This is a genomic window from Mesorhizobium sp. M0340 (genome assembly GCF_040321535.1).
GTDB lineage: Bacteria > Pseudomonadota > Alphaproteobacteria > Rhizobiales > Rhizobiaceae > Mesorhizobium.
This window is the reverse complement of record NZ_JAMYRR010000015.1, coordinates 1-190066: the sequence shown is the minus strand read 5'-3', so window position 1 is coordinate 190066 and position 190066 is coordinate 1. Positions and strand designations below refer to the sequence as shown.

Here is a 190066-nt window from a genome sequence, read left to right as displayed (position 1 = left end):
ACCGTTCGTCTCCGCCGCGCATGCCTCGCTCTCCGAATCTCTCCGAAGACACTGAATCACGCTCACAGCCTCGCTGCGAGCCACTTTTTCAACAGCCTGCTAGTGCCCCTCGATCGCCTTGGGAGACACAAGGTATGGTATCTTGCCGATGCTGCGCTTCGTCGCGCCAATGGAATAGGCCATCGGTATCTTGGGAGAGTTCTCTGGCAAGCCGTACATATCCTTGCCGGCCCGCACGGCAAATGAAAAGTGCTGCCACGAAACAGTGTCATGCTCATTGAGAAAATCGAGCGTCAGACCAGCTGAAATCAGCGCATTCACCACGTCACTGATCGGGTGGATCCATTCATAATAGCGAGGATGCTTCAGGATGCGGTCATCGCCGGTGTAGGTCAGTTCCTCGTTCCAGGCGAGCGGCCGAGCTATCGGCGTTCGCCAGTCGTGCTTCAATTCCAGGGCCGCGGCCTTTCGATCGCACTGAAACATCAATGGATGGCCCTCGGCCATGTAGAGACGGCCGCCGGGTCTCAGGAGGTCGGCAACCACCCGCGCCCAACGGAACACGTCGTCCAGCCAGTTTACCGAGCCCCATGTAACGTAAGCGATGTCAAAGGTCCGACCGAGCGCTTCCACCGCTTCGAACAGTGGCGCTTCCACGAAGCGCACGTCGGTGCCTGCCTTCGCAGCAAAATCCCGCGCCGCCGCGATCGCCGCCGGTGAAAAGTCGAGCCCCGTCACACTGCCTGCGCCGAGATTCTTCAGGCTGATCGTGTCGAGGCCGATGTGACACTGCAGGTGGACGATATCCTTGCCGGCAATATCGCCGACCTCGCGCGTTTCCAGCTCATAAAGATTGGATCCGCCGGCCAGCACATTCTCGATGTGGTAGCTGCCCGTTGTGTCGGTCGAGTGCAGTTCGGCCCGATCATCCCAATTAAGGCGGTTCGCACCCAAAAACCGTTCCAAATTCCCCCACCCCTGACTGACGCATGGTAAACAAGTCGTTAAAGTACCTTTGCAGCGAAAGTATCGCGCGTCAATCCGGACCGGGCGGCGGCAGTGTGCCACCGCTCGCGAAAGCCATAGCCTCGGGAAAGCTTGCTGCTGATCAAAAGCTTCTGGCGCAGTCGCCGTGCCCGGCGACAAGACCTCGCAGGTGCCCCCCTGACGTCACCGTCGTTGTCTGCATGTGGATTAGTCGGTTCCTCAGCCCCCCGCGGCCACCATCGCGATGTTTCTGGAGAGCTCGTTTGTGGGGTCAACTGCGTCTGCCATGCCGCTCGTAAGTGCTCGGTAGAGTGCCACATAATCGCTGCACATGCGCTCGACCGTGAACCGCTTCTCGAACGTCTGCCGCACTCGTGCGCGATCGAGGCTGTCTATGCGCCGGAGCGCGCCCACAGCTTCCTCCACCGTATCCACGATCCATCCGGACACACCGTCATCGATGATCTCCGGGACGGCGCCACGCCGGAACGCAATCACCGGCGTACCGCAGGCCATTGCTTCGATCGTCACGAGCCCGAAGGGTTCCGGCCAGTCGATCGGGAACAAAAGCGCTTTCGCATTGCCCAGAAAATCCGCCTTTTGCCGCTCATCGATTTCGCCAATGAACTCCACGTTCGAATGCCGCAGCACTTGCGGCTCGACCCTTTCCTTCCAGAACGACTGGTCCACCTTGTCGATCTTGGCGGCGATCTTCAGGGGAAACCCCGCCCGCACTGCTATTTCAATGGCCGCTTCCGGCCCCTTTTCCGGCGAGATGCGACCGAGAAACGCAAGATAGCCAGAGGTGTTCGGGTGGAATGGCAGAAGATCGCGGGGCAGGCCATGATGCACGGTTCCAATCCAATTGACGGGCGGCATGGGCCGGCGCTGGTCGAAGGAGATCGAGACCAGGGGAACGTCGTCGAACATAGCATAAAGTTGCGCCAGATCGGGCAGGTCGAGCCTGCCGTGAAGCGTGGTAACCGTTCGTCTGGCAAAATCCCGAATGATGGGGAAGTGCAGAACATCGACGTGGAAATGCAAAACGTCGAATTCATCGGCTCGCCGGCGCACCCGTTCAAGCATCATAACGTGGTGCGGACCACCGTCCTGGACCCTGGGATTCAGGCGCAGCGCGACGTCGCAACACGGCACCAGCTCGGCTGAGGTACGAGAATCGGCGCTGGCGAACAACGTCACCTCGTGGCCCTGTCGGACAAGTTCTTCGGTCAGATACGAAACAATTCGCTCGGTTCCACCGTAGGTTCGGGGCGGCACGGATTCGGTTAGCGGCGCGATCTGGGCTATTTTCATTTAGAAAATCTTTTCGGCGGCGACCGCCGTCTTTCAAACAAGCTTCGGCGTCAACCAAGACAAGCGAGAGCTTCTCGCTGCGAAGTATTCTATGCAGAGCGTATTTATAGTTGTGCCGTCCGTGCTCCTCCCGTGCAAGCAGGTTGCCCTTATTCAACTCCTCTGGATCCAAGAACTGCGATCCATAAGAAATGTTTCACCGGCTCGATAAAAAGACAGAATGAGCTACGCGCCGCCGCCCCGCCGCCCCCTGACAGGCAGCTTTGGATCGCTCGATCACCACCAAGTGATCCAGGCGTGCCGGTGCCGAATGGAACATAAAGCCCGGAATTCAGTTAGATAGCCGGATTTGGCTGGAGTACCGCCAGATGCGGAATTCCAGCTGGGCAGGGCACTACCGTGACACGGAGTGAGCGGCTTCGGGCGCATCTCGCCGAACTCAGGCACCACCTTGCCGAACTCGGGAGCCATAAACGCTCCCTATGGAGGATGCCATGAACCAGTGGACAAACGCCAGGCTCTGTGACGTAGCCAACCTGATCCTTGGGGCAATTCTGTTCTTCTCTCCCTGGATCTTCACGTTTGCGGCAGGCCCGCAGACGCAGAACGCCCTCGGCAGCGGAATCTTGATCGTCGTGCTGTCGGTTGCCGCCCTCGCAGCATTTGCCGTGTGGGAAGAGTGGGTAAACCTGGTCGTCGGACTGTGGGTTCTCGTATCGCCCTGGGTGCTTGGATTCCAGGCGACCACGGCAATGACCGTGCATGTCGTGATCGGCATTCTGGTCGCCGTGCTTGCGGCTATCGAGCTCTGGATGATGTACCAGAACCCGCCGACCCAGTCGGCCGCCTAGCAGGCGCAGCCAGCCAGCGCCCTTTTTGGGCCTGACAAATCGATCGGTCGTCTGCCGGCCTCTCGGCAACAGCCGCCGGAGGCCGGGTAGGCGGTTGTCTGGACGAGAACCAAGAAGGATGGCGCATCATGGTCGGTGACAATCCGCGTTCGACGGCCAGGATTGCAGGACATCCTATTCATCCGATGCTGGTGCCGTTTCCGATCGCCTGCTTCGTCGGCACCCTGCTGACGGATCTGGCCTACTGGCGAACAGCGGAGATGATGTGGGCTGACTTCTCCGCTTGGCTGGTTACCGTCGGCGTGATCATGGGCTGCCTTGCAGCGATCGCGGGGCTGATCGATTTCCTGGCCAATCCGCTGGTAAGGGCACAGCCCCCCGCCTGGCCGCACGTGCTCGGCAATCTGCTGGCGCTGGCGTTGTCCATCATCAACATGCTCGTGCACACTCGCGATGCATGGACCTCCATCGTTCCCACCGGCTTGATCCTCTCGGCGGTTGTCGTGCTCATCCTCATCTTCACCGGTTGGCTGGGCTGGTCCATGGTGTACCGGCATCACGTCGGCGTGGCGGATTGATGCGCGTAGCAAGCTCCATCAGACAAGCCGGGCGCATCGCGGCGTCCCTCTTTACTTGGACTGCGGCGATCACTCTTGCAGCGTGCAGCGGCAACGACCCGGATCCCGGCAGTCAGATAGGGCCGAATCCAAAACTGCCGGAGCCGATCCAATATTTCTTCCCGCCCATGCATCTCGCTTCCGTGGTCGGGTGGAAGAACGACGAAAAGCCGACCGTCGCGCAGGGGCTCCAGATCCAGGCCTTTGCCAACGGCTTGCAGCATCCGCGGTCGCTTTATGTGCTGCCCAACGGCGATGTCCTGGTGGTCGAGTCCAAGGCGCCGGGCGGCGAACCGATCAAACGGCCCAAGGATTTGGTGATGGGCTGGATCGAGTCCTGGGTCACCTCGGGCGGCGACAGCGGCCCGAGCAACCGCATTACGCTGCTGCGCGACACCGACGGCGATGGCAAGCCGGAGCTGACCAGCGTCTTCCTCGACCACCTCAACTCGCCCTTCGGCGTGGCGCTGGTGGGAAGCGATCTCTACGTCGCCAATACCGATTCCATCGTCCGCTATCCCTACAACACCGGTGACACAAAGATCACCGCGCCCGGAACGCCGCTAACCGCCCTGCCCGGCGGCCCGATCGACCACCATTGGACGAAGAGCCTGGTGGCAAGCCCCGACGGCTCGCTGCTCTATGTCGGCATCGGCTCGAACAGCAACGTCGCCGAAAACGGCATCGAGGCCGAGAAGAACCGCGCCGCCATCTGGCAGGTGGACAGGGCCACCGGCCAGTCGCGCATTTTCGCCAGCGGTTTGCGCAATCCAAACGGCCTGAGCTGGGAGCCGCAGACCGGGGCGCTCTGGGCAGTGATCAATGAGCGCGACGAGCTCGGCCCCAATCTCGTGCCGGATTATCTGACGTCGGTAAAGGATGGCGGCTTCTACGGATGGCCATACAGCTATTATGGCCAGCATCTCGATCCCCGCGTCATGCCCCAGCGTCCGGACCTGGTCGCGAAAGCGATCGTTCCGGACTATGCGCTGAGTTCCCACGTCGCCCCTCTGGGACTGGCCTTCTATACGGCAAACAGCCTCCCCGAGGCATATCGCGGCGGCGCTTTCGTTGGCGAACACGGCAGCTGGAACCGCACGCGCTTCAATGGCTACAAGGTGGTGTTCGTACCATTCAGCGGCGGCCATCCTAGCGGCGTCGCTACCGACGTGGTGACCGACTTCCTGGACAAGGACAACAAGGCGCGCGGCCGGCCTGTCGGCCTGGCTGTCGACAAGACCGGGGCCCTGCTCATAGCCGACGATGTCGGCAACACAGTTTGGCGGATGACATCTGCCGGCCAATAAAGTGGCCCGCTCCCTTCGTCGAGCTGTCGGTCGAGCAGGTGGAAGGGATCCCCGACGATCGCCGTTCCGGTGGTTCTGCCAGGCGCATTCGGTGTGCTCGCCATTGCCTGCCGCTGTCACCGCCGAACCGAAGGACCGCCAGCGCCGCGAAATGGTATTTTTGCCCTTCCCACAGCCGGCTCTAGAATTTTCATCGCAAATCAAGTTATGATGCACTTGGTATTTCCCGGGACGGCTTGCGCCGCTTGGAATACCGGGAGGAACCGGGACATGGCCGTTGCGCTTGTACTCGTTCTGATAGTCGTGGGCTCGGTGTTGTTCCACTTCCTGAGCCCATGGTGGTGGACGCCGATTGCCTCGAACTGGGACTATATCGACAACACCATCATCATAACTTTCTGGATCACCGGCGTCGTCTTCGCCGCCGTGGTTCTTTTCATGGCCTATTGCGTCTTCCGCTTCCGTCATCGGGAAGGCAATCAGGCGGCATATGAACCTGAGAACAGGCGGCTCGAATCCTGGCTGACGGTCGTCACCGCGGTTGGCGTCACGGCATTGCTCGTTCCTGGCCTGTTCGTCTGGAGCCGGTTCGTTAACGTTCCAAGCGACGCAACAGAGGTCGAAGTCGTCGGCCAGCAGTGGCAATGGAGTTTCCGCCTGCCCGGCAAGGACGGCAAGCTCGGCACATCCGACACTCGCGACGTCAACGCTGAAAATCCACTCGGCGTCATCGCCACCGATGCCAACGGCCAGGACGATGTCGTAGTGGAAGCGGCCGACCTGCACCTCCCGGTTGGCAAACCGGTCAAGATGCTGCTCCGCTCGATCGATGTGCTGCACGATTTCTACGTGCCGGAATTCCGCGCCAAGATGGACATGATCCCGGGCTCGGTCACCTATTTCTGGTTCACTCCGACCAAGACCGGAACCTTCCAGGTCCTGTGTGCCGAACTCTGCGGCCAGGGACATCCGATGATGCATGGCGTGGTCATGGTCGATACGCAGGAAGACTATCTGGCGTGGCTTGGCCAGCAGCAGACTTTTGCGCAGCTGTCCGCACCCCAACAGATGGGCTCGGCAGAGTAGGAAACCGGAACGACGGTGCGCCGTCGGGATTGAAAATAGTGCGGCAGGCCCGAACTGTCGGGCTGGCCGAAAAGGGCACGGAGGTGTTCCTATGGTCGATATCACACCTGCAGATGCGGTACCGCCGGCCGAAGTCGCGGAAATGGAACTCTACCATCCGCACAGCTGGTGGACGAAATACGTTTTCTCGCAGGACGCCAAGGTCATCGCCATCCAGTACTCGGCGACGGCGACAGCGATCGGCATGGTCGCGCTGGTGCTATCCTGGCTGATGCGGCTGCAGCTCGGTTTCCCCGGCACATTCGACTTCATCACCCCGGAAGCCTACTACCAGTTCATCACCATGCACGGCATGATCATGGTGATCTACCTGCTCACCGCACTCTTCCTGGGCGGCTTCGGCAACTACCTGATCCCGCTGATGGTCGGCGCTCGCGACATGGTCTTTCCCTATGTCAACATGCTGAGCTACTGGATCTATCTGCTGGCCGTGCTGGTTCTGGTGTCGAGCTTTTTCGCGCCCGGCGGACCGACGGGTGCCGGCTGGACGCTCTATCCGCCGCAGGCGATCATGACCGGTACGCCAGGCGGCCAAGACTGGGGCATCATCCTGATGCTCGTCTCGCTGATCCTGTTCATCATCGGCTTTACCATGGGCGGCCTGAACTATGTCGTGACGGTGCTGCAGGGCCGCACGCGCGGCATGACGCTGATGCGCCTTCCGCTCACTGTCTGGGGTATTTTCACCGCCACCGTCATGGCGCTACTCGCCTTCCCGGCGCTGTTCGTCGCCTGCGTGATGATGCTTCTCGACCGGGCGCTCGGCACCAGCTTCTTCATGCCGGCGATCGTTGAGATGGGCGAACAGTTGCAGCACGGCGGCGGCAGCCCGATCCTGTTCCAGCATCTGTTCTGGTTCTTCGGCCACCCGGAGGTCTACATCGTTGCGCTTCCGGCCTTCGGCATCGTGTCCGACCTGATCAGCACCCATGCGCGCAAGAACATCTTCGGCTACCGCATGATGGTCTGGGCCATCGTCGGCATCGGCGCGTTGAGCTTCGTAGTCTGGGCGCACCATATGTATGTCAGCGGCATGCATCCCTATTTCGGCTTCTTCTTCGCCACCACGACACTGATCATCGCCGTTCCGACCGCCATCAAGGTCTACAATTGGGTGCTGACGCTGTGGCGCGGCGATATCCACCTCACCATTCCAATGCTTTTCGCCCTCGCCTTCATCGTCACCTTCGTCAATGGCGGGTTGACCGGCTTGTTTCTCGGCAATGTCGTTGTCGACGTTCCGCTGTCGGACACCATGTTTGTCGTTGCCCATTTCCATATGGTCATGGGGGTCGCGCCGATCCTCGTGATTTTCGGGGCGATCTACCACTGGTACCCGAAGGTCACCGGCCGGATGCTGAACGAGACACTGGGCCGGTTCCACTTCTGGATCACCTTCCTCGGCGCCTATCTGATTTTCTTTCCCATGCACTATCTCGGCTTGATGGGCGTGCCGCGGCGCTACAACGAATTGACCGACATGACGATCATGACGGAATCGGCCCACCACCTGAACTCGTTTATCAGCATCATGGCTTTTATGGTCGGTTTTGCCCAGATTGTGTTTCTGTTCAATCTCATCTGGAGCATCCGCCATGGCCGTGAGGCTGGCGGCAATCCGTGGCGGGCAACGACGCTCGAGTGGCAGACGCCGCAAACACCGCCCGCCCACGGCAATTTCGGCAAGGATCTGCCGATCGTCTATCGCTGGGCCTATGACTACAGCGTACCGGGAGCCAAGGAGGACTTCATACCACAAAACGTTCCGGGCTCCTTCGCGCCCTCCAGGGAGCCGGCATGAGCGTAATCCTGGTCTTCCTGCTCGTGATCGCCGGTATTGCTGGGTGGTGGCTTTCCAATCAGCGGCTAATGACGAAGCCGTGGCTCGAGCAAGGTATGGCCGGGGATTTTGTCGCTCTGGACCGATCGGCGCTGCCGACCGCAAAGATCGGTCTCGGCGTCTTCCTTGCCGTCGTCGGCTGCCTGTTCGCGCTGTTCACCAGTGCTTACTTCATGCGCATGACGCTGTCGGATTGGCGGCCGCTGCCCATCCCGCCCCTGCTCTGGCTTAACACCGGCGTACTGGTCTTGAGCAGCATTGCGATACAGTGCGCTTCGCTCGCGGCGCGCAAGGGTCAAGTGGACATGGTCAGGCTCGGCCTCCCCACAGCTGGACTCACGGCGCTCGTCTTCCTGATTGGACAGCTTGTGGCATGGCGGGAACTGAGTGCGGACGGCTATTTTCTGGCATCCAATCCGGCCAACAGCTTCTTCTACCTGCTAACGGGAATGCATGGCCTGCATATACTGGGAGGACTGGTCGGGCTGGGCAGAACGAGCGTCGGCGCCTGGAACGGAGCGCAGCCGCAGCGGCTTCGCCTCAGTGTCGAGCTGTGCGCGATGTACTGGCATTTCCTGCTTTTCGTCTGGCTCGCCATCTTTGCGCTTCTGGCCGGCTGGGCTTCGACTTTAATCGACATTTGCCGAGGGTTGCTGACCTAGGAGGAACGGGCGGATGGCAGAGACGACACTGGTCCACATCGGCCGAACAGAGCCGCGGCCCGCAGGCTGGCAAGGCATCGCCGCCGACTGGTCCTCGGATCAGCGGGCGTTCAAAAACGTGTCCTGGGGCAAGGCCATGATGTGGATCTTCCTGCTCAGCGACACGTTCATCTTCGGCTGCTTCCTGCTCTCCTACATGACCGCGCGTATCTCAACACGCGTGCCGTGGCCCAATCCGAGCGAGGTCTTCGCCCTGCGCATCGGCGGCTCCGATATTCCACTGATCCTTATCGCCATCATGACCTTCGTGCTGATCTCGAGCAGCGGAACGATGGCCATGGCGGTCAATTTCGGCTACCGCCGCGACCGCCGCAAGACGGCAGTCCTGATGCTCTTGACCGCAGCACTCGGCGCGACCTTCGTCGGCATGCAGGCCTTCGAATGGACCAAGCTGATCACCGAGGGCGTGCGGCCTTGGGGCAATCCCTGGGGCGCTGCACAGTTCGGCGCATCCTTTTTCATGATTACCGGCTTCCACGGCACGCATGTGACGATCGGGGTGATCTTTCTGATCATCGTGGCGCGAAAGGTCTGGCGCGGGGATTTCGATGTCGGACGGCCCGGCTTCTTCACCAGCCGGAGGGGGCGCTACGAGAACGTCGAAATCATGGGGCTCTACTGGCATTTCGTCGACCTGGTCTGGGTGTTCATTTTCGCATTTTTCTATCTTTGGTGAGAGGCAGGACATGGCTGAAGCAACCGCAAACGGCCTGGGACAACACGCACTGGACAGCGCCCATAGGCATGATGCGACGACGACCGGCGTTACCCCGGCAGAGGTTCATCAGGAGCACCCGATCAAGCTCTATCTGGTGGTGTGGGCATGGCTGTTCATCCTCAGCACCTGCTCCTATCTGGTCGACTATTTCGGTCTCCATGGCTATCTCAGATGGTCGCTGATCCTGATCTTCATGATGCTCAAGGCCGGACTGATCGTCGCCATCTTCATGCACATGGCCTGGGAACGGCTGGCGCTGACATATGCGATCATCCTGCCGCCCGTGCTGGTGCTGGTGTTCGTGACGATGATGGTCTTCGAAGCGGACTACACGCTGCTCACCCGAATGGCGTTTTTCGGGGCCGGGCCCTGACATGCAATCCGGATCCACGCGGTCCGGTCCTTGAGGCTTAGCCTTGAAACAATCCACGGCTGGTCCATTTCTGTTGATATCGGAAACGACAGGCGATGCCGGCGTTTCCACATGCGTCGCGAACACGAGCAAGGGGCGCCCAAGATGACCATCGCAAACAGACTGAAGGACTTCATCGATAGGAAAGGAATTTCCTACGATACCGTCGAGCATCACCGCACCGCGACAAGCAGACAATCCGCCATTGCGGCACATGTGCCCGGCAGCATAATGGCCAAATCGGTGGTCGTTCACCACGACCGAGGCTACGCGCTGGCCGTGGTTCCAAGCACGCACAGGATAGAACTCGCGACATTGCAGGATGTCATGGAGAAGCCTCTTGGGCTGGCGTCCGAAGACGAGGTGGTCTCGTTGTTCGGCGATTGCGACGTCGGCGCTGTGCCGCCGATCGGCGCGGCCTATGATGTGCCAGTGGTTCTCGATGAAAGCCTTGGCGACGCTCCCGAAATCTATTTCGAGGGCGGCGACCACAAGACGCTTGTGCATGTGAGCGGCAAAGATTTCCGCGACCTGACAAAGGACGCGCGCCAGGCCCGTTTCAGCCACCCCGCCTATTGAAAGCTCTGCCTCACCCTGCCCGCACCGGCACTTTCGCCGGTGCGGGCAGAGTGCATTTTTTCAACTCACGGTCTGGTGGCCGGCGGCGATTCCACAACTTTCCGGTAAACATGCCAGGTGGCATGACCAAGGATCGGCAGCACGACTGCCAACCCGGCGAACACTGGCAGCGATCCGATGATCAGGGCGACGGCGACAATAAGGCCCCACACCGCCATCACGATCGGGTTGGCCAGGACAACGCGCACCGAGGTGTGGATGGCTTCGTAGGCGCCGACATCGCGGTCGAGCAACAACGGGAATGCGACGACCGTGGTGCACAACACAACCGCGGCGAACACGAAGCCGATGGCGTGACCCAGGATGATGAGCGTCCAGCCGCGTCCCGTGGCGAATATTTCACTGATGAAGCTGGACAGCGATTGCGGCGGCGCCGGGCCGAACAGGGTCTGGTAAAATATCTGGGCCGTCAAAAGCCAGGCGATGAAGATCGCAAGCAGCATGACGCCGACCGCTGCAATAGCCGGCAGCGCTGGAGAACTCCTGACCTCAAAGGCGTGTCTCCACGAGGCGTCGAGCCCGGCTTCCCGCCGCCGGCTGATCTCATACAGGCCGATCGCCGCGAACGGACCAATCAGCGCAAAGCCGGACACAAGCGGAAACAGCAACGGCAGCGTGTTGTTGCCTGATGTCCAGACAGCAAGCACGACTCCGGCAATCGGATAGATCAGGCAGAGAAATACGATGTGCGACGGCTTGACCATGAAATCATCGACGCCACGCCTGAGCGCATCAAAAAGATCGGAGACACCGATTTTTCGAATTCTGGTGTGTTCCAGCGTCTCGCTGGCGCCTGCTATCACGTGAAAGCTTGCCATGACCATTCCTCCAGACCAGGTCCGGTAAGGTCGCGTTTTACGGTGCTGCCGTTCTGCATGATTGGCCCACGCAAACCGCGACCTGCACCATGATCAATATACTCTCATGCGGGGGACTTGTCGCGCTTTGTAGGAAGGCCCGGGAGTAGGAGGTCCCGGGTAGCCCGACTAGCTACGGACATGGTTCTTCGATATGCTCTTCTAGTCGAAGGTGAAGGTCATGGACGGAAGGACAGTTCTCATACTCGGCCTTGGCGTCGTTATTCTGCTGTTGCTGGGATTTTGTGCTCTGCCAACGTGATGTTTTGAGCCGGGGTCAATAGCCGGCTGAAGCGATCACTCGCATTACAATGGTGTCGGCAAGCAACGCCGCAAATATTGCGAAAAGATAGACAATCGAATACGCAAACAGCGCCTTTGCCGGCTTCATCTCCTTGTCGGCGACGAGAACCTTCCAGGCCTGCCAAATGAAACCTGCACCCAACGCGGCTGAAGCAGTGCCGTAATATCCGCTCGCGAAGCCGAAGCCCCAAGGGAGCACGCCGATTGGCGCCAAAAGCAGCGAATAGGCGAAGATTTGTTTTCTAGTCGAGTGCTGGCCGGCCACATTCGGCATCATCGGGATGCCAGCCGCGGCATAGTCGCCGACCTTGAAAAGGGCCAGCGCCCAGAAATGAGGCGGCGTCCAGAGGAAAATAATCAGAAACAGAATGAGACTTTCAATGCCGATTGCGCCTGTTGCGGCCGCCCACCCGATTACCGGAGGAAGGGCGCCTGCCGCGCCGCCTATGACGATATTCTGTGGCGTCGAGCGCTTCAGCCACATTGTGTAGATAACGACATAGAAAAAGATGGTGAACGCCAACAACGATGCGGCGAGCCATCCCACCAACACGCCGAGCGTCATGACCGACAGCGCGGAAAGCACCAGACCGAAGCCGAGAGCTTCGCCAGGCGTGACGCGACCGGACGGAATTGGTCGCTTGGACGTGCGAGACATCAAGGCGTCTATGTCTGCGTCGTACCACATATTGAGCGCGCCGGCGGCTCCCGCTCCAACCGCGATTGCGCCGATGGCGATTACGGCGATAACTGGATTCATCACGCCGGGCGCCATCATCAGGCCGACGAAGGCAGTAAACACGGCAAGTGCCATGACGCGTGGTTTCAAGAGCGCAATGAAATCACCCGCCGTCGCCTCCGAGAGGCGGATGCCGGTATCCTTGAGACGGCTTTCTTCAGTCGACATTCAGACGACCACCGATGGGAACGGCAGCCTAGCCGGCCAATGTCTTTTTTGCAACGAGCCGCCCTCCCCACCGACACTGCCGGCAGATTGCGGCCGAGGCTATGCCTCGACCTGTTTGCGATACCAAGATCCGGCGGAAGAGCCGCGCTATTTGGAGAATTGTTTCAGGTAGGCAATGACATTGGCGATGTCCTCGTCTTTCTTGAGGCCGGGAAACGCCATCTTCGTTCCTTTGACCATCGCCTTGGGATCGCGAAGATAGGTCGTCAGCGTGGCTTCGTCCCATTTGACGCCCGACTTGCCGGCCTCGGTCATCGCCTTGGAATAGCTGAACCCTGGATGCGTGCCGGCCGTTCGGCCGATGACGCCGTTCAGCGACGGACCGACCTTGTTCTGGTCCTTGTCTGCGACGTGGCAGACCTTGCATTTGGCGAAGACCTTCTCACCCGCCGCCGCATCCTGTGCCCGCGAGGGGCCGGCAATGACGGTGGCGACGGACATTACGATAAAAAACACAATGGCACGCATGGCATTTCCTCCCTGATCGCCGATTTGCCTGGCTGACCTGCGCAGGCCCACCTTTAGTCCGCTGGCATGCGCTCTTGAATGGCAGAACGGATATCCACTGCCTGGAGTTGCGGCACCTACATACCACGGAACCGGGCCGGCAGGTAGAGTTCGATCATGCAATGGATCAATGCGGACAATCCGCTCAAGGCAATTTGGTGTTGCAGGTGGTGGCGATCCGGCCGACCGCCTCTTCAACTCCGGCGAGGTCAAACTCGGCTTTGCCGCGCCCCGACAGCAGCCCGAACCGCCAGGACAGCAGCAACCGGTCCGCGGAAATCAGTCGCCTGATGCCATCGGCACCGTCGCGGACCAGCATCCTGCTGTGCGGCCCGACCGACCAGCTTTCGTTGAGCTTGGCGGATTGGTCGACAGTCACCGACATGGCGATGGTTCGGCTGGCGGACACTGTATCGCTCAGCTGCAGCCATTCGCTCCAACGCGGTTCGCCGGCGGTCCGGCAGGCGATCGTCAACACCGGGCTGTAGCTCAATGCGCCGCCACCGGTGATGAGCTTGTTGGTCGCGTAAAGCGAGGCGGTGACAAGGCCATCGCTGCTCTTGTCGAACCGCCAGTTGTCGAGAACCGTATCAGCCTGGGCAATGCCGAAGACCGACGCAAGCAGGAACGCCGCCGCCACGCTTCCGATACCGAAGAACTGTCTCAACGATGCCTCCAACAACCGCTGCGATTTCGCAACCCAACGCAGATAATCATCAAAGCTTCGTATCGCTACCTCGACCGCCAGATACGTGAAATCCGTTGCGTCTGCGCCACAACGAAAAAGGCCGCCTCGAGAAGGCGGCCTTTCGGAATTCAGCAGGAACGTTATTCAGCGTCCTTGGCGGCCTTCTTCTTCGGCGCGGCCTTTTTCTTCGGCTCTTCGGCGTCGTCGTCGGCCTTCTTTGCGTCCGCTTTTTTCGCAGCCGCCTTCTTCGCCGGCTTGGCCTTGGTTGTCTCCGTATCCTCGTCGTCGGCCAGCAGTTCTTCCTTGCTGACCTTGACATCGGTGACCGAAATCTGGCCGAGCAGATGGTCGACCACCTTCTCTTCGAACATCGGCGCGCGCAACGTGTTCAGCGCTTCGGGATTGTTGCGGTAGAATTCGAAGGCTTCCTGCTGCTGGTTTGCCGGATAGCGGCGCACCTGCTCGAATAGGCCGCGCTGCAGTTCCTCGTCCGTCACCGTGACGCCGGCCTTCTCGCCGATTTCGGCGAGAACCAGGCCGAGACGCACGCGGCGCTCGGCAAGCCGCATATATTCAGCACGCGCTTCTTCTTCCGTCGTCTCTTCGTCGGCAAAGGTGCGCCCGGCAGCTTCGAGATCGCGATTGACCTGGTTCCAGATGTTGTTGAACTCGGCCTCGACGAGCTTGGACGGCGCCTCGAACGAGTAGGCAGCGTCGAGCTGGTCGAGCAACTGCCGCTTGACTTTCTGGCGCGTTATCGAGCCGAACTGGTTCTCGATCTGACCGCGCACCACCTCGCGGAGGCGCTCCAGCGATTCCAGGCCGAGATTTTTGGCCATCTCGTCGTTGATCTCAAGTTCGCCGGGCTTCGACACTTCCTTGACGGTCACGTCGAAAGTGGCTTCCTTGCCGGCCAGATGCGCCGCCTGGTAGTTTTCCGGGAAGGTAACCGTGACCTGCTTCTCGTCGCCGGCCTTGCTGCCGACCAGCTGGTCCTCGAAGCCGGGGATGAATTCCTTCGAGCCGAGCACCAGCGGCTGATCGGTGCCGGCGCCGCCGTTGAAGGCTTCGCCGTCGATCTTGCCGACGTAATCGATGGTCACGCGGTCGCCCTCGGCGGCCTTGCCGGTCTTCGGCTCGTAAGTGCGGGCAGATTCAGCGACACGCTTGACCTGCTCGTCGATCTCTTCATCCGGCACGTCGAACACCTGGCGCGTCACCTTTATGTCGGAGAAATCCTTGATCTCGATCGGCGGAATGACCTCATAGTTCAGGCGGAACTCGAAGTCGGCACCGCCTGCCAGGATCTTCTCGGCTTCCTTCTCGTCCTCGGTCATGATCACTTCGGGCTGCATGGCAGCCTTTTCGCCGCGCCCGGTGATGATCGAACGGGTCGAGTCATTGAGGATCTCGTTGACCACTTCGGCCATGAACGATTTGCCGTAGACCTTGCGCAGATGCTGCACCGGCACCTTGCCGGGGCGGAAGCCGTTGATGCGGACCTTGTTCCTGGCATCGGAGAGCCGCGCCATCAGCTTGGCTTCCATGTCACCAGCCGGCACGGTGATCTTGATCTCGCGCTTGAGACCGGAGTTGAGCGTTTCGGTGACCTGCATCATAAAACCTTTGTTTCCACCAATGAGGCCGTCAAACGGCCCCTGCCGCTTACAGCCTGCCGGTATGATCTTGCCGGGAATGGCTTTTGGTGCGGGACTTGGCGATCTGTCCGCTCAAGGCGGCACAAATCCTCCAGAAATACGCTCCAAAATGTGAATAAGTCTTTGTTTTTCCTACTTCTTATCACATTCTGCAGAAGCGGATCGTCGCGTCCCGTCACATTCGACACGCCTTTTGTCACAGGCGACGCTGATTTTCAACCATCTTTGCATTCCGGCCAAGGATACCGATGTGAGCTCTGACATTGACAGAATGATGGCTACATGGTGCCTACCCAGATATCAGGGGACCGTTCCAACATATGAAGGGCTCGGACGGCAAGGCACGTCACCTCCGAGACCTGTGGGACGAGATGCAGAAGACCCTCGGGTGGGACGATGTTGTGGTCCATACGCTGCGGCACACCTGTGCGAGCTGGCCGGTCCAGAACGGCGTCGACCTCAAGCGCATCCAGACGTGGCTCGGCCACAAGCACATAGAGACCACCCCCAAAATACGCCAAGCTGGCTACCGGTGATCTGGACCTTGCCGGCGACATTCTCGGTGACATCCTCGATGACAACAAGCCGAAGCTGGAGGTTGTGAAGAATGGGTAGACGCTCAAAGACTGCCCGACCAGAAAAGGGTCGTCCCCGCCAAGTCACACAAATGTGATCGGCCCGTTTCGAGTAAGTTCGTTCCGATCTATGTCCGTTGGTTCCACTCTATTCCTGTTGGTGCCGATTGCTGTTTGTTTGTTTCCCCAAGGCGTCTCGGGACAACTGCACTTAAGCCATTGACATCGCGCCACGGCTCACCGCTTATCTTAGCAGTTCCTTTTTAGAACTTTTCTCAATGGCGAGATCTGTCTTGAAAGGAACGCTCCCATGATAATCACTCTCGACCTCGGGCAGGTGCTCACCCTGACCGCAAGCGTGTTCGGCGTCGTGGCCGGACTAATCGCGATTGCGCGCTTCTTGAAATGGTGGTGGCACAAGCCCTAGTCGGGCCGACTGCGGCCAGAATCCACTATTCCTCTCCCCGATCCACGATGATGATGGAAGGATCATCAGCGGCACCATAAGCGAAGGTTTCTGGATTTGAGGTAATCGGAACGCGTCCAATGCGAATATTACCGCCACTCGTCACGATCGTGAGCCGTTCGCCCGACCATTGCAGCTCCTCCACGACGACCGGATCAATACCGAAACTGATAGCGACATCCACTGGGGTCCAAGCAGTAATAGCGCCATCTTCAAAAACGACGGAAAAATCGTCGGGTGAATGGTTTAGCTGTCGTATGGCCTTTCCAAGTATGCGATCCCCGAGCAAATCCATCCGTCGCTCCTCCGCGTCGCCCGTCTTCTAGCGCCAATCACCACCTCTGGAAGACGCTTGCAGCCCCGCGCTCAGTGCCAAGAGCTTAATTGGCATTGATACCCGTACAGAGGAACTATACGACCAATGTGTGAGGAGCACATCGCTTACGCCCCAGGAACCGGGTGAATGACCCCGACCCCGCTACCAAAACCGCCGCGTTGACTTGTGACAATGCCCGTGACAAACGGTGACGAAGTGACAAACTTTCGCGGGTATGGCGGAACTGGTAGACGCACTTGGTTTAGGTCCAAGCGTTGAGAAACATGGGGGTTCGAGTCCCTCTACCCGCACCAGCTCCCTTAGCGGAACAGATTTAGGTTCCAGTGCCGAAAGGCGTGGGGTGCGAGTCCCTTCATCCGCACCATCCCTTCGCTCTTCGAGCTTCGGGTGGCAGGCCACTCGAAGGTCCTCCGAAGCCCTGGCGAAGGAGGGTCATTGACAAGGCAGTAGCGCGATCTAATAAAGCGGCTCCTCGAACAGTGTCTTGTCGCCGTCCACCAGCGCCTTGATCTGCGCCGTGCCGTTGGCGGCGATCGCCACGCGGATGCCGAACGGCCGCACCCGCATGTCGTTCTGGATCGCTATCCCCTCGCCTTCCGGCAGATAGAAGCGCTCGATGCCATACTCCGGCGCGATCGTCGTTGCTCCCTGGCTGATATCCCAGCCCTCGGAGACGTGTCCGACGATATCGGCTTCGCCGGATGCTGCCGGCGCCGGCGCTTGCCCGAACCAAGCCGCGGTCGGCCCCCAATAGCCATCAGCGCCCTGCTTCAGCCTGACCACGATCGACGTTTCCTCGCTGGAAAGCTTGCCGGCCGGAATGTTGCCGATCAGTTTCACCGGTATGCGCGAAATATCGTAGCCGAGCAGAATGTAGTCACCGCGCAAGAGATCGCGCGGATCGATCGGCTCGATCCTGAGCAGGACCTGCTTGCCATCGCGCAGGATCGCCGCGCGTCCGGCGATGATCCAGCTCAGAAAGCCGATCTGGACGAGCGCCAGGACCAGCGCCGAGATGATCAGTCTTTTGCCAGTCATCATGCCGCCGCTCCGGTCATGTTCGAGGCGTTCATACGCTTTTCTATGCGGATGATAATGAAAGCAAGAACGGCGAGAAGCACCGCCGCCGCAAGGAAGAAGCCTGCCGTGTCGAGCATTGATTGCAGCATCACCACATAGATGATGGCGAGTTCGAAGGCGAAGCCCGCATAGGCAACCCAGCGCAGTCCCCGGCTCTCGCGGCCGCCCAGCACGATCGCCGCGACGATGCCGGCCAGCGCAACAGCCGAGGCAATGGCGAAGCCGCCATTGTAGCTGCTTTCATCCGCCAGTTCGAATTGGATCATCGCCAGGCCGGCGAGAAAGCCGATCAGCGCGTGCAAGGGTAACCTGCCGCCGAGTTGCAAAACCCTCTCGACCGGCCCGGCAGCAAAGATCGCAGCGGTAAAAAGCAGCACCGACGCGGCAACGAGCGGGATGGCGACTTGCAGCGTGTCATATTCCATGGCCAACAGCACGAGGTAGAAAAGCACCGACAGGATGATCAGGTGGCGCGCCGCCTGGCTGCGCGTCCAGAACGAAACGGCAAACAGAATTAGCGCCATGACCACGAAGAGATGCGGAAATTCCGTGCGCCGGAAGTAGTCGAACCCTCTCAGGAACAGCCAGGCATCGGCGATGCCGACGGCAGCGACGGTCAGCGGGTTTGAGCGCAGCGCCACCGCCGCCAGCGCCGTGCCGGCGCCCCAGGTGATCAAGGCCGAGGCCTCGTCGCCCGACAAATGATACATCTGGCCGATCAGCGCGATCGATCCGCCGAACGCTGCTGCCGCGACGATCCACAGCGCCTCGCCGATCGCCGCATGGTCGCGCATCTTCAGCACCGCCCCGCCGACATAGCCGGCAAGGATAACGGCAAAAAGTGCCGCGACCCGCACCAACCGCGGGATGACTTCCCAGTTGGCGGCGATGAAGATCAGGATAGCGGCGCCGAACAGCAGCGCCGCCATCATCGCCAGGATCGAGCCGAAACTCAGCGATTTGCGTTCGTTTGCCTCGACGTCGCGCGTCAGCGCAACGGCTGTCGGCGCGTCGATCAGGCCGGCCTGTTGCCATCGTGCGATATCCGACCTGACCCGTGACGAATAGCTCGCCATGCCCCTCCCCCTCTCCTTGGTCCTTTTAGCTTGTCCAGCCAAGCGTTTGACCTAACGGCATTTTCCGATCTGGGCGGAAAACCGGACGCGCGTTAATGTTGCATTGCACAAATTGCATTGCTGCCATGCACCAATAGCGCTTTTAAATCGATATGACCCCACCTATTTTCACGGTGCAGACAAAGACGGAATGATCCGAAAGAAAGACGAAACGAGACTACCATGAACCTGATCCGCAACTATCGCAACTGGCGCCGCTATAGGGACACCGTGTCCGAGCTGAGCCGCCTGAGCACCCGTGAACTGACCGATCTCGGCATCAGCCGCAGCGACATTCACTACGTCGCCCGCAAGTCGGTCTAATCCTTCGGGCCGCAAATGGTCCGAACCAGTTTTGAAAAGAGAACGACAATGAACCTGATCCGCAACTACCGTAACTGGCGCGTCTACCGCGAGACGGTTACCGAGCTGGGTCGCCTGTCGAACCGCCAGCTCAACGATCTCGGCATCGTCCGCGACGAAATCAAGATGATCGCTCGCAAGGCGATCTAACCACAAGAATTTCGCCAGGGTCGACCTCCTCCCCGACCCTGACGGATACGGTCAGCCTTCACCTCCTCCCGAGGGTTGACCACAAAAACGGCGCCCGCCGGACCTCCTCCCCCGGCGGGCGCTGTTTCCAGGTTGTTTCTAAAAGGGTTTCGCGCCCTTCAAATGGCGAAAAGAATTTCGTCAAAGCCGACCTCCTCCCCGGCAATGACGAATACGGTCGATCTTCACCTCCTCCCGAGGATCGACCAACAAAACGACACCCGCCGGACCTCCTCCCCCGGCGGGTGTTGTTGTTTTGAGGCGGCTTCCCCCGTCAGCCATTCTCCCGTGTGGCAATTGCAATCCTTGCGCCAAGCGACTATTTCGGCGCTCATGGACAAGAACCCCATTCACGTTATCGGCGGCGGACTTGCCGGCTCCGAAGCCGCCTGGCAGGCGGCCGAGGCCGGCGTTCCAGTTGTCCTGCATGAAATGCGTCCCGTCCGCGGTACCGACGCGCACAAGACCGACGGGCTGGCCGAGCTCGTCTGTTCGAATTCCTTCCGCTCCGACGATGCGCAAACCAATGCCGTCGGCCTGCTGCACGCCGAAATGCGGCTGGCCGGTTCACTGATCATGAGCGCCGGCGATGCTCACCAGGTGCCGGCCGGCGGTGCGCTTGCCGTTGACCGCGACGGGTTTTCCGACGCGGTGACCAGAACGCTCGAAGCCCACCCGCTCATCACCATCCAGCGTGAGGAAGTGCCCGGCCTGCCGCCGGCGGATTGGGACCAGGCGATCGTTGCCACCGGCCCGCTGACCGCGCCTTCGCTCGCCCAGTCGATCGCGGAAGCAACCGGCGCCGACGCGCTCGCCTTCTTCGACGCCATCGCGCCGATCGTCCATTTCGACACAATCGACATGGACATCTGCTGGTTCCAGTCGCGCTACGACAAGGTCGGCCCCGGCGGCACCGGCAAGGATTACATCAACTGCCCGATGGATAAGGAGCAGTACCTTGCCTTCGTGCAGGCGCTGGTCCACGGCCAGAAAACCGAATTCAAGCAATGGGAAGGCACGCTCTATTTCGACGGCTGCCTGCCGATCGAGGTGATGGCCGAGCGCGGCGTCGAGACATTGCGCTACGGGCCGATGAAGCCGATGGGACTGACCAATGCGCATAATCCGTCTGTAAAGGCGTATGCCGTCGTTCAGCTCCGCCAGGACAATGCGCTGGGCACGCTCTATAACATGGTCGGCTTCCAGACCAAGCTGAAGCACGCCGAGCAGGTGCGCATATTCCGCACCATCCCCGGGCTGGAAAAGGCCGAATTTGCCCGCCTAGGCGGCCTGCACCGCAACACCTACATCAATTCGCCGACGCTGCTCGACGCTTCGCTGCAGTTGAAGTCGCGGCCCGGCCTGCGTTTTGCCGGCCAGATCACCGGCTGCGAGGGCTATGTCGAGAGTGCCGCCATCGGCTTGCTCGCCGGGCGTTTCGCCGCCGCCGAAAGGCTTGGCCATGCGCCGTCGCTGCCGCCTTTGACCACCGCCTTCGGCGCATTGCTCAATCACATCGCCGGTGGCCATATTGTCTCCGACGACGAGCCGGGAAAGCGATCCTTCCAGCCGATGAACGTCAATTTCGGCCTGTTCCCGCCGGTGGACGCGCCGAAGATCGAAGGCAAGCGGCTGCGCGGCAAGGACAAGACGGTCGCCAAGCGGCACGCGGTGACATCGCGTGCGCTGGCCGACTGCCGCGAATGGCTGGGGCTGCCTGCAACAGCGCAAGCTGCGGAATAACGGTCGGGTTGGCTACGCGGCAGCCAACTATGCGACCGGCCAGCCCCGTGTCGCGCGCCGGAACAAGAGCCAATGCCGGCGCAAGGCCGAAAGCCGCACCGCGCTATCAAGCGGTGAATGGCGGGAGCCGTCCATCTTGTCGAGATAGGCGCGCGTCAGAGCCAGTGGCAGAAAGGCCGGGCGCAGTGAAACCGGCAGAGCGAATGCCCCCTGCTCGAAAGCGGAAAGATGCTCGCGTGCCAGCGCGATCATCGCGGCGACCGCGCGTTCCGCGCCCGGCCCGCCGTCACCTGTAACGAACTCTTGCGGCGACGATCCCGCCGCAGCCAAAATATCGGCCGGGACAAAGCACTGTCCCCGCTTGCGATGCAGCGGCAGCAGAAGCAGGAGACCGGTCATCGCTTGCGCACAACCTGCCCTGCCGGCAAGTTCGGCAAAGCGTGGTGCTTGGACCGGATCGAGCACCATCGCCGCAAGCTGGATGAGTGCTGCGGCAGTCTCGCCGCAATAGCCTTCGAGATCGGTGCGCGACGGCATCGGATCGTCATAGAGATCGAAGATGCGCGCTTCGAGCATATTGTCGAAAGCGGCCTTAGGCAGGCGGTGGGCGGAAATCGCCGCCCTCAGCGCGTCCGCCACGGGATGGCCGATCTGAGTCCGATCCTCTTCGGCGGCGATCACGTCTCGCCACCATTGCAGCCGCACCTCGCCCGGCAGCGCCTCGTGGATGCGATCGCGTATGCCGGCGACTTCGGCATTGAAGGCATAGAGCGAAAACAGCGCGTCGCGCTTGTTCTCGGGCGCATAGAGCACACTGAGATAGCGGTCATGGTCGGCGGCACGCACCGTGTCCATGACGACTTTGGTGTTTTCGGCCACGTCAGTCGACGGCGATGAGCGCTGCGGCCACGGCGCGATCTTCCGCCAGCAGCACATTATAGGTCCGCACCGCCGCCCCCGTCGACATCGGATCGGCGGAAATGCCCGCTTCTTTCAGCGCCGTACGCAGCGCGGCAGGCAATGGCCTCAGATCCTTGCCGCTGCCGACCAACAGGATCTCAACCTTGGCGGCCTCGTTGAACAGCTTGGCGAAATCCGCTGCCGTCAGCGCCAACGGATCGGCCGGCTCCCAGCCATATATGCCCGAAGGCAGGCACAGCAGCGAGCCGCGATGCGACATGTCGGCAAAGCGGAAACCGCCATTGCCGTAAGCCTCGATCGGTGCGCGGCCTGGGAAATGCGCCTCGCGGATGACGATGCCCTTGGCCACTTTTGAGGCAAGCCGTCAGGTGGTTATGGCTTTGCCGCCGCCCACCGGCTTTTCCTCATCGGACGCTGTGGCCTGCGGCCGCAGCTTGAACAGGATAAGCAGTGGCGCGGCGATAAAGATCGACGAATAAGTGCCGAACACGACGCCGAACAGCATCGCCATTGTGAACGAGCGGATCACCTCGCCGCCGAACAGCACCAGCGCCAGCAGCGCCAGGATCGTCGTCACCGAGGTCAGCGTCGTCCTCGACAGCGTCTCGTTGATGGCGTTGTTCAGCAGTTGCGGCAGCGGCATTCGCTTATATTTTCGCAGATCCTCGCGAACGCGGTCATAGACGACGATCGTGTCGTTGAGCGAATAACCGATGATGGTGAGGATCGCCGCCAGCGACGACTGGTTGAATTCCAGGCCGGTGATAACGAAGAAGCCGATCGTCATGACCACGTCGTGCACGGTCGCAACGATTGCGCCGACCGCGAACTGCCATTCGAAGCGGAACCAGACATAGATCAGGATGCCGAGCAGCGCGATAAGCATGGCGATGGTGCCTTGCTTGGCAAGCTCGCCCGAGACCGTCGGCCCCACCACTTCGACGCGGCGGAAATCATACTGATCCTGCAGCTCGCCGCGCACCTTGTCGATGACGGTCTGCTCAGCGTTCTCGCCGCCCGCCTGCGTGCCGACGCGGATCAGCACGTCGTTCGGTTCGCCGAACTGCTGAACCTGCACCTCGCCGATATTAAGTTCCGTCAGTCTGCCGCGGATGTCGGCCAGATCGGCATTGCCGGCCTTGGACTGCACCTCGATCAGTGAGCCGCCCTTGAAATCGATGCCGTAATTTATGTCGATGGTCATGAAGCCGATGACCGACAGCACCGAAAGCACGCTGGACAGTGTGAACGTCCAGCGGCGGATACCCATGAACGGAATTTTCGTGCCTGGTGGAATGAACGTCACAGGCGCCCGCGGCAACTCCTTCGGACGGGCGCGGCGAAGCCAGATCGACACGAGCAGGCGTGTGAAGGTGAAGGCGGTGAAGACCGTAGTCAGGATGCCGATGGCATAGGTGACGGCAAAGCCCTTCACCGGCCCGGTTCCGAGCCAGAACAGCACCACGGTCGCGATCAGTGAGGTCACGTTGGAATCGACGATGGTCGCCAGCGCCTTGCTGAAACCGGTATCGATCGCCTGAATGACCGAGCGGCCGGCACGTCGCTCCTCGCGGATGCGTTCATAGATGAGAACGTTCGAATCGACCGCCATGCCGATGGTCAGCACGATACCGGCGATACCGGGTAGGGTCAGTGTCGCTCCAAGCAGCGACAGCAGCCCGACGATCATCGCCACATGCACCGCCAGCGCGATGTTGGCGAGGAAGCCGAGGAAACCGTAGGCGACGAACATGAACGCCACCACCAGGATCGACCCGATGATGCCGGCGACCTTGCCGGCATGGATGGAGTCCTGGCCAAGTCCCGGCCCCACCGTCCGCTCTTCGATTACCGTCAGCGTCGCTGGCAAGGCGCCGGCGCGCAGCAGCACGGCGAGGTCGTTGGCGCTCTCGGCGGTGAAATTTCCCGATATCTGGCCGGTACCGCCCGGGATCGGTTCACGGATCTGCGGCGCCGAAATCACCTGATTGTCGAGGATGATGGCAAACAGCTTGCCGACGTTCTGTGCCGTCGCCTGGCCGAACCGCTGCGCCCCTTTCGAATCGAACCGGAACGAAACAACCGGCTCGTTGGTCTGGGAGTTGAAGGTCGCCTGGGCATCGACGAGGTTTTCGCCGGAAACGATGACGCGGTTCTCGATCAGGTACGGAACCGGCGGGTCGTCCTGCGAATACAGCACCGAGGATCCCGGCGGCGGACGGCCGTTCAGAGCGTCCTGCACCGGCATCGATTGGTCGACCATCTGGAAGGTCAGCTTGGCAGTCTGGCCAAGAATTTCCTTCAGCCGTTGCGGATCCTGCAGACCAGGCACCTGCACCAGGATACGGTCGTCGCCTTGGCGCTGCACGATCGGCTCGGTGGTGCCGAGTTCGTTGACACGACGCTCGACAACCTGGATCGCCTGCGTCAGCGCCGTCGAGGTGCGATATTTGATCCCCGCATCGGTGACGGAGAATTTGAGCAGGCCGGGCTCGGAATCATCCAGCGTCATCTCCTGGATGGAGCCGCCGCTGAACAGGCCTGCGGCCACCGGATTGGTCAATGGTTTCAAGGCTGTCTTGGCAGCGTCGATCTGTGCGGGATCGGTGATGCGGACCTGCACCGTGCGGCCCGTTCCGGAAAGGCCGGTATAGCCGATCTTGGCATCGCGCAGCAGCGTCCTGATTTCGTCGCGCGTCGTCTCCAGCCGATCCTTGATCAGATCGTTCGGATCCATCCTGAGCAGGATGTGCGAGCCGCCCTGCAAGTCGAGGCCGAGCGTCATCTGCCGCTTCGGCACCCAGTCGGGCAGCTTAGCCAGCGTGCTGGCGGAAAAAAGGTTGGGCGCAGCGAGGACCACTGTGGCGGCCACGGCCAGCCAGATCAGGATCATCTTGAAGCGCGAAAAATAAAGCATATGGCGTCGTCCGTCAGGGCGTACTGGCGGATCGTTCCGCCGACAATTCGGTTATTTCTTGGCGTTCTGGTTCGCCACCGGCTCGCCCTTGACGCGCACGTCGGCGATCGTCGAGCGCAGCGCCGTCACCTTGGTACCGCCGCCAAGGTCGATCTCGAGCTCGTTATCGTCGATCACCTTGGTTACCTTGCCGACCAAGCCGCCACCGGTGACAACGGTGTCGCCGCGGCGAACCGCCGCCAGCATCTCGCCGCGCTTCTTCAGCTGCGTGCGCTGCGGCCGGATGATCAGAAAATACATGATCACGAAAATCAGAGCAAACGGCACGATCTGGATAAACATTGCGGACGAGTCCCCGCCGATGCCTTGGGCGTATGCCGGTGTCACGAACATCGAGGTACTCCTGAATTTTAAAAACAGCCGTTCTGGGAATTTGACGGCCCCGCCAAATTTGGCCGGAATATAATCGGTAACGTTGCCAATGCAACTGCGCGGCCGGGCAAATCGGCTGCTTTTCCGGCCTGGTGAGCCGTGTTAGAGGGTGATCCCGAAAAGCGACGCTCGGTTTTCGCAAAAGATGATGCCCGAACAAATGCTTGGGACGAGTTTCGAAACCGCTGAAATCAGGTAGGTTGGCCTGCCGCACCGTCCCGAATGCGAACAAAAAGACAAGAGATGACCGACAGCACCATCGATATCCTGAGCCAGAAGCTCGACCGTCTGATCGAGGCGATCGCCCGCCTCGCGCCACCGCCGGTGCCGCAAACCGACCTCGGCGACGCCGATTGCTTCGTCTGGCAGGCCGATCCCGGCTATCTGGAGCCGGTGCTCAAGGTCAACCGCGTCGACATCGGCCTGATCCGCGGGGTCGACCGCGTCCGCGACATATTGGTCGACAACACCGAGCGCTTCGCCTCCGGCTATGCCGCCAACAACGTGCTGTTGTGGGGCGCGCGCGGCATGGGCAAATCGTCGCTGGTCAAGGCCGTGCACGCCGCGGTCAACGCTTCGACCAAGCTCGACCTGCCGCTCAAGCTCATCGAGATCCATCGCGAAGACATCGACACGCTTCCGAAGCTGATGAGCCTGCTGAAGGCAGCGCCCTTCCGCTTCATCCTGTTTTGCGACGACCTGTCATTCGACCATGACGACACGTCCTATAAATCGCTGAAGGCAGCACTTGAAGGCGGCGTCGAGGGCCGCCCGGCCAACGTCATCTTCTACGCCACCTCGAACCGGCGGCATTTGTTGCCGCGCGACATGATCGACAATGAGCGCTCGACGGCGATCAATCCGTCCGAAGCGGTCGAGGAGAAGGTTTCGCTGTCGGACCGCTTCGGCCTGTGGCTTGGCTTCCACAAATGTTCGCAGGACGAATATCTCGACATGATCGACGGCTATGTCCGCCATCACGATCTCGCCATCGATCCCGAGACGCTGCGCGCCGAGGCGCTGGAATGGGCGACGACGCGCGGCAGCCGTTCGGGCCGCGTCGCCTGGCAGTTCACCCAGGACCTGGCTGGCAGGCTCGGCAAGCCGCTGAAGGATTAGCCGCTCAAGGACTAACAGCAGAAGAAGCCCGCACCTTGCGGAGCGGACTTCCTCGGCGGGCTGAAGGTCAGGTGGCCCGCAAATCGCTTTTCGTCGTCTATTCGAGATAGGTCGAAGGATCGACCGGCGCCGAGTTCTTGCGCACTTCGAAATGCAGTTTCGGCGAGTCGGTGGTGCCGCTCATGCCGGACAGGGCGATTTCCTGGCCGCGCTTGACCTTCTGGCCGCGCTGCACCTCGATCGAGCTGGCGTGGCCGTAGACAGTGACCAGACCGTTTTCGTGCCGCACCAGCACCGTGTTGCCGAATTCCTTGAGGCCGTCACCGGCATAGATGACGACACCGTTTTCAGCCGCCTTGACCGGCGTCCCCTCGGGCACGGCAATGTCGACGCCGTCCTTGCCGCCGCCGAAGCTTGAGATCACGCGGCCGCGCACCGGCCAGCGCATCTTGCCGATGCCGGTCGCGTCCGGCGCCACCGCATCGTCGTCCTCGGCCTGCTGGATGACTTTCGCATCCTTCTTCGGCGGCGTGTAGGAGGCGAGCGTCTGCGTCGGCGTAGCCTTGGCCGGCGGCTCGGTGGTAGCCGTCGTCACCGGATCGACCTTAGCCGGCTTCACGCCGGCGACGACAGCGGTTCCGCCTGCCGGCACTTTGAGGGTCTGGCCGATCTTGAGCAGTCCATCCTGCATGCCGTTCGCCTGCTTCAGTGCAACGACGCCGACGCCGGTCTTTCTGGCAATGGCGGACAGCGTATCGCCTTGCTGAACCGTGTAAGTGCCGCCGGCACCGGCCGGTTTGGCCGTCGCCGAAGCCACCTTCGCCGCAGTCTTTCCATCCTTCGGCTGGCTCGCGGCAGCCGAGGCGTCCACCTGCGCGGCAGACTTGCCTTCCCTGAGTTTCGGCTGCTGCGGCAGCACGGCCACCTTCTCCGGCGCGTCGGCCGGCTGGTCGTGCCTGGTGCCGTTCGCGGGCTTGGCATCGGCGACTTTTGGCGCGGCGCCGTTGCTCGAATACGCATAGGCCGGGATGACGAGCTTCTGGCCGGTCTTCAGCCCCTTGGTCGCGCTCAGCCCGTTGACTTTCATGATGGCATCGGCCGGCACGCCGTAGCGCCGTGACAGGCCGGAAATGGTCTCGCCGTCCTTGACGACGATCTCGGTTGCATGCGGTGCGCCGGCGGCCGTCGCCAGGCGCGGCGCGTCGGGCTCGGCGTTCTTGAACGGCCTTGCCGCCGGAGCGACGGTGCCGGTTGCCGTCCTGTCGACACGAGGAGCGGCAGGCGCCAGGGCCGGCGCGGCAGCGGTACGCACCGGACGGGCGGCAGGCGCCAGCGCGGGAGCCGGCGGTGGCAACTGCTGTGCCGTGACCGGTTCGAGGCTTGAGCGGCTGACCGACTGGGTGTGGCTGCCGTCGATCGGCGCGGCCGCAACATCGCCCGGATAGGGCTGGGTAGCATCCTGCTTGTCGATGATGGCGCGCTGGTTGTTGGTCGAGGCGGTGAACACGTCGTCGACGCTGTTGAACCGCGCCACCTGGGAACTACACCCCGTCGCAGCGCCTGCGATCATGAGGACGGCGCAGCCACGCGCCAGATTGCGTCCGTTTGCCTTCAAAACACTGAATTGCATCGCACTAACCCGCACAGACCCGGTACAACTGAGTGTGATTAAAGCGCGTTAATGTTACCGGTCGGTTAAACCTGTAGAATCAGGCGCAAATTTTCTTAAAATATTCGAGGATCCGGGCGCCGGGTGTGCCGAGATTCAGGTCAGGCCGAGCCGAAAATGGTGGGTTCCGAGAACCGGAGCGGAGCGTACTTTTGGGTACGTGAGCACCGGAAGCGGAGGAAGCCGCCATTTGCAGGCCGACCTCACCTGAATATCACAGCCTAGATCACTGCGGCGACACCGTGCAGGATCGGCTGCAGGCGCACCAGGCCGATATCCTCGCGTTCGAAGCGGCTGCCGACCTTGGTAAGCTTGGCCAGCACCTGCTCGCCCTCGTCGGGTCCGATCGGCGCAATGACGATGCCGCCGCTCGACAATTGATCGAGGAGAAAGCGCGGCAGGCTGTCGAAGGCCGCCCAGGCAACGATGCGGTCGAACGGCGCTTCGTTGGCCAGCCCGCTGGAACCGTCCGCCTGACGCACGATGACATTGCCGATGGCGAGTGCTTCAAGGCGCTGCCGGGCCTGTTCGGCCAGCGTCTTGTAACGGTCGATGGTGACGATCCGCGCGGCAAGCCGCGACATCACCGCCGCCGTGTAGCCGGACCCGGTGCCGATCTCGAGCACCCGGTTGCCCGGCTCGATGGCAAGTGCCGCGATCACCGCCGCCTGCAGGTCGGCGCCTTCGATGGCCTCGCCGCATTCGATCGGCAGCATACGGTCCGACCAGGCTATGGAGTGAAAATGCGGAGATAGAAAGCCGCGCCGCGGCGTCGCCTCAAAGGCGGCGATCAGCGCCTTCGGCACCGTGCCCCTGCCGCGCAGGCGAAGCAGGAAGGCAGCGAAACCTTCGCGCTCGTCGACCGTTGCAGCGTGGTTCGAGTTCATGCGAGCGCCTTGGCCAGTTGATCGCGGATTTCATGTGCGGTGAGATCGAGCTGCAGCGGCGTCACCGACACCAGCCGATTGCGCAAGGCATGGAGGTCGGTGCCTTGCTTGCCTTCGACGGGCTCGCGGCCGAAGCGCAGCCAATAGTATGGCAGGCCGCGCCCGTCGCGCCGCTCGTCGACCCACAGGCTGTGGACCAGCTTGCCCTGCGAAGTAACCACAGTTCCGGCGATCTCTTGCGGCTCGCAATTCGGAAAATTGACGTTGAGCAGCACGCCGTCCGGCAACGGCATGGCGACGAGCTTTTCGAGCAGCGCCGGCGCCAGCGCTTCCGCGGTCTCGTAGGGAACGACGCGGTCCTCGCCGACATAGGAATAGGCCTGGCTGATGGCGATTGAGCGCACGCCGAGCAGCGCGCCTTCCATGGCGCCGGCGACCGTGCCCGAATAGGTGACGTCGTCGGCGATGTTGGCGCCGGAATTGACGCCGGACAGGATCAGGTCAGGCGCTTCGGGCAGGATTTTCTTCACGCCCATGATGACGCAGTCGGTCGGCGTGCCGCGCACCGCAAAGTGCTTTTCGCCGATTTTCCTGAGCCGCAGCGGCTCCGAGATCGAGAGCGAATGCGCATAGCCGGACTGATCCTGTTCCGGTGCCACCACCCAGACGTCGTCCGACAGCGTGCGCGCGATGCGTTCGAGTGATGCAAGGCCCTCGGCATGGATGCCGTCGTCGTTGGTCAGAAGGATGCGCATTATTTCGATTCGATCTTTTCCAGACCGCCCATGTAAGGCCGAAGCGCTTCAGGAATGGTTACGCTGCCGTCCTCGTTCTGGTAATTTTCGATGACGGCAATGAGAGCGCGGCCGACGGCGGTGCCCGAACCGTTCAGCGTGTGGACGAAGCGGTTGCCCTTGCCGTCCTTGTCCTTGTAGCGGGCGTCCATGCGCCGCGCCTGGAAATCGCCGCATACCGAGCACGACGATATCTCGCGATAGGCATTCTGGCCGGGCAGCCAGACCTCGATGTCGTAGGTCTTGCGCGCGCCAAAGCCCATGTCGCCGGTGCACAGCGTCACGGTGCGGAACGGCAGGCCGAGCCGCTTCAGCACCTTCTCGGCGCATTCGGTCATGCGCTCATGCTCGGCAACCGAAGTCTCCTGGTCGGTGATCGACACCAGTTCGACCTTGTAGAACTGGTGCTGGCGCAGCATGCCGCGCGTGTCGCGCCCGGCCGAGCCCGCCTCGGAGCGGAAGCACGGCGTCAGCGCCGTATAGCGCAGCGGCAGTTTTTCGTGCGGCGTGATCTCGTCGCGAACGAGATTGGTTAGCGGCACTTCGGCGGTTGGGATCAGGCCAAGCCTGCCGTCCCCGTGCCGAACGAAGAATAAATCCTCCTCGAATTTCGGCAGTTGCCCGGTTCCGAAAAGCACCTCGTCGCGCACCATCAACGGCGGCTGGATCTCTACATAGCCGTGCTCGGTGGTGTGCAGATCCAGCATGAACTGGCCGAGCGCGCGTTCCATCCGCGCCAGGCCGCTTTTGAGCACGGTGAAGCGCGAGCCGGAAAGCCGTGCTGCCCGCTCGAAATCCATCATGCCGAGCGCTTCGCCGATCTCGAAATGCTCCTTCACCCAGTTCGGCCGCGTCGGCACCTCGCCAACGACGCGCTTGACGACGTTGTCGTGCTCATCCTTGCCGACCGGCACGTCGTCGAACGGCACGTTTGGCAGCACTGCCAACACATCGTTCAGCGCCTTGTCGAGCTCGCGCTCGCGCGCCTCGCCATTCTGGATGAAGGCCTTGATCTCGCCGACCTCGGCCTTCAGCCTTTCGGCAAGAGCGGCGTCGCCCGAGCGCATGGCATTGCCGATCTCCTTCGAGGCGGCGTTGCGGCGTTCTTGTCTGGCCTGCAGCTCGGTCAGATGCTCGCGCCGCGCCTCATCCGCCGCGATCAAGTCGTCGACCGTGGACCGCGCATCCTCAGCCGACCACGAGCGCTTCTGGAGCGCTTCGACAAGGGCCTTCGGGTTGTCGCGAATCCATTTGATGTCAAGCATGGTCTGTTCGTCCTTGAGTAGGCCAGAGGGGGTAAACCGCATCGATGCAAGGCGTCAAGGCAGAGTTCCTTCGCGCCCCCCTCTGTCCTGCCGGACATTTCCCCACGGGTGGGGAGATCGGCCGTCACTGCGGCTTTCGCCAATCTCCGGCGCTGAAAAAGCAAGCCATCGGCGAAGTTGCCAAATCTCCCCCCAAGTGGGGGAGATGTCCGGCAGGACAGAGGGGGGCGCTGTCCCGCCGACCTCAGGCGGCAACACCGGAACTTCAAAAGGAAGAAACAAAAAACCCGCCCTGAGTGGGCGGGTTTTTGGAGCCAATTGGCACCATAGCCAAATTAGTAGCATAGCTGCCGGCACAAAGCAAGAACAAAGTTGCAGCGGCTGGAAGAAAGATGCTGTCCGCTTCAACCGAACCTACGTCGATGACGCGTCCGCCGGCTTGTCGGCCACCTCTTCCGTGGCGTCCTGTTTTTCGCGAGCCACACGGTCGCGCTCCTTGCTGCGTTCGATCAGCCGGGCCGACCAGATCGAGACCTCGTAGAGCAGGATCGTCGGAATGGCGAGGCCGATCTGGCTCATCGGGTCGGGCGGCGTCAGCACCGCCGCCACGACGAAGGCGATGACGATCGCCCATTTGCGCTTCTCGGCAAGGGCCGTGGACGACAGCATGCCGACCCGCGTCATCAGGCTTGTCACTACCGGCAGCTGGAACACCAGGCCGAAGGAGAAGATCAGCGTCATGATCAGACTGAGGTATTCGGACACTTTCGGCAGCAGCGAAATCTGCACCTGGTCATTGGTGCCGGTCTGCTGCATTGCGAGGAAAAACCACATCACCATCGGCGTGAAGAAGAAATAGACCAGCGACGCGCCCATCAGGAACAGGATCGGCGAGGCGATCAGGAACGGCAGGAAGGCATTGCGTTCGTTCTTGTAGAGGCCGGGCGCGATGAATTTGTAGATCTGCGTGGCGATCAGCGGAAAGGCTATGACCATGCCGCCGAACATGGCGAGCTTGACCTGGGTAAAGAAGAATTCCTGTGGCGCCGTATAGATCAGCTCGACCTTGTGCGGGTCGAGCCCGGCCCATTGCGTGGCCCATTTGAACGGAATGACCAGAAGGTTGAACAGCCGCTTGGCGAAAAAGAAGCAGACCAGGAAGGCAACAAAAAAACCGCCGATCGACCAGATCAGGCGCCGGCGCAGCTCGATCAGGTGCTCCATCAGCGGAGCCGACGATTTTTCGATCTCGTCCTTTTCCTTGTCCGAAACACTCACTTGGCGGCTCCCGCCGTTTTCCTGGCGGCCGGCTTCTTCGCTGCTGACGCCGGCTTCTTCGCTGCTGGCGACTGCGGTTTCGGCTCAGCTTTTGCGGCGGCCTTTGGCGCAGCGGTCTTTGCCGGCTTGGCCGGCGCGGCGGCCGCGGCTTTCGCGGGCGCCGGCTTCTTCCTTGCCGCAGATGCTTTTTGCGGCACTGCCGCCGCAGCCGTTTGCGCCTGCATGGCCGGCGCCACGACGGACTCGTCCGTCATCGCCGGAAAGATCGGCGTGGCCGGCGTCGGCTCCGGCGGGCTGACGCCCGGCATCGTCGTTGCGCCGTTGTTCAGCGGCTCGGCTGCCTGCTCCGTCGAAGCGGCGGCATCGACGGCCGGCTTGGGTTTCATCACGGCATCGACGCCGGAACGGACGTCGGCGGCGGCCTGTTCGAATGGATTGAGCTGCTTCCTGATCTCGGCTGCCGGATTGAGACTTCTCAGCGAATCGACCGACTTCTTGACGTCGTCGAGTTCGGCTTCCTTCAACGCGTCGTTGAACTGCCGCTGGAAATCGGAAGCCATGGCGCGCAGCTTCGCCGTCGTGCGACCGAAGGTGCGCAGCATGTTGGGCAAATCCTTGGGCCCGACGACCACGATCATGACGATCGCGATCACCAGCATCTCGGTCCAGCCGACTTCGAACATGGCTATACGTTCCGACTAAAGTTTGGGCTCAGCCTTTGCTGGCCTTTTCCTTCGGTACCGAAACGGTTTCGTCGGCACGGTGTTCGACGGTGCGCTTGTCGTCGGCAGTCTCGTCGTCCGCCATGCCCTTCTTGAAGCTCTTGATGCCCTTGGCCATGTCGCCCATCAGCTCGGGGATCTTGCCGCGGCCGAAGACCAGCAGCACGATCACCAGAACGATCATCCAGTGCCAAATCGAAAATGAACCCATAGCAAATCTCTCTCGAACGGTTTCCCAGACGCTGATCTATGCGCTTTCGGGTTCGGATTCAAACAGAACTGCGACAGAGTTCATGAATGAGTCGCCGAAGTCACGCACTTTCGGCACGGCGGCCCGCTACCAATCGGCGCAGTTCCATCCTGCCTGTGGCTTTAAGATGGCGCTCGGCTCAATCTTCCGTGACGCGCGGCGTCAAAAGGCCGAGTTCCTCGAGGTCGATATCGGTCAGCGGATCCTCGTCGTCGGTGAGCGCATCGGGGTCGGCCGGCGGCAGCGGCACCGAGAAATTCGACGGCATACGGCCGGACAGCAGCCCCGCACCCTTCAATTCCTCCATGCCGGGGAGATCGCGTATCTCCTCCAGTGCGAAATGGTCGAGGAAAATATCGGTCGTGCCATAGGTGACGGGACGGCCGGGCGTGCGGCGCCGGCCGCGCATCCTCACCCATTCGGTCTCCATCAGCGTGTCGAGCGTCCCCTTTGACGTCTCGACGCCGCGGATGTCCTCGATCTCGGCGCGCGTTACCGGCTGGTGGTAGGCGATGATCGCCAGCACTTCGAGGGCAGCGCGGGACAGTTTGCGCTGCTGCACCGTGTCACGGCTCATCAGGAAGGCGAGGTCGCCGGCGGTGCGAAACGCCCAGGCATCGCCGACGCGCACCAGATTGACGCCGCGCCGCGCATAGACCTGCTGCAGTTCGGCCATTGCCGCGGCAATGTTGATGCCGTCGGGCAGTCGCGAAGTGAGCTGTTTTTCGCTGACCGGCTCGGCGCTGGCGAATACGATCGCCTCGGCCATCCGTACGGCCTCCGCCATATGCAGCCGCTCGCCAGGATTCCGCGACAAATTTTGCCCCTGATTTTGTGCCGGATTCTCGGCGACCGCGCCTTGCTCGGCGTCGTCCTCGACCTTGAACGGAATGATCGAAGCGTTGGCGCGTTCGCTCATGATGTCACCTCGACTATCTTGATGGCCTGGGCGCGGCCGCGCAGATAAAGCGGCGCGAACACCTGGTCCTGCCGCATTTCCATCTTGCCTTCGCGCACCAGTTCCAGTGTCGCGGCAAACGAGCTGGCAACCGCGGTGCGCCGGTCTTCCGGGCCGGCCAGATATTCGACCAGGAAACTATCGAGCGCCGTCCAGTCGCGCAGCGACCCGATCAGCCTGGTCAGCACGTCGCGCGCATCCTTGAGCGACCACACGCCGCGCCTGGCAATCGTCACATTGGTGATCGCCTGCTTCTGGCGCTGCTGGGCATAGGCGGTCAACAGGTCATAGAGCGAGGCCGAATAGGCATTGCGCTTCTCGACGATCACCATCTCCGGCATGCCGCGTGCAAACACGTCGCGTCCGAGCCGGTTGCGGTTGACCAGCCGTGCCGCCGCGTCGCGCATGGCCTCCAGCCGCTTCAGCCGGAACTGCAGCACCGCCGCCAGTTCCTCGCCGCTTTCGCCTTCGTCGCCGGGCTGCTTGGGGATCAGGAGCTTCGACTTGAGAAACGCCAGCCACGCTGCCATCACCAGATAGTCGGCGGCAAGCTCCAGCCTCAGCGCCCTCACCTTCTCGACGAACGCCAGATACTGTTCGGCCAGCGCCAGGATCGAGATGCGCGACAGGTCGACCTTCTGATTGCGGGCAAGATGCAGCAGAAGATCGAGCGGACCTTCGAAACCGGCCACATCGACGACCAACGCCGGATCGCCGGTCAGCCGGGAATCGTCGTTCTCGGCCCACAAGCGGTCCATCGGTGCGGCCTTGCCGGCCTTCAGGTCCAATGCTTCCGCCACTTCGCTTCCTTCGATGCTAGGCTACCGCGTCGAAATAACTGGCAAATTCGGCCCGAATCTCGGTCTCGTCCGCAACGTCACGGTTCCTGATATAGGTCAGCGCCCGCTCCGCGCGCTCAAACGACTTGCCTTCAAGCCCGGTCGTTCGCGATGCAATGCCGGCCATCTCCTCGAACACGCCGTTGCAGTGAAGGACCAGATCGCAGCCCGCCGCAAGGATAGCGGCCGCCTTTGACGGGAAATCCCCAGAAAGTGCCTTCATCGAAGTGTCGTCGCTCATCAACAGACCGTCGAAGCCGATTTCGCCGCGGATGATCTTTTCGATGACCTTGCCGGATGTGGTGGCCGGGTTCTTCGGGTCGATCGCGCTATAGACGACATGCGCCGTCATCGCCATCGGCAAATGGTTGAGCTCCCTGAATGGCGCAAAATCATGCCGCTGCAGGTCGCCGATCGAGGCGTCGACGGTCGGCAGTTCGAAATGCGTATCGGCGAAGGCCCTTCCATGACCGGGAATATGCTTCATCACCGGCAGCACGCCGCCCGCCATCAGGCCTTCCGCCGCGGCGCGACCCAATTCGATGACGGCGCGCGGCTCCTTGCCATAGGCGCGCGCGCCGATGACGTCGCTGGCGCCCTCGATCGGCACGTCGAGCACCGGCAGGCAATCCGCCGTGATGCCGTAGCGCAGCAGGTCGAAGGCATGCAGCCGCGCCATCAGCCATGCGGCACGGGTGCCGGCGTCATGGTCGTCGCGCCACAAGGCGCCGAGTGCACCGGCAGCCGGATAGTTTGGCGCCAGCGGCGGCCGCAGGCGCTGCACGCGGCCGCCCTCCTGGTCGATGAATACCGGCGCGTCCGCACGCCCGACGCAGTCGCGCATGGCGGCGACCAGATCGCGGATCTGCTCGGTCTCGCCGATATTGCGCGCAAACAGGATGAAGCCCCACGGGCATTCGTTGCGGTAGAAACGGATCTCGTCGCGGCTCAGTGATTTCCCGGCGCAGCCGAGGATCATGGATTTTGATTCGGTCATGCGGAACAGTTTAGAGCTTCGCGACGACAAAGGGAATCGCCCGCAATTCCCACCAAAGGTTTCCGTTCACGCAAAAAAGCCGGCGCGGGCGCCGGCTTTTCGAGGCGCTTTGGTGCCGCTAGTGGGACACGAAGCAATTGCCGCCGGCGGCCTTGTAGCTGGTGCACAGTTTGATCGCCTCGTTGCGAGACTGCGCCGGAACGCGGACGCGGTAGAAGGTCCCCTTGCCGGCGATCTCGGCCTTGACGATGTTGGCGGTGCGGCCGGAAAGCACGCTGCCGTAGCGGCGCTGCAGATCCTGGTAAGTCGCCTGGGCGCTTTCGACTGTCGGCTGCGAAGCGATCTGTATCGACCATGAACCAGCGCCGGCCGCGGCCGGATCGATGGAAGCAACCTGATCGGGCTTGACCTCGCCGACCACGTCGATCGGCTGGTCGGACGGGCGCTGCGGCGCCACCGGAACCGTGGCCGGGGTGGTGGCCGACTGCTTGCTGGCTGACGCCTGGGCCTTGGCTTCAGCCTTTGTGTCGGGCTTGGGCGCCGGCTGCAGCTTGGGGGTTTCGGCCTGATCGCCGCTCGCCTGATCGCCACTCGGCTGGTCGCCAATCTTCGGGTCGCCAATCTTTGGGTCGCTTGTCATTTGGTCGATCAGGGGCACGGTGCCGGTCTGCGCGGCGGCGTCCGCCTGGGCGGCCGGAGCCACGTGCTGCGGCGCCGGATCGGCCGGCTCGGCAGCGGCCATCTGCGGGGCGGCTGGCGCCGGATCCTCGCGCGCCACCAGCGAGCCGTCAGGTTTCACGACCATGGTCCGTACCTTGCGCGGCGCAACGGCGACGGTCTCGGCACCCTTGTCGACCTCCTGCAGAACCTGCGCGATGCGATCCTCGGACTTGGGCGCCGGTGCGGCGGCGGTTTCGGTAGCGCCAGCCGCATTGGCGCCAAGTGCATTGGCGTCAGGCGCGTTGGTGCCAGACGCATTGCTATCGGACGCCACGGTACCGGGCGCGTCGATATCGTCCGCGGCATCGGGGTCATTGGGCGAAAGATCGACGACGCGGCTCTCCGGTTCGTTGGCCTTCAGGTCCACAGGCTCTTCGGTGTTGGTGACCAGCTTCTGCTGAACCGGCTCGGCGGGCTTGGCGCCCTTGGCCACAGCGTCATAAACCTTGTTGTCCTGGTTCGGCACGACAGTGCCGCCTGGATTTTCTGGCTTGATCTTGATCGGCCTGTTGTCGGCTTTGACGATGACCGGCGCATCGCCGCCGCTCTTGCCGCCGAGGGTCAACGCAAAGGCGCCAAGGCCGCCGGCGATCGCAACGGCGCCGACCACCGCACCTATCAGCAGCCCGCGCCTGCGCGGCTGCCTTTCGGCCTCGCGTTCGGCGAGGCCGGGAACCGACATCTCCTCGTCCAGTTCGGGATCGTAGTCGAGCTCATCGAAGGTGAAATCGTCGGCTTGCGAAACCGGCTGGCCGCCGGGCAACGAGCCCAGATCGAAACCGTCCGCTGCATCCGCATAGGAAGCGGCTGCCGGGCTGACAGGGGCTTCCGCAGGCTTGGTGCCATAGGCGCGCGTCTCGCCGCGATCTTGCTTGTAGCCAGACGCGAAGCCGGCATCGTATTCATCGTCATAGCCAGCACTGCGCACCGGGGCCGGCGCTATATCCGTGGCATTCATTTCGGTGAGAAGGCTGGCAAAATCGGCATCGAGATCGTCGTAGGCGGGCGCCACCGGCTCGTCATCGTCGAAGTTGAGCTCCGGAATGTCGAGATCGTCCGCCAGCGCCACGACGCGCTCGGGCACGTCGACCGTCTCGACATCGGGCATCTCGTCATAGGCGGAAGGCTGTTGATGCGAGCTTGGCGCAGCTTCCATGTAGGCGGGCCGATCTTCATAGGATGACCTATCTTCACGGGATACCTGGCCTTCATAGGACGGCCTCTCTTCGACCGGTGCGGCCCGATAGGACGGCGTTGCAGCCGGCTGCGGCGGTGGTGCCGGACGCGCCGAAGCCACCGGCTGGCTTGCAAAAGCGGGTTGAGGCTGTGCGACCGGCGTCACGCGGCTCCACGAGCGGGCCGGCTCGGGCGGCGTGGCGCGTGTCGTCAGCCAGTTCAGCGCATCGAGCGGGTCTTCTTCGGCAGCAGCTGCCGCACTCTTGTCGGCCGAGTCATGATCCAGGCCGATGTTCCTGGCGAAGTCGGCGTCGAGCGCATCGTTGTCTAAATCACCCGCAGGTCCGGTAGCGGCTTCAACACCGAAATCCTCGCCTTCAAGCTCATCGAGGAGGACACTGCCAAGATCGGCGTCATCGGCGGCACTGGACTGCTGCGGCTCAGCGGGCTCGTGCTCGTCGAGTTCCCAATCCAGCTCGTCGACAGCATGCACCGGGTCGTTGGCGACGTCTTTGACCGCCGCCATTGGCTGTTCAGCAGCCACTGCCGGCTTCTGAATTACCGGCGCGATGGGCTGCTGAACAGCCATCACGGGCTTCTGGGCAGGCTGCTGGGCAGGCTGCTGGCTTGTCTGAGGTTCGTTGACCGCTGGTGCCGGCCGTGTGCTCATCGCACCCAACAGCGCGTTCAGTTCGTCCTCCAGGCTGCGTTCCTCGGCCACTGGGGCCGTTGGGACGACGGCGGCGGCCTGGGCCGCTGGTTCGGCTGCAACGACCTGCGCTACGGGCTGTTCGGCGTGCTCGGCAGGCGCATCGTCGAAGCTCAGATCGAAATCGTCGTCGAGCGCCGCTTCAGCGGCCGTGCCGGAAAGCCGGGCGGCCTCTGGCTCTTCGATCGACAGCTCTTCGATAAACTCTGGTTCTTCGATTTCGGCAGGCTCGTTCGCGCGAACGTCGAAGTCCATGTCGACATCGGCCATGGCATCATCGGCATGGCCGGCAAAATTCTCATCGGCCGCCTCAACCGGCGATGCCGGGGCGGCGTTATCAGCCGGCTCCTGCTCGTCGAACATCGGCTCGTCTTCGAGCGAGCTTGCAACCGCGTCGTCGAATGCGTCATCGAACGCAGGCGCGGCCGCTTGCGCCGCCGTTTCAACGGCGACCGCCTGCTCCATCGGCTCATGCTCTTCGAGCATCAGCTCGTCTTCGAGCGAGCTTGCCACGGCGTCGTCGAACTCAGGGTCCAAGGCGGGCTCGTCGACCGGCTCGATCGCCTCGGCCGCGGCCCTGGGTTCGTCCTCGCCGGTCACATCGTCGTCGAGCCGAAAATCCTGGTCGAGCGAGGCGGCAAGTTCGTCGTCACTCGAAAGGTCGTCCTCGAACGGCGACACGTCTTCGAGCGAGCCGGCGACGGCGTTATCGAACTCTTCATCGAACTCCGGCTCGACAGCGGGAGCGAACGCCCTTTCGGGGCCGGAGGCAATTTCGTCGGCGGCAACAGGAGCGGCCGCAACAGGAGCAACATCATCCACCGCACTGTCGTCGAACGCGAAATCCTGTTCGAATGAGGCAGCAAGCGCGTCCTCCATTTCGTCGGCGGCGGTCGGTTCGGGTGTCGGCTCGCGAAGCTTGGCAGGGGAAGCATTATCATTGGCGTCGGCGCCGAATTCGCCCATCAACTCCTTCTCGAGATCGATCTCGAAATCGCCCTCGTCCACCGACGGTTCGGCGGCAGCGGTTTTCGGCTGGGCCGGCGTTTGCGGTTTGACCGGCTGGCGCGGGTCGAACCCCATGATCCTGGTCAGTTCCGCGAACGGATCATCGCTGGCGATGTCGTTGTGGTCGGCTGCTCTCAGCTGGGTTCTGTCTGCCATTATTGTTCCCGAACTCGCACTCATTCGGACGCCATGGACGTCGCGTAGGGTTGGCCCTTACCAGCGCAATGTGGGCAAAAGGTGACAGGTTTTTTACTCAAACCTAACGCATTTCGGTGGGCGCATTGGCTCCGATCAGCGTCAGGCCGGACGTCAAAACGTCCGAAACAGCCTGCACCAGCCCTAGTCTGGCATGCGTCAATTGTCGGTCGTTAACCTTAACAAAACGTAAGTCGGGATTGTCGGTGCCGCGGTTCCAGTGTCCGTGGAAGCTGGAAGCGAGTTCGTAGAGGTAAAATGCCAGCCGGTGGGGCTCGAGCGCGAGGGCCGCGGCTTCGATCAGCCGAGGATATTCGGCGAGCTTCCTGATCAGGCCGATCTCACCCTCGTCGGTCAGCAAAGCCACTTCGGCGGCCAGCTGGTTGCGGTCGAACATGGCCTCGCCCAATTGCTCGCTCGCCTGCCGGAACACCGAATGGCAGCGCGCCGAGGCATACTGCACGTAGAATACCGGATTATCCTTCGACTGCTCGGTCACCTTGGCGAAGTCGAAGTCGAGCGGCGCGTCGTTCTTGCGATAGAGCATCATGAAGCGGATCGGGTCGCGGCCGACCTCCTCGACCACTTCGCGCAAGGTCACGAACTCGCCCGACCGCTTCGACATGCGCACCGGCTCGCCGGCGCGAAACAGCCTCACCAGCTGGCAAAGCAGCACGGTAAGCTTGACCTCGTCGCCGGCAATCGCCCGGGCAAGCGCTTCCAGCCGTTTCACATAGCCGCCATGATCGGCGCCAAGCACATAAATCAGATCGACGAAACCGCGATCGACCTTGTCCTTGAGGTAAGCGACATCGGCGGCGAAATAGGTGAAGGTGCCGTCCGACTTGACCAGCGCCCGATCCATGTCGTCTCCGACTGCGGTCGAGCGGAACAGCGTCTGCTCGCGGTCCTCCCAGTCGTCCGGCTTCTCGCCTTTGGGCGGCGGCAGCTTGCCCTTGTAGATGTGCCCCTTCAGCGTCAGGTCGTTGATCGCCGAGCGGATCTTCTTCGCATTGTTGGCATGCAGCGTCCGCTCGGAGAAGAAGACGTCGTGATGCACGTTGAGCAGCGCCAGATCCTCGCGGATCATCGTCATCATCGCATCGATCGTCCTGTCCTTGACGATGGCAAGCGCCTCCTCGTCCGGCATCTGCAGCAGGGAGCGGCCGAATTCGCTGGCCAGCGCTTGACCAACGGGGATCAGATAGTCGCCTGGATAAAGCCCGGCCGGAATGTCGCCGATCTCATCGCCAAGCGCCTCGCGGTAGCGCAGCATGACCGAGCGTCCGAGCACGTCGATCTGCGAACCGGCATCGTTGATGACATATTCCTTGGTCACGTCGTAACCGGCGAAGGCCATCAGATTGGCGAGCGCGTCGCCGACCACGGCACCCCGGCAATGGCCGACATGCATCGGCCCGGTCGGGTTGGCCGAGACATATTCGACATTGGTTTTCTTGCCGCCGCCGACAGTCGAGCGGCCGTAATTGCGGCCTTCGCCGAGCAGCGTCGTCAGATGCGCCTGCCAGAAACCGTCCTTGAGCCTGAGATTGACGAAGCCCGGGCCGGCGATCTCGGCGGCCGCGATATCCTCGTCGGCGCGCAGCGCCTCAGCCAGCCTTTCTGCCAGCGCGCGCGGATTCTGGCCGGTCGGCTTGGCCAACACCATGGCAGCGTTGGTCGCGAGGTCGCCATGGCTGGCATCGCGCGGCGGCTCGACAGCGATGCGCGACAGGTCCGGCGACGCGCCATCCTTGTCTTTCAAATCAAGCGCTTCGACGGCCTTTATGATTCGCGCGTTGAAATCGGCGAAGATGTTCATTGCTGTGGCTCTGACGGTTTTGCAGGGGGCCGGCTCGCTGGCCGGCAAAATCGAGCCCGCCCTAGCTCAAATCCGGCGTATGGTCAAACAAACGCCTGTGTTCCTTGAGCGCATAAGTGTCCGTCATGCCGGCCAGGAAATCGGCAACACTGCGCGCCTTGACGCGGTCCTCTGCCCGGTCGAGCCCTTCGCGCCAGCCATCCGGCATGGCGCGCGGATCGGCGAAATAGACGTCGAACAGGTCCCTGACGATCTGGTCGGCCTCGGCGCGCACCCGCATGACGTCCGCGTGCCGGTAGAGATGCTTGTAAAGAAAGGCCTTCAGCTCCTTTTCCCATACGGCCGTCTCGGCGGAGAAGCTCACCATCGTCTCGCCGGCCGCCCTTACCGCTTCGGCGCTGTCAGGCTTGATGCGCGCCAGATTGGCCGTCGTCGAGACGATCACGTCCTCGACCATGATGGTGATCTGCCGGCGCATCAGCTCGTGGCCGGTGCGTACGTCATCGAGCGCCGGATAGCGCTGACGCACGCCCTTGAGGATCGACCCCGGCAGCGAAACGCCCTCCAGCATATCGAGCGTCAACAGCCCTGCCCTCAGCCCGTCATCGATGTCGTGGGTGTTGTAGGCGATGTCGTCGGCAATCGCCGCGCACTGCGCCTCGATACCGGCGAAGCGGTCGAGCTCGAGGTCGTGCAGTTCGGAATAGTCGCGGATTGCCTGCGGCACCCGCCCCTTCAGCCCTTTGCCCTTGGCATCGGTCAGTGGGCCATTGTGCTTGACCAGCCCCTCCAGCGTTTCCCAGGTGAGGTTCAGCCCATCGAACTCGGCATAGCGCCGCTCCAGCCGCGTCACCACACGCAGCGACTGCGCATTGTGGTCGAATCCGCCCCAGGCGGCCATCTTCTCATTCAGCGCGTCCTCGCCGGTATGGCCGAAGGGCGTGTGGCCGAAGTCGTGCACCAGGGCCACCGCCTCGGCCAGGTCCTCGTCGCCGCGCAGCGCCCGCGCCAGAGCGCGTGCGATTTGCGCGACCTCGATCGAATGCGTCAGCCTCGTGCGGTAATGGTCGCCTTCGTGCGCGACGAACACTTGCGTCTTGTGCTTCAGCCGGCGGAACGCCGTCGAATGGATGATGCGGTCGCGGTCGCGCTGGAACGGCGTGCGCGTCGGGCTTTCCACCTCGTCGAACAACCGCCCGCGCGACTTTGCCGGGTCGCTGGCATAGGCCGCGCGCGGCCGATAGCCGAATCCGATGTCGCCCAACTCGTTGGTCATAGCGTATGCCGCAGTTGACTTGCCCCGTCGCGCTTCATACCTATCATACGAAACCGAATGCAAGGTGACGCCCATGGGCGCTGATGCCAAGACTGCCATGAAAGTCGAGATGACCGACGCCGCCGCCAGGCGGATCGCCAAGATTGTGGCGAGCGAAGCCGGTAAGACGGCGCTGCGCGTTTCGGTCGAGGGCGGCGGCTGTTCCGGCTTTTCCTACAAGTTCGATCTGGTCGACAGGCGCAATGACGACGACGTCGCCATCGAAAAGGACGGCGCCACCGTACTTATCGACGACCTGTCGCTGGTCTACATGGGCGGCTCGGTAATCGATTTCGTCGACGATCTGATGGGCCAGTCGTTCCAGATCAGAAACCCGAATGCGGTCGCCTCCTGCGGCTGCGGCACCAGCTTCTCGATCTAGAAATGCCTCACATCGGCGCGGTCCGTCAGGTCGCGCTTTCCGCCGGGCGCGACCTCGATGCGACGCTGGCGTTTTGGCGCGAAGTGCTCGGCATGAGCCTGCACGCGCGTTTCGACCCGCCGGGCATCGCCTTCATCCTGGCCGGTGACGTGCGCCTGCTTTTCACTGACGGCCTGCCGGCCGGCACCGTCTATCTCGATATATCGGGCCTCGACGAGTTCCACGCTTCGGCAAAGGCCGCCGGCATCCCCTTCACCGCGCCGCCAGCGCTCGTTCATCGCGACACCGAAGGCCTGTTCGGCCAAGCCGGGGAAAGCGAATGGATGGCCTTCCTAAAGGACCCGGCAGGCAATACGATCGGCCTTGTCGAACGTCATCCACCGGATCGCTAGTCTCCGGACCACCAGCCTATCGAGGCCGCCATGAAAATCGTCACCTGGAACATCAACGGCGTTCGCGCCCGCATCGGCAATTTGACCCACTGGCTGACGGAAAGCGCGCCCGACATCGCCTGCCTGCAGGAGATCAAGACGGTCGACGACCAGTTTCCTCGCGCCGAGATCGAGGCGCTCGGTTACAATGTCGAGACTTACGGCCAAAAAGGCTTCAACGGCGTCGCCATCCTGTCGAAGCTGCGTTTCGATGAGGTCAATCGCGGCTTGCCGGGCGACGATGCCGACGAACAGGCGCGTTTCATCGAGGGCGTGTTCTCGACCGACAAGGGCGCCTTGCGCGTTGCCTCGATCTATCTGCCGAACGGCAACCCGATCGACGACGAGAAGAAGTTCTCCTACAAGCTTTCCTGGATGTCGCGACTTGAGCGCTGGGCTGAGGAGCGGCTTGCTCTGGAAGAGCCGCTGGTCCTGGCCGGCGACTACAATGTCATCCCCGAGCCGATCGACGCGAAATATCCGGAAAACTGGCTAAGCGATGCACTGTTCCAGCCCGCGACGCGGCAGGCGTTCCGGCGGCTGAAGAATCTCGGCTTCACCGAAGCCGTGCGTGCCGTCACCGACTCCGCAGACGTCTTTACGTTCTGGGACTATCAGGCCGGCGCCTGGCAGAAGAACAACGGCATCCGCATCGACCATTTGCTTCTGTCGCCCGAAGCCGCCAACTGGTTTTCCTCGGCTTCGATCGAGAAGCAGGTGCGCGCCTGGGAAAAACCCTCCGACCACGTGCCGGTGGCGATCGATCTGGCGCTGCGGCCAGCCTGACCGGACCTGCTGTCCGGCGGCACATTGATAAGTTGACCTCTTATCGCCACAAATCGCGCGCTTGATGGGAAATCATCATGGTGGCTGGGGTTCCCATGACTACTCGATTTGCACTCTGCCCGATTGGCTGCGCGCTTGCGATGGCGGTGGCGACGCCGGCTTTTGCCGATGCAGAGTGCCTGGCTAACGGCAAATCATTCCAGATCGGCCGGGTCGCCTGCCTGACGCCTGCCGGCCAAAGTTACCTCGCCCGTTGCGAGATGGTGCTCAACAACACGTCCTGGACAAAGCAGCGGGACGGCTGCCCGGAGAACACGCTGGCCCCGCATTTGCAAGGCACACCGATCTCAACGCCGGCGCCCAGCGGCATGCCGGCGGAACCGAACGAGAATTGATCTCAAAACGGAATTTCTGCCGGCCTACTGGTCGCCGCCACCCTTGGTGAGGATGTCGTCGGCCAGCGAGATCGCGGTGCGGCGGTCGGCTTCGCCGGCGGCGGCAAACGCTTCTTCCTGCATGCCACGGATCCATGGCTGGTCGGCAGGTGAGGCTCGTTCGAGCGCCGCGGTCATCATCGCCAGCCCCCGCACGATCTTGCCGCTTTGGAAAAGCAGGTTGCCGAGCGTCGCCTGCGCGCCCGCATGGCCCTTTTCGGCCGCCAGCTGGAACCAGCGTCCGGCCTGCTTGACGCTGGCCTTGACGCCGCCCTCACCCTTGAGGAACATCTGGCCCATCTCGAACTGGGCGTTCGGATTGCGGTAGTTGGCGGCGGCACGCATGTAATATTCCTGAGCTGCCACCTCGTTCTCCTCGACGGGGCTGCCGGGAATGCCCTTCCTCAGATAGTCGCCAAGCGCCACCAGTGCGTCCGAAACATAGCTCTCCTCGGGCGAACCGGGCTCGACATCCTGGTCGACGATCTCTGAGAAGAACTTGAACGCCGCGTAATCGTCTCGCGCCACCCCGTCGCCTTCGGCATACATGCGTGCAAGCTTCCAGGTGGCGCCGATCTGGCCGTTCTCCGCGGCATATTTATAGGCTTCCGCGGCCTGCTCCTTATGGCCGTTCTTGTAGGCGGAAAAGCCGAACTGGAACACCGCCCACGGGCTCGACTGCGGCTTCACGCCGGTCTTGTCGTCGAACACCTTGTCGTCGAAGGCCATGGCCTGGCCGACGGCGCCCAAGGTCGCGCCAAACGTGGCGAGCGCAACCAGTGCCGAAAGGACAGACGACCTCAACAACTCAGATGTCCGCATAGCAGTGTGTTTCTTTGGCACCGCCGGGATGGGTGACCGCGCCGTCGCGGGCAGATCCGACCGTCTGTGCGTATTTCCAGATCGCGCCCGACTGATAGTCGGTCGTGCGCGCCTTCCATGCCTTTGCCCTCGCCGCCAGTTCGGCTTTGGACAATGCAACCTCGATCGTGCCGTTCACGGCATCGATCGAGATCAAGTCGCCATCCCTAAGCAGCCCGATCGGGCCGCCCACTGCCGCTTCCGGCCCGACATGGCCGATGCAGAAACCGCGCGTCGCGCCCGAAAAACGCCCGTCGGTGATGAGCGCCACCTTGCCGCCCATGCCCTGGCCGTAGAGAGCCGCCGTCGTCGACAGCATTTCGCGCATGCCCGGGCCGCCGCGCGGCCCCTCATAGCGGATGACGAGAACCTCGCCTTCCCTATAGTTGCGATGCGTAACCGCTTCGAAACATTCTTCTTCCGAATCGAAGCAGCGCGCCGGACCCGAGAATTTCAGCTCCGTCATGCCGGCGACCTTCACGATCGCGCCTTCGGGGGCAAGGTTACCCTTCAAGCCCACGACCCCGCCGGTCTGGGTAATCGGCCTGTTGGCGGGACGGACCACATCCTGGCTGTCATTCCAGGAAACATGTTCCATATTTTCGGCCAAAGTGCGGCCAGTCACCGTCAGGCAATCGCCATGAAGGTAGCCATGGTCGAGCAGCGTCTTCATCAAGAGCGGAATGCCGCCGGCCTCGAACATGTCCTTGGCGACGTATTTGCCGCCCGGCTTGAGGTCGGCGATGTAGGGTGTCTTCTCAAATATCCTGGCCACGTCGAAAAGATCGAACTTTATCCCGGCCTCGTGCGCGATCGCCGGCAGATGCAGCGCCGCGTTGGTCGAGCCGCCGGTGGCCGAGACCACGGTCGCGGCATTTTCCAACGCTTCCATGGTAACGATGTCGCGCGGGCGGATGTTCCTTGCGATCAGCTCCATGATCTTTTCGCCGGAAGCGAAATTGAAGCGGTCACGCATCTCGTAGGGTGCAGGCGCGCCGCAGGAATAGGGCAGCGCCAGGCCGATGGCCTCAGCGACGGTGGCCATGGTGTTGGCGGTGAACTGGGCGCCGCAGGAGCCGGCTGAAGGACATGCGGCTTGCTCGATCTCGAGCAGCTCGGCGTCGCCGATGGTGCCGACCGAGTGCTGGCCCACCGCCTCGAACACGTCCTGCACGGTGATCTGCCGGCCACGGTAGCTGCCGGGCAGTATCGAGCCGCCATAGATGAAGATCGACGGTACGTTGAGGCGCACCATGGCCATCATCATGCCGGGCAGCGACTTGTCGCAACCGGCCAATCCAACCAGCGCATCGTAGCAATGGCCGCGCATGGTGAGCTCGACCGAGTCGGCGATGACCTCGCGTGACACCAGCGACGACTTCATGCCCTGATGACCCATGGCGATGCCGTCGGTGACGGTGATGGTGCAGAATTCGCGTGGCGTGCCGTTGGCCGCCGCCACGCCCTTCTTGACCACTTGCGCCTGGCGCATCAGCGAAATGTTGCAGGGTGCGGCTTCGTTCCAGCAGCTGGCGACACCGACCAGCGGCTGCCCGATCTCGGCCGCCGACAGCCCCATAGCATAGAGGTAGGAGCGATGCGGCGCCCGCTCGGGACCAACGGTCACGTGGCGGCTCGGCAGCTTGGCCTTGGAGATCGCTCTGGTGTCCATACTCGTCCTTGCCGCGGGCGGTGCGGCCTGCCTCTTCGCCTAGCCTTTTGGCGCGTGTCCCGAGACAAATTCGAGGTGCGCCGCGTTTATGGCGGGAAATGGGCAATGTTCCCGGGCGGCCGGGTGGCGCGAGGGTTGTTCAGAAACTGTTGCCAAAACGTCACAATTACAGGAGCGAACATCTTTGGGGGCAATTGTTGCGCCGCCGAATGCCGGACGAGCGCCGAACGAACCGACCGGGCAGTGCCCGGCCGTTTTGTCGTTTAAAATCAGTGGTTAGAACTTGATCTTGACGGAAGCCGAACCGGCGAGAAGCAGGTCGTTGTCGTAGCTATAGGTGACGGCATTTGCCTCGTCGCCGACACCGCTGAAAGTCGATGACCCGCTCGTCAGCACACCAATCGAGCCGCCGAGCCTGACCTCGATCTGGTCGTTCGGCGAATAGGAGACGCCGCTGGCCACGGCCCAGGTATCCGACTGATAGCCGGAGGTCGTCGAGGTGCCGCGATCCCAGGTCAGCGAAACCACGCCCGACAATTGATCGGTGAACTTGTGACCGATACCGCCGGTGACCGTCCAGCCGTCGCGATAAAGCAGATCGAATGAAACGGGCGAGGGAGCACCGGTTACCGGACTGCGCACGCCATTGATGGCAATGACGCCAAGCTTGCTCCACTCCTGCCAGCGGACGGAACCAAAGGCCAGCCAGCCAGGAGCTATGCCGCTCTGCAGCTTGAATTCCAGAGCTTGAGGTATCTCAGCCGACGCCGAGACTGGGTACACGCCGGTAGAGCCGGGAATCAGATCCGCTGGAAAGGCGCCCCTGAAGCCGGTCGTGTCGACGGTTCCCGACAGCCCGTCATATTTGTAGCTCGAAGAGTACATCAGGCTGGCGCGCAGAGCGATCTCGGGGATCTCATAGGCTGCGCCCGCACGCCAACCCCATGCCTCGTCGGATAGCTTGAAGACGCCGAGGCCGGTATTGCCGAAGGCGAGCAGTGTCTGACGGGAAAGAAACGCGTCTACCTGCTGGTAGGAGACACCGCCGATGAATCGTATGGCGCCCTTGCCGACGTTCACCTTATAGGAGCAGGTGAGACCGAAATCGTCTGTGTCGACGGCGTATTTGACCGCTGTCGGCGAATAGGCGTTGTTCATGCCGAAATTTGCGTCCGCACCATACGGTCTCGTATAGGTGGCAAGACAGTCTACGGGCTCAAAGATGTTGGCCTTGATGCCGACATGCGGCACCGCATAGTCGCCACCAACATCCACCGCCGACGTCGACAATCCCGAGCCATCCAGGCGCTGCACGTTCTTCAGCTTGCGCTGTGGCGAAACATAGGTGACGCCCGCATCGAGCGAATATGGCGCCGCGTCGAACAGCTGGTCGATGTTGACGCCGCCCCGATCAAAGCCCCCGGCTTGCACCGTCCCGGCAAAAGCCAGCGAAAAAGCCCCCGCGCCCAGCAGCACGTTCAGACGCGAACAACACATGAATCTCCTCCCCAAAATGTCCTTGCATCAAGCTAGAACCAATTCAGGTTAACGGCGCAACAACGAATTCGCCGTGCGTACATGTATACCTTGGCGGAACGCATTTCCGACAAGGTGTCGGCCTTCTTACCGAGGCGGGAAAATGGCCGCCTCAATACAAATCGACGAGAAAACTCGGGAAAACCGCCTAAATCACTAGGGAACAGGGAATTTTGCCTGCCCAGCCGGCCATTGTTACATTATGGCAACAATGGGGCAAAAACATTCAGTTTGCCTCAAGATTTACGCTGCGGAATGCCTGTTTTCGTGGCAGGCGGCCTAGCCGGAAAGCAGATTCGTGACCGGCGAATCTATTGCGGCCAGCCGGCCCAGTTTGTTTGATCAGCCCGCATCGCGAACCCGCGCCAATGCGACCGAAAGCTTCTCTTGCGCCTCGCGATATTCGGCGAGTTTTTCACGCTCGGCCTCCACTACCTCTTCCGGCGCGTTGGCGACGAATTTCTCGTTGGACAGCTTCTTGTAGAGCCGCGCTATTTCCTCGGTCACCTTGGCAAGCTCCTTGTGCAGGCGCGCTGCCTCGGCGGCAAGGTCGATCAGGCTGCCGAGCGGCAGGCAGATGGTCGCCTCGTTGACGACGATTTGAGCGGATCCCCTGGGTGGCGCCTCCGCGAGCGAGATGTCGCCGACCCGCGCCAGACGCTTGATGGCCGAGCCCTGACGCTCGAGCCTTTCGCGCGTCGTTTCGTTGGCGCCGATCACCACGAGCGGTGCGATAGCCGCCGGCGGCACGTTCATCTCCGAACGCACCGAGCGGATGCCGGAGACGAGATCGACCAGCCAGTTGATGTCGGCGGCGGCCGCCTCGTCCTCGAAGTCGGGTGACGGCCATGCCGCATGACAAAGCAGCGATGGCCGTTGCCTGCCCTCGCCGGCGGTTTCGGCCCACAGTTCCTCGGTCATGAACGGCATCATCGGATGCAGCAGCTTATAGATCTCGTCCAGCACGAAGGCGACGCATGCCCTGCTCTCGGCCTTGGCGGTCTCGTCGGTGCCCATGAACACCGGCTTCAGCAGTTCCAGGTACCAGTCGCAGAACTGGTTCCAGACGAACCGGTAGGCGGCACCCGCCGCATCGTTGAAGCGGTATGAGGTGATGCCGTCGGTTATGTCCCGCGCGGCTCGCGTCAGCTCCGTCAGGATCCAGCGGTTGACCGCCAGCTTGGCGTCCTGCAGCCAGAAATCGTCGTCGCGCGCCACTTCGTTCATCTCGGCGAAGCGCGTCGCGTTCCACAGCTTGGTGCCGAAATTGCGATAACCTGCAATGCGGGCCGGATCGAGCTTAACGTCGCGCCCTTGCGCTGCCATCACCGTCAAGGTGAAGCGCAGCGCATCGGCGCCGTATTCGTCGATGAGCTCGAGCGGATCGATGACGTTGCCTTTCGACTTCGACATCTTCTGCCCGTTCTTGTCGCGAACCAGCGCATGGACATAGACGGTATGAAACGGCTCCTGATCCATGAAATGCAGGCCCATCATCATCATGCGGGCGACCCAGAAGAAGATGATGTCGAAACCGGTCACCAGCACGTCGGTCGGGTAATAGGTCTTCAGTTCCGGCGTTTGGTCCGGCCAGCCAAGCGTCGAGAACGGCCACAGCGCCGACGAGAACCATGTATCGAGCACGTCCTCGTCGCGGGTCAGGATCTCGCCAGGCTGGAAATTCTCGAGCTTGTCCTCGACCCAGGCCTTCCACGGCCCTTCCAGCGCCAGATAATATTCGACGGCGGCACCGAGTGCCTCTTCCTCGGTCTTTTCGACAAAGACATGCCCGTCCGGCCCATACCAGGCAGGGATCTGGTGGCCCCACCAGAGCTGGCGCGAAATGCACCAGGGCTGTATGTTCTCCATCCAGTCGAAATAGGTCTTTTCCCAGTTTTTGGGCACGAAATTGGTACGGCTCTCGCGCACCGAGGCGATCGCCGGCTTGGCCAGTTCCGCCGCATTGACATACCATTGGTCGGTCAGAAACGGCTCGATCGGCACGCCGCCGCGGTCGCCGTGCGGCACCGTGTGGCGATGCGGCTCGACCTTCTCGAGAAAGCCGCCCGCCTCCATCAACTCGACGATCTTCTTGCGCGCGTCGAAACGGTCCAGGCCGTCGAGGCTGTCCCATACGGCCTGGTGCTCCGGCGTCACTTCCAGTCCGGCGAGAAAGTCCTCATTGTCCTTGAGGCTCACCGCCGCATTGACGGTGAGGACGTTGACCGCCGGCAGCCGGTGGCGCTTGCCGACCTCGAAATCGTTGAAGTCATGCGCCGGCGTGATCTTGACCGCACCGCTGCCTTTTTCGGGATCGGAATACTCGTCCGCGACCACCGGGATCCTGCGGCCGACGATCGGCAGGATGAGTTTCTTGCCGACAAGATGCCGGAAACGCTCGTCGTCGGGGTGGACTGCGACAGCCGTATCGCCCAGCATCGTCTCCGGCCGGGTCGTCGCAACGGTGATGAAGGTCTTCGGATTTTCCGGATCGAAGGTCATGCCTTCGATCGGATAGCGGAAGTGCCAGAGGTTGCCGTTGACTTCCTGCTGCTCGACCTCGAGATCCGAGATGGCGGTCAACAGCTTCGGGTCCCAGTTCACAAGGCGCTTGTCCTTATAGATCAGCCCTTCCTTGTAGAGCGTCACGAACACTTCGAGCACGGCCTTGGACAGGCCCTCGTCCATGGTGAAGCGCTCCCGGCTCCAGTCGGCCGAGGCCCCGAGCCGCTTCAGCTGGTTGAGGATGGCGCCGCCGGATTCTGCCTTCCACTCCCACACCTTGTCGATGAACTCATCGCGCGTCAGGTCGCGGCGGTGGATCTGCTTTTCCATCAGCTGGCGCTCGACCACCATCTGCGTGGCGATGCCGGCATGATCCATCCCCGGCTGCCACAGCACGTTTTTGCCGCGCATGCGCTCGAAGCGCACCAGAATGTCCTGCAGCGTGTTGTTGAGCGCGTGGCCCATATGCAGCGAGCCGGTGACGTTCGGCGGCGGGATGACGATGGTGAAGGCTTCAGCCCCCTCCTCGGCCCCGGCGCCGGCCCGAAACGCGTCGGCCTCGTCCCAGATCCTGGCAATCTTCGGCTCGACGGCTTTGGCGTCGTAGGTCTTTTCGAGCATGGGAAAACGGTCCGCGCTGTCCGGAATTTTGTGGTCCGGTGTAAATCGGAAGGTTGTCGCCAAGTCAACCGCAAGGGCGGCATGGCCAATAGATAGCGCCGGGATGGTTCGGTGCAACTTGCGCAACTGAATGTTGCAAGGCAATCGCTTCAGGTTTGCGCCGCCCTCATTGCCCTGCCGGGCATTTCTCCCGGTATAGTGACGGGGCGAAAGACGCCTGTACCGAAGCTTTCGCCAATCACAAACGTTGCGGAAAAAGGGGCCGCGGTTACGGTCAGATCCTTCTCCCCCTCGCTATGCGGGGAGAAGGTGCCGGCAAGGCGGATGAGGGGCAGCGCCGACTTCGACAATCCGGCGGTCGAGCCGCCTATCGGCGGCGTCTCCTCCGAACTGCTACTGTGCGCCGCGCGCGACGCGCTCGATTTCCTCGCGCACCAGCCGCTCGACCAGCGTCGGCAGGTTGTTGTCCAGCCAGTCCTGCAGCATGGGCCGCAGCATCTCCTCGGCCATCTCGTCGAAGGTCTTCTTGCTGCGGCTGGCAAACGCGTCGGAAAGCTCGCCGAAGGCGGCGGCAACCTGCCGGCCCGTATGCTCCGAAAGGATCGCCGGACGTGCGGGCGGCGGCTCGCTGGCCGCCGTACGCGCCCATCCGACTATCGAAGATTCCGGGCAGATTTTCGAAGATTCCGGGCCGAGTTCCGAAGAATCCGGGCCGCTTTCCGAAAGCTCCGGCCCAATTTCCGAAGGCTCCGGCGCAGGTCCAGCAGTCGCCTCGTTCTCGAAAACCTCGGCTTTCGGCTCGGCGTCCGGCCTGGGTCGCTCGGCGCGCTCCGGCTTGGCCATCGCGTCGCCGACCGCAGCGATCTCGCGCCGCCAATCGGCAATGATGGTGTCGGTCGTCTCGGCAGCCTTGGCCATCGCAGGCCAATCCGGCTTTGCGGCCGGTGCGGGAGCGGCGTTCACCTCAGCCAGCGTCACCGGTGCTTTTACCGGGCCGGGGCGCAGCGGCGTTTCCAGGCGCTCAATAACCGGTGCGGCCGTTGGCTGCACCTCGGCCCGCGTGGCCGGTTTGGCGATCTCCAGTCCGCCGCGCAGTTCGGAGCGGAACGCATCCGCCTCCGCTGTGGGTCCGGCTGCCGGTGCCGGTTGCAGATCCTGGCGCAGCTCGTCCGCTTCGCCCGGCTGCTTGCGGCCGGTATCGCTGTCCTCGATGATCCTTCTGATGGAAGCCAGTATCTCCTCCATGGAAGGTTCGCGCTGTACACTGCTCGCCGTCGCCATCGTCACATCCGCCGCCCTTGTGACTCGTTCTCAGATTTCCTGTCCGGCAAACGCCGGATTCGAATCATGGCAACAGCGTAACCGACGGAACGCCTTGCGAGAATCCCCAATCTGGCGACATCTCGGATTTCAACAGATTAGGGTCGGGAGTTGAAGCCCGCGCGTCGTTCGAGCGCGGGCTGAAGACACGGCCTGGCGATCAGCGGCCGTCCGGCGTGCGCAGGCCGATCCACTTGTCCTTGACGGCGTTGTAATGCTCTTCCGGCCTGTACTTCGTCACGTTAAGCGCAAGCCGGTCTGCCGACAAATGGCCAACCGCCGAGAGGATGGCATAGCTCGCCACCACAACGTCGCGTTCGGCGCTGACAAGATTGATCTTGGCGGTGATGAGCGTCGCCTGCGCGTTGAGCACGTCGAGCGTGGTGCGCTGGCCGACATTGCGCTCTTCGATGACGCCGTTCAGGGCAAGCTGCGCCGCGGCGACTACCTGCCGGTTGGCCGTGACGCTTTGCTGCGCGGCGGTGTATTGCGACCATGCCGATGTCACGGCCTGACGCACCTGGTCGCGACTAACGTCGACTTCGATCCGCGCCTGGCTGAGCGATTCCTTAGACTGGCGCACAGTCGCCGAGGTCCGTCCGCCCGAATAGATCGGCACGGTCAGTGTCGCGCCGATGTTCGCCGACGTCCTGGTGCCATCCTGCGTTGCCCCAAGGACGCCCGGAACCGTGTTGCGATAGTCGCTGGAGACGCCGGCGCTGGCCGAAAGCTGCGGCAGCAACGCGCCTTCGGCCGATTTCACCGAAAACGCCGCCGCGTCGACCAGATGCGCGGTGGCGAGGATGGCCGGATGCTCGGCCGACGCGATCGCGATCGCCGCATCGAGGCTCGACGGCAACAGCTTCGAAAGCGGCGAAGCCGGCCTGAGCCTGCCCGGCTCGTCGCCGACGATCTGGCGATAGGTCGCAGCACTTGCCAGTGCCGTGGCGCGGGCGGCACTCAACTGCGCCACCGCGGAGGCACGCTGGGCGTCGGCTTGCGCGACGTCGGTGCGGGTACCCTCGCCGACCTCGAAGCGCGAACGCGCCGCACGCGCCTGCTCGGTCAGGAATTGCAGGTTCTGTTCGGTCAGCACCGCAATCTGGCGGTCACGGATCACATCCATATAGGCGCTCGCTGCGTTGAACAGCGTGTTCTCTTCGGTGTTGCGCAGGCTTTCGAACGAAGCGCGGACCCGCGCTTCAGCGGCAGCGACGTTGTTCTTGGTCTGGAAGCCGTCGAACAGGGTTTGGTTGATCTGGACGCCAAAGTTGCCCGTGGTTATGCGCGCGGTTCGACTAGTACCATTGACGTGGGTGCTGGTGTAGTCGATGTCCGCGGAACCCGTTACGGTCGGGCGCCAGCCGGACTTGGCGATTGCAACGCCCTCGTCGGTGACGCGAACGCCGGCGCGTGAAGAATTAAGCGAGGAATTGTTCTGATAGGCCTTTGAAAGGGCCCCGAGAATGGTTTCGGCCGAGGCGGCCAGTGGAGACAGCGCGGTCGCCGAAACGAGGACGGCGGTAAAAAGTAACTTGCGTACAGACGGCACGTTATATTCCCTCATTCGTTTTGCACGGGAACTGCGCCACGCAGGCTTCTCCTTCTGATCAGCCGGCGCCGCGTTTTTTATCGTTCCCCCGCTGAAAGCCCCCAGAAACGCCCGGTTATGCAGATCAGCAACGATTGTTCAAACGCAAGCGATCATGACAGCGCCTTCGCTGCAAGGCAAAATCACTCAGAATTCGAAGGCGGGAATGCGTTCGAACCCCGGTAGTGGCTTAATTGCCGCATTAAATGCGCGTCTTCCCGTTACAACCCCCCCAGTCTTAAAAAAAAGCCGGGCTACGCCCGAATTGCCCTGCCCTTCCACGGCGACGAGTCGGCCGCCTTCGGCAAGCTGGTCGAACAGCGCCGCCGGCACCTCGCCGACGCTGCCACCGATCAGGATGACGTCGTAAGGCCCATTGGCGGCATGGCCTTGCGGCAGCGGTCCCTGGACCACGGTGACATTGCCGCACCCCAGCGCCGCAAGCGTCGAAGTGGCGGTCTCGGCCAGCGCCGGATCGCTTTCCAGCGCCACCACCGACCTTGCCAGCCGCGACAGGATAGCCGCCGCATAGCCGGTGCCGCAGCCGACATCGAGTGCCGAATCGCTTGGGGCGATATCGGCCAGCTGCATCAGCTTGGCCAATGGCGACGGTTCCATCAGATAGCGCGGACCATCGGCCGTATCGGCGATGCGGATGTCCTCGTCGATATAGGCAAGGTCACGCTGGCCGGGGGCAACAAAGGCCTCGCGCGGCACGACAAGCATAGCCTCGAGCAGCGGTGCGCTGGTCACGTCGGTGGTGCGGATCTGGCCGTCGACCATCTTCACCCGGCGTTCGGCAAAATCAGCGCTCATGTTCCAACCATCCGCTTGCCGCGCAAAGGCCGCGGCTGTTTCGACCGGAACTGAAGCCCCCTGGCGCTGACGCGCGGGAGCTCGGGCATTGGAGGCCTCGCCCGGAATCGAACCGGGGTGCAAGGATTTGCAGTCCTCTGCGTAACCACTCCGCCACGAGGCCTCATTGCTCCCGGCGTTCCACCCGGCTCCAATAGGTTGCGGCGAAAATGCCGTCAAGCGGCCACCATGCATTCCCAACGGTTCTTCCGACATCGAGGCACTGCTTATCAATGCAATGCCATGCTAGCAATAACATATTAGCTTATCGTTAAGGATGATCCTCGGCGACAGGAACCCGAAACCGGCGGCCACGTTGGGCAGAAAGGAGGGTTCCGCCATGGGTCGAACAGCTACGAAAGACGGCACACCGCGCGGATTGTCGCAGTCTGCAGAGCTTGTGCGCTATGCCATCGATCGCCTCAGCATAGAAGGCGCAAACAGCCTGCCGCCGCGCGACCGGGCGCGGCTGGCATCGGCTACCGCCGTTCTCAAGGAGCTCTGCGAACGCCTGGAAAGCTGTTTTGACCAGCCTCGGTGATGACCACGCCGCTCTCAAACAATTGCCCTGTTTCCCGCCTGTCAGCAGGGCAACCTCAATCCGGCCGGCGGCGTCGCTCCCACCAGACGACGAAGCGGCGCCGGTGACGGCGCACCAACGCGAATTCGTAGGAGAGCACCAGCAATCCGATCGGCACCATCCAGAAACCCAGGATCGGCAGGAAGCCGAGAATGCCGCCGATGATCAGCACGACGCCGATCGCAATCCGGAGGCCGCGCGAGCGCGGCATGGTGAACTGGCGGCCGAAGACCGAGATTTTCCGGGCCGGTGGCTGGTCGTCGCTCATTGCCGTCATGTGAAATATCGATCCGTTTGCATCAGTAGGCCATCACCCGAAGAAAGCCGCAACGGCCTTTTCCGTTCCGTGACAGGCGAGAGACAGCTCATATGAGGGCGCTTGCCGGCGACTGCCAGGAAGCCTCGCGCCAAAAAGCGTCGAAAAAATGCGAAATGCTTCTTTGCAAAGCCGAAACGGGTTTGCTATAGGCTGCCCCACTCACGCAAGAGCCTCTGTTCCCCGGTAGCTCAGTGGTAGAGCAACCGGCTGTTAACCGGTTGGTCGCTGGTTCGAATCCGGCCCGGGGAGCCAACAATTTCAAATACTTAGCAAGGTGCCAAAGCCGAAGATTTTCCGGTTATGTACGGCATATGTACGCGGAACGCTGTTGCTTGCTTGGAATCGCTCCGGCGGCGAGGCGACCCTGATTCAGTGCTCTTCCCGTAAAACATTTTCTTTGAACGCCCCACGAAACGCAAAAAACCGTTCCCGGCCGGAACGGTTTTAGATGGTGCTGAAATTCCGCACCGGCACCGCCGAGGATCATTCTTACCGCTGGGAAGAATGATGATCTGGACTGCGGAAATTTCCGCAGTTGCTCAGCGGTGGCGAAATTAGCCACCTTCTCAGCGGGTTACACCGCTGGTTTCCCGTGTGACGCTTTGTCGGTCATCGCCTTGATGTCGTCGACTAGGCTTTTCAGAATTTCAATCTCCAGGTCCTTGGCGTCGGTGTAATCGCGCTCTCTCGCTCTCACCTTCACGGCCAGACCCTCCAGGCTTCTTGCTCGGGTATTTATGATACGATCGCGCGCGCGGACGAAAGCCTCGGCTCTCTTCTCCTCTTTCTTTTCCGCTTTCGCACGGCGGGACCTGATACGAAGCTCCTCGTCCTCGAGCTCTGCCGTCCTGGCCGTGGCCTCGTTCCATCGATCGCTTGCGGCGTTGAATTTGACCTCGAGCCGGAGGAGCTTGGCGTCGGGCTTGGTGGTCTTGCTCATCTAGGCCACCTCTCCCCTGCAAGGCGCCTGATGTCCGCGGCGATCGACACGAACGCATCGTTTCCTGCGAAGCTCTTCAAATCCAGCCTGTCGGCCGTCCGGATCTTGATCACCATCCCCTCCAACGTGTTGGCCGGCGTTGCGAAGATGCGATCGCCGACCTTAAACATCTCGTCGACGAGGTCGTCGAACGCCTTTTCGAGGGCATTAATTTTGAATTTTCGGCTCAGTTCCTTTCGCTCGGTCTCATATTTGTCTCGGGCGGCGCGGCGTATGGCGATCTCTTTTTCTTTGGCCCATTCATAGGACTGATAGACGGCAGGGACGCGCCCAGCCCGATAATCGCCCATCGTCATGCCATCCCACGCAGCCGATACCTCATCTGACCACTTCACGCTCTCGTCATATTTATTCGGGTCCGGTGGTGGCGGCGGCAGCGCTGCCTCATACTTCTTGCCGGCTCGGCTGCAGGCCTTTGACGCCCACTCCGTTCGGGCGTGAACTTCCTCCAGTTCCTGATAAAGCCAGAACAGATCCGCGTCGGGATGCTCGGCTGGCTCGGCCAAAGCCGGCAACACGACAGGCAGCGCTGCGAGAGCGCCAAGCACGGTACGGCGCGAGAAACCGCTCTTGGCCGGAACGGTTTCTCCAAAATTATTCTCGGCTTGGAAGATTTTCGGCAAGCCTTCGGCGCCGGCGGTCATGACAGCATTCCCTTCCGCCTGGCCGCCAGCCGGTCCCGCCGTCGCTCTCGCTCATGCTCCCTATGAATTTCCGCCCACGCCTGATCGATCATCGCATTGAACTTGATGCGAAGACGCTTGGCCACGTCCGGCGGCAAGAGCGCCAGGCGCTCGTCGATGCTGACTGGCAAGGCAACCGAAAAGTGTTCCACATCAGGAACACTTTTCGGCGCAGACGCCACCGCCAGTGCGGGGATCGCCATCGCCGCCGGAATCGCAGCGAAATAGCCGAGCAAAGCCCGGCGGTTTAGTGTGGGCAAACCTTCGGCGGCTGCCCGAACAGAGGGGTTCGGCATCAGATAAAACTCCTTGTTGAATTTAAGTGCCAACGTGATACGATTAGATCAGTTTAATGCAATCGTCAATACGTTTGGACAAAGTTGATACGAATGGACAAGCCAACAGGCCGACAAATAGCCGCCGCGCGCGCCCTCGTTGGCATGACTCAGCCGGAGCTAGCCGACCGCTCAAAAGTCTCGGTGCCTACCGTTAAACGAATGGAGGGCAGTGCTGGCCCGGCGGTAGGCATGGCCAACAATGTGGATGCGGTCTGCCGCGCCCTCGAGGCGGCCGGCGTGATCTTTGTAGACGAGAATGGCGAAGGGCCGGGTGTTCGGCTCCGAAAGAGCGCGGCCGGGGGAATCGTCGGAAACGGCTAGGAGCGACGTATTCCCGCCGGAGGAGCTAGAGCTTGTTGCTATGTCGCGCAATATCGGCGAGCATCCCCGTTCGGGGGGGGCTATCTCAAATGAAACGTTCGATGCTTTGCGCTCTGGCAATGTGCCTTGCTGGTTGCGGCACCGTCGCACCAAACACCGATGTTCCGAACGGTATTTACACCGGCCTCACGCCGCGCCCCACAATCGCGGACGACGCTTCAGTGAGCATCGTCTCGACCGGGCCGGCAGGTGTCTCCGTTTCGGGCACGTCCTGTAAGAACAAGCTGTGGCAGCCCGCCCCCTCCGAAGACAATGCCATCGCCCTGATGAAGCAGGACGCGAAAGCTCACGGAATGAACATTGTTCACTCAATGAAGGTCGAAAACGATGGTTCGGCCCTGCTGAAAAATTGCTGGGCGGCAATTACCGCGAGTGGCATCGCGTTCAAGAAATCGGCGGGAGCGATCGGACTCAATTGACAGGGATGGCAGGAAAAAGGCGCGCCATTCGGTCCAGAAATCGCTGCCGATATTGACCGGCTCCATGAAGCGCGGCCAGCGCCTCGATGCGGTCGGCAACCCGCATGGGTGGAGAAATTAGCTTGCCAGATCGGTGGCGCGAGCCTGCATGTGCATCTTGAGTGGCAGAAGCTCGCCCCTGGTCGGCGCGTAGGGCAGGTGGAAATAGTCGGCCAGATGTCCATTGAACCAACTATCCTCGGTGTTCACGTAGTACCCAAGGCGATAGGCGCTGATGTCACTCGGCGCAGCCCCGGACGTTCCCAATATCGCGGCCGACACAGACTCCGTTCCAAGCAGATCGTGGATCGTCACCAGATTGTTGGTCCAGTCAAAGACGCCGGCAGCAGCACACCATCCGTCTATGCGAACGGGCGAGAATATAGACACAATCGTAACCGTGCCACCTGTGGCGCGTAGAGCACGGGCCTGCATGGCTCCGCTTGCGTCTTCCCGTAATGCAGCCCGATTGGACGTGGTCCCAAGGCTGGCTTGCGCAATATACTCGCGTTGCTTTGCCGGGAGAAAACCGTCCGTCACCTTCCATAGGGCCGCGAAGGTGTACTGACCTGTGTTAAGGCCACCAAAGCCGAAGGCCGTTCCCATGGTGTAGCCGGTGGGCGCAACAACAAGGGTCTTGTCGAACGTGGCAACGTTGACGCCATTAACGTTCTCGACAACCGCGTAGTCCTGATTGCTGTTCGCGCCGTATAGCTGACCGTTGATCACGTTCACGAACTCGTTGACCCTGCCGGCCGCTATGGTCACATGGTCGGCATCCAACCGAATGCCTCCGGTCGGTATGAGCCGGAAGCGTTCGCTGGTCGGCAAGCCCGCCGGAGCGGCGGCGTCCTTGTTCAGATGAAGAATGCGAGTGGTCATGCGAATGTGCTCCTGACATGTTTCGGGCGCATCTCCTCGATCCAAGGCGCATCGATCAGGCCGGGGTTGGCCGGCGGCGCCTTGGCATGCATGGCTTCGGAAAGCGCTTCCTCGAGCTGTGTTTGAAATCGAAACGGCAGTTTGCCCATCAGTTCAGTCCTTTCGCCCGGGGAGCGACACCCGTGCGGCGGCGCTGGAACTCGTCGGCGAGGATCAGACATGTGCGGCGCCATAGATATTCCGCCAACATTGACCGGCGCACCAGCAACGCTTGCGTCTCGGTCTCAATCTCATCTTGGATCGCATCGATCGCGATCGCCTTCACCTCGTCGCATGTGCGCCGGGCATCGAGTGCAACGGTCATCAGATCGTCGAGACTGAGGTAGGTCACGCGGTTCGGCATCTCCTCGATGTCGTCGAGTTGCTTCGGTGTTGCCATAGCGCGCGCTAAACGGTCGTATTCAGCGTGTGGATCGGGGCCGCGAGAGCGGTCGTGAAGTTCAGGAATTTCCATGTCCGGCGGGTCCTTCTGGTGGTGGTAAAAGGCGGGCCAATTTCAAGGCCCGCCACTTGGCATCCCTATCAGGAGGCCGATACTTTCAGCAGCTTGATCGCCTCGCTGTTGCTTAGGCCGCCGCCGACGCGCTTGTAAGTGTAGAACAAAACGTGCGGCTTGGCGGTGTAGGGATCGCGGAGCGGACGCAGCCCGAGACGGTCGATGATGGTGTAACCGACCTTGAAGTCGCCGAAAGCGATCGGGAACAACCCGGCGCCGATCGCCGGCATATTTTCGTCAAACGCTACGGGCGCATTGAGGAGCGACGGCGGCGAGCCGGCAGTCATTCCGGAGCGCCACAGATAGTCGCCGTTGCCATCCTTCAACTTGTCGAGGGCGTTCGCGGTCGACGATGCCATCACCCAACTGGCGTTGGTGCGGTAGCCGGCTTTCAGGGACCAATAGACATCCCGTAGGCTATCCGCGGTCACCGTCGTCGCCGCGCCAGAGATGACATACTGCAGGACGTTCCAGTCGCGCGTCTCGTCACCCGTGGCTACGCTGTCGGCCGCATAGCTCATGAAACCGCGCGGCTTCTTGACGCCGTCACCTGACACGAAAGCCAGGCCTTCCGAGCGCGCGAATTTGTCGGCGATCTTCCCATCGATCCACTGGCCAATGTTCAGATAGCTGGTGTCCAGTAGCTTTTGGGTCACCTTCTGAAGCGCGTAGATCTCATTCAACGGGATCGTCAGAAGGCCGAGCGAGCCGGAATCGGTTTCCGGACGAGGCTCGGTTTCGCCCACCCACGTCCCGCCTATGTCGGACGGGTCGACCGGCTCTTCCCAGCTGTCGGCCGCGTCGAGCGTGATGACGCGGGAGAGACGGCGCATCGGGGTTGCATCGAAGAGGCGCTTCATCATCGTTTCGGAGCGCTGCGGCATGACCACATACCCGCCCTGGGGATCGGTGCCGACGGAATAATCCTTCAGCTCATTCTCGAGGCCGGCCTTGATGTAGGCGCCGATCGCCTTGTGCTCGGTCTGAAGATCCTTTTCGTCGCCGAGACCGATCTGGCCGCCGCCGCCGAGCCGCGAACGATTGAACTTTCTCTCCAGCTCGGTCGCCCAGCCATCGAACTTTTTCATCTCTGCAGCGAGCTTTTTGACTTCGTCGTGATGACCGGTGAACAGTGTCTTCAGCTCGACTAGCGGGTCAGGTGCTTCCTTGGTTTCCAGCCGCAGTCCGGCCAGCTTGAGGGCATGCATCATTTCGAGGATCCTTTCAGGTCCAGAATTGCAGATTTGACCGCCGCGGCGAGGTCCGCCACGGACTGTTGGTTTTCGTCGGAGAGTGCCGGCCAGCCGCCGCCGGCGAGCTTGCGCGCCGCCGCCTTGGCAAAGCCGATTTCATGCAGGAAGGTTTCGAAGTCGCGCCGGCTGGTGACATCGTCGGCGGATTTCACATCGGTGATCCTGGCCTTGCCGTTGGACGGGATCGCCACCAGGGAAACCTCCCAGAGGTCGAGGTCCTTCAGATGGCGGACGCCGTCACGGCCGACCGACGCGCCGCCCGGGTTGACGAGGAAGCCGATCGACAAGCCCGAAATCGCATCCTGCTTCACCAAGCTGAGCGCTTCGCGCCCGGCTTGGGTATCAAGGTTTAGCCGGCCGGACATTTTCAACCCGTAGTCGTCTTCCGAAACCCGGTCCCAGACGCCGATCGGCTTGTCCATGCGGTGCGAGAACAGCATGACGGGGCGGGTTCCATCCGCCTGGTGCCTTGCCAGAGTGGCCGTGAAGGCTCCGCGATCGACGATGTCACCGTGGAGATCACGGACGCCGAATACGCTCCCGTAGCCGTCGATCGCGCCTCGATCGGACGCAAACTTGACCTCGACGGGTGCGGCAATGAACCGTTCCGTCGATTCCTTCAGGTAAAGTTGGAAGTCGCGCATCAGGCGCACCTCAAGCGGGGGTTGAAACAAGGGGTTTCGACCTGTTGCCCGGCATAGCACCGGCGCTTTGAGGTGCGTGCCTTGGCGGTTTCGCCAACAGCGCGCAGATCGGAAACTACGCATCGTCCGTCTCCCCGTCAACGGCAGGTGTGGATAACTCTGCCGGCGGCGCAGCCTTCGGCAAGGGTCGCCCGTCGCGGCCGACGCCGAATCGCTCGAGCTCGCCTGCGGCGGCCCGTGCCCTCAGCTCGTCGAGTTCCTGCCGGGCTGCGGCGTTGTAGCTGTTCGAGTAGCGGCGCCGGCCCTCCGCTCGGCATGCCTGGCTGCATCGCGTCGAAGGCTTCCGCCGCCCAACCTGAACCGCTTGGAAGTCATTGCCGCAGACGGCGCAAGTGATCAAAACAAGCCGTCGAGGGACGGTGGGAATTAAATGATCAGTTGAGCCTGGCTGTGTCATGTGTGACTGCCTTTTAATCAACCTTTTCAATAGCTTGTCGATACCCATGTTCGGCTCCTTGGCCACACTCATCCAAAAACGCGCCATTCGAAGGAAAAAACCTCTGAATGACCCCCAAGCGGTTACGGGCCCCTCGGCGCTGTAGAGATTTGACCCGCCCCCCCCTTCAGGTGCGGTCCGGAATGGCGGCGAGCGCGCCCGGATCGTATTTCTTCCGAATCTCCTCGATCTCCTCGGCCTCGGACATCGGCTTCAGGCTCTCGTGGAATGCGCGATGCAGAGCAGCCACGCGGGCGCGTTGCTCTGGCGAGTGCACGACGTCGGGGAGCCGTTGTTCCCGTTCGCGTTGCCGCTGTGCCGCCCTGGCCATCTCGGTTGCCCGAACGTCCAAAGCAGCGTTGCATTGGCGACGGAGCTCTGGCGGTGCCGGGAAGAACGCGTGCCCAAGTGCGTCCTTCAGGATCGCCTTAACGGCCATCGCCAAATCATCGAACATCACGCCTTCTATGGCGGTTTCGTAGGCGGCGAACTCAATCTCGGGGTTGCTCGACAGCCTCTTGGGCAGGCAGGACAGGGCCACTAGTGCCCCGGCGAGATCCTGCTTTGTCACGGCGCGCTGACCATCAATGTTCGATGACATGGCCGTCTCCAGCGATGGTCGGGGAAAGTTCGCCCTGGCACAGGGCAAACAGGCCGTCTGGCGCGCGGGGTGCTGGCAGGGCTCGGCGCTGCGGTGCCTGGTGCCGATCGAGGGCGTTGCGCACCCAATTGCGCCAGGTGGCTTGCCAGTCGCGCTTAACGCCACGCTGCCCAGGCGCCGCCCTCCAATGATCGAAGAACCGTTCTCGCTCTCGGCTCACGTCGGCAGGGGACATGCCCTGTGCCGTGGCCCATGAGACGTCGGGAGCGAAGTTGTCGGGCAAGCGGCAAGCCCGCACCGGCAGGCACGCCTGTTTCTCTATATCCTCGCTAGAGGATCGTTCTAAGTAAGGGTCGTTCTTATGTCCCCACGTGGGAGTGGGGTGCCTCCCCACGTGGGAGTGGGGTACCACCCCATCTGGGAGTGGGGTGGGGGTGGCGGTTTCCGCTGCCTCGTCAACCATTTCGGCCGGCGGGTCGCGATCCATCGCGACTTGGTACTGGCTCGCCAATTTCGCCCCGTTCGGAGCGAAACGGTTCCGCTTCCGAAGGTACCCCCACTTCGCCAGCTGCCGAACGGCGTTTTGAACACTGCCCGGCGTCGAGCCAATTTCGTTCGCCAGCGTGTTCTGCTTAACGATGCACCAGCCATTGCTATCGGAATGGGTTCCAAGTGCCGTCAACACATGCAGTGCCAAGCGCGACAGTCGGTTATCGAAAACCGCATCAGCCGGGATGATCGAATAGCGCGGACCTGATGACATCGAGCCGGTCTTACGCAGCTACCTGGTCGCGTTCGGCGACCGCCTTCTCAATCACAGCAACAAGTTCATCACGACGCCAGCGGTTCGTGCTAGCGTTCATCTTCAGCGGGCGCGGATACCGGCCTGCATTGATGCCCCGCCACAACGTCGAGCGGTGAATGGGACTATTCTCGCCGCCGATGATCCGGCACGCGGTCTGTTCGTCAACCAGGTCAATCATCTCATCTTCCTCACATCACAACGATGCGCGGAAGTTCAGACGGTCGCCGCGTGTGGCGTAGGGGAGAATGCAAATATATTTCGAGCGCGAATTATGTTCGCATTATCCCCTTGCCAGGCGCCATGCGAAGTCAGGCAAGGCTTTTGACCAGTTGAGCGGCTGCAGTTTCGTCGAGCAGTCCCCGGCTGTTTAGGGTTATCCCCAACTCTTTATCTGCGAAAATCAATAGCGGATTTGTGGCATCGCGCACGAACCTAGCCGCTGGCCCGCCTTCGGTTCCCTTTCCCGACTTTTGCCCGGTCCAAACGGTCCAGAAGCACATCACCTGCGACACAAAGGCCGAAAGAGCGACGTGCTTGGGCTTCCGCAGATGATCGTTTGCCTGCCAGGCCTGCATGCACTCACGGACGAAATCCTCATCGGCGACAATCTCGCCAAGCAGCTCGTCAAGGACAGCGTGCTTGTAGATTGCATCGCCCGAGACGAGGCGCGTGCCGAGTAATTCGCGGCCGAAGTAAGCAGTGGCAAAGTCCTGTCGATAGCTGTTGGGCGACCGGAGCAACCTCTGCAGCCGCCGAGCCAAGTTCGCGATCTGGGCAACGTCGCTCAACTCGGCGGACGGGGCGACTGCCCTCGCCACCTGTTCTTTCAGAGCTTCACTAGCCGCCCATTCTATCATGCTCGCGATGTAGCCTTCCTTGTCGGCTCGAAACCGATCGGCATCGGGAAACCAGATGGGGCGCGCCCAATCGCTAGGAAGCGCGTCCAACCAAGTCGGCTCGGGCACCGCGTTTGCGATCGCCGCTCGCTCGGTGGGTGAAAGGCGGAATTCCGGCATCATCGCCGCCCGCCACGAATAGCGACCACCCGGGCCGGCGCTGGCGCGAGTATTCCGGCAAGGCGCGCGGCCCAAAGTTCCAGCGCCTCACGCTTTTCGCGGGCATAATCATACCGGGCATAGACGCGACTGGTGATGGATGCTTTTGTCGCGGAAATGTGATTGAGCACGTGGCCGATGACAAAAGGGGAAATGCCGATCTCTTCCATGTGGGTCGCAGCGGTGCGACGCAGATCGTGCGGCGTCCAGGACGCAACGCCCATGATGGTGGTCGCGTTGCGCTTCGTCGTCTCTTCGCGCTTCACAGCCTTTGCAATTGCGGCGCCGGTCACGGCAGCTCGGGCGCCTGGTCCGGGGAAGACGAAGCGTGAAACTTCCCTGCCCTTGCGGTCGGCGAGCGCCTCTGCGTCCGCGAGTTGCTCATTGATGATGTCGATCGCCCAGTTCGAGAGCGGAACTAAGTGGTCGCGTTTGTTTTTGGAGCGGGCCGCCGGGATCTTCCAAACCTTTTCGTCAAGGTCGATCTCATCGCGGGTCATGCCGGAAACCTCGCCAACGCGCTGCGCCGTAACTAAACACAGACGAATAATGCGCCGCGTCGATTCGCGCGCGTCGGCCTTGGCCAGAGCTGCCCACATGGTTCGGATTTCATCGTCAGACAGCACGCGGTCGCGCTCTGTCGTTTCGGTCGGCCGGCGCATACCTTCGACAAGGTTGCTATCGAGGTCGCCACGTCCCCTCGCCCACCGCACCATTGCGCGTACGTCTTCAAACAGACGGTTTGCCTCGATATGCGCGCCGCGGTCCTTGACCGTGTCGATGCACTTTGTGACGTCGCGACGGTGCAGTTCGGACAGTTTAATTTCGCCGATCACGTCCTTGACATTCTTACGCAGTCGACGGGCTATCTCGTCGCCGCTGCGCTTCGTCGAGGCATGGCGGGCGATATAGTTGTCCACCATGTCGGCAACGGTCTGCGAAGCCGCCAAAGCACGTTTCTCGACAAGCGGGTCCTGACCCTCGCCGATACCGCCGCGCCCGGCTCTGGCCTTCTCCCGCGCTTTGCCAAGCTTCATTTCGGGATAGCGGCCGATCTTCATACGAGCCCGCTTTCCGTCCGTCGGCCTCGTATAATTGAGATAGAAGGTCTTAGCGCCACCTGCTGATGCCAGGAGCGAAAGACCCTTTACCACAGTATCGAAAAACTCCACCTGCAAGCCGCTCGTTGGCTTCGCCGTCTGACAGAAACGGTCAGAGAGTTCAATTTTTGGCATACTCACCCCCGACCAACCGGTTTTCCATTATGTACGGCTTTATGTACGCCAGTACGCGCGCTTTGTCGATACACGTTGCGACAACTCGCAACGATAAGCACGCCTCTATCCCATATGGATCAAGGGTTTCAGGCGTTTCATGCTGTCGCAACGTATTGCAGCAAGATGCGAGTGAAAGCCTCTGTTAACCGGTTGGTCGCTGGTTCGAATCCGGCCCGGGGAGCCACCGCCTCTTCTAAGCTAGGGCGCGATATTGCGCGCCAGCGCGCGATTTTTCCCTGCGCTACGATCCGCTCCACTTGTGCTAGAATGGCGGCAAACAGCGGAGAGGCCGATCGAAGTCAGCGGTAAGCTAGCGTAGCGCCCTACCCTCGCCCAGGCTTGCAAGGCCCTCATCCTAGATTCGGCGGCGACATTGTGAAAAGACTTGCACCGGCGCGATTGCGCCGGAACAAGCCGTTACATAGATTCGGCTGACGAAACCGTCCAGCTCAAGAACCGGAAGAATTGACCAAGCGACCACTGTCAGGCTGCCGCTGGACGACTGCTTCGCGCCTAATATCGGACCTTCGGGTATCTGTTCTCCGTTCCCAAAAGCAGACGCCGGTGGCGCGAGTGCGTTTGAGTTTGAACTCGTATTGTTGGGGTACTTGCAACTGCTTTGCATGCTACTTCCCGAACCGCGCGCCAGAAGTTGGCTAGTCTCGAGGAAGTAGTTCCAGGCAGCTTGTAATCGCATCAGCTTCAACTGGTTTTTCCAGAAACGCACGGGCGCCTGCAGCCATCACCTTGTTTCGCGTCGCCTCGTTTGGGAAAGCCGTCATGAAGATCATCGGAAAAATCCGGCCTCTTGCTATCAGCTCCGCCTGAAGTTCGTCGCCCGACATTCCGGGCATCTGGATGTCAGTGATCATGCAGCCAGGGTCGTCGGCAATTTTATCGTCAAGAAATTCGAGCGCCGACGCATAGCCACACACTTCATAGCCGAGAGATCTGAGCAGGCTGGCGAGCGAGCTTCGCACTCCGTCATCGTCATCCACGATCGCAATCTTGGGAATCTTGATCATAATCAAAGGCGTTCATGCCGCTCGATTGCAGCAGGTCATCTCCACAGAGCCACCCGTCATCCATGAGGCACATTGGCCCGAAAGGAAATCATACGGAGGTTTGCACCACGCCGGTCAGCGACCTGAAATACCCAGCGCCTCTGCCTTGCGAACAAGGTCCGCGAGCGTGCGGACGCCCATCTTGCGCATGACATTGCCGCGATGGATCTTCACCGTGATTTCCGAAAGCCCGATCACGCCCGCCACCTGCTTGTTCATCAGGCCAGCGACGACATGACCCATCACCTCGCGCTCGCGCGGCGTCAACGTTTCATATTCCGCTCGCAGGCGATCGCTCTCCGTGCGCTCGACCCTCCTGACCCGATCCCGCTCGATCGCGCCTGTTACCGCGTCCAGCATGTCCTGGTCGCGAAACGGCTTTGACAGGAAATCGACGGCGCCGGCTTTCATGGCGCGGACCGTCATCGGAATATCGCCGTGACCGGTCATGAAGACCACCGGCAGTTCGATTCCCTGTTTCGTCATCTGCGACTGGAAGTCCAGGCCGCTGACGCCCGGCAGACGGACATCGAGGATGATGCAGCCCGGCGACTGGGGAAGGCTGGCTTGAATCATCTCGGCCGGACTGCCGAACAAGTAGGTCGACATCCCGACCGAGCGGAACAGGCTGTCGAGTGCGTCGCGCACGCCCGGGTCGTCGTCGACGACGACAACAAAGGGAGATGGTCCTGTCGGAGACGAAGCAACTTTCATGGAAGTAGCCCTGTTCATGCGGTCGCGCTTGCATCGACGGAGGGTAGGGTCACGCGGAACGTCGCGCCCTGCCGCGGCAGGCTCTCAACTGTCATTCGCCCGCCATGCGCCTCAATCGTTGTCTTGCATATGGCAAGGCCCATTCCCATGCCGTCCTGCTTGGTTGTGAAAAACGGTTCGAACAATCGCTGAAGATGCTCATTCGGTATTCCCGGCCCGGTGTCCTGCACGATGATCTCGATGTCGTCCACCTCGGTTTTGGCGGCGGTTATGAACTGCATGCGCGCGCCGTCCTGCCCGGCCATGGCGTGCGCCGCATTGATCATGAGGTTGACCAGGACTTGCTGCAGCTGAACGCGGTCACCGCGTATGTTGGGAAGGTGAGGCTGCAGGTCGATCTTGAGTTGTATGTTGGCCTTCGCAATCTCGCGCTGGACGAGCGCCACGGCGTCTTCCACCAATGCGGACAAGGCCAGTTCGTCTCGATGTGACGGCGCCTTCTTCAGGAAAGCCCTGATGCGCTTTACGATGTCGCTTGCCCTTCGCCCCTCGGCGACAGCGCGCCCGAGCGCGAACTCCACCTCGTTGAGCTCGGGCGGATCGCGGCGGAGCCAGCGCATCCCTGCCTCGCCGTTCGTCACCACCGCCATGAGCGGCTGGCTGACCTCGTGCGCAATCGACGCCGTCAGCTCACCGAGGGTGGCGACGCGCGCGGCGTGGGCAAGTTCCGCCTGTGCCTGCTGGATAGCGTCCTGGGCGCGCTTACGGTCCGTGATGTCCACTACGTATACCAGAGCCTTGTCGCCGTCGTCAGGTGAAGAGGGAAAGGTGATGGTGAACAGCACAGGGACGGCCTTCCCGTCGCTCGAGACCATCTCCGTCTCCCCCTCATAGAAGGCGTCACCGCGCGCAAACGCAACGAGCGCGCCCGGGAAAGTCGTATCGGCCGCACCCAGGACATCGTCCAGCGTGTTCAGGAACTGCGTGCGATCATCCACTGAAAGCATGGACAGGAGCGCTGCATTGACGTCCACGATTCTGATGAGCCGTCTGGCGCGCGTGTAGAAGTCCGGGTTGGCGGCGAGATGGTCGGCAATCGAGGTCCCTTCCTCCGCTACGTTGGCAAGCTCGGCTTGGACTGCGCTCCAGTCTTCTTCGATGACGCCGATCCGGCTTGTATCGAACATGCGCCTGTAGCGCCGCTCACTCCTGACCAGTGCTGCATGAGCTGCCTGGCGCTCCGTTATGTCGGTGTGCGTTTCCAGGACGCCAACGCCGTTTCCGTGGCGGTCCCGCTGTATCGCCCAGCGGCTGTCCAGCACGAGCCGCGCACCGGTTCGCGTCTGATGCTCCAAGATCCCCTCCCATCGCCCGCTTTTGAGCAATGCAGCTTCAACCACCGCCCGGTCGGCAGGGTATTTCGTACCGAGCAGTTCGTCCGCCACCCGACCGATCGCCTCGGCTGCGGTCCAGCCATAGACCTCCGCGGCAGCGTCGTTCCAAAAGGTGATGACACCGCGGATGTCGCGAACGAAGATCATGTCGTGCGAGAGGTTCAGCAAGCGAGCCTGCGCAGCCAGGGTTCCCGTGGCGGCCTGGCTCTGGAGCGCCAGCGCGGTGGCGATGGCGATGGCCGCAAGGCTTACGGCCGCGCGTAAGGCGGGAGATCCGAAGCTCTCCATGCCGTGGGAAATGACATAGGCCAGCACCGTCAGTACGATGGCGCCAGCAGCGGCGACCAACACGTCCGCTCGCCGCGAGGTGCGGGCCGCAATGAGTACGACGAGCACGTAGAGTACCGCGATCGCTCCCTCGAGCGGCGACAGCACGTCGAACAGGAAGATGCCAAGCGCAAGGAGGACTGCCGCCAAGCGGTAGACGCTGTTGCTCATGCTATGTCTCGGTTTAGTGAACCGAAGTCGCTTGGCAAACCTGGGGAGCCGAGCGCCGAGATGGCCCGGCGTACTGCAGATGAGCAAAACAGCCGACCATCCGGCCACGGGCGTTCACCGGCTCGGCCGGCTGGAAGGTCTTATCGCAAAGGGGCCGCATTCCTCGAAATCCCTCCAGGTCATATCACCGCCTTCTGACAGCCCATTTTCGGGCAGGTAGAATGGCAATTCAACCGAAAAGACCGAGCCATCGTTCTCGACCGACTGGCCACAGATCGGATGGGGGGAGCAGGTCGGCGGCCTGACGCACGATTGTCAGACCGAGACCCAGCCAGTCGATCGGCCGTCTGGCCGCCCCACCCGACGGCGACGCTACCCGCTTCCGGTGATCGGCCTCATGAAGCTCGGCTTCACGGCGCTGTCTCGCCTGCGGCTTGCTCGATCAACTCCGCCACAGCCGCAGGGTGCGACACCATCACGACATGGGACGCGCCCTTGACGGAGACGGTTTTGCGCGCATGAGCCCGTTCAGCCATGAACTCGGAGACCCGTGGCGGAATGTTCTTGTCGGCATCGCCGTAGATGAACCAGCTGGGTATGGCTTTCCAGGCCGCATTGGCCTGGCGTTCGTTGAGAGCGGCTTCGGTGATCGGGCGTTGCGTTGCCGCCATCAGCTTCGCTTCGCCGACCGGGACGTCGGCTGCAAACTGGTCGTGAAACTTGTCCTGCTGGATGTACAGATCCGAGCCGCCTTCGGACAATGCGACTGGCTTGGCGAGCGTCGGGCCAAGCGAACTGCCGGGAAACTTGCCGGAAAGCTCCACGGCCGTTTCGCCGACCTCCGGTGCGAAGGCAGCGACGTAGACCAGCGCCTTCACATTCGCCTGGCCCGCGGCGGCTTCGCTGATCACTGAACCCCCATACGAATGGCCGACGAGTACGACAGGAGCCTCGATGCTGGAAGCAAGAGAGGCTATATAGCCGCCGTCTTTCTTGACGCCACGCAAAGGGTTGGCCGCGGCCACGACGGAGTAGCCGTCCTTCTCGAGGATAGCGACAACGCCGTTCCAACTCGACGCATCCGCAAACGCGCCATGCACCAGAACGACAGTCGGCTTTCCGGATTGCGCCTGTGCGCTGCCCAAAGTGGCGGCAATGATGGCCAACCCTGCCAGTAAGGTTTTCATTGTGTGGTCCTTTCGTGTTGGAGATAATTAGACAGCGGAGTTCAGAGCGAGGAAAGGCGGCGACGCAGGCCGAGAGCCCGACCGGTCGTCCGTTTCGTCGCGAGGGAAGTCGGTCGACTGGCTTAGTTCCCGCCACCGTTCCAGCTCTTCCAGCCTTCTGAGATCCGCCTGCACGAGAATCTTCAGGGCATCGCTTCCCACTGGCAGTCGGAATGGAGGATCATCCATTGCCGCTATCTTCAGGATGGCCTGGGCCACGCGAGCCGGGTCGCCCGGTTGCCGACCGTCATAATTGCGCTGCATGCGGGCCGTCTCGCCCACCACTCGATCATATTCGGGGCGGCCCTCCTTGAGGGTGGTCGATACACCGGAGAAATCGGTTCGCATGCCGCCGGGCTCGATCACGGTGACTTTCACCCCGACAAGTCCCATTTCGCGGGCGAGGCATTCCGAGAACCCCTCTATGGCCCACTTCGCCGACGAATAGGGTGCGCGTCCAGGAGCCCCGATACGCCCTCCCACGGACGAAAACTGGATGATGTGCCCGCTGCGCTGCTCGCGCATGATGGGGATAGCGGCCTTGGTCACGATGATGGTGCCGAACAGGTTTGTCTCGATCTGCCTCCGAAAATCCTCCAGTGCAGTGTCCTCTACCGAATTGACGTTTCCATACCCGGCGTTGTTGACCAGCACGTCGAGCCCTCCGAACGTGTCGACGGCAAGCCTCACCGCAGCCTCGGCGGCGTTCGGATCAGTTACATCCAAGGGGAAGGTCCTGACCGATTCACCGAAGCGTGCGCCCAGGTCGGATATATGTTCGGGATTGCGGGCCGTTGCGATAACCTTATGCCCGGCCTCGAGGACTGCTTGGGCAAGCGCGCGGCCCGTTCCTCTCGAAGTCCCAGTGATAAGCCATCTCTGCGTCATATGTTGTCCCTTTCCATTTTCGCCGCTAAGCGCGCTGCACCAAACGCGAGTGGCTATGGTGCGTAGCGCGTGAAGACGTAGTCGTGGTTTTGGACGCGGGCCTCGTGGCAGGCGAAACATGTCTCGTGCTGCGCTAGGTCGACCGGCTTGCCATCAATGAAACGGCCGAAACCCCAGCCGCCACTCGCCGCGTATTTCTTCGAATCCTTGACCATCACCTGCACGGTCGTTGGCGCTCCCGGCACGGATGCCGATTCGAACTCCGCCGACTGAGTTCGCTTCCAGGCCAGCTTCACGAGAACGCTGCCATCGGGGAACGGCAGCGTGCCTTTCCTGTAGGCGTCCAGTGCGACCGCGTTTCCGACGACCGCACGGAGTTCGTTCAGCGGGTCGCCTTCCAGCGCGGGCGCGACCAGCTCCCATTTTCGGTATCCATCCGGAATTGTCACCCCGTAGATCGGGGATGCCTGCGAAGGCTCTTGGGCGCCGGCCCTGTCAATCGCCACGCATGTGATCGCAAGTGCCGCGGACAAGGCTGCGACGGCTGCAATGGCCAGATATCGTTTCATCACGCTTCTCCCCTCAGAAGCCGTCTACGTCGACGATGGCCTTGGCGAACGCCTCTGGCGCTTCCTGCGGCAGGTCGTGGCCAATGCCGCCCGACACAAGCCGATGCTCGTACTTGCCCGAGAACTTGCCGGCATAATTGGCCGGATCGGGATGCGGCGCGCCGTTGGCGTCACCTTCCATGGTGATGGTTGGAACGCCGATCACGGGCGCCTTGGCGAGCTTTTCCTCCATCTCGTCATAGCGACGCTCGCCGTCGGCAAGGCCGAGCCGCCAGCGGTAATTATGGATGACGATGTCGACGTGATCGGGATTGCGGAAGGCCGCGGCGCTCCTGGCGAAGGTCGCGTCATCGAAGTTCCAGTGCGGCGACGCGAGTCGCCATATCAGCTTGGCGAAATCGTCGGTGTTCTTCGCGTAGCCCGCGCGGCCCCGATCCGTGGCAAAGTAGAACTGGTACCACCATTGCAGTTCAGCCTGAGGCGGAAGCGGCGCCTTGTTGGCCGCCTGGCTGCCGATCAGATAGCCACTGACCGAAACCATCGCCTTGCAACGCTGCGGCCAGAGAGCCGCAACCACATTTGCGGTGCGCGCTCCCCAGTCATAGCCGCCCAGGATCGCCTTCTCGATACCGAGCGCGTCCATGAAGTCGACGAGATCGACGCCGAGCGCGGCTTGCTGCCCGTTGCGAAAAGTAGCGTCCGAACGGAAGCGGGTCGTCCCGTATCCGCGAAGATGCGGGACGAGGACACGGTAGCCAGCGCCGGCAAGAAGAGATGCTACGTCGACATAGCTATGGATGTCGTAGGGCCAGCCGTGCAGCAGAATGACGGCGGGGCCGTCCGCAGGACCTTGTTCCGCATAGCCGACAGAGAGCAGGCCGGCATCGACCTGCTTCAGGGCGGCGAACGCGGCCTTTGGCGATGTAGCTTGCGACATTGCCGGTCGCACCGCCACCAGCTGCGCCATGGCCACGGCTGCGGCCCCGACCGCCAGGAGGCGACGGCGATCGAGGTCGATAAATTCAGGGTTGGTTCCGGTCTGCATTGGTGGCTCCAGTCGAGTCGGATGAAGGGATTGGCGGCGGTGCGCGTTAGGCCAGAGTGATGGCCACTTTGATGTTGCCGCGCGTAGCTTTCGAATAGGGACAAGTCCGATGCGCGGCATCGACAATCGCCCGCGCTACGTCAGGATCCAGGCCGGGAAGGCTCACATTGAGACGCGCACTGAGGAAGAAGCCGTCCTCGCCGGAATTCAGGTCGACCTCCGCATCGATCGCCGTTTCAGCGGGCAAAACCCCCTGCATCTTGCGCGCGGCGATCGCCATGGCGCCTTCAAAGCAGGCCGACCAGCCAGCCGCGAAAAGCTGTTCCGGATTGGTGCCTTCACCGGCGCCGCCAGGCGTGGAAAGCCTGACATCAAGCCTGCCGTCGGAGCTGCGCGAGGAGCCATCGCGGCCACCGGTGGTATGGATCCGGCCGGTGTAGAGCCGCTTCGGTTGTGTGATCATCGTTTGAATCCCTTCCATGAGAACCATTCAATCAACGCAGCGATCTGAAGGCCGCTCGTATTTCGCGTGTGAAGATTTCCGGCTGTTCCCAAGCGGCGAAGTGGCCGCCGTCCGCCGCCTCGTTGAAGTAGATGAGGTTGTGGTAGCAGCGCTCAGCCCAGCCGCGCGGCGCACAATAGATTTCACCGGGGAACACGGTCACGGCGACCGGAAGCGCCTGAATGTCGACCGCGTTGAAGTTGTTGGAATGGTCTTCCCAGTATATCCGCGCGGCCGATGCACCCGTTGCGGTCAACCAATAGAGCGAGATGTCGTCGAGCATCTCGTCCCTTGTCAGCACACGCTCCGGCTGTCCGCCGCTGTCGGTCCACTGAGCAAACTTTTCGTAGATCCACGCGGCAAGCCCAAGTGGTGAATCGACCAGCGAATAGCCAATGGTCTGGGGCCGTGTGACCATCATCGCCGCATAGCCGGAACTGTCCCTGTAAAATTTGTCGAGCGCGTCGAACGCCTTCCTTTCATCGTCGGGAAGGTCTTTCGGCGCTGGCCCGCCGGCCGCCAGAATAGCCGCGATCTCGCTTGGAACCGTACCCGGCATATTGACGTGAATGCCGATAAGCCCCGGCACGTTCTGCAACGCCATTCGATGCGATATCACCGAGCCGCAATCGCCGCCCTGCGAGACATAGCGATCATAGCCCAGCCGCTGCATCAGAAGCGCCCATGCTCTGCCGATACGATCGGAACCCCACCCCGTCTTGGTCGGCTTTGCGGAGAAGCCGAAGCCGGGGATCGAGGGCACGACGAGGTGAAAGGCGTCCTCAGCATCGCCGCCGAAGGCTGTTGGATCTGTGAGCGGCCCCAGGACTTTGAGAAACTCCAGAATCGAGCCGGGCCAGCCATGCGTCATGATCATCGGCAAGGCGTCGGCATGTGGCGAACGAATATGGATGAAGTGGATCTCGAGCCCGTCGATTTCGGTGACGAACATCGGCAGCCGGTTGAGGTGAGCCTCGATCGTTCGCCAGTCGTAGTCGGTCGTCCAGTATTCGATGAGGTCGCGAAGCCGTTCAAGCTGGACGCCCTGCGACTGAGCTGTGACGGTCTCTTTGTCCGGCCAACGCGTCGCCGCCAGGCGCTGACGAAGATTAGCGACGGCTGCTTCCTGAATGTCGACGCGGAAGGGTCTTATAGCTGTGCTTTCAGCCGCAGCGGCCGTGCTTGACGGCAACAGGCCAACGGCGCCGGCAGCCGCAGAGATGGCGAGCAAGTGGCGTCTTGTAAGGATAGGCGACATCGTGGACATCGATCATTCTCTCGGGACAGGAAGTCTTCTTGCCTCAAGGTAGAGGCGACTGAACCGAGTGGCTGCTATACATAGATATGGATCGCTAGAACTTGTGGGTCGCAGAGCGTCGCCATCCAGCCTCGATCGGCCGATCGCATGTCATGGAATCAGCAGCAGCTTGCCCGTCGTCCCACGGCTTTCCATGTCGCCATGGGCGGTTGCTGCGTCCGCCAGTCCGTATTCGCCACCGATCCGGACCCTGAGCCTGCCCTCAATGATCCAGTCGAAAAGCTGCGCCGAATGCGATCGCAGCAGTTCAGGCGTGTGGATGTGGTCGGAACAGACCGCATAACCGATCTTGATGCTTTTCGGTAATTGCATGATGTCGAACGGTCCGGGACCGCCGAGCACGGGCCCGTACCAGCAAAGGTCCCAGAATGGCGGAGCGCGTCGAGCGATCCCTGGAATGTCTTAGGACCCGACGACAACCCCGAGGGAACACCCATGGAGGTCTTCGACGGCTTTCGGACGGCACTGGCCAGCAACCGCGCGCAGTTCTTCCTCGAATGAGCTGCAGCTGTCCCTGCCCGTGTCATCAGCCATGCGAGCGCGTCGCACCCCATTGGGTTCGCATACCCTCGGGATAGACTCATGATTTTATCTGAATTCCTCTATTTTACACCTGCATACTTGGTCGGCGCCATGGCGCGGGCTAAGCTGCCCGATCTGGTCGACGTGATCTTCGACACGTCAGGGCAAGCCGATTTCAAAGGCTTCAATGAGGAAGGTCAGGTGGCGCGGCCTGTTCTATTCGGATTCGATGCGCGACATGGTATCCGGACCCTCTTCCTCCCGGCTCCGTATTTGTCGCCCTGGCCATTTCGCTTGTCGTGGGTTTCGTCGTGGCGATAGGTTTAACATGAACGCCAACACGCCCCCAAGCGAGGCTATTCGTGAAGGTCGAAAGCGACTGCCATTCCAAAGGCCGGGGCCGCACTGACTATAAGATAGACCAGCTCATCGTCAGTAACCAGCAGATGCGGAACGTCTCGGCGAATCGCTGCGATGGTCCCCTTTACCGATATGATTTCACCGCGAGAGGCTTGCAGGATCACTTTCTGCACAAGGTCCTTCGTGGTAGCTGCGGCGGGTGGAGAGTTCGGTCGATCGCCCATCCTGGGCGCCCCCTCAAGGCTAGAACCCAAGCGATCATTGAGGATCCTACTTGGGAAAAAATCAACATACGATTTCGTGTGAAGGCGGGGTCGGGAATGTTTGGTAGAAATTTCTGAGCGGGGGATTGGATAACTGGCTCGCGCGAAGACCCCGTACCCCTTCGGTTTCCACATAGCCCATGGGCATAGCCTTGCTATGTACCCTTGGCAGCGTCCTCGATCAGTTCGGCTATTAAGGTGCGGACCCGTAGGTCGGACCTATCCCCTATGTTTCCCACATCTTTGGTCACCATCCCCGGCGAAGATACGGACACCGCCCCGCTCACCTTAACGTTGACCGTAAAGGTTCTTCTAGGCGTCTTCTCCAATTCTCGCCTCCTGTAGATCTGGAAACGAATCGACGCGGTTAAAGCTTTGACCTGCCGGCGTGGCGCGGTGTCTATGTCGATAGCCACCTCGCCTGCCACGTCAGCCTTGGCCGCCTCCAGCGATGCAATCACGACGTCGTTTAGCCAAGCCTTTGCTTGCTCGCTGAAGTCCGCAATGGGGGCATCTCGCTTCCCCATCTCCGCGCCACCGACGGGCTCCTCCTGCTGACGGCGAGCTTTCTTCCCGCGCTCAAGGGCTTCTTTAAACTTTGCCATCCCTGTTGCTCCGACTTGTCATCAGACCACCCCCGTCAGATCGGCTATGGCGCCCTCCCATTTCACTAGAACGCGCACAGTCGGGGTACGTTGCGTTGGGGAGCCTTTGGGTTCGCCGCTATTCAGCGTTTGGTCAGTCACAACGAACGTTGACGTTAGACAATGCTTCGGCCACCACCTTGTCAGGCACAACGCTTGAACTGGACAAAGCCGTGAAGCAGTACCTCATCTACACCCGCGTTTTGACGGACCGGCTTTGCGTTTCGTCCGTGCTTATGAAGCAGCTCGCTCACCAGCTGGTTGCAATTGCCGTTGGCGCAACTTTCTGATGTGAATGACCCGACCACTAGCTATGAAGGCGATTTCCGCGCCTTCGCGCGGACCGGTCGCCTGGAAAAAGGTGACCTTGCTTTCCGGCTCGATCGTGATGATTTCGCGCAGATCAGCACCGGCGATCGTAGCTTCGCGCAGGAAGTGGGTCGCGCGCTCCTCCACGACGTCGCAACGGGTGCAGAGGGCCTGCGTGCAGGAACAGGCGGGCGTCGCGCGCCTTGAGTTCGAGGCCCTGCCATATCTGCGCACGGGTCAGCTTGGTCTCGCCTCCGGGATCACCGGATCGGCAGCGGTCGAGTAGATCACGATGTGTCTCCTGGGACAGAAGGTTATCAGTGCTGGAGCTCAGCCGGCAATTGCGGCCGCATAGTCGCGATACGAGCGCAACGGCCGGCCAAGCAGCGCGGTCAGCCGGTCGACATCGCCGGCGTCGGGGACCATGCCGTCCGTGAGGAAGCGCTCGGCCATCAGGCGCATGTCGAGCGCCATCCAGCTCGGCATGAACTGCCGCAGGTTCTGCTCGAAGCCGGCGGTGTCGTCGCCGGGATACGCGATATGTCGACCGAGGACGTCCGTCCAGATCGCTGCGACGTCCGTGCCAGTCAGCGTGTCGGGGCCGACCAGGTTGATGCGGTCGAACGGCAGCGGCGCGGCGGCCTGCTCACGGCGGAGGAGTTCGATCGCGGCGATCTCGCCCAGGTCCCGCGCGTCGATCATGGCGATGCCCTTGGCTCCGATCGGCATCGGATAGATGCCGTAGCCGATCACCACGTCCTTGATCGTGATGTCGTTGTCCATGAAGTAGGCGGGCCGCAGGATGGTGGCGTTGAGCTCCATCTGTTCGATCATCCGCTCGACGCCGAACTTGCCCGCGAAATGCGGCACATTGACGTAGATGTCGCTGTGGATCACCGACAGATAGACGATCCGCTCGATGCCGGCCTCACGGGCAACGGCCAGCGCTACCAGCGCCTGGGTGTATTCGTCGGCCACCACCGCGTTCAGCAGGAAAAGGGTGGAGACGCCGGAGAACGCCTTGCGCAGGGAATCGACATCGAGCAGGTCGCCCTGCACGACATCTACGCCAGTGGGGAAATTGGCCTTCGAGGGATCGCGAACCAAAGCGCGCACATCGGCGCCACGCTTCACGAGCTGTTCGACTACGTTGCGGCCGACATTGCCGGTCGCGCCGGTAACGAGAATGGTCATGGGATTACTCCTGAGTTGAGCCGGATGGCGTCCCAGAAAATTAGTGATCCACATTTGTGTCGGTAGGCATTATATCTGAACACGCCGTCCCACAGGTGGAACACATGGATCTACTTGCCCTTGCTGATTTCAACCTGGTCGCCCGCCACGGGGGCTTCGGTAAGGCCGCCCGCGCTGCCGGGCGCCCGAAGGCCACCTTGTCCCGATGCGTGGCGGAACTGGAGGCGAGTCTGGATCTACGGCTGTTCGAGCGTGGCGCGCGCGCGCTAAAGCTGACGGAAGAAGGACGCGCGCTTTTCGAGCGCGCGGGCCGGTTGCTTTCCGAGCTCGAAGAGACGACGGCGGCGATCGCCTCAGGCGGCGAAAGGCCGCGCGGCCGGCTGCGGATCAGCGCCCCATTGCTGTTCGCACAGACCGCGATGGGGAAGATCGCCGCCGGCTTCGCCCTGAAATACCCGGAGGTCAGGCTCGAGGTCACGACCGAAGACCGCGTCGTCGACATGATCGAAGAGGGATTTGACCTAGTGATCCGGGTCAATCCGGATCCGGATGAGAGCCTCGTTGGGCGAGCCTTTCTGCGTGATCGGCTGGTGGTCGTGGCAAGTCCTGACCTCGCCCAGCCGGCCGAAGGCCTGGCAACCCCGGCCGTCATGCGTTCGACAGACCGCAGGGCTTGGGACGTGAAGACGCCCACTGGCCGGTTAACAATCGCGATCGAGCCCGTCCTTGCGCTGTCGTCGCTCATCATGGTCCGGGATGCAGTGCGAGCGGGCGTCGGCGCAGGACGCCTTCCAGTGTCGCTAGTGAGCCATGATCTGGCGGCCGGAACGCTGGTACTTTGGGGGGATGTCGAGGGACCCGACATCGCCCTGTGGACACTCTATCCCTCTCGGCGGCTGCTGAGCGCGCGCGTCTCCGCATTCCTCGACCATCTGAAACGCGCCTTTCCCATGGGGACACCTGACGAGCTGGCCGCCTATATCGGCAAATGACTCCGACGAAACTGGCTAACCAAGCTGATACGTTACTCCATAAATCTTTCACACCCGAATTAGGGTGACAGTGCACGTTTTGCGGCGGCATTCAGTGCCTTTCCGCCGCAAATCTCGAATGCGCGTTTTTTAGCCTTGCCTGACCGGCAGCGCCTTTTCCCCGGAATCGACCGCCCTATTTCGCCTCGACAGGTGGGTGGCTGCTTGCTGGACGAGTCCTTGCGGCGAGTACGGCATGTGCTTCGAGGTACCCCACATGAACTTCCACGATCGGCACCTATTGAAGTTGCGGGTGAACGGAGAGGATCACAGCCTTTCCGATCTCGATCCCCGCGTCACGCTGCTCGACCTGCTGCGCGAGCGGCTTCATCTGACCGGAACGAAAAAGGGATGCAATTTCGGCGAGTGCGGCGCCTGCACCGTGCATCTCGACGGGCGGCGTGTGAATGCCTGCATGATACTTGCCGTGTCCTGCGAGGGACGCGAGGTTACCACGATCGAAGGGCTGGCAGACGGCGATGCGCTTCATCCCGTGCAGCAGGCGTTCATCGATCATGATGGTTTTCAGTGCGGATTCTGCACGCCCGGCCAGGTGATGTCAGCGGCGGCGCTGATCGAGGAGGGACATACCGGCTCCGATGCCGAGATCCGCGAATGGATGAGCGGGAATCTGTGCCGCTGCTCGGCCTATCCGCAAATCGTCGAGGCGGTGCGCGCAGCGGCCGGGAGGGCGAGCCAATGACCCCATTCGTCTATGCACGCGCCGACAGCCTGGGTGACACGATCGCAGCCGGTGCCGCGCCGGACAGCGCCTTTCTCGCCGGCGGCACCGAATTGCTCAACTGGCTGCGCCTTGGCATTGCCGAGCCGACCCGGATCATCGACATCTCCCGCCTCGACGGGCTGGATCAGGTCGAAACACTGCCCGGCGGCGGCTTGACGATCGGCGCGCTGACGCATCTCAACGATGTCGCGCAGCATGCGTTGGTCGTGCGCGACTATCCGGTGTTGAGCCAGGCGATCCTCAACGCCGCATCGCCGCAGCTGAGAAACCTGGCAACGATAGGCGGCAATCTTCTGCAGAAGACGCGCTGTGCCTATTTCCGTGCCGAAGAGCAGTTGCCATGCAACAAGCGTCAGCTCGGCTCCGGCTGCTCGGCATTGCATGGCATCAACGACAATCACGCGATATTCGGCTGGACCGAGGATTGCGTCGCCACCCAGCCATCCGACCCGGCCGTGGCGCTGGCAGCACTTGATGCGGTCATCGTCACCGCGCACCGCAGCGGCGGCCGGCGCATTCCGGCAGCGGAATTCCACCTGCTTCCCGACACGCGCCCCGAGGCAGACAATGTGTTGCAGCAAGGCGAACTGATCACGGCAATCGAGCTGCCGGCGCCGGCGCCGCGATCGGCTTACCTTAAGGTGCGCGAGCGCGAATCCTACGAATACGCCATCGTCTCTGCCGCCGCTGTGCTGGAGATGGACGGCCAAACCATCCGTCGGGCGGCCCTGGCGCTGGGGTCCGTCGCGCTGCGACCGTGGCGGCTGAGCGCCGCCGAGGAGCAGCTCGCCGGTGCCGAAATCGGCGATCGCGAGGCGTTGAGCACCGCTATCGAGCAATCCTTCGCCGAAGCGCGTCCCTTGTCGCAGAACGCCTACAAGATCGAACTGGCCAAGACCGCCGCTTTGCGGGCGATCGAAAGAGCAGCGAGGATGTCGTCATGATGATCAGCCAGCCTGTTGCCCGCCCTGACGGCGGCGTCAAGGTCACCGGCCGCGCCCGCTATGCGGCCGACTATTTCGCCCCCGACCTGCTCTATGCGGTACTCGTGACCGCGCCCGTTCCGGCCGGCCGCGTGACGTCGATCATGGTCGACGACGCGCTGGCCGAGAAGGGCGCCGTGCGTGTGCTCACGCATGAGGACATGCCCAAATTCGGCCGGTTCGCATCGCCGAGGGCCGAGCCCGATACGCAGATGCAGCAGGCCGAAGGCCCACCGGCAGCGCAGAGCTTCATGCCGATGCAGGGCGACGAGATACGTCACGAGGGTCAGCCGCTTGCCATTGTGCTGGGCGAGACGCTGGAGGCGGCGGAGGCCGGTGCCCGCCACGTCGCATTGCGCTTCGAGTTCGCCGAGCCGGAATTGCCGGCACCGCCGGAGTGGACCGCCATCGACAAGGCTGCGGTCGTGCCGAGGGAGAGCGGCTTCCTGTTCCTGGAGCCGACATTTACCAAGGGCGACGTCGACCGCGGGCTTAGCGACGCAGCCGCCATGGTCGAAGCCGTCTACCTGCAGCCGTCGCGCCACCACAACGCCATGGAGCCCTCGGCGACGCTCGCTGAGTGGAACGACGGAGAGCTGACGCTGCACGACGCCACGCAGCACGTCTATGGTGTCCGCCAGGTGCTTGCCGCCCGTTTGAATGTCCCCGCCGGAAAGGTCCGCGTGATTTCCCGCCATACCGGCGGCGGCTTCGGCGGCAAGGGTTGGATCTGGCCGCATCAGGTGCTGGCCGCCGCCGCGGCGCGCATCATGCAGCGCCCGGTCAGGCTGGCGCTCAGCCGCGCCAATGCCTATTCCTGCCTCGGCTACCAGCCGCGCATGGCACAGAAGATCGTGCTGGCTGCGGACAGGTCGGGCAAGCTGACCGCCGTGCAACAGGACGTGGTCAACCTGACCACCGTGAGCGACGATTTCGTCGAGTTCGCCACCGAAGCCTCGAAGGGTCTCTACGCCACGCCGGCCATGCGTCTCAGCCAGCGCGTCGAGCGCGCGAACGTCGCCATGCCGACGGCGCTGCGCGCGCCGGTCGAGGGTCCCGGCACCTGGGCCCTCGAAAGCGCGATGGACGAGCTCGCACACCGCCTCGGCATCGATCCGCTCGACCTGCGTCTGATCAACCATGCGGACACGGATCCGGCCACCGGCCAGCCCTGGTCATCGAAGAAGCTGCGCGAGGCTTATGAGGAAGGCGCCCGCCTGTTCGGCTGGCGCGAGCGCCCGCGCAAGCCGCAACGCGATGGCGATTGGCTGATCGGCTACGGCATGGCGACCTGCAGCATGGGCTGTTTCCGCCACCCGACGCCTGCAGCCGAGGTCAGGCTGCACAGGGACGGCAGAGTGCTCATCCGCACCGGCACCCAGGACATAGGGACCGGAACACTCACCATCTTTCCGCAGATCGCGGCCGACGTGCTGGGCCTGCCGATGGAGAAGATCGAGTTGGAAATGGGCGATACGCAGCTGCCGGAGGCGGGACCGACCTATGGCTCGTCATCGACCATGGGGGTGGGCGCGGCGGTGCTTGCCGCCGCCGAAGATGCGCGTTCGCAGCTTGCCCGTCTTGCCAATCTGCTGCCGGACGAGGTGGAGATGCAGGACGGCAAGATTCGCCGCAAAGGCGCTGCCGGCGGTCAGACGATCGCCGACGTTATGAGCCATACCAACATCGGCGAGATCATCGGCTCCGGGTCGTTCGATCCGGCGCAGCATGGCAAAGGCCTCGCCATGCGCACTTTCGGCGCGATCTTCATGGAGGTCGGCGTCGATCCGGGGCTCGGCCTGCTCAGGCTTCGTCGCGCCGTCGGCAGCTACAGCGCCGGCCGCATCGTCAATCCCCGCACCGCACGCAGCCAGATGACGGGCGGCATCATCTGGGGCTGGGGCATGGCGGCGATGGAGCAGAGCAGGCACGAACCGGTGCTTGGGCGGTTCCTGTCGAAGAACCTTTCCGGGGTCGCCATTCCGGTCAATGCCGACATTCCCGGCGACATCATAATCCACTTCGTCGACGAGGTGGACGAGCATGCCAGCCCGATCGGCGGCAAGGGCATCGGCGAGCTCGGCGCCACCGGCGTTGCCGCTGCGGTGGCCAATGCCGTCTTCGACGCCACAGGCAAGCGGATCCGGGAGTTGCCGATCACGCCGGAAAAATTGCTTTAGATGGACCGGCCCGCGGAAGCGTCTGCTCGACGAGGTTGACGTAATAGCGCATCACCGTCGGCACGATCTCGTCGTTGAAAACGTAGCGGTCGCCGTGCAGGCCTTCGCCCGGGCCGACCTCGCCGGCACCGATCCACGCATAGCACCCGCCGGCGTCGCGGATCATGAAAGCGAAATCCTCGCAGCCGAGACTGGGGCTGAACTCGGTCAGGACATTCTCCCGGCCGACGACGGATGCCGCCGCCTCGACGGCGTGGGCCGTCGCGTCCGCCGTGTTGATCAGCGGCGGATAGCCCTTCCGGTAGTCGAGCCTGGCCTTGAGCGAATGCGCGGCGGCAATGCCTTGTGCGATCTCGCCGATCAGCCTCTCGCAATGATCGGAAAGGCCGGGCTCGAAGAAGCGGCAGGTGCCTTGCAGCCAGACCTTGCCCGGCACGACGTTGCCGACATTGCCGCCATGGATCTGCGTGAGGCTGACGACAAGCGCGCTTTGCGGGTCGACCGAGCGGCTGACGATGCGCTGGACGGCTTGCACAAAGGCGCCGGCGGCCAGGATCGGGTCATCGCCGAGCTGCGGCATCGCGGCATGCGCGCCAAGACCCTCGAAGGTCAGTTCGAAATTATCCACGGCCGCCATTTGCGCACCAGCGCGGGTGGCGATCGTCCCCAGCCTGACGCCCGGCCAGTTGTGGACCGCATAGACCGCCTCGACCGGAAAGCGCTTGAACAGGCCGTCCTCGATCATGCGCATGCTGCCGCCCTCGTTTTCCTCGGCCGGCTGAAAGATGAAAGTGACGGTGCCGTCGAAGGTGCGCGATTGACTGAGCAGTTTGGCGGCGCCGAGCAGCATGGCGGTGTGGCCGTCATGGCCGCAGGCGTGCATTACTCCTTCTTTCCTGGAGGCATAGGCCAAGCCGGTTTTCTCCAGCACCGGAAGCGCGTCGAGCTCGGCGCGAAGGCCGATGGCGCGTGCGCCGCCACCGCTGCGCAGGACACCGACGACGCCGGTGCCGCCGATCCCTTCATGCACCTCGTCGACGCCGAAGGAGCGCAGCTTCTCTGCAACGAAACGCGCCGTTTCGTATTCATTAAATCCGAGCTCCGGATTGGCATGGATATGGTGCCGCCAGCCTACGACCTCTGGTGTCAGCGCGGCGATGGGGTCATTATGCAGCATGATGCCTCCTTTCACGCCGGCAAGGCGGCGCAGTTTGATCCTGCCAGCCATAGAAGGCCCGACGAAAAGCGTCTTGAACCGGATTGACCATGGCAAAGACAAACGAAGCCGCAGAGACCGGGAAATACTGGCGCCATCCGTGCTTCCCCGACCTGGGCCTGTTCGAGGCGCGCTTCACCCAGCACCGCTACGACCTGCACACGCACCCGACCTATGTGATCGCCCTGATCACCTCCGGCTGCGAGCGCATTCGCATCGGCCGTCAAAGCGTTCTCGCTCCGGCGGGCGCCATCGCCGTCGTCAATCCTGAAGAGTGGCATGACGGCGAACGCGGGGCGGATGAAGGCTGGGCCTACCGGACATTTTATCCTTCGGTGCCGATGATGACCGCGCTTACCCGCGAACTCGGCCGCGACGGCGCTCCAGTGTTTTCGCGCGCGACGATCGAAGACAGCAGTCTCGCCGCAGCATTGACGGCAGCGCACCACGGCTCGACATCCCCGGACACAATGACGGCCGAGACGTCCCTGCTCGTGGCGCTTAGACAACTGATCGTTCGGCATGGCGACTCGAGCGGACAGGCCGAAGAGATCGAAAGCTCCGGATCGCAGCGAAGATTTTCGCTCTACCGCGATCTTGTGGAAAGCGAGCTTGGCTCGCAGCTCGACCTCAAGCGGCTTGCCGGCGCGGCTGGCGTGACCCGGTTCCAGGTCATCCGCGATTTCAACAAGGCAATTGGCCTGACGCCGGCGGCCTATATCCGCGACCGGCGATTGCGCCGGGCGAGCGCGCTGATCGAACAGGGATTTGGCCTCGCCGACGCCGCTATTACGGCGGGCTTCGCCGACCAGAGCCATTTTTCCCGTACATTCCGGGCCATGCATGGTATGACGCCGGGCATGTTCAGAAGAGCTGGATAAGGCGCTCCTGAACAGACAAGCTTGCGCCTCAAAGCTTGCTGCGCAATGCTGACGCCGTTCGGGGGGAATCATGCGAAAAATCTTGGCACCGACGCTGCTGCTCACGGCTGCACTGTTTGCAAACAGCGCCCAGGCGCTGGATGCCAGCGGGACGCCGGTTGTCGTGACCCCGCTTGCCTCTCGCACCGAGACCGCGTCTGGCCAGCCGATCACGCTGCCCCAGAAGAACGTCCAGATCCTGGTCTCGGCCTATCAGATCGCGCCGGGCGCGACCTTGCCGGTCCACAAGCATCCGTTTCCGCGCTATGCCTATGTCGAGGCCGGCACGCTTCAGGTCACCAACGTCGAGACCGGCAAGAGCAACACCTATCAAACAGGTGATTTCATCATCGAGATGATCGGGCAATGGCATCAGGCGATCAATATCGGCGCCGATCCGGTCAAGCTGCTGGTCATCGACCAGGTCGAAGAAGGCACCAAGAACACCGTGTTGCGCCAGTAGCTGCCACGTCTGAAAATGGCGTCCGGGGCGAATCCAGCGCAGCGCGTAACAGACGTCAGAACGCGAACCCCTCCGGCAAATTGTGATTCCAATAGCCTTCCTCGACAAGTTCACTTATGCGCCAGCCCTCGGACGTGCGTACGACGCGGTCGCGATACCAGAGCCCTTGGAAGAAGACCTGCCTTTTGCCTTCGCCGAGGTCGACCACCATCGGGCATGAACAATGCACGCGCGCGCTGGCCTCATCCCCTCGGAGATCCAGAAGGATTGTCGAAATGGCGTGCTGCGAGATCAATATCTTCGAAGGGCGCCTTTCATGTAAGCGACATGCTCATCCACACCGCTCCTGATTCCACCTGTTACAGTGTCGTCAAGCACGGCATCGAGTGTGAATATTTTGCGATAGGCGTCCCAGTCGCGATCGTCCACAGCGCAGCAATAGCGAACAAGCAGCTGTTCGATCTCGAGCCGATCCGAAACCTCTTGCAATGAAAGGGTCATGTCCTGTCTCCGCGGTTGGCGGCACTAATGCCGCATGCGCCAAGCCTGCCCCGACATTTCGATCAATATTCACGTTGCCGATGCTCCGAGCAACCTCGCCGCGCGACTGGGCATGCGCAAACCGAACACTCATTTGGCCTCCGCCTTTACCCGGTCGGCCGCAGCGGCCAGAACGGCGCGATCCCCCTCTTCGTACAAGCGGCGGATGGAGATTGCCTTGACGCGCCAACCTTCCGGCGTCCGCACCAGCCGGTGGAGATAGCTGCCACCGACCGTCCAGAACCGCCCGTCGATCCAGTGGGCTGCGCGGACATGGCTTCGTGCAACCGCGTCATTGCCTGCGCCTTCGACAATGATGTTGGTGATGAGGTGCTGGGTGGCGTCGAAGTCGCGGCTTCGCCGCCGAAGAGGCTGGTATAGTCGGTCGTGACGGACAGCACTTAGTTGGCGGCATGGTGCGACCCTAGCTGCCGCTTGCTGATAGCTCGGGCAAGTCCGGATCTGGTGCTCGGCATACGGCACGATGAATGGCCCGGTTTGGCCTTTGCGGACATCAACGCGGATACAAGAAAGCCGTCTTAGGTCTCCGACGTCATTTCTTTTGCCAATTCGCCGATCATCGAACGCAACCACCTGTGGGCTGGGTCGTGGCGGTAGCGAATGTGCCAAGCCATCTGCACTGGAAAAGTGCCGAGGTCGACGGGCGGCGGTAGTATCTTCAGGCGCGGATCCCTCTCAAGGCTGCGGCAGATCAGTCTCGGCAGCGTTGCGCAGTAATCCGTGACGGCAAGCATCTCTGGCACGGCCAGGAAGTGCGTGACAGAAAGGGCAATCTCTCGCTTGAGGTTTTGTTGCTCCAATGCCTGGAAGAGGCCCGCCCGCAGCCGGCCCGGCGGGAGCACGTTCACGTGCTTGAGCCTTTCATACTGTTCTCGGGAAATATGGTCTCGAACGTCGGGATGATCCTTGCGCACCGCGCAGGCGAGCCCATCGTCCATAAGATGCTGGACGACAAGATTGCCCGGCGGATCGACGATCCGGCCAATCACCATGGCCGTGGTACCGGAAATGACGCCGGTCTCGGCGAGATCGTTGCCAAATTCTGTCATGCGGAGCTTGATACCAGGCGCCAGCTCACGCGTCCTCGCGACGAGGGCCGGCATCAACACAAGCTCCACGTAACTGTTGGGGGCAAGCGTGAACAGCCGTTCGGCCTTTGCTGGCTGAAATTCCTGCTGGTTCAAAATGAGATCGTCCAGTTGCGCCAGCGCTGCTTCGATCGTCGGAGCGATCTCCTCAGCCAATTGCGTCGGCTTTATGCCATACCTTTCCCGGATGAATAGCGGATCCCGGAGGGTGTCGCGCAGGCGGTTCAACGAATTGGACAGCGCCGGCTGGGTGATGCCCAGTCGCGCTGCTGCCCGTGTCACGCTCCGCTCTTCCATCAGGGCGAGGAAAACCGGGAGCAGGTTCAGATCGTATCTCATCGAGATATAATCTCACATGAATATATAAATAAATGAAATAAATTTCTGAAATACATGGGCAGGTGCCATTATCCGTGCATCGACAGGCCGACGCGGCCGATCGAGCTCCAAATCAACCAACTACGACGCCTCATTGGCGCGGCATCACCTGAGAAAAGGATCCGACAATGAAAGTCCTGATGGTACTCACCTCCCACGACACTCTCGGTAACACCGGCAAGAAGACCGGCTTCTGGCTCGAGGAACTGGCAGCCCCCTACTACGTCTTCAAGGACGCCGGCGCCGAGATCACCCTCGCCTCGCCGAAGGGCGGCCAGCCGCCTCTCGATCCGAAAAGCGACGAGCCTATGTTCCAGACCGACCTTACACGGCGCTTCAGTGCTGACGATGTTGCCAAGGCGCAGCTCGCAGAAACCGTGCGCCTGGACAGTGTCGACCAGAAGGACTTCGACACGGTCTTCTACCCCGGCGGCCACGGCCCGCTGTGGGATTTGGCCGAAGATCCGAATTCGATCAAGCTGATCGGATCCTTCATCGCGGCCGGCAAGCCGATCGCCCTCGTTTGCCACGCACCGGGCGTTCTGCATCGCGTGACCAGTCCCGACGGCACGCCGTTTGTGCAGGGACGCTACGTCACCGGCTTCACCAATAGCGAGGAGGAGACTGTAGGTCTCACGAATGTCGTGCCGTTCTTGGTCGAGGACGAGCTGATCAGCCTCGGCGCGGTTTTCTCCAAGGTCAAGGACTGGGGCGTCCACACAGTCGTCGATGGCCAGCTTATCACGGGTCAGAACCCAGCATCATCGAGCGAGGCAGCTGAGGCGCTGCTAGGCGCTTTGAGCCAGAGGAAGAGCAAGACCGCCTGAGCGGTCTGGAACAACCGTGATCTGCCGACGGCTCGCGTCGGCGGATCAACTTCTGAACCCGCTACAGTCTCAAGCCGATCCGAAACGTCTTGCAGTGAAAGGGTCATGTCTCGTGTCGCAGTGGCGCCACTAATGCCGCATGCGCCAAGCCTGCCCCGACATTTTCGATCAATATTCACGTTGCCGATGCTCCGAGCAACCTCGCCGCGTGGCTGGGCATGCGCAAACCCGAACACTCATTTGGCCTCCGCCTTTACCCTGTCGGCCGCAGCGGCCAGAACGGCGCGATCCCCCTCTTCGTACAAGCGGCGGATGGAGATTGCCTTGACGCGCCAGCCTTCCGGCGTCCGCACCAGCCGGTGGAGATAGCTGCCACCGACCGTCCAGAACCGCCCGTCGATCCAGTGGGCTGCGCGGACATGGCTGCGTGCCATGGCATCATTGCCCGCGCCTTCGACAATGATGTTGGTGATGAGGTGCTGGGTGGCGTCGAAACCCGGCAGCAGTGCTTGCCACTGCGCGATCAGCGCGTCGCGGCCGCTGGTCGTGACCTCGCCGCCGAAGAGGCTGGTATAGTCGGTCGTGACACGGGGCGCGAGATAGGATCTGACCCGGTTCCATTCACGCAGGTCGGCATAGAGGCCGATCCCGGCCACTGCCTCGGCGATTGTGATCCTGTCTTTGACCGTCAGCGCATCTCCTGGGGCGCTCGAGGCGGGCGCCGAGACGGCGGAAACCATCGCAGCGGAAACCGCCGAGGCCAGGACATGCCGGCGGGTGACGAAGCTCATTGTCCCGCCTCCCCTGCACTGCCGAGCGTCGCGCGGAAGTGCGCGGCGGCGGCATCGCTCGCCGCCTTCACCGGCGCGGCGCGATCGTAGAAATCGAACTGGGTGACGTTGTCGAGCCACAGCTCCTGCCTGGAACTGGTCAGCCGCGCGTAGAACTTGTGCGCACCCTGCGGAATGGCAGCCGCCTCGCTATGCACCATCAGAAAGGGCTGGTGCAGACGCGTGGCAGCCTGGATGGCGTCGAACGTCAGCCAGCCGCGCCAGAAGGCCGGATCGGCCTCGTTGCGCCAGGCCGGGATCATGCCGCGATCGGGTTCGGTGTAATAAGGCACCTTGAACATGATCGCGCGCTTGTCGGACAGGCTGGCAGCCGGCAGGAACGCCTGTTTGCCAGTGCGGCGATACGCGGCCTCTGCCGCATCGCTCGCGGCCTCAAGCCTGGCGACGCCGTGCCTGCCGCCGTAGGCCTGCTCCACCACTTCGGCATCCTGCAACCAGGGCGCAACGAGGGCGACCGATTTGATCGCGGCATTTTCGGCCGCTGCGGTGACCATATAGCCGGAGCTGGCGCAAATGCCGAGCCCGCCGATGCGGTCCTGATCGGTCTCGGGCCGGGTCGCGAGATAGGCGACCGCCGCTTCGATGTCGGCGATCTTGGCCTTAGGATCCTCGTACTGGCGGCGTATGCCGCCGCTTTCGCCCCAACCGCGAAAATCGAAGGTCAGGGCGACGAACCCGCGATCCGCCATCTCGCGGGCGTAGCGGGCCGGCATCTGTTCCTTCACCGTCATCCAGGCGCCGGTCACGACCAGCGCGGGCCGAGGTTTTGCCGCGTCGAGATCATCGGGCAGATAGAGTTCGCCGACGAGCTGCTCACCGTGCGAGGAGAATGTGACGCGCTCGACGCGGGGTGCGGCGACGGTATTGGAGACGGCGAGCGCTACGGCGGTTGCTGCAGCAAATGTCAGGGCTTTAAACATTGCAAGTCTCCTTTGGCTTGGAGTGAGAAGCGCGGCGCGTAGCGAAAAAGACCGCCGTCTTACCGCTCGCCAGCAAGTCGGCCGGGCAGTGGCTTCAGCAGGTAATGCGCCCAGTAGAAGGCGTCCGACTGGTACATGTCGGTCAAAAAATTCTGTGCCTCGGTGATCTTGCCGTCCTTGATGCGGAACATCAGGGCGTAGAGCTGGTCGATCTCGGGACCCGAGCCGACGTTCGACCAGCCGCGATGGACATCGACGACAAGGTCGCCTTGCGCCTGGAAGAAAATCGGCTCGGCCTTGAATTTGCCGTCGGCCAGGCCGCGGAAGAAGGCGACCACCTCGTCCGGCCCGCGCTTGTCGCCGGCAAGCGGATGATGGCCGGGAATGCGCCACACGATGTCGGGTGCGAGGAAGGGCCGGACGGCCTCGGGATTCCCGGTCGCATAAGCTGCGTAGTAGTCCTTGACGAGTTGGATGTTGCTGTCTTCCAGCGGCCCGGCATTCGCCGGGGCGGCAGACACCGCCAGAAGAGCGGTGGCGGCGAGCGAAGCAAGCCTGGTCATCGGTCCTGTTTCCTTCCCTGTTCGAGCCGTTCCCAACACAGAGGCCCGTTCGTCGGACTCAACATGACGCCTTTTGTTCACCGGAAAAACCAGTAGAATTCGACAGGGCTATTTGGAAAATCCTTACAATGCGCCTCGACCAGCTCAGCGGCATCGTCGCCTTCGTAAAAGTTGCGGAGGCCAAAAGCTTCACCCGCGCCGCCGCCGAGCTCGGCGTCGCTCCGGCCTCCTTGAGCGAGGCGGTCAAGGGGCTCGAGGAGCGTCTGGGGGTGCGGCTGCTCAATCGGACGACTCGCAGCGTTGGCTTGACCGAAGCTGGCGCTCAATACCTCGACCACGTGCGCCCGGCAGCCGAAGATATCCGGGCGGCTGGTGCGGCACTGCGCGAAGCTCGCGACCGTCCCGCCGGCACGCTGCGCCTCAGCCTGCCCTGGATCGCCGCCCCGCTACTGATCGAGCCACTGATGCGGCCGTTCATGGATGCTTATCCCGAAGTGCGGCTTAGTCTGATTTTCGACGACAGCTTCGTAGACATCGCCGCCGAGGGCTTCGATGCTGGCCTGCGCATCGGCGAGCTTCTCGACAAAGACATGATCGGCGCGCGTCTGGGCGGGCCCTTGCAGATGGTCGTGGTGGGCAGCCCAGACTATCTGGCGCGCAATGGTACGCCGAAGCGGCCGGCCGACCTCGCCGCCCATCGCTGCATCGCATTCGCCCTCACCCGCGCGATTTCGCCCTGGGAGTTCATCGTGGAGGGACGCGAAGTCGCATTCACGCCGGACGCATGTCTGGTCGTGAACACGCTTCCGCTGTGCATTACCGCCGCCGAGCAGGGGCTTGGCCTCGCCTTCGCGGTCGAGGGCCTCGCCGCGCCGCTTCTTGCCTCAGGCGCGCTGGTCAAGGTGCTGGAGCCTTTCTGTCTCGCTTACGAGCCGCTCCACCTCTATTATCCCAGCCGCCGCCTCGTACCGCCGAAGCTGCGGGCCTTCATCGACTTCGTGCGCGCGAACGCTCACAAGCTGCGTATCTGATGTGACCTTTCGAGAACCCGGCCCCGTTCAGCCCCAGGCGCCGACCATCTGCCTGGTAGTTGCGTTGAGGCAGTTGAATGCGTTGATCAGGGCAATCTGGATGACCAGGGCGGCAAGAGCCTTTTCGTCATAGTGCGGGGCGGCCTGTCCCAGACCGCATCCGGCATCGGATCCGGCCGGTCAGCCAACCGGGTTGCCGCCTCGGTCAGCGCCAGCGCGGCGCGCTCGGCGTCGGTGAAGTAAGGTGTTTCCCGCCAGGCGGACACGGTGAAGACGCGCTCGTCCTTTTCACCGGCCTTCTCCAATTCTGGCGCATGCATATCGATACAGACGCTGCATCCGTTGATCTGGCTGGCGCGCAAATGGACGAGCTTGCGCGTCACATAGGACAGATCGGCCGTTTCCGTCGACTTGTCCAGCGCGAGCAGCGCCTGCAGGGCCCGGGAATGAGCATCACCGGGTTTTTCAATCGTGCTTGTATAATGGCCTCCTTCAGGCGTGTTTTCGCAAACCCGGACGCCGAACATCCGGGGTATCGACATCCTTGGCTCTGTCAGTTCGCCGGCCGCCGCGTTGCGGCGAGCGCAGGGATCTTCAGCTTCGCGAGGCAGTCACCTGCTCAAGCCGCTCGAGAATGCGCGGCCAGCCGCTTCCCATTCCGATGTACCCGCGCTCGTCCTCGGCCCGGAACCCGGAATGCTCCATGCGCACCCGGGTCGCCGTACCTTCGGGCGTCAACGACCATGTCACGACGGTCTTCAGACCGCTGTCGGATTCGGTGCCGTCGCCCCAGCTGTAGGCGAGTAGGCGCGGCGGCTCGATCTTCAGCACCTCGCAGTTCGTCACGCCGGACCAGCCCGGTACCGGCGTCGCGCGAAAGGTGAAGCGATGGCCTTGCACAGGCGCGAAGTCGTTCTTCATCAGCCATTCGGCAACCAGATGGGGTACGGTCAGTGCGCGCCATATCTTTTCAGCCGCGTGCGGTATGAGACGCTCGACGACAATGGATTTGGTTTCGACTGTAGTTGCTCCAGTCATAACTTCGGACCCGTTGTTTGCGGTTTGGCTGGTCTGTTCACCAACGCGCTCTCCACGAGAACCAATAACCCACCAGCTATCGTTTACGTATAACTCTGAAGTTATGAATGTGTCAAGCGGCGGAATGGCAGGCGCGATCGCAAGCACATTGAGCCAACACTTCCGGCTTTCATCGCACCATGCCCGATGCTACCGCTGGCCAGCTGAAATCATGAACGGATCCCCCATGCCCGAGACCGAACGCCCTCGCCTGCCGCTGATCGAAATCTGCGTCGAAGGCATAGACGGCCTGCTGGCCGCGCAAGCCGCCGGCGCCGACCGTGTCGAGCTCTGTGCCAGCCTGATCGAAGGCGGCATCACACCGAGCTTCGGCACGGTGCGCACGGCGCTCGAGCTGGCGACGATCCCGTTCCACGTCATCGTGCGGCCGCGCGGCGGCGATTTTCTCTATAGCGAAGCCGAATATCGTTCGATGCTCGCCGATGTCCACGCGCTTGCCGACACCGACGTCGCCGGTGTCGTTATCGGCTGCCTTAATGCCGACGGCACGATCGATGAACAGCGCATGAGCGAACTGGTGCAGGCGGCGGGGCGATTGAACGTCACCTGCCACCGCGCCTTCGATATGACGCGCGACCCGACAGAGGCGCTGGAGACACTGATCCGCTGCAAGGTCGGCCGCGTGCTGACCAGCGGCCAGCGCGACACGGCGCTCGAGGGCGCTGACCTGCTCGCCGATCTTGTCAGGCAGGCTGGCGACCGCATCATCATCCTCGGCTGCGGCGGGCTTGACCCAGAGAACATCGGCAAGGTGCGGAGGAAAACCGGGTTGAGCGAAATGCATTTCGCCGCGCTCAAGGACGTGCCGAGTGCCATGCGTTACCGCAACCCAAGGGTCGGCATGGGCGGCACCGATCTCGACCGCGAATACCGCAACACCGTGACCGACGAGGCGAGGGTGGCGGCGACCATTGCCGCCGTCCGGACATGATCCCGGAAGACAGAAAAAACATGATCGAAACGCGTTTGCCGATCGAGCGGGTTTCGCCGCGTGATGAGCCGGCCGTCCTCGCGCTCAACAACGAGCACGCCGCCGAATTGTCGTGGCTCGAACCCGACCACCTTTCCTTCTTGCTCGGCGAAGCGTTTTACGCACGCCGTATCGGTTCGCTCGAAGCCTTCATCATGACCTTCGACCAGGACGCCAGCTACGATAGCCCGAACTTCCTGTGGTTTCGCGATCGTTACCCGCGGTTCGTCTATGTCGATCGCGTCGTGGTCGCCGCTGCAGCGCGCGGGCGCGGCCATGCCCGCCGGCTGTATGAGGATCTGTTCGAGCAGGCGTCACGCGCCAGCCAGGCGATCGTCACCTGCGAAGTCAATGCCGAGCCGCCCAATCCGGCTTCGGACGCCTTCCATGCCGCACTCGGCTTTGCGGAAGTGGGCGACGCGGTAATCCACGGTGGCAGGAAAGCCGTGCGGTATTATGCAAGGCGGATCGCCGGCTAAAACGGCGGGCGCCGTTCGCCCTACCAATTGCGGTTCAGCCAGGAGCGGGCCGGCCTTTCGATGATATAGTAGCTGCACAGCGCGCAAGCGAACGCCGCCGCCAGCATCAGCCACGGCGATCTGCCTTGTATGTCGACGAATTGATAAAAGGGCTGCTGCCACAGATAGAGCGAATACGACCACAGCCCCAGCATCGTCATTGGCAGGGACGACAGAAACCCGGTCAGGTAGCGGCTGCTGAAGTCGAGCAAATTGACGGCGAGCGCCAGCAGCGGCACCGCGACCAGATAGTGAATGGGGGTTGGCACGGCAGCCATGAAAAGGAGCACAGCCACGACTGTGGCCGCCAGGGCAACGTGCGGCCCCTTGAGCAGCGCCGGCAGCCTGTCGTCGGCCTTGAGCAGGCATAACACCGCCGACAGCAGGATCGAGGCGATGTGCACGTCGGTGCGCCAATAGGTGCCCTCGTAGCCTATTGCGAGCACCCAGTAGGAGATGGCGCCGTTCGCCATGGCCAGCAGCGACAATGCGCCGAGCAGCATGATGACGCGGGACCGTCCACGGACGACGACGCTGATCAGAGCCAGAATGATATACGCATGCTCTTCGACGCAGAGCGACCAGATATGGTCGAGCGAGCCGGCGCGGGTAACGAGAACTCCGGCGTAATTGTAGGTGAACGTCAGCGCCGTCAGCGCCGCCTTCCACTTGAAGGCGATGAACGTGCCGGACAAGGCGATCATCGCGACGACGACGAAAACCAGCAGTGCCGGATAGATGCGAGAGAACCGGCGCTTGAAGAATTTCTTCAGCGGATAGTATTCGACGAACAGGATCTCGGCCATCAGCCGGCCGCTGAGCACGAAGAAGAATTCGACGCCCAGGACGCCGAGATTGATGCCGGGAACGGGGAAGAAATGGCCGATCAGCACCAGCGCGATCGACAGGCCGCGCCAGCCGTCGAGATAGGCAAGCCTCGCCCTTGACGATGTGTCGGCGACAGGCCTGGCCACGACAAGACGCGTCGCGGAGATGTCCGTCATGCCGGTCCCCTCTGCGAAAGGCGGGCTCAAGGCCGCATTCCCAGCCATATTGCAGTGCACTACAACTTTGTGCAAGTGCGAGATAACGACACGCCCGACGGGACGCACAGCTTCCGTCCGTGAGCGGCTGCGCTGACGCCGTCAAACGGTAGAAACTTCAAATCCATCATGTTGGCTGATTGCCAAAGCACCGCTTCAAGACAACAATGACCTCGACGCCGGCGCGCCAGACGCGCACAAAAAAGCGTCGGAGGAAATGGAGGAGGAAGCCGCTGGCCAAGTCACGGACGCGCTATGCATGCGGCCTTTCGGTGCTCACCACCGACGAATCTGACGCGGATGCGTTCGCCCGGGCGGTGGCAGCGGAAGCAGCGGGCATTGACGCCGGGTTCGCCCTCCTGTTTTTCTCGCAGAGCCTCATAGAGGCCGTCGCCCTGTCGGAAGCGCTGAAGACCCACGCGCCGGCGCTCCACTATGCCGGCTGCTCGACGGCCGGTGAGATAACGCCCAAGGGGCTGGAGGAAGGCCAGATCCTGGCTTTGCTGCTTCCCTCCGCCTCGTTTTCGGCAGCCAGCACTATGGTCGAAAATCTGTCCTCATCGGGCATGGACGGGATTACCGGCGAAGTCGAGGCGCTGAGGCGTTCGTTACGCGAGCGCCTCGGGCACGAGCGAGCCGACACCACGTTCGCGCTCTGCTTGATCGACGGCCTGTCTTATGCCGAAGAAGCGGTGACCTCCGCCATCCATTGGGGGCTCGACGATATTCCATTGATCGGCGGGTCGGCTGGCGATGACTTGAAATTCGAGACAACGCGGCTGATCTCGAACGGCAAAGTGACCTCCGACAGCGCCATCATCGTGCTGATCACCACGGAAATTCCTTTCCACGTGTTCAAGACCGACAATTTCGTTCCCACCGACGAGAAGCTGGTGGTGACGGCATCCGATCCCGACCACCGCATCGTGCGCGAATTCAACGCCACCATTGCCGCCGAGGAATATGCCGCCTCGGTCGGCGTCGTCGCGCAGATGCTGACGCCACTGAGTTTTGCCTCGCACCCGGTGGTGGTGAAAGTCGGCGGCGAATTTTACTGCCGTTCAATCCAGAAGATGCACGCGGACGGCTCGCTGTCGTTCTTCTGCGCCATCGACGATGGTGTCGTGCTTGCCGTCGCCCAGCCTAAGGACATGGTCGAGGCGACCCGCGCCGCTCTCAGCGACGTCAGCGAAAGGCTTGGCGGCATCGACCTGATCCTCGGTTTCGACTGCGTGCTGCGCCGGCTCGACGCGCGCAATCGGCAGGTCTATCGCGAGATTTCGGAACTCTACAAGGTCAACAACGTCCTCGGCTTCGGCACCTATGGCGAACAGTACCGTTCGATGCATCTGAACCAGACCTTCACCGGCATCGCCTTCGGTGAACGCAATGCGGCCGAAGCGGCGGAGTAGGAAATCCGGCATGCCGCTCAGGAACATCGACGACCTGGAAAGACTGAAGAAGATCAACGCCGCGCTGATCAGCCGCGTCGAGCGTTCCATGGACCAGCAAGGCAATGCCTTTTCGCTGTTCCAGACCGCCATTTCGCTTGAGAGCCGGGTGCGCAGCCGCACCGAAGAGCTGCATTCGACCTTGCGCCGGCTGGAGCAGTCGAACATCGACTTGAATGCAGCCAAGGAAAACGCCGAGCTGGCGAACCTGTCCAAGACCAGGTTCCTTGCGGCCGCCAGCCATGACGTGCTGCAGCCGCTGAACGCCGCGCATCTGTCGGTCTCGGCACTTGCCGAAGTACAGACCAGCGAGGAAGGCAGAAACCTGGTCCGCCAGGTCGAGCGATCGCTGGAGACGATGGAGGACCTGCTCCGCACCTTGCTCGACATTTCCAAGCTCGATGCCGGCGTCGTGCAGCCCGACATCACCGATGTCAGCCTGGAGACGCTGTTTTCGTCTCTGCGCTCGGATTTTCAGCCGGTCGCGGAGATGAAGGGGCTGACGCTGAAGTTCCGGCCGGTCGATGCGCTCGTTCGTTCGGACCGAACCTTGCTGCGCCGCATCCTGCAGAACATCCTGTCCAATGCACTGCGCTATACCCGCTCGGGCGGCGTGTTGGTCGGCACCAGGCATCGCGGCGACACGATCCGCATCGACGTCGCCGATACCGGCTGCGGCATCCCCGACGACCAGCGCGAGGCGGTGTTCGAGGAATTCCATCGGGGCGTGATCCCGACGGATGCCGGGCTTGCCGCCGGCGGGCTGGGGTTGGGGCTGGCCATCGTGCGCCGCATCGCCGCGGCACTCGGCCATCCCGTCACGTTTTCGTCGAAGGTCGGACATGGCACGATTTTCCATATCGACGTTCCGGTCGGGATCGGCGACACGGCCGATCCAATCGCCGGCACCGTCGACATGGAGCGGCCGCGCGGCTACGGTCTGTTCGGCACAAGGGTGCTGCTGGTCGAGAACGACATCGAGGTGCTGCAGGCGATGACCTCCCTGCTCGAGCGCTGGCAATGCCTGGTGCGCCCCGCCACCTCGACCGGTGACGCGCTCGACTTGCTTGGCGATACCGACTGGTTGCCAGACATTGTCATAGCCGACCAGCATCTCGACGGCGGCGACCTCGGCACCACCACAATCGCCGAGGTCCGTGATTATCTCGGCCGCGCCGTGCCGGCGCTGATCGTCACCGCCGACGGTTCGGAGACCGTCGCCAACGCCGCCCGCGCCGCTGGCATCGAGCTGATGCGCAAGCCGCTGAAGCCCGCGCAGCTAAGGGCGCTGCTGGCGCATTTGCTGGCTTGAGCCCATCTGAGGGCATGGGCGAACTGCATCAGGCAGAACCAAATTTTGAAAAGGCCAAGGATGTATTGGAGAATAGAAGAAAACGCCCGAGACTACTGTATTCTCGTCGACGACGGAAATACAAATGGATCCCAGGCTTTCCTCGAGATGGAGGAGGCTGGGCCTGTCGACAAAAGTAAGTTGCTTTTTCGCTTTGATGACGAGCGGCCGCTGCATATCTCGGATTTCGTACCAAGCTCTCATCCAGGCGTCTTGTTTGCAAAGCGCGAGATATTCGAGGCGTTTGGTCCGATTGTTTCGAGAAGCAAGCACCTCTTTTATACGGCCAAGACGGATAGGGGCGACTTGAAAATATATGTACCCATGGAGGAGATAAAAGGGTTCGACTTTTCCGAGTCTACTTTCGAAACATTTGAAGACGGAGACATATACCGCGTTGATCAGCTAAGGCTTGTTGATGGTTTCTCGACCGAGTTTGATATTTTTCGCCTGAATGACAACTTCGGGACGAGATTCCATATGATTGTTTCTGATAAATTCAAGTACATGTATGAGTCGCATGGAATGACGGGGCTGCGGTTTTCTGCGACATGAGCCGCTGAAGCCGGCGCGACTGCGCGGCGTGCTGGCGCATGTGCTGGCTTGACGTCTCAGAGGCGTTAGCTTTGCGCAAGGGATCAGGTGTTCCATGTATACAATGGACACGACGAACGCTCGTTATTGGATTTTCGCATATTGGTCCTTGTTCACTTTGAGGGTTTGTAGGCAGTGCAAGAATTCCAGTTGCGATACGATCATGGTCTGTGGCTCTTGGAGACGAGCAAGGGCTCCTACCCTCTCAGCGAGGTGAGAGATTTTTTCCGCTTTTTCATCCTCTTAGACGAACCGTTTGAGCGAGCGTCCAATATCATCGCTCGATCGCTAATTGGAGGCAGCGGCCAGCAGTTTCCTCTTTGGAAAATTGTGGCGGCGGCGTTTTTGTCGACGTCCGAAATCAATGCTCAGAAGGCTCTGGTTGGCTGCCGTCACTCTCGAGCGAGGATCGATAATAATTACAGCCGTATTTGTCATCAATGTCATCGTCCCGATCGGCCAACCAGAAGACGCGCCACCTCGTAAGGAAATACGTCAATCGTCTTCCTTGAAGCGACAAGCTGCAGAATTTGGAACAAGCAATGACGCCAGGAATGAAAGTTCGGATCTAATAGATGCAATTACGGCAACAGTGCACTTTTCTACTGTTCGCCTGGCCGTAGTTGTCCGTAGATCGACTGCATGGCTCGCCTCGCCCGCCCTATCGTTCCCGGTCTGCCGCACTAAGTAACGCAGCTGACCGGGTTGCGCTGCAAATCGACAAAGCCGTGAACCCACGAAAAATAAGGCAGGCGACGCAAGAAACATGGTGCGCTGTCACCGGATTTGGATTGCAGACATTGAAGCCGTCGCGGGCAAGACCAAGAACGACGTTGCAGAATATCTGATGATTAACTCTGTCGGATTCAACTACGATAAAACGTTTGACAGCGATTCAGACCGCGGTCTTCGCCTGCACGATGGAGGAAGTATTCATTTCTATAACAAAGATGGAATATTCTATCTTGGTTCAGTTTTTTTGATGAAAATTTAGAACAACAGAAGGCGTGAAGAGTCCGTCTTTATTCGCAGACGACCGTGCGATCAAAACCCCGCCGGATCGCGAAACAGCTCGGCATTGTCCAGCTTCGAGACCTCGATCACCGCCTGGGTGCGGCTGTAGACGTTGAGCTTGCGCAGGATTTCCGAGACATGCGCCTTGACGGTGGTCTCGCCGACCTGCAGCTCGTAGGCGATCTGTTTGTTGAGCAGGCCCTGGCGCAGCATCTGCAGCACCTTGAGCTGCTGCGGCGTCAGCGTGGCCAGGCGCTGTACCATCTCGGCGCGGTCGGTGCTGTCGGCGTCGGGCGGCCGGTCCTCATAGGTCTGGGGAACATAGATCGCACCTTCCATCACCGAGCGGATGGCCGCGGCAAGATCGCTCTTGCGTGCCGATTTCGGGATGAAGCCGGCCGCGCCGTAGGACAGCGCCTCGGAAATGATCTTCGGCTCCTCATAGCCGGACACGATGACGACCGGCAGGCGCGGATAACGCGTCCTGAGCTGCAGCAGCCCGTCAAAGCCATGCACGTCGGGCATACTGAGATCGAGCAATGCGAGGTCGAACGGCTTGGCATCCGTCAGAAGCTCGAGCGCCTCGGCAATCGAGCGCGCTTCCACCGTATCGACCTCCGGATAGGCCATCTGCACTGCGCTGTGCAGGGCCTCGCGAAACAGCGGATGGTCGTCGATGATGAGGAACCGGGCGCGATCGTTGACTGCGGTCATTAGCTTCACTTCGGTTCGGTCTGGTCTGGTCTGGTCTAGAATAGTCCGGCAACCATGGCCAGCTTATTGCCAAATAGTACATTGCCATCTTGGCTGGCTAAAGCAGGATGGACCGACGATTTCCGCGGCACCGTGCGGCAGGCCTGCTCTTCCGCCATCCAATGCCTTGCCCGTTTGCCCAAATCGGCCGAATGTGCCGGCGACAGATCCACTGAACAGAGACAGTGCATGACCGGCTTCGTCCTTCCCCTGCCCGCAACCCCGTCGGTGGCCGTGGCCGGCTCGCCGGAGCGTTTTGCCGTGCGCCGCATTTTCTGCGTCGGCCGCAACTACGCCGCCCATGCCCGCGAGCTCGGCAATGACGAGCGCGATCCGCCCTTCTTCTTCACCAAACCGGGCGACGCAGTGGTCGACGCGGTAGTCGGTTCGGGCACCACGGTCCCCTACCCACCGCTGACCCGAAACCTGCACCACGAAATCGAGCTGGTCGTCGCGATCGGCAAGACCGGCTTTCGCATCCCGCGCCAGCGGGCGCTGGACCATGTCTGGGGTTACGGCGTCGGCGTCGACCTGACCCGCCGCGACCTTCAGGACGAGGCGAAAAAGGCGGCACGACCGTGGGACTGGTCGAAAGCCTTCGACCGTTCAGCGCCCTGCGGCCCGCTGGTCCCGGCGCAACAATCCGGTCATCCCGACAAGGGCCGCATCTGGCTCGCGGTCGACGGCGAGATCAGGCAGGACGGCGACCTTGCCGAACTGATCTGGCCGGTTCCCGACATCGTCTCGATTTGCAGCGAGGCGGTAGAACTTAGGCCCGGCGACCTGATCTTCACCGGCACGCCGGCCGGCGTCGGCGCCGTTGGGCCGGGCGAAAAGATCACCGGCGGCGTCGACGGCATCGGCGAAATCGAACTGACCATCGGCCAACCGAGCCCGTGACACAATGAGCGATATCGTCCTTCACAACTACTACCGTTCCTCGACCTCTTACCGGGTGCGGATCGCGCTGGAGATGAAGGGCTTGGCCTACGAGTACGTGCCGCATCATTTGCGCCACGGCGAGCATCTGGATCCCGCCTACCTCGCGGTCAATCCGCAAGGGCTGGTGCCGGCGCTGGTCCTAGGCGATGGCACGCTGCTGACGCAATCGCTGGCGATCATCGAATATCTCGACGAGACCACGCCCGAGCCGCCGCTGCTGCCCAAGGATGCGCCTGGCCGCGCCCGCGTCAGAATGCTGGGGCAGATGATCGCCTGCGACATCCATCCAGTGAACAATCTGCGCGTGCTGACCTCGTTGCGCACGCTGTTCGGCGCCGGCGACCAGGATGTCGTCAACTGGTTCCGGCACTGGGTCAACGAAGGCTTCCAGCCGCTTGAAAAGATTCTGGCTTCCTCGCCCGAGACCAAGACATTCTGCCATGGCGACACGCCGGGGCTGGCCGATATCTGCCTGGTCGCGCAGGTCACCAGCAATGCCCGCTTCGGCGTCGACATGACGCCCTACCCGACGATCGCGCGCATCAATGCCGCCTGCATGGCGCTGCCGGCATTCCGGAAGGCCGCGCCGGAGAACCAGATCGATGCCGAATAGACAAGCCAAAGATCCAGATGAAGCGAAAACGCTCGCCGATATCGAAGAATATGGCTGCCACATTCTGTATGTGCTGGAAGAAGGCGAGCATCCGCCTTTCAGCTACTCGGTGGGGATAGAGCACAATTTCAATGCTCCTGAACTGGTCGTTGTCGGGCTGAAGCCAGAGCTTTCCCAGTCTGTCATCAACCAATACTGCAGACGGGTGTGCAACGGCGAGATTTTCCGCATCGGGCGGCGATCGTCTGGTTTCATAGGCGGCTTCGACTGTCAGTTCGGCTCGGTCCATGTTGAGCACTATCCTGAACATTTCGGTTGGGACATCTGGTTCTACGACGGCCTGGGCTTCCGGGTTATGCAGCTTATCTATCCTACGACCGAAGGCATCTGGCCGTGGGATACTGAAGCGAGCGAGTGGTTTCGAAAGCGGCAACCGCTTCTCGACACGCCGCCGGCATCAAGCTAACTCCGAACAACCGCCTGACGAATGCGCCCTTGGTGAATTGAAACTTATGAAAGCCTTGTCATGAAAGCCGTCGTCTTCGAAAAATTCGGCGAGGCGCCGACGATCCAGACCGTGCCGGATCCGACGCCTTCGCCGGAAGGCGTCGTCATCAAGGTGGAGGCGACTGGCCTCTGCCGCAGCGACTGGCATGGCTGGATGGGCCACGACGACGGCATCCGGCTGCCGCATGTGCCGGGCCACGAACTGGCCGGCGTCGTGGTCTCCGCAGGCAACCAGGTGACCCGCTGGAAGGGCGGCGAGCGCGTCACCGTGCCGTTTGCCGTCGGCTGCGGCCGCTGCTTCGAATGCACGTCGGGCAACCACCAGGTCTGCGAGCACCAGTTCCAGCCCGGCTTCACCGCCTGGGGGTCGTTCGCCGAATATGTCGCCATCGACCATGCCGATACCAATCTCGTGCGCTTGCCCGACGAGATGGAATTCGCCACCGCCGCCAGCCTCGGCTGCCGCTTCGTCACCTCGTTCCGCGCCATCGTCGATCAGGGCCGCGTGACTCCCGGCGAATGGGTGGCCGTGCATGGCTGCGGCGGCGTCGGCCTGTCGGCGATCATGATCGCCAGCGCCATGGGCGCCAATGTCGTCGCCATCGACCTCACCGACGAGAAGCTGGACTTTGCCAAAAAGATCGGCGCGGTGGCGACGATCAACGCGGCGAACACGCCGAACGTGGTCAAGGCGGTCAAGCAGATCACCAATGGCGGCGCGCATATGTCGATGGACGCGCTCGGCCACCCGACAACCTCGTTCAATTCGATCGCGAACCTGCGCCGCCGCGGGCGCCACGTGCAGGTCGGCCTGATGCTCGGCGACCATGCCAGGCCGCAGATTCCGATGGACAAGGTGATCGCATTCGAGCTCGAAATCCGCGGCAGCCACGGCATGCAGGCGTTTCGCTACCAGGCGATGATGGAGATGATCCGCACCGGCAAGCTCAAACCCGAACTCCTGGTCGGCAAGAAGATCAGCCTCGAGGAAGCGCCGGCCGCTTTGATGGCGATGGGCGGCTTCGAAGGCATCGGCATCGGCGTGGTGACCAGATTCTAGATCACGCCCCGACTCTGGATCAGCGAAACGACGCGCAGACCTCCCGCACGCAGGCTCGCAGCCAGCGCTGCGCCGGATCGACATCGAGCCGCGGATGCCAGAGCATCGAAATGGTGACCTCCTCGATGTCGACCGGCAACGGGAAGCTGTACATGCCTGCGCGCGCGCCCAGCGTGTGCCGTTCGGGGACGCTGGCGATCAGATCGGAGGCGCGCGCCATGGCGAGCGTGGCCGAGAAGCTGGAAACCATGCACGCAACCGTCCGCTGGAGACCCAGCAGTTTCAAGGCCTCGTCGATCGGGCCCTTTTCGCGGCCACGCCGCGACACGCTGATGTGGCGACCGGCCGCATAACGTTCCGGGCTCACCGGGCCCTCGCTCAGTTTATGTCCCGTTCGCACCACACCGATGAAGCGGTCGCGAAACAGCACCTGAATGCGCATTTCAGGGCTCGTTTCACTGGCAACCCCGATTTCGAGATCAATCGCCGCGTCGCGCAACGACATGTCGCTCTTGTCGGATTTCGGCGCAAAACGCAGCCGCACACCAGGCGCATCCGCTTCGACACGGGTCACAAGACGCGGTGCGAACTCCTCGACAAAACTTTCGTTGGCGCGCAGCGTGAAGACCTTGTCGAGAGCGGAGAGGTCGAGGGGCCTGGCCGGACGCAGCAGCGCTTCCGCATCCTGCACGACGCGGCCCACTTGCTGCTGCAATTCGAGCGCGCGCGGCGTCGCAACCAGACCACGGCCGGCCCGAACCAGCAATGGGTCGCCTGTCGCCTGGCGCAACCGCGCCAACGTCCGGCTCATCGCCGAGGGACTGAGGCGCAGCCGCCCGGCCGCGCGCGCCACACTTCCCTCGGTCAGCAGCACATCAAGGGCGACAAGCAGATTGAGATCGGGCGACGACATGGAAGGACCGTAGCACAGCTCAGCTGTAATGTGGCGTTTCATGCACGAATAAGATGCAAATACTGCGCCTTCCGCCACATCATGTGAGGGAATAGCCTCCGACAGCTCCGATTTGGGGCTGACGGCAAAGGAGTTCACCTTGGCATCGACCGCTGAAAAGACCTGGGACGAAGTTGCCCCGGTGAGCGCCCGCTCGACCCGATGGGCATTGGCAAGCCTGTCGCTTTCAACGCTGCTGTCGTCGCTCGCCACCAGCATCGCCAGCGTCGGGCTGCCATCGCTGATGCAGGCGTTCGGCGCATCGTTCCAGCTCGTGCAATGGGTCGTCCTTGCCTATCTGCTCGCCATCACCACCTTGGTCGTCAGCGCCGGGCGGCTCGCCGATATATTCGGCCGCCGTCCGCTATTGCTCGGCGGCATTGCCCTGTTCACCTTCGCATCCGTGCTTTGCGGGCTTGCCCCGACGCTCTGGCTGCTGATCGCCGCACGGGCGGCACAGGGGCTCGGCGCGGCTGTCATGATGGCTCTTACGCTGGCCTTTGTCGCGGACACGGTTCCCCGGGGAAAAACCGGCAGCGCCATGGGCCTGCTCGGCGCCATGTCGGCGATCGGCACCACGCTTGGCCCGTCGCTTGGCGGATTGCTGATCGCCGGCCTCGGCTGGCGCGCGATCTTCCTCATCAATCTGCCGTTGGGGGCGCTGGCCTTCGCGCTCGCCTGGCGCGTCCTGCCGGCCGGAAAAAAGACGCCAGATCGGCGGGGTTTCGACGGGATCGGCACGGCCTTACTTGCTCTGACGCTGGCCGCCTATGCGCTCGCCATAACGCTTGGGCGCGGCAGTTTTGGTTTCCTCAATGTCGGTTTGCTGATTGCCGCCGCCGTGGCTGGCCTGCTGTTCGTCATTGCGCAGACAAGGACCGAGAACCCTTTGATCCAACCTGCCAGGTTCCGCGATCAGGCGTTGAACGCAAGCCTCGCCATGAACCTGATCGTCGCCACCGTCATGATGGCGACGCTGGTGGTCGCGCCGTTCTATCTGTCGCGCACGCTTGGGCTAGACGCAGCCATGGTCGGGCTGGTTCTGTCGACCGGCCCTCTGGTTACCGCATTGGCGGCGCTGCCGGCCGGACGCCTGGTCGATCGTTTCGGGGCGCACCGGATGATGATCGTCGGCCTGTTCGATCTCGCCGTTGGTACTTTTGCTCTGTCGCGGGCGGAATTCGGTATTGCCGGCTATATCGTGCCGATCATCATCGTCTGCACCGGCTACAGCCTGTTTCAGACCTCCAACAATTCAGCCGTGATGACCGGCGTGGCATCCGACCAGCGCGGCGTCGTCTCCGGCCTGCTCAATTTCTCGCGCAATCTAGGCCTGATCACCGGTGCGTCGGTGATGGGCGCGGTGTTTGCCTTCGCATCGGCTGGCGGAAGCGAAGGTAGCGGTCAGCAGATATTAGCACCTGCGGCAGCCGCACGAGGGATGCAGGTCACTTTCCAGGTGGCGACGGCCCTGGTAGTGGCGGCGCTGATCCTTGCGACTATTTCTGGTCGCCGCGGCCAGCGCGCTTAGCTGAGCCGCCGGCGACGAACTCCAGCATCAGTTCAGCAGCCTTGAGCGCATGCGTCTCCAGGAGGAAATGTCCTGCGTCGAAGACGTGAGCCTCCATCCGGGGAAGATCCACAAGCCACGATTGAACCTCTGCAATGTCGAAGAAGGCATCGTGGCGACCCCAAAGAAGCATCGCTCGGGGCTGATGCTTCGCCAGATAATCAGCCACTTCCCCGAACCGGTCGACATACCGGCCGTAGTCGGCAATCAGCGCCTTCTGCAGATCAAGTCGTCCCGGCAGACACATGACCCGCCAGTCTTCAATCCAGTTACCTGGATCGACCCGCGCCGCGATCTCGGCTGGCAGCCCGGCGACGTACTGGTCGCGGGTTCCCTCGAGGGTCAGATGGGCGGTGGCGGCCTGCTCATTCGCCGCATTCGGCGCAGCCCAGAAGTCCAATGTGTCTGCCCATTGCGGACCAAAACCGGAGCGGTGGGCATTGGCATTCTGGATAACGAGGCCTTCGACGAGTTCCGGCGCGCGCATGGCGAGATGAAGCGCTACCGGGGTTCCGAAATCATGCAGATAAAGAAACCTGCGGCCAACGTTGAGACGCGAGAGCACCTCTTCAATCGCGCCGGCCAGCATGTCGAACGATGGCTCGGGCGGCAGATCGGACGCGCCGAAGCCCGGCAGGTCAGGCGCCACGACATAGGCGCAGCCGGAGAGCGGCGCGATCACGTCGCGAAACGTCCGCGAAGAGCTGGGAAAGCCGTGCAGCAGCACGAGCGCGGGCTTGGAAGCGTCACCAGCCGTCCGGACGGCCACCTCGCCGCCGGAGGACAAGACTACCTTCTGGACCCCAGGCACCAAAATCGTCCCTTTTTCCTCCACGCCGACGTGAGGCCACCTCGCGCCTTTGTGCCACTCTGGCCGACTCGGCACCTCGAGACGTCGTTCCGCCAGGTCGGCAGCTTTTGGTATCAATTGGACGCGATTGTATCGAGTCAAGAGTGCGCTGGCGCACCTATTTCGCATATCTCTTGGCACCGACGACGCAAAGCACGATGGCTGCGGTGACGGCGATCATGGCGGGACTGACCTGCTCATGCAGCAGCGCTGCCGCCAGCCCGAGGCCGAAGAAGGGCTGCAGCAGTTGCAACTGCCCGACCGCGGCGATGCCGCCTTGCGCCAGGCCGCGATACCAGAACACGAAACCGATCAGCATGCTGAACAGCGAAACATAGGCCAGGCCTATCCATGCGCCCCTGCCGGCACTTTCGAGCGACGGCGGCATGGTGATGAACGTCAGCGCCAGCATGAAGGGCAGCGACAGCACCAGCGCCCACGAAATCACCTGCCAACCACCGAGTTTGCGCGACAGCGCCGCTCCCTCCGCATAGCCCAATCCGCACACGATGATGGCGGCCAGCATCAGGATGTCACCGAGCGGCGAGACCGACAGGCCTTGCGTGACTGCAAAACCGGCAACAAGGGCGCTGCCGAGGCAGGAGAACAGCCAGAACGCCGGCTTCGGGCGATCGCCGCCTCGAACCACGCCGAAGATCGCGGTCGCCAACGGCAACAGGCCGACGAAAATGATGGAGTGAGCCGACGTGATGTGCTTGAGCGCCAGCGCTGTCAGCAGGGGAAAGCCGACCACGACGCCAAGCGCCACGATCGCCAGCGGGAACAGATCTCGCCGCTCCGGGCGCTTCTGGCGAAAGAGAAGCAGCAGCGCCAGGCCGAGGATGCCCGCCGAAGCCGCACGGGCGACCGTTACGAACACCGGATCGAAATCCATCACCGCCACGCGCGTCGCCGGCAGCGAACCGCTGAAGATCAGCACGCCGATGAACCCGTTGACCCAGCCACTTGCCGCCCAGCCACTCGCCGCCCAGCTACTCGCCGCCCAGCTACTCGCCGCTTTGTCCATAGATGCCCCGCTGATTTCGCCCTCTATCGGGCCGGGCGTATGGCTCCGCCAGAGACAATCAGGTACAGTTTGACAAAACTGTCATGGTGGGGCGAGCAGTACGGATGGACGAGCAGACGACAACAGATGAAGGCAGCCGGACGCTTGTCGAAAGCGTCATGGCGACGATCAGGCACAGGATCGCCTCGCGCAGCCTGACACCGGGAATGCGGCTGCCTTCGATCCGGGCTTTCGCCAAGGCCATGCAGGTTTCCAAATCCACCGTGGTCGAAGCCTATGAGCGTCTTGCGGCGGAAGGCATGATCCGCTCGCGGCCAGGCTCGGGCTTCTATGCCGCCGGACCGCTGGCTCCGCTGTCGCTGGCCGAGATCGGCCCCAGGCTTGACCGTGCTGTCGACCCGCTCTGGGTCTCGCGCCAATCGCTGGAAGCCGGCGACGGCGTCCTGAAACCGGGTTGCGGCTGGTTGCCGGCGTCATGGATGCCCGAGGCCGGATTGCGTCGCGCGCTGCGGACGATGGCTCGCGCCGACGACGCAGCGCTGACCGATTACGGCACGCCGCTCGGGTTGCCGGCGTTGCGACACCTGCTGGCGCGGCGCATGGCCGAGCACGGCATCGAAGCGTCCCCGGAACAGATCATGCTGACGGCATCGGGCACTCAGGCGATCGACCTGCTGTGCCGGTTCCTGCTCGAACCGGGTGACACGGTGTTGGTCGACGATCCCTGCTATTTCAACTTCCATGCCCTGTTGCGCGCCCATCGGGCCAAGGTGATCAGCGTCCCCTACACGCGCTCGGGGCCGGACATCGAACTGTTCGCGCAGGCGCTGAACGAGCACCGGCCGCGCCTCTACATCACCAATTCGGCGCTCCATAATCCGACCGGCGCTATATTGTCCCCGGTCGTTGCCCATCGGGTGCTGAAGCTCGCCGATCAGTCGGGGCTGACGATCATCGAGGACGATATCTTCGCCGATTTCGAACACACGCCCGCCCCCAGGCTGGCGGCCTTCGACGGCCTCAGCCGGGTCATCCATATCGGAAGCTTTTCCAAGACGCTGTCGGCATCGGTGCGCTGCGGCTTCATCGCCGCTCCTCGCGACTGGATGGAAGGTTTGACCGATCTCAAGATTGCCACATCCTTTGGCAGCGGGCGACTTGCATCCGAACTGGTGCTGATGCTGCTGAAGGACGGCCTCTATCGCAAGCACGTCGATCTGCTGCGCGCGCGGCTCTCGCGCGCCATGGAAGAAACCGGCACTCGGCTCAGGGCAATCGGCATCGTGCCGTGGATAGATCAGCCGGCCGGCATGTTTTTATGGTGCAGGCTGCCGGAGGGAATAGATGCCGCGGACGTCGCCCGTCACGCTTTGTCGGCCAACGTCGTGCTTGCGCCCGGCAATGCGTTCAGCCTGTCCCGTTCGGCCAGCCGTTACATGCGCTTCAACGTCGCCCAATCGGGCGACGACCGGATTTTCAGGGCGCTTGAAGAGGCGATGTCGCGTTGATTGCGCTGCCGGAAGCCTGCTGGTCTGAGGCTGTGCTCTCAGGCCCCTGCCCGCTTGCGGCGTGCATAAAGCATGACGAGCGTCTCGGCGGTCAGCGCCGGCTTTTGCTCGCCTTCGATCTCGACTGTATTGGCGGCCTTCATCAAATACTGCCCCGGACCTTTGTCTTCCATCGACAACAGCGTGGTACGCAGCCTGATTCGCGAGCCGACCCTGACCGGCGCCACGAAACGCACTTTGTCGAAACCGTAATTGAACGCGGCCTGCGTGTTTTCGGGCACGATGCCCATCTCGAGCGCCAGCGCGCCGATGATCGACAGGGTCAGATAGCCATGCGCGATCGTCGTTCGGAACGGGCTTTGCCGCTTCGCCCGTTCGGGATCGACATGGATCCATTGATGATCGCCAGTGCATTCGGCAAACTGGTCGATGCGGTGCTGATCGACCAACGTCCAGTCCGAAACGCCCAACTCCTGCCCGGCCATCGCCCTGAGTTGCTCGAAGGTCGGCGGCGTCCTCGGCCGTATCTGCGTCATTCCTGCTTTCCCGATCGCTTGCCTGTTCCGGACCACGACCGGCCCCCCCTGTCAATTCGCCAGTGCGATTCCAGCCCATAATCTTCGGCCGCGAACCGCCGGTCGTCGCTGCCGGCAAGCGTGCTGCCGGGGAACAGCTTACCCCTTATGATGGCCGGCGCGGATCTCCTCCATCGCCTCCTTGATGCAGGATTTCGATCGATTCGGTGCCGGACGCCCTCGCCAGTTCGGCCATCTCGCCGGCATTCTTCAGCGCGGTCTCGAAGGATTTCCTGGCGAACGCCGCCTGCTTCTGCATCATTTCCTGCGGAGTGCCGGACGCTCGGTAGTTTTGTGCCATGTCGGTGATTTCGCGCAGTGTGTCCTGCAGCATCTCGCGTTGCCTTGACAACAGCGCCGACGCTCCGGCGGCACTCGCCCTGGCCGACTTCTCCAGCGCTTCCAGGTTCCTGGCGTGGTGGGCGAGGATCGCCTCGACGTCGACATTCGGCAGCTTCAGGTCGCGGCCGAACTTGCCGAACATGTCGATGAAGGACTCAGACTCCGGTCGTTTTGCCATGCTGGTTCTCTCCCCCCCTGTTGCCGTGAACGCCGCCACTGCACCGAAGATAGTGCAGCGAAGCTCAGCGGTCCATTCGGACGAGTCAGCCGACGAGAAACAGCCGTTCGGCAATGTAGAGCACGAGCCCGGCAAGGCCACCGATGATCATGCCGTTGAAGCGGATATATTGCAGGTCCTTGCCGATGTTCATTTCTATAAGCCTCGTCAGTTGCGCGAGGTCCCAGCGCTTGACCTGGTCGGCGATGAACTTCGACACGCCGCTTTTCTGGCTTTCGACGAAGGAGGCCAGCGCCACGATGAAGCCCTGGTTCATGTCGGCCCTGATCTGCGCGTCGTCGGCAAGATGGCGGCCGACCTCGACGAACATGGTGGCGAGATGGTCGCGGATCATCGAATTCGGCGCCTTGGCGTCCTGTTCGATGAACAGCCGCAGGCTGTCCCACATATCGCCGGCCAACGCGCTGAGCTCTGGCCGGGCAAGGAAATCGCGCTTCAGCTTTTCGGCGCGCCTGGCATATTGTTTGGATGTCCTCAACCGCTCGACGAAGGTTTCGACGAAAAGGTCGAATTCGGCTCGCATCGGGTGGTGCGGATCGGCCCGCACCTCATCGAGCAGCGAGCCGGCCGACGCAACGATCTTCTTCAACAGATAGGCGTCGGCGCGAAACAGGTTGAACAGCGACGGCAGTTCCTCGCGGATCTTCTCGCGCATCGTCGCCAGCGCCTGCTCGTCGCTCAGGAAGCGGCCGACCACCTTGGTGAACTCGTCGAATAATTTCTGGTGGCGGCGATCGTCGGTCAGCGCCGACAGCAGCTCGGCGGCAAGCGGCGCCAGCGGTACCTTCTCGATCTGCTCCAGCATGCGGCTGGTGACGAATCCGCGCAGCCCGGATTGCTCGACCGCTGCCAGCGTCTGCGGCACCAGCCGGCCAACGAAACGCGACAAATCGGCGGCGCGGTTCGGGTCGGCCAGCCAGTCCGCGACCAGCGCCGAAAAGTCCACCTCGGCGAGCTTTTCGCGCACCGGTTCCGGCGCCAGGAAATTGACCTCGATGAAGCGGCCGAGATTGTCGGCGATGCGGTTCTGGTTTTCCGGGATGATGGCCGTATGCGGGATCGGCAGGCCAAGCGGCCGCCGAAACAGCGCCACCACCGCATACCAGTCGGCCAGCCCGCCGATCGTCGCCGCCTCGGCGAAAGCGGCGACGAAGCCCAGCCACGCATGCCGGCTCTCGAGCGATTTCGCCACCGCAAAGACCAGCACGCAAAACGCAAGTGCCGCGGCGGCAACGAACTTGGTGCGCCTGAGCGCCGAAAGCTTGGCATCGGCATCGAACCGGGCGGACGCGACAGATGCAAATGCCGGGGCTGGTCGAGACATGATGGGCCGCTCCTGATCGTGTATGCGAACTTATCTAGTGCCGCCTGCCACGGAAAGCGCGCCGCTGGTTTCAGCCCGCGCAATTGTGCACGCAAACTTGACGCCGGAATTCATCTATTATGCAGCGCCAGTCTGGAATTGTTCCAAACTATAGGCCATATTGACGCCAACCACTGCTATGTGAGGACACGATGCGGCTTACCCGTCAGACAAACTACGCCATGCGCATTCTGATGTATTGCGCCGCCAACACCGAACGGTTGAGCCGCATCCCCGAGATCGCCGCCGCCTATTCGGTATCGGAACTTTTCCTGTTCAAGATTCTGCAGCCGCTGGTCGAGCACGGGCTGATCGAAACGGTGCGCGGCAGGAATGGCGGCGTCAGGCTCGGCCGTGCGGCCGAATCAATCAGCCTGTTCGATGTCGTGCGGGTGACTGAGGAAAGCTTTGCCATGGCCGAGTGCTTCGAGAACGATGCCGCCGAATGCCCGCTGGTCGACAGCTGCGCCTTGAATTCGGCATTGCGCGAAGCGCTCAACGCCTTCTTCGCCGTGCTGTCGCGCTACACGATCGCCGATCTGGTGGCGGCGCGCCCGAATGTGCGGCACCTGCTCGGCATCGACATGCTGGTGCAAAGGGCGCCGGCCGCTTGAGTTCTCTGATTGCCTAAGCCGCCGATTGCGGCAGTACGAACGGCATGTTTGCCGCCGGCAACACGCCGACCTTCAGCCGGCAATCGAAGACCTTTTCGATCAGCTCGTCGCTGAGCACCTGTTGCGGCGAACCTGTAGCGGCGAGCCTGCCGCGATGCATGACGAAAATCCGGTCGGCATACATCGCCGTCAAATTGAGGTCGTGCAGGATGGCGACCACGCCGCCGCCGCGCCTGGCGAAATCACGCGCGATGTCCATGATGATCAGCTGGTGTTTGATGTGGAGGCTGGACACCGGCTCGTCGAGGAACAAATAGCGCGGCTTGCCGTCGAGCACCGGCGCCCATACCTGGCACAGAACGCGGGCAAGCTGCACGCGCTGCTGCTCGCCGCCGGACAGCTCCTGGTAGAAGCGGCCGGCAAAACCGTCGAGGTCGACGCGAGCCAGCGCCCGTTCGGGCAGGCGCTGGTCCTCGCCGGGCAACGCGCCGGAGAGCCCGCCGACCAGGCCTAGCCTGACGATCTCACGCACGGTGAACGGGAAGGACAGCGTCGTCGCCTGCGGCAGCACCGCGCGCACCGTCGCCGCCTCGACCGGCTTCATCGCGGATAGATTGCGGCCGTTGACGGTGACCTCTCCCGAATAAGCAAGATCGCCGGACAGTGCTCTGAGAAAGGTCGTCTTGCCCGAACCATTAGGGCCGACGATGGCCGCGACCTCGCCGGGCCGAGCCGCGAAATCGATATGGGCGACAATGCGCTTGCCGCCGATCGCCACCGAGACATCCCGCGTTTCGATCATAAAAACCCTCTTAGAGACTGTTTCGAAATTCGCTCTGGCGAGTCATATGGTGGTGGTTTCGAGAACCGGAGCGGAGCGGACATTTGGGTCCGTGAGCACCGGAAGCGCAGAAAAACGGCATCAGATGGCCGCCAGAGTAGAGTTTCCAAACGGTCTCTCACAGGTCGATGACGCCGCGCTTACGCAGCAGTATCCACAGGAAGAACGGTGCGCCGGCGACCGCGGTGACGATGCCGATCGGCAATTCGGCCGGGGCGACGATGGTGCGGGCGACGGCGTCGGCCAAAAGCAGCAGCACCGCACCAAGCAGTGCCGATGCAGGCAGCAGATAGCGGTTGTCCGGGCCAATCAGCAGACGCAGCAAATGCGGTACGACGATACCGACGAAGCCGATGCCGCCGCTGACCGCGACGGAGGCGCCGACCGCTGCCGAGACGCCGATGATGGCGGTGTATTTCAGGCGCTGCACCGGGATGCCGAGATGGCCGGCGGTGGCCTCGCCAAGCGCCAGCGCGTTGAGGCCGCGCGCCAGGAACGGCATTGCCGCCAGCGCCAGCACGATGACCGGCCCGACCGAGCCGATCTTCTGCCAGGTTGCGCCGCCCAGCGAACCGAGCTGCCAGAAGGTCAGGTCGCGCAATTGCCGGTCGTCGGCCATGAAGATCAGGATGCCGGTCAGCGCCATGGCAAGCGCCGCCAGCGCGATGCCGGCGAGCAGCATGGTGGCGACCGAGGTCCGGCCTTGTCGTGTGGCGACCCGATAGAGCAGCAATGTCGTCGCCAGCCCGCCGCAGAACGCGGCCAGCGGCAAAGCCGTCGTGCCGAGCGCTGAAGTCAGCGGCGCCAGCATGGTCGAACCAAGCACGATGACGGCGACCGCACCGAGGCTCGATCCGGCCGAAACGCCGATCAGGCCGGGGTCGGCCAGCGGATTGCGGAACAACCCCTGCATGACGGCACCGGAGACGGCAAGCGATGCACCGATCAGCACGCCCAGAATCATGCGCGGCAGACGGATGTCATGGATGATCAGGCGGTCGCGGGCGCTCAACGCCGCGTCGCCGGGCAACGCGCCGAACAGCCAGTTGTGCATGACGCCGATGGCCGAGGCATCGGACGCGCCGGAGGTCAGCGACAACAGCACGGCGATAACCAGCCCGACGCAGAGTAGCACGATGACGAGGCGGGCACGCCGCGAACGGTCACCTGCCGTCGCCATAATGCCCGTCGCACCGGCGATCGAATGATCGGCCATCGCGCTCAATCCGCGACCTGGCTGCCATAGAGCGAGACGGCGAGATCATGGATGGCGTCGGCCGTGCGTGGACCGAAGCCGAGCAGGTAGCCGCCGTCCATGCGGATCAGCGTGCGGGCTGCACCCGCCGGCGTCGAAGCCACGGCAGGGTTCGAAAACAATTCGTCATCCGCGGTGGCCGGCCCGGCGTTGTTTATCATCAGGATCACGTCGGGCCTGGCGGTGATGACTGCCTCGTCCGACAATTGCTTGTAGCCGGCAAATCCGTCGATGGCGTTGATGCCGCCCGAAAGCTTGATGATGCCGTCGGCGGCGGTGTCGCTGCCAGCGGCAAGCAGCTTGCCGCCCTGCATCGACAGCACGAACAGGATGCGCCTGCGCTCCTTGATCGAGGCGGTCTGCTTTTCAGCTGCCTTCAGCTTGGCGCCGATCTCGACCGCCAGCGCATCGGCCTTGGCGCCCACGCCAAGTGCCCTGCCGACAATGTGGATCTTTTCTAGAATGCCTTCGTGGTCGTAGCGCTCGGGCACCTCGATGAACGGGATGCTCGTTTTCTTCAGCACGTCGACGGCTTCCTTCGGCCCGCTGCCGTGCAGCGCCAGGATGCCCGACGGATTGACCGACAGGACGCCTTCCGGCGACAGCTGGCGCATGTAGCCGACGTCAGGCAGCTTGAGCGCCGCGTCGGGGTAACGGCTGGTCGAATCGCGGGCGACCAGCCGATCCTGCTCGCCGAGCGCGTAGACGATCTCGGTGATCGAGCCACCAATAGCCACGATCCTCGAGCGATCGGCGAAAGTCGCGATGCCCTCGGCGGCTTGAGCCGTCATCAGCGCGGCGAATGCCAAGAAAACGGCGGCCGCAGGACCAAGCGCCGGCCTGGAGACCGATGCCAGCTTGGAGACAAGAACCATCGTCGTGTCCTCAGGCTGCGGTCGGGCTTGGGATACGCGGCAGGTTTTCGGCCAGAAAGCGCCAGTCTTCGCGCTCGCTTTCGCCTTCGTGCCGCTTCCCGAAGAACTGGATGATCATCTTGCCGTCGGCGCCATAGACTTCGAGCGACGTGACATGGCCGTCCTTGGTCGGCTTGCGCACGGCCCAGACCTCATCGATGTGGTCGGTCCGCAGGTGCAGATGGAAGGTCTCGTCGAGCACGTTGAGCCATGGTCCCATCCGCTTGATCGAGGCGACGGGGCCGGAATGGATCTGGATGCAGCCGCGATTGCCGACAAAGCACATGATCGGAATGGCGCCACCAGCGGCGTGGTTGAACATGGCGTTCACCGCATCCTTCTCGACCAGCCAGGCGTAGTCCTGGCCGACCATGCGCACCGCCTGTCGGCGGCTGAGCTTCAGTGTCTTCAGCATGCCGAAGAACTGATGCACGTCGGTTAGTTGGCTCCAGCGGTCGCGCAGATCCTCGACGCTGGCCGAATTGTCCGCAGGCTCGATCTCGTCGTCAGCCGCGCCCGCTGAAATCGCCACCGTCGGTTCCTGGTTCGGAGATTCCAGTCCTGCCACCAGCTTCTGATAGGCATAGAGGTTGGATGCGGGTCTGAGATGCACCTTGTGCATCGCCTCGCCTGCGGCGTCGAAGAACTGCAGGCTGCGACGGATGTCGGCGCCGTCGCGCTTTTCCACCGCAAAGCCGTGCGCCCAGACTTTCGGGAAGATGCGCAGGTCGATGTTTTCGCCGAGCACCATGGCATTGTGATTGCCGGTGACGACCTTGTCGTAGACGCCGATCTTCTCGTGCACCGCGTTTTCGTTGCGGGTCAGCGCCATCACCTCACCGACAGCTTCGAGACCAGTCAAAAGGTCGTTGACACGCGGCTCGACCCGCACGACCCCGTCGCCGCAATGCGCGGCGACCAGTTCGGCCTCCGAAATACCGAGTTGGGCGGCGAGGTCGCGCTCGCGCATCTTCGGATTGTCTGCCCGTGCCCGCCGGATCTCGTGCGGGGCGGGTTTTACGCGCTGGTCCATTTCTACCACCTACTTGTTGAGGATGAGCTTGCCCTGCCGGGTGATCTTCAGCCGATACAGCGCACCGTGATGCTCGATGCCGATCTCGTGCTCACCCTGGAACAGCGTGTTGCTGGACAGCGTTCTCACGGCCGATTGGACCCGCTCGAAACGGATGGAATTTTCGTCGGAACGGCGGACGCGATAGCGAAAGTCGCTGGGATTGTGCGTGTTCATTGGTTCGATCCCTTTCCTGTGCCGGGCATCTGGCTCGGCGCCTGCGTGAAATGCCGATTCAATTCTTGACTGTAATGGTCATGTTATCTAGCAGTGCAATACCGGAGTAAATGAGTCAACATTTAAGGCGCCGGACGCGATGAAAAATGCCAGCCAGCCCCAAGCCAGCCAGCATCGAACATGGATTCTTGGAGTTGCAGCATGGCGAATTGGGGACGGCCGGCGGGCGGCGGCCTGGCACACTGGTCGACGGCAAGAAAAGTGGGGTCTATGGCAAGCAAAATGGCCGCGTTGCTGGCCGGCGCGGCGGCGATCCCGCTGCTCGCCACACCGGCCGGCGCCCAGCAGGCCGCCCAACCGGCAGCCGACCAGCAGCAGACTGACCCGTCACAACAGCCAGAAAAGGTAAAGCCGGCCCCGGCGGGTACCACGCTGCTCGACAAGATCCTGATCCTCAGCCGTACCGGCGAGACGGCGATCGAGTCGCTTGCTTCAGCCAGCCATGTCGACGAGGAACAGCTCGAGCGCCGCATGGCAACGACGCCCAACGAAATGCTGTTCGGTGTGCCGGGTGTCGCCGTCCAGGCCGACGCAAGGCGTGTCAGCTCCAGCATCAACATCCGCGGCCTGCAGGATTTCGGCCGCGTCTCCGTCATTGTCGACGGCGCTCGTCAGAATTTCCAGCGCTCGGATCATGGCACGCAATCGACCTTCTACATCGATCCCGAATTAATCAAATCCGTCGACGTGATCCGCGGCCCGGTCGCCAACACCTATGGCTCCGGGGCGATCGGCGGCGTCGTCTTTTTCGACACCAAGGATGCGCAGGATTTCCTCAGGTCCGACGAGACCTGGGCGGCAGCAGCGACCGGGCGCTACGAAACCAACGGCGAAGGCTGGACCACCAGCGCCAGCGGTGCCTATCGGATCAACGAGAATTGGGACGTGCTCGGCAACATCGTCTACCGCGATTATGACGACTACAAGCACGGCGGCGGCGACACTGTAGCGGGCACCGGCTTCGACGTCTTGAGCGGGCTGCTCAAGACGACCATCCGCCCCAGCGACAACAGCGAACTGAAGCTGGGTTGGATGGGCTCGAACGACGGATGGACCGAAACCAGCGGCAGTGCGCCGGTGAACGACGCCGACCTGAAGGCGAATACCTTCACGGCCCGCTACAACATCACCGACGAAGACAGGAGTTGGCTCGATCTCCACATCAACGCGTCTTACAACAAAACCAAGCTCGATCTGACGACCCTTGTCGCGCAAAACCGGTTTGATCCGGTCACCGGTCTTCCGATCATCCTGCCAGCGGGTTCGATGTCGACATTCGATATCGGCACTTCCGGCATCGACATCTGGAACACGTCGAGATTCGAGACCGTTGGAATCGCGCATGAGTTGACCTATGGCGGCGACTGGGTCGGCGACGATGTCGAGACAGGCGGCGCGGCGGGCGGCGACAGTTTCTACACGCCCTCGGGCGATAGAAACGTCTCCGGCGCTTACGTTCAGGACAAGCTCACCTGGCACTGGCTCGAGGTCATCGCCGGGCTGCGTTACGACAGCTACAAGCTCGACAGCGATGTCGGCGAAACCTCTGGTAACCGGCTGTCGCCACGCATCACAGTGGGCGTTTCGCCCTTCGAAACCGCCGGCCTGCAATTCTACGGCACCTATGCGGAAGGCTACCGTTCTCCGTCGCTGTCGGAGACGCTGATCAGCGGCAATCATCCGTCAGGCGTCAGCTTCCCGTTTCTCCCCAATCCGAATTTGAAGCCTGAAATCGGCAAGACGGTGGAGTTTGGCGTCAATTACAGCACCAATGGCGTCATCGAGGCTGATGACGCGCTGCGGCTGAAGGCGGCCTATTTCAACAACAACGTCGACGACTACATCGACGGCGTGACGTTGTCGCCGTTCGACCCGACCAGCGGCTGCCCATTCGGTCCGGGCATCCCGATCTGCTTCCAGTACCAGAATTTCGCCAAGGCCAGGATCCACGGCTTCGAGATGGAGGGCGTCTATGACGCCGCCTGGGGCTTTGCCGGGCTGTCGGCGTCGGTCACCGACGGCCACACCATCTCCTATGAAGGCGAACGGGCGGACCTTGTCACGGTCCCCTCCTCCCAGGTCACCGGGCAACTCGGGTTTCGCTTCCTCGAGGACAGGCTGACCATCGGCGGCGAGGTGCAATACAACGGCAAGCCGCAGGGCAACGCGGTAGCCAAGGACTATACGCTGGTCAATGCCTTCGCCAGCTACCAGGCGACCGACAATTTCAAGGTCGATTTTCGCGCCGACAATCTGTTCGACGTCAAATACGCCAACCCGCTGAACGCATCGACGACGAGCGTCGTCTACGAGCCCGGCGTCACCCTGAAGCTGGCGGCGACCATGAGGTTTGGAGGCTGACGACAATGACAGGCATGACGGCATCCCTTCGTCCGTTCGCCGCGGTGCTGGCAATATCGCTTGCGGCGGCTCCGGCATGGACACAGCAGCCAGCGCCGGCGCTGAACCTAGAACTGAACGGCGCGCAACCATCCGACAAGGGCTGCCGCCTGACCTTCGTGGTCACCAACAATCTCGGTGCCGATCTGTCCAAGGCGGCATTCGAGGTCGCGCTGTTCAACGAGGTCGGTGTCGTCGATCGGCTGACCGTGCTCGATTTCAAAGAGCTGCCGGCAGGCAAGACCAAGGTGACGCGTTTCGACCTTGCCGGCACCGATTGCGGCAAGCTCAGCCGCGTGTTGATCAACAGCGCCACGGAATGCGCCGGCGCCGAGCCGAATGCCTGCATGCGCGGGCTGAAGACGCAGACCAGGACCGGCATCGCCTTCGGGGTCTGAATTTTGGGACTGGAACCCGCCTTCGCACGAAACACCATGGCGTGGCCGCTAGCCGGTTTCCTGCCGCCGGAGCCGGACGATCCGGATTTCGCCATCCCGCGCGAGGCGCTGCGTGTTTCGCTGCGCGACAGACCGGAAGACAGTTACATCGACGATGCCGACGGCGACCTGCCTACGGTGCCTGTGGAGCCAATGCGGCAGGCGCGACAGAAGCAGCGGCGCCGCAACTGGACGGTGGCGATCGCCTGCTCTTGCGCATTCCACGTAGCCGTGGCGCTGGCTTTTCTCACGCTGCCGGACGACCGGCCAAGGATCGAAGGTGCCGACCAGCAAGGCGAAATGCTGCTCGGCGCCGACCCGCAGCAGGCAGCCGGCGATGTCGGAGACGACCCGGACGTGGCCAACGTGACGATGGTGACGATGCTTGACGCCAGACCGGTGGAAACGGTCGAGGCACAGGCGACTGCGGCGGCGGAGATGCTCCAGCCGGTCACTGGCGCGGCCGAAGCTTCCGGAACAGAAGTGGTCGAGCCGGTCAGCGAGCCCGCCACGGAAGCTGCTGCGCCTGCCGATCGCACCGATCCCGCACCTGCCCAATCCGTCCAGCCTGCCCGCCAGGACCCATCGCCCGACATTCTTGCGACCGACAGGCTGGTGCCTGCCGACGACAATGCCGTGCCGCCGCCAGTCAGCGCGGTCGAAACGGCCGAGCCTGCCGAGACGAGTGCTCCGGCACCAGCCGACCCGGCGCCGGCCGAAACGGTTCAGACGACCGAGACAGTCGGCGCGGCGGAAGAACCGAAGCCGGACAGCCCGGAGCCCAAGCAGCCGAAAAAGGCAACCGCACAGAAAAGGCCGGCCAGGAGGGCCGAACCAAACGAGCCCGAAAAGCCGACCTTGCGCAAGAAGGCGAGCAAGGCACTTGCCAAAGCCGATTCCAAGAAGAAAAAGACCGGCTCCGGCGGCCGTGACGAAACGGATGTCACGCGCGGCGCGGCCGACGGCAAGAAGGACGGCAAGATCCTGACCGCCAGCAGGGGCGGCAAATCAGGCGTCGGCAATGCGACCGTCACCAACTATCCCGGCAAGATCAGGTCTAAGCTGGTGCGGGCGTTCAATTCGACACGCACGCGCGCCACCGGCACGGCTACCGTTGCCTTTACCGTCGCATCGAATGGCAGCGTCCGGTCGGCCAGGCTGACGGGCAGTTCGGGTGTTGCCGCGCTGGACAAGGCCGCACTCGACGCAGTCCGCCGGGCTTCTCCGTTTCCCCCTATTCCAGATGGAGCCGGTCGCTCGGCCTGGCAGTTCGAAGTGCCGCTCGGTATCAGGTAGCGACCATCCCCATGCCGGCACCAAAGTCGGCGCCGCCGCTGCCGGCGATACGCGAGCCCTGGCGAAACCCTCAGGCCGCGGCCAGCAGGCTGGCATTGCCGCCCGCCGCCGTGGTGTCGACGCAGACGGCGCGCTCGTGCGCATAGGCGGCCGGATAATAGACTTCGCTGACCAGCGGCACGATCGGGCCGGCGCGCTCGGCGATGACCTTGCGCACGATGCGCGTGGCCTCGGGCGTACCGGAAAAGGCGACGACATCGACCCGCAGCGAGCGCGCTTCGACCGGGTCCGGCCGGCCGTCGATCGCCGCCAGCGGCAGGCCCTTGCCGGTCAGCGCTGATAGCGCCGCCGGCGCGCCGGGTGCGACGGCGAGCACGGCATTGCCGGCGGCCAGCGCCTGGATGGTCTGAGCAAGCAGCGTATCCGCGTCGGGACCGAGGCACAGCACGCGCCCGCGCGGCGCCAGCGACAGCGTGTTGGCCTCGCCGGTCGGCCCGGGCAGGTCGACCTGGCCGAAATCGATGGCGGCGGCAGCGCCGATGGCCGCGGCACCCTTACCGCGCAGATGTTTCCTCAGGATGGCGACGCGGTCCGGCCGCGTCGACCAGCCGCCAAGCGCCGGGTCCGGCAGATTGTCGGCGAGCTCGGTCGCCGTCACCTTGCGGCCTTCGGCAAGATGGATGCCGGCCTCCGGTCCCTTGCGGAAGCGCCGGAGATAATGCGGGCCGCCAGCCTTCGGCCCGGTGCCGGAAAGCCCCTCGCCGCCAAACGGCTGCGCGCCGACGACGGCGCCGATCTGGTTGCGGTTGACGTAGATGTTGCCGGTATTGATGCCGTCGACGAAATGCTGGGCGCGGCCTTCGATGCGGGTGTGCAGGCCGAAGGTCAGGCCATAGCCCTTGCGGTTGATCGCCGCGATCACCGCATCGATCTCGTCGGCATCGAAGGTGGCGACATGCAGCACCGGCCCGAACACCTCGCGCTCCAGCTCCTCGATGCCCTTGACCCGAAAGACGTGCGGCGCAACGAAGCGGCCATCCTTCGGTGCTTCGAGTTTGGCGATCAGCCGGCCCTGCAGGCCCATTTTGGTGCAGTAGTCGCGGATCGACGCTTGCGCCTCGTCGTCGATGACCGGGCCGACATCGGTCGATACCCGCCAGGGGTCGCCGAGGCTGAGCGCTTCCATCGCGCCTTTCAGCATCTCCAGCATCTTCTTCTCGACGTCCTTCTGCACGTAGAGAATGCGCAATGCCGAGCAGCGCTGGCCGGCACTCTGGAAGGCGGAGGCCAGGATGTCGCGCACCGCCTGTTCGGGCAGCGCAGTGGAATCGACGATCATGGCGTTCAGGCCGCCGGTCTCGGCGATCAGCATGGCATCGGGCGCAGCGGTCTCGGCGAGTTGCTTTTCGATCAGCTTGGCGACCTCCGTCGAGCCGGTGAAGCAGACGCCGGCAATGCGCGGGTCAGCGGTCAGCGGGCCGCCGACCGAGGGGCCGTCGCCGGGCAGAAGCTGGATGACGTCTTCCGGCACCCCGGCCTCGCGCAGCAGCTGGACGGCGCGAAAAGCGATCAGCGGCGTCTGTTCGGCAGGCTTGGCGATGACGGAATTACCGGTGACGAGTGCTGCCGCGATCTGCCCGGTGAAGATGGCGAGCGGAAAATTCCACGGCGAGATGCAGGCGATGGCGCCGCGCGCCTCGGTCCCCGCCTCGGCATTTGCGGCCTCGGCCGCATAGTAGCGCAGGAAATCGACCGCCTCGCGCACCTCGGCAACGCCGTCGGCGAGCGACTTGCCGGCCTCGCGGGCGGCGAGTGCAAAGAACTCGACCGCGTTCGTTTCGTAGAGATCGGCCGCCCGGTTGAGGATGGCGGCGCGCTCGGCGACCGGGCGTCTTGCCCATGCCGGTTGTGCCTCGACGGCGATGCGCACGGCGGTCTCGACCTGCTTGGCGCCGGCCTCGCTGACCGTGCCGACCACTTCCGAAGGTTTTGCCGGATTGACCACCGGACGTTGCTTGCCGTAGCCGGCGGCGCGGCTGACCGGTTTGGCGTGCCAGCGGTCCGGCCCGGCGAACTCGGCCCTCGCCTTGTCGATCGCAGCCAGCGTCAGCGTGTCGGTGATATCGAAACCCTTGGAATTACGCCGGCCGGGGCCAAAGATCGCCGACGGCGGCACGATCGCCGGATTGGCGGCGGGGCCTTGTTTCTCCACCGTCTCGAGCGGGTCGCGGGCAATGTCCTCGGGCTCGACCTCCTCGTCGGTGAGCTGGTGGACAAAGGAGGAATTGGCGCCGTTCTCCAGCAGCCGGCGGACCAGATAGGCGAGCAGATCGGAATGGGCGCCGACCGGCGCATAGATGCGGCAGCGCGTGCCTTCGGCTTTGCGCACCGTCTCGTGCAGAGCTTCGCCCATGCCGTGCAGCCGCTGGAATTCGAATGTATCGCGGTCCGTCGTCATCGATAGGATGGCGGCGACGGTGTGGGCGTTGTGGGTGGCGAATTGCGGATAGATGCGATCGGTCATCGCCAACAGCTTCTTCGCGCAGGCCAGGTAGGAGACGTCGGTGTTGGCCTTGCGGGTAAAGACCGGATAGCCGTCGAGCCCGAGCGTCTGCGCCCGCTTTATTTCGGTGTCCCAATAGGCCCCCTTGACCAGCCGCACCATGATGCTGCGGTCGTATTTCCTCGCCAGTTCGTAGAGCCAGTCGATGACGAACGCGGCGCGCGGTCCATAGGCCTGGACGACGACGCCAAAACCGTTCCAGCCGGCAAGTTCCGGCTCGGCCAGCACCCGTTCGATGACGTCGAGCGACAAATCGAGGCGGTCGGCTTCCTCGGCGTCGATGTTGAGGCCCATGCGCGAATGGCGCGCTGCGAGCGCCAGCGACAGCAGCCGCTCGGCCATGACGGGCAGCATCTTTTCCTTCTGCGTGACTTCATAGCGCGGATGCAGCGCCGAAAGCTTGACCGAGATGCCGTGGTTCTGGCGGATGTCGGGGCCGTTGGCGCCGGCATCGAGCGACGAGATGGCGTCGGCATAGGCCTTGAGATAGCGCAAGGCATCGGCCTCGGTGCGGGCCGCCTCGCCCAGCATGTCGAAGGAATAGAGATAGCCTTTCTGCGTCATCGGCCGGCCGCGCTTGACGGCCTCGGCGATCGTGCGGCCAAGCACGAACTGCTCGCCCATTTCGCGCATGGCAGCCGCGACCGCCTTGCGGATGACCGGCTCGCCCAACCGGCGCACCATGGCGCGCAGCGTGCCTTCGATGCCGCCCTCGCCTTCGTCGAGCACCCGGCCTGTCAGCATCAGCGCCCAGGTCGACGCATTGATGAAGATCGAGCTCGAGCCGCCCGCATGCGCCGACCAGTCGTGCGGCGCGATCTTGTCGGCGATAAGGTCGTCCATCGTTTCGGTGTCGGGCACCCGCAACAGCGCTTCGGCCAGGCACATCAACGCCACGCCCTCCTTGGTCGAGAGGCCGTAGGCGGACAGGAAGACTTCCATCAGCCGCGGATCGGACGAGCCGCGCACTGCCCGCACCAGATCGGCAGCGCGGGCCGAGATCGCCTTTCGGTCTTTCCCTGAAAGCCCCGTCGCCTCGGCCAGCCGCTTCACAGCCTCGTCTTCGTCAGGCAGGTAATTGGCACGGATCTGCTGGCGGATGGCATCGAGCGCTGGCATGACGGTCCTGTAGAGCAAGCATCAGGGAGCGGGCCGGCGGTCGCCGGACCGAATGGCGCAAAGCTAGCACAAAGCCCGATCGCAGTCGGTCCAAAGAAATCGACAGCGCAGGTCGATTGATCTATCATGACGGCTGATGCCCGCCAATTTGACCAGAATTTTAACGACAGAAGACCAATTGGACCGCATTGACAGGAACATCCTGTCGGCGCTGGGCAGCAATGGCCGGCTTTCCATGTCGGAACTGGCGGCAAAAGTCGGCCTGTCGAAGACGCCGGTGCAGGCGCGGGTGAAACGGCTGGAGAAAGACGGCTTCATCAGGGGCTACCAGGCGATCATCGATCGCGAGCGCATGGGCGAAGGCCATGTCGCCTTCGTCCAGGTGAAACTGTCCGACACCCGCTCGGCCGCGCTCGACGCCTTCAACCGCGCCGTGCAGGCGGTGCCGGAGATCGAGCAGTGCCACATGATGGCGTCGAGCTTCGACTATCTGCTGAAGGTCCGCACCACCGACATCGCCGCCTACCGCCGCGTGCTCGGCGAGCGCATCTCCGCCCTGCCGCACGTTGCCCAGACCTCGACGTTTGTCGCGATGGAGACGGTGAAGGATCGGTAGGAGAGCGCTGTTGCGGTAATGTTGGCGGAGTGAAGGACTTAGAAAGCCGATCGCTACAGAGCGGGCTGAGCCACCCTCACTCCGCCAGTGTCTTCAAAAACGCCACCAGCGCCGCGCGTTCGCGGTCCGAAAGCTGCAGCGGGTGGATCTCGGATGTGCCCTCGACGCTTGCCGGTGCCTTGGAATAATGCGCCACCACCTCGTCGAGCGAGGAAAACTGCCCGGCGTGCATGTAGGGCGGCCGGGTGGCGGCACCCCGCAGCGACGGCGTCTTATACGCACGAACGAGTTCCGGCCCGGCCTTGACCATGAAGCGCAGTTCGCGGCAGGCGCTGGCATCGCCGTCGCGAAAGGCGCCGAAACAGTTGAACGGATCGGCCTCGACTTGGCGTACCGCGTCGACGCGGCCGCGATCCGGCGGCAGGCCCGCGACCGGCGGCACGCCGGTGTTGTGGAAGCTGCCGTCGGTAAAACGCGGGCCATTGTGGCAGGTCACGCAATTGGCCTTGCCGACGAACAGCTTCAGGCCGAAGATTTCCTCCGGCGAAAAGGCGGCGTCGCCTTTCGGCTCGGCGCCCGCAGCCAGATCGATGGCAAAGCGGTCGAAGCGTGTCTGCGGCGGCGCGATCGAGCGCTCGAAGGCGGCGATCGCCTTGCTGATGTTGGCAAAGACGCGGTTGACCTCCTCGGCTTGGCTGGCGGGCATGGCTTTCCAGGCCGCCTTCTCGGCATCGGTGCCGAGCGGGCTGGCATTGGCCGGCACGCCCGAAAGGTTCGGCAGCGGGCCGAAGATGCGCTCATAGCGCTCGCCGAAGCGGGCCTTGATGTAATGCGCGAAGGCGGCGCGGTTGCCGGCCTGCTCCAGCGGATTTTCGAGCGGTGTCAGCGCTTGCGCCCACAGGCTGTCGCGCCGCCCGTCCCAGAAGAACCAGGGATCATGAGCGACGCCGGCCAACGGCATGGTACGACGGTTGGTGCGGCCGACCCCGACCGCTTGCGGCAGGTCGTCCTGGAATTGGCGGTCGATCTTGTGGCAGGTCGAGCACGATACCGTGCCGTCGCCGCTCATCCCGGTGTCGAAGAACAGCGTCGAGCCGAGTGCCGCGGCGGCCGGCACATCGGCGAAGCGATTGGTGGTGTCGGGCTTCAGCGGCGGCAGCCTGGATAGCGCCAGCGAGGCGATGGTCTGCTTTTCGGCATCGGAGAACTCCGGTCTGCCGCAGCCGGCAAGCACGGCCACCACCACCAACACGAGAAGACTGGAAAACCGGCTCATCAGCGGCTCACAGCACCACGTTGAAGACGACAGTGTCCGAACCGGCCGCAGCGGAAATGGCAAAATGCAATTGCCACCACCCGCTCATCGTGAATTTGACCCCGTCGATGCGATAGCGCCCGGCGCCGAGGTAATCGGTCGCCTGTGGGCTGGTCGGCAGACCGTGCTTGTGCTGCGGCATGCCGCCGGAAATCGTTATCGCAGCACCTTCCACCGGCGCACCGTCGACGGTATTCAGCGTCAGCAGCCAGGATTCCAGTTCGCCCTGCCGGATGATGCCTTTCTCGGGCTCGAAAGTCGCCACGAACAGCTTGTTCGCCGTCGTCTTGGAACGGCCTACATCCGAGCTTGGTTGCGGCGCATGCGGCGCCGTCAGATAGACGGCGGCCAGCACGCCGGCAAGCAAGGCAGCCAGGCCAAGGCCTCCAAGAAGATAACGCCATAACGATGCCAAACCAATTCCTGTTCTGCGGATAACGTTTCGCTGGGCAGATCGCGTCCCACGCCCCTGTGGGAAATCGCGCCCAGCGCAAGAATCCGCCGTCGCCAAGCATGGCGCTGCCGGCCGCAAAAAGCTACAGCACCGCAATTGCAGGATGGAGGAGTGCTTCATGGCAGGAAACGGCATCGCCTCGATTGGCGAGTGCATGCTCGAGCTTTCGGGCCAGGCCGGGCCGAACTGGCGCATGGGCTTTGCCGGCGACACGTTCAATACTTTATGGGCGCTGCATGCCTTGAGCGGCGAGCGGCCAGCGACCTACGTGTCGGCCTTCGGCGACGACCCGTTCTCGCGCGACCAGATCAAGTTCCTGGCCGAAAACGGCATCGGCATCGGCGCCAGCCCGGTGATAGCGGGCGCCCGCCCAGGCCTCTATGCGATCACCCTGACCGGCGCCGAACGTTCTTTCACCTATTGGCGGGCCGATGCGGCCGCAAGGCAGTTGGCTTCGGACCCAGCGGCATTGCAGAAAAGCCTTGAAAACCAAGCGCTTGTCTATTTTTCCGGAATCACTTTGGCAATTCTCGACGAGGGTCCACGCAAGGTACTGCTGACGGCCGTGGCCACGGCGCGCGCGGCCGGCTCGCTGATCGCCTTTGATCCCAATTACCGGCCTCGGCTGTGGCGCCGGCGCGAGGAAGCACAGGCCGCCATGCTCGAGGCGCTCGCAGTCGCCGACATTGCGCTGCCGACCTTCCCCGACGAGCAGGTGCTGTTTGGTGATACGACACCGCAGGAAACAGCCGAACGGCTGCGAAAGCTGGTCGGCGAAGTCGTCGTCAAGAACGGCGAGGAGCCGGCGCTGATCGCCCGGAACGGCGGCTTGCAATCGGTGCCGGCGGTGCATGTCGCCGCGCCGGTCGACACCACCGGCGCCGGCGACTCCTTCAACGGCGCCTACCTCGCCGCCCGCCTTGCCGGGCATGCCCCGGCAGAAGCCGTGCTGCGCGCTCATCGCGTCGCCGCCGCCGTCGTGCAGGTGCGCGGCGCCCTGGCGCCGTTCGAGACGCTGAGGGGTGCGTTCGAGGCACCTGCTATCTGAGCTTGATGACGACCTTGCCCTTGGCGCGTCCTGTTTCGACATAGGCCAGGGCGTCATTGGTCGCTTCGAATGGAAAGACTCGATCCACAACCGGGCGGATCGCGCCGGCTTCGATGAGAGAGGTGATTCTGCTCAGCTGATCGCCGTGCGCCCACATGAAAAGGAACGAAAACTGCACGCCGCGGCGCTTGGCTTTGGCCCGAATTCCGAGACTCAGGACGCGCAGCACCAGCCTCAGCATCAAATTCAGTCCCTTTTCCTGGCAAATTCGGGATCCGGTGGACCGGAAATGGAGATGAGCTTCCCACCCGCTTTCAGCACGCTCAGGGATTTTTCCAGTGTTTTGGCGTCCTGGCTGTTCAAGACGACATCGTAGCCCGACAGAACTTTCTCGAAGTCGTCTTTCCTGTAGTCGACGACGACATCGGCGCCGAGGCTTTTCAGCAGATCGGCACTCGCCGCGCTCGCGGTTGTCGCAACGGTCGCGCCGAGGTGCTTGGCCAACTGAATGGCGAATGTTCCGACGCCGCCGGAACCAGCCTGAATGAAGACCTTCTGTCCCTTCGTCAGGTTTGCCCTGTCGACAAGCGTCTGCCAGGCGGTCAGTCCGACCAGGGGAATCGAGGCCGCTTCTTCCATGCTGAGATTCTCAGGCTTCAAGGCCACGTCGGCTTCATCCACGGCAATGAATTCGGCGAATGTCCCAATCCGGCCATCGCGCGGCCGCGCATAGACATCGTCGCCGGCTTTGAACTTGCGAACTTTCGGTCCCACGCGGATAACCGTTCGGCCACGTCGTGGCCCAGGATGAACGGCCGCCGATAGGGCAGGATGAGCTTGAATTCTCCGGTTCTGACCTTGGAATCGAGCAGGTTCACCCCAGCAGCATGGACCGCTACCAGGACATCGCCGTCCTGGAGCTCCGGTTCCGGCAGATGCCGCAAAGGCGCTGATCCGGCCGGTTCAAGACGAGGTGGCCTCCTGAGGGCCGCCCGGACTATTCGGCCGGCTCGAATCTGCCTTGCACCAGGACTGTCTCCACCGGCCCAAGCGGATTGATGATCCGGCTCTCCAGGACTTCGATAAGTTTGCGTCCAACACCCGCCATATCGACGGAATGAACTCCGATCTTCGCCGGCAGGAAGCGTGCCAGCCGCGTGCTGTCGCGGGTGACGATGTGGACGTCGCGGCCTGCTGTGAGACCCCGCTTGCCGAGAGCGTGCAACGCTCCCAGAAGGCCCAGTTCGTTGGCGCACGCCAAGCCCGTTGGCGGATCTGCTGACGCCAGCAAGCGATCGAACCAGCCGGCGCTCGATTCCATGGTGAACATGCCATGACCGATCAGCGACTGGTCGATCGGAATACCGGCCTCGGCCATTGCCCTTCCATACCCGGAAAGACGCATGGCACTCGCCTGGTCCTCCGGAACGAGAAGTTGCAGCGCAATGCGTCGACAGCCCTTATCCATGAGCCGCCGGGTCGCCTCGCAGGCAATCTGTTCATTGTCGACATCGACATAGGGATAGGCGATATCCAGGTCGGTTCTTCCAAACGCGACGAATGGCATGCGTTGATCCAGCAGCAGCCTGACGCGCGGATCAGCCGACACCAGGCGTGTGATGATCAGGCCGTCTGCGCTGCGCGCCTGAAGCTGCCGCTGCACACTCTCAACGGGATCGTCGTCGGGAGTGGTGGAATAGATGGACAGACTATAGCCGGCTTGCCGCGCCGCCAGCGTCATGCCTTCGATCAAAGGAAGCTTCAACAGATCGGACAGATGGTCTCGTGTCTCCATCGGGAGTACCGCCGTCAGCGTCTGCGTTCGACCGGTTTTGAGCGCGCGACCATGATGATTTGGTAAATAGCCGACCCGCTTAGCCGCCTCCTTGACGCGGGCTATGGTCGAGGGCTGCACTTCCGGTCCATCCTTCAGAGCGCGGGACACCGTGGTCACCGAGAGGGAAAGTTCCGCGGCGATCTGCTTTAGATTGGCCATTGTTCGCCCGACTTCATTTGCGAAAGCGCCGGCTGATTTGCTGACCGCCTTAGCGTTACCGAATTCGACATCCCGGTCAATCCGAACTCCCATAGGAAGCAGCTTGACTCTAGCGTATCCAGATGCAATCGTAACGTTACGATTACAAAATAATGGCTCTTTCAAGCAATATTCCATAAAAGTTGGGGAGGAGAACCTATGTCCTGGCTACGCATTTCCTTAACAGCATTCGCAATCTCGGCTGCCCTGCCCGTGCATGCGCAGACGGTCACCATCACGACCGCGGGCGGCGACTATGGCAACGCCATCAAGGAGGCCATGTGGGACCCGGCTGCAAAAGAGCTCGGCTATGATGTCCGCGAGGAGACGCAGAGCGACGGCCTGGCCGCCCTGAAGATGCAGGTTACCTCGGGTGCAGTCACGACCGATATCGTCCACCTGGGTTCGCCGGAAGGGGCGCAGGCTGCCGCGCAATCGCTGCTGGAGCCGCTCGACTACAAGATCATCGATCCGAAATCCGTGCCGGACGGCGCAAAGTCCGACTACTGCTATCCGTTCGATTCCTATGGCACCGTCATGTCATGGAACACCAAGACCTATGGCCAGAACCCGCCAAAGACGTGGGCGGAGTTCTGGGACGTTGCCAAATTTTCTGGCCGTCGCGCGTTGCGCGCCAATGCGCAAGACTCGATCGAGATCGCGCTTCTCTCCGATGGCGTGCCACCGGCGGACGTCTATTCCGTGCTCAGCACGCCGGAAGGGCTAGAGCGCGCCATCAAGCGGCTTGAAGCGATTAAACCAAACGTCGCCGTGTGGTGGACCTCGGGCGCCCAATCCGCGCAGTTGCTGAAAGACGGTGAGGCGGATTTGGTCGTTACCTGGAACGGACGCGCCCAAACCGTGAAAGCAGATGGCGGCGCGGCTGACTACACGTTCAAGGGTTCGGTCATCGGCACGGACTGCCTTGGGGTGCCGAAGGGTGCGCCGAACAAGGAGGCCGCGATGAAGCTCATCGCAGCGATGACGCAGCCCGCGCGGGTTGCCAAGCTGACCGATTTCATTGCCTATGGCCCAGTCAATCCTGCGGCATATGAGGGTGGCCTTATTCCCGAGGACCGTCTGAAGACACTTGCGACCGCGCCTGAAAATGCTGGCACTTCGGTGTTTTCCAATTCAGAATGGTGGGTCAAGAATGGCGAGGCTGCCCAAAGAGCCTTCGATGAAATGATGGCTCGCTGACTCTCAGCTCTGACGCATGTAGCGCAAAAATGTGCAGCGCGCGACAACGACATGCATGAAAACAAGAACCTAAAGCGCGTCGCGTGAAGCCGGTCGAACGCGACGCGCTTCAAGGCTGGAGCACATGATGAAGTCGCTCGCGATCACCATCGAAAGCGTGCACAAGGCTTATGGGTCCTACGTCGCACTGGATGATGTTTCGCTCGACATTCAGGCTGGCGAATTCCTCACGCTGCTAGGGCCATCGGGATCGGGCAAGACCACGTTACTCATGGCTCTGGCCGGTTTTGTCCGGCCGGATTCCGGTAAACTTTTCCTGGGCGATCGAGACATCACCCGCCTGCCGCCCAACAAACGAGACATCGGCATAGTATTTCAGAATTACGCCTTGTTTCCCCACATGAACGTCCTGGCGAACGTCGCGTATCCGCTGGTGCTGCGCAAGGTACCGAGAGCGAAGGCGCGTCAGCGGGCGCGTGATACCTTGGCCCGCGTGAAGCTGGATGGCCTGGCGGAGCGCAATATTGCCGCACTATCCGGCGGCCAACGTCAACGGGTGGCATTGGCGCGGGCTATCGTCTTCGAACCGCGCGTGATGTTGATGGACGAGCCGCTGTCGGCGCTCGACAAGAACCTGCGCGAGACCATGCAGTATGAGATCCGGCGTCTGCATGATCATCTACGGATCACCACAATCTATGTGACCCACGACCAGCGCGAAGCGCTGATTATGTCTGACCGGATTGCGGTGATGAATTCTGGCCGCATCCAGCAGATAGATACGCCGCAGCGGATTTATGATCGCCCATCGACCCGCTTCGTCGCGGAGTTCATGGGCGAGGCCAACATTGTGGCCCCGGGCTCGGCGCGCAGAATCGACGGCGCCGAAGCATCACGCGAAACGCTGATGATCCGCGCCGAAAGCTTCCATCTTGATGCGAAGCGCGTCGGGGGAGACGGAGTGGCTCTCGAAGGAATACTGCGCACCAAAGCGTTCCGCGGCGAGAACTGGCTTTTGACGCTGGCGCTTGACGGTGGGCAAGAGGTTCTTGTCTGCATTCCGGCAGCGCTGGCCGGCGGCTGCGCCGAACTTGCCGCCGGTCAGCGGATGACCGCATATGCACCAGCAGCGAAGGTTCACGCGATACCGGGAGCGACGGCGTGACCGTCGTCCGGGATCCGGCGCTCGCAGTGGATGCACGGCGCGAGCGGCGGTTTTTTCTATCGCTTTCGCTTCCGGCGCTGTTCATCGTTGGACTGGCGGCGATACTGCCCATCCTTTGGATAATCCGGCAATCCTTCCTGACCACCGGAGGTGAGTACACCGTTGGCAATTACCAGAAGGTCCTTTCGAGCGGACTGACATGGTCGGCGCTCGTCACGACCCTCGAACTGTCCTTGGGTACGCTAGCGGCCTGCATTCTCCTCGGCACCCCTCTGGCGCTCGCTCTGGCCAGCGTCAGACCAAGGTTGGCCAACGTGCTCATGGCGTTCGTCATGCTGCCGCTGTGGACCTCCATTCTGGTGCGTACCTATGGTTGGCTCGTGCTTTTGCGGCGCGACGGCCTGGTCAACGCGGCGTTGACCGGTTCAGGCCTGACGGCGGAGCCATTGCCGCTGGTCTACAACTTCACCGGAACGCTCATCGGCATGGTGCACTACATGCTGCCACTCTTTCTGCTGCCTGTTTATGCTGCGATGCGCGATATCGACCCAAATCTCATTCGCGCGGCAGCGAGCATGGGAGCCACTCTCAGGCAGGTGATCCGCACCGTCATTATGCCGCTTTCGGCGGGCGGCATCTTCTCGGGTTCGATCATCGTCCTCATCTACGCCATAGGTTTTTTCATCACGCCGGCGGTGCTTGGCGGCGGCAAGGTAAATCCGCTCTCTACCCGGATCGAGCGTACATTATCGACCTTTCAGGACTGGGGATCGGCGAGCGTCCTGGGCATTCTGCTCCTCGTTCTCATAGCGCTGATCGGTGTGATGTTGCTGGCGGCACGCCGGCTGGTGGCCCAGAACACCGTGGAAGCCTCCCATGCTTGAAGCCTATCCGCAAAACAGGCTCGCCCGCATTTTGCTCTGGAGCTTTGCCGCTCTTGTCATGGCATTTCTGATGCTGCCGACGCTCGTGGTGGTGCCGCTTTCCTTTTCGGCATCGAATCTCCTCGAGTTTCCGCCGCACGCCTACTCGTTGCGCTGGTACGAGAACTTCTTCGGCTCGGCAACGTGGATGGCCGCGCTGAGGACGAGTTTGATCCTTGGGACATTGACGGCGTTGATCGCGGTGCCTTTCGCGCTGCTCGCCTGCATTTCAATGAACCGGCTGGGCGGAAAGACCGCTGCGGCCATCCAGAGTGTCCTGCTGACCCCCTCGATCACCCCAGGTATCCTGCTTGCGATCGGTCTCTTCTTTGTGTTGGCCGCACAACATCTGATCGGAACGCTATTCGGTGTGCTGGTCGGACATGTGGTGCTGGCCGTTCCGGTCGCCTGCATTGTGTTGCTACCCGCTCTCGCCCGCTTTGACTGGAACCAGGTTCAGGCGGCGCGCAGCCTCGGTGCAAACTGGGCCAGAGCCATTGGCGGAATAATCGTTCCGCAACTTCGGATCAGCTTGCTGTCGGCGACATTGATGGCGTTCCTGACTTCGCTCGACGAGTCTGTGATTTCGATCTTCATTGCAAGCGGTCGCAACAGCACGATGCCGAAGCTTATGTTCCTGTCGCTGCGCGATCAGATCGATCCGACCATTGCGGCGATCTCGACATTGTGGACCGTCATCGTCGTGGCCGTGGTCCTGATTGTGACCCTTCGCCAAAAATCCTGACCGAGACTGGAAACATGCCCACCAATTACCATGCAGCCGACGATCTGGCGGATCATTCGACGGACATCCCTCAGGTAGGGTTGGCCATCATCACCGGGTCGGCAAACTGGGGGCTTGCCTTCCCGGAAGATGTCGAATTCGATGGTGTGCGCACGTTGCGGCGCGACATGAGTTTTGAAACGCCTTTCGGTCGTACCGACAACTGGAAGCTGCTCGAGTTCGACGCGTCGATTACTGCCGACGGGAGAGCAAAGCGCGCTCTGTGCATGTATTCGCACGGCAATCCCCGCGACCATATTGACCATTCCTGTCATCGCCGCGCGTTCTGGGTATTGATGCGGGCGGGTGTACGGCAAGTTCTCGCCTGCTCGACGGTTGGCGCCGTCAACAAGGCGATCCAGCCGGGCGACATGGTGGTGACCGCCGACATCATCGAACTGACGCAGACCCCGTTTTCACTGTTGCCTGACCGCCAGAGCTTTGACTGTTCGGGCAAGCAAATCGTGTGTCCAAGATGTGCGGCGGTTCTGGTCGAAACGGCCCGCCGTCATTGGCCAGCCGAATGCCGCGTTTATGGCATCGAACAGCAGTTGGTGGCTGCCCACTGTTATGGGCCCCGGCTGACAACGCCAGCCGAAGCCTTGGCGTATCGGGGCATGGGGGCGGATGTACTCAACCATTCCATCGCCCCTGAGGCGACCTTGTCGCGCGAGATCGGCGCGTGTTTCGTGCCTTGCGCGTTCGTGACGGCGGGCTTCAACGACTATATGGATCGCAATCGCCAGAAATTGCTGCAGGAGGACGTGCTGCCCAATCTCTCAATGACAGCCTCGCGGGTCGCGCTGGAGACCGCCGCGCGACTTCCTGCTGATCCGGCATGCTCCTGTCAGGGCTTGAAGTCGCCTCAGCCGAAAGAACGCTCCAGCCGGTTCTGAGATAGCCGCCAGATGGCTGAAGCTCTGCCGCAGACTAGGGATCTCGAGAGTTGTGTGCGTCAAGCTCTGCAAAAATGGCGTTGCATTCAGCGATGACGTTGGCGTGTCCGCCGGGCAGCCGGTAAGCCTCATGGGAGCCGGTCTAGGGCCTCCGCAACTTTTACTCTCAGTTGTGCGTCGTCAAGATAAAATCTAGGATTCTCTCTAATCAAGCTGATATCGGAAGTGTATGCGTCAATGTCAGCAAAGATCTCATCTATCACCTTAAAGTCCTGCTCTGGGATGGCTCGCGTCTCATCCTTAATTTCTTTAAGTAAAATTCTACCAACTTAGGAGCATCTATTTCCCCTGCGAGAAAGGTTTCAACCAACGCACGGTATTCGCCAGATACGCTGCTCATAGTTCGCCTCCCAGTTTGCCGGTCGTCAAGACATATTCTAACTGCTTGGGACTGAGCTTCCATCCAGACAGGAGATTTCCTGAACTATCGCGAATGACACTCAAGCCGGTTTGCGGGTCGACGAAGTGCGTTACTGATTGCCCTTGGTAAGTTCCTTGGATGGCCTGCGTCATCTCGGCCTCCAAAGCCTCCTGCACCACAATCTGCAAGTCCTTGCGAAAGCCGTCCTCATCCGACAACAGCAACCCTTTCAACTCGCCCTCTGCTCAGTCTAATTTCTCGATTGGTCATGGCACTCCCCTTCCACGGGAATCGGTGGTCGAAACGTCACCAGCGTGCCATGGCAGCCCCTTGCCTCAGGCCAAGAGCTGTTCTCTCTCCAGAGCTTTTGCAGAACCTTCAGGACACTATCATCCCGAAGGCGCCGCGCTGGGCATGTTCACGACGCTCGAGTCGTACGCTTGGGCAGCGGCACTCCTGCCCTAAGGCTGCCTGAACCGGTATTCCGTCACGTGATGGTAGATCTGCCCAGGCCACAGCGTGGCTTGCGGGAAATACGGCCGGTTCGGCGCATCCGGCCAGATTTGCGGCTCCAGGCAGAAGCCCGAAAAGGCCTTGTATTGACGCCCGCCCAATCCAGGCGAAGACAGCGCCAGGTACTGGCCGGTATAGAGCTGGACGCCCGGCTCCGTGGTCCAGAGCTCCATCTCGACCCCGGAATTCGCGCCTTGCGCCCATGACGCCTGCTTCAGCGGCCCGCGCGTCGAGGCGAGGCAGAAATTCTGGTCGTAGGGGAGCTGTTCGCCCTCGGTCTCCATGCGCAGCGGCCGGGCCTGGCGAAAATCGAAGGGCGTGCCGTCGACCGGCTTGACCGTGCCTGTCGGGATCAGATCGGCGTCGACAGGAAGATAGGCCCCGGCATTCAGCATCAGCCGGTGGTCGAGAATGTCGCCGGCGCCGCCGTCATCCAGGTTGAAATAGGAATGCTGGGTAAGGTTGCAGAGCGTCGGCTCCTCACAGGTGGCGGTCAGTTCGACGCTGAGCGTGCCGGGGATCTTCAGCCGGTAGGTGCAGGTCACGTCGAGCGCGCCGGGAAAGCCCATCGTGCCGTCCGGGTCGTGGAGGGTCAGCGTGACAAAATCCCTGCCATGCAGCGAAACCGCCCAGGCCCGGCGCGAAAAACCTTGCGAACCGCCATGCAGCGTGTGCTTTTCGAGGAAATTGCGCTCGGTCTGATAGCGTTTGCCGGCAAGCGTGAAGCGGCCGTCGCGGATACGGTTGGCATAGCGCCCGACGACGGTGCCGAAGAAGGCGGTGTCCGTCTCATAGTGCTCGAAACGATCATAGCCGAGCACCAGCGGCGCGTCGTGCCCGGCCAGACGCAGATCCTGGATGATCGCACCCAGCCCGATGATGTTGGCGGTGAGGCCGCCGCCACGGATGGTGAAGCGGCGGACGGCCTCGCCCGCCTGCGTCGTGCCGAAAACCTCGCCGTCCTTCATTGCCATGCTCGCAAGTTCGCTGCTCGATGCCAGCCTGGCCTTTCGAAGCGGCCCAGGGTCGTTTCGGTATTACCGCATCAGGCTTCTAGAGACCAAGTCCGCCGATGCAGACATATTTGGTGTCGAGATAATCCTCGATGCCCTGATGGCCGCCTTCCTTGCCGAGGCCCGATTCCTTGACGCCGCCGAACGGCGCTTCAGGGGTGGTGATGAGCCCCTCATTGACGCCGACCATGCCGTATTTCAGCCCTTCCATGACCCGGAAGGCGCGGCCGAGATCGCCGGTGTAGAAGTAGCAGGCCAGGCCGAACTCGGTGTCGTTGGCGAGTGCTACGGCCTCTTCCTCGGTCTCGAACTTGAATACCGGTGCTACCGGGCCGAAGATTTCTTCCTTCATGAAGCGCATCTTCGGCGTCGCATTGGCGATCACCGTCGGCTGGAAGAACGAGCCGCCGAGCGCGTGGCGCTTGCCGCCGGCGACGACCTTGCCGCCTTTGGCGGTAGCGTCGGCAATCAGCTCCTCGACCTTCTCCACCGCCTTCTCATCGATCAGCGGTCCCTGCTGGACACCTTCCTCGAGGCCGGAACCGACCTTCAGCCCGTTGCTCGCAATAGCGAGCTTTTCGACGAACTGGTCATAGATGCCGGCCTGCACCAGGAAGCGGTTGGTGCAGACGCAGGTCTGGCCGGAATTGCGGTACTTGGCGGTGATGGCGCCAGCGACGGCCCGCTCGATATCGGCGTCGTCGAAGACGATGAACGGCGCATTGCCGCCGAGCTCCATCGACACTTTCTTGACGGTCACCGACGACTTCTGGATCAGGATCTTGCCGACCTCCGTCGAGCCGGTGAAGGTGATCTTCTTGACCAGTGGGTTGGCACAGATCTCGTCGCCGATCTCACCGGCGGCGCCGGTCAGGATATTGATTACGCCTTTGGGGAAGCCGACCTCCTCGGCAAGCGCGCCCCAGGCAAGGCCAGAATAAGGCGTCTGCGACGCGGGCTTGACCACGGCGGTACAGCCGGCGGCAAGCGCCGGGCCAAGCTTGCGGGCCAACATCGAGGATGGGAAATTCCACGGCGTAATGGCGGCGATGACGCCGACCGGCTCCTTGGTCACCAGGATACGGCGGTCCGCCCAGGGCGACGGAACGACGTCGCCATAGGTGCGGCGGCCCTCTTCGGCGAACCACAATATGTAGGACGCGGCCGAGCCGATCTCGCCCTTCGATTCGAACAGCGACTTGCCCTGCTCGATGGTCAGCAGTTCGGCCAGCACGTCCTGATTGTCCATCATCGCGTCGTGCAGCTTGCGCAACAGCTTCGAGCGTTCGAGCGCGGTGGTCTTGCGCCATGTCTGGAAAGCAGCGTCGGCGGCTTCGATGGCGCGGCGGGTCTCGGCCTTGCCCGACTTCGGCACTGTGCCGATCTTGAGGCCGGTGGCAGGATTGTTGACGTCGATCGTCTGGCCTGAATCGGCCTGCACCCATTCGCCATTGATGAGATTGGCCTGCCGCATGAAATGGCTGGTTTTCTGAAGCATGATCTCGCCTCCGTTCGGCACCTGGCGGGCCGGTCGCTGATTTCGTGAATGGACGTGCGCGATAGCATCGCTAGAGCCACTGCTCTTAGCCCAGGGCAAGCCCCGCAAGCAATCACAAGATGGCATATAGGGTTTGGGCCAGCCAAAGCGAGAGCGATGCAGCCGGGCTCTTATCCAAAAACGACGACGACCACTGTCAGCCAAAACGCAGTGGTCACGACAGCACAGGCGGTGGCGATGGTCATCTGGTTCGACGCCAGCGCCTGGCCGGTGTTGAACTGCACCGCGATGAGATAGGAATTGATGCCGGACGGCAACGCCGCGACCATCACCGCCACCTTGGCCGTCAATGGCGGCAGGCCGATCAGCCACACCAGGCCGAGAACCAGCGCCGGCATCAGGAACAGTTTCAGCACCGACAGCGCCAGCGCCGGCCTTACATTGCCGGAGATGCCAAAGCGGCGCAGGCTGAGCCCCATGGCAAACAGCGCAACCGGGGCGGCCGTGCCGGCCAGCGCGTCGCTCAGCCGCGTCGCAAGCACCGGCAGCGGCGCACCGGTGAAGCGCCACGCCAGCCCGGCCAGTATGCCGATGATCAGCGGATTGATGAATACCCTCCTGAGAAAGCTCCTGACGACACGGACCGGATGCACAGGCTCGCTGCCGCCGCGGCCGAACATCTCGAACAGGATGATCGAGGCCATCATCATCACCGGCAGGTGAATGGAGACGAGCAGTGACAACACTTCGAACCCGGCCGGCCCGAACACGCCGATGATGAAGGGCGCGCCGAGCAGGACGACGTTGGAGAAGGACGACGATACGCCGCCGACGACGCCGGCGCGGGCGTCCCGCCCGAAGATGCGCGTAACAACCAGATGGCCGGTGGCCCAGGTGAGCGCGACCGCCGCGAAATAAGCGCCCCATAGCGACCACGGCGCCACGCCGTGGAAATCGGCCTTTACCATGGTCTGGAACAGCAAAAGCGGCATTGCCACGTTGATGGCGAATTCGGATACGCCCTCGCCGCTCGCCGGCTTCAAATAGCCGGTCAACCCGGCAAGATAGCCGAGCCCGACGAGACTGAAGACGAAGAGGACGGTTTCGGTAAGCGGAGACATTTTTCCCGTGATAGGCGAGGCCCGGCGGCGGCGCAATCGCCCTTCCCTCGCGAATGTACCGGCCAACAATCCGGCTGCTCGGATCTTGCCCGAATTTGCTCATGGTTGGATGCCAGCGCTATACAGGGTTGTCGGGGGACACGCGGCGAATGGGCCTTGTCGGAAATCAGCACTTCTTCAAGCAGGCGTGGCTGACGGCTTTCGTCGGCGCCATGCTCTGCCTCGTGGTGACCTCGGCTCATGCCGCGGAGCCGGAGAGCCTCAAGGGCGTGGCGCTGATTGTCGGCCAGTCGAAATACCAGCACATAGCGGCTCTTCCCAACCCCGCCAACGACGCCCGCGACATCGCCAAGATGCTGACCGATCTCGGCTTCGGCGCGCGCAGCGTCACCGACCGCGACGCGGCAAAGCTGAAGCGCGACCTCGAGCGTTTCGCTGAGGATGCCGAGGACGCCGACGTCGCCTTGATCTACTATTCCGGCCACGGCATCGAGGCCGGCGGCGAAAACTATCTGGTGCCGGTCGACGCCGACGTTTCTTCATTGAAGGACGCCGATCAGGCCCTGGCGCCGATCTCCGCCGTCATGGACGAATTGAAGACGACCGTGCCGGTAACGATCATGCTGCTCGATGCCTGCCGCACCAACCCGTTTCCGGCGGATGCGGTGCTGCGCCGGGCGCCCACCGCCTCGGCCTCGCCGATCGGCGCCGGCGGGCTGGAGCCGATGCGCGGCGCCAGGGCACTGGCGGACGTTACCGCGACGGAAAATCTGGGGGCGGTGATCGGCTTTGCCTGATCAATCTCGGCAATCTCGAACGGACCGGCAAATATCTGGACGAAGCCGAAGCCGCCTTCGAGGCGACGCTCAAGGTCTTCACCCGCGAAGGCCAGCCGATGCAATGGGCCTTCGAGCAGAACAATCTCGGCGACGTCCACTGGAACCGCGGCAGCTATGGCGGCGGCAATGCCGAATACCAAAAGGCGATCGAATTCTTCGAGAACGCCAAGCAAGGCTTTACCGAAGCCGGCTACACACTCCCCATCCCGCTGATCGACCGCAAGATCGATCTGGTGAAGAAGCAGATAGCGAAGAAATAGGCGTCTCGGCCGCAGGTTGCACTCGGCTTGTCTTTCAGCCGGCTTTGCCGTCCCTATATGCCGGTCACCGGGGACCTGCCTGCCGGTCACCCGAAAAGGATGTCTGATGCTTCGATTTGTGCTGGCGCTGCTGTTGCTTGCCGTTTCCGCCACAGCCCATGCGACGGAAGCCGGCTGGGCGCTGCTCCGCGACGGCGGGCATGTGGTCCTGCTTCGCCATGCCATGGTCACCGGCACCACCGATGCCGCCAATTTCGACCTCGGCAAATGCGCGACCCAGGTCAATCTCTCTGAGCGCGGCAAGCAACAGGCGCGCAAGATCGGCGCGCTGTTTGGCGCCCGCGCCGCACCGGTCGAGCGCGTGCTGTCCAGCCGCTATTGCCGCTGCCTCGAGACCGCCCGCATCGCTTTCGAAAGCGAGCCGGAGCCGTTCGCACCGCTTGACCTGCTGAAGACCGACGAAAAGGAAAAGGCCGACCAGATTGCCGCGATCCTTGCCGAGATCCGCGGCTATTCCGGCTCCGACAATCTGGTCATGGTCACGCATCTCGAAAACATCAAGGAATTGACCGGGATCTCGCCGCGTGAAGGCGAGGCCGTGGTCGTCGAGCCGCAGGGCGACGGCCTGCGAGTACTCGGCCGCGTCACTTTCTGACTGCGCCGGTTGAAGCGTCCGCTAGTAGTGAAATCTAGCGTTTGGTACCTTAAGCGGAATACTGGTTCCGACCCGCGATGAGGTCTTGATCGAGTCCAAGGTCGACATTGACTCTTAGTCAGGACCAACCAGCGCTTTCAACGAAAGCCAATGCGATGGTACGTCTCATCAGGGCTTCCGAGCCGCGACAACGGGCGAGGTTTTCGTCCTCTACTTTGCCGGCCGGAGCCTCAGCGGCCGGAAAAACGCCCGGATGTCCTCGACCAGGAGTTCGGGTTGCTCAATCGCCGCGAAATGTCCTCCGTTCGGCATGTCGGTCCAACGCTCGACACGGAAGACTCGCTCGACCCAGGAGCGAGGTGGCATAGGAAGCTCTCGAGGGAAGACTGCAACGCCGAGGGGCGGTGTTATTCGCTCTCTTGGCCCAAAGATCAGGGGGCAGAGCCGGTTCTCTTTGTAAATCCGGAGCGAGGCCTCGATCGTGTTACCGAACCAGTAGAGCGAGATGTCGGTAAGCAGCGTGTCTAGAGGGATGGCGCGTTCGAGTTCGCCTTCGCAGTCGCTCCAACTGCGGAACTTCTCGGCAATCCATGCGGCTAGCCCGATTGGGGAATCTGTCAGTGCAAAGGCTAGCGTCTGGGGCTTGGTCCCCTGCAGAAAAGCGTAGGCCCCCTCCGTCGCGGCGAAATTCGCCGCACTGTCGAGGAATGCCTTCTCCTCCGGCGTGACAGGTGGGTCGCCGCGACCGAGGGTCGGGCGGAAACTGCCTGGAATGTAATTCAGGTGCAATCCGATAAGGTCCTCTGGGTAAAGCCGAGCGAGCCAGGTCGAGACTCCGGCGCCGATGTCGCCACCTTGTGCGGCGAAGCGATCATATCCCAGTTCGCGCATCAGCCCCCGCCACAGCTTCGCGACATGCTTTGAGCTAACGCCGGCCTGACGCGGCGGGGACGAGAAGCCGAAACCCGGAAGCGACGGTGCGACGACATCGAAGGCGTCCTCGGCATCCCCGCCGTATTTGGCAGGATCCGTGAGCAGCGGAATGACATGCTCGAACTCGGCGAAGGAGCCGGGCCAGCCATGAGTGAGGATCAACGGCAAGGGCGCTGACCCCTTTCCTTTCTGGTGAACGAAATGGATGTCGCACCCGTCTATCGTGACCCTAAACTGAGGCAACAGGTTCAGACGTTTTTCGTGATCGCGCCACCTGAAATCGTATTCCCAGTAACGTGAAAGCTTTCTGAGGAAATCAAAGTCAGTACCGTCCTCCCATCCGTATGCGAAGATCGACGACGGCCATCTTGTCGCTTGGATACGACGCCGGAGGTACTCGATCTGTTCATCCGGGATGTGGATGTGGAAGGAATGCATGGCCACGGGTGTTGCTCCGATCAGCGGCGAAGAATTGTCCCATCAAGGCACAGAACGCAGGAAAACTCACTGAGCGACAGCTTTGTCCGCTACTTGCTCGTTCCCATCTACGAGACGAAGGTAACATTCCACCCTTGGTGGCAATTCGTTTAAGTTACCTGGCGTCAGATTTTCACCGCTACCAGCCAAGCGTCGACACGGAGCTTCCATCCCTCGATCATGTCCGCGAACGCGTCCTCCGTCAGTTCGGACAGATACGATGCTCCTGCCGGGCTCAAGGCCGTGAACGCATAGGTAATCGACGCCTCCGTGCGTCCGTTAGTGTCGGTCGGCAGGCCACCTCGACAAATCCGAAACGCCAATCCGGCGTAACGCGAACATAGCGGATGCGATGCGCCAGCCGTCCACCCAGGCTCATGTCGCGATGCTCAGCCAAGGCCTTGAGCACCTTCGCCAATCGTTTTTCCAGGCGCACCCGGTCTGCACGCGTTCTATGGTCATAGATCTTCGTGGTACATTGGTACACGCAATGACCAGAGATGGGACGGTTTGGGCATATCGCCGGGAGGGGTTGCCAGCGACCCCTATTGCTCTGCCAGAACATCAATCCCAGCTGCGGTCGGCGCATCAGGCCTTTTCCTGCCCGGAAAAACCGATTAGACAGCGCCAAACACATGCGGACAGATTCCGCCCGCAATCGAAGGAAAAGCCCTTGTCCACCACGTTCGACAAAGTCGCCAAGATCATCGCCGACACCAGCGAGATCGATATCGAGACGATCACGCCCGAAAGCCACACCATCGACGATCTCGGCATCGACAGCCTCGACTTCCTCGACATCGTCTTTGCCATCGACAAGGAATTCGGCATCAAGGTGCCGCTGGAAAAGTGGACGCAGGAGGTCAACGACGGCAAGGCTTCGACCGACGACTATTTCGTCATGAAGAACCTGTGCGCCAAGATCGACGCGCTCGTCGCCGCCAAGAACGCCACGTGAATACAGCGCCTGACGCGCCCGACCCACAACAGCCTCCCATGAACCCCCACGACGTCGTCATATCAGGCATCGGCCTTGTTTCGTCGCTGGGCGAGGGTCCGGATGCGCATTGGCAAAAGCTTGTCCAGCCGCGCCTTGAGCCGGTTCTGGAGGCCTCGCGCTTCTCGCCCTATACGGTCCATCCGCTGCCGGAGATCGACTGGAACCTGCAGATCGCCAAGCGCGGCGACCAGCGGCAGATGGAGACCTGGCAGAGGCTCGGCACCTATGCGGCCGGCCTTGCGCTCGACGATGCCGGCATCAAGGGCAATGACGAACTCTGCGCGACCATGGACATGGTGGTGGCCGCCGGCGGCGGCGAGCGCGACGAGGCGGTCGATGCGGCCATTCTCGCGGCATCGGAAAGCCGCAATGACCGCGACGTGCTGCTCAACGAGAAGCTGACCACGGAATTGCGCCCGACGCTGTTTCTGGCACAGCTTTCCAACCTGCTCGCCGGCAACATCTCGATCGTCCACAAGGTGACAGGCTCCTCTCGCACCTTCATGGGCGAGGAAGGTGCGGGCGTTGCCGCGGTTGAGACGGCGGCCGCGCGCATCCGCTCCGGCCAGTCGACGCATATACTGGTTGGCGGCGCTTTTCAGACCGAACATTCCGACATGCTGCTCGGCTATGAACTGGCCGGCTACCTGCATCGCGGCGCGTGGCGGCCGGTCTGGCAGAGGCAAGGCGCCGAAGGCGGCGGTGTGGTGACCGGATCCGGCGGCGCGTTTCTCGTCCTGGAGCAGCGCGAGCACGCGGAAAGCCGTGGCCGGAAGATCTACGCGGAACTCGGCCCGGTCCTGTCCGGTCGCGCCAGGCGCCGGCGGGGCGAACTCGACGGTGAGATCGCCGCGCTGTTGAAGCAAGCCGCATTGCCGGACGGCGAACTGCTGGCGATCTCCGGCGCTTCGGGCGCCCATGCCGCGACCGCCGCCGAGAAATCGGCACTCGAGGCCAATCCGGCGATCGCCGCACGCGGCTTTTCGACGCTGACCGGCCACCTGAAGGAAGCGCAGTTCCCCTTTGCCGTTGCGCTGGCGGCCCTGGCTGTCGACCGCAAGGCGGCCTACCCTGTCTTCGACGCCACAGTCGAAAAACCGTTTGCCGGCGTCCCGAAGACCGTCCTTGCAACGGCGATCGGCTATCACCAATTCGAGGGCATGGCGCTGATCAAAGCCGCCTAGAGCATCGGACCGAAAAGTGTGATGCGGTTTTCGGGCGATCCGATTGCTCCAAGAGAAACAGGTTTTTGGACAACAAATGGCCAATCTGAACGACCATATGGGCAGGCCTATCGTCGCGGTCACCGGCATCGGCGTGGTGACGTCGCTCGGTGTCGGCAAAGCCGACAATTGGGCGGCACTTACGTCAGGCAAATCGGGCATCCATCCGATCACCCGCTTCCCGGTCGATCATCTCAACACCCGCATCTCCGGCATGGTCGATTTCCTGCCGTCGAGTTCCAAGGGCGCCAGTCTCCTCACCTATGAGCTTGCCGAAACCGCCGCCCAGGAAGCGATGTCGGAGGCCGGCCTCGATGCCGGCGATTTCGGCGGACCGCTTTTCCTCGCTTCGCCGCCGGTCGAGCTCGACTGGAGCGAGCGCTTTTCGCTCTACAATTCCGACACGCACGACACCGGTGCAGAGAGGCTGCTGCGGGTAGCGCGCGGCCTCAGGGAACTCGGCATCTTCGAGACCACCCAGTTCGGCTCGATCGCCGACCGGCTTGCCGACCGTTTCGGCACGCGTGGCCTGCCGATCACGCTGTCGACCGCCTGCGCTTCGGGCGCCACGGCGATCCAGCTCGGTGTCGAGGCGATCCGCCGCGGCGAATGCGACAGGGCGCTGTCGATCGGCGCCGACGGCTCGGCGACCGCCGAGGCGCTCATCCGCTTCTCGCTTCTGTCCGCGCTCTCCACCCATAACGACATCCCCGAAAAGGCCTCAAAACCCTTCTCCAAGGACCGCGACGGCTTCGTGCTGGCCGAAGGCTCGGGCGCCCTTGTGCTGGAATCGCTGGAGGCAGCACTTGGCCGCGGCGCCACCGTTCTCGGCATATTGCGCGGCTGCGGCGAAAAGGCCGACGACTTCCATCGCACCCGCTCCAAGCCGGACGGTTCGCCGGCGATCGCGGCGGTGCGCGCCGCTCTTGCCGATGCCGGCTTGAGCGAGGACGGGATCGATTATGTCAATGCCCATGGCACCTCGACGCCGGAAAACGACAAGATGGAGCACTTGTCGCTGTCGACGGTATTTGGCGAGCGGATCTCATCAATGCCGGTCTCGTCGAACAAGTCGATGATCGGCCATACCCTATCGGCTGCCGGTGCCGTCGAGGCCGCATTTTCGCTGATGACGATGCGCGAAAGCGTCATTCCGCCGACCATCAACTATGACAATCCCGACCCGGCGATCGTGCTCGACGTGGTGCCGAACGCCAAGCGCAACGCCGAGGTCGGCACGGTCCTGTCGAACTCCTTCGGCTTCGGCGGCCAGAACACCTGCCTTGTCATGGCGCGGGAACCGGTCTAAGCGACCTTTTTCAGCCGGACTGAACCGACAGGCACCATGCGCGCATTGCAACTTATCGAGGATCGCCGGCTTGAAACGGTGGACCTGCCGCCACCGCCGCCGCCGTCGCTCGGCGAGGTGACGCTGCGCATCAAGGCCGTGGCGCTGAACCACATCGATGTCTGGGGCTGGCGGGGCATGGCCTTCGCCAAGCGCAAGCTGCCGCTGGTCGTCGGCGCCGAGGCGTCAGGCGAGGTCGAGGCGGTCGGCCCCGGCGTTTCCAGCCTTGTGCCCGGACAGTTGGTGTCGATCTATGGCGCCCGCACCTGCGGGCTTTGCCGCGCCTGCCGCGAAGGCCGTGACAATCTCTGCGAGCATGTTTCGGGCGTTCACGGCTTCCATCTCGACGGTTTTGCGCAGGAAAAGATCAACCTGCCGGCGCGCCTTCTGGTCCCCGCCCCGCCAGGCGTGAGCGAAATCGGCGCGGCGGTGGCGCCTGTCACCTTCGGCACGGTCGAGCACATGCTGTTCGACAATGCCCGGCTGCAGCCCGGCGAGACGATACTGGTCCATGCCGGCGGCTCCGGCATCGGCTCCGCCGCCATTCAGCTGGCCAAGAAGATGGGCTGCACGGTCATCACCACCGTCGGCTCGAACGACAAGATCGACAAGGCCAGGGCGCTCGGCGCCGACCACGTCATCAATTACCGCGACGACCGCTTCGAGGGCGTCGTGCGCAAGCTGACCAAGAAGAAGGGCGTCGACGTGGTGTTCGAGCATGTCGGCGCCGACACCTTTGCCGCGTCCATGCTGTGCCTCAAACGCGGCGGCCGGCTGGTCACCTGCGGCTCGACCTCCGGCGTGTCGACGCAGATCAATTTGATGCAGTTGTTCCAGCAGCAGCTGAAGCTGCTCGGCTCGTTCGGCTGCCGCATGGAAAACATGGCCGACGCCATGCAGAAGATGGCGGCGGGCCTGGTCGCGCCGGTGATCGACACCGAGGTCGGCTTCGACGGCATCGATGCGGCGCTGAAACGCATGGAAGGCCGCGACGTCTTCGGCAAGATCATCCTGCGCGTCGGCTGAGAATGATCGGCAACGCCTTCAAGAAGATCCGCAGGGACCTGGGATTCCGCTATGGCAGGCGGCTTCGCCAGTTCAACTACTGGCTGGTCGCGCGCGTCGCGATGATCATCATCTCCGCGCTGCGCCTGCTGCCGCCCGACAGCGCGCTCAATTTTGCCGACCGCGCCGCCCGCCGCATCGGCCCTTGGGTGGCGCGCCATCAGGTTGCGGTCGACAATCTGCGCCAGGCCTATCCGGAAAAAAGCGATGCCGAGATCGAAGCGATCGCTTCCGACATGTGGGGCAACATGGCCCGCCTGGCCGCCGAATACATTTTTCTCGATGCTTTGTTCGACTACGATCCCACTGCGACGAAGCCGGGCCGTGTCGAGGTCAAGGGCGTGGAGCATTTCGTGCGCATCGCGGGCGAGGACAAGCCGCATATCGTCTTCACCGGGCATCTCGGCAATTTCGAGCTGCTGCCGGTGGCGGCGGCGACCTTCGGCATGAACATCACGGCGCTGTTTCGCCCGCCCAACAACCCTTACCTCGCCGACTACATCCTCTCGACCCGCCGCTCGAGCATGGGATCGCTGCTGCCATCTTCGACGGGTGCCTCGTTCGCGCTTGCGGCCGTCCTGGAGAAGGGCGGCAATATCGGCGTGCTGGTCGACCAGAAATTCACCGGCGGGCTCGAGACGACATTCTTCGGCCGCCCCTGCGAGAGCAACCGGGTCCTCGGCACCCTGGCGAGGCACTACGATTGCGATGTCTACCCGGCGCGCTGCGTGCGCTTGCCGAACAATCGTTTCCTGCTCGAGATCGAGGACAAGCTCACCTTGCCGCGCACCGCCGGCGGCAGTGTCGACGTCCCCGCCACCACCCAGCTTCTCAACGACGTCGTCGAGCGCTGGGTGCGCGAAGACCCCGGCCAGTGGATGTGGTTCCACAAGCGCTGGGAGATCAGCGGCCGCAAAAAGCGTCGGCCGGCGACAATGCGCCACAAAGCCGTCTGAGCGCACCATCTTTTTTGGGCACAAGCCTTATTTTGTTCTTGCTTTGTGCCGGCAGCTATGCTACTAATTTCGCTATGGTGCTATTTGGCTCCGGCGAACCCGCCCGCTCCGGCGGGTTTTTTGTTGCGGCCGAGGAGCAGACCCTAATTCGTCACGAGGATCCGCGTATTGCCGAAGCCGGCCTTGCGCACCATCGAATAGAATGCGGCCGCGTTGCTGGGGTGAAGGCGCACACAGCCATGCGATGCCGGGCGCCCCAATTGCCGGATCGCGCCGGTGCCGTGGATGGCATAGCCGCCGCGGAAGAACACCGAATAGGGCATCGGCGACATGTCGTATTTGCGCGAATACCACATCCGGGCCGTCCGCTGTGGACGATAGCTGCCGCGTGGCGTGATATAGCCTTTGCGGGCGGTGGAAACGCTCCATCGGTAATACGACAGCCCGTATCTTACCGTCATCGTCTGTGAGGAAATATCGATGTTCGCGACCAGGCTGGCCGCACGGCTCTCGAACGACGAACCGAACAGCATCGCTACTAATGTTGCTGCCATGAGAACAGTGTTTTTCATGCAATCAAACCCCTTTGATGCCCCTTGCCTGCCTGCCTTCAGCTGTTCTCCAGCGTTTTGATGGCAAGCCAGCGAGCTAACACTTACTCCCTGACGATTTCACCAATCCCAAGCAGCGAATTTGAACGATTTCCCGCAATAGTTGCCGTAACGACACGCAATCGCCTGGCAATTCGCCATTGGGCTTGCAAAACCCCCTCATCCGCTGCTCAATTCGCCGAATGAACGAACCGAACGAACGGCTCCTCAAGGCTATCGATGACCGAGCCGATGATCTGGTTGCACTGACTGCGGATCTGATCCGCTTTCCGACCATCAATCCGCCCGGCGAAGCTTATCGGCCATGTGCCGAATATATCGGCGCGCGGCTGAAGAAGCGTGGTTTTGAGACCGAATTCATCCGTGCCGAGGGCACACCTGGCGACACTGACCGTTACCCGCGCGTCAACGTCGTCGCTCGCTTCGATGGCCGGGCGCCGGGTGCTTGCGTGCACTTCAATTCGCACATCGACGTCGTCGAGCCCGGCGACGGCTGGAGCCTCGATCCGTTCGCCGGCATCGTCAGGGATGGCAAGGTCTATGGCCGCGGCGCTTGCGACATGAAAGGCGGGCTTGCCGCCTCGATCATCGCCGCTGAAGCCTTCATGGAGGTCTTTCCCGATTTTCCCGGCGCCATCGAGATTTCAGGCACGGTCGACGAGGAGTCCGGCGGCTTTGGCGGCGTCGCGCATCTGGCCAAGCTCGGCTATTTCTCCAGGCCGAAGGTCGACCACGTCATCATTCCCGAGCCGCTCAACAAGGATCGCATCTGCCTTGGCCATCGCGGCGTCTGGTGGGCGGAGATCGAGACCAGGGGCGAGATCGCGCACGGCTCGATGCCGTTCCTCGGCGACAATGCGGTGCGCCATATGGGCGCCGTGCTGCGCGCCTTCGAGGACGAATTGTTTCCGGCGCTCGACCGCAAGATGACGCGCATGCCGGTCGTGCCCGAAGGCGCAAAACGCTCAACCATGAACATCAACTCGGTCCATGGCGGCCAGACGGAGGATTTCCGGCCCGGCCTGCCCTCGCCCAACGTGCCCGATTCCTGCCGGCTGACCATCGACCGCCGCTTCCTGCTCGAAGAGGATCTCGCTACGGTCAAGAGCGAGGTGACCGATATCCTCGAACGGCTGAAGCGCGAGCGCAAAAAGTTCGACTACGAAATCCGCGATCTGATGGAGGTGCTGCCGCTGATGACCGAGCGCGACGCGCCGGTGGTTAAGGCGGTCACGCAAGGCATCATGGAGATATTCGACCGCGAACCGGATTATGTGATTTCGCCCGGCACTTACGACCAGAAGCACATCGCCCGTATCGGCCACATCTATGACTGCATCGCCTATGGCCCGGGCATCCTCGATCTCGCCCACCGGCCCGATGAATGGGTCGGCATTGCCGATATGCTGGACTCGGCAAAGGTGATGGCGATCGGCCTCGACGTTCTGCTGAGGGACGCCGGCCCGCGATGATCCGGCCATGGGCGAAAAAACATTCCTCCCGGCGACCGCCGACGGGACGAAACGCAATTTACTCGGCGGCGAATTCACGCTTCTATCCGGCCGGGTTTGAGCACGTGTTTTAGACATGGGGAGTTGCACGATGAAATTGTGGAAAACCATTCTGGCCGCCGCGGCGCTGGCGTTGGCCGCCGGAACCTCGGCGATGGCCGCGCGCACCGACCTGGTCATCGGCATTACGCTCGAACCCCCGCATCTCGACCCGACCGCGGGTGCCGCCGCGGCAATCGACGAGGTACTCTATGCCAATGTCTTCGAGGGCCTGACCCGCATCGGCCCGAACGGCGAGGTGCTGCCCGATCTCGCGGAAAGCTGGAGCATTTCCGACGATGGCAAGGTCTACATTTTCAAGCTGCATACCGGCGTGAAATTCCATGACGGCACCGACTTCAACGCCGATGACGTGAAATTCTCGCTCGACCGTGCCCGCGCCGAAAATTCCGTCAACGCGCAAAAGGGCCTGTTTGCCGCCATCGACAAGGTCGAGGTTGTCGATCCCGCGACGGTAAAGGTCACGCTGAAGAACCCGCAAGGCTCGTTCCTCTACAATATGGGCTGGGGCGACGCGGTTATCGTGGCGCCTGAGACAGCCGACACCAACAAGGAAAAGCCTGTTGGCACCGGCCCATTCAAGTTCCACAACTGGGCCAAGGGCTCATCGATCACGCTGGTCAAGTCGGACAATTACTGGGGCGCCCCGGTATTCCTCGACAAGGCCGAGTTCCGCATCATTCCGGATGCCGCCGCCGCCGTTCCGGCGCTGCTTTCCGGCGACGTTCAGGCCTTTCCGTTCTTCGACCCCGACAGCGTCGCCCAGGTCAAGGACGACCCACGCTTCAAGGTGGTGATCGGCTCGACCGAGGGTGAAACCATCCTGTCGATCAACAACAAGAAGCCGCCGTTCGACAAGCTACAGGTCAGGCAGGCGATTTCCTTTGCGCTCGATCGCAAGGCGATCATCGACGGCGCCTCGGCCGGGCTCGGCGTGCCGATCGGCTCGCACATGTCGCCCGCCAGCAAGGCCTATGTCGACCTCACCGGCCTCTATCCGCACAATGTGGACAAGGCCAAGGAATTGCTGAAGGAAGCCGGCCTAGAGAATGGCTTCAAGGCGACGCTCAAGCTGCCGCCGCCCTCCTACGCGCGGCTCGGTGGCGAGATCATCGCCTCCGAGCTTCGCGAAATCGGCATCGATCTCGAGATCATACCGGTTGAATGGGCGCAATGGCTGGACCAGGTCTTCACCAAGAAGGATTACGACCTGACCATCGTTTCCCATACCGAGCCTAACGACATCGATATCTATTCGCGTAAGGACTATTACTTCAATTACGACAATCCGGCGTTCGACAAGATCATCGAGGAGCTGAACCTTACCTCCGATGAGGCCAAGCGCACGACGCTGCTCGGCGAGGCGCAGAAGGTCCTGGCAGATGACGCCGTGGTCGGCTTCCTGTACGAATTGCCGAAGGTCGGCGTCTGGGACGCCAAACTGCAGGGCCTGTGGGAAAACGCCCCGATCCAGGCCAACGACCTGACCAAGGTGAAGTGGACGGATTGAGGCGCTGACAGAAGGGGCGAAAGTTGCACTCCGTCACACCCCCCTCTGTGCCGGACATCTCCCCCTCAAGCGGGGAGACTGGCCGTTTCCGCGCTGGCACTGCCCTTGCAACGCCAGTGGTTAGCGAAAGCGGCGATGAGGGCTCAATCTCCCCGCTTGAGGGGGAGATGTCCGGCACAAAGGGTGGGCGGGAACGCAAGCTTCGCCCGGTTTTTGCGTTCGCCAACACAGCGGTTCCTCAACGTCCATGACCGCCTACCTCCTCAAGCGGCTCGCCATCGCCGTCGTCACGCTGGTTCTGGCCTCGATGGTGGTGTTTGCCGTGCTGGAAATCATTCCCGGCGACCCGGCGCGGCTGATGCTTGGCCTGAACGCCAGCGCCGACCAGATCGAATTGCTGCGCAACCAGATGGGTCTCAACGCTCCCGTCGTGCTGCGCTATCTGCATTGGGCCGGCGGCTTGCTGAGCCTCGATTTCGGCCGTTCCTACACCTATTCGGTGCCGGTCATCGATCTGGTCCGTGAGCGCCTCGTCGTCTCGCTGCCGCTGGCACTGATGGCGCTGGCGCTGTCCACCATCATTGCCATTCCGGTCGGACTGTTTTCCGCCAGCCGGCACGGCCGGGCCGGCGACACGATCGCGATGGGTGCCGCCCAGCTTGGCGTCGCCGTGCCCAATTTCTGGTTTGCGCTGATGCTGATTTATCTGTTCGCCGTCTGGCTGCGGCTGGTGCCGGGCGGCGGCTTTCCCGGCTGGAGCGCCGGCGTCTTGCCGGCACTGAAATCGCTGCTTCTGCCGGCGGTCGCCCTCGCTCTGCCACAGGCGGCGATCCTCGCCCGGGTCACCCGCTCGGCGCTGATCGAAGTGCTGAACGAGGACTACATCCGAACCGCCCGCGCCAAGGGCCTGCCCTATCGCCTTGTCTTGTGGCGGCATGCGCTGCGCAACGCCATGATCCCGGTGGTCACCATTCTAGGCCTGCAATTCGCTTTCCTGCTTGCCGGTACCATCATCATCGAGAACGTCTTCTATTTGCCCGGCCTCGGCCGGCTGGTGTTCCAGGCGATCAATCAGCGTGACCTGATCGTGGTCGAGAGCGTCGTCATGCTGCTGGTTGCCGCCGTCATCGTCGTCAATTTCATTGTCGATCTCTCCTATGCGGTGGTCGATCCGCGCCTGAGAGGCAGGCAATGACGCTGCACATCGACATCCCCGACGAGAACCTTGCCAGCATCCTGGTCAAGGCGTTCAAAAACCGTTCGTTCCTTGCCGGCTTCGTCATCACCGCACTGGTGGCAGCGGTCGCGATCATCTCCTTCTTGTGGACACCTTACGACGTCACCAGGCTGGTCATTTCCGACAAGACCCAGGCGCCATCGCTGGCGCACTGGTTCGGTACGGACCATTTCGGTCGCGACATCCTGTCGATGATCATGGTTGGCGCCCGCAATTCGATTGCCGTGGCGCTGGTGGCGGTCGGCATCGGCATGGGCGTCGGCGTGCCGCTCGGCGCCTTTGCCGCGGCGCGCGGCGGCATCGTCGACGAAGTGCTGATGCGGCTGAACGATTTGGTATTCGCCTTCCCTGCCCTGCTTTCGGCGATCATGATCACCGCCATCTTCGGGCCGGGCGCGTTCAACGCCATCATTGCCATCGGCATCTTCAACATCCCGGTGTTCGCGCGTGTCGCCCGGGCCGGCGCCCTGGCGATCTGGCCGCGCGAATTCATCCTCGCCGCCCGCGCCGCCGGCAAGAGCAGGACGCTGATCAGCGTCGAACATGTGCTGCCCAACATCGCCACGCTGCTGCTGGTGCAAGGCACCATCCAGTTCGCGCTGGGCATACTGGCCGAAGCCGGGCTTTCCTATGTCGGGCTGGGCACCCAGCCGCCAATGCCGAGCTGGGGCCGCATGCTGTTTGACGCCCAGACCCGCATGGTGGTGGCGCCTTGGATGGCGATCTTTCCGGGCATGGCGATCGTCGTCACCGTGCTTGGCCTGAACCTGCTTGGCGACGGCATTGCCGACATTCTCGATCCGAAATCGCGGCGGCAGCGATGAGCCTGCTCGAAATCGAGAAGCTGTCGCTGACCATCGGCAGCACCCGTATCCTCAGAGACATCGAACTTTCCGTCGCGCCGGGCGAAGTGATGGGGCTGGTTGGCGAATCCGGCTCCGGCAAGTCGATGACGGCGCTCACCGTCATGCAGCTTCTGCCCTGGGCAGCGCATACCAGCGGACGCATCACCTTCGACGGCATCGACATCCTTGCCGCCAGCGAGGACCAGATGTGCGCGCTGCGCGGCGACGACATCGGCATGGTGTTCCAGGAGCCAATGACGGCGCTCAATCCGGTCAAAACCATCGGCGAGCAGGTCGCCGAGGGTATTCGCTGGCACACCAGGGCGAGCCGCGCCGACGCTGAGGAACGGGCGCGAAAAATGCTGGACCGGGTCGGCCTGCCGGCAGCACAATTCCCGCTCTCGCGTTATCCGCACGAACTCTCCGGCGGCCAGCGCCAGCGCGTCGTCATCGCCATCGCCTGTGCGCTGAAGCCCAAGCTGCTGATTGCCGACGAGCCGACGACCGCGCTCGACGTGGTGCTGCAGGCGCAGATTCTCGAGCTGCTGCGCGACCTCGTAGCGGAAAACCGCATGGGTCTTCTGCTGATCTCGCACGACCTCGCAGTGGTGACCGAGATGGCGGACCGCATCATCATCCTGCGCCATGGCGAGGTGATGGAGGCCGGCGATACCGCGCGCACGCTGTCCGAACAGCTTCATCCCTACACGCGACAGCTGGCGCAGGCCTCCATGCATGTGCCGGCGCGGGCCCGCACACATGACAGCGGATCGGCCAAACCGCTGCTTCAGGTAGAGAACGTAACGCGGGATTATCCGGGACGGCGCACCTCCCTGTTGAAACGCGCGGCTCCAATCCGCGCCGTCGACGATGTCTCCTTTGCGATGGCGCCCGGCCAGTCGGTGGCGCTCGTCGGCCGTTCCGGCTGCGGCAAGTCGACGCTCGCCCGCATGGTCCTGGCGCTGGACGGGCCGACATCGGGAGCGATCCGCTTCCGCGGCGATACCCTCACCGGCAAGAGCGAGGCGGAGCTGAAGCCGGCACGGCGCAACATGCAGGTCGTGTTCCAGGACCCGTATGGTTCGTTCGACCCACGCCAGAAGGTCGAAAGATTGGTGGCCGAGCCGCTGCATGTGCTGGAGAAGAAGCCGGCGCCCGCCGCACGGCGCGAGATGGTGGCGCATGCGCTACACGAGGTCGGCCTCTCGCCAGGCGACATGGACAAATATCCGCACGAGTTTTCGGGCGGCCAGCGTCAGCGCCTGTCGATCGCCCGCGCCATCATCACCCGGCCGAAGCTGGTCGTCGCCGATGAGCCGGTCTCGGCGCTCGACGTCTCGATCCGCGCCCAGATCCTCGATTTGTTCGCGGAGCTCAACCAGAAGCTCGGTATCGCCTATCTGTTCATCACCCATGATCTGACCGTCGCCCGCGCCATCACCGACGAAGTGATGGTCATGCATGACGGCAAGATCGTCGAGCGCGGCAGGACAAGCGAAGTGCTCGACCACCCGCAATCCGCAGCGGCCAAGGCGTTGGTCGCCGCCGCTCCAGATTTGCACCGGGCAATTGCGAAAAGGCTGCAGGAACAGGGGTGAGCGGCGACCGTTAGCCTTGCGGCTTCACCACATCGGCAGGGCTGATTTCAAGCAGGTCGAGGGTGCGGCGTAGCAGCTGCATCTCACTCCCGGCAAGTTGCGAATCGGCCTTGGCGATCTCGGCCATATGGCGGGCGAGCAGCTTGCGCCGTTCGACATCGAGGTCGCGGAACTGCGCGATGGCCTGCGAGCCGTTGGTCTCGTAGCCGAATTCGTTGAGGTATTCGATGACGCTGTCGACGCTGGTTTCGGGAATGCCGAAGGCGTCCCTGCAGATACGCCTGAAGGCGGTCATTTCGCTTTCGCTGACCGACCCATCGGCCAGTATCATGCGGAACAGCATCAGTAGCTCCGCCGACAGCACCGGATCGTCCGCCACCTTGCGCACGCCGGGGTCGCCGTCGAAAATCGAGCGTATCTGGTCCAGCAATCCCATCGCCATCAGCCCCTTCCGATTCGTTCGGAAGGTAGCGCGGAATCGGCCTGGCGCAAACGGGGATGCGCGTGCTGGAGCCGCATGTTTTCTCGCCGGAAAGCTGCAAGCCGCTGCGCTCATTGGTGTGTGACCGTGCGACTGATACTATGCCGCTGTACGAATCATGTGGAGGAGGGACGGACATGAATCTCAGTGCACCTACCCAGCTTATTTTTATCATATCCCTTGTCATCGCCATCATCGGCGTTCTCGCCGCGCTTGGCGTTCTTGCGTTTATCCCTTTGGCTTCCGTGTGGATTGTCGTCATCGCCTACATCGTGCTGGCCGCCGGCTGTCTGATGCGCGGCGCTTAACACGTCCAGACAATTCGGAATCTCAGGCAACTCGGAGCGCCCGGCCAAAAGCCGGGCGCTTTTGATTCTGCAGGATGGTCTGTTAGAATTCCTGGACCAGGGAAAGCACAATGCCCACCAGCGAAGACGGCAGCCGCCACGACGGCCCGGAGCTCGATCGGTTCGAGATGGTGCGGCGCGCGCCGAGCCATCGGCTTCAGGGCGCCGTCACTGACATGTGCGGCTTTCGCGAAACCATGCCAGGCCATTTCCGCGCGATCGAATATGCCTCGCTGACCGTGCCGCTGGTCATCAGCTTTGCCGAACCCTTTGCCATCGGGCTCGGCAGGAACCCCAGCGACAATGACCGCTTCGCCAGTTTTGCCGCCGGCCTTTATGCCGGGCCGGTGGTGATCGAATCCTTCGGCGGCGCCTGCTGTGTGCAGATCAATTTCACTCCGCTCGGCGCTCGTCGCTTCTTCGGCCGCCCGATGAGCGAACTGACCGACCGCATGGTCGGCCTGGATGACGTGCTCGGCGTCGAAGGCATCGCGCTTCGCGAAAGGCTTGGCAATGCGCCGGATTGGAGCTCACGCTTTGCCATCGCCGAGGCCTTCGTCGGCGATCGGTTGGCAACCGCAGACCGCACTCAGGCCGAAATGGTCTGGGCCTATGAGAAGATCGTCTCGACGCGTGGGCGGACCCGCATCTCGACGCTGGCCGAAAAGCTTGGCTGGAGCCGCAAGCATCTTGCCGGAAAATTTTCGGACGCAGTCGGCACCGGCCCAAAAACGCTGTCGCGCATCGTCCGTTTCAACCATGCGCTTGGCCTGTCGAGACAGGCCAACAGTGATTGGGCCGACATCGCCGCCGACTGCGGCTATGCCGACCAGGCGCATCTGGTGCGCGAGTTCCGCGACCTCGCAGGCGTCACGCCGACCACTGTCGCCGCGAGGTAACATTTCTTCAAGACGCGCAACCAGCCTTCGCCCAGACTGGGTTGATCGACCAACCCGCTGAAGGAGATCAGTCATGCCGAACATCACCGAGCCACCGCGGTTTTATCCGGCGCTGCGCTACAGGAATGCCGGCAGGATGATCGATTGGCTGTGCGAGGCCTTCGGCTTTAGCGTTCGCGCCCGCTATGGCGAAGGCGACGTGGTGCACCATGCCGAACTCGCTTTCGGCTGCTCGATCATCATGCTCGGCACGGCCCGCGACGATGCCTATGGCAAGATGGTCGGCGCGCCCGGTTCGGGCGGTGGCAAGTCGATCTACGTTGCGGTCGCTGACGCAGATGCGGCATACGCGCGGGCAAAGACCGCTGGCGCCCAGATTCTGGAAGAACTCACCGACCGCGACTATGGCAGCCGCGAATTCATCTGCCGCGATCCGGAAGGCAATGTCTGGTCGTTCGGCACCTACTGGCCGAAGGCTGACGAGCCCGCCAGCTAACGCGCCAGCCCAAAGATGGCGTCGCAGTCGAGGTGGGTTTCCAGCTCGGCGGCGATCTCGTCCAGTGCCCGTTCGACCTCGGCGCGGTAGTCGATGCCGCCGCCCTTGACGCCGAGGCTTTCGAGGAATTTCGCCCGGAAGGAATCGGCGGAAAACAGCCCGTGCATATAGGTGCCCAGCACCTTGCCGTCGGCCGAGATAGCGCCGTCATCGATGCCGTTGATAACGGCGGACGGCCGCAGCGTGTCCGGACCGGTGGTGCGGCCGAGATGGATTTCGTAGCCCTCGAGCGGCAGATCGAACGGCACCGAGCGCGCGCTGACATTGCGCACCGTCTTTTCCGGCTCCATCACCGTTTCGACGTCGAGCAGCCCGAGGCCTTGCGTCTCGGTAACGCTGCCCTCGATACCATCGGGATCGCGCACGACATGGCCGAGCATCTGGAAGCCGCCGCAGATGCCCACGATATGGCCACCGCGTTTCCTGTGCGCGGCAAGGTCGCGGTCCCAGCCGTTCTCGCGGAATTTCAGGAGATCGCCGATCGTCGACTTCGAGCCGGGAATGACCACCAGCCCTGCATCCTGCGGCAGGCGCTGGCCAGGCGGCACGAACACCACCTCGACCTGCGGTTCGGCCTTGAGCGGGTCGAGATCGTCGAAATTGGCGATGCGCGAGAGCACCGGCACGGCGATCTTCAGCGCGCGCTTCTCACCGGACGCCAACCGTTCGAGCACGACGGAGTCTTCCGACGGCAGCCGCGCCGCCGCCTTCAGCCACGGCACCACGCCAAAGCAGCGCCAGCCGGTGAATTTTTCGATCGCCTCGATGCCATCGTCGAAAAGCGTGACATCGCCGCGGAACTTGTTGATGAGATAGCCGCCGATCATGCGCCGGTCCTCGTCCGGCAGGATCAGGTGGGTGCCGGCGACCGAGGCGATGACGCCGCCGCGATCGATATCACCGACCAGGATCACCGGCACGCCGGCGCGCGTCGCAAAGCCCATATTGGCAATGTCGCGGCTCCTGAGGTTGATCTCGGCCGGCGATCCCGCGCCCTCGACAATGACCAGGTCCGCGCCCTCGCCGACCGTCGCCCAGGAGTCCAGCACCGCATCCATCAGTCGGCCCTTCAGCGCCTGATAGTCGCGCGCCCGCGCCTCGCCGAACACCTTGCCCTGCACTACGACTTGAGCGCCGACATCGGTCTGCGGCTTGAGGAGCACCGGGTTCATGTGGATGGTCGGCGGCACGCCGCAGGCGATCGCCTGCAGCCATTGGGCGCGGCCGATCTCACCGCCGCCTGAAACGCCTGGAATATCGGCGACAGCGGCGTTGTTCGACATGTTCTGCGGCTTGAACGGCCGCACTTTCAGCCCACGGTTCCTGGCCGCGCGGCACAGACCGGCAACGAGCACCGTCTTGCCGACATCCGAACCCGTGCCCTGCAGCATGATCGCCTTGGCCATATCAGTCCCTGCCCTGCGCAACGGTTACGGTGATCGTCGACTTGGCTGCCAGTGGCCCGCCGCGCCAGAGATAGAGCGCCAGCAGCGGCTCCTTGCCGGTGCGCATGGCGTGGCTGACGCCAGAGGCATGGCGGATCACCTCGCCCGGCGCTCGAAGGCGAAAACCGCCATCGCCCATGCGCCATTCGGTGCCGCCGGTCAGCGGGATGTAGATCTCCTCCGCGACATGGTGGTGGTCGGGGTAGACGATGTCGGGTCCAAGGATCAGCAGGCCGGCCGCGACCTCTTCATTGACGAAATGGCCGCGCGTACCAAACACCTCCAGCCAGCCGTAATTGTCTATGAAAACCTTGCCGAAATCCGCTTCGCCATAGGTCTGGCCCCAGCGCAGATCGCCGCGACGCTCCGCAACCAGCCGCGCCAGCGGCTTGGCCGCAGCGGGAGCGAGTTCGACGATACGGTCGAGCTGGACGAGACAAGGCAGCGCATGCGGTTCGAGCGGCCGGCTTGGCATATCCCAGCCGATCCGGGCCACGGCGTCGCGCACCAGCGCAGCATCGAACGTCTGGAGATAGGCATGGAAGCATCCAAGCAGTTCGTCGAAAGTTGTCGTCACACTTTGCTCCAAAGCGCATTCGCGCACAGCGGCTGCGCAGACGGGTCGGGTTGCGCGGCGGCATCATTGGTCTAGATTGGGCGGCGCGCAAAGCCAAAAATGACAGGCCAGCAGGCCGGAAACGTCAGGGAGCACGCCATGGACGCCGCTGTCGATGCTGGCACCGGCCAGTTCGAACTCAACGAGGACCAGCGCGCCATCCAGGAGATGGCCGAGGCCTTCGCCGCCGACCGTGTGGCGCCGAACGCACTCGACTGGGATCGCAACAAGTATTTCCCCGCCGACGTGATCCGCGAGACGGGCCCGCTCGGCCTTGGAGGCATATATGTCCGCGAGGATGTCGGCGGCTCGGGGCTCGGCCGGCTCGACGCCGTGCTGATCTTCGAGGCGCTTTCTCGGGCCGATCCGGCGTTTTCCGCCTTCATCTCTATCCACAATATGGCGGCATCGATGATCGACCGCTTCGGCAGCGACGAACAGCGCCGGCGCTTCCTGCCGAAGCTGACCTCAATGGAATGGCTGGCAAGCTATTGCCTGACCGAGCCCGGCTCGGGCTCGGATGCGGCGGCGCTGAAGACGCGCGCGACAAAGAGCGGCGGCGACTACGTGCTGAACGGCGCCAAGCAGTTTATCTCCGGTGCCGGCGACAGCGACCTCTATGTCGTCATGGCGCGCACCGGCGCCGACGGGCCGAAAGGCATTTCTACCTTCGTCGTGCCGAACGATGCGCCGGGCCTTTCTTTCGGCGCCAACGAGCACAAGATGGGCTGGCACATGCAGTCGACGCGCCAGGTCGTCTTCGAGGACTGCAAGGTGCCGGCGGAAAACCTTCTGGCGGCAGAAGGCGCCGGCTTCGGCATCGCCATGGCCGGGCTCGACGGCGGCCGGTTGAACATCGCCGCCTGCTCGCTCGGCGGCGGGCAATCGGCACTCGACAAGGCGCTCGCTTACACGGCCGAGCGCAAGGCTTTCGGCTCGAAGATCAACCAGTTCCAGGCGCTGCAGTTCAAGCTTGCAGACATGGAAACCGAATTGCAGGCAGCGCGCGTCTTCCTCTACACCGCCGCTTCGAAGCTCGACCGCAACACGCCGGATGCCTCAAAATGGTCGGCGATGGCGAAGCGCTTCGTCACCGACACCGGCTTCAATGTCGCCAACGACGCCCTGCAGCTGCACGGCGGCTATGGTTATCTGCACGATTACGGCATCGAGAAGCTGGTGCGCGACCTGCGTGTCCACCAGATCCTCGAAGGCACCAACGAGATCATGCGCGTCATCATCGCTCGCGCCCTGATTGGACGGTAGAGAATTTAGTGAGTAGTGAGTAGTGAGTAGTTAATGGTGAATGGGTGAATAACTCATATAGAACATGACTAACCCATGATCCCTGATGACTATTCACTATTCTCCATCCCACCCACGGAGCGCCATCATGACCACCATCGCCTTCATCGGCCTCGGCAATATGGGCAATCCGATGGCCTCCAACCTGGTCAAGGCCGGGTATGCCGTGTACGGCTTCGACCTGGTGCCGGAGAACCTCGTCATCGCCAGGGAACACGGCGTCGTCATCATGGCCAACGCCGTTGCAGCGGTGAAAGACGCCGATGCGGTCATCACCATGCTGCCAGCCGGTAAGCATGTTCTGTCGGTTTACGCAGACATAGTGTCCAAGGCAAAAAAAGGCGCGCTGTTCATCGATTCCTCGACCATCGATGTCGAGTCGGCTCGAAAGGCCCATACCATCGCCGCCAAGCACAGGTTGCTGTCGATCGACGCGCCAGTCTCCGGCGGCACGGGCGGTGCGGCGGCCGGCACGCTGACCTTCATGGCCGGCGGTTCGAAGGATGCCTTCGCCAAGGCCGAACCAATCCTCAAGCCGATGGCCGGCCGCATAGTTCATTGCGGCGACGACGGCGCCGGACAGGCGGCGAAGATCTGCAACAACATGATTTTGGGCATTTCGATGATCGGTGTTGCCGAGGCCTTCGTGCTGGCGGAAAAGCTCGGCCTGTCGCACCAGGCGCTGTTCGACGTCGCCTCGACCTCGTCCGGCCAGTGCTGGTCGCTGACCACCTATTGCCCGGTGCCCGGCCCGGTGCCGACTTCGCCCGCCAACAATGGCTATAAGCCTGGCTTCGCGGCGGCACTGATGCTGAAGGACCTGAAACTGTCGCAGGAGGCCGCACAGAGCGTCGGTGCAGCAACGCCGCTCGGCGCCGAGGCAGCTCAGCTCTATGCGCTGTTCAACGCACAGGGGAATGCCGGTGCCGATTTTTCCGGCATCATTAATTTCCTCCGTGGTAACCCCGCGTAAGCTCCAAGTTCACAGGTTTTCGATCTGCCCAAAGCGGAAAGTCGGCAAATTTAGGTTTGCTTAAGCTCTTGCTAACCCTGCAGTAACGATATGCGTTTAAAACGGATTGCGAGGCGGACATCCGCCCGGCGCTCCGGATCAGGTCTCGCGTACCGGAGCCCGTAAGTTTCGCCTTTAGTTTCGCAAGTGTATTGTTGGCGAAGCGCCGTGCGTATCTGGCAAAGCCGCGTTCCGATGGAGCGCGGTTTTTGCGTTTCGCTTCCTCGCCCGGCAAGCGCTCGGTCGATCGCCGGGCGTCCGACATGGAGCGCCCGGCGGTCGTTCACCGCTTGCGCAGATCTGCTTCGGCCAGATCGAGCGCCTTTGCGATACGATCGCAGGCCATGTCGATCGTCTCGCGCGTCCAGATCAGCGGCGGCGACAGGATCATCGTGTCGCCGGTGGCGCGCAGCATCATGCCCTGGGCAATTGCGTGGTCGCGAACGGTCACCGCCGCGTTGCCGGCCGGCAGGAAGCGTTCCTTGGTTGCCTTGTCCTTGACGATCTCGATCGCTCCCATCAGCCCGAACGAGCGCACCTCGCCGACCAGATCGTGCTCGCCGAGACGTTCCTGCAAAGCCCTGGCGAAGTAAGGCCCGGTGTCGTTCCTGACGCGCTCGACCAGCCCCTCGCGCTCGATGATCTCGAGGTTCTTCAGCGCCACCGCGCAGGCCACCGGGTGCCCGGCATAGGTGTAGCCGTGATAGAATTCACCGCCCTTTTCGACCAGCGTCGCCGCGATGCGGTCGCCGACCAGCAGCGCCGACAGCGGCTGATAGCCAGAGGTCAGCGCCTTGGCCGTGGTGATGGTGTCGGGCTCGACATCGAAGGCTTGTGCCGCGAACCACTCGCCGGTGCGGCCGTAGCCGGTGATGACCTCGTCCAGCATCAGCAGGACGTCGTATTTGCGGCAGATGCGCTGCACTTCCGGCAAATAGCTCATCGGCGGGATCTTCACCCCGCCTGCCCCCATCACCGGTTCGCCGATGAAGGCGGCCACCTTGTCGGCGCCAGCTTCGAGGATCGCGTCCTCGACCGCTTTTGCCGCGCGCAGGCCGAAATCATGGTCGCTTTCGCCGGGCAGTGCGAGCTCATAGGCATAGGGCATCATTACATGGACGATGTTGGGCACGGCGCCGCCGAGCTGCTTGTGCATCAAATCCATGCCGCCGAGCGAGGCGCCGGCGATGGTCGAGCCGTGATAGCCCATCTTGCGCGAGATGATGCGGTTCTTCTCCGGTTTGCCTTCCAGCACCCAATAGTGACGGACCAGGCGCAGCGCCGTGTCGTTGGCCTCCGAACCGGACGAGCCGTAGAACACCTGGTTGATGTGCCTTGGCGCGATCTCCGCCAGCTTTTTCGACAGCAGAACCGGCGTCGGCGTCGAGCATTTGAAGAAGGAGTTGTAGTAGGGCAATTCCTTCATCTGGGCGTAGGCGGCGTCGGCCAGCTCGTCGCGGCCATAGCCGACATTGACGCACCACAGCCCTGCCATGCCGTCGAGGATTTCCGTCCCTTCGGAATCGTAGATGAACGGCCCGTTGGCGCGAGTGATGATCCGCGAGCCGGTCTCGCGCATCTCTTTGTGGTCGGTGAACGGATGAAGGTGATGCGCGGCATCGATCTGCTGAAGCTGCTTCAGCGAATAATTCTGGTAGGTCATGTCTGATCTTTCCTCTTGAACCAATCCGGCAGCTTTTGCGCCGGGGCGGATTCGTCAGAGGACAGCGGGCGGCGAATAGCCGATGCGGGCGCACAGCCGCAACAGCTCGGCGCGAAGCGTGCGCGGCGACGGCGTCACCGCGACCCCAAATGCGCAACCCGATTTCGCCAGCCGAGCCATGCATGTACCTTAGGCTGCCTCGAGCCCTCAGTTCAAGCCGTGCCGGTCAAGCGACGCCGGTCAATTGGTGCCAGTCAATTGGTGCCAGTTAGGGCCCGCTGCAGGAAGACATATTTCATCGCCGCCTGGGCTGCTTGCGGCCGCCGATCGCCGCGTCCGCCATGGCCGCCCTCGGTCTCCTCGAAGAACAGCGTCTTGCCGTGGCCGGCCGCCTGCAGCCGTGCCGCCATCTTGCGCGCGTGCCCGGGATGGACGCGATCGTCGGCGGTCGAGGTCGTCAGCAACACCGGCGGATAGGCTGCGTCCGTGTCTACATGCTGGTACGGCGAATAGGCGGCGAGCCAGGCTGCCTCTTCCGGCTTCGCCGGATCGCCATACTCGGCCATCCACGACGCGCCGGGCGGCAGTTCGGTGTAGCGCAGCATATCGAGCAGCGGCACCTCGATGATCACGGCACCGAACAATTCCGGGTGCTGGGTCAGCGAGACGCCGGTCAGCAAGCCACCATTCGATCCGCCTTGGATGCCCAGCGTGGCGGGCGTAGCGATGCCGCGCTTCACCAGATCTTGCGCGACCGCGGCGAAGTCGTCGAAGGCATTCTGGCGATTGGCCTTGAGCGCCGCCTGATGCCAGTTCGGGCCGAACTCGCCGCCGCCGCGTATGTTGGCCTGCACATAGGCATTGCCCTTCTCCAGCCACAGCCTGCCGCGCACGCCGGCATAGCCGGGCAGCAGCGGCACTTCGAAGCCGCCATAGCCGTAAAGCAATGTCGGCACGGGTCCATGCAAGTCGCGCCTCCTGACGACGAAGTACGGGATCATCGTGCCATCCTTCGAGCGCGCTTCGAACTGTTCGGAGACCAGCGACGACGCATCGAAACGCGCCGGCTGCGACTTCACCGTTGCGAGGCCCGCGGCGTTGTCGTCCGACCAGATGATCGAGCTCGGCGTCAGGAAATCGGTGAAGGAGAAGGAGACGCTGGAACCGAAATGCTCGGCATGGCTGATGCCGACATTGCCGTTTTCGGGCAAAGCCACGGGCTTGAACTCCCAGCGGCTGTCGCTGCGCTTGCCGGCGACGACCTTGCCGCGCACATTGTCCATCAAATTGATGAACAGCCGGTCCTGCGTGCGGGCAATACCGGCGATCGAGACACGATGCGCCGGCTCGAGCACGGTATCGAGGGATCCGAATAGCCCGGTTTCGATCCAGCGCTCGAAATCGAGTGAATAGAGCCCGTCGGGCTTGCATAGCGTGCCGTCCGGCGCCGTCCATGGCGTACGCACGCCGAAGACAAGCTGGCCCTTGAACACCGCTGTATCGGTGACGTCGTCCGGCAGCGGGATGCGCCTGTTTTCGCCCGATGGCAGCCGCAGGAAACTGTGCGAGGCGAAGAAGTCGATGGTCCGGGCGAGGAAAACATGACGCTTGTCGCCGTCGAATTCGACGGACCCGCCGGCGGCAAGATCCTGCTTCAGCGCCTCAAAGACCGGCATCGCCTCGTTCAGTGGCGTGCCGCGCCGCCAAAGCTTGACCACGCGCGGATAACCGGACTGGGTCTTGTCGTCCTCCTCGAAGGCGGCGGAAACGATAACCGTGTCCTCGTCCAGCCAGCTAAAGCTCGACTTCGAGGCAGGAGCACGAAAGCCGCCATCGACGAAGGACCTGCTTTCGATATCGAATTCGCGCATCTCGCTGGCATCGCCGCCATCCGGCGACAGGCTGAGCAGGCAGCGGCTGAAGTCGGGATAAAGTCGGCTGGCGCCGCTGAACACCCATTTCACTCCCTCTTTCGCCGCCAGGCTGTCGAAGTCGATGATCGTCTGCCATTCCGGCTTGTCGGTCTTGTAGGACGCGACCGTGGTGCGCCGCCAGAGGCCGAGTACGTTCGTTCGGTCCTGCCAGAAATTATAGACATAGCCGTTGATAGCGGCCCCGACGGCGATGTTATCCTCGGCCGTCATCAGGTCGAGCGCCGTCTGGAACGACGTCTGATAGGACGGATCACCCTGCAGCTCCCCGACCGTGATCGCATTTTGGCGATGCACCCAGTCGAGCGCCTGCTTGCCCCTCCTGTCCTCCAGCCAGAGAAACGGGTCTTCGGCCGCCGAACCCGGCTGGCCCTTGGTATTCGATTTGGTCATGAGGTCTCCGGTTGAGTCGGGCGGCGGCATAGCCAAGATCGACATGGGGCCGCTTATATTCAAGTCGTTCGTCAGAAACGGCGGCTTTCTGGCATTCACGCCATCCGTCTTCGAATGACCGTTACAACTGCCAGCGCCAGGCAAATGGCACCGAGCGTCATTGGCAGGCCGCCGGCGCCAACAACATCCATGGCGCTGCCCGCCAGCGGCGGCACGGCGATGCCGCCGATGCCCCACATCAAAGAGAAGGCGGCATTGCCGGCGACCAGTGCCGAGCCGGTGAACCGCTCGCCGAGCTCGATGATCGACATCGTGTAGATACCGTACGAAATCGCACCCCAGACGAAGACGCACGGCCAGATCAGCGGCGTCTCGATGAAAACCGGCAGCAGCGCGCATCCCAGCACCGTCATCGAAACACAGATGAACCGCACCAGCCGCGCCGTCAGTCGTTCCGCCAACAAGCCGAGCGGCACCTGCATAGCGATATTGCCGGCGATCATCACTGACAGCAGCGCCGACATGTGCGCTTCCGCAATGCCATAATGTGTTCCGTAGACCGGCAGCAAGGCGAGCACCGCCTGTTCGAAACCGGCGGCCACAATCACCGCCGACAACAGCAGCCACGCCTGCGGCACGAACCCCAGCACCGAAACCCGGTGCCCGCTCTCGTCGACCTTGGGCAGCCGTGCCAGCACCGAGGCGAGGCAGGCGCCGCAAAACAGGAATGCGCCGATGCCGACCAGAAACGGCGGCCATCCCACGGTGCCGACCGCAAGCAGGCACAGCGGCCCCGCCGCAAAGCCCGCCGAAATGATGGTCGAATAGATGCCCATGACGCGGCCGCGGCGTGCCGGCGGCGCCAGTGCGATCACCCAGACTTCGCTCAGCACGTAGAGCGGGTTGGTGACGGCGCCGATCAAAAAGCGCAGCGGAAACCACAGATAGACGTTTTGGGTCCAGCCGATCAGCGCCAGCACCAGCGCGGAAAGTGCCGCGCAAGTAAGCGCGGTGCGCCCTGCCCCGAAACGCCGCGCCAGCGCCGGAACCAGCGGCGACGAGACGATGAAGCCGATCGGCGTCATTGCCGCCGACAGGCCGATTATGGCCGGCGAGACACCCTGGCGCTGCAGGATGAAGCTCAACAGCGGATAGCTCAGCCCTTGCGCGATGGCGAACACCGAGACGGTGGCGATCACGCCGGTGATCGCCGCCCATTGCCCTATTTCGCCGCTGCTTTGTACCGCCCGGTCCATGATGCAGGATTAGCGTTTCGGTTCCGTCGCGGTAAGCACCGGCAAGGAAAACCGCTTGCGCCAGCCGGAACGCGATCAAGAGGCTGGCGATCCAGCCGGCTGCCCCCAGGGCATGTCGCTTCCCTCGCCCTAGTGGTCGCCGCCTCCGCAATGGCCGGACGGCCGGCGGTCCATTATGCCGCCGCATTGCCGCAGCGTACGAGGACTCTTATGACCGCCGCCCTTCAGCCCGCCGAACCGGCACTGGCAAACGACCGCGCCCGTCGCGGCGGCCGCGCGGGGAAGCGTGCCGGCGGATCGACGACGTTTGAGCAGCCGCCGTTTCGGCAGTTGAAGAACCCGCTGACGCCGACCCGGCTGGTTTCCGACGACGAGCTGGAATCAATTCACCTCGCCTCTCTGCGCGTGCTGCGGGAAATCGGAGTCGACGTGCTGCATGACGAAGCCCGGCGCATCATGAAGGCGCATGGCGCCGATGTCCGCGAAGGCAGCGAGCGGGTGCGCTTCGACAGCGACATGATCCTGGAACTGGTAGCGCACTGCCCGCCGGAATTCACCATCCACGCCCGCAACCCGACGCACAATGTGCGCTTCGGCGGCGATAATCTGATCATCTCGATGATGGCGTCGGCACCCAATTGCTCAGACGTCGACCGCGGCCGCCGGCCAGGCAACCAGCAGGACTACCGCAACTTCCTCAAGCTTGCGCAGATGCACAACATATTGAACTGCACGGGCGGGTACCCGGTCGAGCCGATCGACATCCATCCGTCCGTGCGCCACCTCGAATGCATCCGTGACCTCGCCACGCTGACCGACAAGATGTTCCACATCTATTCGCTCGGTAAGGAGCGCAACGTCGACGGCATCGAGATCACCAGGATCGCGCGCGGCATCAGCCATGAGCAGTTGCTCGCAGAGCCGTCGGTATTCACCATCATCAACACCAATTCGCCGCTCAAGCTCGACGTGCCGATGATGGAAGGTATCATCCAGATGTCGAGCAAGGGCCAGGTGGTCATCGTGACGCCCTTCACCCTGTCCGGCGCCATGGCGCCGGTGACGATTGCCGGCGCGCTGGTGCAACAGAATGCCGAGGCGCTGTCCGGCATCGCCTTTGCGCAGATGGTGCGCAAGGGCGCGCCTGTCGGCTACGGCGGCTTCACCTCGAATGTCGATATGAAGTCCGGCGCGCCGGCCTTCGGCACGCCGGAATATATGAAGGCGCAGCTGGTCGGCGGGCAGCTCGCCCGCCGCTACAACATCCCCTACCGCACCTCCAACACCTGCGCCGCTAACACGGTCGACGCTCAAGCCGCCTATGAAAGCGTGTTCTCGCTGTGGGGCGCCATCCAAGGTGGCGGCAATCTGATGATGCATGCGGCCGGCTGGCTCGAAGGCGGCCTGCGCTGCTCCTACGAAAAGACCATCCTCGATATAGACCTGTTGCAGATGGTCGCCGAGTTCCTGACGCCGCTCGATCTTTCCGACGAAGCGCTCGGTTTCGATGCCATCCAGTCGGTCGGCCCCGGCGGCCATTTCTTCGGCACCCAGCACACGCAGGACCGCTACAAGACCGCGTTTTACGCGCCAATCATTTCGGACTGGCGCAATTTCGAGAGTTGGGCGGAGGCGGGATCGCCGACGGCGCTCGAAAAAGCCAATCGCGTGTGGAAGGAACGGCTGGCGTCCTATGAAGAGCCCTATATGGACCCGGCAATTCGCGAGGAGCTCAACGCTTTCGTCGACAAGCGCCGGGCCGAAGGCGGCGCACCGACCGATTTCTGATCATTGGTTTGATGAACAGTCGACCCCCGCTCCGTCGAGCTTCGCTCGACACCTCTCCCCCGATCGACGGGGTAGAGGAAGGGCGCGACCTTATTCCAGCCAGCCCCCTTCCTCTCCCTCCGGAGGGGGGAGAGGTGGCGCTGCGAAGCAGCGACGGAGTGGGGGAAGCCGTTCATGAAACGCGTAGTCGCCGCAAAATAGGTACAACCGAGCGAGCACGAAAACTTAGGCAAGCAGGCAATCAGGCGGAAGCACTGCTCTGGCTTGAATTAAAGGCGCGCAAGCTTGGCGGCTATCGCTTTACGCGTCAGTTCTCCATCGGCGCCTTTTTTGCAGACTTCGTCTGCCGCGAAAAATGGCTTGTTGTTGAAATCGACGGACAACAGCACGCCGACAGTTCATATGACCGCCGCCGCGATGATTTCATGCGCGCCCAAGGCTATTCGATCCTGCGTCTTTGGAACCATGACGTCCTGAAACATCGTACTTCCGTCTGTGAAACCATTCTTGCCGCGCTTGATGGCAGGCTGGCCGAAAACATCGCCGTATTCGACCTCCGCTTTGTTTTCGCGCCCCGCTCACTCGATTCAATCTCTTCAAAAACGGAATTATCTTAATGAAATCTCATGCAAAAGCGGTTGTCATCGGCGGCGGGGTCGTTGGCTGCTCGGTGCTCTATCATCTGGCCAAAGCTGGCTGGACCGACATCCTGCTGATCGAGCGTTCGGAGCTCACCTCCGGCTCGTCCTGGCATGCGGCGGGCGGCTTCCATACGCTGAACGGCGATCCCAACGTCGCCAAGCTGCAGGCCTATACGGTGCAGCTTTACAAGGAGATCGAGGAGATTTCCGGCCAATCCTGCTCGCTGCACCTGACCGGCGGCGTGATGATGGCCGATACGCCCGAGCGCATGGACTTCCTGCGGCTCGCCCACGCCAAGGGCCGCTATCTCGGCATGGACACAGAACTGATCACGCCGTCCGAGGCGAAGGCGATGTTCCCGCTGATGGACGAGACGAATTTCGTCGGCGCCATGTGGGATCCGGTCGAGGGCCACCTCGATCCTTCCGGCACCACCCACGCCTATGCCAAGGCCGCCAGGAAGCTGGGCGCCGAGATCGTGCTGCGCAACCGCGTCGTCGAACTGACGCAGGAGGTCGACGGCACCTGGAACGTCGTCACCGAGCAAGGCACGGTCAAAGCCGAGCATGTCGTCAACTGCGGCGGCCTGTGGGCGCGTGAGATCGGTCGCATGGTCGGCGTCGAACTGCCGGTGCTGGCCATGGAGCACATGTATCTCCTGACCGAGCCGATGCCGGAGGTCGAGGAATTCAACAAGTCGACCGGCCGCGAGATGATCGGCGTGCTCGATTTCAAGGGCGAGATCTATACCCGCCAGGAGCGCAACGGCATCCTGCTCGGTACCTATGAAAAGGCCTGCAAGCCGTGGTCGCCGGTCAACACGCCGTGGGATTTCGGCCACGAGCTGCTGCAGCCCGACATCGACCGCATCGCGCCGTCGCTTGAGATCGGCTTCAAGCATTTCCCCGGCATCGAGAAGGCCGGCATCAAGCAGATCATCAATGGTCCCTTCACCTTCGCGCTGGACGGCAACCCGCTGGTCGGCCCGGTGCAGGGCCTGACCAATTTCTGGTGCGCCTGCGCCGTCATGGCCGGCTTCAGCCAGGGTGGCGGCGTCGGCCTGGCGCTGTCCAACTGGATGGTCCATGGCGACCCCGGCTTCGACGTCTGGGGCATGGACGTGGCCCGCTTCGGCGAATGGGCAACGCTGCGCTACACCAACGCAAAGGTGCGCGAAAACTATTCGCGCCGTTTCTCCATCCGCTTTCCCAACGAGGAATTGCCGGCGGCAAGACCGGCGCAGACGACCCCGCTTTACGACACCATGCTCGCCAACAACGCCGTCATGGGCGACAGCTGGGGTCTCGAAACCCCGCTCTGGTTCGCGCCGAAAGGCTCGGAGCCGAAGGACGTCGTGTCCTTCCACCGCTCCAATGATTTCGGCCCGATCGGCGAGGAGGTGCGCGCCACCCGCGAGAAGGTCGGCGTCACCGAGATCGCCAACTTTGCCAAATACGAAGTCTCCGGACCAGGGGCCGAGGACTTCCTCAACCGGCTGATGACCAATCGCATGCCAAGGACCGGCCGCATCGTGCTGATGCCGATGCTGAACGAGTTCGGCCGGCTGATCGGCGACTTCACCATCGCCAAGGCGGGCGAAGAACGCTTCATGATCTGGGGTTCTTCGGCAGCGCAGAAATACCACATGCGCTGGTTCGAGAAGCATCTGCCGAAGGATGGAAGCATCCGCATCCACCGCTTCGACCAGACGCTGGTCGGGTTGTCGATCGCCGGGCCGAAATCGCGTGACCTGCTGCAGAAACTGGTCGATGTCGACATCTCGACCAAGGCCTTCCGCTTCATGGATTTCCGCGAGATGGCGGTCGGCGGCGCGCCCTGCATGGTCAACCGCATCACCTACACCGGCGACCTCGGCTATGAGATCTGGATGGCGCCCGCCTACCAGCGCCTGGTCTACAAGGCGATCAAGGAGGCTGGCGAAGAGTTTGGCCTTATCGATTTCGGCATGCGGGCTTTGCTCTCGATGCGCCTTGAGAAGAACTTCCCGACCTGGTTCCGCGAGCTACGTCCGATCTACGGACCATTCGAAGGCTCGATGGACCGCTTCATCAAGCTGGAGAAGAACGATTTCATCGGCCGGGAGGCGGCAGCCAGGGAACAGGCGGCAGGGCCGAAGCTGCGCCGCGTTTCCTTCATCGTCGATGCCGCGGATGCCGACGTCATGGGCGACGAGCCGATCTGGGCCAAAGTCGGCGGCAAGGATTACGGCACCGTGGAAAAGCCGCATGGCTACGGTGCACCGCGCTTCGACGCGGGCGGCAAGGAAGTGCGCGGCTCGAACGCCGCCGAAGGCGCGTCTGCCGTGCGCGGCATTGTCGACGGCGACTGGCGCGTGGTCGGCTGGATCACCTCCGGCGGCTATGCGCATTATGTCGAGAAGTCGATGGCGCAAGGCTATGTACCGGCAGCGCTTGCCGAGAACGAGAGCGCCGGCCTGTTCGAGATCGAAATCCTTGGCCACCGGCGTCCCGCACGCATCAATGTCGAACCGCCGTTCGATCCGAGCGGCGAAAAGATGAGGACGTAGGCGCAGCCAGCCGGTCGCATTGTGCGGAGCATGCTCTTCATGCTAGCGCAGCCGGCAACACTCTGCTGGCAAGGGCGATGAGATTTCATTGAAGTACAATCTGAGATGGGCCGAGTGGCTGGCCGAGGGACGGATCGGCCCGTTCCCGGCGGCGATTGTCATGGTCGCGGCTTACTTCGCCTTGCAGACCATCATACTGTCCCTGTTGAGCTCTTGGGCGGGAACCGGCGTCGGCATCGATGATGCGGAGCAGCTGATCTATATACCGTATCTCTGGGCTGGATATGGCGGCTCGCAACCACCCCTCTACACCTGGATCAACTGGCTGGCCGCGCATGTTTTCGGCACCAGTATCTTCACGCTGAAGCTCGTCAAATACTCCGTGCTGTTCCTCGCCGCCTGCAGCGTGTTCGCCGCCATGCGGCGGTTCGGCTACACCAAAGCGACAGCGGCGGCGGCCATGTTCGGTCTGTTTACGATCCCGCAGATCGTCTGGGAATCGCAGCGCGCCTTGTCGCATTCCGTCGCCGTCGTCGCCTTCTGCTCGCTGCTCCTGCTTGCCATGGCCTATCTTCTCGAACGGCGGAGCATGGTCGCCTATGCGGCGTTTGGCTTGGCCACGGCGGCTGCAATTCTTGCCAAATATAATGATGTCTTTCTCGTGATAGCCCTTGTTGCGGCAGTGCTGTCGCTGCGCGAATGGCGCAGCGTAATCCTCGATCCGAAGTTCGCCATCAGCATAGCGGTCGCGATATTGGTGCTGGCGCCAACCACCTATTGGAGCCTCATGCATCCCGCCGATTTATTGTCGAGAGGCGAGAAGTTCGGAATAGACTCGCAACGAGGGCGCATGGCGGCGGCCTTTGTCGGTGCCCGCAAGTTTATCATGGGGACCTTCAATTTCGCGGTCTTGCCGGTGCTCGTCTCCGCGCTGGCTTTCGGGCTGGCCGGGTTTCGTTTCTCCGAGTGGCACCCGAAAGGTCCGGCTCGGGAAATTCTGTTGAGGCGTACCTTGGCGCTCGGCTTGGCCATGCTTGCGATACTTGTACTGGCCACCGGCGTGACGGTGGTCAAGGATCGCTGGCTGCTACCGGTCCTGTTCATGTTGCCGCCGGCCATCGTCGCCACTATGGAACGGCTGACGCCGCGCGGCAGGAATGCGCAGCTCCTGGTAATCGCGGCTGGAGCGATCATCGCCGTGCTCCTCGCGCCCGCCACCTGGTACGTCCAGATAAACGGGACCAGTGGTCTGTCGCGGATGATCCGCGTGGATTACCCGGCCCTCTATCGCCAACTGACTGCGGACGGACCGGTCAAAACCGCAATATCTGATGGTGCATGGGTCGGAAACCTGCGGCTGGTCGACGAAAAACTGGTCGCACTTGACCAGGAAGTGCCTAATTTCGAAATGCTGATGCAGGAGCCGGCCGTACTCGTCTGGCTTGACCGCGACGATCCGCGTCCGGTCATTTTGGAGCAGCTCAAAGCGGCCGGCTATGAGCCGGACGGCCAGCCGCGGCAAATGATGGTTCCGCTGTTGCGTGGCACCGGCAAGTCCACCCGGCCCGGCGCCTATGTAAGATTGAAGAGAATGGCGGTGGGAGGAGCCACGGCGCCAAAAGAAGGCGTTAGCGGAGGAGCCGAGGGTGGACAGGAACCCGACTGACCGGCCCCGTCATCACCGCAAGATCATGCCGTTCGAGCCGGACGGCTCGAACGATGTGCTGCGCAAAAAATCGCGGCTGAAGGCCGCTGAACTCAACCAGCATGCGCTGGGCTATGGAGCGCTGGCGGAAACCGAATGGCAGGCGGCGGGAATTGCTGCTCCTGACCTGCCCGCCATGCGCCGATACCGGCTCGAGCGCATCCGCGCCGAGCTGAAGCGCCGCGACTATGCGGGAGCCTTGCTCTACGATCCGGTCAACATCCGCTATGCGACGGATGCGACCAACATGCAGCTCTGGGTCGCACACAATCGGACCAGGCATTGTTTCGTCGCCACCGATGGCCCGGTGGTGCTGTTCGACTATTTCTCCTGCGAGCATCTTTCCGATCATTCCGGCGTCGTCGACGAGGTGCGGCCGGCGGTGTCGTGGGCTTACCTGTACAGCGGCGAGCTGACCGGTCAAAAAGTCCGCCGCTGGGCAGCCGGCATCGCCGAGCTGGTATTGGAACATGGCGGCGGCAATCGCCGCATCGCCGTCGACCACATTAATCCCGAGGGCATCGAAGAGCTCGCCCGTCTCGGCATTTCGACCGGCAATGGCGAAGGGGTGATGGAAAATGCGCGGCTGATCAAATCGCCCGACGAGATCCTTGCCATGCGCCGGGCGATCGTCGCTTGCGAGGCAGCGATGGGCGAGATGGAGCAGGCGCTAAGGCCTGGCATCTCGGAGAATGAATTGTGGGCCGAACTCCATCGTGGCAACATCGCGCGCGGCGGCGAATGGATCGAAACCCGGCTCCTGTCGTCGGGTCCGCGCACCAATCCGTGGTTCCAGGAGTGCTCGTCGCGGACGATCGAGGTCGGCGAGCTCGTCGCTTTCGATACCGACCTGATCGGTCCTTACGGCTTCTGCGCCGACCTTTCGCGCACTTGGCTTTGCGGTGACGCGCCGCCGTCGCAGGACCAGCGCGACCTGTTCCGCATCGCCGCCGACCAGATCGCCAACAACACGGAGCTGATGCGGCCGGGCGTATCGTTCCGCGACCTCGTCGAGCGCTCGTCAGTGCCGCCGGGGGACTGCTTCCCCGCCCGTTACGGGGTGCTCTATCACGGCGTCGGTCTTGCCGACGAATACCCGACTTTGCCGCATGCTAGCGACTGGACCGACGACACACCCGACGGAGTGCTCGAACCTGGCATGGTGCTGTGCGTCGAGAGCTATATCGGTCGGCTTGGCGGCTACGAAGGCGCCAAGATCGAGGAACAGATCCTGATCACCGAAACCGGCAACGAGAAGCTTTCGACCTACCCGCTCGACAATCGGCTGCTTGGCGGCTGCTAATGCATGTCCCACAAAAGCATGCCCTCGGGCTTGACCCGAGGGTGGGCAGCGGTTTTGCGATAACGACATGCATAAACAGGAATCTAAAGTGCTCGCATGAGGCCGACCGAACGCGACGCGGTTATGTGAGCGCTGCGATCGCCTCGCGCATCGTGGTGACGATCGTTTCCGGCGTTGTCCTGGCCGTGATGAACGGCAGGCCTTTGCGACGCCTTGTCCAGCCGACGACCGTCACCTTCTGCGCCGCAGGCTCGAAACGCTGCGCCAGCGCCCAACTCTCGCAGTCGATCGCCGCGACGTCGGCCCTGCCCTCGGCAACGGCAACGATCGAAGCACGGTGCCCACAGCTTTCGCTCAACGCGGAAAAGATGTCCAGACTCTCGCCCAATGCTTGCAGGTCGCGAGTTGGCGCGATGATGCCTGACATGGAATCCAGGCTGTTAAAGGTGAAACGCTGGCCGCGCAGCAGATCGAGCGGAATGACGGCACCGCCGTCGGCCGGCGACCTTGCCTGTGGTGCCTCGCCCGCTCTCATGATGATGGCGCTCGAATAGAGTTCGCCCTGTCCACCCTCGAAGGCGTCGTAACGCGGCTGACCGACGAGCTGGACACGTTGCGACAGGCCGAGTTCCATCGGTCCCCAACAGGTTTGCGCAAGGAGGAGCGCCGGGTGCAGCCAGAGCCGGTGAAAATCCAGCTCGTCCGGCGGCAATGTCGCCGGATCTGGCGCGACGGGTTTTCCCTGATCGTCTCGGATACCGCCAGGCACTGGAGGCAAATCGCCATTGCGGCGGATGATCGTCTCCGGCGCATCGATGCCTCTTTGTCTGAAAGTGTCGCGCAACCGCGCCCATTGCGCGTCGACCTCGTCCCGCGCTTCCGGCCAGTCATACATCGGCAAAGCCGCAATGAATTCGCTCATGTCGGGGATTTGACCGTTATGCGGGGAAATTGACAAGTTCAGGAAAGCGTCGTCCGCGCGGAACCGCCTGCAACAACGCAAGAATCACTCTTTCGGCGGCTCGGCGGGTACCGGTGCGCTGCCAAGCCCATTGAGGCTGCGTGCCCTGACACGCGGCTTGAATGCGCGTCCCGGTTCCGGCATGCGCCGCAGCACGGGGTGGACAACCGGCTCCTTCGCCTTGAAGGCATAGGCCTTGAGCAACGCGAAGTAGTTCGGATAGGCGTAGCCATTGTTCATCCGCAGCCACTCGTCGCGGCGGTCGCGAAACAGTTTCGGCAGCCTGTACCAGGCCACAGTCGGGCTCTTATGATGGACGAAATGTAGATTATTGTTGAGGAACAGGAAGGACAGCGGCGAGCGCTCGACGATGATCGTGCGGCCTTCCGGATGTTCCGACCATTGGTGCTCGGCGTAGGTGCGGATCGAAATCAGCGATTGTCCCAGCCATACCGGCACCAGAACGTAAAGCCACAATGGCATGCCGAAGCCGAACTGCACGATGGGCAGCACGATGGCGAGGCCGATAGCGTGCAGCAGCCAGGCCTTGCGGACGACCTTGTCGCCCGCGGCAACCTGCCTGGCGTCGTCGATGAAGAAGCCTATGCAGGACAGCCAAGGGCCCAGCACGAAACGGCCGAGCATTGTGTTGTTGATCTTCAGCAGGAATTTCATCGCCGACGGCAGGCCCTCGTGCTGCCAGAGCGCCTTGTAATAGCTTTCGGGATCGTCGAGCGGATCGGTCAGGCGCTCGTCTGCATGGTGGCGCAGGTGAATGGTCTTGAACCGGCGAAACGGCCAGACAAGGCCAATCGGCAGGAACACAAACGCTTCGTTGAGCCGCGCGTTCCGGGTTGGGTGGCCGTGCAGGACCTCGTGCATCAGCGAGGATTGCAGCGTCGCAATCAGGGTCAGAAAGGCGAGCGCCAGCAGCGGGTAGGATGGCCAGAGCAGAAAGCCGGCAGCGAGCCAGCCGCCGTAGCAGAGAAGTGCGAGAAATACGGTCGGCCATTCGATGGCTGCTGCGCCGTGTCGCCTATTGCCCATGCTCGTCATGCTATCGACCACTGCCTTCCAGTCGCCGGAACCCGTTTGATTCCTGACAGCATTGTGTCAGGAGTGTTGCATCGGGGCAACGCGATAAAGCGCACAAACTGTTGCGATTGCGCATTTTCAGCTGCATATGTTATCTGTTGTAAACAAGCTCGTAGATTCGTTTGCGCTCGAAACGCCATATAGACGGCTTCGGCGCAAATTTTTGCTCACCTCAGGGAGAGTAGAGATTTGGACAAACGCGACCTGTCGACGATCTTTCGCGAGCGCCTGAAAATGCTCTTGACAAGGTCCGATTTGAACCAATCAGCGTTCGCCGGTGCGGTTGGCATCGACCGTTCGGCACTGTCGCAGCTGCTCTCCGGCGGCTCGACCCGCCTTCCCCGTGCTGAAACGCTGCTTAACATCGCCGCCGAATTCAAAGTCTCGCTCGACTGGCTGCTCGGCCTCAGCCACGACGAGGGCGTCACCGGTGAAATCCGCGAGAGCCTTGAGATCGAGGAGGCGCCGGACGGCTTCGACCGCACGCTGCTGGCTCGCTGGCATGCCGAGGCGGCGGGAACGAAAATCCGCTACGTGCCGGCCGGCATTCCCGATCTTCTGCGCACCGAGGCGCTTGTCGACTATGAAGCCGTCATCGCCAACAAGAGCCGCGAGGCACAGGCCGGCGAAACGCAGTATCGCATCGACTACAACCGACGGCCCGAAACCGACATGGAAGTCTGTATGCCGCGCCACACGCTGGAGATCTTCGCGCGCGGGCTGGGCGTGTGGGACCGCTTTCCGGAGGCAGACCGCCACCAGCAACTCCTGCACATGGCGACACTGCTCGACGACCTCTATCCCACCTTCCGCCTGTTTCTCTATGACGGGCGGATGCGCTATTCGATCCCCTACACGATCTTCGGACCTTATCGCGCTGCCATTTACGTCGGCGACATGTATCTGGTGCTGAACGCCACGCAGCCGATCCGCATCCTGACCAGCCATTTCGACAATCTGATCCGTGCCGCGGACGTCAACGCGCATGAGGCGGCCAGCTTCACACGAAAGCTGGCGGGGATGCGATTTTGACCGGTTGTTTCCCGCACCGACATTGACGTCACATAAAGAATTCTTTATATCGTTATCTCAATAATTCTCCGGGAAGGCGTATCCACAATGACCAATCCGATCGACGCGCTGCTTGCCGAAAAGGGCGTCCTGCTCGCCGATGGCGCCACCGGCACCAATCTGTTCGCCATGGGCCTTGAGGCCGGCGAGGCTCCCGAGCTCTTGAACGAGACCGCTCCCGACACCATCACCAGCCTGCACCAAAACTTCGTCGATGCCGGCGCCGACATCATCCTGACCAACTCTTTTGGCGGCACCCGCCATCGGCTCAAGCTGCACCATGCGCAGGACCGGGTCTATGCGCTGAACAGGCGCGCCGCCGAGATCGCAAGCGCCGTTGCAAAAAAAGCCGGCCGCAAGGTGATCGTGGCCGGCTCCGTCGGCCCGACCGGCGAGCTGCTGGTGCCGCTCGGCGCCATGACCTATGACGAGGCGGTCGAGGCCTTTGCCGAGCAGATCGAGGGGCTGAAGGCCGGCGGCGCCGAAATCGCCTGGATCGAGACCATGTCGGCGCCGGACGAGATCCGTGCCGCCGCCGAAGCCGCCATACGCGTCGGCCTGCCTTATACCTATACCGGTTCCTTCGACACCGCCGGGCGTACCATGATGGGGTTGCTGCCAAAGGACATTCACGGCGTCGTCGATGGCCTGTCGCAGACGCCGCTCGGTGTCGGCGCCAATTGCGGCGTCGGCGCCTCCGACATTCTCGCTTCGCTGCTCGACATGACCGAGGCGAAGCCGGAAGCAACGGTGATCGTAAAGGGCAATTGCGGCATTCCCGAATTTCGCGGTGCCGAGATCTATTATTCGGGCACGCCCGAGCTGATGGCCGACTATGTGCGCCTAGCCGTCGATGCCGGCGCCAAGATCGTCGGCGGCTGCTGCGGTACCTCGTTCCAGCACCTTGCCGCCATGCGCAAGGCGCTCGATGCGCACACCAAGTCGGATCGCCCAACCGTCGAGCAGATCGTCGAACGCATCGGCCCTATGCGCAACAAGCAGGCGACGGTCAACGTCGCCGAGACTAGCGAAGCCCGCCGCGAGCGGCGCCGCGGACGCGCCTGACACTTTCGTCTGCGACGCGGTCCGCGCGAAGCAGTGCGGCCGCGGAAAAAAGGCCGGCAAGGTTTCCCTCGCCGGCCTGCCTCACCCGCCCGTAGGCCGGCTCCCCCTATCAGAACGATCCCATCTGAAAGAAACCGGCCCTCATTGCCACTACCGGTTACCGCCGAGCGCCGAGGCAAGGCGCACAAGCGAGAGGAACTCGGACCGGTATCCAAACGGGTCGGCTCCTCTGGCGGCGGTGGCAATCTGCATGATCTTGTCGTAGCCGAACTTCGCGGTCGCATCCTCGTCGCGCAGCTTCTGGCCGAAGGCAGCAACCGCAACGGAGAAACGCTGGTCGGTGCTGGCCTGGTCGAACGACGCCACTTCGTTGGCTGACGTTACTGGCGTGGTGATCAGCTTCGAAGTGTCCTCGTTCGGCAGCTTGTAGCGGATCTTGACGAAGGCATATTCGTCGGCATTGGCAACACCGCCATTGTTCACCGAGGCCTGGCCATAGCGCAGTTGATCAATCTGTTCGCCGCCGCTGCCCTTAGGCGTGATTTCGTAGATCGCTGTGACCGAATGGCCTGAGCCGATCTCGCCGGCGTCGACCCGGTCATTGTTGAAATCCTCGCGATTCAAGGCGCGGGTCTCGTAGCCGATCAGCCGGTACTCCGAAACCTTGTTCGGGTTGAACTCGACCTGGATCTTCACGTCCTTGGCGATGGTGAACAGTGTCGAGGAGGCATCCTCGACCAGTACCTTCGCGGCCTCCGCCAACGTATCGATATAGGCAGCGGTGCCATTGCCGTTCTGGGCGATGGTCTGCATCATCTGATCGTTCAGATTGTCGCGGCCGAAGCCGAACACCGACAGGAATACGCCTGTCTTGCGCTCCTTTTCGATCAGCCGCTTCAGATCGTCGTCGTCGGTCTGGCCGACATTGAAATCACCGTCGGTGGCGAGCATCACCCGATTGATGCCGTCCTTAACGAAGGATTTCTGCGCCAGCCGGTAGGCTTCCTTGATGCCGGCCTCGCCTGCCGTCGAGCCGCCGGATGTCAGATTATCGATGGCGGCGAGGATCTTGTCCTTTTCCGAAGCCTTGGTGGGCTCCAGCACGGTACCGGCATCGCCCGCATAGGTGACGATCGAGACGGTGTCGTCAGGTCGCAGCTTGTTTACCAGCAGTCGGAAGGCCGACTGCAGGAGCGGCAGCTTGTCCTGCTCGTTCATCGAGCCCGACACATCGATCAGGAAGACCAGATTGGCCTTGGGCTGCTCGGCCGGCTTCACGTCGAAGCCCTTGATGGCGACATGCATCAGCCTGGTGTGCTCGTTCCACGGCGTCGGCATCACGCTGACGGTCGAGTTGAACGGCGCCGAGGCGGAGTCCGGTCCCTTCCAGTCATAGGGGAAGTAGTTGACCATCTCCTCGACGCGCACCGTATCGGCTTGCGGAATAAAACCTTCCTTCAGCGAGCGCCGCACAAAGGAATAGGAAGCGGTGTCGACATCGATAGAGAACGTCGAGACCGGATCTTCCAGTGCGGCATGCACCGGGTTGGTCTTGAAATTCTCGACGCGGTCGCGGTTTTCCTCTTGCGGCAGCATCTGGTCGGCCGGCGCAGCGGCAGGCTGCTGTGCCATCAGCTTGGAATCGGCAACCGTGCCAGGCATGCGACCGACCCGCGCGCCGCCATCGACGGCCGGAGCCGCGGTGCTGGTGCCGCCATTCAGCACAAACTCGCCACTCTGCGCCGGTTCGGGAGCATTGCGGGTGAGCACGTCCTGCTGGGTCAACCCGCCGACTGCGGTCGATTCCGCTTTCGGCGGCGATGTCGGCGCCACAAGCGCCTCGCCGGCGTTACGGCTTTCGCTGTCGGCGTCCGCCTTCTTCTGCTTGTCTGCTTCGGCCACGACCGGCGGTTTGACGGTCGCCGGCTTGTCGGCCAGTGTCTCGGTGATCTTATCGTCCCCGCCGAATTCGGGCCCGCTGAATTTGGATTCCCCAAGCATGTACATGGCAGCGTATCCGGCGATCGGCAGGGCAACGAGCCCGGCGATGGCCGGCGTGGCGAAGAGTTTCTTTTGCATGATTTCGCTCCAGAGCCTTTGTGCTCGCTCTGTGAGACGAAGCCCGCTTGCCGATCCTTGGGCGGCCGGTAAAGTTTTTTCTTCCATGTCATAGGCGCGCAGCGCGGCCTGGAGGGCACGCGCCTTTGCGTCCGCGTCCGGCGCCGGGGTCGCGATCTCGCGCAGTCTGTTGAGTTCGTTGTCGTCGACCATGGTCACACTTCCCCGGCTGAACGCATCAGCGTCTTCAGCCGTTTCTTCGCTTCATGGATGTGCCAGGAAACCGTCGTCTCCGAGATCGCCATCGCCTCGGCGGCGGCTGCATGGCTCAGCCCTTCGCCATAAACCAGCAGCACCGCATCGCGCTGCTTGTCCGGCAGCTTGCGCACCGCCACCCAGAGCGCCTCGGCCGGGTCCTCCGGCTCAGCCGAGATTTCCCCCGAAATCAGGACATAGGCGCCATAGGCATCGGTCTTGACCGTCTCGCGGGCGGTCTTGCGCATCATGTCGCGCGCCGCATTCAGCGTCATGGCGTAGAGCCATGTCGTGAAGGCGCCGCTGCCATGATAGTCGCGGATCGCCCGGCCAAGCCGGACGCAGACTTCCTGGGCGATATCCTCGGCGTCGGCCTTTTTCCCGCACCAGCGATAGGCGGCGCGATAGACGAAACCGTAGTGCCTTTCGAGCAACTTGCCGAAAGCACCCCGATCTCCGCCCTTCGCCCGCCCGATCAGTTCAGCGTCGGAGGCTTCGCTTTCGTCCAGCATCATCGCCATCATTGCCTGTTGGACGAAGGCTAATGGCTGTTCCTTGGGGCGATGGAAAGAATTTTCTGGCGCGCCGTCACGTCGTAACGGTTGGCGTGCCCTGACCGAGCGTCTCCGCGAACAGCGTCGTCAGCCGCTTTCATTGGCGCTCGGCGCCGGCTGCATCGAAGGCGCTGTGGTCCGGCACGCACCAGCCGTGCGCCATGCCGGCATAGTTCTCGATGACATGGTCTGCCTCGGCCGCGCGCAGCGCTTCGGCCAGCCGCGCGGCTTGCGCGGGCGGAAAGCTGCGATCAGTGCCGGCCGTACCGATATAAACCCTTGCCTTGAGCGAAGCGGCCTGCCGGTGCGGACTGTCGGCAGCGTCACCAGCCAGATTGCCGCCGTGGAAACTGGCCGCCGCGACGATGCGGCCGGGATAGCTGGCCGCTGCGTTCAGCGCCCGCGCTCCACCCATGCAGTAGCCGACAATGCCGACCGGCCCGACGTGCGATAGATACCGGCGGTGACCGTCGCCGCAAGCTGTAGTGAGGCGATCTGCTTCAAGATTTCGTGCGGCATTCGGCGACGCTACAGACGCGCGAATGCTGCCATGTGAAAGGCCTGAACTTCGGCCGGATAGCGATAGTCGGTGCCGTAAGGACAGGCGTTGCGATCAAGGCAGCCGCCGGTCCGGCAGGGCGCGCCGTTTTGCCCGCGCACATGGGCCAGACAGGTTTCATGTGCAAAACCATCCGCAGAATAAGCCTCTACCGGACAGGATTTCAGGCAAGGTTTTTCCAGACATGTATCGCAAAGGTGAATCATGTCGCGGGGTTCTTGGAGCGCAATTTCGTCTTCGAACAGCAGCGCGCCGCGATAGGCATGCCAGAGCCCATATTGCGGATGCATGAGAATGCCGAGCGGTGACGGCTTCAGCCCCTCCGCACGCATCGCCCATTGCTGGAATGGCAGATAAGGCCTGTCGGACGGCGACACCGCGCGCGCCCCGAATCTTCCGGCCACCGCGCCGATCACTTCGCGCGACCATCTGTCGAGCGGATCGTCGATCGGCTGTGACTGTTTCTCCAGCCAGCGCATGAAGTGCGGCCAAGGTGCGGCACCCGCCTGGCCCACCAGCAGGACGGATTTGGCGGTAGTGCCGGAGAGATCGGAAGGCGCCTTCTCAGCGCCTGCAAAATTGAAGCCGCAGCGAAGCACGAGACCGTGTGCGGAAAGTGCCGCCGCGATGGTTTCGACCATGCTGCGCTCGAGGATCATCCCTTCTTGTCCGGGTCGGAGAAGGCGCTCCGCCAGACTTCCTTGTGGATGATGTTGGCGACTTTAGCCCCGCCTGATTCGGGCTCCTTTCAGGTGAAGGCGTCGGCCATCGACGCCTTCTTCCTGGCAATGAAGTCCTTCAGCCCGTCGTCGATACCCGGATCGAGATGCGGCGCCTCGTAGCTCTCCAGCCAGCGGCGGGCGAGCTCGTTGGCGCGCTGCGGCGCGGTTTTTTCGCCTTCGGCCAGCCATTGCTCGTAAGAATTGTTGTCGGCGATGTTGGAGCGGTAGAACGCGGTCTGGAAATTGGCCTGGGTGTGGTCGCAGCCGAGATAGTGGCTGCCCGGGCCAACCTGGCGGATGGCGTCCATCGCCTGGCCGTTTTCCGACAGGTCGACGCCTTGGGAGAACTTCTGCGTCATGCCGAGCTGGTCGATATCCATCATGAACTTTTCGTAGCAGGAGGCGAGACCGCCCTCGAGCCAGCCGGCCGAATGCAGCACGAAATTGGTGCCGGCGAGGATCGTCGAGTTCAGCGTGTTGGCGCTCTCGTAGGCGGCCTGCGCATCGGGGATTTTTGAAGCACAGAGCGAACCGCCGGTGCGGAACGGCAGGCCGAGCCTGCGGGCAAGCTGTGCGGCGCCATACGAGACCAGCGACGGCTCCGGCGTGCCGAAAGTCGGCGCGCCCGACTGCATCGAGATCGACGAGGCGAAGGTGCCGAACAGAACCGGCGCACCCGGCCGGATCAGTTGTGTGAACGATGCACCGGCCAGAACCTCGGCCAAAACCTGTGTCAGCGTGCCGGCGACCGTCACCGGGCTCATCGCACCGGCAAGGATGAACGGCGTGACGATACAGGCCTGATTGTGGCGCGAATAGACCTTCAGCGCTCCCAGCATGGTCTCGTCGAAGACCATCGGCGAGTTGGCATTGATCAGGCTGGTCAGCACCGTGTTGTTCTCGACGAAATCGTCACCAAACACGATCTTGGCCATCGCCACCGTATCTTCGGCGCGCTCGGGCGCGGTCACCGAGCCCATGAACGGCTTGTCCGAATATTTGATATGGCTGTAGACCATATCGAGATGCCGTTTGTTGACCGGCACATCGACCGGCTCGCAAACCGTGCCGCCCGAATGGTGGATCGACGGCGCCATATAGGCGAGTTTTACGAAATTCCGGAAATCCTCGATCGTCGCATAGCGCCTGACGCCGTCGAGATCGCGCACGAAGGGCGGTCCATAGACTGGCGCGAACACTGTCGCGTTGCCGCCGATCTGCACCGAGCGCTCGCCGTTGCGAGCGTGCTGGGTGTAGACGGACGGAGCGGTCTTCAACAGCGAGCGGCAGAGGCCCTTGGGGAAATGCACCCGCTCGCCCTTGACGTCGGCGCCCGCCTCTTTCCAAAGCTTTAGCGCCTCGGCGTCGTCGCGGAAGATGATGCCGATCTCCTCCAGCACCGTGTCGGTGTTCTTTTCGATCAGCGCCAGCCCTTCCTCGTCCAGCACTTCATAGACGTTGATCTTGCGCTTGATATAGGTGAGCTGTGTGCCGGGGCCGCCGCCCGAACGTGCAGCCCGTCGGGCTGCGGCGCCACCGCTGGCAGCGCGTCCGCGCCGCGCGTTTGACGCTTCCTGATCGACCGGCGCGTTCTCACTCATAATCGTTCTTCCCTGGCTTTCGTTCTGGCCTTGATTTACTCCGGCCGGGCTCTTGTACCGGCCTGAAATCCGTTTGCGGCCGCATATTGCGGTCTCTGGCCGGATCGTAGCCATGCACCCTATTCGAAACGGCCCGCCAGCGCCAACGCCTGTCGCAAAATCGACAAGAATTCCAAGAGATTTACGGTCGCTTTCGTTTTGCGGGAAGTCGCAAATCAGCTATGGACAACCGGCCCATGCGGGTTAGGTATTGGCGCGATATTTTTAAGCTGCCGCGATAGTTGTAGCCGGCAAGGAGCCTGAGAAAAAATGGCCGACGACGAGATCATCCTTTCGGAACTCTCCGACGACGAGTTGGTGCAGCAGATGCACGACGATCTTTATGACGGGTTGAAGGAAGAAATCGAGGAAGGCACCAATATCCTTCTCGAGCGCGGCTGGGCGCCTTACAAGGTGTTGACCGAGGCTCTGGTCGAAGGCATGCGCATCGTCGGTGAGGACTTCCGCGATGGCATCCTGTTCGTTCCCGAAGTGCTGCTGTCGGCCAACGCGATGAAGGCCGGCATGTTCATCCTGCGTCCGCTGCTTGTCGCCACTGGCGCGCCAAAGCAGGGCAAGATGGTGATCGGCACCGTCAAGGGCGACATCCACGATATCGGCAAGAACCTGGTCGGCATGATGATGGAAGGCGCCGGCTTCGATGTCATTGACCTCGGTATCAATAATGCGGTCGAAAAATATCTCGATGCCATCGAAAAGCACCAGCCCGACATCATCGGCATGTCGGCGCTGCTGACGACGACCATGCCTTACATGAAGGTCGTCATCGATACGATGAAGGAAAAGGGCATTCGCGACGACTATGTTGTGCTGGTCGGCGGTGCGCCGCTCAACGAGGAATTCGGCAAAGCCGTCGGTGCCGACGCCTATTGCCGCGACGCCGCGGTGGCAGTCGAGACCGCCAAGGACTTCATGAAGCGCAAGCACAACGTCCGCGCTTCGGCCTGAGCCAATAAGTCCGGCACCAACGAGAAAAGCCGCGCCTTGCAGTGCGGCTTTTTTATTCCCAAATGTTTAGAGCCGTGCGGATCAGGGTTTCTTGACGGTATCGTCAACAGCCTTAGCAGTGGATTTGATGTCCTTACCGACGCCGCGCACCGTGTTGGCGCAGGCCGAAACAGCCAAGGCGCAGGCGAGAATAGCGATTGGCGCAACGCGGAACAATTTCATGAATGGTGTCTCCCTCAGCATATAAATTCGCTGGACAGCAACGAAGATGGATTAGACTGGTTCCATGACTACCGCGCGAAAACAACAATCCGATCAGGGCGACAGGCTGCTCGTCATCGCATGTGGGATGATTGCGCGCGAGGTTTTGGCGGTCAAGGAGCAGCTTGGGCTCGACCATCTCGACCTGACCTGCCTGCCAGCGGAGTTCCATTTCTATCCGGACCGCATCGCGCCGGCCATGGACAAGGCTATCGAGAAGGCCAAGACCGACGGCTACAGACACATTTTCGTCGGCTATGCCGATTGCGGCACGGGTGGCTTGCTCGATCGGGTCTGCGAGAAGCATGGCGTCGAGCGCATGGCCGGGCCGCATTGCTTTGCCTTCTACCAGGGCATGGATGCCTATGCGAAAGTCGCCGATGACGACATGATGTCGTTCTACATGACCGACTTCCTCTGCCGGCAATTCGATGCCTTCTTCATGAAGCCGCTCGGCCTCGACAAGCACCCGGAGCTGATCAAGGACTATTTCGGCAATTACGAGAAGCTGATCTATATCGCTCAGACCGACGACCCGGAACTCGACAAGGTCGCCGAAAAGGCGGCGAAAATGCTCGGCCTCGCCTATGAGCGCCGCTCGACCGGCTATGGCGACCTGACGAAGGAGCTGGCCAGCGCTGCAATCCTGGCTTGACGGTACTTCTAGCAGGCTGTTGAAAAAGTGGCTCGCAGCGAGGCTGTGAGCGTGATTCAGTGTCTTCGGAGAGATTCGGAGAGCGAGGCATGCGCGGCGGAGACGAACGGT

180 protein-coding genes, 3 tRNA genes and 8 pseudogenes are annotated in these 190066 nt (G+C 62.4%); 82 read left to right on the top strand and 109 right to left on the bottom strand.

All coding sequences use genetic code 11. The features are described 5' to 3' along the window. Positions 1-99 precede the first annotated feature (99 nt). Together NKI79_RS21785 and NKI79_RS21780 are read right to left on the bottom strand one after the other, a co-directional pair. Entirely contained in the window at positions 100-966 is an 867-nt protein-coding gene (locus tag NKI79_RS21785) for a class I SAM-dependent methyltransferase (RefSeq protein ID WP_254818352.1), read from the bottom strand. Positions 967-1206: 240 nt separating this feature from the next. Then, positions 1207-2301, bottom strand: a complete 1095-nt coding sequence (locus NKI79_RS21780) for a glycosyltransferase family 4 protein (protein ID WP_352804297.1) — start codon at positions 2299-2301, stop codon at positions 1207-1209. Positions 2302-2795: 494 nt separating this feature from the next. Between NKI79_RS21780 and NKI79_RS21775 the strand changes: the two genes are divergently transcribed. The 9 genes from NKI79_RS21775 to NKI79_RS21735 all read left to right on the top strand — a co-directional run bounded on the left by NKI79_RS21775 (position 2796) and on the right by NKI79_RS21735 (position 10493). Next, the gene (locus tag NKI79_RS21775; RefSeq protein WP_254818350.1) at positions 2796-3152 is read left to right on the top strand and encodes an SPW repeat protein; all 357 of its coding nucleotides are present in this window, start codon (positions 2796-2798) and stop codon (positions 3150-3152) included. Positions 3153-3280: 128 nt separating this feature from the next. Next, the gene (locus tag NKI79_RS21770; RefSeq protein ID WP_254818349.1) at positions 3281-3730 is read left to right on the top strand and encodes a DUF2231 domain-containing protein; all 450 of its coding nucleotides are present in this window, start codon (positions 3281-3283) and stop codon (positions 3728-3730) included. Next, complete coding sequence (locus NKI79_RS21765; RefSeq protein ID WP_352804294.1) at positions 3730-5076, top strand: PQQ-dependent sugar dehydrogenase; 1347 nt, start codon at positions 3730-3732, stop codon at positions 5074-5076. Before NKI79_RS21770 ends, NKI79_RS21765 begins: the two co-directional genes overlap by 1 nt. 270 nt (positions 5077-5346) lie before the next feature. Then, positions 5347-6162, top strand: a complete 816-nt coding sequence (gene coxB, locus NKI79_RS21760; protein ID WP_254818347.1) for a cytochrome c oxidase subunit II — start codon at positions 5347-5349, stop codon at positions 6160-6162. 91 nt (positions 6163-6253) lie between these two features. Then, positions 6254-8023: a cytochrome c oxidase subunit I gene (gene ctaD, locus NKI79_RS21755; RefSeq protein WP_254818346.1), complete on the top strand. Its 1770-nt coding sequence runs from the start codon at positions 6254-6256 to the stop codon at positions 8021-8023. Continuing rightward, the gene (locus NKI79_RS21750) at positions 8020-8724 is read left to right on the top strand and encodes a cytochrome c oxidase subunit 3 (RefSeq protein WP_352804291.1); all 705 of its coding nucleotides are present in this window, start codon (positions 8020-8022) and stop codon (positions 8722-8724) included. Before ctaD ends, NKI79_RS21750 begins: the two co-directional genes overlap by 4 nt. Positions 8725-8737: 13 nt before the next feature. Next, positions 8738-9460: a heme-copper oxidase subunit III family protein gene (locus NKI79_RS21745; protein ID WP_352804289.1), complete on the top strand. Its 723-nt coding sequence runs from the start codon at positions 8738-8740 to the stop codon at positions 9458-9460. A 10-nt stretch (positions 9461-9470) separates the two neighbouring features. Then, positions 9471-9875 (top strand): cytochrome C oxidase subunit IV family protein, encoded by a 405-nt coding sequence (locus NKI79_RS21740; protein ID WP_352479772.1) that lies wholly within the window; start codon positions 9471-9473, stop codon positions 9873-9875. Positions 9876-10019: 144 nt separating this feature from the next. Beyond that, complete coding sequence (locus NKI79_RS21735; RefSeq protein WP_254818342.1) at positions 10020-10493, top strand: aminoacyl-tRNA deacylase; 474 nt, start codon at positions 10020-10022, stop codon at positions 10491-10493. Positions 10494-10558: 65 nt separating this feature from the next. On the opposite strand, the gene NKI79_RS21730 is transcribed toward NKI79_RS21735, so the two are convergent. From NKI79_RS21730 to tig, 5 genes are all read right to left on the bottom strand, one after another. Next, the gene (locus tag NKI79_RS21730; RefSeq protein WP_254818341.1) at positions 10559-11371 is read right to left on the bottom strand and encodes a DUF2189 domain-containing protein; all 813 of its coding nucleotides are present in this window, start codon (positions 11369-11371) and stop codon (positions 10559-10561) included. A 316-nt stretch (positions 11372-11687) separates the two neighbouring features. Continuing rightward, the gene (locus NKI79_RS21725) at positions 11688-12620 is read right to left on the bottom strand and encodes a heme o synthase (RefSeq protein WP_352479773.1); all 933 of its coding nucleotides are present in this window, start codon (positions 12618-12620) and stop codon (positions 11688-11690) included. Between the two features lie 147 nt (positions 12621-12767). Beyond that, entirely contained in the window at positions 12768-13121 is a 354-nt protein-coding gene (locus tag NKI79_RS21720; protein ID WP_502904012.1) for a c-type cytochrome, read from the bottom strand. A 211-nt stretch (positions 13122-13332) separates the two neighbouring features. Further along, the gene (locus NKI79_RS21715) at positions 13333-13854 is read right to left on the bottom strand and encodes a hypothetical protein (RefSeq protein ID WP_352646695.1); all 522 of its coding nucleotides are present in this window, start codon (positions 13852-13854) and stop codon (positions 13333-13335) included. 161 nt (positions 13855-14015) lie between these two features. Further along, positions 14016-15491: a trigger factor gene (gene tig, locus NKI79_RS21710; protein ID WP_352804313.1), complete on the bottom strand. Its 1476-nt coding sequence runs from the start codon at positions 15489-15491 to the stop codon at positions 14016-14018. A gap of 362 nt (positions 15492-15853) precedes the next feature. Here tig and NKI79_RS21705 point away from each other — a divergent pair, with 362 nt between their 5' ends. After that, on the top strand, positions 15854-16069 hold the full coding sequence (locus tag NKI79_RS21705; protein WP_352804285.1) for a tyrosine-type recombinase/integrase: 216 nt from the start codon (positions 15854-15856) through the stop codon (positions 16067-16069). A 491-nt stretch (positions 16070-16560) separates the two neighbouring features. Here NKI79_RS21705 and NKI79_RS21700 read toward each other — a convergent pair whose 3' ends face one another. After that, positions 16561-16869, bottom strand: a complete 309-nt coding sequence (locus NKI79_RS21700) for a hypothetical protein (RefSeq protein ID WP_352704517.1) — start codon at positions 16867-16869, stop codon at positions 16561-16563. Positions 16870-17119: 250 nt separating this feature from the next. On the opposite strand from NKI79_RS21700, the gene NKI79_RS21695 reads away from it, so the two are divergent. Continuing rightward, positions 17120-17204 (top strand) — tRNA-Leu (locus tag NKI79_RS21695). A 163-nt stretch (positions 17205-17367) separates the two neighbouring features. Here the strand turns inward: NKI79_RS21695 and NKI79_RS21690 are convergent. Together NKI79_RS21690 and NKI79_RS21685 are read right to left on the bottom strand one after the other, a co-directional pair. Beyond that, entirely contained in the window at positions 17368-17952 is a 585-nt protein-coding gene (locus NKI79_RS21690) for a GDYXXLXY domain-containing protein (RefSeq protein ID WP_352804282.1), read from the bottom strand. Then, on the bottom strand, positions 17949-19067 hold the full coding sequence (locus NKI79_RS21685) for a DUF2157 domain-containing protein (RefSeq protein WP_352804280.1): 1119 nt from the start codon (positions 19065-19067) through the stop codon (positions 17949-17951). The genes NKI79_RS21690 and NKI79_RS21685 overlap by 4 nt, the downstream gene beginning before the upstream one ends. 222 nt (positions 19068-19289) lie before the next feature. Between NKI79_RS21685 and NKI79_RS21680 the strand changes: the two genes are divergently transcribed. The 3 genes from NKI79_RS21680 (at position 19290) to trmFO (ending at position 21401) form a co-directional block, all read left to right on the top strand. Next, complete coding sequence (locus NKI79_RS21680; RefSeq protein WP_254818335.1) at positions 19290-19430, top strand: DUF1127 domain-containing protein; 141 nt, start codon at positions 19290-19292, stop codon at positions 19428-19430. A gap of 48 nt (positions 19431-19478) precedes the next feature. Further along, positions 19479-19619 carry a DUF1127 domain-containing protein gene (locus NKI79_RS21675; RefSeq protein WP_254818334.1) on the top strand — a complete coding sequence of 47 codons (141 nt, stop codon included), beginning with the start codon at positions 19479-19481 and terminating at the stop codon, positions 19617-19619. A gap of 372 nt (positions 19620-19991) precedes the next feature. Continuing rightward, positions 19992-21401: a methylenetetrahydrofolate--tRNA-(uracil(54)-C(5))-methyltransferase (FADH(2)-oxidizing) TrmFO gene (gene trmFO / locus NKI79_RS21670; RefSeq protein ID WP_352804277.1), complete on the top strand. Its 1410-nt coding sequence runs from the start codon at positions 19992-19994 to the stop codon at positions 21399-21401. 27 nt (positions 21402-21428) lie between these two features. On the opposite strand, the gene NKI79_RS21665 is transcribed toward trmFO, so the two are convergent. Genes NKI79_RS21665 through yajC form a run of 4 tightly spaced genes read right to left on the bottom strand, consistent with a single transcriptional unit; the run spans position 21429 to position 25632 of the window. Continuing rightward, a complete protein-coding gene (locus NKI79_RS21665; RefSeq protein WP_502909840.1) occupies positions 21429-22256 on the bottom strand; it encodes a phytoene/squalene synthase family protein in 828 nt (275 codons plus the stop codon). A 25-nt stretch (positions 22257-22281) separates the two neighbouring features. After that, positions 22282-22671, bottom strand: a complete 390-nt coding sequence (locus tag NKI79_RS21660; protein WP_352505854.1) for an Mth938-like domain-containing protein — start codon at positions 22669-22671, stop codon at positions 22282-22284. A 15-nt stretch (positions 22672-22686) separates the two neighbouring features. Next, complete coding sequence (gene secDF / locus NKI79_RS21655) at positions 22687-25239, bottom strand: protein translocase subunit SecDF (RefSeq protein ID WP_352804272.1); 2553 nt, start codon at positions 25237-25239, stop codon at positions 22687-22689. A gap of 51 nt (positions 25240-25290) precedes the next feature. Next, a complete protein-coding gene (yajC, locus tag NKI79_RS21650; RefSeq protein WP_352451381.1) occupies positions 25291-25632 on the bottom strand; it encodes a preprotein translocase subunit YajC in 342 nt (113 codons plus the stop codon). A 282-nt stretch (positions 25633-25914) separates the two neighbouring features. On the opposite strand from yajC, the gene NKI79_RS21645 reads away from it, so the two are divergent. Next, entirely contained in the window at positions 25915-26790 is an 876-nt protein-coding gene (locus NKI79_RS21645) for an ATP-binding protein (protein ID WP_254818327.1), read from the top strand. A gap of 97 nt (positions 26791-26887) precedes the next feature. Here NKI79_RS21645 and NKI79_RS21640 read toward each other — a convergent pair whose 3' ends face one another. The 13 genes from NKI79_RS21640 to NKI79_RS21580 form a co-directional block, all read right to left on the bottom strand. After that, positions 26888-28420, bottom strand: coding sequence for a peptidoglycan DD-metalloendopeptidase family protein (locus tag NKI79_RS21640; RefSeq protein WP_352804269.1), 1533 nt, complete (start codon positions 28418-28420; stop codon positions 26888-26890). A gap of 260 nt (positions 28421-28680) precedes the next feature. Then, entirely contained in the window at positions 28681-29346 is a 666-nt protein-coding gene (locus NKI79_RS21635; protein WP_352804266.1) for a protein-L-isoaspartate(D-aspartate) O-methyltransferase, read from the bottom strand. Further along, entirely contained in the window at positions 29343-30101 is a 759-nt protein-coding gene (surE, locus tag NKI79_RS21630) for a 5'/3'-nucleotidase SurE (protein WP_352646716.1), read from the bottom strand. Before surE ends, NKI79_RS21635 begins: the two co-directional genes overlap by 4 nt. Then, a complete protein-coding gene (gene serS / locus NKI79_RS21625; RefSeq protein ID WP_352804263.1) occupies positions 30101-31405 on the bottom strand; it encodes a serine--tRNA ligase in 1305 nt (434 codons plus the stop codon). Before serS ends, surE begins: the two co-directional genes overlap by 1 nt. 414 nt (positions 31406-31819) lie before the next feature. Next, the gene (gene tatC, locus NKI79_RS21620) at positions 31820-32683 is read right to left on the bottom strand and encodes a twin-arginine translocase subunit TatC (RefSeq protein ID WP_254818322.1); all 864 of its coding nucleotides are present in this window, start codon (positions 32681-32683) and stop codon (positions 31820-31822) included. Next, the gene (tatB, locus tag NKI79_RS21615; protein ID WP_352804258.1) at positions 32680-33366 is read right to left on the bottom strand and encodes a Sec-independent protein translocase protein TatB; all 687 of its coding nucleotides are present in this window, start codon (positions 33364-33366) and stop codon (positions 32680-32682) included. The genes tatC and tatB overlap by 4 nt, the downstream gene beginning before the upstream one ends. Positions 33367-33394: 28 nt before the next feature. After that, the gene (locus tag NKI79_RS21610; RefSeq protein ID WP_352479789.1) at positions 33395-33616 is read right to left on the bottom strand and encodes a twin-arginine translocase TatA/TatE family subunit; all 222 of its coding nucleotides are present in this window, start codon (positions 33614-33616) and stop codon (positions 33395-33397) included. 178 nt (positions 33617-33794) lie between these two features. Continuing rightward, positions 33795-34574, bottom strand: coding sequence for an SMC-Scp complex subunit ScpB (gene scpB, locus NKI79_RS21605; protein ID WP_352804255.1), 780 nt, complete (start codon positions 34572-34574; stop codon positions 33795-33797). Further along, positions 34571-35371: a segregation and condensation protein A gene (locus tag NKI79_RS21600; RefSeq protein WP_352505869.1), complete on the bottom strand. Its 801-nt coding sequence runs from the start codon at positions 35369-35371 to the stop codon at positions 34571-34573. The genes scpB and NKI79_RS21600 overlap by 4 nt, the downstream gene beginning before the upstream one ends. A 58-nt stretch (positions 35372-35429) precedes the next feature. After that, a complete protein-coding gene (gene nagZ / locus NKI79_RS21595) occupies positions 35430-36449 on the bottom strand; it encodes a beta-N-acetylhexosaminidase (protein WP_352505845.1) in 1020 nt (339 codons plus the stop codon). Between the two features lie 118 nt (positions 36450-36567). Next, on the bottom strand, positions 36568-40218 hold the full coding sequence (locus NKI79_RS21590; protein ID WP_352804252.1) for an SPOR domain-containing protein: 3651 nt from the start codon (positions 40216-40218) through the stop codon (positions 36568-36570). Positions 40219-40321: 103 nt separating this feature from the next. Continuing rightward, positions 40322-42079 (bottom strand): arginine--tRNA ligase, encoded by a 1758-nt coding sequence (argS, locus tag NKI79_RS21585; protein WP_352804249.1) that lies wholly within the window; start codon positions 42077-42079, stop codon positions 40322-40324. 61 nt (positions 42080-42140) lie between these two features. After that, entirely contained in the window at positions 42141-43355 is a 1215-nt protein-coding gene (locus NKI79_RS21580; RefSeq protein ID WP_352804246.1) for a deoxyguanosinetriphosphate triphosphohydrolase, read from the bottom strand. Between the two features lie 73 nt (positions 43356-43428). Between NKI79_RS21580 and erpA the strand changes: the two genes are divergently transcribed. From erpA to NKI79_RS21560, 4 genes are all read left to right on the top strand, one after another. Further along, the gene (gene erpA, locus NKI79_RS21575; protein ID WP_254818314.1) at positions 43429-43776 is read left to right on the top strand and encodes an iron-sulfur cluster insertion protein ErpA; all 348 of its coding nucleotides are present in this window, start codon (positions 43429-43431) and stop codon (positions 43774-43776) included. A gap of 2 nt (positions 43777-43778) precedes the next feature. Beyond that, positions 43779-44168 carry a VOC family protein gene (locus NKI79_RS21570; RefSeq protein WP_352479794.1) on the top strand — a complete coding sequence of 130 codons (390 nt, stop codon included), beginning with the start codon at positions 43779-43781 and terminating at the stop codon, positions 44166-44168. 30 nt (positions 44169-44198) lie between these two features. Continuing rightward, positions 44199-44993: an exodeoxyribonuclease III gene (xth, locus tag NKI79_RS21565; protein ID WP_352737151.1), complete on the top strand. Its 795-nt coding sequence runs from the start codon at positions 44199-44201 to the stop codon at positions 44991-44993. A 77-nt stretch (positions 44994-45070) separates the two neighbouring features. Continuing rightward, positions 45071-45388 carry a hypothetical protein gene (locus NKI79_RS21560; RefSeq protein ID WP_352479796.1) on the top strand — a complete coding sequence of 106 codons (318 nt, stop codon included), beginning with the start codon at positions 45071-45073 and terminating at the stop codon, positions 45386-45388. Positions 45389-45412: 24 nt separating this feature from the next. On the opposite strand, the gene NKI79_RS21555 is transcribed toward NKI79_RS21560, so the two are convergent. The 8 genes from NKI79_RS21555 to NKI79_RS21520 all read right to left on the bottom strand — a co-directional run bounded on the left by NKI79_RS21555 (position 45413) and on the right by NKI79_RS21520 (position 56512). Beyond that, a complete protein-coding gene (locus tag NKI79_RS21555; RefSeq protein WP_023678939.1) occupies positions 45413-46249 on the bottom strand; it encodes a tetratricopeptide repeat protein in 837 nt (278 codons plus the stop codon). Then, positions 46236-47960 carry a dihydroxy-acid dehydratase gene (ilvD, locus tag NKI79_RS21550; protein ID WP_352804242.1) on the bottom strand — a complete coding sequence of 575 codons (1725 nt, stop codon included), beginning with the start codon at positions 47958-47960 and terminating at the stop codon, positions 46236-46238. The genes NKI79_RS21555 and ilvD overlap by 14 nt, the downstream gene beginning before the upstream one ends. A 276-nt stretch (positions 47961-48236) precedes the next feature. Then, the gene (locus NKI79_RS21545) at positions 48237-49457 is read right to left on the bottom strand and encodes an OmpP1/FadL family transporter (protein ID WP_352804239.1); all 1221 of its coding nucleotides are present in this window, start codon (positions 49455-49457) and stop codon (positions 48237-48239) included. A 381-nt stretch (positions 49458-49838) separates the two neighbouring features. After that, positions 49839-52622 carry a valine--tRNA ligase gene (locus NKI79_RS21540; RefSeq protein ID WP_352804236.1) on the bottom strand — a complete coding sequence of 928 codons (2784 nt, stop codon included), beginning with the start codon at positions 52620-52622 and terminating at the stop codon, positions 49839-49841. Between the two features lie 393 nt (positions 52623-53015). Further along, positions 53016-53903: a PopZ family protein gene (locus NKI79_RS21535; RefSeq protein ID WP_352804233.1), complete on the bottom strand. Its 888-nt coding sequence runs from the start codon at positions 53901-53903 to the stop codon at positions 53016-53018. A 199-nt stretch (positions 53904-54102) separates the two neighbouring features. After that, positions 54103-55494: a TolC family outer membrane protein gene (locus NKI79_RS21530; RefSeq protein ID WP_352804230.1), complete on the bottom strand. Its 1392-nt coding sequence runs from the start codon at positions 55492-55494 to the stop codon at positions 54103-54105. 186 nt (positions 55495-55680) lie between these two features. Beyond that, positions 55681-56349, bottom strand: a complete 669-nt coding sequence (locus NKI79_RS21525) for a protein-L-isoaspartate O-methyltransferase family protein (RefSeq protein ID WP_352804227.1) — start codon at positions 56347-56349, stop codon at positions 55681-55683. Positions 56350-56438: 89 nt separating this feature from the next. Beyond that, a tRNA-Cys gene (locus NKI79_RS21520) sits at positions 56439-56512 on the bottom strand. 216 nt (positions 56513-56728) lie between these two features. Here NKI79_RS21520 and NKI79_RS21515 point away from each other — a divergent pair. Next, entirely contained in the window at positions 56729-56929 is a 201-nt protein-coding gene (locus NKI79_RS21515) for a hypothetical protein (protein ID WP_352804224.1), read from the top strand. Positions 56930-56984: 55 nt separating this feature from the next. Here the strand turns inward: NKI79_RS21515 and NKI79_RS21510 are convergent, their stop codons facing one another. Next, entirely contained in the window at positions 56985-57245 is a 261-nt protein-coding gene (locus tag NKI79_RS21510; protein ID WP_254818304.1) for a hypothetical protein, read from the bottom strand. Between the two features lie 219 nt (positions 57246-57464). Here NKI79_RS21510 and NKI79_RS21505 point away from each other — a divergent pair. Then, a tRNA-Asn gene (locus NKI79_RS21505) sits at positions 57465-57539 on the top strand. Between the two features lie 322 nt (positions 57540-57861). Here the strand turns inward: NKI79_RS21505 and NKI79_RS21500 are convergent. From NKI79_RS21500 to NKI79_RS21490, 3 genes are read right to left on the bottom strand one after another with little or no spacing between them, the layout of a single operon-like run. Beyond that, entirely contained in the window at positions 57862-58227 is a 366-nt protein-coding gene (locus tag NKI79_RS21500) for a hypothetical protein (RefSeq protein ID WP_352804221.1), read from the bottom strand. After that, positions 58224-58931 (bottom strand): hypothetical protein, encoded by a 708-nt coding sequence (locus NKI79_RS21495; RefSeq protein ID WP_352804218.1) that lies wholly within the window; start codon positions 58929-58931, stop codon positions 58224-58226. Before NKI79_RS21495 ends, NKI79_RS21500 begins: the two co-directional genes overlap by 4 nt. Then, positions 58928-59299, bottom strand: coding sequence for a hypothetical protein (locus NKI79_RS21490; protein ID WP_352804215.1), 372 nt, complete (start codon positions 59297-59299; stop codon positions 58928-58930). The genes NKI79_RS21495 and NKI79_RS21490 overlap by 4 nt, the downstream gene beginning before the upstream one ends. Positions 59300-59359: 60 nt before the next feature. On the opposite strand from NKI79_RS21490, the gene NKI79_RS21485 reads away from it, so the two are divergent. Continuing rightward, positions 59360-59629, top strand: coding sequence for a helix-turn-helix transcriptional regulator (locus NKI79_RS21485; protein ID WP_502909838.1), 270 nt, complete (start codon positions 59360-59362; stop codon positions 59627-59629). Positions 59630-59718: 89 nt separating this feature from the next. Beyond that, positions 59719-60108 carry a hypothetical protein gene (locus tag NKI79_RS21480; protein WP_352804210.1) on the top strand — a complete coding sequence of 130 codons (390 nt, stop codon included), beginning with the start codon at positions 59719-59721 and terminating at the stop codon, positions 60106-60108. A 117-nt stretch (positions 60109-60225) separates the two neighbouring features. On the opposite strand, the gene NKI79_RS21475 is transcribed toward NKI79_RS21480, so the two are convergent. From NKI79_RS21475 to NKI79_RS21380, 19 genes and pseudogenes are all read right to left on the bottom strand, one after another. Continuing rightward, entirely contained in the window at positions 60226-61029 is an 804-nt protein-coding gene (locus NKI79_RS21475; protein WP_352804208.1) for a hypothetical protein, read from the bottom strand. Next, positions 61026-61178: a hypothetical protein gene (locus NKI79_RS21470; RefSeq protein WP_352804205.1), complete on the bottom strand. Its 153-nt coding sequence runs from the start codon at positions 61176-61178 to the stop codon at positions 61026-61028. The genes NKI79_RS21475 and NKI79_RS21470 overlap by 4 nt, the downstream gene beginning before the upstream one ends. Next, the gene (locus tag NKI79_RS21465) at positions 61178-61543 is read right to left on the bottom strand and encodes a hypothetical protein (protein WP_352804202.1); all 366 of its coding nucleotides are present in this window, start codon (positions 61541-61543) and stop codon (positions 61178-61180) included. The genes NKI79_RS21470 and NKI79_RS21465 overlap by 1 nt, the downstream gene beginning before the upstream one ends. A gap of 68 nt (positions 61544-61611) precedes the next feature. Further along, positions 61612-62796 (bottom strand): phage major capsid protein, encoded by a 1185-nt coding sequence (locus tag NKI79_RS21460; protein ID WP_352804199.1) that lies wholly within the window; start codon positions 62794-62796, stop codon positions 61612-61614. After that, positions 62793-63482, bottom strand: a complete 690-nt coding sequence (locus NKI79_RS21455) for an HK97 family phage prohead protease (RefSeq protein WP_352804196.1) — start codon at positions 63480-63482, stop codon at positions 62793-62795. Before NKI79_RS21455 ends, NKI79_RS21460 begins: the two co-directional genes overlap by 4 nt. 623 nt (positions 63483-64105) lie before the next feature. Then, positions 64106-64549, bottom strand: coding sequence for a hypothetical protein (locus NKI79_RS21450; protein WP_352804194.1), 444 nt, complete (start codon positions 64547-64549; stop codon positions 64106-64108). A gap of 803 nt (positions 64550-65352) precedes the next feature. Beyond that, complete coding sequence (locus tag NKI79_RS21440) at positions 65353-65562, bottom strand: helix-turn-helix transcriptional regulator (protein WP_352795339.1); 210 nt, start codon at positions 65560-65562, stop codon at positions 65353-65355. A gap of 130 nt (positions 65563-65692) precedes the next feature. Continuing rightward, complete coding sequence (locus tag NKI79_RS21435; protein ID WP_352804188.1) at positions 65693-66403, bottom strand: hypothetical protein; 711 nt, start codon at positions 66401-66403, stop codon at positions 65693-65695. Next, positions 66400-67674 (bottom strand): tyrosine-type recombinase/integrase, encoded by a 1275-nt coding sequence (locus NKI79_RS21430; RefSeq protein ID WP_352804186.1) that lies wholly within the window; start codon positions 67672-67674, stop codon positions 66400-66402. Before NKI79_RS21430 ends, NKI79_RS21435 begins: the two co-directional genes overlap by 4 nt. Before the next feature lie 698 nt (positions 67675-68372). After that, positions 68373-68741: a response regulator transcription factor gene (locus NKI79_RS21425; RefSeq protein ID WP_352804183.1), complete on the bottom strand. Its 369-nt coding sequence runs from the start codon at positions 68739-68741 to the stop codon at positions 68373-68375. 114 nt (positions 68742-68855) lie between these two features. Further along, on the bottom strand, positions 68856-69494 hold the full coding sequence (locus NKI79_RS21420; RefSeq protein ID WP_352804181.1) for a response regulator transcription factor: 639 nt from the start codon (positions 69492-69494) through the stop codon (positions 68856-68858). Between the two features lie 14 nt (positions 69495-69508). Then, the gene (locus NKI79_RS21415) at positions 69509-71323 is read right to left on the bottom strand and encodes a PAS domain-containing sensor histidine kinase (RefSeq protein ID WP_352804178.1); all 1815 of its coding nucleotides are present in this window, start codon (positions 71321-71323) and stop codon (positions 69509-69511) included. A 473-nt stretch (positions 71324-71796) separates the two neighbouring features. Beyond that, positions 71797-72573, bottom strand: coding sequence for an alpha/beta fold hydrolase (locus tag NKI79_RS21410; protein ID WP_254818280.1), 777 nt, complete (start codon positions 72571-72573; stop codon positions 71797-71799). 27 nt (positions 72574-72600) lie between these two features. Beyond that, on the bottom strand, positions 72601-73500 hold the full coding sequence (locus NKI79_RS21405; RefSeq protein WP_352804175.1) for an oxidoreductase: 900 nt from the start codon (positions 73498-73500) through the stop codon (positions 72601-72603). A gap of 53 nt (positions 73501-73553) precedes the next feature. Then, positions 73554-74069, bottom strand: a complete 516-nt coding sequence (locus NKI79_RS21400) for a cytochrome P460 family protein (RefSeq protein ID WP_352646753.1) — start codon at positions 74067-74069, stop codon at positions 73554-73556. 13 nt (positions 74070-74082) lie between these two features. After that, positions 74083-75114, bottom strand: a complete 1032-nt coding sequence (locus tag NKI79_RS21395) for an alpha/beta fold hydrolase (RefSeq protein ID WP_352646756.1) — start codon at positions 75112-75114, stop codon at positions 74083-74085. Positions 75115-75160: 46 nt separating this feature from the next. After that, positions 75161-75577: an organic hydroperoxide resistance protein gene (locus NKI79_RS21390; RefSeq protein WP_352804172.1), complete on the bottom strand. Its 417-nt coding sequence runs from the start codon at positions 75575-75577 to the stop codon at positions 75161-75163. Positions 75578-75608: 31 nt separating this feature from the next. Beyond that, positions 75609-76883, bottom strand: a complete 1275-nt coding sequence (locus NKI79_RS21385; RefSeq protein WP_352804169.1) for an epoxide hydrolase family protein — start codon at positions 76881-76883, stop codon at positions 75609-75611. Positions 76884-77024: 141 nt separating this feature from the next. Continuing rightward, a pseudogene (locus NKI79_RS21380) lies at positions 77025-77347 on the bottom strand (zinc-binding dehydrogenase); the annotation flags it as partial. Between NKI79_RS21380 and NKI79_RS21375 the strand changes: the two are divergent. Together NKI79_RS21375 and NKI79_RS21370 are read left to right on the top strand one after the other, a co-directional pair. Then, positions 77346-77426: pseudogene (locus tag NKI79_RS21375) on the top strand (non-heme chloroperoxidase); the annotation flags it as partial. The pseudogenes NKI79_RS21380 and NKI79_RS21375 sit on opposite strands and share 2 nt — an antisense overlap. Positions 77427-77516: 90 nt before the next feature. Continuing rightward, the gene (locus NKI79_RS21370) at positions 77517-77777 is read left to right on the top strand and encodes a hypothetical protein (protein ID WP_352646760.1); all 261 of its coding nucleotides are present in this window, start codon (positions 77517-77519) and stop codon (positions 77775-77777) included. Positions 77778-78234: 457 nt separating this feature from the next. Here the strand turns inward: NKI79_RS21370 and NKI79_RS21365 are convergent, their stop codons facing one another. The 3 genes and pseudogenes from NKI79_RS21365 to NKI79_RS21355 form a co-directional block, all read right to left on the bottom strand. Continuing rightward, positions 78235-78684: a hypothetical protein gene (locus NKI79_RS21365; RefSeq protein WP_352804166.1), complete on the bottom strand. Its 450-nt coding sequence runs from the start codon at positions 78682-78684 to the stop codon at positions 78235-78237. Between the two features lie 360 nt (positions 78685-79044). Then, positions 79045-79323, bottom strand: a pseudogene (locus tag NKI79_RS21360) (AtaL-like protein); the annotation flags it as partial. A 39-nt stretch (positions 79324-79362) separates the two neighbouring features. Beyond that, positions 79363-80226, bottom strand: coding sequence for an SDR family oxidoreductase (locus tag NKI79_RS21355; protein ID WP_352804163.1), 864 nt, complete (start codon positions 80224-80226; stop codon positions 79363-79365). 104 nt (positions 80227-80330) lie between these two features. On the opposite strand from NKI79_RS21355, the gene NKI79_RS21350 reads away from it, so the two are divergent. The 4 genes from NKI79_RS21350 to NKI79_RS21335 all read left to right on the top strand — a co-directional run bounded on the left by NKI79_RS21350 (position 80331) and on the right by NKI79_RS21335 (position 85165). Continuing rightward, positions 80331-81218, top strand: coding sequence for a LysR family transcriptional regulator (locus NKI79_RS21350; protein ID WP_352804309.1), 888 nt, complete (start codon positions 80331-80333; stop codon positions 81216-81218). A 256-nt stretch (positions 81219-81474) separates the two neighbouring features. Next, positions 81475-81960, top strand: coding sequence for a (2Fe-2S)-binding protein (locus NKI79_RS21345; protein ID WP_352804160.1), 486 nt, complete (start codon positions 81475-81477; stop codon positions 81958-81960). Next, positions 81957-82946 carry an FAD binding domain-containing protein gene (locus NKI79_RS21340; RefSeq protein ID WP_352804157.1) on the top strand — a complete coding sequence of 330 codons (990 nt, stop codon included), beginning with the start codon at positions 81957-81959 and terminating at the stop codon, positions 82944-82946. The genes NKI79_RS21345 and NKI79_RS21340 overlap by 4 nt, the downstream gene beginning before the upstream one ends. Beyond that, on the top strand, positions 82943-85165 hold the full coding sequence (locus tag NKI79_RS21335; RefSeq protein WP_352804154.1) for a xanthine dehydrogenase family protein molybdopterin-binding subunit: 2223 nt from the start codon (positions 82943-82945) through the stop codon (positions 85163-85165). The genes NKI79_RS21340 and NKI79_RS21335 overlap by 4 nt, the downstream gene beginning before the upstream one ends. On the opposite strand, the gene NKI79_RS21330 is transcribed toward NKI79_RS21335, so the two are convergent. Then, the gene (locus NKI79_RS21330) at positions 85143-86342 is read right to left on the bottom strand and encodes an amidohydrolase (protein WP_352804151.1); all 1200 of its coding nucleotides are present in this window, start codon (positions 86340-86342) and stop codon (positions 85143-85145) included. The genes NKI79_RS21335 and NKI79_RS21330 overlap by 23 nt on opposite strands. 89 nt (positions 86343-86431) lie before the next feature. Here NKI79_RS21330 and NKI79_RS21325 point away from each other — a divergent pair, with 89 nt between their 5' ends. Further along, the gene (locus NKI79_RS21325; protein WP_352804149.1) at positions 86432-87262 is read left to right on the top strand and encodes a helix-turn-helix transcriptional regulator; all 831 of its coding nucleotides are present in this window, start codon (positions 86432-86434) and stop codon (positions 87260-87262) included. A gap of 70 nt (positions 87263-87332) precedes the next feature. Further along, positions 87333-87764, top strand: a complete 432-nt coding sequence (locus NKI79_RS21320) for a cupin domain-containing protein (protein ID WP_352804146.1) — start codon at positions 87333-87335, stop codon at positions 87762-87764. A gap of 55 nt (positions 87765-87819) precedes the next feature. On the opposite strand, the pseudogene NKI79_RS21315 reads toward NKI79_RS21320, so the two are convergent. The 3 genes and pseudogenes from NKI79_RS21315 to NKI79_RS21305 form a co-directional block, all read right to left on the bottom strand. Next, positions 87820-88265, bottom strand: a pseudogene (locus tag NKI79_RS21315) (nuclear transport factor 2 family protein). A 129-nt stretch (positions 88266-88394) separates the two neighbouring features. Further along, positions 88395-88787 carry a nuclear transport factor 2 family protein gene (locus NKI79_RS21310; RefSeq protein ID WP_352804143.1) on the bottom strand — a complete coding sequence of 131 codons (393 nt, stop codon included), beginning with the start codon at positions 88785-88787 and terminating at the stop codon, positions 88395-88397. Between the two features lie 56 nt (positions 88788-88843). After that, positions 88844-89752 carry a LysR family transcriptional regulator gene (locus NKI79_RS21305; RefSeq protein ID WP_352804140.1) on the bottom strand — a complete coding sequence of 303 codons (909 nt, stop codon included), beginning with the start codon at positions 89750-89752 and terminating at the stop codon, positions 88844-88846. A gap of 167 nt (positions 89753-89919) precedes the next feature. Here NKI79_RS21305 and NKI79_RS21300 point away from each other — a divergent pair, with 167 nt between their 5' ends. Then, on the top strand, positions 89920-90618 hold the full coding sequence (locus NKI79_RS21300; RefSeq protein ID WP_254818257.1) for a type 1 glutamine amidotransferase domain-containing protein: 699 nt from the start codon (positions 89920-89922) through the stop codon (positions 90616-90618). 236 nt (positions 90619-90854) lie between these two features. On the opposite strand, the gene NKI79_RS21295 is transcribed toward NKI79_RS21300, so the two are convergent. Genes NKI79_RS21295 through NKI79_RS21285 form a run of 3 tightly spaced genes read right to left on the bottom strand, consistent with a single transcriptional unit; the run spans position 90855 to position 92952 of the window. Next, complete coding sequence (locus NKI79_RS21295) at positions 90855-91409, bottom strand: nuclear transport factor 2 family protein (RefSeq protein WP_352804136.1); 555 nt, start codon at positions 91407-91409, stop codon at positions 90855-90857. Continuing rightward, complete coding sequence (locus tag NKI79_RS21290) at positions 91406-92389, bottom strand: alpha/beta hydrolase (RefSeq protein ID WP_352804133.1); 984 nt, start codon at positions 92387-92389, stop codon at positions 91406-91408. Before NKI79_RS21290 ends, NKI79_RS21295 begins: the two co-directional genes overlap by 4 nt. Before the next feature lie 59 nt (positions 92390-92448). Then, complete coding sequence (locus NKI79_RS21285) at positions 92449-92952, bottom strand: nuclear transport factor 2 family protein (RefSeq protein WP_352804130.1); 504 nt, start codon at positions 92950-92952, stop codon at positions 92449-92451. 128 nt (positions 92953-93080) lie between these two features. Here NKI79_RS21285 and NKI79_RS21280 point away from each other — a divergent pair, with 128 nt between their 5' ends. Beyond that, complete coding sequence (locus tag NKI79_RS21280) at positions 93081-93983, top strand: LysR family transcriptional regulator (RefSeq protein WP_352804127.1); 903 nt, start codon at positions 93081-93083, stop codon at positions 93981-93983. A gap of 27 nt (positions 93984-94010) precedes the next feature. Here NKI79_RS21280 and NKI79_RS21275 read toward each other — a convergent pair. Continuing rightward, positions 94011-94464, bottom strand: a pseudogene (locus NKI79_RS21275) (carboxymuconolactone decarboxylase family protein). 113 nt (positions 94465-94577) lie between these two features. After that, on the bottom strand, positions 94578-95021 hold the full coding sequence (locus tag NKI79_RS21270) for an SRPBCC family protein (protein WP_352804124.1): 444 nt from the start codon (positions 95019-95021) through the stop codon (positions 94578-94580). 226 nt (positions 95022-95247) lie between these two features. Between NKI79_RS21270 and NKI79_RS21265 the strand changes: the two genes are divergently transcribed. Then, positions 95248-96012, top strand: a complete 765-nt coding sequence (locus NKI79_RS21265; RefSeq protein WP_352704589.1) for a copper homeostasis protein CutC — start codon at positions 95248-95250, stop codon at positions 96010-96012. A 20-nt stretch (positions 96013-96032) separates the two neighbouring features. Then, a complete protein-coding gene (locus NKI79_RS21260) occupies positions 96033-96530 on the top strand; it encodes a GNAT family N-acetyltransferase (RefSeq protein WP_352804120.1) in 498 nt (165 codons plus the stop codon). A gap of 20 nt (positions 96531-96550) precedes the next feature. On the opposite strand, the gene NKI79_RS21255 is transcribed toward NKI79_RS21260, so the two are convergent. Next, positions 96551-97573 carry an acyltransferase family protein gene (locus NKI79_RS21255; protein ID WP_352804117.1) on the bottom strand — a complete coding sequence of 341 codons (1023 nt, stop codon included), beginning with the start codon at positions 97571-97573 and terminating at the stop codon, positions 96551-96553. 206 nt (positions 97574-97779) lie between these two features. Here NKI79_RS21255 and NKI79_RS21250 point away from each other — a divergent pair, with 206 nt between their 5' ends. Genes NKI79_RS21250 through NKI79_RS21240 form a run of 3 tightly spaced genes read left to right on the top strand, consistent with a single transcriptional unit; the run spans position 97780 to position 100969 of the window. Next, positions 97780-99024 (top strand): FIST N-terminal domain-containing protein, encoded by a 1245-nt coding sequence (locus tag NKI79_RS21250; protein ID WP_352804114.1) that lies wholly within the window; start codon positions 97780-97782, stop codon positions 99022-99024. A gap of 10 nt (positions 99025-99034) precedes the next feature. Then, positions 99035-100375 carry an ATP-binding response regulator gene (locus NKI79_RS21245; protein WP_352505807.1) on the top strand — a complete coding sequence of 447 codons (1341 nt, stop codon included), beginning with the start codon at positions 99035-99037 and terminating at the stop codon, positions 100373-100375. A 60-nt stretch (positions 100376-100435) separates the two neighbouring features. Next, a complete protein-coding gene (locus tag NKI79_RS21240; protein WP_352804111.1) occupies positions 100436-100969 on the top strand; it encodes a hypothetical protein in 534 nt (177 codons plus the stop codon). Positions 100970-102052: 1083 nt separating this feature from the next. Here the strand turns inward: NKI79_RS21240 and NKI79_RS21235 are convergent. Continuing rightward, positions 102053-102736 carry a response regulator gene (locus NKI79_RS21235; RefSeq protein WP_352804108.1) on the bottom strand — a complete coding sequence of 228 codons (684 nt, stop codon included), beginning with the start codon at positions 102734-102736 and terminating at the stop codon, positions 102053-102055. Positions 102737-102964: 228 nt separating this feature from the next. Between NKI79_RS21235 and NKI79_RS21230 the strand changes: the two genes are divergently transcribed. Genes NKI79_RS21230 through NKI79_RS21215 form a run of 4 tightly spaced genes read left to right on the top strand, consistent with a single transcriptional unit; the run spans position 102965 to position 105897 of the window. Then, the gene (locus NKI79_RS21230; protein ID WP_352804105.1) at positions 102965-103675 is read left to right on the top strand and encodes a fumarylacetoacetate hydrolase family protein; all 711 of its coding nucleotides are present in this window, start codon (positions 102965-102967) and stop codon (positions 103673-103675) included. Between the two features lie 4 nt (positions 103676-103679). Next, positions 103680-104330 (top strand): maleylacetoacetate isomerase, encoded by a 651-nt coding sequence (gene maiA, locus NKI79_RS21225; RefSeq protein WP_352804102.1) that lies wholly within the window; start codon positions 103680-103682, stop codon positions 104328-104330. Further along, a complete protein-coding gene (locus NKI79_RS21220; RefSeq protein ID WP_352804099.1) occupies positions 104320-104796 on the top strand; it encodes a DUF4262 domain-containing protein in 477 nt (158 codons plus the stop codon). Before maiA ends, NKI79_RS21220 begins: the two co-directional genes overlap by 11 nt. Positions 104797-104856: 60 nt before the next feature. Beyond that, positions 104857-105897, top strand: coding sequence for a zinc-dependent alcohol dehydrogenase family protein (locus NKI79_RS21215; protein WP_352804096.1), 1041 nt, complete (start codon positions 104857-104859; stop codon positions 105895-105897). A 19-nt stretch (positions 105898-105916) separates the two neighbouring features. Here the strand turns inward: NKI79_RS21215 and NKI79_RS21210 are convergent, their stop codons facing one another. Next, on the bottom strand, positions 105917-106810 hold the full coding sequence (locus NKI79_RS21210; RefSeq protein WP_352804093.1) for a LysR family transcriptional regulator: 894 nt from the start codon (positions 106808-106810) through the stop codon (positions 105917-105919). A 139-nt stretch (positions 106811-106949) separates the two neighbouring features. Between NKI79_RS21210 and NKI79_RS21205 the strand changes: the two genes are divergently transcribed. Beyond that, complete coding sequence (locus NKI79_RS21205) at positions 106950-108380, top strand: MFS transporter (protein ID WP_502909837.1); 1431 nt, start codon at positions 106950-106952, stop codon at positions 108378-108380. Here NKI79_RS21205 and NKI79_RS21200 read toward each other — a convergent pair. Next, positions 108349-109206, bottom strand: a complete 858-nt coding sequence (locus NKI79_RS21200; RefSeq protein WP_352804090.1) for an alpha/beta fold hydrolase — start codon at positions 109204-109206, stop codon at positions 108349-108351. The two genes, NKI79_RS21205 and NKI79_RS21200, sit on opposite strands and share 32 nt — an antisense overlap. Before the next feature lie 181 nt (positions 109207-109387). Further along, complete coding sequence (locus tag NKI79_RS21195; protein WP_352804087.1) at positions 109388-110296, bottom strand: DMT family transporter; 909 nt, start codon at positions 110294-110296, stop codon at positions 109388-109390. Between the two features lie 104 nt (positions 110297-110400). Between NKI79_RS21195 and NKI79_RS21190 the strand changes: the two genes are divergently transcribed. Next, positions 110401-111804: an aminotransferase-like domain-containing protein gene (locus tag NKI79_RS21190; protein ID WP_352804084.1), complete on the top strand. Its 1404-nt coding sequence runs from the start codon at positions 110401-110403 to the stop codon at positions 111802-111804. A gap of 38 nt (positions 111805-111842) precedes the next feature. Here the strand turns inward: NKI79_RS21190 and NKI79_RS21185 are convergent, their stop codons facing one another. The 3 genes and pseudogenes from NKI79_RS21185 to NKI79_RS21175 all read right to left on the bottom strand — a co-directional run bounded on the left by NKI79_RS21185 (position 111843) and on the right by NKI79_RS21175 (position 114283). Continuing rightward, positions 111843-112340, bottom strand: coding sequence for a MaoC family dehydratase (locus tag NKI79_RS21185; protein ID WP_254818237.1), 498 nt, complete (start codon positions 112338-112340; stop codon positions 111843-111845). Positions 112341-112478: 138 nt separating this feature from the next. Beyond that, positions 112479-112899, bottom strand: a pseudogene (locus tag NKI79_RS21180) (phasin family protein). 85 nt (positions 112900-112984) lie between these two features. Then, positions 112985-114283: a DUF445 domain-containing protein gene (locus NKI79_RS21175; RefSeq protein WP_352477666.1), complete on the bottom strand. Its 1299-nt coding sequence runs from the start codon at positions 114281-114283 to the stop codon at positions 112985-112987. A gap of 191 nt (positions 114284-114474) precedes the next feature. On the opposite strand from NKI79_RS21175, the gene rirA reads away from it, so the two are divergent. Next, on the top strand, positions 114475-114936 hold the full coding sequence (gene rirA / locus NKI79_RS21170; protein WP_352477664.1) for an iron-responsive transcriptional regulator RirA: 462 nt from the start codon (positions 114475-114477) through the stop codon (positions 114934-114936). A gap of 13 nt (positions 114937-114949) precedes the next feature. Here the strand turns inward: rirA and NKI79_RS21165 are convergent, their stop codons facing one another. The 5 genes from NKI79_RS21165 to hemP all read right to left on the bottom strand — a co-directional run bounded on the left by NKI79_RS21165 (position 114950) and on the right by hemP (position 119195). Continuing rightward, the gene (locus tag NKI79_RS21165) at positions 114950-115738 is read right to left on the bottom strand and encodes a heme ABC transporter ATP-binding protein (protein WP_352804081.1); all 789 of its coding nucleotides are present in this window, start codon (positions 115736-115738) and stop codon (positions 114950-114952) included. 157 nt (positions 115739-115895) lie between these two features. After that, positions 115896-116993, bottom strand: coding sequence for a FecCD family ABC transporter permease (locus NKI79_RS21160; protein ID WP_352804078.1), 1098 nt, complete (start codon positions 116991-116993; stop codon positions 115896-115898). Between the two features lie 5 nt (positions 116994-116998). Further along, a complete protein-coding gene (locus NKI79_RS21155) occupies positions 116999-117907 on the bottom strand; it encodes a heme/hemin ABC transporter substrate-binding protein (RefSeq protein ID WP_352804075.1) in 909 nt (302 codons plus the stop codon). 10 nt (positions 117908-117917) lie between these two features. Continuing rightward, on the bottom strand, positions 117918-118979 hold the full coding sequence (locus NKI79_RS21150; RefSeq protein WP_352804072.1) for a hemin-degrading factor: 1062 nt from the start codon (positions 118977-118979) through the stop codon (positions 117918-117920). Positions 118980-118988: 9 nt separating this feature from the next. After that, entirely contained in the window at positions 118989-119195 is a 207-nt protein-coding gene (gene hemP / locus NKI79_RS21145; RefSeq protein WP_254818229.1) for a hemin uptake protein HemP, read from the bottom strand. Positions 119196-119465: 270 nt separating this feature from the next. Between hemP and NKI79_RS21140 the strand changes: the two genes are divergently transcribed. Genes NKI79_RS21140 through NKI79_RS21130 form a run of 3 tightly spaced genes read left to right on the top strand, consistent with a single transcriptional unit; the run spans position 119466 to position 123388 of the window. Next, positions 119466-121616, top strand: a complete 2151-nt coding sequence (locus tag NKI79_RS21140; protein ID WP_352804069.1) for a TonB-dependent hemoglobin/transferrin/lactoferrin family receptor — start codon at positions 119466-119468, stop codon at positions 121614-121616. Between the two features lie 5 nt (positions 121617-121621). Beyond that, complete coding sequence (locus NKI79_RS21135) at positions 121622-122053, top strand: hypothetical protein (RefSeq protein ID WP_352804066.1); 432 nt, start codon at positions 121622-121624, stop codon at positions 122051-122053. 36 nt (positions 122054-122089) lie between these two features. Beyond that, positions 122090-123388: an energy transducer TonB family protein gene (locus tag NKI79_RS21130; protein ID WP_352804063.1), complete on the top strand. Its 1299-nt coding sequence runs from the start codon at positions 122090-122092 to the stop codon at positions 123386-123388. Between the two features lie 70 nt (positions 123389-123458). Here the strand turns inward: NKI79_RS21130 and putA are convergent, their stop codons facing one another. Continuing rightward, positions 123459-127070, bottom strand: coding sequence for a bifunctional proline dehydrogenase/L-glutamate gamma-semialdehyde dehydrogenase PutA (gene putA / locus NKI79_RS21125; protein ID WP_352804060.1), 3612 nt, complete (start codon positions 127068-127070; stop codon positions 123459-123461). 136 nt (positions 127071-127206) lie between these two features. Between putA and NKI79_RS21120 the strand changes: the two genes are divergently transcribed. Continuing rightward, positions 127207-127686, top strand: coding sequence for an Lrp/AsnC family transcriptional regulator (locus tag NKI79_RS21120; RefSeq protein WP_352804058.1), 480 nt, complete (start codon positions 127207-127209; stop codon positions 127684-127686). A 76-nt stretch (positions 127687-127762) separates the two neighbouring features. On the opposite strand, the gene NKI79_RS21115 is transcribed toward NKI79_RS21120, so the two are convergent. Then, positions 127763-128962: a cytochrome-c peroxidase gene (locus tag NKI79_RS21115; protein ID WP_352804055.1), complete on the bottom strand. Its 1200-nt coding sequence runs from the start codon at positions 128960-128962 to the stop codon at positions 127763-127765. A 7-nt stretch (positions 128963-128969) separates the two neighbouring features. Beyond that, positions 128970-129416: a FixH family protein gene (locus NKI79_RS21110; protein ID WP_352804052.1), complete on the bottom strand. Its 447-nt coding sequence runs from the start codon at positions 129414-129416 to the stop codon at positions 128970-128972. 157 nt (positions 129417-129573) lie between these two features. Between NKI79_RS21110 and NKI79_RS21105 the strand changes: the two genes are divergently transcribed. Next, positions 129574-130503: a sugar kinase gene (locus NKI79_RS21105; protein ID WP_352804049.1), complete on the top strand. Its 930-nt coding sequence runs from the start codon at positions 129574-129576 to the stop codon at positions 130501-130503. Here the strand turns inward: NKI79_RS21105 and NKI79_RS21100 are convergent. Beyond that, positions 130496-131447 (bottom strand): annotated as a pseudogene (locus NKI79_RS21100) (NADP-dependent oxidoreductase). The gene NKI79_RS21105 and the pseudogene NKI79_RS21100 overlap by 8 nt on opposite strands. A 53-nt stretch (positions 131448-131500) precedes the next feature. Further along, a complete protein-coding gene (locus NKI79_RS21095) occupies positions 131501-132664 on the bottom strand; it encodes a LacI family DNA-binding transcriptional regulator (protein WP_352804047.1) in 1164 nt (387 codons plus the stop codon). Between the two features lie 33 nt (positions 132665-132697). Here NKI79_RS21095 and NKI79_RS21090 point away from each other — a divergent pair, with 33 nt between their 5' ends. The 5 genes from NKI79_RS21090 to NKI79_RS21070 all read left to right on the top strand — a co-directional run bounded on the left by NKI79_RS21090 (position 132698) and on the right by NKI79_RS21070 (position 137506). Beyond that, positions 132698-133738, top strand: coding sequence for an ABC transporter substrate-binding protein (locus NKI79_RS21090; protein WP_352804044.1), 1041 nt, complete (start codon positions 132698-132700; stop codon positions 133736-133738). A 127-nt stretch (positions 133739-133865) separates the two neighbouring features. Then, entirely contained in the window at positions 133866-134903 is a 1038-nt protein-coding gene (locus NKI79_RS21085; protein ID WP_352804304.1) for an ABC transporter ATP-binding protein, read from the top strand. Next, positions 134900-135787 (top strand): ABC transporter permease, encoded by an 888-nt coding sequence (locus NKI79_RS21080; RefSeq protein WP_352804041.1) that lies wholly within the window; start codon positions 134900-134902, stop codon positions 135785-135787. Before NKI79_RS21085 ends, NKI79_RS21080 begins: the two co-directional genes overlap by 4 nt. Then, entirely contained in the window at positions 135780-136571 is a 792-nt protein-coding gene (locus NKI79_RS21075; protein ID WP_352804038.1) for an ABC transporter permease, read from the top strand. The genes NKI79_RS21080 and NKI79_RS21075 overlap by 8 nt, the downstream gene beginning before the upstream one ends. A gap of 14 nt (positions 136572-136585) precedes the next feature. Beyond that, the gene (locus NKI79_RS21070) at positions 136586-137506 is read left to right on the top strand and encodes a phosphorylase family protein (RefSeq protein ID WP_352804035.1); all 921 of its coding nucleotides are present in this window, start codon (positions 136586-136588) and stop codon (positions 137504-137506) included. Positions 137507-137634: 128 nt separating this feature from the next. On the opposite strand, the gene NKI79_RS21065 is transcribed toward NKI79_RS21070, so the two are convergent. From NKI79_RS21065 to NKI79_RS21045, 5 genes are all read right to left on the bottom strand, one after another. Continuing rightward, on the bottom strand, positions 137635-137790 hold the full coding sequence (locus tag NKI79_RS21065) for a colicin immunity domain-containing protein (protein WP_352804302.1): 156 nt from the start codon (positions 137788-137790) through the stop codon (positions 137635-137637). Positions 137791-137902: 112 nt separating this feature from the next. Then, positions 137903-138160, bottom strand: a complete 258-nt coding sequence (locus NKI79_RS21060; protein ID WP_352804032.1) for a colicin D domain-containing protein — start codon at positions 138158-138160, stop codon at positions 137903-137905. 228 nt (positions 138161-138388) lie between these two features. Continuing rightward, complete coding sequence (locus NKI79_RS21055) at positions 138389-139414, bottom strand: aldose epimerase family protein (RefSeq protein ID WP_352804030.1); 1026 nt, start codon at positions 139412-139414, stop codon at positions 138389-138391. Positions 139415-139493: 79 nt separating this feature from the next. Next, the gene (locus tag NKI79_RS21050) at positions 139494-140951 is read right to left on the bottom strand and encodes an NAD-dependent succinate-semialdehyde dehydrogenase (RefSeq protein WP_352804027.1); all 1458 of its coding nucleotides are present in this window, start codon (positions 140949-140951) and stop codon (positions 139494-139496) included. A 170-nt stretch (positions 140952-141121) separates the two neighbouring features. Next, positions 141122-142072, bottom strand: a complete 951-nt coding sequence (locus NKI79_RS21045; protein WP_352804026.1) for an AEC family transporter — start codon at positions 142070-142072, stop codon at positions 141122-141124. A gap of 149 nt (positions 142073-142221) precedes the next feature. Between NKI79_RS21045 and NKI79_RS21040 the strand changes: the two genes are divergently transcribed. The 3 genes from NKI79_RS21040 (at position 142222) to NKI79_RS21030 (ending at position 143826) form a co-directional block, all read left to right on the top strand. Beyond that, on the top strand, positions 142222-142869 hold the full coding sequence (locus NKI79_RS21040) for a caspase family protein (protein ID WP_352804023.1): 648 nt from the start codon (positions 142222-142224) through the stop codon (positions 142867-142869). 98 nt (positions 142870-142967) lie between these two features. Continuing rightward, positions 142968-143171 carry a hypothetical protein gene (locus NKI79_RS21035; protein WP_352477639.1) on the top strand — a complete coding sequence of 68 codons (204 nt, stop codon included), beginning with the start codon at positions 142968-142970 and terminating at the stop codon, positions 143169-143171. A gap of 106 nt (positions 143172-143277) precedes the next feature. Beyond that, the gene (locus tag NKI79_RS21030; RefSeq protein ID WP_254818209.1) at positions 143278-143826 is read left to right on the top strand and encodes a histidine phosphatase family protein; all 549 of its coding nucleotides are present in this window, start codon (positions 143278-143280) and stop codon (positions 143824-143826) included. Between the two features lie 210 nt (positions 143827-144036). On the opposite strand, the gene NKI79_RS21025 is transcribed toward NKI79_RS21030, so the two are convergent. Then, a complete protein-coding gene (locus NKI79_RS21025) occupies positions 144037-145197 on the bottom strand; it encodes an epoxide hydrolase family protein (protein ID WP_352804300.1) in 1161 nt (386 codons plus the stop codon). A gap of 712 nt (positions 145198-145909) precedes the next feature. Here NKI79_RS21025 and NKI79_RS21020 point away from each other — a divergent pair. The 5 genes from NKI79_RS21020 to NKI79_RS21000 all read left to right on the top strand — a co-directional run bounded on the left by NKI79_RS21020 (position 145910) and on the right by NKI79_RS21000 (position 150828). Then, positions 145910-146194: an acyl carrier protein gene (locus NKI79_RS21020; RefSeq protein ID WP_023719977.1), complete on the top strand. Its 285-nt coding sequence runs from the start codon at positions 145910-145912 to the stop codon at positions 146192-146194. Positions 146195-146232: 38 nt separating this feature from the next. After that, positions 146233-147420, top strand: a complete 1188-nt coding sequence (locus NKI79_RS21015; RefSeq protein ID WP_352804019.1) for a beta-ketoacyl-ACP synthase — start codon at positions 146233-146235, stop codon at positions 147418-147420. A gap of 76 nt (positions 147421-147496) precedes the next feature. Beyond that, on the top strand, positions 147497-148768 hold the full coding sequence (locus tag NKI79_RS21010) for a beta-ketoacyl-ACP synthase (RefSeq protein WP_352804017.1): 1272 nt from the start codon (positions 147497-147499) through the stop codon (positions 148766-148768). 36 nt (positions 148769-148804) lie between these two features. Beyond that, positions 148805-149833: a zinc-binding dehydrogenase gene (locus NKI79_RS21005; RefSeq protein ID WP_352804014.1), complete on the top strand. Its 1029-nt coding sequence runs from the start codon at positions 148805-148807 to the stop codon at positions 149831-149833. Positions 149834-149835: 2 nt separating this feature from the next. Next, positions 149836-150828, top strand: a complete 993-nt coding sequence (locus NKI79_RS21000) for a lipid A biosynthesis lauroyl acyltransferase (RefSeq protein WP_352804012.1) — start codon at positions 149836-149838, stop codon at positions 150826-150828. Positions 150829-150971: 143 nt separating this feature from the next. Here NKI79_RS21000 and NKI79_RS20995 read toward each other — a convergent pair whose 3' ends face one another. Continuing rightward, positions 150972-151400 carry a L,D-transpeptidase gene (locus NKI79_RS20995; protein WP_352646859.1) on the bottom strand — a complete coding sequence of 143 codons (429 nt, stop codon included), beginning with the start codon at positions 151398-151400 and terminating at the stop codon, positions 150972-150974. A 221-nt stretch (positions 151401-151621) separates the two neighbouring features. Between NKI79_RS20995 and NKI79_RS20990 the strand changes: the two genes are divergently transcribed. The 5 genes from NKI79_RS20990 (at position 151622) to NKI79_RS20970 (ending at position 158200) form a co-directional block, all read left to right on the top strand. Further along, entirely contained in the window at positions 151622-152911 is a 1290-nt protein-coding gene (locus tag NKI79_RS20990) for an acetylornithine deacetylase/succinyl-diaminopimelate desuccinylase family protein (protein WP_352804009.1), read from the top strand. A 130-nt stretch (positions 152912-153041) separates the two neighbouring features. After that, positions 153042-154520: an ABC transporter substrate-binding protein gene (locus NKI79_RS20985; protein ID WP_352804007.1), complete on the top strand. Its 1479-nt coding sequence runs from the start codon at positions 153042-153044 to the stop codon at positions 154518-154520. A gap of 247 nt (positions 154521-154767) precedes the next feature. After that, positions 154768-155715: an ABC transporter permease gene (locus NKI79_RS20980; protein WP_352804005.1), complete on the top strand. Its 948-nt coding sequence runs from the start codon at positions 154768-154770 to the stop codon at positions 155713-155715. Next, on the top strand, positions 155712-156581 hold the full coding sequence (locus NKI79_RS20975) for an ABC transporter permease (protein ID WP_352804003.1): 870 nt from the start codon (positions 155712-155714) through the stop codon (positions 156579-156581). Before NKI79_RS20980 ends, NKI79_RS20975 begins: the two co-directional genes overlap by 4 nt. Then, a complete protein-coding gene (locus NKI79_RS20970; RefSeq protein WP_352804001.1) occupies positions 156578-158200 on the top strand; it encodes an ABC transporter ATP-binding protein in 1623 nt (540 codons plus the stop codon). Before NKI79_RS20975 ends, NKI79_RS20970 begins: the two co-directional genes overlap by 4 nt. A 10-nt stretch (positions 158201-158210) precedes the next feature. Here the strand turns inward: NKI79_RS20970 and NKI79_RS20965 are convergent, their stop codons facing one another. Next, positions 158211-158642, bottom strand: a complete 432-nt coding sequence (locus NKI79_RS20965; RefSeq protein WP_352505767.1) for a tellurite resistance TerB family protein — start codon at positions 158640-158642, stop codon at positions 158211-158213. 176 nt (positions 158643-158818) lie between these two features. Between NKI79_RS20965 and NKI79_RS20960 the strand changes: the two genes are divergently transcribed. From NKI79_RS20960 to NKI79_RS20950, 3 genes are all read left to right on the top strand, one after another. Next, positions 158819-158989, top strand: coding sequence for a hypothetical protein (locus NKI79_RS20960; protein ID WP_254818195.1), 171 nt, complete (start codon positions 158819-158821; stop codon positions 158987-158989). A 110-nt stretch (positions 158990-159099) separates the two neighbouring features. Further along, positions 159100-159927 carry a helix-turn-helix domain-containing protein gene (locus NKI79_RS20955; protein ID WP_352803996.1) on the top strand — a complete coding sequence of 276 codons (828 nt, stop codon included), beginning with the start codon at positions 159100-159102 and terminating at the stop codon, positions 159925-159927. Positions 159928-160000: 73 nt separating this feature from the next. Further along, a complete protein-coding gene (locus NKI79_RS20950; protein ID WP_352477625.1) occupies positions 160001-160423 on the top strand; it encodes a VOC family protein in 423 nt (140 codons plus the stop codon). Here the strand turns inward: NKI79_RS20950 and NKI79_RS20945 are convergent. Then, the gene (locus NKI79_RS20945; protein ID WP_352803993.1) at positions 160420-161889 is read right to left on the bottom strand and encodes a cobyric acid synthase; all 1470 of its coding nucleotides are present in this window, start codon (positions 161887-161889) and stop codon (positions 160420-160422) included. The two genes, NKI79_RS20950 and NKI79_RS20945, sit on opposite strands and share 4 nt — an antisense overlap. Position 161890: 1 nt before the next feature. Further along, on the bottom strand, positions 161891-162505 hold the full coding sequence (locus NKI79_RS20940) for a dimethylsulfonioproprionate lyase family protein (protein ID WP_352803991.1): 615 nt from the start codon (positions 162503-162505) through the stop codon (positions 161891-161893). 138 nt (positions 162506-162643) lie between these two features. On the opposite strand from NKI79_RS20940, the gene NKI79_RS20935 reads away from it, so the two are divergent. Both NKI79_RS20935 and mmsB read left to right on the top strand, forming a co-directional pair. Beyond that, entirely contained in the window at positions 162644-163810 is a 1167-nt protein-coding gene (locus NKI79_RS20935; protein ID WP_352803988.1) for an isobutyryl-CoA dehydrogenase, read from the top strand. A 127-nt stretch (positions 163811-163937) separates the two neighbouring features. Then, positions 163938-164822, top strand: a complete 885-nt coding sequence (mmsB, locus tag NKI79_RS20930) for a 3-hydroxyisobutyrate dehydrogenase (RefSeq protein WP_352803986.1) — start codon at positions 163938-163940, stop codon at positions 164820-164822. A gap of 322 nt (positions 164823-165144) precedes the next feature. Here the strand turns inward: mmsB and NKI79_RS20925 are convergent, their stop codons facing one another. From NKI79_RS20925 to NKI79_RS20915, 3 genes are all read right to left on the bottom strand, one after another. Further along, positions 165145-166524 (bottom strand): aspartate aminotransferase family protein, encoded by a 1380-nt coding sequence (locus NKI79_RS20925; protein ID WP_352803984.1) that lies wholly within the window; start codon positions 166522-166524, stop codon positions 165145-165147. 254 nt (positions 166525-166778) lie between these two features. Beyond that, entirely contained in the window at positions 166779-168848 is a 2070-nt protein-coding gene (locus NKI79_RS20920; RefSeq protein WP_352803982.1) for a prolyl oligopeptidase family serine peptidase, read from the bottom strand. A gap of 95 nt (positions 168849-168943) precedes the next feature. After that, on the bottom strand, positions 168944-170104 hold the full coding sequence (locus NKI79_RS20915; protein WP_352803979.1) for an MFS transporter: 1161 nt from the start codon (positions 170102-170104) through the stop codon (positions 168944-168946). 210 nt (positions 170105-170314) lie between these two features. Between NKI79_RS20915 and NKI79_RS20910 the strand changes: the two genes are divergently transcribed. The 5 genes from NKI79_RS20910 to NKI79_RS20890 all read left to right on the top strand — a co-directional run bounded on the left by NKI79_RS20910 (position 170315) and on the right by NKI79_RS20890 (position 178090). After that, positions 170315-171892, top strand: a complete 1578-nt coding sequence (locus NKI79_RS20910) for a trimethylamine methyltransferase family protein (protein WP_352646889.1) — start codon at positions 170315-170317, stop codon at positions 171890-171892. Positions 171893-172026: 134 nt separating this feature from the next. After that, the gene (locus tag NKI79_RS20905; RefSeq protein ID WP_352646891.1) at positions 172027-172509 is read left to right on the top strand and encodes an endonuclease domain-containing protein; all 483 of its coding nucleotides are present in this window, start codon (positions 172027-172029) and stop codon (positions 172507-172509) included. After that, positions 172509-175082 carry a GcvT family protein gene (locus NKI79_RS20900; protein WP_352803977.1) on the top strand — a complete coding sequence of 858 codons (2574 nt, stop codon included), beginning with the start codon at positions 172509-172511 and terminating at the stop codon, positions 175080-175082. Before NKI79_RS20905 ends, NKI79_RS20900 begins: the two co-directional genes overlap by 1 nt. An 88-nt stretch (positions 175083-175170) precedes the next feature. After that, a complete protein-coding gene (locus tag NKI79_RS20895) occupies positions 175171-176748 on the top strand; it encodes an ArnT family glycosyltransferase (RefSeq protein WP_352803974.1) in 1578 nt (525 codons plus the stop codon). 25 nt (positions 176749-176773) lie between these two features. After that, positions 176774-178090: a M24 family metallopeptidase gene (locus NKI79_RS20890; RefSeq protein ID WP_352647054.1), complete on the top strand. Its 1317-nt coding sequence runs from the start codon at positions 176774-176776 to the stop codon at positions 178088-178090. Positions 178091-178211: 121 nt separating this feature from the next. Here the strand turns inward: NKI79_RS20890 and NKI79_RS20885 are convergent, their stop codons facing one another. Together NKI79_RS20885 and NKI79_RS20880 are read right to left on the bottom strand one after the other, a co-directional pair. Then, positions 178212-179012, bottom strand: a complete 801-nt coding sequence (locus NKI79_RS20885; protein ID WP_352646897.1) for a phosphate/phosphite/phosphonate ABC transporter substrate-binding protein — start codon at positions 179010-179012, stop codon at positions 178212-178214. A gap of 84 nt (positions 179013-179096) precedes the next feature. Continuing rightward, positions 179097-180107, bottom strand: a complete 1011-nt coding sequence (locus NKI79_RS20880) for a fatty acid desaturase (protein WP_352737204.1) — start codon at positions 180105-180107, stop codon at positions 179097-179099. A 228-nt stretch (positions 180108-180335) separates the two neighbouring features. Here NKI79_RS20880 and NKI79_RS20875 point away from each other — a divergent pair, with 228 nt between their 5' ends. Next, a complete protein-coding gene (locus NKI79_RS20875) occupies positions 180336-181178 on the top strand; it encodes a helix-turn-helix domain-containing protein (protein ID WP_352803971.1) in 843 nt (280 codons plus the stop codon). Positions 181179-181265: 87 nt separating this feature from the next. Continuing rightward, positions 181266-182282: a betaine--homocysteine S-methyltransferase gene (bmt, locus tag NKI79_RS20870; protein WP_352803968.1), complete on the top strand. Its 1017-nt coding sequence runs from the start codon at positions 181266-181268 to the stop codon at positions 182280-182282. Positions 182283-182432: 150 nt separating this feature from the next. On the opposite strand, the gene NKI79_RS20865 is transcribed toward bmt, so the two are convergent. The 5 genes and pseudogenes from NKI79_RS20865 to NKI79_RS20845 all read right to left on the bottom strand — a co-directional run bounded on the left by NKI79_RS20865 (position 182433) and on the right by NKI79_RS20845 (position 188031). Next, complete coding sequence (locus NKI79_RS20865; protein WP_352803965.1) at positions 182433-184553, bottom strand: vWA domain-containing protein; 2121 nt, start codon at positions 184551-184553, stop codon at positions 182433-182435. 2 nt (positions 184554-184555) lie between these two features. Continuing rightward, positions 184556-185116, bottom strand: a complete 561-nt coding sequence (locus tag NKI79_RS20860; protein ID WP_352803963.1) for an RNA polymerase sigma factor — start codon at positions 185114-185116, stop codon at positions 184556-184558. 130 nt (positions 185117-185246) lie between these two features. After that, positions 185247-185591: pseudogene (locus tag NKI79_RS20855) on the bottom strand (dienelactone hydrolase family protein); the annotation flags it as partial. 86 nt (positions 185592-185677) lie between these two features. Further along, on the bottom strand, positions 185678-186367 hold the full coding sequence (locus tag NKI79_RS20850; RefSeq protein WP_352803962.1) for a hypothetical protein: 690 nt from the start codon (positions 186365-186367) through the stop codon (positions 185678-185680). 89 nt (positions 186368-186456) lie between these two features. Further along, complete coding sequence (locus NKI79_RS20845; protein ID WP_352477608.1) at positions 186457-188031, bottom strand: trimethylamine methyltransferase family protein; 1575 nt, start codon at positions 188029-188031, stop codon at positions 186457-186459. Positions 188032-188340: 309 nt separating this feature from the next. Between NKI79_RS20845 and NKI79_RS20840 the strand changes: the two genes are divergently transcribed. Continuing rightward, positions 188341-189039, top strand: coding sequence for a cobalamin B12-binding domain-containing protein (locus NKI79_RS20840; RefSeq protein WP_023676506.1), 699 nt, complete (start codon positions 188341-188343; stop codon positions 189037-189039). Between the two features lie 81 nt (positions 189040-189120). Here NKI79_RS20840 and NKI79_RS20835 read toward each other — a convergent pair whose 3' ends face one another. Continuing rightward, positions 189121-189261 carry an entericidin A/B family lipoprotein gene (locus tag NKI79_RS20835; protein WP_023676507.1) on the bottom strand — a complete coding sequence of 47 codons (141 nt, stop codon included), beginning with the start codon at positions 189259-189261 and terminating at the stop codon, positions 189121-189123. A 64-nt stretch (positions 189262-189325) separates the two neighbouring features. Here NKI79_RS20835 and NKI79_RS20830 point away from each other — a divergent pair, with 64 nt between their 5' ends. Beyond that, on the top strand, positions 189326-189955 hold the full coding sequence (locus NKI79_RS20830) for a DUF1638 domain-containing protein (protein ID WP_352803960.1): 630 nt from the start codon (positions 189326-189328) through the stop codon (positions 189953-189955). The last annotated feature ends 111 nt before the right edge of the window (positions 189956-190066 follow it).

Coding starts and splice junctions, on each gene's coding strand:
- NKI79_RS21230 (WP_352804105.1), top strand. CDS start 102,965: ATGACCGGCTTCGTCCTTCCCCTGCCCGCAACCCCGTCGGTGGCCGTG.
- NKI79_RS21435 (WP_352804188.1), bottom strand. CDS start 66,403: ATGATGCCGGAATTCCGCCTTTCACCCACCGAGCGAGCGGCGATCGCA.
- NKI79_RS21335 (WP_352804154.1), top strand. CDS start 82,943: ATGATGATCAGCCAGCCTGTTGCCCGCCCTGACGGCGGCGTCAAGGTC.
- hemP (WP_254818229.1), bottom strand. CDS start 119,195: ATGAACACGCACAATCCCAGCGACTTTCGCTATCGCGTCCGCCGTTCC.
- NKI79_RS21780 (WP_352804297.1), bottom strand. CDS start 2,301: ATGAAAATAGCCCAGATCGCGCCGCTAACCGAATCCGTGCCGCCCCGA.
- NKI79_RS21185 (WP_254818237.1), bottom strand. CDS start 112,340: ATGACGCAGATACGGCCGAGGACGCCGCCGACCTTCGAGCAACTCAGG.
- NKI79_RS21745 (WP_352804289.1), top strand. CDS start 8,738: ATGGCAGAGACGACACTGGTCCACATCGGCCGAACAGAGCCGCGGCCC.
- NKI79_RS20950 (WP_352477625.1), top strand. CDS start 160,001: ATGCCGAACATCACCGAGCCACCGCGGTTTTATCCGGCGCTGCGCTAC.
- NKI79_RS21735 (WP_254818342.1), top strand. CDS start 10,020: ATGACCATCGCAAACAGACTGAAGGACTTCATCGATAGGAAAGGAATT.
- NKI79_RS21025 (WP_352804300.1), bottom strand. CDS start 145,197: ATGCATTCCTTCCACATCCACATCCCGGATGAACAGATCGAGTACCTC.
- NKI79_RS20890 (WP_352647054.1), top strand. CDS start 176,774: ATGCCGTTCGAGCCGGACGGCTCGAACGATGTGCTGCGCAAAAAATCG.
- NKI79_RS21460 (WP_352804199.1), bottom strand. CDS start 62,796: ATGATGCATGCCCTCAAGCTGGCCGGACTGCGGCTGGAAACCAAGGAA.
- NKI79_RS20925 (WP_352803984.1), bottom strand. CDS start 166,524: ATGACCTACCAGAATTATTCGCTGAAGCAGCTTCAGCAGATCGATGCC.
- NKI79_RS21465 (WP_352804202.1), bottom strand. CDS start 61,543: ATGGAAATTCCTGAACTTCACGACCGCTCTCGCGGCCCCGATCCACAC.
- NKI79_RS21480 (WP_352804210.1), top strand. CDS start 59,719: ATGAAACGTTCGATGCTTTGCGCTCTGGCAATGTGCCTTGCTGGTTGC.
- NKI79_RS21215 (WP_352804096.1), top strand. CDS start 104,857: ATGAAAGCCGTCGTCTTCGAAAAATTCGGCGAGGCGCCGACGATCCAG.
- NKI79_RS21175 (WP_352477666.1), bottom strand. CDS start 114,283: ATGTCTCGACCAGCCCCGGCATTTGCATCTGTCGCGTCCGCCCGGTTC.
- NKI79_RS21285 (WP_352804130.1), bottom strand. CDS start 92,952: ATGACCAGGCTTGCTTCGCTCGCCGCCACCGCTCTTCTGGCGGTGTCT.
- NKI79_RS21685 (WP_352804280.1), bottom strand. CDS start 19,067: ATGGCGAGCTATTCGTCACGGGTCAGGTCGGATATCGCACGATGGCAA.
- NKI79_RS21560 (WP_352479796.1), top strand. CDS start 45,071: ATGGTGGCTGGGGTTCCCATGACTACTCGATTTGCACTCTGCCCGATT.
- NKI79_RS21250 (WP_352804114.1), top strand. CDS start 97,780: ATGACCTCGACGCCGGCGCGCCAGACGCGCACAAAAAAGCGTCGGAGG.
- NKI79_RS21535 (WP_352804233.1), bottom strand. CDS start 53,903: ATGGCGACGGCGAGCAGTGTACAGCGCGAACCTTCCATGGAGGAGATA.
- NKI79_RS21320 (WP_352804146.1), top strand. CDS start 87,333: ATGCGAAAAATCTTGGCACCGACGCTGCTGCTCACGGCTGCACTGTTT.
- NKI79_RS21010 (WP_352804017.1), top strand. CDS start 147,497: ATGGCCAATCTGAACGACCATATGGGCAGGCCTATCGTCGCGGTCACC.
- NKI79_RS21455 (WP_352804196.1), bottom strand. CDS start 63,482: ATGCGCGACTTCCAACTTTACCTGAAGGAATCGACGGAACGGTTCATT.
- NKI79_RS21130 (WP_352804063.1), top strand. CDS start 122,090: ATGGCGTGGCCGCTAGCCGGTTTCCTGCCGCCGGAGCCGGACGATCCG.
- secDF (WP_352804272.1), bottom strand. CDS start 25,239: ATGCTTTATTTTTCGCGCTTCAAGATGATCCTGATCTGGCTGGCCGTG.
- NKI79_RS20965 (WP_352505767.1), bottom strand. CDS start 158,642: ATGGCGATGGGATTGCTGGACCAGATACGCTCGATTTTCGACGGCGAC.
- NKI79_RS21365 (WP_352804166.1), bottom strand. CDS start 78,684: ATGGCAAAGTTTAAAGAAGCCCTTGAGCGCGGGAAGAAAGCTCGCCGT.
- surE (WP_352646716.1), bottom strand. CDS start 30,101: ATGCGCATCCTTCTGACCAACGACGACGGCATCCATGCCGAGGGCCTT.
- NKI79_RS21015 (WP_352804019.1), top strand. CDS start 146,233: ATGAACCCCCACGACGTCGTCATATCAGGCATCGGCCTTGTTTCGTCG.
- NKI79_RS21270 (WP_352804124.1), bottom strand. CDS start 95,021: ATGACTGGAGCAACTACAGTCGAAACCAAATCCATTGTCGTCGAGCGT.
- NKI79_RS21600 (WP_352505869.1), bottom strand. CDS start 35,371: ATGGACCGCTTGTGGGCCGAGAACGACGATTCCCGGCTGACCGGCGAT.
- NKI79_RS21210 (WP_352804093.1), bottom strand. CDS start 106,810: ATGTCGTCGCCCGATCTCAATCTGCTTGTCGCCCTTGATGTGCTGCTG.
- NKI79_RS21240 (WP_352804111.1), top strand. CDS start 100,436: ATGTATTGGAGAATAGAAGAAAACGCCCGAGACTACTGTATTCTCGTC.
- NKI79_RS21775 (WP_254818350.1), top strand. CDS start 2,796: ATGAACCAGTGGACAAACGCCAGGCTCTGTGACGTAGCCAACCTGATC.
- NKI79_RS20880 (WP_352737204.1), bottom strand. CDS start 180,107: ATGACGAGCATGGGCAATAGGCGACACGGCGCAGCAGCCATCGAATGG.
- NKI79_RS21385 (WP_352804169.1), bottom strand. CDS start 76,883: ATGTCCACGATGTCGCCTATCCTTACAAGACGCCACTTGCTCGCCATC.
- NKI79_RS21350 (WP_352804309.1), top strand. CDS start 80,331: ATGGATCTACTTGCCCTTGCTGATTTCAACCTGGTCGCCCGCCACGGG.
- NKI79_RS21680 (WP_254818335.1), top strand. CDS start 19,290: ATGAACCTGATCCGCAACTATCGCAACTGGCGCCGCTATAGGGACACC.
- NKI79_RS21260 (WP_352804120.1), top strand. CDS start 96,033: ATGATCGAAACGCGTTTGCCGATCGAGCGGGTTTCGCCGCGTGATGAG.
- NKI79_RS21040 (WP_352804023.1), top strand. CDS start 142,222: ATGGGCCTTGTCGGAAATCAGCACTTCTTCAAGCAGGCGTGGCTGACG.
- NKI79_RS21665 (WP_502909840.1), bottom strand. CDS start 22,256: ATGGACACGGTGCGTGCCGCCGACCATGACCGCTATCTCAGTGTGCTC.
- NKI79_RS21070 (WP_352804035.1), top strand. CDS start 136,586: ATGCCCACCAATTACCATGCAGCCGACGATCTGGCGGATCATTCGACG.
- NKI79_RS21495 (WP_352804218.1), bottom strand. CDS start 58,931: ATGACCGCCGGCGCCGAAGGCTTGCCGAAAATCTTCCAAGCCGAGAAT.
- mmsB (WP_352803986.1), top strand. CDS start 163,938: ATGACCACCATCGCCTTCATCGGCCTCGGCAATATGGGCAATCCGATG.
- NKI79_RS20900 (WP_352803977.1), top strand. CDS start 172,509: ATGAAATCTCATGCAAAAGCGGTTGTCATCGGCGGCGGGGTCGTTGGC.
- NKI79_RS21340 (WP_352804157.1), top strand. CDS start 81,957: ATGACCCCATTCGTCTATGCACGCGCCGACAGCCTGGGTGACACGATC.
- NKI79_RS21580 (WP_352804246.1), bottom strand. CDS start 43,355: ATGACCAACGAGTTGGGCGACATCGGATTCGGCTATCGGCCGCGCGCG.
- NKI79_RS21390 (WP_352804172.1), bottom strand. CDS start 75,577: ATGATCACACAACCGAAGCGGCTCTACACCGGCCGGATCCATACCACC.
- NKI79_RS20985 (WP_352804007.1), top strand. CDS start 153,042: ATGAAATTGTGGAAAACCATTCTGGCCGCCGCGGCGCTGGCGTTGGCC.
- serS (WP_352804263.1), bottom strand. CDS start 31,405: ATGCTTGACATCAAATGGATTCGCGACAACCCGAAGGCCCTTGTCGAA.
- NKI79_RS21000 (WP_352804012.1), top strand. CDS start 149,836: ATGATCGGCAACGCCTTCAAGAAGATCCGCAGGGACCTGGGATTCCGC.
- NKI79_RS21425 (WP_352804183.1), bottom strand. CDS start 68,741: ATGATCAAGATTCCCAAGATTGCGATCGTGGATGACGATGACGGAGTG.
- NKI79_RS21190 (WP_352804084.1), top strand. CDS start 110,401: ATGGACGAGCAGACGACAACAGATGAAGGCAGCCGGACGCTTGTCGAA.
- yajC (WP_352451381.1), bottom strand. CDS start 25,632: ATGTTCGTGACACCGGCATACGCCCAAGGCATCGGCGGGGACTCGTCC.
- coxB (WP_254818347.1), top strand. CDS start 5,347: ATGGCCGTTGCGCTTGTACTCGTTCTGATAGTCGTGGGCTCGGTGTTG.
- NKI79_RS21525 (WP_352804227.1), bottom strand. CDS start 56,349: ATGAGCGCTGATTTTGCCGAACGCCGGGTGAAGATGGTCGACGGCCAG.
- NKI79_RS21300 (WP_254818257.1), top strand. CDS start 89,920: ATGAAAGTCCTGATGGTACTCACCTCCCACGACACTCTCGGTAACACC.
- NKI79_RS20970 (WP_352804001.1), top strand. CDS start 156,578: ATGAGCCTGCTCGAAATCGAGAAGCTGTCGCTGACCATCGGCAGCACC.
- NKI79_RS21370 (WP_352646760.1), top strand. CDS start 77,517: ATGATTTTATCTGAATTCCTCTATTTTACACCTGCATACTTGGTCGGC.
- tig (WP_352804313.1), bottom strand. CDS start 15,491: ATGCAGGTCACCGAAACGCTCAACTCCGGTCTCAAGCGCGAGATCAAG.
- NKI79_RS21280 (WP_352804127.1), top strand. CDS start 93,081: ATGCGCCTCGACCAGCTCAGCGGCATCGTCGCCTTCGTAAAAGTTGCG.
- NKI79_RS21675 (WP_254818334.1), top strand. CDS start 19,479: ATGAACCTGATCCGCAACTACCGTAACTGGCGCGTCTACCGCGAGACG.
- NKI79_RS20850 (WP_352803962.1), bottom strand. CDS start 186,367: ATGATCCTCGAGCGCAGCATGGTCGAAACCATCGCGGCGGCACTTTCC.
- ctaD (WP_254818346.1), top strand. CDS start 6,254: ATGGTCGATATCACACCTGCAGATGCGGTACCGCCGGCCGAAGTCGCG.
- NKI79_RS21470 (WP_352804205.1), bottom strand. CDS start 61,178: ATGGGCAAACTGCCGTTTCGATTTCAAACACAGCTCGAGGAAGCGCTT.
- NKI79_RS21400 (WP_352646753.1), bottom strand. CDS start 74,069: ATGAAACGATATCTGGCCATTGCAGCCGTCGCAGCCTTGTCCGCGGCA.
- NKI79_RS21510 (WP_254818304.1), bottom strand. CDS start 57,245: ATGACGGCAATGAGCGACGACCAGCCACCGGCCCGGAAAATCTCGGTC.
- NKI79_RS21420 (WP_352804181.1), bottom strand. CDS start 69,494: ATGAAAGTTGCTTCGTCTCCGACAGGACCATCTCCCTTTGTTGTCGTC.
- NKI79_RS21135 (WP_352804066.1), top strand. CDS start 121,622: ATGACAGGCATGACGGCATCCCTTCGTCCGTTCGCCGCGGTGCTGGCA.
- ilvD (WP_352804242.1), bottom strand. CDS start 47,960: ATGGACACCAGAGCGATCTCCAAGGCCAAGCTGCCGAGCCGCCACGTG.
- NKI79_RS21305 (WP_352804140.1), bottom strand. CDS start 89,752: ATGAGATACGATCTGAACCTGCTCCCGGTTTTCCTCGCCCTGATGGAA.
- NKI79_RS20980 (WP_352804005.1), top strand. CDS start 154,768: ATGACCGCCTACCTCCTCAAGCGGCTCGCCATCGCCGTCGTCACGCTG.
- argS (WP_352804249.1), bottom strand. CDS start 42,079: ATGAACATCTTCGCCGATTTCAACGCGCGAATCATAAAGGCCGTCGAA.
- NKI79_RS21330 (WP_352804151.1), bottom strand. CDS start 86,342: ATGCTGCATAATGACCCCATCGCCGCGCTGACACCAGAGGTCGTAGGC.
- NKI79_RS21295 (WP_352804136.1), bottom strand. CDS start 91,409: ATGAGCTTCGTCACCCGCCGGCATGTCCTGGCCTCGGCGGTTTCCGCT.
- NKI79_RS20865 (WP_352803965.1), bottom strand. CDS start 184,553: ATGGTCGACGACAACGAACTCAACAGACTGCGCGAGATCGCGACCCCG.
- NKI79_RS20995 (WP_352646859.1), bottom strand. CDS start 151,400: ATGAAAAACACTGTTCTCATGGCAGCAACATTAGTAGCGATGCTGTTC.
- NKI79_RS21150 (WP_352804072.1), bottom strand. CDS start 118,979: ATGGACCAGCGCGTAAAACCCGCCCCGCACGAGATCCGGCGGGCACGG.
- NKI79_RS20960 (WP_254818195.1), top strand. CDS start 158,819: ATGAATCTCAGTGCACCTACCCAGCTTATTTTTATCATATCCCTTGTC.
- NKI79_RS21090 (WP_352804044.1), top strand. CDS start 132,698: ATGTCCTGGCTACGCATTTCCTTAACAGCATTCGCAATCTCGGCTGCC.
- rirA (WP_352477664.1), top strand. CDS start 114,475: ATGCGGCTTACCCGTCAGACAAACTACGCCATGCGCATTCTGATGTAT.
- NKI79_RS21005 (WP_352804014.1), top strand. CDS start 148,805: ATGCGCGCATTGCAACTTATCGAGGATCGCCGGCTTGAAACGGTGGAC.
- NKI79_RS21160 (WP_352804078.1), bottom strand. CDS start 116,993: ATGGCCGATCATTCGATCGCCGGTGCGACGGGCATTATGGCGACGGCA.
- NKI79_RS21030 (WP_254818209.1), top strand. CDS start 143,278: ATGCTTCGATTTGTGCTGGCGCTGCTGTTGCTTGCCGTTTCCGCCACA.
- NKI79_RS21485 (WP_502909838.1), top strand. CDS start 59,360: ATGGACAAGCCAACAGGCCGACAAATAGCCGCCGCGCGCGCCCTCGTT.
- NKI79_RS21055 (WP_352804030.1), bottom strand. CDS start 139,414: ATGGCAATGAAGGACGGCGAGGTTTTCGGCACGACGCAGGCGGGCGAG.
- NKI79_RS21085 (WP_352804304.1), top strand. CDS start 133,866: ATGAAGTCGCTCGCGATCACCATCGAAAGCGTGCACAAGGCTTATGGG.
- NKI79_RS21765 (WP_352804294.1), top strand. CDS start 3,730: ATGCGCGTAGCAAGCTCCATCAGACAAGCCGGGCGCATCGCGGCGTCC.
- NKI79_RS21725 (WP_352479773.1), bottom strand. CDS start 12,620: ATGTCGACTGAAGAAAGCCGTCTCAAGGATACCGGCATCCGCCTCTCG.
- NKI79_RS21140 (WP_352804069.1), top strand. CDS start 119,466: ATGGCAAGCAAAATGGCCGCGTTGCTGGCCGGCGCGGCGGCGATCCCG.
- NKI79_RS21395 (WP_352646756.1), bottom strand. CDS start 75,114: ATGCAGACCGGAACCAACCCTGAATTTATCGACCTCGATCGCCGTCGC.
- NKI79_RS21640 (WP_352804269.1), bottom strand. CDS start 28,420: ATGCAATTCAGTGTTTTGAAGGCAAACGGACGCAATCTGGCGCGTGGC.
- NKI79_RS21345 (WP_352804160.1), top strand. CDS start 81,475: ATGAACTTCCACGATCGGCACCTATTGAAGTTGCGGGTGAACGGAGAG.
- erpA (WP_254818314.1), top strand. CDS start 43,429: ATGGGCGCTGATGCCAAGACTGCCATGAAAGTCGAGATGACCGACGCC.
- NKI79_RS21410 (WP_254818280.1), bottom strand. CDS start 72,573: ATGAAAACCTTACTGGCAGGGTTGGCCATCATTGCCGCCACTTTGGGC.
- NKI79_RS21700 (WP_352704517.1), bottom strand. CDS start 16,869: ATGGATTTGCTCGGGGATCGCATACTTGGAAAGGCCATACGACAGCTA.
- NKI79_RS21405 (WP_352804175.1), bottom strand. CDS start 73,500: ATGACGCAGAGATGGCTTATCACTGGGACTTCGAGAGGAACGGGCCGC.
- NKI79_RS20955 (WP_352803996.1), top strand. CDS start 159,100: ATGCCCACCAGCGAAGACGGCAGCCGCCACGACGGCCCGGAGCTCGAT.
- NKI79_RS21255 (WP_352804117.1), bottom strand. CDS start 97,573: ATGACGGACATCTCCGCGACGCGTCTTGTCGTGGCCAGGCCTGTCGCC.
- putA (WP_352804060.1), bottom strand. CDS start 127,070: ATGCCAGCGCTCGATGCCATCCGCCAGCAGATCCGTGCCAATTACCTG.
- NKI79_RS21235 (WP_352804108.1), bottom strand. CDS start 102,736: ATGACCGCAGTCAACGATCGCGCCCGGTTCCTCATCATCGACGACCAT.
- NKI79_RS21515 (WP_352804224.1), top strand. CDS start 56,729: ATGGGTCGAACAGCTACGAAAGACGGCACACCGCGCGGATTGTCGCAG.
- NKI79_RS20845 (WP_352477608.1), bottom strand. CDS start 188,031: ATGAGTGAGAACGCGCCGGTCGATCAGGAAGCGTCAAACGCGCGGCGC.
- NKI79_RS20885 (WP_352646897.1), bottom strand. CDS start 179,012: ATGAGCGAATTCATTGCGGCTTTGCCGATGTATGACTGGCCGGAAGCG.
- NKI79_RS21290 (WP_352804133.1), bottom strand. CDS start 92,389: ATGTTTAAAGCCCTGACATTTGCTGCAGCAACCGCCGTAGCGCTCGCC.
- NKI79_RS21705 (WP_352804285.1), top strand. CDS start 15,854: ATGAAGGGCTCGGACGGCAAGGCACGTCACCTCCGAGACCTGTGGGAC.
- NKI79_RS20840 (WP_023676506.1), top strand. CDS start 188,341: ATGGCCGACGACGAGATCATCCTTTCGGAACTCTCCGACGACGAGTTG.
- NKI79_RS21690 (WP_352804282.1), bottom strand. CDS start 17,952: ATGATGACTGGCAAAAGACTGATCATCTCGGCGCTGGTCCTGGCGCTC.
- NKI79_RS20945 (WP_352803993.1), bottom strand. CDS start 161,889: ATGGCCAAGGCGATCATGCTGCAGGGCACGGGTTCGGATGTCGGCAAG.
- NKI79_RS21750 (WP_352804291.1), top strand. CDS start 8,020: ATGAGCGTAATCCTGGTCTTCCTGCTCGTGATCGCCGGTATTGCTGGG.
- NKI79_RS20920 (WP_352803982.1), bottom strand. CDS start 168,848: ATGACCAAATCGAATACCAAGGGCCAGCCGGGTTCGGCGGCCGAAGAC.
- NKI79_RS21635 (WP_352804266.1), bottom strand. CDS start 29,346: ATGAACTCGAACCACGCTGCAACGGTCGACGAGCGCGAAGGTTTCGCT.
- bmt (WP_352803968.1), top strand. CDS start 181,266: ATGACCAATCCGATCGACGCGCTGCTTGCCGAAAAGGGCGTCCTGCTC.
- NKI79_RS20860 (WP_352803963.1), bottom strand. CDS start 185,116: ATGGCGATGATGCTGGACGAAAGCGAAGCCTCCGACGCTGAACTGATC.
- NKI79_RS21045 (WP_352804026.1), bottom strand. CDS start 142,072: ATGTCTCCGCTTACCGAAACCGTCCTCTTCGTCTTCAGTCTCGTCGGG.
- NKI79_RS21355 (WP_352804163.1), bottom strand. CDS start 80,226: ATGACCATTCTCGTTACCGGCGCGACCGGCAATGTCGGCCGCAACGTA.
- NKI79_RS21120 (WP_352804058.1), top strand. CDS start 127,207: ATGCCCGCCAATTTGACCAGAATTTTAACGACAGAAGACCAATTGGAC.
- NKI79_RS21155 (WP_352804075.1), bottom strand. CDS start 117,907: ATGGTTCTTGTCTCCAAGCTGGCATCGGTCTCCAGGCCGGCGCTTGGT.
- NKI79_RS20915 (WP_352803979.1), bottom strand. CDS start 170,104: ATGGACCGGGCGGTACAAAGCAGCGGCGAAATAGGGCAATGGGCGGCG.
- NKI79_RS21720 (WP_502904012.1), bottom strand. CDS start 13,121: ATGTCCGTCGCCACCGTCATTGCCGGCCCCTCGCGGGCACAGGATGCG.
- NKI79_RS21325 (WP_352804149.1), top strand. CDS start 86,432: ATGGCAAAGACAAACGAAGCCGCAGAGACCGGGAAATACTGGCGCCAT.
- NKI79_RS21265 (WP_352704589.1), top strand. CDS start 95,248: ATGCCCGAGACCGAACGCCCTCGCCTGCCGCTGATCGAAATCTGCGTC.
- NKI79_RS21195 (WP_352804087.1), bottom strand. CDS start 110,296: ATGGACAAAGCGGCGAGTAGCTGGGCGGCGAGTAGCTGGGCGGCGAGT.
- NKI79_RS21220 (WP_352804099.1), top strand. CDS start 104,320: ATGCCGAATAGACAAGCCAAAGATCCAGATGAAGCGAAAACGCTCGCC.
- NKI79_RS21165 (WP_352804081.1), bottom strand. CDS start 115,738: ATGATCGAAACGCGGGATGTCTCGGTGGCGATCGGCGGCAAGCGCATT.
- NKI79_RS20975 (WP_352804003.1), top strand. CDS start 155,712: ATGACGCTGCACATCGACATCCCCGACGAGAACCTTGCCAGCATCCTG.
- NKI79_RS21245 (WP_352505807.1), top strand. CDS start 99,035: ATGCCGCTCAGGAACATCGACGACCTGGAAAGACTGAAGAAGATCAAC.
- NKI79_RS20910 (WP_352646889.1), top strand. CDS start 170,315: ATGACCGCCGCCCTTCAGCCCGCCGAACCGGCACTGGCAAACGACCGC.
- NKI79_RS21105 (WP_352804049.1), top strand. CDS start 129,574: ATGGCAGGAAACGGCATCGCCTCGATTGGCGAGTGCATGCTCGAGCTT.
- NKI79_RS21740 (WP_352479772.1), top strand. CDS start 9,471: ATGGCTGAAGCAACCGCAAACGGCCTGGGACAACACGCACTGGACAGC.
- NKI79_RS21115 (WP_352804055.1), bottom strand. CDS start 128,962: ATGAGCCGGTTTTCCAGTCTTCTCGTGTTGGTGGTGGTGGCCGTGCTT.
- tatB (WP_352804258.1), bottom strand. CDS start 33,366: ATGTTCGAAGTCGGCTGGACCGAGATGCTGGTGATCGCGATCGTCATG.
- NKI79_RS20990 (WP_352804009.1), top strand. CDS start 151,622: ATGAACGAACCGAACGAACGGCTCCTCAAGGCTATCGATGACCGAGCC.
- NKI79_RS20830 (WP_352803960.1), top strand. CDS start 189,326: ATGACTACCGCGCGAAAACAACAATCCGATCAGGGCGACAGGCTGCTC.
- NKI79_RS21500 (WP_352804221.1), bottom strand. CDS start 58,227: ATGAGCAAGACCACCAAGCCCGACGCCAAGCTCCTCCGGCTCGAGGTC.
- NKI79_RS20835 (WP_023676507.1), bottom strand. CDS start 189,261: ATGAAATTGTTCCGCGTTGCGCCAATCGCTATTCTCGCCTGCGCCTTG.
- NKI79_RS21545 (WP_352804239.1), bottom strand. CDS start 49,457: ATGTGTTGTTCGCGTCTGAACGTGCTGCTGGGCGCGGGGGCTTTTTCG.
- NKI79_RS21035 (WP_352477639.1), top strand. CDS start 142,968: ATGCAATGGGCCTTCGAGCAGAACAATCTCGGCGACGTCCACTGGAAC.
- NKI79_RS21050 (WP_352804027.1), bottom strand. CDS start 140,951: ATGCTTCAGAAAACCAGCCATTTCATGCGGCAGGCCAATCTCATCAAT.
- nagZ (WP_352505845.1), bottom strand. CDS start 36,449: ATGACCGAATCAAAATCCATGATCCTCGGCTGCGCCGGGAAATCACTG.
- NKI79_RS21770 (WP_254818349.1), top strand. CDS start 3,281: ATGGTCGGTGACAATCCGCGTTCGACGGCCAGGATTGCAGGACATCCT.
- NKI79_RS21555 (WP_023678939.1), bottom strand. CDS start 46,249: ATGCGGACATCTGAGTTGTTGAGGTCGTCTGTCCTTTCGGCACTGGTT.
- NKI79_RS21570 (WP_352479794.1), top strand. CDS start 43,779: ATGCCTCACATCGGCGCGGTCCGTCAGGTCGCGCTTTCCGCCGGGCGC.
- NKI79_RS21430 (WP_352804186.1), bottom strand. CDS start 67,674: ATGCCAAAAATTGAACTCTCTGACCGTTTCTGTCAGACGGCGAAGCCA.
- scpB (WP_352804255.1), bottom strand. CDS start 34,574: ATGAGCGAACGCGCCAACGCTTCGATCATTCCGTTCAAGGTCGAGGAC.
- maiA (WP_352804102.1), top strand. CDS start 103,680: ATGAGCGATATCGTCCTTCACAACTACTACCGTTCCTCGACCTCTTAC.
- NKI79_RS21475 (WP_352804208.1), bottom strand. CDS start 61,029: ATGACCACTCGCATTCTTCATCTGAACAAGGACGCCGCCGCTCCGGCG.
- xth (WP_352737151.1), top strand. CDS start 44,199: ATGAAAATCGTCACCTGGAACATCAACGGCGTTCGCGCCCGCATCGGC.
- trmFO (WP_352804277.1), top strand. CDS start 19,992: ATGGACAAGAACCCCATTCACGTTATCGGCGGCGGACTTGCCGGCTCC.
- NKI79_RS21645 (WP_254818327.1), top strand. CDS start 25,915: ATGACCGACAGCACCATCGATATCCTGAGCCAGAAGCTCGACCGTCTG.
- NKI79_RS21540 (WP_352804236.1), bottom strand. CDS start 52,622: ATGCTCGAAAAGACCTACGACGCCAAAGCCGTCGAGCCGAAGATTGCC.
- NKI79_RS20935 (WP_352803988.1), top strand. CDS start 162,644: ATGGACGCCGCTGTCGATGCTGGCACCGGCCAGTTCGAACTCAACGAG.
- NKI79_RS21440 (WP_352795339.1), bottom strand. CDS start 65,562: ATGATTGACCTGGTTGACGAACAGACCGCGTGCCGGATCATCGGCGGC.
- NKI79_RS21730 (WP_254818341.1), bottom strand. CDS start 11,371: ATGGCAAGCTTTCACGTGATAGCAGGCGCCAGCGAGACGCTGGAACAC.
- NKI79_RS21590 (WP_352804252.1), bottom strand. CDS start 40,218: ATGGCAGACAGAACCCAGCTGAGAGCAGCCGACCACAACGACATCGCC.
- NKI79_RS21075 (WP_352804038.1), top strand. CDS start 135,780: ATGCTTGAAGCCTATCCGCAAAACAGGCTCGCCCGCATTTTGCTCTGG.
- NKI79_RS21610 (WP_352479789.1), bottom strand. CDS start 33,616: ATGGGTTCATTTTCGATTTGGCACTGGATGATCGTTCTGGTGATCGTG.